The 230,686-nt window shown below is 71.0% G+C and carries 182 protein-coding genes, 3 tRNA genes and 1 pseudogene (2 of these 186 running past the window's edge); 51 read left to right on the forward strand and 135 right to left on the reverse strand.

The window, feature by feature from the left end; genetic code table 11:
- Positions 1-865 carry the 5' portion of a pyruvate kinase gene (gene pyk, locus AWX74_RS01200; protein WP_076825605.1) on the reverse strand. Its footprint begins 551 nt before the window's first position, so only the first 865 of its 1,416 coding nucleotides appear in the window; the start codon lies at positions 863-865; its stop codon lies beyond the left edge, outside the window.
- Positions 866-1,152: 287 nt separating this feature from the next.
- On the opposite strand from pyk, the gene AWX74_RS01205 reads away from it, so the two are divergent.
- Positions 1,153-1,341, forward strand: coding sequence for a hypothetical protein (locus AWX74_RS01205; RefSeq protein WP_091270636.1), 189 nt, complete (start codon positions 1,153-1,155; stop codon positions 1,339-1,341).
- Positions 1,342-1,377: 36 nt separating this feature from the next.
- Here the strand turns inward: AWX74_RS01205 and AWX74_RS01210 are convergent, their stop codons facing one another.
- The 3 genes from AWX74_RS01210 to AWX74_RS01220 all read right to left on the reverse strand — a co-directional run bounded on the left by AWX74_RS01210 (position 1,378) and on the right by AWX74_RS01220 (position 4,283).
- Positions 1,378-3,264, reverse strand: a complete 1,887-nt coding sequence (locus tag AWX74_RS01210; RefSeq protein ID WP_091270637.1) for an ABC transporter ATP-binding protein — start codon at positions 3,262-3,264, stop codon at positions 1,378-1,380.
- A gap of 33 nt (positions 3,265-3,297) precedes the next feature.
- Positions 3,298-3,948 carry an enoyl-CoA hydratase/isomerase family protein gene (locus AWX74_RS01215; protein ID WP_242666012.1) on the reverse strand — a complete coding sequence of 217 codons (651 nt, stop codon included), beginning with the start codon at positions 3,946-3,948 and terminating at the stop codon, positions 3,298-3,300.
- Positions 3,949-4,064: 116 nt separating this feature from the next.
- Positions 4,065-4,283 carry a helix-turn-helix domain-containing protein gene (locus tag AWX74_RS01220; RefSeq protein ID WP_006545344.1) on the reverse strand — a complete coding sequence of 73 codons (219 nt, stop codon included), beginning with the start codon at positions 4,281-4,283 and terminating at the stop codon, positions 4,065-4,067.
- Positions 4,284-4,648: 365 nt separating this feature from the next.
- On the opposite strand from AWX74_RS01220, the pseudogene AWX74_RS01225 reads away from it, so the two are divergent.
- A pseudogene (locus AWX74_RS01225) lies at positions 4,649-6,237 on the forward strand (hypothetical protein).
- Positions 6,238-6,353: 116 nt separating this feature from the next.
- On the opposite strand, the gene AWX74_RS01230 reads toward AWX74_RS01225, so the two are convergent.
- The gene (locus AWX74_RS01230) at positions 6,354-7,319 is read right to left on the reverse strand and encodes a cation diffusion facilitator family transporter (RefSeq protein ID WP_091270641.1); all 966 of its coding nucleotides are present in this window, start codon (positions 7,317-7,319) and stop codon (positions 6,354-6,356) included.
- 166 nt (positions 7,320-7,485) lie between these two features.
- Positions 7,486-9,099 carry an ABC-F family ATP-binding cassette domain-containing protein gene (locus AWX74_RS01235; RefSeq protein ID WP_006544811.1) on the reverse strand — a complete coding sequence of 538 codons (1,614 nt, stop codon included), beginning with the start codon at positions 9,097-9,099 and terminating at the stop codon, positions 7,486-7,488.
- A 314-nt stretch (positions 9,100-9,413) separates the two neighbouring features.
- Here AWX74_RS01235 and AWX74_RS01240 point away from each other — a divergent pair, with 314 nt between their 5' ends.
- Complete coding sequence (locus tag AWX74_RS01240; protein ID WP_091270643.1) at positions 9,414-9,968, forward strand: HdeD family acid-resistance protein; 555 nt, start codon at positions 9,414-9,416, stop codon at positions 9,966-9,968.
- A 31-nt stretch (positions 9,969-9,999) separates the two neighbouring features.
- Here AWX74_RS01240 and AWX74_RS01245 read toward each other — a convergent pair whose 3' ends face one another.
- The 3 genes from AWX74_RS01245 to AWX74_RS01255 all read right to left on the reverse strand — a co-directional run bounded on the left by AWX74_RS01245 (position 10,000) and on the right by AWX74_RS01255 (position 12,515).
- A complete protein-coding gene (locus AWX74_RS01245) occupies positions 10,000-10,737 on the reverse strand; it encodes a tyrosine-protein phosphatase (protein WP_091270644.1) in 738 nt (245 codons plus the stop codon).
- Between the two features lie 78 nt (positions 10,738-10,815).
- Positions 10,816-11,742: an SOS response-associated peptidase gene (locus tag AWX74_RS01250; RefSeq protein WP_091270646.1), complete on the reverse strand. Its 927-nt coding sequence runs from the start codon at positions 11,740-11,742 to the stop codon at positions 10,816-10,818.
- Between the two features lie 29 nt (positions 11,743-11,771).
- Entirely contained in the window at positions 11,772-12,515 is a 744-nt protein-coding gene (locus AWX74_RS01255; RefSeq protein ID WP_091270648.1) for a M50 family metallopeptidase, read from the reverse strand.
- 297 nt (positions 12,516-12,812) lie between these two features.
- Between AWX74_RS01255 and AWX74_RS01260 the strand changes: the two genes are divergently transcribed.
- Positions 12,813-13,535 carry a lysophospholipid acyltransferase family protein gene (locus tag AWX74_RS01260; RefSeq protein ID WP_091270650.1) on the forward strand — a complete coding sequence of 241 codons (723 nt, stop codon included), beginning with the start codon at positions 12,813-12,815 and terminating at the stop codon, positions 13,533-13,535.
- 103 nt (positions 13,536-13,638) lie between these two features.
- Positions 13,639-14,829, forward strand: a complete 1,191-nt coding sequence (gene add, locus AWX74_RS01265) for an adenosine deaminase (RefSeq protein WP_226931432.1) — start codon at positions 13,639-13,641, stop codon at positions 14,827-14,829.
- Between the two features lie 9 nt (positions 14,830-14,838).
- On the opposite strand, the gene AWX74_RS01270 is transcribed toward add, so the two are convergent.
- Both AWX74_RS01270 and AWX74_RS01275 read right to left on the reverse strand, forming a co-directional pair.
- Positions 14,839-16,356, reverse strand: coding sequence for a cation:proton antiporter (locus AWX74_RS01270; RefSeq protein ID WP_091270652.1), 1,518 nt, complete (start codon positions 16,354-16,356; stop codon positions 14,839-14,841).
- Between the two features lie 295 nt (positions 16,357-16,651).
- A complete protein-coding gene (locus AWX74_RS01275) occupies positions 16,652-17,965 on the reverse strand; it encodes an alkane 1-monooxygenase (protein WP_091271103.1) in 1,314 nt (437 codons plus the stop codon).
- A gap of 202 nt (positions 17,966-18,167) precedes the next feature.
- Here AWX74_RS01275 and AWX74_RS01280 point away from each other — a divergent pair, with 202 nt between their 5' ends.
- The 4 genes from AWX74_RS01280 (at position 18,168) to AWX74_RS01295 (ending at position 21,800) form a co-directional block, all read left to right on the forward strand.
- Complete coding sequence (locus AWX74_RS01280; protein ID WP_091270654.1) at positions 18,168-18,512, forward strand: hypothetical protein; 345 nt, start codon at positions 18,168-18,170, stop codon at positions 18,510-18,512.
- Positions 18,513-18,569: 57 nt separating this feature from the next.
- The gene (locus AWX74_RS01285) at positions 18,570-19,472 is read left to right on the forward strand and encodes an AEC family transporter (RefSeq protein ID WP_091270655.1); all 903 of its coding nucleotides are present in this window, start codon (positions 18,570-18,572) and stop codon (positions 19,470-19,472) included.
- A gap of 232 nt (positions 19,473-19,704) precedes the next feature.
- A complete protein-coding gene (locus AWX74_RS01290; RefSeq protein WP_091270657.1) occupies positions 19,705-20,610 on the forward strand; it encodes a 3-hydroxybutyryl-CoA dehydrogenase in 906 nt (301 codons plus the stop codon).
- Between the two features lie 26 nt (positions 20,611-20,636).
- Positions 20,637-21,800, forward strand: coding sequence for an acyl-CoA dehydrogenase family protein (locus AWX74_RS01295; RefSeq protein ID WP_091270659.1), 1,164 nt, complete (start codon positions 20,637-20,639; stop codon positions 21,798-21,800).
- Between the two features lie 107 nt (positions 21,801-21,907).
- Here the strand turns inward: AWX74_RS01295 and AWX74_RS40595 are convergent, their stop codons facing one another.
- The 3 genes from AWX74_RS40595 to AWX74_RS01315 all read right to left on the reverse strand — a co-directional run bounded on the left by AWX74_RS40595 (position 21,908) and on the right by AWX74_RS01315 (position 24,458).
- Positions 21,908-22,915, reverse strand: coding sequence for a hypothetical protein (locus tag AWX74_RS40595; protein ID WP_207550231.1), 1,008 nt, complete (start codon positions 22,913-22,915; stop codon positions 21,908-21,910).
- Positions 22,916-23,555: 640 nt separating this feature from the next.
- Positions 23,556-24,053: a GNAT family N-acetyltransferase gene (locus AWX74_RS01310; RefSeq protein ID WP_054567020.1), complete on the reverse strand. Its 498-nt coding sequence runs from the start codon at positions 24,051-24,053 to the stop codon at positions 23,556-23,558.
- Positions 24,054-24,155: 102 nt separating this feature from the next.
- A complete protein-coding gene (locus AWX74_RS01315) occupies positions 24,156-24,458 on the reverse strand; it encodes a type II toxin-antitoxin system TacA family antitoxin (protein ID WP_091270664.1) in 303 nt (100 codons plus the stop codon).
- A 176-nt stretch (positions 24,459-24,634) separates the two neighbouring features.
- On the opposite strand from AWX74_RS01315, the gene AWX74_RS01320 reads away from it, so the two are divergent.
- Positions 24,635-25,045, forward strand: coding sequence for a YkvA family protein (locus AWX74_RS01320; protein WP_091270666.1), 411 nt, complete (start codon positions 24,635-24,637; stop codon positions 25,043-25,045).
- Here the strand turns inward: AWX74_RS01320 and acnA are convergent.
- The 6 genes from acnA to AWX74_RS01350 form a co-directional block, all read right to left on the reverse strand.
- Positions 25,021-27,804 carry an aconitate hydratase gene (gene acnA / locus AWX74_RS01325; RefSeq protein WP_091271104.1) on the reverse strand — a complete coding sequence of 928 codons (2,784 nt, stop codon included), beginning with the start codon at positions 27,802-27,804 and terminating at the stop codon, positions 25,021-25,023. The two genes, AWX74_RS01320 and acnA, sit on opposite strands and share 25 nt — an antisense overlap.
- A gap of 525 nt (positions 27,805-28,329) precedes the next feature.
- A complete protein-coding gene (locus AWX74_RS01330) occupies positions 28,330-29,691 on the reverse strand; it encodes a glycosyltransferase (protein ID WP_091270668.1) in 1,362 nt (453 codons plus the stop codon).
- Positions 29,692-30,013: 322 nt separating this feature from the next.
- Positions 30,014-31,399, reverse strand: coding sequence for a nucleotide sugar dehydrogenase (locus AWX74_RS01335; protein ID WP_091270670.1), 1,386 nt, complete (start codon positions 31,397-31,399; stop codon positions 30,014-30,016).
- 27 nt (positions 31,400-31,426) lie between these two features.
- Complete coding sequence (gene wecB / locus AWX74_RS01340) at positions 31,427-32,605, reverse strand: non-hydrolyzing UDP-N-acetylglucosamine 2-epimerase (protein WP_091270672.1); 1,179 nt, start codon at positions 32,603-32,605, stop codon at positions 31,427-31,429.
- The gene (locus AWX74_RS01345; protein ID WP_091270674.1) at positions 32,602-32,802 is read right to left on the reverse strand and encodes a hypothetical protein; all 201 of its coding nucleotides are present in this window, start codon (positions 32,800-32,802) and stop codon (positions 32,602-32,604) included. The genes wecB and AWX74_RS01345 overlap by 4 nt, the downstream gene beginning before the upstream one ends.
- A 45-nt stretch (positions 32,803-32,847) precedes the next feature.
- On the reverse strand, positions 32,848-35,289 hold the full coding sequence (locus tag AWX74_RS01350) for a bi-domain-containing oxidoreductase (protein ID WP_242666013.1): 2,442 nt from the start codon (positions 35,287-35,289) through the stop codon (positions 32,848-32,850).
- A 228-nt stretch (positions 35,290-35,517) separates the two neighbouring features.
- Here AWX74_RS01350 and AWX74_RS01355 point away from each other — a divergent pair, with 228 nt between their 5' ends.
- From AWX74_RS01355 to AWX74_RS39800, 6 genes are all read left to right on the forward strand, one after another.
- Entirely contained in the window at positions 35,518-36,693 is a 1,176-nt protein-coding gene (locus AWX74_RS01355) for an MraY family glycosyltransferase (protein ID WP_091270676.1), read from the forward strand.
- Between the two features lie 102 nt (positions 36,694-36,795).
- The gene (locus tag AWX74_RS01360) at positions 36,796-38,307 is read left to right on the forward strand and encodes a glycosyltransferase family 4 protein (RefSeq protein ID WP_091270678.1); all 1,512 of its coding nucleotides are present in this window, start codon (positions 36,796-36,798) and stop codon (positions 38,305-38,307) included.
- On the forward strand, positions 38,304-38,600 hold the full coding sequence (locus AWX74_RS01365) for a hypothetical protein (RefSeq protein WP_091270680.1): 297 nt from the start codon (positions 38,304-38,306) through the stop codon (positions 38,598-38,600). Before AWX74_RS01360 ends, AWX74_RS01365 begins: the two co-directional genes overlap by 4 nt.
- Positions 38,597-40,528, forward strand: coding sequence for a heparinase II/III family protein (locus AWX74_RS01370; protein WP_091270683.1), 1,932 nt, complete (start codon positions 38,597-38,599; stop codon positions 40,526-40,528). The genes AWX74_RS01365 and AWX74_RS01370 overlap by 4 nt, the downstream gene beginning before the upstream one ends.
- Entirely contained in the window at positions 40,521-42,050 is a 1,530-nt protein-coding gene (locus AWX74_RS01375; protein ID WP_091270685.1) for a DUF362 domain-containing protein, read from the forward strand. Before AWX74_RS01370 ends, AWX74_RS01375 begins: the two co-directional genes overlap by 8 nt.
- On the forward strand, positions 42,047-43,402 hold the full coding sequence (locus AWX74_RS39800; RefSeq protein WP_091270687.1) for a phenylacetate--CoA ligase family protein: 1,356 nt from the start codon (positions 42,047-42,049) through the stop codon (positions 43,400-43,402). Before AWX74_RS01375 ends, AWX74_RS39800 begins: the two co-directional genes overlap by 4 nt.
- A 109-nt stretch (positions 43,403-43,511) precedes the next feature.
- Here the strand turns inward: AWX74_RS39800 and AWX74_RS01385 are convergent, their stop codons facing one another.
- The 6 genes from AWX74_RS01385 to AWX74_RS01405 all read right to left on the reverse strand — a co-directional run bounded on the left by AWX74_RS01385 (position 43,512) and on the right by AWX74_RS01405 (position 50,477).
- On the reverse strand, positions 43,512-44,153 hold the full coding sequence (locus AWX74_RS01385) for a glycosyltransferase (RefSeq protein ID WP_193209617.1): 642 nt from the start codon (positions 44,151-44,153) through the stop codon (positions 43,512-43,514).
- Between the two features lie 580 nt (positions 44,154-44,733).
- The gene (locus AWX74_RS01390; protein WP_091270692.1) at positions 44,734-45,624 is read right to left on the reverse strand and encodes a glycosyltransferase family 2 protein; all 891 of its coding nucleotides are present in this window, start codon (positions 45,622-45,624) and stop codon (positions 44,734-44,736) included.
- Between the two features lie 224 nt (positions 45,625-45,848).
- Positions 45,849-47,228 (reverse strand): hypothetical protein, encoded by a 1,380-nt coding sequence (locus AWX74_RS39395; RefSeq protein WP_131799380.1) that lies wholly within the window; start codon positions 47,226-47,228, stop codon positions 45,849-45,851.
- 137 nt (positions 47,229-47,365) lie between these two features.
- Positions 47,366-48,376 carry a CgeB family protein gene (locus AWX74_RS01395; protein ID WP_242666014.1) on the reverse strand — a complete coding sequence of 337 codons (1,011 nt, stop codon included), beginning with the start codon at positions 48,374-48,376 and terminating at the stop codon, positions 47,366-47,368.
- A gap of 29 nt (positions 48,377-48,405) precedes the next feature.
- Entirely contained in the window at positions 48,406-49,773 is a 1,368-nt protein-coding gene (locus AWX74_RS01400; protein ID WP_091270697.1) for a lipopolysaccharide biosynthesis protein, read from the reverse strand.
- Complete coding sequence (locus tag AWX74_RS01405) at positions 49,770-50,477, reverse strand: FkbM family methyltransferase (protein ID WP_226930722.1); 708 nt, start codon at positions 50,475-50,477, stop codon at positions 49,770-49,772. Before AWX74_RS01405 ends, AWX74_RS01400 begins: the two co-directional genes overlap by 4 nt.
- A 1,255-nt stretch (positions 50,478-51,732) precedes the next feature.
- Here AWX74_RS01405 and AWX74_RS01410 point away from each other — a divergent pair.
- The gene (locus AWX74_RS01410; RefSeq protein WP_226930721.1) at positions 51,733-52,650 is read left to right on the forward strand and encodes a glycosyltransferase family 4 protein; all 918 of its coding nucleotides are present in this window, start codon (positions 51,733-51,735) and stop codon (positions 52,648-52,650) included.
- Positions 52,651-52,981: 331 nt separating this feature from the next.
- On the opposite strand, the gene AWX74_RS01415 is transcribed toward AWX74_RS01410, so the two are convergent.
- The 6 genes from AWX74_RS01415 to AWX74_RS01440 form a co-directional block, all read right to left on the reverse strand.
- Entirely contained in the window at positions 52,982-53,341 is a 360-nt protein-coding gene (locus tag AWX74_RS01415) for a transposase (protein WP_091270706.1), read from the reverse strand.
- 352 nt (positions 53,342-53,693) lie between these two features.
- Entirely contained in the window at positions 53,694-54,476 is a 783-nt protein-coding gene (locus AWX74_RS01420) for an FkbM family methyltransferase (protein ID WP_226930720.1), read from the reverse strand.
- Positions 54,477-54,542: 66 nt separating this feature from the next.
- A complete protein-coding gene (locus AWX74_RS01425; RefSeq protein WP_226930719.1) occupies positions 54,543-55,460 on the reverse strand; it encodes a glycosyltransferase family 4 protein in 918 nt (305 codons plus the stop codon).
- Positions 55,461-56,169: 709 nt separating this feature from the next.
- Positions 56,170-57,177: a UDP-glucuronic acid decarboxylase family protein gene (locus tag AWX74_RS01430; protein WP_091270714.1), complete on the reverse strand. Its 1,008-nt coding sequence runs from the start codon at positions 57,175-57,177 to the stop codon at positions 56,170-56,172.
- A gap of 324 nt (positions 57,178-57,501) precedes the next feature.
- Positions 57,502-58,770, reverse strand: coding sequence for a DegT/DnrJ/EryC1/StrS family aminotransferase (locus AWX74_RS01435; protein ID WP_091270717.1), 1,269 nt, complete (start codon positions 58,768-58,770; stop codon positions 57,502-57,504).
- Complete coding sequence (locus AWX74_RS01440) at positions 58,767-59,510, reverse strand: sugar transferase (protein ID WP_091270719.1); 744 nt, start codon at positions 59,508-59,510, stop codon at positions 58,767-58,769. The genes AWX74_RS01435 and AWX74_RS01440 overlap by 4 nt, the downstream gene beginning before the upstream one ends.
- A gap of 258 nt (positions 59,511-59,768) precedes the next feature.
- On the opposite strand from AWX74_RS01440, the gene AWX74_RS01445 reads away from it, so the two are divergent.
- On the forward strand, positions 59,769-60,557 hold the full coding sequence (locus tag AWX74_RS01445; RefSeq protein ID WP_278184605.1) for an acyltransferase: 789 nt from the start codon (positions 59,769-59,771) through the stop codon (positions 60,555-60,557).
- A gap of 87 nt (positions 60,558-60,644) precedes the next feature.
- Here the strand turns inward: AWX74_RS01445 and AWX74_RS41945 are convergent, their stop codons facing one another.
- The 17 genes from AWX74_RS41945 to AWX74_RS01530 form a co-directional block, all read right to left on the reverse strand.
- Positions 60,645-61,223 (reverse strand): acyltransferase, encoded by a 579-nt coding sequence (locus AWX74_RS41945; protein WP_193209616.1) that lies wholly within the window; start codon positions 61,221-61,223, stop codon positions 60,645-60,647.
- A 16-nt stretch (positions 61,224-61,239) separates the two neighbouring features.
- Positions 61,240-62,424, reverse strand: a complete 1,185-nt coding sequence (locus tag AWX74_RS01455) for a glycosyltransferase (protein ID WP_165615422.1) — start codon at positions 62,422-62,424, stop codon at positions 61,240-61,242.
- A gap of 8 nt (positions 62,425-62,432) precedes the next feature.
- Positions 62,433-63,473, reverse strand: a complete 1,041-nt coding sequence (locus tag AWX74_RS01460; RefSeq protein ID WP_091270727.1) for a class I SAM-dependent methyltransferase — start codon at positions 63,471-63,473, stop codon at positions 62,433-62,435.
- Between the two features lie 79 nt (positions 63,474-63,552).
- Positions 63,553-65,061: a lipopolysaccharide biosynthesis protein gene (locus tag AWX74_RS01465; RefSeq protein ID WP_091270729.1), complete on the reverse strand. Its 1,509-nt coding sequence runs from the start codon at positions 65,059-65,061 to the stop codon at positions 63,553-63,555.
- On the reverse strand, positions 65,058-66,737 hold the full coding sequence (gene wzy, locus AWX74_RS01470) for an O-antigen polysaccharide polymerase Wzy (RefSeq protein ID WP_131799381.1): 1,680 nt from the start codon (positions 66,735-66,737) through the stop codon (positions 65,058-65,060). The genes AWX74_RS01465 and wzy overlap by 4 nt, the downstream gene beginning before the upstream one ends.
- 8 nt (positions 66,738-66,745) lie before the next feature.
- The gene (locus AWX74_RS01475) at positions 66,746-67,927 is read right to left on the reverse strand and encodes a glycosyltransferase (RefSeq protein WP_091270733.1); all 1,182 of its coding nucleotides are present in this window, start codon (positions 67,925-67,927) and stop codon (positions 66,746-66,748) included.
- On the reverse strand, positions 67,924-69,204 hold the full coding sequence (locus AWX74_RS01480) for a glycosyltransferase family 4 protein (protein ID WP_091270736.1): 1,281 nt from the start codon (positions 69,202-69,204) through the stop codon (positions 67,924-67,926). Before AWX74_RS01480 ends, AWX74_RS01475 begins: the two co-directional genes overlap by 4 nt.
- A 159-nt stretch (positions 69,205-69,363) precedes the next feature.
- Positions 69,364-70,737 (reverse strand): choice-of-anchor P family protein, encoded by a 1,374-nt coding sequence (locus tag AWX74_RS01485; protein WP_131799382.1) that lies wholly within the window; start codon positions 70,735-70,737, stop codon positions 69,364-69,366.
- Positions 70,738-70,979: 242 nt separating this feature from the next.
- Positions 70,980-71,624: a NeuD/PglB/VioB family sugar acetyltransferase gene (locus AWX74_RS01490; protein WP_242666015.1), complete on the reverse strand. Its 645-nt coding sequence runs from the start codon at positions 71,622-71,624 to the stop codon at positions 70,980-70,982.
- Between the two features lie 174 nt (positions 71,625-71,798).
- A complete protein-coding gene (locus tag AWX74_RS01495; RefSeq protein ID WP_242666016.1) occupies positions 71,799-72,581 on the reverse strand; it encodes an arsenate reductase/protein-tyrosine-phosphatase family protein in 783 nt (260 codons plus the stop codon).
- An 87-nt stretch (positions 72,582-72,668) separates the two neighbouring features.
- On the reverse strand, positions 72,669-74,708 hold the full coding sequence (locus AWX74_RS01500; RefSeq protein ID WP_091270747.1) for a putative bifunctional diguanylate cyclase/phosphodiesterase: 2,040 nt from the start codon (positions 74,706-74,708) through the stop codon (positions 72,669-72,671).
- Positions 74,709-75,249: 541 nt separating this feature from the next.
- Positions 75,250-75,408: a hypothetical protein gene (locus AWX74_RS40600; RefSeq protein WP_006538854.1), complete on the reverse strand. Its 159-nt coding sequence runs from the start codon at positions 75,406-75,408 to the stop codon at positions 75,250-75,252.
- Between the two features lie 99 nt (positions 75,409-75,507).
- The gene (locus tag AWX74_RS01510) at positions 75,508-76,506 is read right to left on the reverse strand and encodes a class E sortase (RefSeq protein WP_091270750.1); all 999 of its coding nucleotides are present in this window, start codon (positions 76,504-76,506) and stop codon (positions 75,508-75,510) included.
- Positions 76,507-76,527: 21 nt separating this feature from the next.
- Positions 76,528-77,301, reverse strand: a complete 774-nt coding sequence (locus AWX74_RS01515) for an energy-coupling factor ABC transporter ATP-binding protein (RefSeq protein WP_091270752.1) — start codon at positions 77,299-77,301, stop codon at positions 76,528-76,530.
- A gap of 41 nt (positions 77,302-77,342) precedes the next feature.
- On the reverse strand, positions 77,343-78,143 hold the full coding sequence (cbiQ, locus tag AWX74_RS01520; RefSeq protein ID WP_242666017.1) for a cobalt ECF transporter T component CbiQ: 801 nt from the start codon (positions 78,141-78,143) through the stop codon (positions 77,343-77,345).
- Between the two features lie 7 nt (positions 78,144-78,150).
- A complete protein-coding gene (locus tag AWX74_RS01525) occupies positions 78,151-78,645 on the reverse strand; it encodes a PDGLE domain-containing protein (RefSeq protein ID WP_091270754.1) in 495 nt (164 codons plus the stop codon).
- Entirely contained in the window at positions 78,642-79,427 is a 786-nt protein-coding gene (locus AWX74_RS01530) for an energy-coupling factor ABC transporter permease (protein ID WP_091270757.1), read from the reverse strand. The genes AWX74_RS01525 and AWX74_RS01530 overlap by 4 nt, the downstream gene beginning before the upstream one ends.
- A gap of 437 nt (positions 79,428-79,864) precedes the next feature.
- Here AWX74_RS01530 and AWX74_RS01535 point away from each other — a divergent pair, with 437 nt between their 5' ends.
- Entirely contained in the window at positions 79,865-80,842 is a 978-nt protein-coding gene (locus AWX74_RS01535; RefSeq protein ID WP_091270760.1) for a glycosyltransferase family protein, read from the forward strand.
- A gap of 186 nt (positions 80,843-81,028) precedes the next feature.
- Positions 81,029-82,291 (forward strand): glycosyltransferase family 4 protein, encoded by a 1,263-nt coding sequence (locus tag AWX74_RS01540; protein ID WP_242666018.1) that lies wholly within the window; start codon positions 81,029-81,031, stop codon positions 82,289-82,291.
- Here the strand turns inward: AWX74_RS01540 and AWX74_RS01545 are convergent, their stop codons facing one another.
- The 3 genes from AWX74_RS01545 to dnaG all read right to left on the reverse strand — a co-directional run bounded on the left by AWX74_RS01545 (position 82,292) and on the right by dnaG (position 86,587).
- Complete coding sequence (locus tag AWX74_RS01545; RefSeq protein ID WP_242666019.1) at positions 82,292-83,167, reverse strand: class I SAM-dependent methyltransferase; 876 nt, start codon at positions 83,165-83,167, stop codon at positions 82,292-82,294. It lies immediately after the preceding gene.
- Positions 83,168-83,382: 215 nt separating this feature from the next.
- On the reverse strand, positions 83,383-84,561 hold the full coding sequence (locus AWX74_RS01550; protein WP_006538863.1) for an RNA polymerase sigma factor: 1,179 nt from the start codon (positions 84,559-84,561) through the stop codon (positions 83,383-83,385).
- A gap of 40 nt (positions 84,562-84,601) precedes the next feature.
- A complete protein-coding gene (dnaG, locus tag AWX74_RS01555) occupies positions 84,602-86,587 on the reverse strand; it encodes a DNA primase (protein WP_091271117.1) in 1,986 nt (661 codons plus the stop codon).
- Between the two features lie 1,024 nt (positions 86,588-87,611).
- Here dnaG and AWX74_RS39805 point away from each other — a divergent pair.
- Both AWX74_RS39805 and AWX74_RS01560 read left to right on the forward strand, forming a co-directional pair.
- Complete coding sequence (locus AWX74_RS39805) at positions 87,612-87,767, forward strand: hypothetical protein (RefSeq protein ID WP_006538866.1); 156 nt, start codon at positions 87,612-87,614, stop codon at positions 87,765-87,767.
- 40 nt (positions 87,768-87,807) lie between these two features.
- Positions 87,808-88,347, forward strand: coding sequence for a PH domain-containing protein (locus AWX74_RS01560; protein WP_035950103.1), 540 nt, complete (start codon positions 87,808-87,810; stop codon positions 88,345-88,347).
- Positions 88,348-88,575: 228 nt separating this feature from the next.
- Here the strand turns inward: AWX74_RS01560 and AWX74_RS01565 are convergent, their stop codons facing one another.
- The 15 genes from AWX74_RS01565 to hemW form a co-directional block, all read right to left on the reverse strand.
- Complete coding sequence (locus AWX74_RS01565) at positions 88,576-90,459, reverse strand: transketolase (protein ID WP_091271120.1); 1,884 nt, start codon at positions 90,457-90,459, stop codon at positions 88,576-88,578.
- 460 nt (positions 90,460-90,919) lie between these two features.
- The gene (locus AWX74_RS01570) at positions 90,920-91,606 is read right to left on the reverse strand and encodes a YdcF family protein (RefSeq protein WP_091270762.1); all 687 of its coding nucleotides are present in this window, start codon (positions 91,604-91,606) and stop codon (positions 90,920-90,922) included.
- 57 nt (positions 91,607-91,663) lie between these two features.
- Entirely contained in the window at positions 91,664-94,747 is a 3,084-nt protein-coding gene (locus AWX74_RS01575; RefSeq protein WP_091270764.1) for a glycine--tRNA ligase, read from the reverse strand.
- A 65-nt stretch (positions 94,748-94,812) separates the two neighbouring features.
- The gene (locus AWX74_RS01580) at positions 94,813-95,286 is read right to left on the reverse strand and encodes an antibiotic biosynthesis monooxygenase family protein (RefSeq protein WP_091270766.1); all 474 of its coding nucleotides are present in this window, start codon (positions 95,284-95,286) and stop codon (positions 94,813-94,815) included.
- Positions 95,279-96,076, reverse strand: a complete 798-nt coding sequence (locus AWX74_RS01585) for an isoprenyl transferase (RefSeq protein WP_006538872.1) — start codon at positions 96,074-96,076, stop codon at positions 95,279-95,281. Before AWX74_RS01585 ends, AWX74_RS01580 begins: the two co-directional genes overlap by 8 nt.
- Positions 96,077-96,264: 188 nt before the next feature.
- Positions 96,265-96,990 carry a DNA repair protein RecO gene (gene recO, locus AWX74_RS01590; protein ID WP_091271123.1) on the reverse strand — a complete coding sequence of 242 codons (726 nt, stop codon included), beginning with the start codon at positions 96,988-96,990 and terminating at the stop codon, positions 96,265-96,267.
- Positions 96,991-97,130: 140 nt separating this feature from the next.
- Entirely contained in the window at positions 97,131-98,048 is a 918-nt protein-coding gene (gene era / locus AWX74_RS01595; protein WP_054567273.1) for a GTPase Era, read from the reverse strand.
- Complete coding sequence (locus AWX74_RS01600) at positions 98,048-98,443, reverse strand: cytidine deaminase (protein ID WP_091270768.1); 396 nt, start codon at positions 98,441-98,443, stop codon at positions 98,048-98,050. Before AWX74_RS01600 ends, era begins: the two co-directional genes overlap by 1 nt.
- Positions 98,440-99,798: a hemolysin family protein gene (locus AWX74_RS01605; protein ID WP_091270771.1), complete on the reverse strand. Its 1,359-nt coding sequence runs from the start codon at positions 99,796-99,798 to the stop codon at positions 98,440-98,442. The genes AWX74_RS01600 and AWX74_RS01605 overlap by 4 nt, the downstream gene beginning before the upstream one ends.
- Before the next feature lie 15 nt (positions 99,799-99,813).
- A complete protein-coding gene (ybeY, locus tag AWX74_RS01610; RefSeq protein WP_006538877.1) occupies positions 99,814-100,293 on the reverse strand; it encodes an rRNA maturation RNase YbeY in 480 nt (159 codons plus the stop codon).
- Positions 100,294-100,330: 37 nt separating this feature from the next.
- Positions 100,331-101,368: a PhoH family protein gene (locus AWX74_RS01615; protein WP_091270773.1), complete on the reverse strand. Its 1,038-nt coding sequence runs from the start codon at positions 101,366-101,368 to the stop codon at positions 100,331-100,333.
- A gap of 191 nt (positions 101,369-101,559) precedes the next feature.
- The gene (locus tag AWX74_RS01620; RefSeq protein ID WP_242666020.1) at positions 101,560-102,333 is read right to left on the reverse strand and encodes a 16S rRNA (uracil(1498)-N(3))-methyltransferase; all 774 of its coding nucleotides are present in this window, start codon (positions 102,331-102,333) and stop codon (positions 101,560-101,562) included.
- A gap of 47 nt (positions 102,334-102,380) precedes the next feature.
- Positions 102,381-103,526: a molecular chaperone DnaJ gene (gene dnaJ / locus AWX74_RS01625; RefSeq protein WP_006538880.1), complete on the reverse strand. Its 1,146-nt coding sequence runs from the start codon at positions 103,524-103,526 to the stop codon at positions 102,381-102,383.
- Positions 103,526-104,545, reverse strand: coding sequence for a heat-inducible transcriptional repressor HrcA (gene hrcA / locus AWX74_RS01630; protein WP_006538881.1), 1,020 nt, complete (start codon positions 104,543-104,545; stop codon positions 103,526-103,528). The genes dnaJ and hrcA overlap by 1 nt, the downstream gene beginning before the upstream one ends.
- 318 nt (positions 104,546-104,863) lie before the next feature.
- On the reverse strand, positions 104,864-106,093 hold the full coding sequence (hemW, locus tag AWX74_RS01635) for a radical SAM family heme chaperone HemW (RefSeq protein WP_091270777.1): 1,230 nt from the start codon (positions 106,091-106,093) through the stop codon (positions 104,864-104,866).
- A gap of 230 nt (positions 106,094-106,323) precedes the next feature.
- Between hemW and AWX74_RS01640 the strand changes: the two genes are divergently transcribed.
- A complete protein-coding gene (locus AWX74_RS01640; protein WP_091270779.1) occupies positions 106,324-106,527 on the forward strand; it encodes a hypothetical protein in 204 nt (67 codons plus the stop codon).
- A 215-nt stretch (positions 106,528-106,742) separates the two neighbouring features.
- Here the strand turns inward: AWX74_RS01640 and lepA are convergent, their stop codons facing one another.
- The gene (gene lepA / locus AWX74_RS01645) at positions 106,743-108,602 is read right to left on the reverse strand and encodes a translation elongation factor 4 (protein ID WP_091270782.1); all 1,860 of its coding nucleotides are present in this window, start codon (positions 108,600-108,602) and stop codon (positions 106,743-106,745) included.
- A 345-nt stretch (positions 108,603-108,947) separates the two neighbouring features.
- Between lepA and rpsT the strand changes: the two genes are divergently transcribed.
- A complete protein-coding gene (rpsT, locus tag AWX74_RS01650) occupies positions 108,948-109,214 on the forward strand; it encodes a 30S ribosomal protein S20 (protein WP_006538885.1) in 267 nt (88 codons plus the stop codon).
- 163 nt (positions 109,215-109,377) lie between these two features.
- On the opposite strand, the gene AWX74_RS01655 is transcribed toward rpsT, so the two are convergent.
- The 4 genes from AWX74_RS01655 to AWX74_RS01670 are packed head-to-tail and all read right to left on the reverse strand — an operon-like array spanning position 109,378 to position 114,483.
- Positions 109,378-109,668: a hypothetical protein gene (locus tag AWX74_RS01655; RefSeq protein WP_226930716.1), complete on the reverse strand. Its 291-nt coding sequence runs from the start codon at positions 109,666-109,668 to the stop codon at positions 109,378-109,380.
- Complete coding sequence (gene holA / locus AWX74_RS01660; RefSeq protein WP_091271126.1) at positions 109,665-110,702, reverse strand: DNA polymerase III subunit delta; 1,038 nt, start codon at positions 110,700-110,702, stop codon at positions 109,665-109,667. Before holA ends, AWX74_RS01655 begins: the two co-directional genes overlap by 4 nt.
- A 40-nt stretch (positions 110,703-110,742) precedes the next feature.
- Positions 110,743-113,235 (reverse strand): ComEC/Rec2 family competence protein, encoded by a 2,493-nt coding sequence (locus AWX74_RS01665; protein WP_091270784.1) that lies wholly within the window; start codon positions 113,233-113,235, stop codon positions 110,743-110,745.
- Positions 113,236-114,483 (reverse strand): ComEA family DNA-binding protein, encoded by a 1,248-nt coding sequence (locus AWX74_RS01670; protein WP_091270785.1) that lies wholly within the window; start codon positions 114,481-114,483, stop codon positions 113,236-113,238. It lies immediately after the preceding gene.
- A 219-nt stretch (positions 114,484-114,702) separates the two neighbouring features.
- On the opposite strand from AWX74_RS01670, the gene AWX74_RS01675 reads away from it, so the two are divergent.
- Together AWX74_RS01675 and AWX74_RS01680 are read left to right on the forward strand one after the other, a co-directional pair.
- Entirely contained in the window at positions 114,703-115,269 is a 567-nt protein-coding gene (locus AWX74_RS01675) for a YceI family protein (RefSeq protein ID WP_006538890.1), read from the forward strand.
- A 218-nt stretch (positions 115,270-115,487) separates the two neighbouring features.
- Positions 115,488-115,682: a ferredoxin gene (locus AWX74_RS01680; protein WP_091270787.1), complete on the forward strand. Its 195-nt coding sequence runs from the start codon at positions 115,488-115,490 to the stop codon at positions 115,680-115,682.
- Positions 115,683-115,710: 28 nt separating this feature from the next.
- Here AWX74_RS01680 and AWX74_RS01685 read toward each other — a convergent pair whose 3' ends face one another.
- From AWX74_RS01685 to AWX74_RS01695, 3 genes are all read right to left on the reverse strand, one after another.
- A complete protein-coding gene (locus AWX74_RS01685; RefSeq protein WP_091270789.1) occupies positions 115,711-116,556 on the reverse strand; it encodes a transglutaminase family protein in 846 nt (281 codons plus the stop codon).
- 148 nt (positions 116,557-116,704) lie between these two features.
- Positions 116,705-117,649, reverse strand: coding sequence for an alpha-E domain-containing protein (locus tag AWX74_RS01690; protein WP_054566967.1), 945 nt, complete (start codon positions 117,647-117,649; stop codon positions 116,705-116,707).
- Positions 117,643-119,256, reverse strand: a complete 1,614-nt coding sequence (locus AWX74_RS01695) for a circularly permuted type 2 ATP-grasp protein (protein WP_091270791.1) — start codon at positions 119,254-119,256, stop codon at positions 117,643-117,645. The genes AWX74_RS01690 and AWX74_RS01695 overlap by 7 nt, the downstream gene beginning before the upstream one ends.
- A gap of 281 nt (positions 119,257-119,537) precedes the next feature.
- Between AWX74_RS01695 and rfbB the strand changes: the two genes are divergently transcribed.
- The 4 genes from rfbB (at position 119,538) to AWX74_RS01715 (ending at position 130,715) form a co-directional block, all read left to right on the forward strand.
- Positions 119,538-120,542 (forward strand): dTDP-glucose 4,6-dehydratase, encoded by a 1,005-nt coding sequence (rfbB, locus tag AWX74_RS01700; protein WP_091270792.1) that lies wholly within the window; start codon positions 119,538-119,540, stop codon positions 120,540-120,542.
- A 272-nt stretch (positions 120,543-120,814) separates the two neighbouring features.
- A complete protein-coding gene (locus AWX74_RS01705; RefSeq protein WP_091270794.1) occupies positions 120,815-122,020 on the forward strand; it encodes an SDR family oxidoreductase in 1,206 nt (401 codons plus the stop codon).
- A gap of 152 nt (positions 122,021-122,172) precedes the next feature.
- Positions 122,173-123,819, forward strand: coding sequence for a PfaD family polyunsaturated fatty acid/polyketide biosynthesis protein (locus AWX74_RS01710; protein ID WP_242666021.1), 1,647 nt, complete (start codon positions 122,173-122,175; stop codon positions 123,817-123,819).
- Between the two features lie 71 nt (positions 123,820-123,890).
- Positions 123,891-130,715 carry a type I polyketide synthase gene (locus AWX74_RS01715; protein ID WP_091270798.1) on the forward strand — a complete coding sequence of 2,275 codons (6,825 nt, stop codon included), beginning with the start codon at positions 123,891-123,893 and terminating at the stop codon, positions 130,713-130,715.
- Here AWX74_RS01715 and AWX74_RS01720 read toward each other — a convergent pair.
- The 12 genes from AWX74_RS01720 to AWX74_RS01775 form a co-directional block, all read right to left on the reverse strand.
- Entirely contained in the window at positions 130,712-133,234 is a 2,523-nt protein-coding gene (locus tag AWX74_RS01720; RefSeq protein ID WP_091270800.1) for an ABC transporter permease, read from the reverse strand. The genes AWX74_RS01715 and AWX74_RS01720 overlap by 4 nt on opposite strands.
- A gap of 11 nt (positions 133,235-133,245) precedes the next feature.
- Entirely contained in the window at positions 133,246-134,001 is a 756-nt protein-coding gene (locus tag AWX74_RS01725) for an ABC transporter ATP-binding protein (RefSeq protein ID WP_242666022.1), read from the reverse strand.
- Between the two features lie 177 nt (positions 134,002-134,178).
- Positions 134,179-135,369, reverse strand: coding sequence for a glycogen synthase (gene glgA / locus AWX74_RS01730; RefSeq protein ID WP_091270804.1), 1,191 nt, complete (start codon positions 135,367-135,369; stop codon positions 134,179-134,181).
- Between the two features lie 128 nt (positions 135,370-135,497).
- A complete protein-coding gene (gene glgC, locus AWX74_RS01735; RefSeq protein WP_054566960.1) occupies positions 135,498-136,736 on the reverse strand; it encodes a glucose-1-phosphate adenylyltransferase in 1,239 nt (412 codons plus the stop codon).
- A gap of 224 nt (positions 136,737-136,960) precedes the next feature.
- Positions 136,961-137,455 carry a metal-sulfur cluster assembly factor gene (locus AWX74_RS01740; protein WP_091270806.1) on the reverse strand — a complete coding sequence of 165 codons (495 nt, stop codon included), beginning with the start codon at positions 137,453-137,455 and terminating at the stop codon, positions 136,961-136,963.
- A 2-nt stretch (positions 137,456-137,457) separates the two neighbouring features.
- Positions 137,458-137,925 carry a Fe-S cluster assembly sulfur transfer protein SufU gene (sufU, locus tag AWX74_RS01745; RefSeq protein WP_091270809.1) on the reverse strand — a complete coding sequence of 156 codons (468 nt, stop codon included), beginning with the start codon at positions 137,923-137,925 and terminating at the stop codon, positions 137,458-137,460.
- Positions 137,922-139,247, reverse strand: coding sequence for a cysteine desulfurase (locus AWX74_RS01750; protein WP_091270812.1), 1,326 nt, complete (start codon positions 139,245-139,247; stop codon positions 137,922-137,924). The genes sufU and AWX74_RS01750 overlap by 4 nt, the downstream gene beginning before the upstream one ends.
- On the reverse strand, positions 139,244-140,032 hold the full coding sequence (gene sufC / locus AWX74_RS01755; protein ID WP_193209614.1) for a Fe-S cluster assembly ATPase SufC: 789 nt from the start codon (positions 140,030-140,032) through the stop codon (positions 139,244-139,246). Before sufC ends, AWX74_RS01750 begins: the two co-directional genes overlap by 4 nt.
- An 8-nt stretch (positions 140,033-140,040) precedes the next feature.
- Positions 140,041-140,424: a non-heme iron oxygenase ferredoxin subunit gene (locus tag AWX74_RS01760; protein ID WP_091270817.1), complete on the reverse strand. Its 384-nt coding sequence runs from the start codon at positions 140,422-140,424 to the stop codon at positions 140,041-140,043.
- Entirely contained in the window at positions 140,421-141,566 is a 1,146-nt protein-coding gene (gene sufD / locus AWX74_RS01765; RefSeq protein ID WP_091270819.1) for a Fe-S cluster assembly protein SufD, read from the reverse strand. Before sufD ends, AWX74_RS01760 begins: the two co-directional genes overlap by 4 nt.
- Entirely contained in the window at positions 141,566-142,978 is a 1,413-nt protein-coding gene (gene sufB / locus AWX74_RS01770) for a Fe-S cluster assembly protein SufB (RefSeq protein ID WP_054566955.1), read from the reverse strand. Before sufB ends, sufD begins: the two co-directional genes overlap by 1 nt.
- Positions 142,975-143,808, reverse strand: coding sequence for a helix-turn-helix transcriptional regulator (locus AWX74_RS01775; RefSeq protein ID WP_091270822.1), 834 nt, complete (start codon positions 143,806-143,808; stop codon positions 142,975-142,977). Before AWX74_RS01775 ends, sufB begins: the two co-directional genes overlap by 4 nt.
- 399 nt (positions 143,809-144,207) lie before the next feature.
- Between AWX74_RS01775 and AWX74_RS01780 the strand changes: the two genes are divergently transcribed.
- The 6 genes from AWX74_RS01780 to AWX74_RS01805 all read left to right on the forward strand — a co-directional run bounded on the left by AWX74_RS01780 (position 144,208) and on the right by AWX74_RS01805 (position 150,837).
- Complete coding sequence (locus AWX74_RS01780) at positions 144,208-144,957, forward strand: hypothetical protein (RefSeq protein ID WP_242666023.1); 750 nt, start codon at positions 144,208-144,210, stop codon at positions 144,955-144,957.
- Between the two features lie 415 nt (positions 144,958-145,372).
- Positions 145,373-146,866, forward strand: coding sequence for a glycerol kinase GlpK (glpK, locus tag AWX74_RS01785; protein WP_091270825.1), 1,494 nt, complete (start codon positions 145,373-145,375; stop codon positions 146,864-146,866).
- 304 nt (positions 146,867-147,170) lie between these two features.
- Positions 147,171-147,716: a transcriptional regulator gene (locus AWX74_RS01790; RefSeq protein WP_006542416.1), complete on the forward strand. Its 546-nt coding sequence runs from the start codon at positions 147,171-147,173 to the stop codon at positions 147,714-147,716.
- Positions 147,717-147,766: 50 nt separating this feature from the next.
- Positions 147,767-148,900, forward strand: coding sequence for an ABC transporter ATP-binding protein (locus AWX74_RS01795; protein WP_091270827.1), 1,134 nt, complete (start codon positions 147,767-147,769; stop codon positions 148,898-148,900).
- 1 nt (position 148,901) lies between these two features.
- A complete protein-coding gene (locus tag AWX74_RS01800) occupies positions 148,902-149,708 on the forward strand; it encodes an ABC transporter permease (protein WP_091270830.1) in 807 nt (268 codons plus the stop codon).
- Positions 149,709-149,769: 61 nt separating this feature from the next.
- Positions 149,770-150,837, forward strand: a complete 1,068-nt coding sequence (locus tag AWX74_RS01805) for a COX15/CtaA family protein (RefSeq protein ID WP_091270832.1) — start codon at positions 149,770-149,772, stop codon at positions 150,835-150,837.
- 107 nt (positions 150,838-150,944) lie between these two features.
- Here the strand turns inward: AWX74_RS01805 and AWX74_RS01810 are convergent, their stop codons facing one another.
- Both AWX74_RS01810 and AWX74_RS01815 read right to left on the reverse strand, forming a co-directional pair.
- Positions 150,945-152,822: a UDP-N-acetyl glucosamine 2-epimerase gene (locus AWX74_RS01810; protein WP_091270834.1), complete on the reverse strand. Its 1,878-nt coding sequence runs from the start codon at positions 152,820-152,822 to the stop codon at positions 150,945-150,947.
- A gap of 67 nt (positions 152,823-152,889) precedes the next feature.
- Positions 152,890-153,954: a dTDP-4-dehydrorhamnose reductase family protein gene (locus AWX74_RS01815; protein WP_091270836.1), complete on the reverse strand. Its 1,065-nt coding sequence runs from the start codon at positions 153,952-153,954 to the stop codon at positions 152,890-152,892.
- A gap of 365 nt (positions 153,955-154,319) precedes the next feature.
- On the opposite strand from AWX74_RS01815, the gene AWX74_RS01820 reads away from it, so the two are divergent.
- The 4 genes from AWX74_RS01820 (at position 154,320) to AWX74_RS01835 (ending at position 159,239) form a co-directional block, all read left to right on the forward strand.
- Positions 154,320-155,192 carry a class I SAM-dependent methyltransferase gene (locus tag AWX74_RS01820; protein ID WP_242666024.1) on the forward strand — a complete coding sequence of 291 codons (873 nt, stop codon included), beginning with the start codon at positions 154,320-154,322 and terminating at the stop codon, positions 155,190-155,192.
- 312 nt (positions 155,193-155,504) lie between these two features.
- The gene (locus tag AWX74_RS01825; RefSeq protein ID WP_242666025.1) at positions 155,505-157,295 is read left to right on the forward strand and encodes an LCP family protein; all 1,791 of its coding nucleotides are present in this window, start codon (positions 155,505-155,507) and stop codon (positions 157,293-157,295) included.
- Positions 157,296-157,412: 117 nt separating this feature from the next.
- Positions 157,413-158,126, forward strand: coding sequence for a DUF1707 SHOCT-like domain-containing protein (locus AWX74_RS01830; RefSeq protein ID WP_091270838.1), 714 nt, complete (start codon positions 157,413-157,415; stop codon positions 158,124-158,126).
- 189 nt (positions 158,127-158,315) lie between these two features.
- Positions 158,316-159,239 (forward strand): PAC2 family protein, encoded by a 924-nt coding sequence (locus AWX74_RS01835; RefSeq protein WP_091270840.1) that lies wholly within the window; start codon positions 158,316-158,318, stop codon positions 159,237-159,239.
- Positions 159,240-159,327: 88 nt separating this feature from the next.
- On the opposite strand, the gene AWX74_RS38770 is transcribed toward AWX74_RS01835, so the two are convergent.
- Both AWX74_RS38770 and AWX74_RS01845 read right to left on the reverse strand, forming a co-directional pair.
- Positions 159,328-159,702, reverse strand: a complete 375-nt coding sequence (locus tag AWX74_RS38770; RefSeq protein ID WP_114476349.1) for an MrpF/PhaF family protein — start codon at positions 159,700-159,702, stop codon at positions 159,328-159,330.
- Positions 159,703-159,704: 2 nt separating this feature from the next.
- Positions 159,705-159,902, reverse strand: coding sequence for a hypothetical protein (locus AWX74_RS01845; protein WP_193209613.1), 198 nt, complete (start codon positions 159,900-159,902; stop codon positions 159,705-159,707).
- 632 nt (positions 159,903-160,534) lie between these two features.
- Between AWX74_RS01845 and AWX74_RS01850 the strand changes: the two genes are divergently transcribed.
- Together AWX74_RS01850 and AWX74_RS01855 are read left to right on the forward strand one after the other, a co-directional pair.
- A complete protein-coding gene (locus AWX74_RS01850) occupies positions 160,535-161,209 on the forward strand; it encodes a hypothetical protein (RefSeq protein WP_091270842.1) in 675 nt (224 codons plus the stop codon).
- A gap of 196 nt (positions 161,210-161,405) precedes the next feature.
- Positions 161,406-163,220: a serine/threonine-protein kinase gene (locus tag AWX74_RS01855; RefSeq protein WP_131799383.1), complete on the forward strand. Its 1,815-nt coding sequence runs from the start codon at positions 161,406-161,408 to the stop codon at positions 163,218-163,220.
- A gap of 23 nt (positions 163,221-163,243) precedes the next feature.
- Here the strand turns inward: AWX74_RS01855 and AWX74_RS01860 are convergent, their stop codons facing one another.
- The 3 genes from AWX74_RS01860 to AWX74_RS01870 form a co-directional block, all read right to left on the reverse strand.
- Positions 163,244-164,494, reverse strand: coding sequence for a nucleotide disphospho-sugar-binding domain-containing protein (locus tag AWX74_RS01860; RefSeq protein ID WP_091270847.1), 1,251 nt, complete (start codon positions 164,492-164,494; stop codon positions 163,244-163,246).
- 121 nt (positions 164,495-164,615) lie between these two features.
- A complete protein-coding gene (locus tag AWX74_RS01865) occupies positions 164,616-165,212 on the reverse strand; it encodes a TetR/AcrR family transcriptional regulator (protein WP_054566941.1) in 597 nt (198 codons plus the stop codon).
- Positions 165,213-165,341: 129 nt separating this feature from the next.
- Positions 165,342-167,948 carry a SulP family inorganic anion transporter gene (locus AWX74_RS01870; RefSeq protein ID WP_091270849.1) on the reverse strand — a complete coding sequence of 869 codons (2,607 nt, stop codon included), beginning with the start codon at positions 167,946-167,948 and terminating at the stop codon, positions 165,342-165,344.
- A gap of 661 nt (positions 167,949-168,609) precedes the next feature.
- On the opposite strand from AWX74_RS01870, the gene AWX74_RS01875 reads away from it, so the two are divergent.
- The gene (locus tag AWX74_RS01875; RefSeq protein WP_226930713.1) at positions 168,610-169,740 is read left to right on the forward strand and encodes a class I SAM-dependent methyltransferase; all 1,131 of its coding nucleotides are present in this window, start codon (positions 168,610-168,612) and stop codon (positions 169,738-169,740) included.
- A 288-nt stretch (positions 169,741-170,028) separates the two neighbouring features.
- Complete coding sequence (locus AWX74_RS01880) at positions 170,029-172,380, forward strand: MMPL family transporter (protein WP_091270852.1); 2,352 nt, start codon at positions 170,029-170,031, stop codon at positions 172,378-172,380.
- 108 nt (positions 172,381-172,488) lie between these two features.
- Here the strand turns inward: AWX74_RS01880 and AWX74_RS01885 are convergent, their stop codons facing one another.
- From AWX74_RS01885 to gabT, 11 genes are all read right to left on the reverse strand, one after another.
- Positions 172,489-172,968: a DUF3592 domain-containing protein gene (locus AWX74_RS01885; RefSeq protein ID WP_091270855.1), complete on the reverse strand. Its 480-nt coding sequence runs from the start codon at positions 172,966-172,968 to the stop codon at positions 172,489-172,491.
- A 64-nt stretch (positions 172,969-173,032) separates the two neighbouring features.
- Positions 173,033-175,621, reverse strand: coding sequence for a transglutaminase domain-containing protein (locus AWX74_RS01890; RefSeq protein ID WP_193209612.1), 2,589 nt, complete (start codon positions 175,619-175,621; stop codon positions 173,033-173,035).
- Positions 175,622-175,785: 164 nt separating this feature from the next.
- The gene (locus AWX74_RS01895) at positions 175,786-176,931 is read right to left on the reverse strand and encodes a DUF58 domain-containing protein (RefSeq protein ID WP_091270860.1); all 1,146 of its coding nucleotides are present in this window, start codon (positions 176,929-176,931) and stop codon (positions 175,786-175,788) included.
- A 14-nt stretch (positions 176,932-176,945) separates the two neighbouring features.
- Positions 176,946-177,929 carry an AAA family ATPase gene (locus AWX74_RS01900; protein WP_091270863.1) on the reverse strand — a complete coding sequence of 328 codons (984 nt, stop codon included), beginning with the start codon at positions 177,927-177,929 and terminating at the stop codon, positions 176,946-176,948.
- A gap of 91 nt (positions 177,930-178,020) precedes the next feature.
- Positions 178,021-179,565 (reverse strand): serine/threonine-protein kinase, encoded by a 1,545-nt coding sequence (locus AWX74_RS01905; protein WP_091270865.1) that lies wholly within the window; start codon positions 179,563-179,565, stop codon positions 178,021-178,023.
- A gap of 364 nt (positions 179,566-179,929) precedes the next feature.
- A complete protein-coding gene (locus AWX74_RS01910) occupies positions 179,930-181,093 on the reverse strand; it encodes a sensor histidine kinase (RefSeq protein ID WP_091270868.1) in 1,164 nt (387 codons plus the stop codon).
- A 79-nt stretch (positions 181,094-181,172) separates the two neighbouring features.
- Positions 181,173-181,340, reverse strand: coding sequence for a response regulator (locus AWX74_RS01915; protein WP_091270870.1), 168 nt, complete (start codon positions 181,338-181,340; stop codon positions 181,173-181,175).
- A 161-nt stretch (positions 181,341-181,501) separates the two neighbouring features.
- A complete protein-coding gene (locus tag AWX74_RS01920; protein ID WP_311982945.1) occupies positions 181,502-182,350 on the reverse strand; it encodes an FAD:protein FMN transferase in 849 nt (282 codons plus the stop codon).
- Positions 182,343-182,927: an FMN-binding protein gene (locus AWX74_RS01925; RefSeq protein ID WP_091270873.1), complete on the reverse strand. Its 585-nt coding sequence runs from the start codon at positions 182,925-182,927 to the stop codon at positions 182,343-182,345. Before AWX74_RS01925 ends, AWX74_RS01920 begins: the two co-directional genes overlap by 8 nt.
- Positions 182,924-184,372, reverse strand: coding sequence for a ferredoxin reductase family protein (locus tag AWX74_RS01930; RefSeq protein ID WP_226930712.1), 1,449 nt, complete (start codon positions 184,370-184,372; stop codon positions 182,924-182,926). The genes AWX74_RS01925 and AWX74_RS01930 overlap by 4 nt, the downstream gene beginning before the upstream one ends.
- Positions 184,373-184,466: 94 nt before the next feature.
- Positions 184,467-185,843 (reverse strand): 4-aminobutyrate--2-oxoglutarate transaminase, encoded by a 1,377-nt coding sequence (gene gabT / locus AWX74_RS01935; protein ID WP_091270877.1) that lies wholly within the window; start codon positions 185,841-185,843, stop codon positions 184,467-184,469.
- Between the two features lie 43 nt (positions 185,844-185,886).
- Here gabT and AWX74_RS01940 point away from each other — a divergent pair, with 43 nt between their 5' ends.
- On the forward strand, positions 185,887-186,903 hold the full coding sequence (locus tag AWX74_RS01940) for a LysR family transcriptional regulator (protein WP_207550232.1): 1,017 nt from the start codon (positions 185,887-185,889) through the stop codon (positions 186,901-186,903).
- Here the strand turns inward: AWX74_RS01940 and AWX74_RS01945 are convergent.
- The 5 genes from AWX74_RS01945 to nadD all read right to left on the reverse strand — a co-directional run bounded on the left by AWX74_RS01945 (position 186,884) and on the right by nadD (position 190,139).
- Positions 186,884-187,690 carry an EcsC family protein gene (locus tag AWX74_RS01945; protein WP_165615424.1) on the reverse strand — a complete coding sequence of 269 codons (807 nt, stop codon included), beginning with the start codon at positions 187,688-187,690 and terminating at the stop codon, positions 186,884-186,886. The two genes, AWX74_RS01940 and AWX74_RS01945, sit on opposite strands and share 20 nt — an antisense overlap.
- Before the next feature lie 394 nt (positions 187,691-188,084).
- Positions 188,085-188,158, reverse strand: a tRNA-Ala gene (locus AWX74_RS01950).
- A gap of 73 nt (positions 188,159-188,231) precedes the next feature.
- Positions 188,232-188,981 (reverse strand): histidine phosphatase family protein, encoded by a 750-nt coding sequence (locus tag AWX74_RS01955; protein ID WP_091270884.1) that lies wholly within the window; start codon positions 188,979-188,981, stop codon positions 188,232-188,234.
- Positions 188,978-189,367 carry a ribosome silencing factor gene (rsfS, locus tag AWX74_RS01960; protein ID WP_006543770.1) on the reverse strand — a complete coding sequence of 130 codons (390 nt, stop codon included), beginning with the start codon at positions 189,365-189,367 and terminating at the stop codon, positions 188,978-188,980. Before rsfS ends, AWX74_RS01955 begins: the two co-directional genes overlap by 4 nt.
- A 127-nt stretch (positions 189,368-189,494) precedes the next feature.
- The gene (gene nadD, locus AWX74_RS01965; RefSeq protein ID WP_278184606.1) at positions 189,495-190,139 is read right to left on the reverse strand and encodes a nicotinate-nucleotide adenylyltransferase; all 645 of its coding nucleotides are present in this window, start codon (positions 190,137-190,139) and stop codon (positions 189,495-189,497) included.
- Positions 190,140-190,338: 199 nt separating this feature from the next.
- Here nadD and AWX74_RS01970 point away from each other — a divergent pair, with 199 nt between their 5' ends.
- Both AWX74_RS01970 and pgm read left to right on the forward strand, forming a co-directional pair.
- Complete coding sequence (locus AWX74_RS01970) at positions 190,339-191,130, forward strand: SDR family oxidoreductase (RefSeq protein WP_091270886.1); 792 nt, start codon at positions 190,339-190,341, stop codon at positions 191,128-191,130.
- 114 nt (positions 191,131-191,244) lie between these two features.
- Positions 191,245-192,900 carry a phosphoglucomutase (alpha-D-glucose-1,6-bisphosphate-dependent) gene (pgm, locus tag AWX74_RS01975; protein WP_193209611.1) on the forward strand — a complete coding sequence of 552 codons (1,656 nt, stop codon included), beginning with the start codon at positions 191,245-191,247 and terminating at the stop codon, positions 192,898-192,900.
- Positions 192,901-192,965: 65 nt separating this feature from the next.
- Here the strand turns inward: pgm and AWX74_RS01980 are convergent, their stop codons facing one another.
- The 8 genes from AWX74_RS01980 to rplU all read right to left on the reverse strand — a co-directional run bounded on the left by AWX74_RS01980 (position 192,966) and on the right by rplU (position 202,507).
- A complete protein-coding gene (locus tag AWX74_RS01980) occupies positions 192,966-194,186 on the reverse strand; it encodes a DUF4349 domain-containing protein (RefSeq protein WP_226930711.1) in 1,221 nt (406 codons plus the stop codon).
- Between the two features lie 643 nt (positions 194,187-194,829).
- A complete protein-coding gene (locus AWX74_RS01985) occupies positions 194,830-196,257 on the reverse strand; it encodes a vWA domain-containing protein (RefSeq protein ID WP_091270893.1) in 1,428 nt (475 codons plus the stop codon).
- A 55-nt stretch (positions 196,258-196,312) separates the two neighbouring features.
- A complete protein-coding gene (locus AWX74_RS01990) occupies positions 196,313-197,254 on the reverse strand; it encodes an AAA family ATPase (protein ID WP_091270895.1) in 942 nt (313 codons plus the stop codon).
- Positions 197,255-197,454: 200 nt separating this feature from the next.
- Positions 197,455-198,711, reverse strand: coding sequence for a glutamate-5-semialdehyde dehydrogenase (locus tag AWX74_RS01995; RefSeq protein ID WP_091270897.1), 1,257 nt, complete (start codon positions 198,709-198,711; stop codon positions 197,455-197,457).
- Between the two features lie 258 nt (positions 198,712-198,969).
- The gene (gene proB / locus AWX74_RS02000; protein ID WP_091271140.1) at positions 198,970-200,094 is read right to left on the reverse strand and encodes a glutamate 5-kinase; all 1,125 of its coding nucleotides are present in this window, start codon (positions 200,092-200,094) and stop codon (positions 198,970-198,972) included.
- Between the two features lie 10 nt (positions 200,095-200,104).
- Entirely contained in the window at positions 200,105-201,754 is a 1,650-nt protein-coding gene (obgE, locus tag AWX74_RS02005) for a GTPase ObgE (protein ID WP_091270899.1), read from the reverse strand.
- Positions 201,755-201,894: 140 nt separating this feature from the next.
- Positions 201,895-202,185 (reverse strand): 50S ribosomal protein L27, encoded by a 291-nt coding sequence (gene rpmA / locus AWX74_RS02010; protein WP_054566916.1) that lies wholly within the window; start codon positions 202,183-202,185, stop codon positions 201,895-201,897.
- Between the two features lie 4 nt (positions 202,186-202,189).
- Positions 202,190-202,507 carry a 50S ribosomal protein L21 gene (rplU, locus tag AWX74_RS02015; RefSeq protein ID WP_006543759.1) on the reverse strand — a complete coding sequence of 106 codons (318 nt, stop codon included), beginning with the start codon at positions 202,505-202,507 and terminating at the stop codon, positions 202,190-202,192.
- A 618-nt stretch (positions 202,508-203,125) separates the two neighbouring features.
- On the opposite strand from rplU, the gene AWX74_RS02020 reads away from it, so the two are divergent.
- Positions 203,126-203,767, forward strand: coding sequence for an MFS transporter (locus AWX74_RS02020; RefSeq protein WP_091270901.1), 642 nt, complete (start codon positions 203,126-203,128; stop codon positions 203,765-203,767).
- A gap of 186 nt (positions 203,768-203,953) precedes the next feature.
- Here the strand turns inward: AWX74_RS02020 and AWX74_RS02025 are convergent, their stop codons facing one another.
- From AWX74_RS02025 to AWX74_RS02095, 15 genes are all read right to left on the reverse strand, one after another.
- A complete protein-coding gene (locus AWX74_RS02025) occupies positions 203,954-207,178 on the reverse strand; it encodes an Rne/Rng family ribonuclease (RefSeq protein WP_091271142.1) in 3,225 nt (1,074 codons plus the stop codon).
- Positions 207,179-208,137: 959 nt separating this feature from the next.
- On the reverse strand, positions 208,138-208,899 hold the full coding sequence (locus AWX74_RS02030; protein WP_091270903.1) for a TIGR03936 family radical SAM-associated protein: 762 nt from the start codon (positions 208,897-208,899) through the stop codon (positions 208,138-208,140).
- On the reverse strand, positions 208,883-210,934 hold the full coding sequence (locus tag AWX74_RS02035) for a TIGR03960 family B12-binding radical SAM protein (RefSeq protein WP_091270905.1): 2,052 nt from the start codon (positions 210,932-210,934) through the stop codon (positions 208,883-208,885). The genes AWX74_RS02030 and AWX74_RS02035 overlap by 17 nt, the downstream gene beginning before the upstream one ends.
- Before the next feature lie 99 nt (positions 210,935-211,033).
- A complete protein-coding gene (gene rodA, locus AWX74_RS02040) occupies positions 211,034-212,269 on the reverse strand; it encodes a rod shape-determining protein RodA (RefSeq protein ID WP_054566911.1) in 1,236 nt (411 codons plus the stop codon).
- A gap of 115 nt (positions 212,270-212,384) precedes the next feature.
- The gene (mrdA, locus tag AWX74_RS02045) at positions 212,385-214,691 is read right to left on the reverse strand and encodes a penicillin-binding protein 2 (RefSeq protein ID WP_091270907.1); all 2,307 of its coding nucleotides are present in this window, start codon (positions 214,689-214,691) and stop codon (positions 212,385-212,387) included.
- The gene (mreD, locus tag AWX74_RS02050; RefSeq protein WP_091271144.1) at positions 214,688-215,224 is read right to left on the reverse strand and encodes a rod shape-determining protein MreD; all 537 of its coding nucleotides are present in this window, start codon (positions 215,222-215,224) and stop codon (positions 214,688-214,690) included. Before mreD ends, mrdA begins: the two co-directional genes overlap by 4 nt.
- A gap of 7 nt (positions 215,225-215,231) precedes the next feature.
- Positions 215,232-216,224 (reverse strand): rod shape-determining protein MreC, encoded by a 993-nt coding sequence (gene mreC / locus AWX74_RS02055; RefSeq protein WP_091270908.1) that lies wholly within the window; start codon positions 216,222-216,224, stop codon positions 215,232-215,234.
- 112 nt (positions 216,225-216,336) lie between these two features.
- Positions 216,337-217,368 carry a rod shape-determining protein gene (locus AWX74_RS02060; protein ID WP_091270910.1) on the reverse strand — a complete coding sequence of 344 codons (1,032 nt, stop codon included), beginning with the start codon at positions 217,366-217,368 and terminating at the stop codon, positions 216,337-216,339.
- A 541-nt stretch (positions 217,369-217,909) separates the two neighbouring features.
- On the reverse strand, positions 217,910-218,323 hold the full coding sequence (gene ndk / locus AWX74_RS02065) for a nucleoside-diphosphate kinase (RefSeq protein ID WP_006542688.1): 414 nt from the start codon (positions 218,321-218,323) through the stop codon (positions 217,910-217,912).
- Positions 218,324-218,540: 217 nt separating this feature from the next.
- Entirely contained in the window at positions 218,541-219,890 is a 1,350-nt protein-coding gene (locus AWX74_RS02070; protein WP_091270913.1) for a bifunctional folylpolyglutamate synthase/dihydrofolate synthase, read from the reverse strand.
- A 199-nt stretch (positions 219,891-220,089) separates the two neighbouring features.
- Positions 220,090-221,385 (reverse strand): ATP-dependent Clp protease ATP-binding subunit ClpX, encoded by a 1,296-nt coding sequence (gene clpX / locus AWX74_RS02075; protein WP_006542686.1) that lies wholly within the window; start codon positions 221,383-221,385, stop codon positions 220,090-220,092.
- 390 nt (positions 221,386-221,775) lie between these two features.
- The gene (locus tag AWX74_RS02080; RefSeq protein ID WP_006542685.1) at positions 221,776-222,420 is read right to left on the reverse strand and encodes an ATP-dependent Clp protease proteolytic subunit; all 645 of its coding nucleotides are present in this window, start codon (positions 222,418-222,420) and stop codon (positions 221,776-221,778) included.
- 73 nt (positions 222,421-222,493) lie between these two features.
- Entirely contained in the window at positions 222,494-223,135 is a 642-nt protein-coding gene (locus AWX74_RS02085; protein WP_035953188.1) for an ATP-dependent Clp protease proteolytic subunit, read from the reverse strand.
- A gap of 297 nt (positions 223,136-223,432) precedes the next feature.
- Positions 223,433-224,911: a trigger factor gene (gene tig, locus AWX74_RS02090; RefSeq protein ID WP_165615426.1), complete on the reverse strand. Its 1,479-nt coding sequence runs from the start codon at positions 224,909-224,911 to the stop codon at positions 223,433-223,435.
- Positions 224,912-224,966: 55 nt separating this feature from the next.
- Positions 224,967-225,039: transfer RNA gene (locus tag AWX74_RS02095), tRNA-Pro, on the reverse strand.
- A gap of 48 nt (positions 225,040-225,087) precedes the next feature.
- Between AWX74_RS02095 and AWX74_RS02100 the strand changes: the two genes are divergently transcribed.
- The 3 genes from AWX74_RS02100 to AWX74_RS02110 all read left to right on the forward strand — a co-directional run bounded on the left by AWX74_RS02100 (position 225,088) and on the right by AWX74_RS02110 (position 229,217).
- Positions 225,088-225,158, forward strand: a tRNA-Gly gene (locus AWX74_RS02100).
- 1,100 nt (positions 225,159-226,258) lie between these two features.
- Positions 226,259-228,259, forward strand: a complete 2,001-nt coding sequence (locus tag AWX74_RS02105; RefSeq protein ID WP_242666027.1) for a class I SAM-dependent methyltransferase — start codon at positions 226,259-226,261, stop codon at positions 228,257-228,259.
- 130 nt (positions 228,260-228,389) lie between these two features.
- Positions 228,390-229,217: a L,D-transpeptidase gene (locus tag AWX74_RS02110; RefSeq protein WP_242666028.1), complete on the forward strand. Its 828-nt coding sequence runs from the start codon at positions 228,390-228,392 to the stop codon at positions 229,215-229,217.
- 28 nt (positions 229,218-229,245) lie between these two features.
- On the opposite strand, the gene AWX74_RS02115 is transcribed toward AWX74_RS02110, so the two are convergent.
- Together AWX74_RS02115 and AWX74_RS02120 are read right to left on the reverse strand one after the other, a co-directional pair.
- Positions 229,246-230,274, reverse strand: coding sequence for a M48 family metalloprotease (locus tag AWX74_RS02115; protein ID WP_091270917.1), 1,029 nt, complete (start codon positions 230,272-230,274; stop codon positions 229,246-229,248).
- Between the two features lie 8 nt (positions 230,275-230,282).
- A protein-coding gene (locus tag AWX74_RS02120; protein WP_091270919.1) for a BlaI/MecI/CopY family transcriptional regulator crosses the window boundary here: on the reverse strand, positions 230,283-230,686 show its 3' portion. 142 nt of this gene lie beyond the right edge of the window; only the last 404 of its 546 coding nucleotides appear in the window; its start codon lies off the right edge, out of view; it ends in the stop codon at positions 230,283-230,285.

Below are 230,686 nucleotides of genomic sequence, written 5' to 3' on the forward strand. Positions count from 1 at the left end.
TCGGGCGCGGGGCGCTGACCATGGATTCGAGCACCTGGGTGGCGACGATGACCGGCTTCGCCCGCTCGCGTGCCTGGCTGACGGCGCGCTTCTGGACCAGCGGGACGTCCTCGAGTGGCAGCTCGACGCCCAGGTCACCGCGGGCGATCATGAGGCCGTCGAAGGCCTCGATGATGCCTTCCAGCTCGTCGACCGCCTGCGGCTTCTCGATCTTCGCCAGGACGGGGACCCGCAGGCCGACCTCGTCCATGATCGTCCGGACCGCCTGGTAGTCCTCGGCGGACCGGACGAACGACAACGCGATCATGTCGACGCCGAGCTCGAGGGCGAACCGCAGGTCGGAGCCGTCCTTCTCGGACAGCGCCGGCACCGTCAGCGCCGCACTCGGGATGTTCATGCCCTTGTGGTCGCTGACCTTGCCGCCGATCACGACGGTGGTCCGGACGTCGGTGTCCTCGACACCGTCGATGCGCAGGTTGAGCCGGCCGTCGTCGACGAGGATCGTGTCACCGGCGGCGACGTCCCGGGGCAGGCCGGTGTAGGTGGTGCCGACCTGCTCCTGATCACCCAGGACGTCGCGGATCGTGACGGTGAAGTGCTGACCGGGCAGCAGGGTCACTCCACCGTCGGCGAACTTGCCGAGGCGGATCTTGGGCCCCTGCAGGTCCGCCAGGATGCCCACATTGCGGCCGGCGGCCTCGGCGGCGTCCCGAACCAGCTTGTAGCTGGCGGCGTGTTGCTCGTGCGTCCCATGCGAGAAGTTGAGCCGGGCAATGTCCATTCCGGCGTCTACGAGGGCCCGGACCATCTCAGGCGAGTTGGTGGCCGGGCCGAGGGTGCAAACTATCTTGGCTCTTCGTGGCACGGTCAAAGCCTAAGTAACGATGAGGCCTCATTGACCACTGGGGGCTGGTGACACACCTCGATCCGCCGCTTGGGCGCCCAATGGTCCCAAGAGGTTCTGTGACCGTTTCCCCGCCGTGCGTCCTGATACCTGGTGCACGCAACGGCACAACAGGCGTACCTTCGCATGGTCCGCCCGCAAGAGCACGCGACAGACAGTTACGGGAAAGCTGGCAACGGCGCCGAACGATCCCGGACGTCCAGCCCCAGCGGTGGGTAGCCGCTGACGAACCAACCTGGAGCCCGGTTATGACCAACAATCCCGCAATTCACCGACGCGCCTCCGGTGACATCGACATCGCCGTCCCGCACGACGGCCCGGAGCACACGGCCACCCCCCTCGGGTCCGGGCCGCTGAGCACCACGTCCGCGGCTGTGAGCGGCACGGCCACCATCGACGGCGGTGGTGACGTGCTCACCGTTCCCGCTGCCGCCTGAGACCGCTCAGCCTGAGACCGCTCAGCCTGAGACCGCTCAGCCTGAGACCGGTGCCGGGCCCGCGGCGAACTGCGTGTGGTGGAGCTCGGCGTAGAGACCGCCACCCGCGATCAGTTCGTCATGGGTGCCACTCTCGATGATCCGCCCGCGGTCGACCACCAGGATTCGGTCGGCCGCGCGGACGGTCGAGAGACGGTGGGCGATGACCAGGGATGTCCGTCCGACCAGCGCCGCGCTCAACGCACGCTGGACGGCCGCCTCCGACTCGCTGTCGAGGTGCGCGGTGGCCTCGTCGAGCACGACGACCGAAGGGCCGGCGAGCAGCAGGCGCGCGATGGCGAGCCGCTGTTTCTCACCGCCCGACAGCCGGTAACCACGATCACCGACGACCGTCTCCAGTCCAGCCGGCAGAGCCCGGACCGACTCGCCGATGTGGGCCGCGTCCAGGGCGTCCCACATCTGCTCCTCGCTGGCTTCCGGCCGCGCGAACAGCAGGTTCGCCCGGATGGAGTCGTGGAACAGATGCGCGTCCTGGGTGACGACGCCGATCCTGGCCCGCAGCGATCTCCCGGTGGCATCGCGGACGTCGACACCCCCCACCCGGACGGTGCCCTCGGTGGCGTCGTAGATCCGTCCGACAAGATGGCTGATGGTCGTCTTGCCCGCGCCTGACGGGCCGACGAGCGCGACCAGCTCACCGGGGGTGACCCGAAACGTGATGCCGTGCAGCACCGGTTCGGGAACCTCGTCGTCGAGCGCCGTGGTCGCGGCCAGCGAGGCAAGCGACACCTCTCCCGGAGCCGGATACCGGAAGCCGACCTGGTCGAACTCGACGGACAGCGGCCCTGCGGGCAGGTCGACGGCGTTCTCCGCGTCCGCGATGGCCGGGGGCAGGTCGAGGACCTCGAAGACCCGCTCGAAGGACACCAGCGCCGTCATCACGTCCACGTGCACGTTGGAGAGCTGGGTCAGCGGGCCGTACAGACGCGCCAGGTAGGCCGTCAGCGCGACGATCGTGCCGACCTCCAGGCCTCCCCGCGCCGCGAGGGTCCCGCCCACGCCATAGACGATCGCCGTCGCGAGCGAGGCCACCAGCGTGAGGCAGACGAAGAAGATCCGCCCGTACATGGCCTTGGTGACGCCGATGTCACGGACCCGGCTCGCGCGCCGCCGGAAGGTCGCGGCCTCCCGGGCGGGATCGCCGTGAAGCTTCGTCAGCAGGGCGCCACCGACGTTGAAGTGCTCCGTCATCATCGTGTTCATGTCCGCGTTCAGCCCGTAGCTCTCCCGGGTCAGCGCGGCCAGCCGGGGTGCGAGCATCCGCGCCGGGACGACGAACACCGGCAGCAGCACGAGCGCGACCACCGTGATCTGCCAGGACAGGCTGAGCATCGCCGCCAGTACGAAGACCAACGACGCGACGTTGGAGAGCACGGCGGAGAGTGTGTTCGTGAAGGCCGCCTGAGCCCCGAGAACGTCGTTGTTGAGCCTGGTGATCAGCGCCCCCGTCTGGGTACGGGTGAAGAACGCGAGCGGCTGGCGCTGCACGTGCTCGAAGACCGCGGAGCGCAGCTCGTAGATCAGGCCCTCGCCGATTCGCGCGCTGAACCAGCGCTGGGCCAGCGCGAGCAGCGCCTCGACGACCGCGAGGGCGGCGACGACGGCGGCGAGCGTCTGAACGACCCCCGCCCGGCCGGGCACGACACCGTCATCGATGATCGCCTTGAGCAGCAGTGGGGTGACGGCTCCGGTCGCCGCGCCGATCAGGATGAGGACGCCGAAGCCCGCGAGCTGCCGCCGATGTGGTCGGGCGAACCCGCCGATACGCCGTATGGTCCCGGGCCGCAGCCGGGCCCGGGCGACGGAGCGATCACGCTGGTAGGACCGCAGGACGGACCAGTTGTCGCCGGCAGCTGTTCTCATCAGACCTCCGACGAGACCCGAACGCGCAACCGGCTAGCCGACATTCCCCGCTTCCGCGGCGAGCAGGCGTGCAAGGGCCGCCGTGTCGGCGTCGGCATCGGCGTCGTGGCGGGCGCCGGCCAGCAGCGCCTTCAGTTCCGTCGCGGCGTCGCGCGGCACCGCGAGTACGCGGTCGACCAGCCGGCCGACCTCGGCATCGAGCCGATCGCCGGGCACGACGACGGCCGCGAGACCGAGACCCGCGGCCTCGTGCGCTGACACAGGCTGCCCGGTCAGGCAGAGGTGCAGGGCGCGGGAGTAGCCGATCGAGCCCAGCAGGGCCCGGGCCACGCCCAGGGCGGGGACGCGGCCGTGACCGGAATCCGTGAACCGCAGTGCCGAGTCCTGCGCCATCACCCGCAGGTCGCAGGCCAGCGCGAGGGCGAGGCCCACGCCTGAGACCTGGCCTGCGAGGACGGCCACGCTGACCCGGTCCGGGCGCTCCGAAAGCCGGCGTACCACCCGCGACCACCGGTCGAACGAACGGTCGAAGCTGGAGCCGGCGGCGGTACCGGAACCGGTCTGCGGTGCGGGCAGCTGTGGGAGTCGCGCAAGCCCGCGAACGACCACGACACGGATGTCGCCCCGCAGATCGCGCAGCGCGTCGTCCATTGCCGCGGCCACGCCCGGAACGGAGGCGTTCACACCCGCTCCACCCGGCGTCCCGCTACTGACCGTAAGCGAGGCGCAGGGACCGGACGTGACCGTGACCAGCCTGGTCGCCGCCGCAGCAGACACGGCGGCGACAGGCACGCTCATGGTCAGGAGCTTTTCTTCTTGGTACCCCGAGTCGCGCCACCACGTCCGCGCAGCGTCGTGCCGGATTCAGACAGGATGCGGTGGACAAACCCGTACGAACGACCCGACGACTCCGCGAGCAGACGAATGCTCTGTCCGGACTCGTACTTCTTCCGAAGTTCGGCAGCGAGCTTGTCTCGCTCCGCCCCGGTGATCCGGGTTCCTTTCCTAAGCTCGGCCAATGTGGCCCCCTCCGTGTTCGATGATCTGCGAACCGATCTTCACCCAGCTTCGGTGTCCGCGCCACTCGAAGCCCGTGTGATCCATCACACGCGGTTGGGCAGTCGCCAGGTCAGGCTCGCACCAGTCCGTGCCAGGACGCGGACCATGCCCTCACCCGACAGCGAGGCCCCCTGACCTGCAAACCGACGCTCGACAACCGGATCCGTTACCTAATCCGTTGCCTGGACCGGACCAGGCCCGGGATCCCGGAGCCGTACCCGACACAGGCTGCCGAGCGACGCGCCCAACATCGTTACCGACAGTACATCCGCATTGGCTCGCCCGCGCGGATCCACGGCCCGCAAAGACTGGTTACCGTGCATGCATGGTCAACGGCCGGCCGGCGCGGACGGCATCCCCACCGGAGCCCCCGATCTCCGGCTCACCCGCCGAAGATCGCGCGCAGCACCCAGGCGCAGGCGCGAAGGGTGACCGGGGTGCAGCCCCAAGCCCGAGCCCGAGCCCGAGAAGTGGGACCTCATGAGCATGACCGACCTCGACGTGCCGCAACGATCCGGTGGCGGTCACCTCGGGCGGCGCAGCTCCCTGGCTCGACCGGTGATCCGGGCCCAGGCCGTCGACCTCGGGTTCTGGTGCGCCACCGCGGCCGCCGGCCTGCTGCTGGCCGCCCTCCTGCGCCGGGCCGACCTGCTCGAGGCGACGTCGTTCCCGCTGGTCTGGCGAACCCCCCGGCTGGGGCCGTCCGTGCTCCTGCCGGTGCTGGTGGCCAGCATCACCCTGGCCCTCGCCCGTCGGAGCACCCGCGTTCGCTGGCCTGTCCTGCTCCTCCTCGGCTTCGTCGGCTCCCTGCTCTGGAGCGCCGCGCTCGCCACCGCGGCCGGCCCCGACCTGTCCAGCGGCCTTCGCCCGCCGACGGCCTACCTTGCTGTCGCGGACGCCGTCGACGACGATCCACTCGCCTATCTCGCGCACTGGACGACCCCGCTCCTCGACGGGTCGCCGTCCACGGCCGCGGACGGCTCCGCCAGGCCCGCGGCGCCGGCGGCCGGCATGCCCTCGGCGGAGCAGGTGGCCAGGCAGCCGCCTGGGCCGGTGCTGCTGGTCTGGGCGCTTGGCCGGCTCGGACTCGGCGCCGCACCGGGCGGCGGCGGCGTAGCACTCGGGCTGGTCCTCACGGCGCTGGCCGCGGCGAGCGTGCCACTGATCGCGGTCGCGGTGCGGTCGCTGTGCCACGAGACGGCGGCCCGCCGGGCGGTACCCGTGCTGGTTCTGACACCGTGGGCATTGTGGGCGGCGGCCTCACCGCGCGCGGTCACCGTCCTGCCCGCCGCGGCGGCCCTGGCCGTCGGCGTGGTGGGATGCGAGCAGGGCCGGCGCTGGAGGCTGCTGTGGGCCCTGCTGTCCGGCCTGCTACTGGGCGTCACCAGCCTGTTCGACTACGGGGCCGTCTGGCTCGGCGTGGGCGTCGCGGCGGCGTACTTCGTCCGGCGCCGGCCGCTCATGAACGTCTTCACGGGGCTTGGTGCACTGCTGCCCTTCTGGCTGTACTTCGCGTGGGGCTTCTCCTGGCCGGACGGCCTGGCCCAGGCCCGGGCGGACGTCGGCCTCGGCACCGCACTGGCCTGGCTGGCCCTGGACGTCGTCGTGGTGCTGCTCGCCGGCGGGCCGGTGGTGATCCGCGCCCTGCGCCGCATCCGGCTCACCCCGGGCTGGCCTTTTCTGGTCGGGGCCGGCGCGGCCGCGTTGTTCGGTCTCTGCGCGGGACTCGCCTGGGGCGGGGTGGAGCACACCTGGCTGCCGCTGGCGCCCTGGCTTGCGGTCGCCGCGCTGGCACCCCGGCCACGCCCGGACGGACCCGGTGACACCGTGCGTGCCGGTGATCTCCCACTGCTGCTGATCGGCGCCGGCGCCCTCGGTGCCGTGGCTCTGCGGGTGCTGCTCAGCAGCGGCTGAGGCTGCGGAGGTCAGAGCACCCGAGTGCCAGGCACCGCGGGCCACCTGAACGCCGGGACAGCTGAAGACCCGGGCACCGGGTGTCTGGGTCGGGTGTCCGGGTCGGGTGCCAGGCGTCAGGCGCTGGGCTCCGGCGACGCGACCACCTCGGAAGCGGGGGGCTCGACCGCCGGCTCGCGGGGGATGTCGGGCTCGAGGTAGACCCGACGGGCGATGGGCACCACCGCCCGCAGACGGGCTTCGGCATCGTCGATCGTCGCGGCGACCTGGGCCGTCGTCAGGTCGGGGTCAAGCCCGATCTTGGCCGCGACCAGCAGCTCGTCGGGGCCGAGGTGCAGCGTCCTCATGTGGATCACGGTGGTGACCGCGGGCGTGGCGGCGAGCGCGTGCCGGATCGCCTCCACCGTCTGCGGTGTGGCGGCCTCACCGACGAGCATGCCGTAGGTCTCCATCGCGACGATCACCGCGACGACCAGCAGCAGCACGCCGATGGCGACCGTGCCCACGGCATCCCAGATCGGCTCGTCGAGCAGGAGCGTCAGGCCGACCCCGGCGAGCGCGAACACCAGGCCGCACAACGCGGCGAGATCCTCGAGCAGCACGACGGGCAGCTCGGGTGAGCGCGCCTCCCGAACGAAGCCCCACCAGGACATGTCGCCCTTGACGTGGCGCGACTCCTTGATCGCGGTCCGGAAGGAGAAGCTCTCCAGCACGATCGCGATCCCGAGGACGACAACGGCGACGAGCCCGCTTTCCAGCTCATGGGGGTGGCGCAGCTTCTCGATGCCCTCGTAGACGGAGAACAGGCCACCGACGCTGAAAAGCACGATGCCGACCAGGAACCCGGCGATGTAGCGGGACCGCCCGTAGCCGAAGGGGTGCTCCTCGTCGGCCGGCTGAGCTGCCCGCCGCTGCCCGATCAGCAACAGTGCCTGGTTACTGGAGTCCGCGACGGAGTGAATCGACTCGGCGAGCATCGAGGACGACCTGGTGAAGAGAAACGCCACGAACTTCGCCACCGCGATGCCCAGATTCGCGAGCAGCGCCGCCACGACGGCCCTGGTGCCACCTTCCGCGCTCACACGCCCCCGCTTTCATAGTCACGTTGCCTGGTTCGTCCGTGCGCTCCGCAGACACCGGACTGATCGCCCAGTCTGTCAAGACGCCCCCACGAACGCGCCGCCGGGTACCCGGGGGCACCGATGGTTCGGTGACCGCCGGGTCTCGTCGGATGCGGATGCGCCGCGATCAGGCCAGGGTGACGAGGTCGGCCAGGTCGGGCGACCAGGTGTCCTCGACACCGTCCGGCAGCATGAGGACCTTGTCGGGGCTCAGCGCCTCGACCGCTCCCGGGTCGTGGGTGACCAGGACGACCGCGCCGCGGTAGGTGCGCAGCGCGCTGAGGACCTCGTCCCGCGAGGCCGGGTCGAGGTTGTTGGTCGGCTCGTCCAGCAGCAGCACGTTCGCCGAGCTGCACACCAGGCCGGCGAGCGCCAGCCGCGTCTTCTCCCCTCCGGAGAGCGTCTCGGCGAGTTGCTCGACCGTGTCGCCGCTGAACAGGAACGCGCCCAGGATTCGGCGCAGCTCGACATCGGAGGATGTGGGTGCGGCCGCCCGCATGTTGTCGAGCACGGAACGGGAGGTGTCCAGCGTCTCGTGCTCCTGGGCGTAGTAGCCCAGCCGCAGGCCGTGCCCCGGGTGCACCTCACCGGCGTCGGGCGGCTCCTGGCCGGCGAGCATCCGCAGCAGCGTGGTCTTGCCCGCGCCGTTCAGGCCGAGAACCACGACCCTCGTCCCGCGGTCGATCGCCAGGTCGACGCCGGTGAAGACCTCCAGCGAGCCGTACGACTTCGACAGGCCGGTCGCCGTGAGCGGCGTGCGCCCGCAGGCAGCCGGGTCGGGGAAGCGGAGCTTGGCGACCCGGTCGGACACCCGGACCTCCGCCAGTCCGGCGGCCAGCCGCTCGGCGCGGCGGTCCATCTGGTGTGCGGCGCGCGCCTTGGTCGCCTTCGCCCGCATCTTGTCCGCCTGCGCCCGCAGCGAGTCGATCTTCTTCTCGGCGTTGGCCCGCTCCCGCCGGCGCCGGCGCTCGTCCTGCTCACGCTGGGTGAGGTAGGTCTTCCAGGCGACGTTGTAGACGTCGAGGGCCGCACGGTTCGCGTCGAGGTGGAAGACCTTGTTCACGCTCTTGTCGAGCAGGTCCACATCGTGGCTGATCACGATGAGCCCGCCGCTGTGGGCGCGCAGGAAGTCCCGCAGCCAGGTGATCGAGTCCGCGTCGAGGTGGTTGGTGGGCTCGTCCAGCAGCAGTGTCGCGTCGGAGTTGCCCGACCCGGCGAAGAGGATGCGGGCCAGTTCGACCCGGCGCCGCTGCCCACCGGAGAGCGTCCCGATCTGCTGGCCGAGCACACGGTCCGGCAGGCCGAGCGACGAACAGATCCGGGCCGCCTCCGCCTCGGCCGCATAGCCACCGAGGGTGCCGAAGCGCTCCTCCAGCCGGCCGTAGCGGCGGACCGCGGCGTCACGGGCGGACTCGTCGACCAGCTCCGCCATCTCGACGTGGAGCTTCTCCATCTCGCGCAGGATCACGTCCAGCCCGCGGGCGGCGAGCACCCTGTCCCTCGCGGTGTCGGCGAGGTCGCCGGTGCGCGGGTCCTGCGGCAGATAGCCGAGCTCGCCGCGGATGTCGACCTTGCCGGCGAACGGGAGGTTCTCTCCCGCCAGCGTCTTCAGCAGCGTCGTCTTACCGGCTCCGTTGCGACCCACGAGCCCGATGCGATCACCGGCCTGTACCCGGAAGGAAACCGGCTCGATCAGTGTTCGGGCTCCGGCGCGGAGCTCGAGCTCGGACACGATGATCATGCGAGTCGGCCTCTTTCGTACATCGGATTCGTGCGTGCAGCAGATGTCACGTGCAGGCAGGTGTCAGCGGGATAGCCACCGCGGCACCGGGTATCTAGGGACGCCGTATCGGGGACGCCCGCGTCACGACGCGGCAGAGGTCATGTCCTCCAGGGTACGGGCCGCGGGCGCGGGTACCGCGGGCGTCCGGAACGGCCAACCTGTGAGCGCGGCCAAAAACGTGCAGCGCCGATCCGTCCCGGGTACGCCCTTCCCAGGTCGTGGGCCCGGCCGTCACCCGTGACAGCCGATGCCGGTGGATACAGGAGGACACAATGACGACGACGTACCGGCAGCAGCGGCAGACCCAGCGACCGAGCTCGCTGTGGTCGAGCCTGGTGGTTCTAGGAGTCGCCGTCACCGTCCTGGGGGTGCTGCTGATCGCCAACCCCTTCAGCACCGCCGGGGGGCTGGCGGTGCTCGCCGGGGTGGCCCTGCTCGTGTCCGGCATCGCCGAGATCGTGTCGGCCGTGCGCGCCGAGCACGGCGGAACAGCCATCCTCTACGGGGTGCTCACCGCCGCCGCCGGTGTGGTGCTCCTGCTCTGGCCGCATGTGACCCTGCATGTCATCGCGATCGTCGTCGGAGCCGTGCTGATCGTCGCGGGAGTGATCCGAGCGCTGCTGATCCTGGCGAGCAGGCACTCGGATGCCGGCCGCGGCGCCGGGCGCCGCCGGAGCCTGCTGGTCGCCTGCCTCGCCGTGGTCCTCGGGATCCTGGCGGTCGCCTGGCCGGCTGCGACGGTCTCGGTGCTGGCTGTCCTGTTCGGGATCCAGCTCGTCGTCACCGGGGTGACCGAGGTGCTGGTCGGGCTCGCGCTACGGCCCTGATCAGCTGCGACCTGACCGGCGGGGTCTGGGCTCAGTCCAGGATGCGCTTGCGCCACAGGGCGATGGAGTCCTGGCTGCCGCCCCGCTCGAGCAGCCACGCCTCGGGCCCGCCAGGCACCCCGTCGATGACCCCGAGCACGTGCTCGACGGCCTCCTGGGAGACCTCGGTCACCGCGCGGGCCGTCGGCCCCGACCGTGCCCCGGGCAGGAGCGAATGGCCCTTGAGCCGCCGCAGCACCCCCGGCATGTTGGCGCCGGTCGCCAGGTAGTCGGCGATCACCTGCTCGTGGCCGACTCCGGCAAGGCGCAGCAGCAGCGCGGTCACGATCCCGGTGCGGTCCTTGCCGGCCGCGCAGTGCACCAGCAGCGGGCCGGGTGCCTCGGCCGCCAGGTCCACGATCTCCACCAGCCGGGGCGCCGCGATGTCGAGGATCGTGTTGTAGAGCGCGCGCAGGCCGCCCGCGAGCACGTCCGGGCCGAGCGAGCTGCTGGCCCGGCCGGTCTCCTCGCCCAGCAGCGGCTTGATGTGCACCTCGGAACCGAGCAGGGACAACGGGTGCGGGGAGCTCCCCCGCTCGACCGCGGACCGCAGGTCGACGACGGTCGGCGGCGGCCAGGTGAAGGTGACCGCGGGCCGCTCATCGCCCACCCGCGGCATGTCGCTGCGGTAGAGCACCCCGGCCCGAAGGACCTGCCCGGCCGCGGTCGTCATGCCGCCGACATCGCGCAGGTTGGCCAGCGCTTCCCTGGGCGCCTCTTCCGTTCCCATGCACAGTCCTCCCGAAAACCCGGCGTCGCACGGTCAGAACACCTCGAACGAGCATCGATCTGACGAACCCGTCATCCGTCAGCGCGGCACGTGCGGCCTCGCACCATCCTCGTCGAAAAGGGTGCCCTCATGCGCGGGCATGCCGTCGATGCGGCTCATGGTGGCCCGGCCGTCGATGTCGTTGATGCCCCCGGTGTCGCCGATGCCGTCAAGGGCAGTCGCCGCGATGCCGGTGGACTCGCCCTCCTCCGCCAGCACGACCGGGTCGATCAGGTGAGGCGAGTCGTTGCGGACGCTGCCGACCGCGGACGAGACAGGGTGGGCGGCGAAGACCCCGGCCGGTACGGGGCGCAGGACACCGGCGAGGTCGGCGCGGTCTCGCACCTCCGGATCGATCCACCGCGACCAGGCGGAGCGTGGCACGACGACCGGAGACCGGTCATGGAGGAACTCCAGGCCCGTGGCCGCCTCTGTCGTGATGATCGCGAACGTCGCCAGCGGTTTGCCGTGATGCCATCCGCTCTCGTAGATACCAGCGAAGGCGAACAGGCCATCCGCACCCGGATGCCCGGCGGGATGGACGTAGTAGGGCTGACCGCGGCGCTTCCCGGCGACCCGCTGCCACTCGTAGAAACCGGTGGCGGGGACGAGACACCGCCTGGCGGCGAACGCCGAACGGAACGCGGGCCTGGACGCCACGGTCTCGGCCCGAGCATTGATCATGCGGTTGCCGGACTGCCGGGTGTTCCCCCACCGCGGCTCCAGCCCCCAGGTGGCCAGGCGAAGCACCCGACCCGGGTCGGCGGCGGCCTGGACCTGCGCACTGTCGGCTCCGGCAGCGGATCTGTCGGCTCCGGCGGGCCGCGCGGATGCCATCACGATCGGCATCGCTGTCGTCGGTGCGACGTTGTAGCTCTCGCGGAGCGCGCCGTGCGTCTCGTCCACCGCCGACATGGCCGCCGCGAGATCGTCCGCGCTGAGCGTCTGGGTGTACCTCCCGCACATGGGCCCAGTCTCGCAGCCACCTACGACGTTCAGACGACGAGCGCCGCCGCGGCACCCGCCAGGCAACCCAGCGACAGCACACCGAAGACACCGACCCAGAAGGTCCCCGGCAGGCCGGTCAGGCGGGCCAGCTGATCGGGATCGGAGTCCCGCGCCCGACGGCGCCGCCGCTGGCGCTGCACCTCGACGATCGGCCGCAGCGCCCCCAGCAGCAGGAACCAGGTGGCGTACGCGGCGAAGCCCGCCTGGACGTCGTCCGTGGCGAACCAGGAGACCCCGAGCACGACGCCGGTGCTGACAAGCACGGTCGCGACTCCGAACCCGTTGCGGACGACCACCAGCAGCACCAGCAGCAGGGCGACGATGACCTGGAGCAGCAGGCTGACCCGACCGGTGGCGAGCAGGCCCGCCGCGCCCAGCCCGAGCAAGGACGGGGCCGTGTACCCGGCGGCCACGGTGAGGACCACACCCGGACCGGTCGGCCGGCCGGAGGAGACCGTGACTCCCGAGGTGTCGGAATGCAGGCGCACTCCGGCGAGGCGGCGACCGGTGGCCACCGCGACGAGTGCGTGACCGCCCTCGTGCGCGATCGTGACCACGTGTCGGGCCCTCGGCCAGAGGCGGTCACTCGCCACCGTCAGCAGCGCGGCGATGCCGGTGACGACGAGGATCCAGTGCGCGGGTGCCGGCTGTGCCCCGAAACTCCGGCTGAGCAGGTCGGACGTGGCTGCTCCTCTCCTCGTTGCCGCACCGGCGCGACCTCGTCGCCGCACCGGCGCGACCGCACTGCCGCGACCACGCCATCACGCCGCGGCCGGGAACACACCCGGTCGGACCGGCGGCGGTTCGGCGTACGTCCTCCCGATAATCGCGCATGGCGGGTTCCGCCCCCAGAGTGCGGTGCTCCCCGCATCCGCGACGGGGCGTCGTGTTCCCGACAGCAGGTACCCTTCGGCGCGCGAGGGGGACTGTCAGAGCACGCATCAGGCCAGCGCTTCCCGCGCTGGGGCGACGGCACGGGGCGGGCCGGCGAGGCACCCAGATGGGCCAAATGGGGAGGAACCCGGGCAATGGCTGAATACGTGTATCGACCGGTCATCCACACGGCGCTCGGGCTCTTCCGCGCGTTGCGGCTGCGGCTGGACGTCCGTGGTGAGGAGCACGTGCCGGCGGACGGCGGAGCGGTCGTACTGATCAACCATGTGTCGTACCTGGACTTCGCCCTTGCCGGCGTGCCCTTCTGGCGGTCGCAGCGGCGGCTGGTCCGGTTCATGGCGAAGAAGCAGGTCTTCGATCACCGGGTGAGCGGGCCACTGATGCGAGGCATGCATCACATTCCGGTCGACCGGTCGGCCGGTGCGGGGTCGCTGCGGGAGGCGGTGCGTGCCCTTGGCGCCGGCGAGTTGGTCGGCGTGTTCCCGGAGGCCACGATCAGTCCGAGCTACTGCCTGGCGCCGTTCAAGTCCGGCGCGGCCCGGATGGCCGCCGAGGCCGACGTACCCGTCATCCCGCTGGTGCTGTGGGGCAGCCAGCGGATCCTGACCAAGGGGCGGCCCCGCAACCTGCGCGCCGCGGTCGGGACACCCGTCTCCATCACCGTGGGCAAGCCCGTTCCGGCCTCGGAGCTGCGGGACTCCCGGGCGGGAACCGAGCTGTTGCAGCTGACGATGGCGGAGATCCTCGACGACGCGCAACGCCGCTATCCCGCGCCGCCCCCCGGCGAATCACCCTGGTGGCTTCCCGCTCATCTCGGCGGATCCGCGCCGGAGCCGCCGACGCCGCCGACGCCATAGCGCCGTCGTCCGGACCGGTTGCCTCACCACCGGCCGGCGGCAGGTTGACTGAAGCCTCGGAACGGCTATCGACGGAGCGGAGAACACCGTGGCGGACCACGTGATGGACCGGCCTGGCCCAGCGGAACAGGACCGCGAGGTGCGAGGTCAAGGAGCCATCGGGCAGATCACGGACGAGCAGTTCGTCGACACGCTGCCCAAGGTCGAGCTGCACGTCCACCTCGAGGGGTCGATGCGGCCCGGCACGCTGCTCCGGCTTGCCCGCAGGCACGACGTCGACCATCTGCCGACCGATCTGGACGCCCTGCGGGCCTTCTACCGGTTCCGCGACTTCGACCATTTCATCGAGGTCTACCTGGCCGCCGTCCAGGTGCTGCGGGACGAGGAGGACTTCCGCCTGCTCGCGCGCGAGACCGCGCTCGGCCTGGCCGAGCAGCGGGTCCGCTATGCGGAGATCACCTTCACCCCCTGGCTGCACGTCCAGCGTGGTGTCGATCCGGCGGCGGTGTTCGCCGGGGTGGAGGCGGGGCGCCTCGACGCCGAGCGGGAGACCGGCATCCAGGTCCGCTGGATCACCGATATTCCCGGTCTGCCGGGAACCGACAACGTGCACTCCGGCGAACGCACGCTGGAGCTCGCCCTCGAGCACGGCGGGGAAGGTGTGATCGCGCTCGGCCTGGGCGGGCCCGAGGTCGGCGTCGGGCGCCCCCAGTTCGGCCCGGTGTTCACCGCGGCCCGGGACGCGGGCCTGCACTGCATCCCGCACGCGGGCGAGACGACCGGTGCGCGCACGATCTGGGACGCCCTGGAGTTCCTGCACGCGGAGCGGATCGGGCACGGCACCAGTGCCCTCGATGACCCCGCGCTCGTGGAGCACCTGCGCCGACACCACATCCCGCTGGAGGTCTCCCCCACCTCCAACCTGTGCACCGGTGCCGTCGCGAGCTACGCGGCCCATCCGCTGCCGCGGATGATCGCCGAGGGCCTCGACGTCAACCTGAACAGCGACGACCCGCCCATGTTCAACACCACGCTTCGCCAGGAGTACCTGCACGCCCTGCGTTCGCTTTCGCTCACCCGGCAGCAGGTCTTCGACCTGGCGGCGGCGGCCGTCGAGCACTCGTTCCTGCCCGAGCCCGGAAAGGCGCGGCTGCGGGCGGAGTTCGCGGTCGCCGCCGTCGAGCTCGGCGTGACCACACCAGCCGTGACCACACCAGCTCGGTCAGCGTCGGCGTCGGCGTCGGCTCAGCCGGCGGCGGAGGCGCCAACAACGCTGGCACCGACGGAGCGCTGAGCCGGCCCGTCACCTCAGCCCGGCCGGCTGGCCGACGAGGTCGAGCTCGCGCAGGCGCTCCTGCGCGGTCTGCTCGACCCGGCGCATCGTCGCCCGCAGAATGGGCGGCGTCATGATCGACGTGACGATCGCGACCAGCACGATGACCGTGTACATGGCCGTGGAGAGCACACCGAGGCGCAGGCCGGTGCCGGCCACGACGATCTCGATGACGCCACGGGCATTGAGGCCGGCCCCGAGCGACAGCGCCTCCCAGTGCCCGAGCCTGCTGATACGCGCGCCGAGGTAGGCACCGGCGAACTTGCCGATGACGGCAAGGCTGAGGATGACGACGGCAGCGAGTGCGACCTTGGCCTCGGCCAGCGCGGTGAGGTCGATCCGCAGCCCGGCCGACGCGAAGAAGATGGGCGCGAGCACGCCCATGACCACCAGCCGGAGCGGTTCGAGCCGACGCGAGTCCAGATTCGGTGCCGAGCCGAGCAGGATGCCGGCGACGAAGGCGCCGAGAATGGCTTCCAGCTTGAGGGCGTGGGTTCCCGCCGCCGCGGCGAAGATGAACAGGACGACGACGGCGATCCCGGACGCGGTACCACCGGACCCGGCCGGGATCGGGATCCGCGGCACCGCCGGGGGCCCGGCGGCGGACGCCGATGCGGTGCCATGCTCCGCTGATGTCGATGCGGCCGGCGGGGCAGCGGCGGACGGTCCCGCCGCGGGATCCACCCGGTCCGGGACATCGGCGGCCGCCGGACCTGGCCCGGCCCCGCTGCCGGTCTCCTCTCGGGCCAGGCCACCCGCAGCGATGGCGATCCGGGCCAGTGGGCGCCCCAGGAGGACGGCAACCAGCACGACGCTGAGCAGGCTTATCACCGGCCAGGCGATATCACCCCCGCGCACGCCGGTCGTGGCCATCGCGGAGACCACCGAAAGCAACGACCAGCCGACCGCGTCGTCAACCGTCGCGGAAGCGAGGATGAGCTGGCCGACGTTGCGGTGCAGCAAGCGCATGTCCAGGAGAATCTTCGCCGCGACCGGGATGGCACTCACGCCCATGGCCACCCCGAGGAACAGGGCGAAGACATGGCGATCGGCATCCTCGCCAAGCAGCGAACCAGGCAGGAGCAGGCCCGCGCCGATGCCGAGGCCGACCGGCAGCAGCAGACCCGCGGCGCTGATCCGGGCAGCGGTCGCCCCGCGGCGCCGCACCATCCGCATGTCCATCTCCAGGCCGGTCAGGCCGACCAGAAGAATCACACCCATCTGGCCCACGGCATCCAGCAGATGCATCTGGTCCGGCGCGGTGGGCAGGAGCCAGCCGGAGAAATCAGGGGCGATGTCGCCCAACAATGACGGGCCCAGGAGAACACCGGCGAGAAGCTCGCCGACCACCGAGGGCAGGCCGATTCTCACCGCCAGTTTTCCGAGCGCCAGCGCCAGCGCCAGGAGTACCGTCAGCTGAAGTAGAAAGATCAACAAAGAATGGTGCGACAGCGGGGCCGTCGCCACAAATGCTTCCGCCACGTTCACGTTCGTCCGCTCCCACCACCGTGCCTGCGTTCAGCCCGCCGACCGGACCGTTGTTTGCTGCACGCACCAGTACCATCCGGGCACGGCGCGTGCGAGCGCGGTGTACGCGGACCCGGCCCGGCGGTTCTTCTGACGACCGCCAGGCCCCCGAAACACCGACCGGCCTTCGAGCGGTGTTTGTGGGCACGCCTCGCCGCATCTCGCCCGCGGCGTGTGAAGGGCCACCGCGACAACAATAGCCAGCTCGCAGGCCATCGGGGCCCGGCCGCGGAGAATCACCGGCCACGCCTGGGCTTCAGCCGATACCGGGACCAGTGCCGGACCGGGAACGGTCGGCCGGCACTCCCACGCTCGGCACGGCGCTACCGGCACCCGCCGTACCACCGGCACCCGCCCTGCCACCGACATCCGTCATATGGCCGACATCCGTCGCGCGACCGGCGTCCGTATCGCGGAATCGCGCGACGAGCTCGGCCCGCCGGCGCGGGTCGAGATTCGCCCGGGTTACGTCCCCGTCGTAGTGGGCGACCACCCGGGGATCCATCACCTGGAACCAGAGACGCGGGACCAGCGAGGCCAGGATCATTGTTCCGTAACCGGTTGGCAGCTGCGGAGCAAAGGAAAACGATCGGAGCGACTGGTAGCGCACGGTCGGGTTGGCGTGATGGTCGCTGTGCCGAGGCAGATGATAGAGCGCGAGATTGCTGATGACGTCGTCACTGTTCCAGCTGTGCCGCGGATCGACCTTCTCGTATCTGCCGGTCGCGGTCCGTTGCCGGGCCAGCCCGTAGTGCTCGACGTAGTTCACCGCCTCCAGCAGGGAGAATCCCACCACGGCCTGCAGTACGAGGAAGGCGAGAACGGACGGTCCGAAGACACCGGCGAGGGCTCCGAAGAGAACCACCGTGTACGCCCACGAGGTCAGCACCTCGTTGCGCACCGACCACGGCGAACGCCCGCGTAGGCGCAGTCGGCGTGCTTCCAGGTCCCACGCCGAGCGCAGGCTGCCGCTGACGGTGCGCGGCCAGAACCGCCAGAAGCTCTCGCCGAGCCGGGCGCTGGCCGGGTCCGCGGGGGTCGCGACCCGCACGTGGTGACCGCGGTTGTGCTCGACGTAGAAGTGGCCGTAGGCGGTGGTGGCGAGCATGGCCTTCGACAGGATCCGCTCCAGCCGGTCGCGCTTGTGGCCCAGTTCATGGGCGGTGTTGATGCCGATCCCGGTGACGGTGCCGATCGCGCCGACCACCGCCACCCGCTCGACGGCCGACAGATCGCCGTGCGCCCACGCCCAGCACCCGAGCACCAGGCAGATGCCGGTGAGCGGCAGGTACAGGAAGGTGCACCACCGGTAGTAGCGGTCGGCGTCCAGGGCGGGACGGGCCCATTCCGGCGCGGCCACGGGATCCTTCGGCGTGGTCGCGTCGAGCAGCGGCAACAGACCGAAGACGAACACGACGGCAAGCCACCACGGAATACCCGAGCCCGTCCGATGCCACAGCCCGAAGGACACGATCGGGAGGACCGGGGGGACCAGCGCGGTCAGCCACATGTACCGCTTGCCGTCGCGCCACCGCGTTCCGTCCCGGCCGACCAGCACTGGTGCCGCCATGCGTGTCACCTTCCACCCGCCGGGCGCGCGCGGGAACGGGTCCCGAGAACCGAACACCACAGGCCGCCGCCACTCGTCACCACACCGTTACATCTCGAAGTCTCACATCCGCCGCGTACAGGAACAACCGCCCGCCTGGACGCCGGCGCCCCGTTCCGTCCTTTCCGTCCGGCCAGGCGCCGCGGCGGTGCACACTCAGCCCATGACCGCGCAGACCAGACCGCACGGCTCGATGACGAACGCGCCCCCGTGGATCGGCGGCGCCACGATCGGCGCCTTCTTTCTCTCCGCCGCCGTCCTGATCACCTACACGCTCCTCCCGCTTCCCGGCCAGCGTTCGCTCGGCGGCGTGAACTACCTCGTCGCCGCGCTGCTCTTCGGCGGCCACATCACCTTCAGCCGTCTCTACCGGAGCGGCCTGGCACGACGGGCCCCGTCCGGGGGTACGGCCGCGGCAGGGCCTCACCTGGACGGGCCGGTTGACCACGCTCCGGCGGACATCGTCCAACCAGGCGGACCGGCGCGCCCGGATCCCCGGCGCAAGTGACATAGCCGACGCCACACGGCACACTCCACAGCCGCTCCGGGCTGAAACGATGCCCCGGTGTCCGCCCTGGTCGTAGTGTTTGTCGGCCTTGTCGCAGGCGCCGCGGTCGCGCACACCGGCCATCTCGGCGGTGACGCGGCACGCACCCTCAACATCTGGCTGCTCGACATCGCGCTGCCCGCGCTCACCCTGCACGTTCTGCACGACGTCCAGATCCCGTCGAACATCGTGCTGGTCGTGGCTGCTCCGTACGCCCTGTGTGCGACAACCATGGTGATCTACCTGGTGGCCGCCCGGGTGCTGGGGCTGAGCCGGGAGGTGGTGGCCGCTCTGATCGCCGCCACCGCGGTGGCGAACACGTCGTTCGTGGGCATCCCCATGGTCACCGCCTTCTTCGGCGAGTCCTGGGTGCCCGTCGCGCTGTTGACCGACCAGCTCGGTTCGTACCTGCTGCTGAACACGGTGGTGCTGGCGGTGGTCACCGCCGCCGCCGGAGCCACCGCGGCGCCGCTGGCCGTCGCCCGCGCGACGCTGACCCGGCCGTCGATGCTGGCCCTCGTGCTCGCGCTGGCGCTGCGCCCGGTGGAGTACCCGGCCTGGCTGGACGAGGCACTCGCCTCGATCGGCGCCACCCTGACGCCGCTGGCGCTGTTCTCGGTGGGCCTGCAACTGCGGGTCAACGCCGTGCGCCGCTGGTGGCGGGAACTGGTGCTGGGGCTGACGGTGAAGCTGGCGGTGGCCCCCGCCGCGGTTCTCGGGCTGTATGTCGCCACGGGTGTGTTCACCGATCCGGACGTCAAGGTGGCGCTGTTCGAGATCGCGATGCCGCCGATGGTGGCCGGCGCGATCCTCGCGGACCGGCACGGCCTGGCTCGCCCCCTGCCGAGCCTGCTGGTCGGTGTCGGCGTGCCGCTGTCCGTCGCCACACTCGCGATCTGGTCGATTCCCCTGCGCCCCTGAGACACCCCACATCCGGCGGCACCGGGCACCGGGCACCGGACGATCCACGCACGCAACTATGTGGGCGTCCTAAAGTTGGAGCGAGAGACAATCGCTGGGTCGCAAGCGCCAGCCCGACCGGGGAGACTCGGAGGCGGCATGGCGTGCCACCGGCGTGGCCTGTCGCGGCATGCCGCGAGCACCGCGCCGTGCGGAGGACCGGCACGAGCAGCATACGAACGGAGGCGGCCAGGTGGCCGAGACAGAGCAGGTACAGGCAACCCCGGGCACGGCGGCCACCGCACCGATCCAGCGGGTCGGTGTGGTCGGGTGCGGTCTGATGGGCTCCGGCATCGCCGAGACCTGCGCGCGGGCAGGCCTTGACGTGCTGGTCCGGGAGGTGGACGTCGCGGCGGTCGAGGCCGGCCGGAAACGGATCACCGCCTCGCTCGACCGCGGAACCCGCAGCGGCAAGCTCAGCGAGGCCGACCGGGACGCGGCCCTGGCCCGGCTCGCCTTCACCACCGACCTCGGCGACTTCGGCGACCGCCAGTTCACCGTCGAGGCCATCGCGGAGAACGAACAGGCCAAGACCGAGATCTTCACGGCGCTCGACAAGGTCGTGGCCGACCCTGCGGCGATCTTCGCCTCCAACACCTCCTCCATCCCGATCATGAAGCTCGGGATGGCCACCGGCCGCCCGGACCAGGTCCTGGGTGTGCACTTCTTCAACCCGGTACCGGTGATGAAGCTGGTCGAGCTCGTCCCGTCGCTGCTGACCTCGGACGAGACCCTCACCCGCACCCAGGAGTTCGTCACCTCCGGGCTGCGCAAGGAGGTGATCCGCTCCAAGGACCGCGCCGGGTTCGTGGTCAACGCGCTGCTCGTTCCCTACCTGCTCTCCGCGATCCGGATGCAGGAGTCGGGTTTCGCCTCCGCCGACGACATCGACCTCGGCATGGTCCTCGGCTGCGCCCACCCGATGGGCCCGCTGCGGCTGATCGACCTCATCGGGCTCGACACCATCAAGGCGGTGGCCGAGTCGCTGTACGACGAGTTCAAGGAGCCGCTCTACTCCCCGCCGCCGCTGCTGCTGCGCATGGTGGACGCCGGTCTGCTCGGCAAGAAGAGCGGCCGCGGCTTCCACCAGTACTCCTGAACCCACCACACGAGAACGGCACCGACGTGGATCCGAACTTCGACACCTACAGCCTCAGCGACACCCATACCGCCGTACGTGAGGCCGTCCGCGATCTCGCGGAGAAGGAGATCGCGCCGTTCGCGGCCGACGTCGACGAACAGGAGCGCTACCCCACCGAGGCCCGGGACGCGCTGATCCGTTCCGGGTTCAGTGCCGTCCACATCCCGGAGAGCTACGACGGCCAGGGCGCCGACTCGGTCGCGACCTGCATCGTCATCGAGGAGGTCGCCCGAGCCTGCGCCTCCTCGTCCCTCATCCCCGCCGTCAACAAACTCGGCACGATGCCGATCCTGCTCTCCGGATCGGAGGAGCTGAAGAAGCAGGTCCTGCCCTCGATCGCCAGCGGTGAGGCGAGCGCGTCCTACGCGCTCTCCGAACGGGAGGCGGGATCGGACACCGCCTCGATGCGGACCCGCGCCCGCCTCGACGGCGACCACTGGGTCCTCAACGGCACCAAGACCTGGATCACCAACGCGGGCGAGTCCACCTGGTACACGGTCATGGCCGTCACCGACCCGGACGCACCCAAGCCCGCCGACGGCATCTCCGCGTTCGTCGTCCGGGCCGACGACCCCGGCTTCGAGGTGGGCTCCAAGGAACGCAAACTCGGCATCAAGGGCTCACCGACCCGCGAGATCCACTTCGTCAACTGCACGATCCCCGCCGACCGGATCATCGGCGAGCCCGGCACCGGTCTGCGCACCGCGCTGCGCACCCTCGACCACACCCGGCCGACGATCGGCGCGCAGGCCGTCGGCATCGCCCAGGGCGCGCTGGACGCGGCGATCGGCTACGTGAAGGAACGCCGCCAGTTCGGCCGCCCGATCGCGGACAACCAGGGCGTCCAGTTCATGCTCGCGGACATGGCGATGAAGATCGAGGCGGCCCGGCACATGGTGTACGTCGCGGCGGCCCGCGCCGAGCGCGGCGAGCCGAACCTCGGGTTCATCACCGCCGCCGCCAAGTGCTTCGCCTCGGACGTCGCCATGGAGGTCACCACCGACGCCGTCCAGCTCTTCGGCGGCGCCGGCTACACCCGTGACTTCCCGGTCGAACGGATGATGCGCGACGCGAAGATCACGCAGATCTACGAGGGCACCAACCAGATCCAGCGGATGGTCATGTCCCGGGCCCTGCTCCGGGGCTGAGACCGTCCCGTCCCACGGTGAGGCGCCGCCGATACGGGCGGCGGCGCCTCACCACCAGCGTGGCCCGGCCCAAACCTGCGCCGGACTCCCGCCGGATTACCCGCTGACTACAGACCGCCCACAAGTGCGGACGTCTCCGACGGACCGTCGACAGAGTCGCCGTAGTCGCCGTAGTCGCCCCACTGGTAGTCATCCTTGCCGGGCTTGTCGTACTTCTCGTGGTGCTTCTTCTTGTCGTGCTTCTTCTCGAACCAGAGAACCTTCTCGAAGGTGATCCGGATCTTCTTCTTCACCAGGTTCTTCTTCTCGTGGTGCTTGTAGTCCCCGCCCGGCCTCGGGCTGTAGGCCACCGGCTCCTCGACAGCACCCGGGGTCCCCCAGTCTCCGGGGTCGCCGTAGGAGTCGTCACCGTACGAGTCGCCGCCGTGGTAGGGGTCGTCGTCACCGTAGGAGTCATCGCCGTACGACTCCTCGCCGTACTCCTTCTTGTCGTGCTTCTTGTGGTGCTTCTTCTTCTCGTTCTCGAACCAGAGAACGCGCTCGTAGCTGATGGCGTCCTTGCGCTTCGAGACGTTGTCGTGCTTCTTCTTGTGGTGCTTCCTGTCGTACGGACCAGCCAGCGCCTCCTCACCGGCAACCGGCCCGTCCACGGCCGTCGGGTCCACCACCGGAGCCGCCGGGTCCACTACGGCGGCCGTCGGGTCCACGACCGGAGCCGCCGGGTCGTCAAAGCCGCCGGGGGGCGGGAGAAGCGCCGAGTCGTCGAAGCCGCCCCAGCCCTCATCGCCGCCCGGGCCCTCGAAACCGGTGCCCGGCTCGTCGCCCGTCGGGTCGACGGCCTCGTCGTCGTAGCCGGGCCACTTCTTCTTGTGGTCCTTCTCGTCCTTGCCGTGGTGGTCCTTCTTCTTGTGCTCCTTCTTGTCCTTGTGGTCGAACCAGAGAACGCGCTCGTAGCTGACGGCGACGCGCTCCTTCTTGACCTGCTGCTTGCCGTGGTGCTCGCCGCCGTACGGAGCGGCCTGCGCGACACCGGCGCCCGCGCCGAGCGTCACCGCGACGGAAACCAAACCGGAGGTCGCGAGAATCGCGGTACGACGCCCAATTCTGCTCGCCATTTCCAACCTTTCAAAAAAGGATCTGTTGCATCGGCTCGTCGGGCGACAACATAGCCGCTGGTCAGCGGGCGGACGGAGGCTCAAAACAGACGTGTCGCCGGGACCTTCGGACCTTCGGTTCCGACCCATTTAACCGAATGCGCAGGCGACGGGAGGCTGACCCGGAACAGCGATCCTTTTCCATCTCACGGTGTACGGTCAGGGATGCCAGGGGTCCGAGTCGAGACGGAAAAGGCCCCCGATTCCCACCCCGAGATCAGGCCACAGGGGCGCAGAAATCACGGCGAATCCACCCGGCACCGGACGCCAGAACAGGGAAACAGGCATATGCGGCACCCGACCAGGCATGACACCCGGAACAATAACCAGCCGGCCGTGACGGGTCGCCGTCGACCTGTTTACCTGCACTGTTGCGCGACCGAAACACGGCAGGAAAGGTGCGCCGCCTTCCGGAGCCGGCAGAAATTGTGTCGACCGCGAAATCAGGCGGCGGCGGAGAAGCCACACCGGCACCCGGCGCCGACACAGGGCCTGGCTCTCCCGCGGCGCCACCCGGCCTCGGCGCAGGCCCTGGTCGTGTTCATGGCCGCGTTCGCGGCCGGAGAGCGGAGTCCGGCGGCCGGCGGCCGGCGGCCGAGGGCTAGCTCGGGAGGCTGGCGGCGTCCTGCAGGGGCAGGAGCAGCAGGTGCGGGTCCATCCCGGTGGGCGCGAAGCCGAAGTGCCGGTAGAAGGCTCGGCCGGCGGAGGCGATGGCGTGGGCGCCCAGCAACGGGGTTCCCACCATCCGGCGCACCGTCAACGCCCGCATCGTCGCGTCCCGCAGCAGCCGGGCACCGACACCGCGCCCCTGATAACGGACGTCCACGGCCAGCCGACCGACGAGCATCAGCGGAACGGGGTCGGCGGGGCGGCGGGACCGCCACCGCGACGGTGGCGCCACCCGCTCGGCGGCGGCTGTCGCCAGGCAGTAGAACCCCGCGATGGTGGTGCCGTCGAGGATCACGAAGGTGTTGGTGATCCGTTCCTTCTGGTGGTCCTTGGCGTGATGGCGCAGCCAGCCGTCGACGGCCGGGTCACCACAGCCGAACGCGACCGTGTCGTGGTCCTCCAGCAGGGCCGACGGCTTCGTGAACGACACGGAACAAGCTCCCATCCAGCCAGGAACGATCTCGATGCGCTGACATCCGGTACCGACGCGGAACGCGGCGTGGCGGGCCCGCGGGCCGGCGCCGGCGTTCGACTAGGCGTCCGGCTGGCCGGACTGCTGGCCAGGTGGCTGCTCACCCGGTTCCTCGTCGAGCAGGCGTCGCATCCGCGGGTTGTCGGCCGGCGGCGCCTGCAGCATCGCCTCCAGCTCGGCCCAGGCGGACTCGGCGACCCGGAACAGGCGGCGGTCGGCGAGCACGTCCCGGGCGTGGCGCCGCATGCTCTCGACCGCGAACATCGCCAGGCTGAGACCCTCTGCGTCGGCAGCGGACCGGATGATCTCCGCGTCGTCCTCGGGCAGGTCACACGTGATCTTCTCGTCGCCAGCAGAGGTCATACCGGCAGTCTGCCGTTCCGACCCGGGCGAGGGGAAGCCGGGGTACCACGACGTCCAGCGATCCTGGCCGCGCGCGAGCGCGGAACGTTGGTGCCGCGGAGAACGTTCGCAATGGCGTCGGAGCGGGCATTCCTCCGCGGATCACTCCGACTGCCCGAGGAACGGTGAACATCACTATGAGTGACGATCTTGGCACCGCCCTGGTGGTGATCCTCGGTGTGATCGCCGTGGTCGGCGTGCTGCTGGCCGGTGGCGCCTGGTACCTGCTGCGCCGCTACCGGCTGCCGTTGCACGCCGTGGCCACGACGATCGCCAGCCTGCTCTACGTCATCTCGCCGGTGGACGCCGTGCCGGAGGTTCCGCTCGGGCCGGTCGGCCTGGTCGACGACCTCACGGTGATCATCGCAGCGGCGCTCTACCTGCGCAGGCTCGTCGGCGCGAGGAGCACTGCGGCGAGGAACACCGCGGCGAGAAGCACTGCGGTGGGGTCCGCCCAGAAGGCCTCGGGAGGCCATCCCGGACGAACCCCGACCTCGGCTCCTACTCCGATTCCGACCCAGGATCAGATCAGAGAGCGCAGGACGTAAAGCAGGATGCCGCCGTGGCGGTAGTACTCCGCCTCGCCGGGGGTGTCGATACGGACCACGGCCTCGAACGACTTGTCCCCCGCCTGGACGGTGATGGTGGGGGTCTTCTCGTCGATGGTGGCCAGGCCCGTGATGGTGAAGGTCTCCTCACCGGTGAGCCCGAGCGACTCGGCCGACTCGCCGACCGGGAACTGCAGCGGCAGCACGCCCATCCCGATCAGGTTCGACCGGTGGATCCGCTCGTAGGACTCGGCGATGACCGCCCGCACGCCGAGCAGGGCCGTGCCCTTCGCGGCCCAGTCACGCGAGGAGCCGGAACCGTACTCCTTGCCCGCGAGCACCACCAGCGGGACGTTCTCGGCCGCGTACTTCTGCGCCGCGTCGTAGATCGCCACCTGCTCGCCGTCGGGCAGGTGCCGGGTGACGCCACCCTCGACGCCGGGCACCAGCTTGTTGCGCAGCCGGATGTTGGCGAAGGTGCCCCGGATCATCACCTCGTGGTTGCCGCGCCGCGACCCGTAGGAGTTGAAGTCGGACGGGGCCACCCCGTGCTCGGTGAGGTACCGCCCCGCCGGGGAGTCCTTCTTGATGGAGCTGGCCGGGGAGATGTGGTCGGTGGTGACCGAGTCCCCCAGGTAGGCCAGCACCCGGGCGCCGACGATGTCGGTGCGCGGCGTCGGCTTGGCGGACATCCCCTCGAAGTACGGTGGGTGGCGCACGTAGGTGGAGTCCTCCACCCAGCCGAAGGTCTGCGAGACCTCGCCGCCGTCACCGATGGGCAGCGCCTGCCAGCGGGCGTCGCCGGAGAGGTCGGCGTAGCCACCCGAGAACATCTCCGACGCGATCGAGCTGGCCACGACCTCGGCGACCTCCGCCTCGCTCGGCCAGATGTCACGCAGGTAGACCGGCTCACCGGCGGTGTCGGTGCCCAGCGGGTCGGTGTCGAGGTTGATGTCCATCGTGCCGGCCAGCGCGTAGGCGACCACCAGCGGCGGGGACGCCAGGTAGTTCATCTTGATGTCCGGGCTGATCCGGCCCTCGAAGTTCCGGTTGCCCGACAGCACGCTGACGACCGCCAGGTCCGCCCTGTTGATCTCCGCGGAGATCTCGTCGGCGAGCGGGCCCGAGTTGCCGATGCAGGTGGTGCAGCCGTAGCCCACCAGGTTGAATCCGACCTTCTCGAGATAAGGGACGAGGCCCGCGCGCTCGTAGTAATCCATGACCACCTTGGAACCGGGAGCCAAGGTGGTCTTCACCCACGGCTTGCGGGTCAGGCCCTTCTCCACCGCGTTCCGCGCGAGCAGCGCCGCACCCAGCATGACCTGCGGGTTCGAGGTGTTGGTGCAGGAGGTGATCGCGGCGATGGCGACCGCGCCGTGGTCGATCTCGAAGGTGGTGCCGTCGGCCAGGGTCACCCGCGTCGGCTTCGACGGGCGACCGCTGATGTCACCGGCGACCGCGTTGACCGAGACCGGCGCGTCGGACGGCTTGTCCGCGAACGGCGCGGCCGGGTCGGAGGCGGGGAAGGACTCGGCGTCGGCCTCGTCCACACCGCCGTTGACCAGTTCCGTCGGGCGGGCGTAGGTGTCGAGGGCCTTGCGGAAGGCCGGCTTCGCCGTCGACAGCGGAACCCTGTCCTGCGGGCGCTTCGGGCCGGCGAGGGAGGGGACCACGGTCGAAAGGTCCAGCTCGAGAGTGGTGGTGTAGTCGGCCTCGTGGCTCGGGTCGTGCCAGAGGCCCTGCTCCTTGGCGTAGGCCTCGACCAGCGCGACGAGCTCGTCCGGGCGGCCGGTGAGCCGCAGGTAGGACAGCGTCTCGGCGTCGATCGGGAAGATCGCGCAGGTGGAGCCGTACTCGGGGCTCATGTTGCCGATGGTGGTGCGGTTCGCCAGCGGGACGTTCGCCACGCCCTCGCCGTAGAACTCGACGAACCGGCCGACCACGCCGTGCTTGCGCAGCTGCTCGGTGATGGTGAGCACCATGTCGGTGGCGGTGGTGCCCGGCGGGAGCTCACCGGTGAGCTTGAAGCCGACGACGGTCGGGATCAGCATGCTGACCGGCTGGCCGAGCATCGCCGCCTCGGCCTCGATGCCGCCGACACCCCAGCCGAGCACGCCGAGGCCGTTGACCATGGTGGTGTGGCTGTCCGTCCCGACGAGGGTGTCGGGGTAGGCCAGCGTGCCCTCGGCGGTCTCCTTCGTGAAGACGACCCGGGCGAGGTGCTCGACGTTGACCTGGTGCACGATGCCGGTGTTCGGCGGCACCACGGTGAAGTTGTCGAACGCGGCCTGGCCCCAGCGCAGGAACTGGTAGCGCTCACGGTTGCGCTCGAACTCCAGGGTCGCGTTCAGCTCGAAGGCGTCCGGCCGCCCGAAGTGGTCGGCGATGATCGAGTGGTCGATCACCATCTCGGCCGGAGCCAGCGGGTTGATCTTCGACGAGTCGCCACCGAGCGCGACCATCGCCTCCCGCATCGCGGCGAGGTCGACCACACAGGGGACACCGGTGAAGTCCTGCATGATGACCCGTGCCGGGGTGAACTGGATCTCCTGGCTCGGCTCCGCCGCCGGGTCCCAGTTGGCGAGCGCACGTACATGGTCGGCGGTGATGTTCGCGCCGTCCTCGGTACGCAGCAGGTTCTCGAGCAGAACACGGAGGCTGTACGGCAGGCGGTCCGCCCCGGGCACCGCGTCCAACCGCCTGATCGTGTAGGTGCGATCACCTACCGCGAGTCTGCCGGTGCTGCCGAAGCTGTCCATGGCCTTCGTCTCCTCCTCGTCACCTCCCCGCTTCTCGTCAGCGGGAAGGTTCGACACAACCACCGATCGCTGTGGCCGACCCTGAGTTCGCCACGGTCGTCCACCCGACCCCATCCTGGCACTGTCAGGGGTGACGGCGACGCCGAGAGCGGTTGGTCACATTCCCACAGGGATCGACGTGGCTGTGACCGCCGCCTCCCGGGCACGTGCCCCCGGTCCCGGCGGTCCACGCCGTTTTTCCCTCGCAGAGGCTACAAATATCAGGTGGTCCGTCCGGACGTGTACCGCATGCCCCCTGGTCAGGCCGGACGAGACAGCCGGGATCACGACGACGGGGGGTCCGTGGTCCGCTGGCCATGACGCCGGAAGGTGGGATGTCCCACCCAGGCCGGACCCACCTTGGACGGGCTCGGCCCGCACCGGATCATCCGGTGCGGGCCGAGGCTGCGCTGGTACAGACAGTGCCGGAACGGGCTGTGCGGGAACAGGCTGTGCTGGAACAGGCCGTGCCGGAGCAGGCCGCGGCTACGACCACACGGCCGTGATGTCGCGCTGCCAGTTCTCCATCGTGAACGGAGATCGCCGCAGCCGGCGCATCGCTTCCCGACGCTCGTCCAGCGTCGGCGGCACGACCGCCAGGTCGGCGGCGGTACTGGCCCAGATCTCGTTCGGCGTTCCCAGCGGGAGCATGGTGATCCCGGGCAGCACCCGGGCGATCTCCGCGACACCCGGCAGATCCGACGACAGCACCGGGGTGCCGACGGCGCACGCCTCGAGCACGACGCTCGGCAGGCCCTCGTGCAGCGAGGTCACCAGCAGCAGCGACGAGTTCACCAGGAGTTTGGGCACATCGCCGCGCTCGCCGAGGAACTCGACCCGGTCCGACACCCCCAGACCGCCGGCGAGGGTCATCAGCCGCTCGGTCTCCTCCGGGCTCTGCCGGCCCACGAACCGCAGCCGCACGTCGAGCCCACGGGTACACATCGCCGCGACGATCTCGATCGCGCGCGACCGGTTCTTCACCGGATCCGGGCGGGCGATGTGCAGGACCGTCAGCGGCGGCGGTGCGACGTCCCCCAGCTCGTCGAGTTCCGGCAGGGAGGGCATCGGCCGCTGGCCGGCGATGGCCACCCCGAAGGGCTCGAGCTCGACGCCGTTGTAGATGACCCGGCACCGGGGATCCAGCCGCCAGGACTCGCGCCACAGCCCACGCATGGCCGCCTCGCTGACCGCGATCAGATCGGTGGCGAACGCATCCAGCAGGACCCGGCCCAGCGCCCGCTGGAACCGACCGCGGACGCTGTCGCCGCGGCGATCCGTACTGGTGAAGAAGTGAGCCACCCGGCGGCGCACACCGGCGGCCCGGGCAACCGTCAGCACCACCCCCGAGAAGGTCGCCACCCCGGAGTGGACGATGTCGGGCCGGACCCGGCGCAGCAGCCGGTGGAACGCGAACGGGAAGCTCGGATCCGCGCGGCAGTAGTACACCTCGCCCCCGAGCGACCGGATCTCCTCGTCCAGCGATCCGGGCGCCCCCGAGGTGACGCAGAACAGCAGCCGGAACTCGGCCGGGTCCAGCCGTCGCAGCAGGTTGACGGCACGAATCGTCTCACCGGCCAGGTCCATCCTCGGCAGCACCTCGAGCACCGTCACCGGGTTGGCGCGGCTGGACGGGGCGGGAGCCGGGCTCACCTGCCCGGCCGGCGGGGGGAGCAACCGGTCGCCGGCCGCCGCGCCGCGCGCGTCCCCCGCCTCGCGTGTCGGCCCGTCGACCACACTCGGCCCGTCGACCACCGCGAGCCCGTCGACCTTCACCGGCCCGCCGGACCGGTCGGCGCCCGCAGGCCGTCGATCGGTCCGAGCACCACCCGTGCCCCTGCCACCCATGCGCATGCCACCTGCCGGTCCGCCGCCGCTTCGTATGCCCTTGGCCCGTTCGTCACCGATATCCGCCCGCCGCCGCGACGACGACCACCCTCCAAACTCGGATGTGGACGCTCAGCACTCGGCCAGGACATCTGGCAACCTTCGCCAACCTACAGAGAGAGTTCTACTACACAGAGTTATGACACTCGGCAACGTGAGACGAAAAGGCGGGGCGTCGCGGCGAGACGCCCCGCGCCGAACCTGCGCTTCGGGCCAGACCGACGGGTGACCGCTCGACCGCGGGCCCCCAGGTCGGGTGACGGCGTACGGTCCCGGCGCAGCGTCACATGGACTCGACCATGGCCCGCCCCGGCGCGGAGCGCTGCGCGGGAACGAAGGCTCTCGCCGAGCCGCTCAGAGCACCCACGCCAGCCGCTGCGGTCGCTGTTGTCGCTGCGGTCGGCACCGCCGCCGACCCCGCGGACGGCTGCAGCCAGTGGCGGGTGTCCAGCACGGCCCGGGCATGGCTCAACACGATGTCGCGCCGGAACGCGTCGTGATCGACCAGCACGACAACCAGGTCCGCCGCCGCCGTCTGCTCCTCGTCGGCATCGACCAGCTCGATCCGCCCCGGAACCCGCGCGGGATCGACGTGCGGGTCGGCCGCAAAGACCTCCGCTCCGCGATCAGCCAGCAGCGCGGCCACCCGGGCCGCTGGCGACTCCCGCGAGTCCCCGGTGTTCCTCTTGTAGGCGAGCCCCAGCAGCAGAATACGACTTCCGCGCACAGAACATCCTCGTCGGCCAAGTATCTCGGTCACCCTGCTCACCACATGGTCCGGCATGTGGTGATTGATATCGTTGGCCAGTTCGACAAACCTGAAGCTGCGACCGAGCCGCGACCGGACGCGCCATGACAGGTAGGACGGGTCGATCGGAAGACAATGACCTCCGACGCCGGGACCCGGCCGGAACGGCATGAAGCCGAAAGGTTTGGTGGAGGCGGCGTCGATCGCCGCCCAGACGTCCGCGCCGAGCTCGTGCGCAAACATGGCGAGCTCGTTGACCAGAGCGATGTTCACGTGGCGGAAGGTGTTTTCCAGGAGCTTGGTGAGTTCCGCGGTCCTCGTCGAGGCCACCGGAACGGTGCTGTCCACCAGCGAGTCATAGAAGGCGGTCACAGCCCTGAGCGAGGCCTCGTCGACACCGGAAACGACCTTCGGAGTGTTCTCCAGCCGCCAGACCTTGTTCCCCGGATCGATACGTTCCGGCGAGTAGCCAAGCCGGAAGTCGGTGCCGGCAGTGAGACCGGACAGTTCTTCCAGCAATGGCCCGAACAGTTCCTCGGTCGTGCCCGGGTAGGTCGTTGACTCCAGCACCACGGTCGCCCCGGGTCTCACGAAGGGAGCCAGGCTCCGTGCCGCGTCCGTCACGAAACTGAGGTCAGGTACGCCCTCCCGCAGCGGGGTGGGCACGGTGACGACCGCAACATCGAAGGCCGCCGCCGCGGCGTAGTCGGTCGTCGCCTCGTACCTGCCAGAGGCAAGCGCCGCCGCCAGCTGACCGTCAGCGATGTCCTCGACATAGGACTCACCAACCACAAGCCTTTTGACCCTACTGATGTCGACGTCGACGCCCACCACCCGCCAGCCGACCTCTACCGCGCGCATCGCGAGCGGGAGACCGACATACCCCTGGCCGACCACTACCAGCTTTCCCGATGAAGTCATGAGCCCAGTGTGGCGCCATAACCACTCTCAGCTACGCATCGGCAAGTTCGTGTCACGGTCAGTTACCACTCGCGGGGTGGGGAGCTCTCGAACTCCGTCGCGCAGATCCTGCCCGCCGCCGCTGCCGGCGAAAGTCCGGACGAGCACGGCGGAGATCCGTTGACCGGCACGCCCGTCCCACAGCGCCGGACATCGCGGCGGAGGCGGCCGTTCCAGCCATTCGAACGCCGCGGCGACCACCGCATCCGGGGAACGGCCCACCACCCGGTTGGTCCCCTCTGTGACGGTGATCGGGCGCTCGGTGTTGTCCCGCAAGGTCAGGCACGGCACTCCGAGAACCGTCGACTCCTCCTGCACGCCACCCGAGTCGGTGAGCACCAGACGCGCTCCCATCTGCAGCGCGAGGCAGTCGAGGTAACCCACCGGTCCGAGCAGCCGCAGACCGGCCGGGAGTCGACCGACCAGCCGGTTGGCGGTACGCGGGTGGACGGGGAACACCAGCGGGCATCGGCCGGCGATCTCGCCCAGTGCCGCGAGCAGGCCGTCGAGCACCTCGGGGTCGTCGACATTGCTCGGCCGGTGCAGGGTCACCAGTCCGTACCCGCCCGAACGCAGGCCCAGCTCGGCGAGCGTGGGCCGGGCACGGGCCCGCTCCCGGCACGCCAGCAGCGTGTCGACCATGACATTGCCGACCAGATGCACCGACTCCGGCGGCACGCCCTCCGCGACCAGGTGCGCCACGCCCTCGGGGCTGGGTGCGAACAGCAGGTCCGACAGCCGGTCGGTGACGATCCGATTGATCTCCTCCGGCATCGCCCGGTCGCCGCTACGCAGGCCGGCCTCGACGTGCGCCACCGCGACCCCGGCCTTCGCCGCGACCAGCGCGCAGGCGAGCGTCGAGTTCACGTCCCCGACCACGACCACGACATCGGGGGCCAGGCGCAGCAGCAACGGCTCGAAGGCGGTCATCACCGCGGCCGTCTGCACGGCATGGGATCCGGAGCCGGCCTCCAGGTGGTGATCCGGTGGGCGCAGCCCGAGATCGGCGAAGAAGACCCCGCTCATCGCCTCGTCGTAGTGCTGCCCCGTGTGCACGAGGGTGGTCCGGACGCCGTCAGCCGTGAGCGCGTCGATCACGGGCTTCACCTTGATGAAGTTCGGCCGGGCCCCGGCGACGACGACCGCGTGCGGCGCGACCGCGGTCACGGCGTGGCCGTCCCGTCGCGGACCAGCCGTTCCGGCGCCCGGCGCACGTCCGGACCGCCCGGACCGCCCGGACCGCCCGGCAAGCCGGGCACGCCCGGCGCCTCGGCCCGCTCGGCGGCGAGGTCGGCGTCGACCATCATCTCAACCAGGTACGAGCCGTCCTGGCGGGTGATTCCCGTAATCAGTGCGCAGGCCACGTTCGTCCTCCTCCCTGTCTCCAGTCGGCCTCGGCTGACTCTCGGTCAGCGGGTTGGCTCGCCTTCTTCTCGCAGCACGGGAGAGGCCTGGCCCTCCGGCGGCATGCTGTCCGCGCCCACTCCCCGCGCTGCCGGCACCGCTGGCTGGCCCACCTGCTCCGTTCCCGCCCGGCGAGCACCAGCGAGGTCGATGTCAGCCGGCTCCTTCGCCACCGCCACCGCCGCCACCGCCGTCGCCGCCACCGCCGCCGTCGCCGACCGCGGAGAGCCTGTTGGCTGCGGAAGGCCGGTGCCGAGGCTCGCGGCGGCGGCGAGCGTCGCCCGGGACGACGCGATCAGTTCGGCAGTCACGTCCGTCGCACCGCCGCGACACATCCGCAGGAACGCGGCGACTGCCGCACGGTGTCCCTTGTCCTGCGCGCCCTTCCATTCCGAGGTGCCATCGATCACCAGCTCCCGGAAGTCGTCGATCCGCAGGTGACGCCGGCCGGCGAGAGCCTCGACCAGCTCCTTCCGGCAGGCCCGGGGGCGGGCCGAGCTGTACGCGACGGTCGACAGGGTGCCGTCGACGTGCCGCAAGGTCACGGACAGGTCTTCGGCCAACAGCACCTCACCACCGCGGCCGGGCACGGCAATCGCCGTCTCGACCCGGCTACCCGCCAGCGCCGCGCAGGTGTCGATGAAATGGCAGACCTCGCCGAGGAGCCGGCCGCCCTCGACCCGGTCGCCATACCAGTGGTCGGCGGGTACGGGACCGGCGGCGACCCGGTAGATCAGGCTCAGCGGGCCGTCCCGCTCCGCCAGCCGCCGGCGGGCCGCGACGACCGCCGGGGAGAACCTGCGGTTGAGGCCCACCATGAGGACCCCACCGCCCGCGTCCGCCGCCCGCTCAACCATCTCGAGCTCGGCCAGGTCAAGAGCCAGGGGCTTCTCGCACCACACATGCCGGCCCCGTTCGAGGGCCGCCGCGGCCAGTTGGGCGTGCGTCGAGTGCGGTGTCGCGATCACAACGACGTCGATGTCGTCATCATCGAGCAGCTCCTCGACTCCGGCCGCGGCGCCCTCGAAGCCGTGCCGGTCGGCGAAGGCGCGCGCTGATCGCCCACTGGCCGAAGCGACACTGGTGAAACGGCCGAAACCCGCCGCTCTGAAGGCTGGCAGCAGCACCGAGCCGGAGAAGTTCCCCGCGCCGATCCAACCGATCCGATCACCGCGACGCCCGCCAGGAGTACCAGCCCCACGTGTCACCCGCTGCGTGCGCGGCCCAACCTCCCGGGGCTCCCCCGCCGCGGAACCGTCGGTGGATGGGGCGCTCTGCAGGCGCGGACCGCCATCCGGCGGCAGGGCGTGTTCCACCGGCCCGGTGCGGCGCGGGTAGTCGAACCGGATGGCCAGGTACGGCTCTCGGCGCGTCGCCACCAGGTCATAGGCTGCCGCGGCCCGCTCAATCGGGAAGGTGTGGGTGATCAGGTCGGCCACGGACAGCCTGCCGGAGGCAAGCAGGTCGAGCACCGCTTCCTGGTTGCGGCCCTCCGTCCAGCGGACCTGGCCCGCCGGGTAGTCCACACCCCATTCCTCGTAGCTACGCTCGTAGCGACCGGGCCCGTAGGAGCGCGCGAAGCGCAGGACGAGTTCCTTCTCGTAGAACGGCGCGCGCGTCAGCCCCAGTGGGACGTCCCCGACGACGACGAGCTGGGCCCGGTCGCGGGCGAACTCCGTCGCCCGCATCACCGGATCACCGGACCGGCCCGCCGCGCAGATCAGCACCGCGTCCGCCCCGCGCCCGCGGCTCCACTCCCGCACCGCGGCCGTGGTCGCCTCGCCGGACTCCCGCAACGCCCGCACACCGGTCGCGGCAGCGGTGTCCAGGGGCAGGTCCGCGAGGTCGACGCCGGCCACCTCGCATCCGCTGGCCAGCGCGATACGGGAGGCGAGTTGGCCGATGAGACCCAGCCCGACGACGACCACCTTGGCTCCCGGGCCGACCTCGGCGAGACGGAGCCCGTGCAGCGCGATGGCGGCGATGGTCGCGAAGGCGGCATCGGCGTCGGGGACCCCGGCCGGCACTCTCGCGCACAACAGCCCCGGAACCGCCTGGAACTCGGCATGGTTCGCCCGGCCAGCGCCACCGGTGGCCACCAGGTCGCCGGGGCGGATGCCCTCGACGGCGTCGCCGACGCGGACGACCCGGCCAGCCCCGCTGTAACCGAGTGGCAGCTCGGACGCGAGGCGGTCACGGACCGAGCGGACCGCCTCGCCTATGCCGTCCGCTCGGGCCTTCTCCGCCACCCGGCGGACAAGATCGGGACGTGCCCGCGCCTTGGCCAGCAGCCCGGACCGGGCAAGCGTGGTCACCGCCCGCTCGGTGCCGACCGAAACGATGGTGGCGGTCGTCTCCACGAGCACTTCGGTCGCCCCGATGGAGGGGACCGGGCTGTCGACGACCCGGACCTCTCCACCGCCTGCGTCCTGGACCACCTGCCTCACCGGAGATCCCGGCCTGTCGCTGGGACCCGTCGGGCCGAAGATCCGCGGCTCCGTGACCGGTCAGACACTCGCCTTCGCAACATGCGACGGAGCGTAGTTGATGAACTACATTCGGTCGCGAACAACGGCCTGGTCGGGCTGCTGGAGTGTCACCCACCTGGAACGAACCGCCGCCACGGAGCCAGCGCGCCCACGCTGGTAATCGCCTGCCGAGCCGCAAGGAGTGACATGATCGGAGCGGGAGCCGCGGCGCTTCTCGTAACTCTCGCCACCACGCCGGTCGCGCTCGGCGCGATGCGACGCCTGGCAGCCATCGACGACATCAACGAACGCTCCTCACACCAGGTTCCGACCCCTCGTGGCGGCGGCATCGCGGTAGCCCTCGGCATCTTCGCCGGCGTGCTCGTACTCCCACTCGCCAGCGGTCACGGTGACGCCCCCGACCTGCTTCCGATGATCGTCGGGGTGACGCTGTTCGGTCTCATCGGTCTCGCCGAGGACGTGGGCGGCATCGCCCCGCTGCGCCGCCTGACGCTTCAAGCGCTCGCCGGCCTGGTGGTGTCGGCCGTGCTCCTCGTCAGCGTGCCCCTCGACGCCATGTCGGTCCCACCCGCGGTGGCTGTATCCGCCGCCGCGCTGATCGGCCCGCTGTGGGTGACCGGTTTCGTCAATGCCTTCAACTTCATGGATGGGATCAACGGCATCTCGGCCGCGCAGGCCGCCGTCGCCGGCGGCGGCCTCACCGTCGTGGGCCATCTCCACAACTCGTCGGCGCTGGTCGCGGGAGGCGCTGTTCTGGCCGGGTCGGCGATCGGCTTCGCGCCGTTCAACTTCCCCCGCGCGCGGATCTTCCTGGGCGACGTCGGAAGCTACACCCTCGGCGCCAGCCTCGCCGTACTCACGTTCCAGGGCATCATGTCCGGCATCCCGGTCGAGGCCGTGCTGGCACCGCTGCTGCTCTACCTCGCCGACACCGGCGCGACGCTGGTGCGCCGGATACGACGGGGCGAGTGCTGGTACCTGCCCCACCGCACCCACACCTACCAGCAGCTCACCGACGTCGGCTGGACGCACACCCGGGTCACGGCCACGGTCGCGAGCCTCATCGCGGCAAGCTCGGGCCTGGGGCTACTGGCCGCTCGGGGCCATGCTGGCGTCCGGGTGACGGCCGACCTCGCGCTGCTCGTGCTGGTCGTGGGTTATCTGAACGCACCTCGACTGATCACATTCGCCCGCGCACCGCGAGGCGCCGAGCTGCCGACTCCCGCCGATCCCGCTCAGGCAGGGGACAGCCCCCGGGAGCTTGTCCTGCCGCACCAACGGCAGGGCGACAGCCCACGGATCACCGAGCGGCCTGAACCCGCCCGGACGGGCGGGGCACCCGACCAGGCCGACACCCGGTGACAGCAGCAATCCGAGCTATTCGACAACCATACGAATACAGTTGACTACCAAAGGCAACACCGCGCGGTCCGATCGCCGGGTTCCCCAGGAGAGGTCGATGTCGTGAGGCGTGGCGCTGGTCCCCCGCGGGTTCTGCTCGTTACCCACTACTTTCCGCCCGAGGTGGGCGCCCCGCAGGCACGCCTGTCGGAGACAGCGCGGGCCTGGGCCGCCGCCGGCCTCGACGTCACCGTGCTGACCGGCATGCCGAACCATCCGACCGGTGTGGTGCCCACCAGTTACCGCGGGGCACTCAGGCGGTTCGAACACACCGACGGGTACCGGGTGGTCCGCACCTGGCTTTATGCGACCCCGAACGAAGGCGTGCTGCGCAAGACCCTCAGCCACCTGTCGTTCATGGTGACGTCGGTACTGCTGGGCGGCCGGCCCGCCGGCCCCGTTGACGTCGTGGTCGTCTCCTCGCCCACCTTCTTCGCTCTCGGCTCGGCCTGGGTCCTGGCGCGGCTGCGGCGCGCCCGGCTGGTGGTCGAGATACGCGACCTGTGGCCTGCGATCTTCGTTCAGTTGGGTCTGATCACGAACCGCAGGGTCATCGCGGTTCTGGAAAAGCTGGAGCTGGCCGCCTACCGGGCCGCGGACGCCGTTGTCACCGTTACCGAGGGCTTCCGTGAGGACATCATCCGCCGGGGCATACCCGCGGAGAAGGTGCACGTGATCCCGAACGGCGTCGACCTCGATCGATTCAGGCCGGACGAACCCGCATCCGCGGAGGTACGGGCCCAGCTGGGAGCCGGGCCCGCGGACACGCTCGTGCTCTACGTCGGCGCACACGGCATCTCGCAGGGCCTGGCCTCCGTCGCCGACGCCGCCGCGCTGCTGGCCGAGGAAACGCCCTCGATCCGCTTCGCCTTTGTGGGCGAGGGAGCCGACAAGCGGCGGCTCACCGAGCACATCAGGCGGCTCGGCCTCACGAACACCACCCTTGCGCCCGCGGTCCCCCGCTCCGACGTGGCCGCGCTGGTCGCCTCCGCCGACATCTGCCTGGTTCCGCTGCGGGACGTACCACTGTTCGAGACCTTCATCCCGTCAAAAATGTTCGAGCTGCTGGCCGCGGGCCGTCCGCTGATCGGCTCGGTGCGCGGCGAGGCAGCCCGCATCCTGACCGACGCCGGCGCCGTGGTCGTACCGCCGGAGGACCCGGAGGCCCTCGCCTGCGCCGTACTGGAGCTGGCGACGGATCCGGACCGCAATGAGGCCATGGGCCTGGCCGCCCGCGACTATGTCGAGCGGTACTTTGACCGGTCAGCGCTGGCCGATCGCTACCGCCGTCTTCTACTGCAGGTCCTGGCCGGGCAACCTCAGGAGGAACAGCCTCACCACGGGCAGCCCCCGCACCACGGGCAGCCCACATCCAACCGCCAGGAGGGCGGGCAGCAGCTTCCGGATGGCCTGTGGCCAGAGCACGAGCTGCCTGCGCCGGCATCGGCATGCCAGCCGAGCGCCCAGGGACAGCTGCGCGACGGCACCCAGCCGGTGCCACGTCCCCGCCAGCCTGGGCCTGAGGACCCACGAACCGTCGCCCGGCATATGGGGCGACGAGGGAGTGACCGATGACGAGACGACTCGTCATCGAACGCAGCGGATTCCTCGGTTCCCTGGCCACACGGCACACCATGGCCGCGGGTCACGAGGTCACCGCCCTCGGCTCCGGGGTCAGCTGGCATGACCTGGATGACGCTGTGAGAAGCGAGCAGATCACCCAGCCGACCGAGGGTAAGGCCTTCTCGACCGACGATGCCGTACGGGGTCTCGGTTTCGCTTCCCGGCCGCACGCCACCGGCATCCGGCACGAGGCGGCGCTCTGCCGGCTACAGAAGGCTGTGATGAGGAGACGAACCGGCACATGATCACGTCCTCCTCGTCCGAAGTGACGGACGAATGGCTTACCTGGGCCAGCGGCACGGTGAACCCCGACCGACCCGACGGGCTCGACAACGCGGCCGATCCGAACGATCTGGACGGTGTCTCATCGGCCTCTCCGGCTACCGGGGCCGCGACGGCCCGCACGTCCTCGTTGGCCGGCCGCTACCTGCGAACCGTCGTGCTGCTCCGGCCGGAACAGGCCGTCGCGCGTATCCGTCTCCGCACGCAACGCGCCATGCACCTGTACTTCCCCACCACGTCGCACCGGATCGTGGAAACACTCGCGCGACCGATGCTGAGGCCTCAGGTTCACGCCCGATGGCCGGCTTCCTTCGTACCGTTCGACGCCCGCCTCGGCGAGGCGTGGCCGCTCGCCACCGACCTCGCCGATGGGCGCTTCACCCTGCTGGGAACAACCCGCCACCTCGGTGAACCGGCCGACTGGGCCCAGCACGACGCGCCCCTGCTATGGCAGTTCCATCTGCATTACTGGGACTGGGCCTGGTCGTTTGCCTTGCATCCAGAACGCGAGTGGGCCCGCTCCGAGTTCGACCGGCTATACCGCTCCTGGCGCCGCGCCACAACGTTTGGGCGCGGTGCCGCCTGGTCACCCTACGTGGTGTCGCTGCGTATATGGTCATGGTGCGGAATGCTCGGGTCGTTGGCGGACGGCGCACTCGCCTCCGCGCTGACCACCGATCTCGCCGAACATGCCGCCTATCTCCGCCTCCACGTCGAGAACGATCTCGGTGGGAACCATCTTCTCAAGAACATCAAGGCGCTCCTGGGGATTGCTGTCGCGTTCGATGACGCAACAGCGAGGAAGCGTTGGACCGCGCGCCTGCTTCGGGAGATCGAGCGCCAGGTACTACCCGACGGGGGCCATGTCGAGCGTGCACCCGCCTATCACTGTCAGGTGCTGGCGGACCTCGATGATCTCGCAGGCCTGCTCGGCTGCGCCGGCGAGACAGTTCCCGACGAGCTGAGCGCAGCACGTCTACGGATGCGGAGGTGGCTCGACGACATACTGGCACCCGATGGCACGGTGCCGATGGTGAACGACGGCTTCCCTGTCCCGCCCGCTGCGGTGACCGCTCTGCTGCCGCACAGATCCGGAACGCACCGTGTGCGGAATCCAGGACACCAGACTGGAACCGGTCTCGCACTCTTCAGTGATTCGGGCCTGGCGGTCCTGCGCGCCGGGCCCTGGCGGGTACTCGCCGATGTCGGCCTGCCCTGTCCGGACGATCTTCCGGGGCACGCACATGCCGACTCCCTGTCCTTCCTTCTCTGGTATGGCGGCACACCGGTGCTCGTCGACAAAGGAACCTCGACCTACGCACCGGGTGCGACCCGCGCCACCGAACGCGCGACCGCGGCGCACAACACCGTTGTCGTGGACGGAATGGACTCCACCGAGGTATGGGGCGCCTTTCGCGCGGGCAGACGGGCACGGGTCGCGCTTGGGCCGGTCCGGTACGACCAGAAAGCCGACCGATTGAGCCTTACCGCCATGCACAAAGGTTACCGATGGCTGACCGGCCAACCCGATCATATCCGTACCTGGACAGTGGACTCGGACTCGCTGCTGATCGTCGACCGGATCGCAGGCAGCCGTCACCATCGTATCGACGTGCTGTTTCACCTGGATGCCGGATGGCATGCGCAGCCTGACGAGGCCGGAGTGATAATCGAACGAAAGGGAGCACCAGGACGCCTCCGCCTGGCGACATGCATCGAGGCGCACCGGGACGAGCAGGTCAGCAGTGGCCGCTGGCGACTCTGGACGGACACGCTGGCGACCGGCTGGCAACAGCACATCCCAGCCATGGTCGTCGCCTACACGATCATCGCGGGCCTTCCACTCGAGTTGCACAGTCGCTTGACCGTAGTGGAGGGTACCGATGTCTGAGCCGCCGCTTTCCAGGCCGCTCTACCAGGTCGCGCTGACCCGCACGAACCAGGCAGCCTACCCTTCGATCTCTCCTTTCTCCCCGCATACCGCCTACCCGGAATACAGATTCGGTCACCTGAGCCGGGAGCCGAATCATGTCTATGCGGCGGTCCGGAGGGTTTTCGCCCTGGCGGGCCTCGACAAGGGCAGGGTCGACACCTCACAGTGGAATCCACTCGGCGACTTCGTCGGGCCCGGCGGAACGGTGGTACTCAAACCGAACCTCGTGCGCGAGTTCCACCCCCAGGATCCCGCCGGCTGGCAATGGGTCCTCACTCATGGTTCCGTCATTCGCGCCGCGGCCGACTACGCACTACGAGCTGTCGGGACCACGGGCCGGGTGGTCATCGCCGACGCACCGCAGACCGACTCCTCGTTCATCGGCATCGTTGCCGCTCTCGGCCTCGACCAGCTGCGTGACTTCTACCAGGAACGTGGGTTCAGCGTCGACCTGCTCGATCTACGCCAGGAAGAATGGACGACCCGCGGCGGCGTTGTGACAGCGCGACGACGCCTCCCCGGAGACCCGGCCGGTACCGTCGCCTTCGATCTGGGCGAACGAAGCGAATTCGTCGGCCATCCTGGCGCCGGCCGCTACTACGGAGCCGACTACGACTCCCGGGTGGTAAACCACCATCACACCGGCGGACGCCACGAGTACCTACTGTCCGCGACAGTGATGCAGGCGGATCTGATCCTAAATCTGCCGAAGCTAAAAAGCCATAAGAAAGCCGGCATCACGCTCGGGATGAAGAACCTGGTCGGTGTGAACGCCGACAAGAACTGGCTTCCCCACCATACCGAGGGCTGGCCGGGTAATCACGGGGACGAGCACCCCAGGCCAACCGCACGGCACCGCGCGGAGCGCGCTGTAGTCGGGGGCCTGCGGCGGGCCGCTCTCGCCTGGCCCGGAGTCGGCACACGTACCTTGCAGATCGCGCGCCGCGGCGGCACTCCAATATTCGGCGACGGGGACACCACAATCCGGAGCGGAAACTGGTGGGGAAACGACACCGTTTGGAGGATGTCCCTGGACCTGAACAAGATTATTCACTATGGCAGGCCGGATGGAACTCTGGCGGAAAGTCCAAGGCCTGCGCGGCACATCGTCCTCGTGGACGGCATCATTGCGGGACATCGCAACGGCCCCATGAGTCCCGATGCGCTCCCCGGCCGGCTGGTCGCCTTCGGCACGGCACCGGCCGCTGTAGACGCTGCCGTCACCGTGCTGTTCGGCTTCGATCCTGAACGAGTGCCAACCGTTCGCCAGGCGTTTCGTTGCCATCGACTGCCACTTGCTAACGGCGACTGGCGCGAGGTTGAGCTCATCGGAGATTACCCGGAATGGCGCGGGCCAATAGGACTCATTCATCCTGGAGCCACCCTCCAGGCTGAACCGCACTTCGCCTGGAGGGGGCGGATCGAACTACCGCGAATCGATATCCGAGCGACTGTCAGCACCGATTCAGGGGAACGATGAAGGGCCCCGCGATCGGCCACTCGCGGGTCGTGGCGGCGGCCTTCCGTGCCGCCTGTGAAAGCCCGCTGGTCACGACGCACCTGAACACCTTGGCTCGGCTCGAACTAGCTGAGCCGAGCGAGGTCGCCCGATGGCAGGAGAGACGCCTTCGGCGCTTCGTCAATCGGTGGGCGACAACGGTTCCCTATTACCTGGAGCACCCGGAGTATCTGCGCTCGACCACCGAGACGGCAGCAGTGCTGGACAAGGAAACCGTCCGGCGGGCATCGGCGGCGTTCGTCAATTCGAGGGTGCCCGCTCGGCACGTGACGACCGGAGGGACTGGGGGCCGCCCGCTAAGTCTCCGAATCTCGTATTCCTCCTTCTTTTCGGAATGGGCGCATATTGCCTACGTCTGGTCGCGGGCCGGGATCAGCCTGGGCGACCCGAAAATTACCTTTCGTGGCAGCAGCCTTGGAACTGGCTTCGATGGCCGCCCGATGATGTATCAGAGAACCTACAACCACGTTGCGGTGTCGCCGTTCCATCTGTCGGACAGGACTTTCACGGAGCTGCTCACCAAAATCCGCGATCTACGTCCGGTCGCGATCTGGGGATACCCGTCCTCCATAACCCCGTTCGCCCTCTGGGTCGCTCGGACCGGGCCGCATCCCGAGCTTGCCCGCCTTCGAGCGGTGCTGCTCGCCAGCGAAGCCGCCCTCGGCTGGCAACTGAGCCTCTTCCGCGAGGTCTTCGGAGCGCCGCCGATCCGCTGGTACGGCCAGAGCGAGAAGGTCGTCTTCGGTGCCGAGTGCCCGCGCCTCCCCGGCCACTACCACGTCACTCCCACATACGGAGTGGCCCAGGTTGTCAACAACCGGATCACCGGTAGTGGAATGACAAATACGGCCATGCCGCTCCTACGCTATGACACTGAGGACGGCGGGGTTCTAAAACAGCCGGGGCCCGTGGGAAGCCGCTGCGCCTGCGGATCTCCCTTCGCCGTCCTTCACGACGTGGCCGGCCGCTGGGATCAGTCTCTCGTTTATGGAATCGATGACGAACCCATATCCTCCGCGGCACTCAATTTTCATGACGAGGCCTTCGCCCGGTTCGACCGCTTCCAGTTCCGACAGGACCGGCGCGGAGAAGTCGAACTGCGGGTCTCGACAGTGGGTCGGGTTCCCGAGGCCGCGGAGCTTGAGAAGGCACGGAGTCTGCTCCAGCATCGCGTAGGTGACCGCCTCGTCATCTCGGTCGCGATTGCGAACGCGGACGAACTACTGAGTCGACGCGGGAAGATCCTCATGATCGACCAGCGTTATCGCCCGGATGAGGCCACGTTCTCGGCGATGCCAACACAGCCGGGGTAGCCGTTCAGCAGCCTGGGACCTCCGAGCCGGCCTCAGACGTCCGAGTAAGTCCGGGTAACGCGTCGACCGGCCCGCTCCGAGCTCTGGGGTCCCGTCCTTCCCGGAGCGGTCATCGGTGCGGCCTCTGCAGGAGGCGCGCGAAGTAGCGACCCGGGTCGAACGGGGCCGGATCGGCCGCCGGGGCCGCCGCCAGTGCCGCGAACATCGCCGCGGCGACCTCATGGGCAACCTGGCGCGCGTAGGGGACCAGGGCCGGACCAGCGACCTCACGGTTGTGTGGGGTATCGAGTCCCACCACAGGCACGCCCATGGCACGTCCCTCGGCCAGCGGATACCCGAAGGACTCGAGCTCGGTCGGGTAAAGGATCGCCGAGCAGCCGCGCACCAGGTCCTCGACCTGCGTGGGGGTCAGGGCACCGAGGAAGTTGATGCGAGGATGGCTCACCACAGCATGTCGCCGGAAAGCGGCTGGTGTGGCCGTCACATCGATCGCGATGTCGACGCGGTGCGGTGGAGCGGCCAGGATATCGGCCGCCTCCAGGGCCACGGTCAGCCGTTCTTCGAGCATTTTGTAGGGACCCGGGACGATCGGGCATACGAAGCGGGGAGAAGCGGGAGGACTACACCGCGCCCGCGGCACCGAAACCGGATTGTGCAGAACAGCCAGGCGCTCCCGGGCGCTAGGAACCACACGGGTCACACGCTCGGCCATGCTCTGCGCCGGAACGATGACGACGTCGGCCCGCAGCAACGCCCGCCGCACGACCTGTGCCTGGGCATGAACGGATGGAGGAAGCCGCCGACCGAATGCCATTGTCTCGGCTGAGGTCAGGAAGTGTAGCGCGTTGTGGACGACGACTGTCCGGTGCTCCCCGCCTGCCAGAAAACTGACATTGTTCATCGCGACCGACCGCCTGGGGCGCCGGACAACCGCCTCACGTCGTATCAGCCAGTACGGCGTCAGTGCACGATCGCGCCCGATCACATGGAGGTCGGCCTCAGTCGAACCGACCAGGTACCGGTCCAACTCGTTCAGCAACCGCTTCGCTCCGCCGATCCGGGCTCCCGCGCAATCGATCACTGTCGTCATAGGATCGCCTTCCCGTCAGACCACTGGGAACGCCGGATCACGGCCCGCCAGCCAGGAGCTGCTTCCGCTTCGCCGCGTCACCGTCGCCTGACCCAGAACTAGTTCGGACTATATTCGGAGACATTTCAGAGAATTCACCCCGAACAGGGGGACGGCGACACCGTGTCGCCGCCTCCCCGACGAGCGCCAAGAGGCACCAGTCGCGCCCCCGCCACCACCAGAGCTCACAACGTGATCTGCGTCATGTCCCAGCGCCGGCCCAGGAGCCCCAGAGGCTCGGGCGAGGCTCGTTCGACATCAGTTCGTCCAATTTAGGCTGTTCCGCGACCCCGTCTCTGATTCCATGAACAATCATCCGGAAAAGTCCGCGCGACTGTCCTGAAACTGTCTCCTTGAGAGCGGCGCGAGGCGCTACAGCCAAGGCACTCCAGGCTGTGACCAGGGCCACCGTCGAGGCACTTCGATGCGTCCGGGCAAACCAGATTCTGTTCCGGGTCAGATAGTAGGAGAATCCAGCTTTGGGAAGCGTTCCACCGCCACTGTGCCAGGCCTGAGCCGGACTGACTACAATCCGCCAGCCGGCAGCTCTGACCCGATAGCAGTAATCAGTGTCCTCATATCCCAGGAAATATTTCACCGGCATTGGGACGCGACGAAGTGAATCACCCTTGATAAACATCATCGCGCCGTTTATCCAATCCACTTCGTCATTTTGTGTCGACGGAACTCTCCGCTTTTTTGGAATCGTCACCAGCGGAGTCATCCGGCCACATCCGGTATGAATCCCGTCAACGTTCACCTGAGTCGGCCCAACAATTCCCACCTGCGGATCCGAGAAGACCTCGAGACATTCTCGCACCGTAGTTTCGGTAAGCTGGACGTCGTTGTTCAGCAGAAGATAGACGTCGGCATCGGGCGCCACCTCGTACCCGGCCATAAAGCCGCCGCCGAAGCCGCGATTCGAATCCGGAACAAGCCACGTAAATTTGGATCCAAAAGACGATGGCCGCGGTTTTCCATCGTTCGCCACCACGATGACGCCGGAAAACAGAGAAATCTCATCGAGCTGCTGCGTGAGCCTGATCGTCGGCTCAACCGCGCCCCAGTGAACGATAACTGCGACAACATTCATGACTGGCTCTCCGGATTGAAGGACGGCTCGCTCCGCGAAACAGTTCGACTGCCGACACCAGCGACATCGGATCAGCGGCGGGCGATCCGCCCAGTTGGTCACTGGATTACCGGATGCGCCGCCCGCCGAGATCTCGCTCCTCTCATCGTGCATCCGGGTGGCCGGACAGGAAGGCAACGCATCGATTCGGGAGCCAGACCGGGCCACCGAAACCACGCCGTCGACTATGGGTTAGATACTCTCTCCACCCCACGGAAGGCGAAACGACAGACGACAAGAGACACGCCGAACTGGAGCGGAAAGTTTGCGATGATATCGGAGTAAGTTCGCTCGTGCGTGACAAAAAGCAGTACAATCGGGACGAAGATCACCACATATCGAGGATCCGAAAATGGGTGCAGCACATCGTCGACTATCCTGCAGAAGCCTCCGAGAAGGAACATCCCAGCCGCAACCACCAGAAGTCCGCCGTAACGATAGAGATCAGCTATCGGCGAAACCGCGGCGGCCGTATACAGGCTCGGGTCGGCGCCATAGTAGTCCTGATTGAAGGTGTATCCATTAACTGCTATCGGTTTAGTAGGCCACAGTGCTCGCGGTATGACTGTCAGTATCGGTGCCAGCACGAGTTCCCTCGGGTCGCGCTCAGGAACGATAGCCGGTGTACGCTGAACAACAATCGCAATGCTGTCTATTCCACGCAGACGTCCAGACAGGTACTTGGTGGTACCATTCGACTCGGCGGAACCCGACCCTCGGTCACTGACTGTACTGGACAGTAGATCTGGTGCTGAACTCAGTGCGGCGCCTGTCCCGAGGTGCGAGTCATGACCGCGGACCAGATCCCGGTATGCCGCATTGAACGGGATCACCACAAAGACAAACACCAGTGCGGCCGAGCCAAGTACTCGAACCGGGAGGCGCCTGCGCACCGCAACATAGGCGACGCAGGCGCTCGCGATGGTTATTACGAACTGGCCTTTCATACCGCTGATCAACGCGAACGCTATTTCGATGAGGGCGAGCGTGGCCACACACGCGCGACGCCGGGCGCCACCGTGGCGGCCCAGATCGACCGTCGCAATCATCAGAGCGGCCACGCCGAGGTTGGCTGCTACTGACAGGGGATAGGCGAAGGCGCTCGAAGCACTGACACGCGTGGAGACGTCGCCCAGGTACCCGTACTGGCCGAGCGCCAGCAGAAGAAGCCTGGCTCCCGTGGCAGCGGACGCCAGGATCCATGGAACCGCGGGTGAGCGCAGACGGAAATGGGAACCTGGCGCCGCAAGCCTGCCGAACTTCCGTGCCACGGCCGTCGCCGCACGCCCCAGAGTCAGTAGATATCCGGCCGTCCAGATCGCGACGGCAAGGCTGACGACCTTGAGGGCCTCGAGCACGCTCGCTCGGTCGATCTGGGCGACCAGGCCCACCTGCGGAGCTGTCCATGTCGTCGTCAACAGACCAAGGACCAGGCCGGTCCATGCCAGATACCAGGGCCCAAGGCGAATCTGGCCGAGACCGCCGCTTCGGCCGCAGCGCGCGCCGACCAGCATGATCGCGCTGATGCATTCCAGCGTCAGCGCGACCGACCGCAGGGTGATCATGGAGTTCTCGGAGAGACTCCACAGCCCTTCTACTGACCACAGCACCAAACTCGCAGCCGCCAACGGAGCCCAGGCCACGGGGATGGCGGCCAATACCGGTGACGAGCGATGTCCCTGCGGCAGCGTCCCGACTGGGGTCACCACAAGATTTCCAGTAGCTGCGTGAGACGGGCCTGGTAGGTGTGATCCCGATGGCTTCGAACTGTCGCGGCATCACCGATAGAACGTGCTGCAGGTCGATCGCCTGTGCACCACTTGATGCGACCTATCAGTTCTTCGAAGGTCGTGAACCCAAGAACCTCCCGATCCTCTTCATACAGACTCTCCAGCGGAGGTCGACGCTCGCACAGGACAACGGCACCGCACGCCGCAGCCTCGAACAGGCGGCAGTTGACACTGGTCATCTCCGCCGGATGCAGGGCGTTCACGACCGCGAGTGCCTCGCGGAAGACCTTTGCCTTCTCGACCCCTGCCACGTAGCGACCCGTGTGCCTCCTGACAAGTCGCTCGTCCCGAAGCCATCTTGGAATCGGCGGGCCGTAGATCTGGACTTCGACCCCGTAACGGATCAGCTCTGTTATCAGCCGGGCGCGGCTGGGGTACATATTGCCGGCGAACACTACATAAGGTTTCTCCTCCACGGAGCCAGGTGGCCGGTGCCGGGCCGGATTGCAAGCCTCCGGTAGATAATGCGCCGGAAGGCCGAGGACGTCGACCAGTCTGGTCGTCAGCAGGGGGTCCTTGAAGAAGAGGGCGTCGTAGTCGCCCAGCAGAAACTGCTGGCGCCCCAGGTTGGCGACACAGTCAGGAAACCACAGGCACACGCGGATGCCGAGCCTCCTGAGGCTCCGCACTGTCTGCGGGAGAAGCGCCGAGATCGCTATCACTGCGCTCACGCCCTCGCGTTCTGCACGCTCCACGATCTGTCTCTGATAGGCTACGTCAATCCTGTCGAGCGCACTGCGCAGAGCAAGAACCGGCCTGCCGGCCCAGCCGTTCGGCGTTGGAACCGCAGGTCCGAGAGAAATCGGCTGGACGCCGATGTCGGGAAGACACTCCACGATGTTCTCAGCGAAGCTGTCGAATCCAAGCGGGCCGACCACTCCTACACGTTCCCGGCCGCCGGAGACTCGATCGTCGGTCACCACGGGGGCTTCCTCTACGTTTCCCACTCGAGTCATACGGCGCTTCCTCTTCCGGTACTTGTGGCGGCCTTCCGCATGAACGGCCCGCGCCGCATGGAAATCAGCTGCCTCGATCTCATCAGAACGGTGTTCAGTGGTATGTCGAGGACTCCCAGCACCGAACGGAGCAGCAGGATAAAGGTGATTCCGCTGGCGACGCTGGAGGCGATTGCCGCGCCATAGATCCCCATAGTCGGGGTCAATGCCACCACGAGTGCGAACTTGGCAACCAGGTCAATGAGCTCACACCGTGCCACCGCAATGTTCTCGCCCAGGCCGCGGAGGATCTCGTGCATCGTGCGGTTGCAGCCGATGAGCGCGACACCGCCGGCCATGATCCAGAGGAGGTCGACGCCGCCTCGGAACTGCTCACCCAGCAGTGCCACGAGAAAGAATGGAGCCGCGGCGCTGACAGCAATGACGATCAGGGTCCCACTCAGTAGGCTCGCGGACACCGCAGCGAAGGTTATCCGCAGAATACTGCTCCTGCGCGACACCTCGGTGGCCTCGCTCGACCTATATGCGGCCAGGCGGGGCATCGCGACGAGGCCGAACGCCGAGCAGAGCGGAATACCCACGATAATTATCGAGTTTGCGACTGTGTAGCGACCGAGCTGCGCCGGCTCCACCAGGACTGCCAGCAACAGGACGTCGAGCCTCGATGCCAAAGCGAGTGGAATGCTCGACAGTGTGGTGGCGGAGCCGTAGCGAGCAAGCTCCACGCCGACGTCACGGCGTACGCGGCCTCGCCCCGGCAGCGTCCGGCCACCGAGTATCGCCGCGAGCAGGGCCTGTAGGGCGATCGACGCGGTCAGGCACCATACGGCCCACGTGACCGTGAGCGTTGTCCCCAAAACGACCAGAAAGATCAATATGCAGTAAGCGGCCGGCTGCATCACGCGCACCAGGTTCCAGGCCGAGATGCTTGTCGCCTGTAGCGCGAATACCCAGCACGCACCGGCAAAGATCAGCGGCTGGGCTATGAAGGCCATGCGGAACGCGTCGACCGCCTCGGTCGTGATCCACGGAGCGGCGAGTATCCCGGCGACACCCACTGCCAGACCGCTCACGAAGAGAATCAGGGCTCCGGTTTTCACGACATCCCGACCCTGGGACGGGTTTTTCGCAACGAAGTAGCAGATCGCGGCGGTGATTCCTCCTTCGCAGATCGTGGCGGCCGTCATCGTATAGGCGACGATCGCCGCGTAGGTGCCTCGTCCAGACGCTCCCAGGACGCGTGCCAGAAAGAGTCCGCTGACGAGTCCGAAGAGGGTTATGAGGATGCTGCTGCCCGCCGTCGACCGAACCGCCCTGAAATATCCACCATCTGCACCTCGACGGCGGCGCCGTTTCCCTGTCACGTTGTCTGGTTTCTAGGAAAACGCACCCGCTTCAGCTGCGACACGACGTGGTCAAAACGTTCCCATTTCGGCGTCAACGCAAGAACATTGGACGAGAACCTGCCCTGGCCGGACAGCCCATGCGGACTCAGGTTCATAATCCGGTAGCCGAGGCTGGCGAGGTTGTCGACGATGGCGGCCGCTGTCATCCCACGTCGCTCGAGATGGGCTGGCAGAAGCTCCAGCAGCAAGGCCGGGCGCGCTGTCGAGAGGAGATCCGACGCGCCCTGCAGGACGTCCAGCTCGAAGCCCTCAACATCGATCTTCACCAACACGGGTGGCCGGCGGGTGGCGGCGTAGGCGTTCAGGGTGGTCAGTGGCACGCTGACATCAGGCTGACTGCCGTCGGTCACCGGGTGGGCGAGCCCGGAGGCGTTCCGGTGTATTCTCATGCCGATATTTCCCACGCTGGCGCCGACAGCGGAGGGCGAAATACGCACATTCTGCAGCTGGTTCTGTTCGACGAGTGCCGCGAGTATCGCTCGTGTCCCGTCCACCGGTTCGAAGGCGTGAACCTCTCCGTGACCGGCCACGAGCCCGGCCGCCCACAGGGTGTAGATGCCGATGTTCGCACCGACGTCGTAGCAGCAGTCGCCGGGCTCGAGAATGGCCGAAAAGACCGGTTCAAGGGCCGGTGGTCGGTAGGCCAGCGATGCAAGGGACATGACCGACCCATCTCGGCAGTTGTCCAGCGCGAATGTCATGCCATTTGCCAGCCGGCCAGACAATGGCCCTGTGTACTGCCCGCTTCGCCCCCGCACCAGAGACGTCAGCCGGTCCCGGCCCCTCATTTCTGGTAGCCACGCGCCAAGCCGGGTAGCCGCCCGCCAGCGCATCGGACCACTCGTACGAAGGTCTACATCAGATGAGATCTTCAAGCCCTCGTCAGACACGCGGCCTTTTTACCACGCCAACCGTTCGATGTAGCGGATCCGACCTGTGTCGCGCAATGTCGATCACCTGTTCGCCGGGTGCTTCAGAAAGACAGAAGAATTGCCACATGTCGCGACTGCGGCGAACAGGGAGGCATAAACGTACCCGGCAGGCCCGCGTCGGCGGACAGGGAGCCGGGAGCCGGATCCCCAGGCAAGGCAGGAGTCGCGCCCGCCTCGCGCGCGCTGTTGTCGGTGCGGTTCAGGGTAGGATCCCCGCCACCACAGGGCGACCACGCAACCGGCTCGACCCGGAATGCGATACGAGTCTGGCAGAGGATGGCACTGGGGAGGGGTGACCTCGCCCGCGCACGAGGCTCGCAGCTTCGTCGCAGCGGCAGTGCGAGGTACCTCGACGCCAAGGGACACGGGACCAGCATGGCGCCACACTGACCCGCTCGTTAGCGAGGCTCTGCCGGCGGATCACGGGTGGCCACCACCTGCTCGATCAGGAGAACGGGATTCCGTCGGTTTCCTCGCTGGAACGGAGCAAGGCAGGCACCAGGACCGCCACCGATAGAAACACAGCCGCCCTGAGCAATCGCCCCGAAACTGCCCATGACCTCGAATGTCCCGGTTTGGCGGGCGCGGAGCCCGACGCGCGAATCCCAACCCGCACCCGCCGGCCTCTATCGGTCGATAGACCCATTGAGATCGACGACTCGCCGACCCAGCCCGAGAATTCATCCCGGAATGCTCGATCAGTAGGATCACAGGCATGTTTCGATATTCCTTTCGCCGCACGGTCGCGACGAGAGAGCCGACCCAGAGTCCCAGCCGACTTCTACTCCTCGCGCCATCCCAAGGTCTCGGCGGCGGCATCGAGCGGTACCTGGCGACCGTGGAGGAATGCCTCCGAGCCGGCGGAGTCGAGGTGCACCGGATCGATATGCTTCGCCCGGGGCAGAGCCTCACCGCAGCCCACAGAGTCCGCTTCGTTCTCCGAGTGATACGCACCGGCCTGCGACTGGGACGGATGGACTGCGTGATGACCGGCCATCGCAACATGATCCCACTGGCAGCTGTGGTCGCGAAAATCGTGGGCGCCAGGACGGCCCCGATCGTATTTCACGGCAACGACATCTGGGAGCTGGGGCGGTCATATCGTGCCATGGTCTCTCGGAGCTCCACCCTTTCTCCTATCACCGTCAGTTCCTACAGCGCCGGGGCGTTGTCAACGCTCGGGCTCGCGCCGATTCTCCCGCCGGGTATCGCGCCCGCCTGGCGCACAACGCTCATCAAGGAGGGCCAGCAGCGAAGGGCACCGGCCGCCGTCCCAACAGTGCTGAGTGTGTTCCGACTGCCAGCCTGGGAAGACAAGGGCCTGCCCGTCCTGGCCGAGGCACTGGCGGCAATCAGACAGCGCACGGGGCCGGTTCGGCTTGTTGTCGCGGGCCACGGTCCGCAACCGAAGGCACTGCGGGACTTCGCCTCGGCTCATCCGGAGCTGGAACTGCATGAGAACCCCGATGACCATTTCCTTGCCAGCCTGTATGGCGAGGCCGATCTTTTCGCGCTGTGCACTCGCACCAGACCTCCGAGCACCGGCGAGGGCTACGGAATCGTGCTGCTCGAGGCCCAGCTCGCGGGATGTCCGGTAGTCGGTCCCGCATCCGGCGGATCATACGATGCGTATCACGACGGGCTGACGGGGCTGACGCCTGCAAACGAATCCAGTGAGGCCCTGGCTGCCGTACTGCTGGACCTGCTCACCAACAGGTCTCGCCTTGCTCGGATGAGCAGCCGCGCAGCCGAACTCGCGGCGGCCACAACTGATCCCGGCGAATACGCCCGAAGAGTCATCACCGCGCTTATCGGAGCTCCGCCGGCAGACAGTCAAGACCCCGATTTCCCCAAGCAGCGCACGGCCGCCGAACACCTGCTCGAGAGTAGCGTCCGAAGCTGATACCAGCTCAGTACGCCATCGTGATCGACCCGACGTGCCGTGCCCGCCGTACCGGGAACCGTGCCGTGCCCGCCGTACCGGGAACACTGCCTGCCCCCGTTCTCGATCAGCTGGCTGCCGCTGTCACCGACGGTCGTCACCGGCCGTCGGTGACAGCGGCCCGCGGCCCGCGCCGGGAACGGACCGCGGGGATCCCGGTGACCAGCGGGGTCAGGGCGTGGCCGTCGTGAAGGTTCGCCGGAGACACCGGCGACCAGCGGGAGACCGGCGGCGTCGGTGAGCACATGCAGCTTCCAGCCGGCCTTGCCCCGGTCAACCGGACTCGGACCAGTCAGCGAGCCCCCTTCTTCGCCCGCACGCTCGCGGAGTCCACGATCGCCGAGGCCCAGTCCACGTTCCCGGCGGCACCGTGCCGGTCAAGCACCGCCCGATGCAGCCGGGGCCACAACCCGGCCCGGGTCCAGGCCTGGAACCGACGATGCGCCGTCGGCACACTCACGCCGAACGACGGCGGCAGATCCCGCCACGCACAGCCCGACGTCAGCACGTACACCACCGCCGTGAGCACCGCCCGCTCCTCCGCCGGAGCCGTCCCCCCGCCCTGCGGACGCGGCGTGAAGGGGGGCAACAGAGGCTCCACGAGCTCCCAGAGCTCGTCCGGTACCAGCCGCAGGGCAAGGCGGTCACTCACCCCTCAGATCATGCAAGAAGATCCACTACACCCACGCGAGACACGCTCTAAACTGCGTTGGATGTTGACAAAATGGAGAAGACAAGCCGCTCCCAATCACGCGTTTCCACGGGAAAGAATATATCCAGTTAACGTCGGGTAGCCGGGGGATCTCACCCCCGGGGCTACCCCGGCTCCCGGCATGACGATCTCTCGTCACCGGGCTCCTGTCATCCCGTACGTGAGGATTCCGCGGCCCGTGACCACCGGGCGAAGAGCAGCGTGCACACGCCTGGTCACGAAGGAACTCACCAGCGCTTTCTCATACATGGACGCGTCAACGCCACCACTGGGAACCCCGGTGCGCGGCCGGCTATCCTCGGACGAGAGCCACCACCGGTCCATGCCGTTCCACCACCCTCAGCCCTGCCATCCGAGCCGCGTCGATAAGGTCCGTCGGGGCCACGACTTTCCCGCCGAAGCTGGTCTCATGCAACTCGATCACCGCTCGCCGGCATCCCTCCAGCGAGCCGGGGTCACCCAGCAGATAGGACGCCTCGCCACCCTCGATGTCCGAGACGAGGTCGAAATCGTCGATCCGATGTCTGGCCAGGATCTCCCGCAGCGTTGTGGACGGAACGGTGATCTCGCCGCCACTGAGCCCGTTATCGTTATCCGCCACACGCGAGCACTGGGCGCTCGCCGCGAGTTGGAACGGCACGGGCCCGGTCCGTTCGGTCACTGCCGCGTTTTCGACCTCAAGCGCGATATCGTGCCGGTAGCGAATCGCACGCCGACGTAGACCGTCGACGAGATGCGGGTTTGCCTCAAGGCACACCAACCGCCCACCTGTGCCCAGCACGGATGCGATGTGCGCGGTGGTGATCCCAAGGCTGGAACCGAGCTCAACCACAGTCCGCGCATCCTGGAGATGGCGGCGGATCATGCGTATCTCTGCGCTCTCGTATGTTCTCCAAAACATCTCCGCACGGACCTGTGGCGTGAATTCTGGATCACTCACATCGAACAACAGACCGTGATTGCGTATCCTGTTCCGAGTCGCGACCGAGACGATGTGCCCCATCGTCGGCCTGGTTAGCACACGCGCCACCTTGATCTTTACTCGAGGTGTCGCGGTCAGGTAGTTCGATGCCATTGACTCCAGTCTCCCCTGTCGACCGGCAACACCGGCGCATTGAGTGAAGGTGCACCTGTCGAGATATCAGATCTGCGCACTGCTCACCGATGAAAACGCCCGGACGAATCCTTCCACGGTCGCATCGATGCCGATCTCCGAGGCAATATTTGTGGATTCCTTGGACATTCTTTTCAGGTCTTCTGGTCTCCTGCTCAGATCGTCGAGGATTCGGGCGAGGTGCTGGACGTCCCCAACCGGATAGACGACGCCGTTTCGTCCAGACCGGACGTCGTCGGTCGCTCCGACCGAGCCCACCCTGTCCGTGGTGATAACCGGGAGGCCGCACAGCACCGCCTCCTTGATTGCCAGCGGATGCGCATCCTGTTCGGCTGGGTGCAGGCAGACATCCGCGGCCGCATAAAGCTTCGGCAAACGTTCCTGGTCGGCGAATCCGACGAGCCGCAGGGCGCCGTCCAGCTCCGTCGCGGCCGCCTCCAGGTGCGGCCGCAGTTCCCCGTCGCCCGCCAGCACCGCAACAATCGGAGTGCCGCCCGCTCCGGCCGACCTCACCGGAGCAGCCGTACCCACTGAATGCACTGGAACCTGTGAACGCGCCCAGTCCGGCGTGACGCGCGCGGTCGCGGGTGAGCCCGCCGCGATGACGCGCAGCGCGCCCGCGATGTCCAGTGGGCGCTTGCGCTGCACCAGCTTGCCGACGAAAAGAGCTACGAACGCGTCATCGTCGATAGCCAGTTCGGCGCGCACGGCGGCCCGGTGTTCCGCCCGTCTGAACAGCGCGGTCCGGAAGCTTTCCTCGTCGGTCGGGTATGGGGTCCGGAACATCCTGTTCCGCGGCACACCATAGTGTGCAAGGTAGGCCTCGTTGTTGTCACCGATAGTGGCGAATCCGCGGAACAGCCGGAGCAAGGGTGGCAACGCGAGCCGCTTCGCGGCCCGTACCGGAAGTCTCCGTGGGCCGAGCAGCTCGCTGTCGCTGTACATGAGGGCTGGTACTCCACGCAAACGACACCACGCGATCGCCGCGAGGGCATACGCATGCATGTACCCGTGGACGAGGACACATTCCGGACGGAATTCATCGAGCCGCCGCAGGAGTTGCCGGGCAGCCTTCCGGCAACGATTTGGAGAGCGCCAGTCAATCCCCGGATCAAGATCCGCAACGAACTCGTGTGGGTACCCGGATGTGATCGTCGAATCCCACTGAACAGTGATTCCGAACCCGTCGTCATGGTAGCTGTCGAGTCCTGCCCGGGACATGAACATGACCCGTAGGTCGACGCACCGTCCGGCCAGCGCCCGATAAAAGGGCGCGAAATGCTGGATCGGGTGCGAGACGACGACCGCAACTCTCGGCGGATCGTGGGGACGCAACATTGTTCGACGTATCCTCCTAGTCCCCCCGACCTTCCTGGAAAGCGGACCTCGGCCGGTATGGCCGCAGAATCACACTCACCACGGAGATCCTCGTATCGCTGGATCCAGCCGCATGCGGCGGCAGATGGCGAAATCGTGACGGCCAGCCCGACAGAAGTCAAACTCCGTGGTTGTCATGTCGCCAGCGCACCGGCAAAATTCCCGCCAGCAGTATATTGCAGCCGGCACGCCGCAAATCTTGGTCCATGGGGCACCGGACGCAGCATCACGACAAATCCTCAGCCAGTCCTGCCCCGGACAGTCAGCAGGTCCGCCGTTACGACTGCGGCGACGACGCAGGCTGATCGAGACTTCTCCGCGGGTGGGGCATGTGCGCGGCCTCGGCCCGCTGCTCGGAGAGTTCGGCTCGGAACCAGTCGATGGTCCGGCCAAGGCCATCCCGAATGTCCACAACGGGTGCCCAGCCCAGCTCCGCGCGAGCCCGCGTGATGTCTGGCCGACGGATCAACGGATCGTCACCTGGGCGGGGCGTGAAGGTGATCGGAAGATCCACACCGCATACCTCGATAACGAGACGGGCCAGGTCCAGAATGCTCATCTCGTGGGGATTTCCGATGTTCAGTGGTCCGGCCATGGTGCCGGCCAGGACCCGTATCACGCCTTCCACCAGATCGTCGACATAGCAGACTGACCGTGTCTGCGTTCCGTCGCCGGTGACCGTCAGCGCCTGCCCGGTCAGGGCCTGGGTGACGAAGGTCGGAATCGCCCGGCCGTCGTCCGGACGCATCCGCGGGCCGTAGGTGTTGAAGATCCGGACTATCGCGGTATCCAGGTCCTGGGCCACCCTATACGCCGAAACAAGCGCCTCGGCGTATCTTTTCGCCTCGTCATACATGCTGCGCGGACCGATCGGATTCACGTTGCCCCAGTACTCCTCCGGCTGTGGATGCACCTGCGGGTCGCCGTAGACCTCGGAGGTCGAGGCCAGGATGAACCGGGCACCTTTGCGACCGGCGGCCTCAAGGGCGTTGAGCGTGCCGAGAGCACCCACCTTAAGCGTTTCCAAGGGAAACCTTTGGTAGTCGACGGGAGATGCCGGCGAGGCGAAGTGGAGAACGGCGTCGACCGGGCCGGGCACGTCGATCGCCGCAGTAATGTCCTCACAGCGAAAGTCGAAGTGGGGATGATCCACAAGGTGCGCGATGTTTGCCATTTTCCCGGTCAGGAGGCTGTCCAGACACACCACCGCATCGCCCAGTTCGAGCAGGCGGTCACACAGATGACTGCCGACAAATCCGGCACCTCCGGTAACAACGACACGCATGGGAGTACCCCTTCCCTTTCTCACCGAGTGGTGATCGTGCACCAACTGGCTGCCGTGTGCCGATCCCTGGTCGGTGACGCCACCGTGGCCGCCTGATCCTGGGCGGAATGCCGGATCGGTCAGCAGAAACGGAGAGAAGCGCCCGAGTTACCGGAAGCCGCGTCCGACAATAGCTGCGACGCCACTGTGAATCCACGACATCGCACTGCACGTTTTCACCGGCCGAAATATGCCGCGCCGCCCTCTCCGCCCGCCTTGCCTAGCTGAACCGCGGGGTGGCCGCCAGCGCGCCGACGGTTTGACGTGCCCATGCCGTGTAACGCCTCATTCCGGCAGGTAGGGCGGCTCCAACCGCCCGATGCTCGCCTCGGACAACACGTGGGTGATGAGGTCCGCCCAGTGGTGCATGTCGGCGGACTCGAGAGTCGGATGGACGAGGAACGCCAATGATGTCCGGGCCAGTTCGGCGGCGGTCGGCAGCGCATGGGCAGGTCTCCACGCGGCGGGGAAGGCCGCTTCGCGGTAGACCTCACCGCAGCTCCCGACGCTGCACGGGACTCCGGCGGCGACGAGGGTAGCCAGGATTCGGCCCCGATCCCAGCCGTCGCGCAGCCGCTCCGGCCGGATGAACCCGTACCAGCGGTAATAGGCGTGTTCGACCCACGGCGGTGGTGTGGTCGTACGCAGGACGGGCAGCCCGGCAAGCCGCGCGGTGAGGACAGCAGCGTTCCGACGGCGCGCCGCGAGGTCGGCAGGCAACCGCGGCAGGGCGGCCCGCCCGACGGCGGCCGCTATCTCGTGCATCCGGGCGTTGGTGCCGAACGAGTCATGTACCCAGCGATATCCCGTGCCAGTGGCGGGCTGATGCGCCTTTTTCCAGCTCTTGCCGTGATCTTTGTAGGACCACGCCGCCTGATGCAGTGCGGGATCATTTGTCGTGATCATTCCCCCTTCGCCGGCCGTGGTGAGGATCTTGTCCTGGCAGAAGGACCAGGCGGCCACATCGCCCCAGGAGCCGACAGGGCGTCCGTGCAACCGCGCACCGTGCGCCTGCGCGCAGTCCTCGACTACTGCGATGCCGTACTCGCGCGCGAGCTCGAGCAGGCCCGCCATCTCGACCGGCCATCCGGCGAGATGCACCGCGACGACGGCCTTGGTCCGCGCTGTGATTCCGGCCAGTACGGTCTGCGCGGTGAGGTTCTGGGAGTCGGGGTCCACGTCGACCACGACAGGTCGGGCGCCGAGCGCGACGACACAGCTCGCGGACGCGATGAAGGTTCGACTCGGCACGATCACCTCGTCGCCCGGACCGACGCCGAGGACCCGTAGTGCGATCTCGAGCGCCATCGTTCCGTTCGCCACAGCCACGCCGTACTCGCAGCCGACCGCTGCCGCGAACTCCTCCTCGAATCGACGGCCCTGAGTGCCGGTCCAGTAGTTCACCGCGCCGCTGCCGAGCACCTCGACGGCGGCGGCGACCTCGGCATGGCCGAAGACAGGCCAGGTGCCGCGCACCGCGGATTCTTCCCGGGGCGCGACGGTCTGGGCTCGCAGTCGCACCGGGGTCAGGCCGGTGGGCATGGACTCGGTCATGCGACGCCTCCGGCCAGCACACGCGGCGGTGGGTGCTGGCCGTCTCCGGTCCGGTCAGCGCTCAGGGGCGCAACGGTGCGCGGGTGGCCGCGACGCCGGCGAGGATGCGATCCGGCCGCTTGCCCGCAGCGGCATCCGCCCTCGCCCTGGCAGCTCCCGAAGTCCTGGGTGACGCCGTCGGCGCCGTAGGTGCCGGCACCAGCCACCGCCGTCAACAGGGCACGCCAGAGGATGACGAGGTCGAGACGCAGGCTCCAGTTGTCGATGTACCACAGGTCCAGTTCGATCCGGCGATCCCAGCAGATCTGGTTCCGGCCGTTGACCTGGGCCCAGCCGGCGATTCCCGGGTGCGCCCGGAGCCGGCCCATCTGTCTGGCGGAGTATCGATCCACCTGGCTTCGTACCGTCGGCCGGGGCCCGACCAGGCTCATCTGCCCAGCCAGCACGTTGAACAGCTGGGGCAGCTCGTCGATGCTCGCCCGGCGGAGCACGCGCCCGACTCTGGTTGTCCTCGGGTCGTTTCGCCCGGCCAGCAGCCCGAGTCCGGCTTGCTCGGTTCCTACCGTCATCGTCCGCAGTTTGAGCATCGTGAACGGTTCACCGGCGACGCCGACTCGCTCCTGCCTGAACAGCACCGGGCCGCCGTCGTCCACCTTGATGGCAGCCGCGGCGAAGGTCAGCACAGGCATGGCCACAGCGAGGCCCGCCAGGGATCCAACGATGTCGACTGCCCGTTTCACGCCTGGAAGGGGCACCTGCTCGACGGATGGGGAGGACCATCCGGCGGAGGGCTGCGTGGCCAGGTCCGCCGGCGACGCCGGAGGAGGCGCTGAGCGCTGCCGAGGTATCGCGACCGTAGTCATGTCCACATGCGAAACTTACTATGAGTAAGATCATTGTTACGTCAAGGGGCCGCTGTACTCTAACGGTGAGTCACTTTGAATCACCACACGTAGTGGCAACCGTCCTGGGGACGCGGCACCGGCCGTGCGGAGGGGATGAGAACATTGCACCGAGCCCGACTTTTCCGCGCGAGGGCGGCATCGGATGCCGCACCCACCGCCGGCCTCGCGGCCGGCTACGCGCGCCTCATCCAGCGCGGCTCCCGCTGCGCCGCCCTGGTCGCCTCCTGGAGCAGGATCATCCTGGTGCGGATGACGCAGCCCGGAATCCAGGTGGGGTTCGACTCCTTCATCGGGCCCGGCTGCACGATCCGCTGCGCTCCCCGCGGCACGATGGTCCTCCGGCGTACCGTCCTCATCCGGAATGTCCAGCTCGAGGCCGCCGACGGAGCGCGCCTCACCCTCGACACGGCCGTTCTCGGCGCCCACTGTGTGGTCGTGGCCCGCCAGCGGGTGGTCGTCGGCGCCGGCAGCCTGCTGGCCGAGATGAGCGTGGTCCGCGACCAGGACCACGTGGTCGGCCCCGGTATCCAGGGCACCGCGATGCTGTTCGCCGCGGCGCCGGTGACGCTCGGGCGCAACGTTTGGCTTGGCGCGAAGGCCACTGTGCTGCGGGGCGTGACCATCGGCGACGATGCGGTGGTCGGCGCGGGCGCGGTGGTGACCAGAGACGTACCACTCGGGGCCAGGGTCGGAGGCGTGCCAGCGGTGCCGTTGGACACGTCTCGCCGCGATGCCGCGCCTGCCGGTGAGCGGACCGATGTCGCCGCCGCAGTCCCGGCCACGGCTGCCGCCCCGGTCGTTCTGCCTGCGCCGCGCTCCGCGGTGCAGCCGATCCCCCCGGGCGAGCCGGCTCCGCGAGAGCCCCACACCCGGACTCGGTGACACGGAAGAACCTCACACCGTGAGCACCCCGACCCGGGCGGCGGGTGGGTCAGCCGGGAGGGTCGCTGACCCGCGGCCCGCCCGGCGTCAGCGGTGCTCGAACAGCTCCTGCAGCCGCCGGTGCTTCTCCTGCTCGGGCAGCAGGCCGGTACCCACCGAGGCGGCGAGAGTACGGGCGCGGAAGTCCGCAGCGGATCCCACGACCCGCGCCGGCACCCCGGCCACCACCGACCCCGCAGGGACATCCCGGTTCACCAGCGCACGCGCGCCGATCACGACCTCGTCACCGATGGTCACCCCGGGCATGATGAGCGCACCGAGACCGATGAAGACGTTCGACCCAACGGTGATCGGGGCGACGACGTCTGCCTCGGGATGATCGTCACGCAGAACCCAGACGGCCCCGTCGTGGGTCACGAACCTGACCTCGGCCGCGACCACCACGTGGTCACCGAGGCGGATCAGGTACGGCTCACTACCGAATGTCGACCCGGTGACGCCGATCAGCCGGCAACGGTCACCCAGGCGTACCCCGATCCGCCGGGCGTAGCCGATCGGATCCGTCCGCTGCTGGTAGCGCAGGTGAAGGGCGGCCGGGGCCCGGCGGACGATGCCGACGAGGCCGTCAATCCCGTGCTTCGGGCGCTGGTACCCATGCTCGGTCACTGCCTGTGCTCCCATCTCACGATCCGGCCGCACCGAGAATCGCGTCAGCGATATATCTGCGGTTCTTCTCCTGATCGAGCAGTTGCTCGGCCCGCGCACGCGCGGCCCGCCCGCGCCGAGCCAGACCGTTCTCACCGGTCTCCCCCCGCAGCGCCGCCTGGTGCAGATCGAAGGCCGCGCGCAGGGCGACCGTGAGGGCCGCGGGATCGCCGGGCGGCACCAGCCAGCCGTTGTGGTCCCCCACCAGCTCCGGCAGCCCGCCCACAGCCGACGCGATGCTCGGCACCGCGCAGGCGGACGCCTCCGCGACGGCGCCGTAGTTCTCCGACAGCGACGGGCTCACGCTCACGTCGGCCGCCGCATAGAAGGGACGCACATCCTGGGCGGGGCCGGCCCAGACCACCGAGGCGGCGCCGGACAGCCCGGCGGCCCAGTCGCGCAGCCGGTCACGGTAGGCGTCGCCGCCCGGTCCGTGTCCACCGCCGACCAGCACCAGCGTCGCGGGCCCGGAGCGCTCCGTGAACCGGGACCAGGCCTCGAGCAGGACCTCATGCCCCTTGATCCCCTGCCCCCGGTGCACCAGCCGCTTCGGCGGGTAGAAGTAGGCGACGCAGACGGCGACGAAGGCCGACGGGTCCAGGCCGAGCTCCGCTCTCGCCTTCGCCCTGGCGTCATCACCGGGCGGGACGAACGACACGAGGTCGACGCCGTAGGAGGCGGTCGGCAGCCGATCCGGGCGCACACCGAGGGCGAGGTAACGCTCACGGAGGTGCCCCGACGAGCAGACGACCAGGTCGTCCGCCCGGGCAAACCAACGCTCCACCAGCTCGATCAGCCGGTTCTCCAGGTAGAGCGGCCCCGCGACCATGTGCACCCGCGCCGGCCGCCGGGTCGGGCCACGCCCGAGGGAGGCAAACCGCGCGAGCACCGCGGAGGCGTACAGGTGGTAGTGCAGCACATCCGGGTCGAGATCGCGCAGCAGCGTGCGGAGCTGCCACACACCGGCGGCCTGCCGCAACGGCGAGCGCGACGGGACCGGTGCCGGACTGCGCACGACCCGGATGCCGCGCTCGGCGCAGCGCCGCGCGAGCGGGCTGTCCTCCTCGGGAAGCAGCACGACCACCTCGTGACCGTCGTCAGCCAGCGCCGTCAGGATGGGGATCGTCCACAGGCAGCCGTTTCCGGTCTTCAGAACAGTCACGATCCTCATCACCGGCCCGCCTCTCGGCCGCCGCCCCGCTCCCCGCCGCCACGTTCCCCGCGCTGATCCCCGCCGTGCTGTTCGTCCTCCGGCCGGCGCGCGACCCAGATGCAGCTGGCCCCCCAGCGGCGGAGCACGGGCAGTTTGTCGACGGTGAGGCCGAGCGGCCGACTGATCGACCCCGGCAGCTGAGCAAGCCACGGCATCGACCAGGTGGCGAGCGTGAGAAGGGTTCCGTGCAGCCTGACGTCCACCACCTCGAAGCCGAGGCCACGCAGAATCGCGGACATCTCCTCCGGGGCGAAGGCGTACTGGTAGAAGTCCTCCCATTCGTCCGGTGCCGCGGTGGGAGCCACGTCCGGTCCGTTCTCATAGAGATGTCGCCGGCGCTGCAGATACTCGTTCAGGCACGGCGTGGACACGATCGCGACCCCACCCGGCTTCAGAACGCGGTAGGTCTCGGCGAGTATCCGCTCCGGGCCCTCCGCGAAGTGTTCGCACACCCCCGGTGAGTAGACGGCGTCGTAGCTGCCATCAGGGCAGTCGAGTTGTCGGACATCCCCCGACCGCAGGGGCACATCCGGAAGCAGCGTGCGGATCCGGGCCAGTGTCTCCGGGGCCCAGTCAACGCCTTCCGCCGCGAAACCACGGGCCCGGGCCGCGACGGTGAAGTGCGCCAGACCGCAGCCTGCTTCGAGGACCCGCCCGCCTGGAGCCGCCCAGGACAGGAAGGTGGACCGCAGCTGATGAGGCAGGTGTCCGCGCCGGCTCCGGCGATACGACAGACCGATGTCCTGCCAGACGCCGTCCCAGTAGGCCGCATCCGCCTGGGCCGAGAAATAGGCGAGCCGGCCGCCGTGGGCTCCTGGCAGCCACACCACTCGGAATCCCCTGACCGCCGAGGCCGCCCCCGGTCGGCGGACGCCGCGTCGCCGGATCCCGCCGTTGCCGTTGCCGTTGCCGGCGCCGGGAACGGCCCGGCCCGGCCCGCGGTTGATCTCACCCGGGTCGGCGGCACCGGATCGGACCGGGGTCCGTTGAGCTGGCATGGCGGGCTCCCGCTGTTCGTGAGCTGGAATCGACGGCCGGCGCGACGCGACGGACGGAAATGTGGCTGGGGAAATGTGGCTAGGTGGTGCCAGCAGGCTCCGGTTTGGTCGGCGCGAGACTCATCGGCTCGTCGCCGGTCCCCCGGGGCTTGCGGGGATCATGGGGCACGCGAGGATCACGGGGCACGTGGGGATCACGGGCCATCGCGGCTCTGGTCCACAGGCTGACGACCCCATAGGCGATCAGGCTCGCCCACGCCGCGCCCACCATGCCCGCCGCCGGAATCAGGATGACATCAGCGGCCGCGACCACGACCAGTCCGACCAGGCCCGCCGCACCGCACGCCTTGGTCCGGCCCTGACCGCTCAGGACCCGGGCGTCGATCTGGAAGGCCACCAACAGAAGCTCGGCGACCAGAAGCACCCGTAGCGGGGTGACCGCGCTCCGATAGGCATCGCCGAAGAAGAACAGAACAAGGTGGTCCGCGGCGAGCCACATGAGCGCGGCGACTCCGGCCATCACCGCAAACACGCGAACCAGTTCGGCGAACACAGCTCGGGTGCCCATCGTGCCGCTGGCCACCCGGTAGCAGAGCACCTGGCCCCAGGAGGACGGGACAAGCCGGAGAATCTCACTCGCGGTCGCCGCAACGCTGTAGATGCCCACGGCCGACGTCCCCGACATCACCCCGATCAGATACCGGTCGAGCCGGAAGGTCATCGACATCGCGGTGTTCATGCCGAGCGCGGGAACGCCCGTCCGGATCAGCAGCACGGATGCGGCACGGTCCAGCTGGGGCCGGCTCACCAGACCCGCCCGCCGCAGGAGAAGGAACCCGGCGACGCACTGGAAAGCGCCCGCGACGACGGACACCGCGAGAACCGGAGCCACTCGCAGCGTCCCGGCCGATACCTGCAGCACGGCCAGGGCCGCCAGCTGCGCCAGGCAACCCGCCGTGTTGACGAGGGCCGAGGCGATCACCTGGCCGACCGCGTTCAACGTGTCGATCAGCTGGATGCCCAGCAAGGTCGACACGGACAGCAGCCCGGTGAGCACCAGAATTCCGGGACCCCGCTCGGGCGCGTCCGCCAGCCAGAGGGTCGGCCCCACGATGCCGGCGGTAAGCAGGCACTGCGGCACCAGGAGCAGCAGGCTCAGCCCGAGTACGTGGTCGACCGAGACCCGCGGGTCCGTGCGCCCGAGATAGTACCGAGCGGAGGTACCCGTACCCAGCGCGACGAACATCCCGGTGAGACCGGTGACCGTCAGGATCAGGACGAGCTCGCCCCGGCCCCCGACGTCCAGGGCGCGTGCGGTCATCACCGCGACGACCAGGTTCGTCAACGCAGCGCCCAGCGCCGCGGCGGATACGGCGACAGCGGGACCGGCGACACCGGACGCCCGCGCCGCGGAGCGCCCGGCCCCACGCGAGACCGCGCGGTGGCGCCCGCCCGGGGAAGGTGGCTCGGGATGAACGTCGCCCCCGCCGGCAGCACTACCGACGGCGCCACCGGCAGCACCACCGACGGCGGAACCGTGCCCGGCAGGCGGGACAGTGCCGGCACCGGCCCGGCGCACGCCGCTCATCGGGAGGCCAGCGAGCGCAGACCGGCACTCGTCCCCTGCGCCCCCCGCATCCTCTGCGACCCGGGCGACCCCTGCGGCGCCAGTCTCGCCGGCCGCGCGGAGTCGTTCAGGCTGCCGGAGCCCACCTGCGGGGCACGGTTCCACCGGCCGGGCGAGGCGCTGCGCCACCAGTGCCCGGCCGCTCGGACCGCGACCAGCACAACGGTGCCGACCAGGACCTGCATCGGCAGCGGGGTGAAGTCGTTGCGCACCCCGATCAGGAGCGGCACAAGAAGGACGCTGCAGGCCGCGTCGGTCCACCTCGACCGCCAGCCGTCGAGCCAGCCGCACAACAGGCCGATGACGAAGAGGATGGCCACCACGCCGGGAAGGCCGAAGTTGTAGTAGGCCTCGGCGATCGGAGAGCCACCGATCGGACCGGATCGTTCTCGGATGACCGTGTTGAACAGCCGGTCGTCGATCTCGGCCGGTGGCTGCGGGATTCCGAGCAGGCGCCCTTCGATGATGCGGGCAAGCTGACCGGTGTAGGTCCGGCCGCCCGCCGCGGGTTCGCCGTACCCGTCTCGCCAGGTGACCGCCTCCGCTACGGGACGAAGCGACGCCCCCATCTCGGCCAGACCGTCGAGGGGTCCGAAGCCGATCTGGCTCAGCGTGACCTCGGCCAGGCCATGCTGACGGATGTCCCGAAGCGCCCCGACGGCGCTCAGGAGGGCGACTCCCGCCAGCAGCGCGGCCCCTATCCCGGTCCAGCGGCTCGATCCGCGTCGCCCGCCTCGTTTTCCCGCGACGACGGAGTCGCGGGAAAACGAGGCGGGCAGGCGGATCTCGAGGCCACGACCAGCGGCTTTGGCCGGCGGAAACGAGGGGACGTCGCCGGACCGGCGCATCATGTGAGCCACGGCGGCCGCAGCCACCGGGAACAGGATGGTTCCCCGCATACCCAGTGGCAACGCGATCAGCGCGAACAGCCCGAACATCAGGTAGCCCGTCCGGCGTATCCGCCGCCCGCCATCGACGGTCAGCAGCATGAGGCCGAAACCCAGACCGAAATCCAGATAGGGAACCAGCGGATCGCGATATGCCAGGGTGATCAGGTCCTCGTACGATCCGAACAGCAGGCCGCTCCCGCCAGCCCGCCTGATCAGCAGGAGCATCAGGCTGATCGAGGCGGCGAGGATCGCGAATCCGACCACGCCGGTCGCGGCCGACCTCGTCGGCGGTGCAGGTATGTCGGCAGGCATGTCCGTACCGGTCGACCGGTCGCGGTACACCCGGCCAGCCGACGAAGCAGGCAGGGACATTCCCACCGCGGCAGCTGCCACGCCGATCGCCGCGATCGTGAAAATCCGTCCCGTCGAGACGGACAGGATCCAGTCGAAACCGAGCTGCCCGTCGCTGGAGACCAGTGGGCGGTGCAGCGCGAGCGGCAGCGCGAGCCCGAAATGGAACAGGACCAGCAGTACGAGGTAGACCGCCGAACACGAGAGGACGCCCTGCGTCCGGGCCCGGACGCAGAGCGCGACGAGGCACCCGAGCAGGCTGAAGGTCACCGCCGCGACCCCGGCCGGAGGCAGTGCCGAGATCTCCTCCGAGAACGCCAGCAGAGCTGCGAGAATGCCGCCGGCGCCCAGCCGGAAGGCCAGCACCCGCGGGCCCACACCGAAAGCGACGGGCACGCCGGTTGTCACTGATCCCACAGGCTGGTCATGCCGCGCCGCCACTGGTCCATCACGAACGGGGAGGAGGAGAACGCATGAAGTGCCTGTACGCGCTGCGCCGATGTGGGCGGTGCGGCCAGCATGCCGGCCGCGGCCTCGGCCCAGGCCTCGGAGGCGCAACCTTGCGGCACCGTCGTCACGCCGTCGAGCAGGCGGCCGATCTCCACGACTCCGGGCAGGTCCGGAGCAAGCACCGGCGTGCCCACGGCGCAGGCCTCGAGGACGACGGTCGGCAGGCCCTCGTGCCGTGAGGTCAGCAGCAACAGGTCAGCACCAGCCATCAGGCCGGGGATGTCGAACGACTCGCCGGGCAGGTCGAAGGCGTCGGCGACCCCGCCGAGCTCGGCCCGGCGACGCAGCTGGGCCGACTCGTGTGCGTCCTGGCGGCCGACGACGCGCAGCCGGGCCGGAACACCGCGCCGCCGCAACGCGATCAGAACGTCAACCGCGGCGCTCCGGTTCTTCACCGGATCGGGCCGCCCGACGTGCACGATGGTGGGCCGCCATTCGGCCGCCGCCGTGGAGGCGACGGCGGCAGCGACGACTGGGGAGGCTGGGGAGGCTGGGGAGGTGGTGACGAGCGCGCGCTCGAACGGTGCCGGGTCCAACCCGTTGTAGAGCACCCGGCAACGACGCTCCCGCTGCCAGTCCGACCGCCACAGGCTGGTCATCGTGGCCTCGGCGACCGCGACGAGATCGGTGGCGAACCAGTCGATCAGCTGCCGCATCACCGCGCGCTGGACACGTCCCCGCAGGCTGGCACCGTGGCGGTCGCCGGTGCTGTGAAAGTGCGCCACCCGCAGGGGCACGCCGGCGGCCCTCGCGATCAGCAGGATCGCCCCGGAGAAGGTGGCCACACACGAATGCACGACGTCGGGTCGCAGTGCGCGCAGCAGGCGGAGGAAACGCACCGGAAAACCCAGGTCGAGGCGACAGGGGTGGACCGAGCCGCCCAGCGAACGGATCTCCTCCGCCAGGGCGCCGGGACGGCCGGTGAGGGTGACGAAGACGAACCGGTAGCGATCCGGGTCCAGATTGCGCATCAGGTCGACGGTGCGCAGTTCGGCACCGGCCCGGTCCATGACACCGAACACGTGCAGGACCGTACGGGGCCGCGGGCGCGCGGACGCCCGGTCCGCGACACTCATCGCCCGGGCCTGACGAACGGTCCGGCGGTTTCGCGGGGGCCGGCCCCGCGCTCCGCCGGCGCGGCGGCCGCCGCGGTGACCTCTCGCAGCGTCCGATGAAAGGAGAGGATGACCGGCCGGATCGTTTCGAAGGAGTGCTCCCTCGCGGTTGCGAGGTTGCGCTCGGAGGCGGCAAAGTACCGGTCCGGGCTCGCGATCAGCTCGCTCAGCGTCTCCGCGAGCCGCCTGGGATCATCCGGCGGCACGAGGTCGCTCGGCGGCAGGAACTCGACCACGCCCCCCACCGCGGACGCGACCGCGGGCAGCGCCCGGGCAGCGGCCTCGGCCAGGACCCGCGGAAGGCCCTCGGTCCTGGAGGGGAGCACGAACACATCCGCGTCGTCGAGCGCCGCTCGAACCTGTGCACGGCTGCCAAGCCAGCGGATGAAGCGCACGTCCCCGCCGAGGCCGCGGTCCACCGCCCGCCGCACGATCTCGTCGTGATGCCGGCCGTCACCGACGATGGTCGCCATCACCGGGATGCCGTTGGACCGCATCAGCGCCACCGCGTCGATGAGGACGTCATGCCCCTTGTACACACGTTCCTGCGAACCGATCGTCAGAAGGCGCACCGGTCGGCCGGGGCGCGAGTGCCCGGGCCCGGTCGCACCCCACTCGCCGGGGGCTCGGCGGGGTGCCGGAACGAAGTCCTCGTCCTCCAGCAGCGACCCAGGGCAGCTCATCATCGGCACCCCGGGGCGGGCCGGGTACCTGCTCTGCAGGACATTCCGCGTGACGTAGCTGACGGCGGCGGCGCTGCGGCACTGGCGGGCGAGCAGCTGGCCGGCGAGCAGCGCGGCAGGGCGGTGGTCAGCGAGCACCTCGGCCACGTCTCCGACGACCTCGAGCCCGAACGGCACCCGCCGGCGCCGGAGCTCACTCAACAGAACCGTGCCGACCAGGCCGGGAACCCGCGCGACGAAGGCAGTGTCCGCGGCCGGGCGGTGGAGCTCGGCGACCGCTCGACGCAGCGCGCCGCGCAGCACGGGCCAGCGGCGTGCGTAGGCCGCGACGCCCTGGAAGGTCGGCAGCGGCAGCACGCGGACTCCGGTGCCCTCCACCGGGATGCCGTCCTGGTCGCCGGCCGCGCCGCGGGCCACCCGGGCGGCGAGCAGCACTTCGTCGAAGACACCGAGATAGCTGGCCCAGGTCGAGTAACCGGCGGCGGGGTTCGGCGTCAGCACACGGCCGTCCTCGTTCTGCTGCAACCTTGCTTCGGTGGCGACAACGATCCGCATGGTCTCCCTCAGCCCAACCAACCTTGGAACGATTTCGGCAACCCAGCGTACTCATTCAGATACAGAGAGCAGCTCGATCCGGCGCCGTGTCGCGGGGACCCCGCGGCTGCCACCGCGGGGACCCCGGATCAGTTCGGGGCAGGTGTCAGGTGTCAGGTGTCAGGTGAGGCAGGCAACCGCGTCCGTCTGCTCGGCACAGGCCTTGTTGAGCAGGTCGATTCGGTCAAGCTGCGCAGACAGCCCGATCGGCTCGTCGGCGACGGCGTAGATGTTGGCCACGCCCACCTGGATGACCGAGTAGGTGGGCAGCGTCCCGCCGGGGAACAGCACGGGACCGGTCAGCACCAGCTCGATCGCCCGGACACTCAGCGACGTGGCATCCGAGATCTGCCGGTTGATGTACAGAACGCCCACCCCGGGGATGGGAATCTCGGTGCCCGGGTCAACCGGCCCGACGTACGGCACACCGTTGATGGCCAGATCGGCGACGCTCGTGCCGGTCGAGTCGAAGGTCGAGGTACCGCCGTCGTAGGACACGTTGGCCTTGGCCGTGATCGCACTCGCGGTCACCACACCACCGAGCAGACTTATCCCCGCGACCGTGCTTGTGGTGGAGCCCGATGAATCCGGGCTCCCGATCGTGGCCTCACCGATCTCCGTGATCGCGCCGGTCGTGATCACCCCCGGGACGGTGATCCCGAGCGCGGTGTCGGTCGAGGTCCCGCCCGTGCAGGGCACACCGGTCGCGGCCAGAGGCCCGACGGTGAGCGGTCCCGCGGACACCAGGTTGCTGTAGGCGACCCCGGAGATGATCACCGGCAGCGGCGGCCGGAAGAACGAGTGGGAGTAACCGATCGTGATCGAGGTTCCCGCGAGCGGCCCCAGGGTGATGTCGAGCGAGAGCCCGATCGTGACGAGGCCGATGTTGCCCGGGACGGGGATCTGCCGGTTGACCACCAGCGAACCGACTCCCGGAATGGCGATCCCGGTGTTCGGCGCGACCACCCCGTCCAGGATGGTGATGCCGCTGAGCTTGAGGTCCGTCACCGTCACGGAACCCGTCGAGGTGACCGTCCCGTCGGCCGCGCTCGTCGCCGTCGTGGTGATGTCAATGGCGTCGGCGGAGATCAGGGGAAGGAGGGGGGTACCGAGCAGGTCCAGACCGAGGAGCTGGCTGGTCGAGGTACCGGTCTGCACCGGCCCGACCGCGAGCGTCGACACTGTGTTGGTGCTCGCTCCCGCGTTCAACGAGAGTGCCGGGATGGACACCGCGCCGCCGTTCGAGCGGCTCACCCCGCTGGCTGTCGTACATCCGAGGCCTTCGGGGAAGGTGGCCCCGGAGTCGATCACGCCACCGACCGTCACCTGGGTCGAGTAGGCGAGCTGGTCGTACACGGCAGGGGGGGACGCCGCCGTGGCGCTCCCGCCGGTCAGAACGATCGTGCCACCCGCGACCGCGGCGGCGACGATCCCGCTGACGGACCGGGCGAGCCTGAACCTCCCGCCACGGCATCTCACTTGCACTTCGCGCATCTAGTCACTCCATTCGACTTCGTCAAGTCGATCAGCATTAACGGAGAGTGACGTTAACTGTGATTACGCTGAGTAGCGGCTCGCCCCGCCGACGCGAGGTCGGGATCGGATCGGTACGCCGCGCATCCTTCCTGTTGGTCAGGACCGGCAGGAAGGAGGCGCGGCGCCCGCGTGGGATTCGGCTCCAGCGTGGCTGCGGGTCGGGCCTCCAGCGCCACGGCTTCGATCGAACAGCGCGGCGATCAGTACCAGCCAAGCTGCGGCACGGGCGGCCGGTGGTGAGCGGGAACCCCGACGGCCACCACCTCGGCGGGAAGCTCCCGGATCACGACCGCGCCGGCGCCGACGACCGCGCCGGCCCCGACCGTGAGCCCCTGTCGGACAACCGCGCCGCTCCCGATCGTCGCCCCGTCACCTATCGTCGCGGCACCACTGATCCGAGCCCCGGGCGCAAGCGTCGTGTAGTCGCCCAGCCGGCAGTCGTGCCCGACCGTCGCCGCGACATTGACGTGAGCGTGACGACCGGTCAGCACATTGGACGTGATGCTGGCGAACCCGCACACCACGCTTCCAGGCCCCAGGGTGACCCGGCGGCCGACCATGGCGGCCGGGTGGACGAGGGTCACCGGTACACGGCCCCAGCCGGTGGCAGCACGATCGATCGCCCGCCGCGCGTACGGGGAGCCGATTCCCAGCACATACCTGGCGTCCAGGTCGGCGAGGAGGCTCACCGGCCCCAGATGGCGGACTCCGTAGGTCGCGAGGAGGTCGAGATCGGGCTCACCGTCGTCGAGTACGCCGAGAATGTCGTAAGTCGGCTCGACCTTGTTCACAGCCTCGACGACCTCGAGCAGCTCCCGGCCGTGGCCACCCGCACCTACGATCACCAGCGCATCCATACCGCAACCAGCTCTCTCTTCGCATACCCGAAAAACATCTCAATATTTTCCGGAGGCTACTTGCTGCGAGAGTAGCCGATACCTCTCCGCACCGGGCCACAATCAACCGGTACCGGTGCGCGTCGACACCCGTCCGGCCGCACCCACACCTATGCGCTTACTTCAATCTTTGCTGCAGTGGTTATTTATTTTTTCCGGTCCTCGGTGAACCGCTGCGGGGTGAGGCAGCAGCAGGCTCGTAAGCACGGTTTCCACCGACCTGACCGCCGCGTCGATGATGTCCGCGCAGTCGCGGAAGGCCTCCAGGTTTCCACCGAGGGGATCGGCGATGTCGTCGTGTTCCGGAGCAGACGGACGCGTCATGCCACGCGCCGCCGCCGCGGCGTCCGTCAGCGCCATCCCCGCCACCCGCAGGTGCTCCGGCTGGATCCCGACCTCCGGCTCGAGCGAGGCCAGGCGACCATCGGCCAGAGCCCAATCCGCCAGCCGCGCGAACTCGCGCAGGGTGAATGATCTGCGGACCGCCCGCGGTGCCAGCGTGACGACGTCCGCACGATGTTGACGCGTCGCACAGAGAACGAGATCCGCCCGCTCCGCCATCGCGGTGGTCAGCTGCCGTGCACGGAACCCGGCATCGTCCACGCCGTGTTCGTCCAGCACCGCCGACGCGAGCGGGTGCATGGGTTCACCCACGCGGGCTTGGACTCCGGCGCTGCTCACCGCTGCCGCGCGGGCGAGTGGCTCACGCAGCCCGACCCGCGCCATCAGCCGGGTCAGCCCGGCGACGGCCAGCCGCTCCGCGACCGGGGACCGGCAGATGTTGCCGGTACAGACAATGAGCACCGACCAGCTCGCCCGATCCTGCACGGCTTTCAGATGTCCAACCGCCATCTGCCCTCCACAACCTGCCCTCCACAACCTGCCCCCCGACGCCAGCCCATCCACGGCGCCAGCCCATCCACGGCGCCACGGCATGGCCTGGTGGCCAGGCCTACCTCCCGTGAGGCCTGGCCACCAGGTACGCCGTTCCCGCTAGCCCGTCAGCCGATCCTCGTGCACCAGCTGGCCGGACAGGCGTCGCCCTCCCGTGTCGACGCGCTGCGAGCCGCGATATGCCCGAGATCGTGATGCCGGGCCGCGCACGCCGATCTTCAACGGCGCGGTGTTCGGTGGAACCGGAGTGCCGGTCAGATCGGATCCGCCCGCCACAGGGGCTACCGCTGTGGTCGCCGTGAGCGAGGTTGCCTCGGGAACAGGCTGAGGGAACACACCACCGGCGCCAGGCGACCCGGATGTGACCTTGATCGGCCCTGTCATCGTCGACTCGCCCACCTGCGGCAGCCGCCGGAGACGGTCATCCCATTCCTTCAGCCAGCTAAGCACCCGCTCCCCCGTCATCGGGCGGGAGACGAAGTAACCCTGCGCCTCGTCGCACTGCCAGGCAGCGAGTGAGGCCCACGAGCGCGACGTCTCGACGCCCTCGGCCACGATGCGCAGGCTCAGGGCATGTGCGAGGGAGACGGTGGATCGGACGATCTCCGCCGCGGAGGGGTCTCGGTCGATGTCACGCAGAAAGCGCTGATCGAGCTTCACCTCATCGGCCGGGAGCTCGAGCAGATAGGCAAGGGAGCACAGCCCGGTGCCGTAGTCGTCGAGGCTGACCCGCACACCGTGGTCACGCAGGCCCGCGAGCGTTCGCTGCGCCTTCTCCAGAACCGTGATGAGCCCGTCCTCGGTGACCTCGACGACCAGTGCCGACGGGGGCAGGCCATGGAGCTCCAGCTCCCCGCGTACCAGGTCGACGAATCCCGGGTCGACGATGACCGAGGCCGGCACGTTCACCGACACCGCGAGCGTGGCCCCGGCCGCGCGCCACCGAACGCAGTCGGTGAGGGCCAGGTCGAGGACACGCCGGGTCAGCAGCTCCATCAGACCCGCCCGCTCCATCTCGGGAAGGAAGAGGTCCGGCGGCCGGAGGCCTCCGGTGGGATGCCGCCAGCGCACCAGGGCCTCGACTCCGCTGATCCGCCCGCTGCGCATGTCGACCTTGGGCTGGTAACGCAGCTCGATCTGGCCCTCGTCCAGCGCTTCACGCAGATCGGCACGCAGCCCCAGGCTCGCCCGACTCCCCAGCTGGCAGTCGGGAGCGTAGACGCGTTGGCCGCTGTGGGTGCCCTTCGCCGTGTACATGGCTTCTTCTGCCCGCCGCATAAGCTCGAGCACGTTCCGCCCGTGTTCCGGGAAATGGGCGATACCCACGCTCACCTCCGCCTGCACGCGCAGGTCGTCGAGGCTGACCGGTGTCCGCAGTGCCTCCCTGATTCGCCGCGCCACCCCCTCCGCGTCGGGGAGGTCGACGCCGCGCAGCAGTGCCGCGAACTCGTCACCGTCCACGCGCGCCAGCAGATCGTCGGCGCCCAGAACCTGCTGGAGCCGGTCACTGACGGACCGAAGCAGTCGGTCACCGTTCTCATGACCGAGTGTTCCGTTGATATCCCGCAGGCGATCAAGGTCGACGAGAATGAGTGCGGCGGGCGCGGCGCCGCCGGCCCGATGCCCGCCTCCCAGCCAGTGGCCGGCGGTCTTCAGGAAATGCCGGCGGCCCGGCAGGCCGGTGAGGCCGTCCACGCCGCGCCGGCGCCGGCCGAGCAGCGCGGCCGCTCGGCCGCTGACGCCCAGCACCGGCAGACCGACGGCAAGCGTCGTCGCCAGGGAGGAAGCCAGGATCGCAGGCAGAGTCGACCCTCCGCGGCAGAGCGACCAGACCACGATGGAAACCAGTAGGACCGGGGCGAGGACGAGTGCGGCGGCAGCCCGGTGCGCCGATCCGAGCGCGACGGAACGACGGACAGCCATCGGCCGGGCCGAACCGGCGCCGCCGGAGCACGGTGCCGGGTCCGACGGCGGCGTGGAGGCCCCCGCCCGCACCGGGCCGGGGGCCTCCACGCCGCCGAGCACCACATATCCACCCGGACCGGAACAGGCCGTCTCACCCTCGCCTGCGCCGGCGGTGTCGACTCCTGTCAGCGCAGCGCACGCCGACGGCCCGGACGAATCGTTGTGCTCACCCATCGGGTTTCGTTCCGCTGGCGCGTGCGTCACCGGCGCTTCCGCTGCTGCCCGTACCGGCACCGGCACACCGGGAGGACCCGCCGGCAGCCTGCGAGGCAGGGTACGCCGCCTGCTCGTGCGGTCCACTCGCGCCGAGGTCACCACCGACGCTCACCTGGTGAACCACTCAGAGAAAAGTCTTGCCTGACCATACGATTTGCCCCCGAAGTCGAACCTGCTCCGTTAGGAACGGGCTCCCCACGCCTGCCCTGTCGTAGCGGCTGCCTGCGCCTGGTTCGCTCGCCCCCGCGGTACGTGCGGGTCACCCGCACGAGTTGGCAGGTTATCGGACCCCGGGATTCTTGGCCCGGCCGCAAGGGCTACTAGCCCCTCCGTTCACTCATCGGAAGACATCACGGGACAAGATTCCCTGACGAACGGCAAACGTTCGACGCTTCAACGGCATGATCCTGCCACTTGTGATCTGCATGTGGTCCGACCGTGGAACCCGGCAGGGAAAGCTCGCGTGCCACAGCGAGCAACACACCGACGCGTTCCCCGCCTAGTCCCCGACGGTTACGCTCGTAGCGGGCAGATACGACTCGACCAGCGGGAAGACCAGGAAAAGGAGAATCGCGACAACGGCGAGCGCGAGAAGCACGGCGAGCGGGATCCGCACCTGCCTCGGCCCGGGGAGATGTCTGAATATCCAGCTGTACATGAGTCAATCCCCTAAGGCGATTCGCACCGATCGCGGTCGGCGCGGGCAGTGATCCAGGGGTCACCTCCAAGGCCGAGGAGGAGCCCAGGGCTGAGCTGGCTACCCGCCCGTCAGTACGGGAGGCGGCCCATCGCCCTTGTCTCTCGTCTCATCGAGCTCCGCGAAGACGATGAGTCGGCTCTTCGCGGAGAAGCGCGGATGGCAGGTCGTCAGCGTCATCCGCGCCTTGGTGGGGGCCTCCCCCAGATGCCCTGGTACGGGGTAGGTCACGTCCAGTCGGTGGGGGTCGACGATCTCCGATCCCGTGACCCGGTAGGTGAAATACCTGTCGGCGACCTCGACCACGATGGGGTCCCCCACCTTGAGCTCGTCGACCCGGCTGAAGGGCTTGCCATAGGTCGTGCGGTGTCCCGAGACGACAAAGTTCCCGATCTCGCCAGGCATCGCCGAGCCCGGGAAGTGCCCTGGTCCGCGGCGCAGGTCCGCCGTCGACACGCCCTCCACGACGACCGGCGCGTAGTCCGTTCCGAAACGCGGCACCCTCAGCACGGCGATCCCGTCGCCGAGCTCGACGGGCGGCACGGATGACCGCTTCCTCGGGTCCGCCCCGCCCGCCGCCGGCTTCGGGAGGGGCTGCTTGGCCCAGGCTGTGGTCAGGTCGTGGCGGATCTGGTCCTGCGTTCGAGCAGCGAAGATGTCAGTGATCCACAGCTGGTAGCACAGGAAGAGAACCACGATGACACCACAGGTGATCATCAGCTCCCCGGCGCCCCGGGCGAGATGGCCGCCAAACGATCGCACCGTCCGATCCCGCAGCGGGTCCGCTGCCGGCGGCTCCGGGGCGGCGTATCCACGTCCCCGCGCCCGCGCCGGACCATATGCCGGTGCAAGGCCCTGGGCCGGCACCGCGGCAACAGGTGGATTCCGCGGATCCGGGCCGCCCATCAGGTCGTCGAGGCTGTCGAGGCCGTCGAGGCTGTCAAGCTCGCCCGGGGCATCGACTCCTCCCCGGTCGGCCCCGGCCAGGTCCGCCGGTGAAGCCGACGTCGACAGTGAACTGCCCGGTTCCTTGCCCTCGCCCGGAGTCCCAGCAGCCATGCTGCAACCCTAAGCCATGTATCAACTACTCTCCGCGATGGCATGGCGCGGGTTGAACCCGAAGGGCAACTCCAGTCGGTGCGACATCATCAACGGTTCGTCACTCAGCAGGGTGGCCGTCGCGCCATCCGCAACGATCATTCCCTGATCGAGGATGACCGAGCGCGGGCATAGTTGCAGTGCGTAGGGCAGATCGTGGGTGACCATGATGAGCGTGAGGTCCAGCCCCTGGAGAACCTCCGCGAGCTCGCGGCGACCAGCCGGATCAAGATTCGCCGATGGCTCGTCGAGGACAAGAACCTCCGGCCGCATGGCGAGCACCGTCGCCACGGCGGCGCGGCGCCGCTCCCCCAGGCTGAGGTGATGCGGCGCCCGCTCGGCGTACTCCGCCAGACCGACAGCCCGCAGCGCCTCGGCCACCCGACCCGACAGCTCCGCGCCTCGAAGGCCCAGATTCGCGGGGCCGAACGCGACGTCCTGACCCACGGTCGGCATGAAGAGCTGGTCGTCGGGGTCCTGGAAGACCAGGCCGACCCGGCGCCGGATCTCCGGCATGTTCGCCTTCGCGACGGTCATCCCGCCGATGCGAAGCGTGCCCGCGCCAGCCGCCAGAATGCCGTTGAGATGCAGCATGAGCGTCGTCTTGCCGGCACCGTTCGGCCCGAGCACCGCGATCCGCTCACCGCGGGCGACCGTGAGGTCGACCCCGAAGAGCACCTGCCGCCCGTCGGGATAGGCGAAGGCGAGGCCCTCGATCTCCACCGCGGGGCGTCCAACGCCCGCGGCGGCGGTCACGGACGCAGCCTCGGCAGCCGAAGCCGACGTGGGCCTGGACGTCACGACGCCACACCGAGATCGAGGCTCCGGCCGGCGACGGCGACCACGACACCGAGGACGACCAGGGCACTGGCCGTCGCCCACTGGCCCGGTCGCGGCGACACGATCGGCGTCGCGGCGGGCATCGTGCCCGAGTAGCCGCGGGCGAGCATCGCCAGGTGAACCCGCTCGCCCCGCTCGTACGAACGGATGAACAGGTTGCCGAGCGACGCCGCGAGCACGCCGGTCGCTCGTAGTGAGCGCGGCTCGTGCCCGCGCGAACGGCGAGCCACGCCCATCCGACGCATCTGATCCACGACGAGGCCCGAATAGCGGATCATGAAAGACGCGACCGCGATGATCACGGGGGGCAGCCGGAGTCGCTCAAGCCCGGCCAGAAGATCATTTGCCGGCGTGGTCGCGGCGAGCACGATAACGGTCATCAATCCGAGCGTAGCCCGCGCGAGCAGGCCGAACGCCTGTTCCAACCCAGGCCGTGAGAGCCCGAGCCCGAGCAGCTCGACCCGCGGGCCGGGAACGACGAACGGAAGTGCCGCCGCGAAGGCGAGAAACGGGATCTCCACCGCGAGCCGGCGGATCACGAACAGCGGCCGCAGCCGCGCCAGCGCACAGAGCGAGGCCAGCACCAGCAGGTGCACCCCGAAAGCCCAGCCAGCGGTGATCGGGGTGACCACCACGCAGATCACGTAGCCGAAGGCCGCGACGATCTTGCACTGCGCCGGCATGCTCCGCAGAAAGCCCCGTCCGGGCTGATATGGATCGAGCAGATGCGCGCCACCACCCATCGCGGTCGCCGCCACCACTCACTCAGGCGAGCGGAGCGCCACCGGCTCCGGCCCCCGGCCCGGCTCCGGTACGCTCCGCCGCCTGATCGCGCTCCGAGACCGCGGAAGCGGCCCGCGGCCGGAGCCGAGTGACTCCCCAGAAGACGGCGCCACCCACGACGAAGGCGATCGACACCCCGATGACGCCGGCCAGGCCGCCGGCGAGACGCTCGTTGTCGATCCCGGACACCGCGTAGCCGGCGAGTGGCCAGTCCGCGAACGAATGGCTCTTCTCCTGGTGGATGAAGCCCTTGTCGGCCGCGACCTTCTCCAGGCCGTCCGGGCTCGAGCTGGCGAAGCCGGACACGAATCCAGCCAGGACGAACGCAACAAACAGGCCGAGGCCGACAAAGACCTTGTTGTGCCGCTCAGGGCGCGCGGCGACGCGCCGCCCCGTCGGCTCGGTCATCGTCGACCCGGTCACCGTCGACTCGGTCAGGGTGGAGGACGTCGCATCCGCGGCGGCCGACCTGGTCATGAGGGGTTGCTCCCATCCCCGAATCGATCCGACGAGCCGTCAGCACCGGCGGGCGCGAGGGCGGGCGGGCGACCCGACAGGCCGGTGGCGCCGACGACGGCGGGTTCGTGGCGGCGGACCGTCAGCTCCTGCTTTCCGAGCAGGTCGCGAGCGCCGTACACGAGGTCCGGCCGGGTGTTCAGGACCAGACTGAGAGTTGCCGCGGTGATCGCCGCCTCGCCGATCCCGATCAGGCAGTGCACGCCGAGCATCGCACCGGCGACGCCATCCAGGGGAAGGTCGACCGTGCCACCCACGGCGAACTCCACGACGAAGGCGCCTGCGGCCAGTGGCACCGTCACAAAGGCGGCGATGACCGATGCGGCGATCACCGACGAGGCACGACGCGGCAGCAGGCGTCGGGCCAGGGTGAACAGCCCGTACCCTCCCATCGCGCCGACGAGCGCCATGTTGGTGATGTTGAGCCCGAGCGCGGTCAGCCCTCCATCCGCGAACAGTGACTGCACACCGAGCACCACCGCCAGCCCGATCGCTCCCAGCCACGGGCCGACGAGAACCGCCGCGAGAGTGCCGCCGAGCAGATGCCCGCTGGTTCCCATCGCCACCGGAAAGTTGAGCATCTGGGCCGCGAACACGAATGCGGCGACCAGACCGGCGAGCGGTGTGAGCTGGTCCGTGTTCTCCTCGCCCGCCCGTTTCACGGCGTAACCGATACCCGCGACCGCCACCACACCGAACGCAGCGGAGGTCGGAGCATCGATGAACCCATCCGGGATATGCATGGTCTCCCCTCTCGCCGGGTCTCCGGCTCGTCTGCGGCGCAGATCGCCCCATCGGGTGCTAAGAATACGCACTTGCGAGTGATTTGCAGATAGAAACCACGGACCGATGCCCAGCGAGACTCCAGCCGACGCCCGGCCCACCCTCACTCGGGATCGAGCCTCGCGGGACTACGCTTCGACACCAGAAGTTACTCTGGGTTACTTGATAGATATCATTTGCATTCACTCCGCGGGGTTCGGCGACCACCACGGGGTTTGCGCCCAAGAGGAGCACAGGTGGAGATCTCTGCATGCTCGGCGGCGCCGGCGGAGCCGGCGGTCCTCCTCCCGGGATACCAGGCCGCCCACCCCGCGCGGCGCAGGGCCTGGCACCGACCCGGGCTCCGGCGCCCGACAGCCCCCACCGCGCCCGTCGCGGGCCCGCGTGAGGTGCGGCCATGAAGACCGTCGCGGTGATCGTGCACCGAGGCCCGACGGAGCCGACACTCGACCTCGCGACCCGCCTTGACGTCTCCGCTCATCTCGACCAGGTCACGGTGATCGCCAACGACCGCGCCGAACGGCCCGCCGGGTTGCCGGCCAGCGTCGGCTGGCTCGTTCCCCCCCGTGATCTCGGGCGGGGCGGAGCCTTCCGCTACGCCGTCGAGACGATGCCCGCGGCTGCCGCCTACCTGCTGGTCGAGAACAACGTGCGCATCGACGACCCGACCATCGGGGCCTGCCTGGAACTGCTGGCCGGCGCGAACATCGGGATCGTGGCCCCCACCCTCGTGGATGACGCCACGGCGCCGACCACGCCGGCACGCCCGACCCGGTTCCTCGTCCTGCCCCGGATCCTCGGCAGCGCCCCCGGCGACCGGCCCAGCGAGGCCAACTGGGTGACCGGCGCGGCGATGTTCGTCAAGGCCGAATGCCATCAGCGGATTCCGATGGATGGCCGCTACTTCCTGGGCCTCGAGGACGTCGACTTCTGCCATCGCGTCCGCGATGCCGGCTGGAGTGTCGTGATCAGCCCCTGGCTGGCCTGGCGCCAGGGCGCGGGCCCCGTACCCGCCGCCGCCTACGGCTACTACGAGGTGCGCAACCGCCTCTGGTACACCCGGATCCGCCGCTGGCACGGCCGCACCGCCGCGGCGCTGCTCTGGACCGTCCTCGCGACACTTCCGCGCGCCACGGTGCTCAGGCCACCGGGAGCCGACGGATCGCACCCTGGCCGGCTCGTCCTGCACGGTCTGCTGGACGGCCTCGGCCCTGTCCCCCCGAGCGGTGACCCACGGCTGGATGAGCCGCGAGTCACCCGGTGGACGACCTGGGCCCCGGCGCCGCCTCACACGGCGGACGCACCGGCGGCTCGGCCGTCGACGTCTCCGGCCCGGAGTCGGCACGAGTCGCCGCTCGGCCAGTCGGAACGGTGAGGATGCCCCTTTCTGCGGACCGGGAGCGAAACCGCCACCACAGCACGCAAGGACCGTATAGTCTACGGCGCCCGGCCACACGCGGCCACAGGGAGCCCTTCGAAGCGAAGGCGCGAACACCCACGCGGAGTCGGACACGGCCACGCATCAACGGAACTACGGAAAGACTCTCTACTATCACGTTCCGTGCTCCCCTCTCGCCGCTCACCGACCAGGCCGGCCGCCACCGCAGAACCCGGCGCCACATCCGCTTCCACGCCGACCTCCGCGCCCACGCCCGCGCCACGGGTACTCCTGCTGAGACCGGCGAAGGCACGCCCGGACGCCGCGCGGCAGCTTGCGGCCGTCGTCGCGGGCCTTCAGGCCGGCGGCGCAGAGGTCACGCAGCTCACGCCGGGCGGGCCGGGCGGGCCGGACGACCAGCAGGCACGGAACGAGCCGGCCGGGCGGCGCGGATCACCTGACCGGCCGGCCCGACAGGGCCTCGACCTGGCGGGCCGCTGCCGCTCGGCATGGGAGACCGCGACACACGCACGGGCGCTGGGCCCGCTGGACAGCGTCGTGGTGGGGCAGGTGGACCTGGCACTGACCGGCCTCGTCACCGCCCGACTCACCGGCGCCAGCCGGGTACCGGTGCTCTTCCACGGCGTCGACATGTGGACGATGCGGCGCCACCTGCGTCTTCTGCTGCGCCACGACCCGCTGCTCTGCCCGGTGACGACAAGCTCGTTCGGCGCGGGAGCGCTGTCTCCGACCAGGATGGGCGCGGTCATTCCACCTGGTCTGGACCATCGTTGGCGGGAGGCGCTCCTCACCGAGGCCGCCCGGCGGCGCCCGCTGCCCCCGGTGCCGACGGTGCTCACCGTCTTCCCCCTCGACGAGTGGGAGGCCAAGGGCCTTCCGACCCTGGTGGGCGCCCTGGACACGCTGCACGCACCGGTGCCGGCGGAAGCGCCGGACGATGCCGGCGGGACGGCGGGACCGGTGCGGCTCGTGATCGCGGGAGCCGGACCGGCCCCAGGCTCGCTGCATGCCCTGATCGCCGGGCGGGAGCACACGGATCTGTTCGAGGATCCCAGCGACGAGGAACTGGCCCGGCTGTATGCGACAGCCGACCTTTTCGCCCTGTGCACGAGAACCCGGACCAGGTCGCCGGTGAGCGGCGAGTCGCACCCGACCGCCCTGCTCGAGGCCCAGCTCGCGGGCTGCGCCGTCATCGGTCCGGCGCAGGGCGGCTCCCGGGACGCCTACCAACGGGGTGTCACCGGCTGGACTCCGACGGACGAGTCCAGCCCAGCCCTGGCGCGGGTGCTGGCCGACCTGCTCGCCGACCGCGCACGGCTGGCCCGCGCCGGACGGCTTGCCAGCGACTGGGCGCGTGCCGTCACCGACCCCGACGATCACAGCCAGGCCGTGTTCGCCGCGCTGCTGGGCCGTCAGCGCAGCTGATCAGCCTCGGGCCGCGGGCTGCGATGCTCGCTGCGGCGGCGGCGGAGATTGCGCCGCCGCCTCGGTGATCCGGTCTGATCCGCCGATCCGGTCGTAGCGGCGGATCGCGACCAGCAGACAGTTCTGCGCCGCGGCGTTCTCCGCCACTGCACGCTGCGGACCGCTCTCGACAGCCGGGGCGTGCAGGGCGTGGAGCAGGACGCTCCCGAAGCCGGCCTGCTCGACCAGCCCGACCAGATGATCCGCCTGCCGAGGATGGCAGTGCGGGGACCCGCGCCGCGATCCACGCGAGTGCGCGAGCCTGGACTGCCCTGCCGCGAGCGTGGACCGCCCCACGGGCTCGGCATCCTGACCAGGCCCGGGGCCAGGCCCGGAGACATCCGAGCGCACACAGGTGCGCAGGACGAGGCATCCGCCGGGGCGCAGGCTCGCCCACACCAGGTCCAGGAGGTCGGTCAGCTCGCCGTCGCCCATCCAGGTCGCGACATCGAGAGAGACGGCGATGTCCACCCGCCGCCCGGATCCGAAGAAGTCCTGGGGAGTCCGGTAGTCGATGTTGATCGCCGGGTTCAGAATCCGTGCGCAGGAGAGAACCCCACGGGAGACGTCAAGCGCCGTCACGGACCAGACCCGCCCGGCCACCGCGCGGGTGAGGTAGCCGGGGCCGCATCCGACATCGAGCAGGTCCTGCTCGGGTGCCAGGTACGGCTCAAGCACATCCCGGACGAACATCTCGAGCGAGACGCGGCTGCGGTGCGCCGCGCTGCCCAGGCCGTGACCGCGGAAGCTCAGGCCGTGGCCGTGGAAATAGTGCGGCGCCAGCCCCAGCAGCCGCAGCGCGAGGCCTGGCCGCCACGACGACGGGGTCAGAGCCAACAGCCCACGGACCCATCGCGCACCCAGAAAGGTGCGGCCTCCGGTCGCCGCAAGCACGAGCCAGCGGAGAAAGGACACGTGTGGGCACGCGAACACGCAACCGTCAGGGAGCCCGGGAGCCGCAGATCCTTCCGGACTGCCTGACCGCTGCGTCACAGGGTCCGACCCTTACAGGACGGAAACCCTAAGTCAACGAACGACTACAACGAGTTCGACTACTCCAGGTAGTCGCGCAGCTTCTGCGACCGCGAGGGGTGACGCAGCTTGGACAGCGTCTTGGACTCGATCTGCCGGATGCGCTCGCGGGTCACCCCGAACTCGCGACCCACCTCCTCCAGCGTCCGCGGGTGGCCGTCCGTCAGGCCGAACCGGAGCTGGATCACCTTCTTCTCCCGGTCGGAGAGAGTGTGCAGCACGGAGTCGAGCTGTTCCTGCAGGAGGATGAAGCTGGCCGCGTCCACCGGGACGACCGCGTCGCAGTCCTCGATGAAGTCGCCGAGGTGAGAGTCCTCCTCCTCACCGATCGGCGTCTCCAGCGAGACCGGCTCCTGGGAGACCTTCAGGATCTCCCGGACCTTGTCCGGCGTGAGGTCCATCTCCTTGGCGATCTCCTCCGGGCTCGGCTCCCGGCCGAGGTCCTGGAGGAGCTGCCGCTGGATGCGGATCAGCTTGTTGATCGTCTCGACCATGTGCACCGGGATACGGATCGTCCGGGCCTGGTCCGCGATGGCGCGGGTGATGGCCTGCCGGATCCACCAGGTGGCGTAGGTGGAGAACTTGTAGCCCTTGGTGTAGTCGAACTTCTCGACCGCCCGGATGAGACCGAGGTTGCCCTCCTGGATCAGGTCCAGGAAGAGCATGCCGCGCCCGACATAGCGCTTGGCGATCGAGACGACGAGCCGCAGGTTCGCCTCGACGAGCTTCCGCTTGGCGATCTGCCCGTCCCGCTCGATGGCCTCCAGGTCCCGGCGCATCTGCGGGGAGGTCTTCTTCGTCGCCACCGCGAGCTTCTCGGAGGCGAACAGACCCGCCTCGATCCGCTTGGCGAGGTCGACCTCCTCCTCCGCGGTGAGCAGCGGGACCTTGCCGATCTCCTTGAGGTACATCCGTACCGGGTCGGAGGTCGGGGCCTTGAGCGCGAGCTCCTCCTCCTCGCGACGCCGACGGGCCAGCAGATCCGCCTCGTCGGCGTTCTCGCCCCCGGCCTCGAGCACCTCGATGCCCTCGTCGTTGAGCACCTGCAGGACCGTCTCGGCCTGCTCAGGGGGCAACTCGGCCGCCTGGATCGCGACCGTGACGTCCTCAGTGGTGAGGAAACCGATCTCCTTGCCACGGGTGATGAGGTCCTTGACCTCGTCCACCTGGGCCTCGCGGGGTAGGACGGTAGGACTCATGGGCGGAATCTCGTCACTTCCTTCTCGGGATCGACCCAGGTTACGCGGCACCTACGCCCCGCTCCCGGAGTTGGAGCTTGTGCTGTTCCAAAGCAATCAGCTCGCCGAACGCACGGTTGAAGGCATCAGAGTCGGAGGTGGGGTTCAGCCGCTGCACCCGCGACTTGACTTCCCTGATCCGACGGGTCACATGCAGCTCCTGGACACGCGACATCTGATCGTCGACATAACGGTCGTCAACATCGTGGTCGCACAGCACCCCCTCCACCGCGAGCGCGAGAACGAACCGCCGCAGCTCCTCGTCGGGCGCCGCGGCGACCACCGCCGCGACCCAGCCCGACGGGTCCCCGGCCGCATACAGGCCCGCACAAACCCCACCGGCCGTGGCGATCAGTTCACGGACCGCACGGTGCACAGGAACAGTGAACAGCTCCGCGGCGAGGGTGTCGAACATCGGGCCGGCCAGCCCCGGGTGCTGCAGGGCGAGCTTGAGTGTCTCGCGCTCGACGATGGCGGTTGCCTCGTCGGGCGCGGGTTCGGACCCACGACGCGCCGAGGCGGCCGCCGCCGTGCCGTCCGCCCCGGAGCCCCCGCGTGCCCTGGTGCTCCCGTGCGCGCCTGAGCTGCCCGGCGCGCTCGAACTCCCCTGTACCCCCGAACTCCCCGGTGCCCCCGGACTCCCCTGTGCCCGGGAACGGTGCGCGGCTACCCGCTCGACCACGAACCTCTCGTCCAGGAAGCCGAGCCAACGGTCCAGGTTCACCGCGTACCGGTGCCGGATGCCGGCGTCCTTGAGCCGGTTGACCAGCGGGGCGGCCGCGTCGAGCGCCGCCAGCCGGCCTTCCGTGGTGTTGAGGTCGTAGCGGTCGATCGCACCGCGGATCGCGAACTCGAAGAGCGGCTGTCTGGCCGCCACGAGATCACGCACGGCCGCGTCCCCGCGCTGGGTCCACAGGTCGCACGGATCAAGACCGTCCGGCTGCACCGCGACGAAGGTCTGGGTGACGAACCGCTCCTCGAACTCGAAGGCCCGCAGCGCGGCGGCCTGACCGGCCTGGTCACCGTCGAAGGTGAAGATCACCTCGCCGGTACGGCTGTCCGAATCCATCAGGAGACGGCGGACGATGGCGACATGGTCGCTGCCGAACGACGTCCCACAGCTCGCGACCGCCGTCGTCACACCGGACAGGTGGCAGGCCATGACATCGGTGTACCCCTCGACGACGACCACCTGGTAGCGGCGCGCGATGTCGCGCCTGGCCAGGTCGGCGCCGTAGAGGAGCCTGGCCTTCTTGAACAGAGGCGTCTCGGCCGTGTTGAGGTACTTCGGCCCGGCGTCGGAACCCTCGGCGAGCCGCCGGCCACCGAAGCCGACGACCTCCCCACCGAGATCACGGATCGGCCACAGCAGCCGGTGATGGAAGCGGTCGATGAGGCCGCCACGACCACCGCGCTTGGCCAGCCCGCCCAGTTCCAGCTCCTCCGCGGTGAATCGGCGGGCGAGCAGGTGCCGGGTCAGCGCGTCCCATGACGCCGGGGCGTAACCAAGGCCGAACCGTTCGGCCGCCGACCGGTCGAAGCCCCGCGAAGCCAGGAACTCCCAGCCCGCGCGCGCATCCGGCGAGGAGTAGAGCTGCTCGACGTAGAACTCGGTGGCCAACCGGTGCGCGTCCAGCAGCCGCTGCCGCTGGCTCGTGACCGCCCGGCTGGTCGGCCCGCCACCCTCGTAGGTCAGGGTGATCCCGGCCCGGCGCGCGAGCCGCTCCACCGCCTCCGGGAAACTGAGACCGTCGATCTTGCGGACGAAGGCGTAGACGTCTCCACCCTCGTTACAGCCGAAACAGTGGAAGAAGCCGACCGATGGTCGCACGTTGAACGACGGCGACTTCTCGTCGTGGAAGGGGCACAGCCCGACGAGGCTGCCGCCACCGACCGGACGGAGCTGAACATGATCACCGACGATGTCCGCGATGGGTGACCGCTCCCGGACGAGAGCGATGTCGGCGTCGCGGATGCGTCCGGCCACCGAACCCTCCCTGATCACGTCCGGCGGGCCCGCCACCTACGGGCTCCGAGTTCACTGGATAGACGGCGCCCCCCGCCCTGGGGTTGCGCGAGTCGCGGGCCTCGATGTGTCCGGTCACCTCAGACGACGCTGCCGGCCGCCTGCCCGGCGGGACGGCGCTGCCGTCGAGCCGGCTAGGCCACCGATGGTGTCGGTGTCAACGGTCCTTTCGCGTGATGGTACTTGTCATCCGGCCGACAGTGTCGATCATGCCACGCGCTCGCCGGCGAGCGGCCGGGCAAGGGCCGGACGGCCCTAGCCACCCGGGTCACACGGCCCGGCTGGTGCCGCAGCGACGACGACCGGCACCGATCGGCACACCCCTGCAGAGTCCATGATGCGACACGGGCCACATCGGAAGCCACCGACGAACCACCCTCATCACTCCAGTGTCGCGCCACGACCCCATCCCATCCCAAACACAGTCGACAGCGATCACAGCGTACGTCGTTTTTCGCTGGTCACAGTGCCGTTGGTAGCTGTCGGCCCGTCAGTGCCCCGCAACGGCCGACATCGACCCCTCGCCGGCAACGCACCGGTGGCCCTCCGATCACACCCGGGGACACCAGCCGGGCCGTGGCGACACAGGAGCACAGGACAGCGCAGACGGGACAGGGCGGCGCAGACGGGACAGGACAGCACAGGCGGCACAATGCAGCACCTGGATGACGCAGGCAGGGCACCGCCGGGGCAACCCGGCGAGCCGGACGGCCACCGCACCCAACGACCGGACGACCACACTCCCCCGGAGGGGGCGCGACACGCCGAAGCGGACCTGTGGATCAGCACCGATTCGGGGGGCTACAGACGCTCACCGACGGTGACCTTCGGCCTGTTTTGCGAGTTCAGAGGCCCGTGCCAGCGGGTTCATACCACTCACTGACCACGAAGCTATGCGTATCAGGCCGATTCTCGTACCTACGTCGATCGCAACAACGATACTTTGGGCGCACCCCGTTCCCCCAACTCGGCCCGGAGGCCCGCCGTGGACAAGATCGTCAAGTACGGTGCGATCGCATTCCTTATCTTCTTCGTCGTCACCGCACCGGACAGTGCCGCGAGCATCATCGACCGGGTCATCGGTTGGCTTGAGGACATCGGGAACGGAGCGTCGGAGTTCGTTACAGACACAGCCCTGTGAACCCGCACCTGCCGGACCCGGCGTCTGCGAGACTTTGATCGTGCCGAGACTCCAGCTTCCCGACCCAGCGCTGCGGGACACCAAGTACCTGGCTTCCCAGGAGCGCCTGGTCATGATGGTGCGCCTGCACTGGGCGATCATGCTGCCGATCTTCGGGCAGACACTGGGCGCGGTACTGCTGGCCCTCGTCGCGAACATCCTCCTGGCCATGCAGGGCATCGACACCGGGCCCATCACCACGGTGCTGTGGTACTTCGCCCTCTTCATGATCCTCCGGATGCTCTGGAAGATCGCGGACTGGCACTTCGACCACCTGATGATCACAGACAAGCGTCTGCTGAAGGTGTCGGGGATCGTCTTCCGGAAGGTCCAGACGATGCCCCTGTCGAAGATCACCGACCTCACCTACAACCGGGACCCGCTCGGGCGGCTCCTGGGCTATGGCGAGTTCGTCGTCGAGTCCGCTGGTCAGGACCAGGCTCTCTCGAAGATCAGTTTCCTTCCGCGGCCGGACCGGCTCTATCTCACCCTGGTCGACATGACCTTCGGTGGTGGGCCGTCACCGGCCGGTGACGACTGAGCCGGCTGGGCCGACTGAGTCGACACCGGCGAAAGGTCAGCGCGGACGGCTGGAGCCGGCAGGGCTGACCTGGTACCGGTCCCTCCTGTCACACCCCCGCATCGCAACGCCCGCATCACAACCCCCGCTCGCGGCCCGTCGCATCACCATGTCCTGACGGAACCGGCCCCTCGTCTCAGCGCCGAGGGGCCGGTTCCGTGTGCAGCCAGGGTTCCGTGTGCAGCTGGCTCAGCGCAGCAGGCCGCGCGCGGCTTCCACGATGTGCGGCGTGGAGATGCCGGCGAAGTCCAGCAGCTCGTCAGGGGTGCCGGAGCCGGGCAGCTCGGTGACCGCCAGGTGCGCGAGCCGCAGGGACACGCTTCCGTCCCGCAGGACTCCCGCGAGCCCTTCCAGCACGGCGCCGCCGATACCGCCCTCGGTGTAGTGGTCCTCGACCACGACCAGCCGCCCGCCGGTCGCCCGCGCGGCCTCGGCGAGCGTGGCGGCGTCGACCGGCTTGATCGAGTACAGGTCGATCACCCGCGCCGCGACCCCCTCCGACGCGAGGACATCCGCCGCGGCCAGGCAGTGGTGCAGGGTGACGCCGGCACCGATCAGCGTCACGGTGTCGGCGTCCGAGCTGCGCAGGACCTTCGAACCACCGGGCACGAACTGCTCGTCCGGCCCATAGAGCACCGGGTAGGCACCACGGGTGGTCCGCAGGTAGCTGATGCCCGAGAGCCCGGCCATCACCTCCACCAGCTTCGCGGTGGACGTCGCGTCACTCGGGTAGAGGACGGTCGAGCCGCCGATCGCCCGCATCATCGCGAGGTCCTCCAGCGCCATCTGCGACGGCCCGTCGGGACCGATCTCCACGCCGGCGTGCGACCCGGAGAGACGGATGTCGGCCTGCGAAATGGCCGCCATCCGGATGAAGTCGTAGGCGCGGGAGAAGAACGCCGCGAACGTCGATGCGAACGGGACGTAGCCGCGCACCGAGAGGCCGACGGCCGCGGCGACCAGCTGCTGCTCCGCGATGAAGATCTCGAAGAAGCGGTCCGGGTGGACCTTGGTGAAGTCCTCGGAGTAGGTCGAGTTGCTGACCTCGGCGTCGAGGGCCACCACGTTCTTCCACGCGCCGACCGCGGCCAGTGCCTGCCCGTAGGCCCGCCTGGTGGCGATCTTGGCACCGAGCTCGTAGGTCGGCAGGGTGATCGCCGGGCGGGGCGCCGGCGTGGGCCGGGGCAGGTCCGCCGACGGCACCGGGCCGCGCACCCGCAGGTTGCGCTCACCGCCCAGCTCGACGATCGCGCGGGCGGCCATGTCCTCCGGCAGCGGCTTGCCGTGCCACCCCTCGGCGTCGGCCACCTCGGAGAAGCCGTCGCCCTTGCGGGTGCGGGCCAGGATCACCGTGGGCCGGGCCGCGTCCTCGGCGTCGGCCAGCGCCGCGTCGATCACGCCCAGATCATGACCGTCGATCACGACCGCCCGGGCGCCGAAGGCCTCGACCCGGCGGGCGTAGGCCTCCATGTCCCAGCCCAGCTCGGTGGGCCCGCGCTGGCCGAGCCGGTTGACGTCCACGATCGCGACGAGGTTGGACAGGCCGTAGTACGAGGCCTTGTCCAGCGCCTCCCACATGGAGCCCTCGGCCATCTCGCTGTCGCCGCAGACCACCCAGACCCGGTAGGGCGCCTTGTCCAGGAACTTGCCGGCGAGCGCGACGCCGACCGCGTCGGGCAGGCCCTGGCCCAGCGATCCGGTCGCGACGTCCACCCAGGGCAGGATCGGGGTCGGGTGGCCCTGCAGGCGCTGGCCCAGACGGCGGTACCCGGTCATGAGCTCCTCATCGGAGATCACGCCGACGGCCTTGAACATCGAGTAGATCAGCGGTGAGGCATGCCCCTTGGAGAAGATCAGGTGATCGTTCGCGGGGTCGTCCGGGTTGTCCCAGTCGTACCGGAGATGGCGTGTGAGCAGCACCGCCATGACATCCGCGGCAGACATGGAGGAGGTCGGATGACCGGAACCCGCCGAGGTGCTGCTACGTACCGAGTCGACTCGCAGCTGCTGCGCGAGTTCCCGAACCGTCTCCAGGTCGGCGACTCCAACCACTTCGGACACGGGAGTTGCCACACCAGTCTCCTTCGTCAGCATTGTGCTGTTTTCGGTCGTCCTGGTCAGGCCGGTGCACCTGCCGGCATGCCGGCGTGATGGGCAGTCGTGAACGTACGGCCCGCACAGGTCGAGTGTCGTATGTACCGCGGGCCGGCCGACCCGGCGTCTGACGCCTGTCGCACTACCCCGTCACTCCGCGATCCGAACCGTACCAGCACCCCCGCCCCGCCACACCAGCGGAAAGCCGGCCTTCGTCACATACGACGGCCGGCGAGGAGCCCCACGCCGGCGGCGGGCACGTGCCGGACGGCCCGCGAAGCAGGGCCGCTGGGACCGCCCGGGTGTCGCATCCGTTCCCCGCCGGCCGCCACGCCCGTGGCGTTGATCACCGCCGGCGGAACCGGCACGAGCCCGGACGGGGGTACCTACCAGGGGGCCCACCGACCCGCCGGCCATCTCGGTGGTTCGCCCGGCGGGCTCAGACCGCCGGGGTGTGCGCCGCGGCCGGCGAGGCACGGTGAAAGAGCTGGTAGAAGCGATAGCCGATGCCCTCACGCAGGATGTAGTGGACCTGCGTGCCGAAGCCCCGGTTCGCCGGCCCTCCGGTCGAGGGCGACGCCACCGCCGCGATGCCGAGATCGGCGGCGATGGTGCGGGACCGGAGGCTGTGCCAGCGGTCGGTCACCACCACCGCCGACCCCCAGTGCCGGCTGTCCATCAGACTGGCCACCGCGATCATCGACGACAGCGTGTCCCTGCCCTGCGGAACCGCCAGCACGGCACCGGCCGGAACCCCGTGGTCACGCAGGTAGGTCGCGGCGACCTCCGCCTCGGTGAAACGGTCGCCCGGCTGGTTCCCGCCCACCGTGATGACGCGCGGCGCCACACCCGCACGGTAGAGCTCGAGCGCATGGTCCAGGCGCGCGGTGAGGATCGCCGACGGCCGACCGTCGTACTGCGACGCGCCGAGGACGATCAACGTGTCGGAGGCCCGGCGGTCGTCGCCGCGCCCGACCCACCACACCTGCCCGAAGGTCACAGCAGAGCCCACGAGCAGAAGTGCGACGCCCATCAGGACGATGCGCACCGCCCAGCGCCACCACGGCACCCGAAACCAGGCCGCCGAGGGCGGACGGGGCAGAAGCCGCCGAAAGGACAGGTCCACGCGATATCACGTTAGCCGCAGCGGACCTGCCTAAACCTTCCGGCCACAGATCGACGCTCAGGAGGCGTCGACGGCACCCGCCGAGGCCGTCGGCAGCGCGCCGAGCGCGTCCCAGTCCAGCACCTCACCCGCGACATCACGGATCTCGGCGAGCAGGCCGAGCCGCGCGGCACGCAGCGCCGGCTCCTCGGCCATGACCATCACACCGTCGAAGAACGCCTCGACCGCCTCCGGCAGCGCGGCCGCGGCGGCGACGAAGTCGACGAGTTCCGGCGCCCGGCCGGAGGTGCGGACCACCAGCTGACGGGACAGCTCGGTCGCGGCCTGGGCCAGCCTGTGGTCGACCGGGTCGACGAGATCCGCGATCGCGATGCCCGGCGCCGTGTCGGCCGGAACGATCCGGCGGATCCGCCCGACCGCGGCGGCGAGCCGCGCGAACGACGGGTCCTCGACCAGGACGCGCAGCTCCGCCACGGTCGAGGCGGCGCGGGCCGGTCGAGCGGTCAGCGGCGCCACGGCGGCGACGAGCCGGTGATCCACCCCCGTGTCGAGAAGCTGCTGGGTGAAACGGCCGCGCACGAACGCGTCCGCCTGCTCCAGGGCCTCCTGTGACATCGGGACCGGGATCAGCTTCGCCGCCTCGGCCAGCATGTCCGCCACGGCGAGGCCGGCGAGCTCGGGGCGCTGCGCCAGGATGGCGGTCACCCCGAGCGCGGCCCGGCGCAGCCCGAACGGGTCCGAGCTGCCGGTGGGCGCGGCGTCGAGCGCGAACAGCCCGGCCAGCAGGTCGAGCCGGTCGGCGAGCGCCAGCAGGGCGCCGGGCACCGTCTGCGGGAGCACCCCGCCGGCACGGCGCGGCAGCTCCATCTCGTAGAGCGCCACGGCCACCGCCTCGGGCTCGCCGGCCCGGCGGGCGTACTCCCGGGCCATCGTCCCGGCCAGGCTCGACAGCTCGATCACCATCTGGGTGGCGAGGTCGAACTTGGCCAGCGCCCCTGCCCGGTCCAGCGTGGCCCGATCCTGTGGGGGCAGGCCCCCGCTGGTCGCGGTGCCCCCGCTGGTCGCGGCGCCCTCGCCGGTGCCGAGCCGGTCGGCGAGGACTCCGGCCAGCCTGGCTATGCGGTCCGCGCGGTCGGCCACCGAGCCGAGGCGCTGTTCGAAGGTGAGCTTCGCAAGCCCCGCGCGGAACGTCGCCAGCGGCACCTTGAGATCGGCGTCGAAGAAGAACGCGGCGTCCTCGAACCGGGCGCGCAGCACCGCCTCGTTGCCCGCACGCACGAGCGGCACGTCGACGGCCCCGTCGGCGATCGTCACGAAGCAGGGCAGCAGCGCGCCGGCGGCGTCACGCACCACCAGGTACCGCTGGTGCTTGTGCATGACCGTGGTGAGGATCTCCGCCGGCAGCTCGAGGTACCGCTGTTCGAACGAGCCCAGCACCGGACGCGGATACTCCACCAGGTTCGTCACCTCGGCCAGGACGTCGCCCTCCAGGTCGAGGTCGATCGTGCCCTGGTGCTCGGCGGCGAGCTTCGCCGCCTCGTCCACGATCAGCTCGCGGCGGGTGGCCGGGTCGAGCAGGACGGAGTGCCCGGCGAGCAGGTCCGCGTAGCCGTCGGCACCCGCCACCTCGATCGGCGGCGAACCGGCGCGGCGATGACCGCGCGACGTCGCGCCGGCGGCCAGCGTGGACACGGCGACCGGCACCACCGCGGCGCCGAGCAGCGCGACCACCCAGCGCACCGGCCGACTGAAGGACAACTCGGGGTCGTTCCAGCGCATGTTCCGCTCGGCGCGCAGGCCGGCGAGCACCGTGCCGAGCACCTCGGCGAGCACCTCCGTCGCGGGCCGGCCGACGTCGGTACGCACCAGCGCGACGTGCTCGACACCGCGGTACTCGACAACGGTCAGATCGGCCACGTCACCGCCCTGCCCGCGGACGAAGCCCGTCGCCGCCTTCGTCGGCTCACCCGCCGCGTCGTAGGCGGCCGCGCGGCGCGGGCCGCGGACGACCCGCTCCACGTCCGGCTCCCGGGGCGCGACGTCGGCGACGACGGCGACGATCCGCCGCGGGGTCCCCCGCACCAGCACCTCGCCGTGGGTGAGGCGGGTGGCCGCGAGCCGCTCGACGAGCGCCGCGCGGACGGCCTCGGTCTGCCGGGTCACCTCGGCGGCCGGCAGCTCCTCGACGCCGATCTCGAACAGCAGGGTGGCCGGCCCGGTCGGCACCACCGCCGGGTCGACGACGGCCGGGGTCGCCGCGGCCGGTCGGGGCGTCTCGCCCAGCGGGCTGCCGAGCTCGACGCGCCGGTCCCGCCACAGGGCGGCCACCTCGCGCGACATTCCACGCATCTGGGTGAACGAGGTGGCCCGCTCGGTGGTCGAGACGGCGCCACGGGAGTCGAGGATGTTGAAGGCGTGCGAACACTTGAGCACGTACGTGTGCGCGGGGACCGGCAGCCGGGCGTCGATGAGCCGGCGTGCCTCGGCCGCGAACTCGGCGTACATCCGGCGCACCGTGTCGATGTCCGCCTCGTCCAGGTAGTACCGGGACATCTCGTACTCGGACTGGCCGAACACCTCGCCGTAGGACACCCCGGGCGCGTACGCGATCTCGGTGAAGTGCCGGACCTCCTGCAGCGCCATCAGGATGCGCTCGATCCCGTAGGTGATCTCGACGCTCACCGGGTCGAGGGACTGGCCTCCGGCCTGCTGGAAGTAGGTGAACTGGGTGATCTCCTGGCCGTCGAGCCAGACCTCCCAGCCGAGGCCCCAGGCGCCCAGCGCCGGTGAGGCCCAGTTGTCCTCGACGAAGCGCACGTCGTGCGCCGCGGTGTCGATGCCCAGCGCGCGCAGGCTGCCCAGGTAGAGCTCCTGCGGGTCGCCCGGGTCGGGCTTGAGGATCACCTGGAACTGGGTGTGGGTCTGCAGCCGGTTCGGGTTGAACCCGTACCGGGAGTCGTCCGGACGCACCGAGGGCTCGACGTAGGCGACCCGCCACGGCTCGCCGCCCAGCACCCGGAGGATGGTCGCCGGGTTGTGCGTACCGGCGCCGACCTCGGTGTTGAACGGCTGCACGATCATGCAGCCGCGCTCGGTCCAGTAGCGGGTCAACGTCAGCAGGGCGTCCTGCATGGTCAGCATCGGGTCAGCCTCGGCAGCTCGGTGATCGGGTGTTACCCCGCCGAGGCTACCGGGTGGCAGGGCCGCTACCGCGCGTCCAGGCTCCACACGCCGTTGTCGCCTCCGGCGCGGGCCCCCGCGCGGACGCCCGCGCCGGGGGCGATGACCGCCGCGTCCGGCGCGAGGGCCGAGTCGTGGGAGTAGGCCGGCCCGTCGGCGTCGCGTTCGTACAGGACCTCGAAGGCGCCCGGGGCGTCCTGGGCCCAGACCAGCGTGGGCGTCAGCTCACACCGGACGTCGAAGGCGGACAGCGCCCGTCGCCAGGCGCCCGGACCAGCCCATTCCGTGACCAGCAGCCAGGCGCCCGGCTCGTCGACGCTGCGGCCGAGCCGGGCGGCGCGGAAGCCGCGCTGCGCGGCCAGGGCGGCCACCACCCGCTCGCCGGCCGCGGCGAAATCGGACCAGGCCGCTTCAGGCACCTCGAACCGGAGGACCGCGACCACCGGAGCCCCGGCGGCCACCACAGGCCCCGCGGCGGCCGCCGGCCGGTGGTCAGGCATGCTTCGCGACCACGCCGCCGTAGCGCCGGTCGCGGCGGGCGTACTCCTCGCAGGCCAGCCACAGATCGCGCCGGTCGAAGTCAGGCCACAGGGTGGGCACGAAGGAGAACTCCGCGTACGCCGCCTGCCAGAGCAGGAAGTTGCTCAGCCGCTGCTCGCCCGACGTACGGATCAGCAGGTCGACGTCCGGCATGTCGGGCTCGTCCAGATAGCGGGCGACCGTCTCCTCGTTGATGCGTTCCGGGCGCAGGCGGCCGTCGCGCACGTCCCGGGCGATCGCCGCGGCGGCGTCCGCCAGCTCCGCGCGCCCGCCGTAGTTCACGCACATCACCAGCGTCAGCCGGTCGTTGTCGCGGGTGAGCTCCTCCGCCGCCTCCAGCCGCCGGATCACGTTCCCCCACAGGCGGGGCCGCCGCCCGGCCCAGCGCACGCGGACACCGAGCTCGTGCATGTCGTCGATGCGCCGCCCGAAGACACCGTCGGTGAAGCGCATCAGGAACGCCACCTCGTCCGGCGAGCGCTTCCAGTTCTCGGTCGAGAACGCGTAGACCGACAGCCAGCGCACGCCCATCTCGATCGCGCCCTCGACGCAGTCGAACAGCGAGTCCTCACCGGCCTCGTGCCCCTTGGTACGGGGCAGGCCGCGCAGCTTCGCCCAGCGGCCGTTGCCGTCCATGACAATCCCGACATGACGCGGGACAAGGGCCGGTGGCAACGGCGGCGGCTGCGCTCCGGACGGATGCGGACGCGGATCGCGGAACCGTCTGCCCACCTCTTCACGCAGGCTCACAGCCGACATCCTTTCGTCCGGGCCGGCGCCTCACCGACCGACCCCCGCCGGCCCGAGCCCACCCGGACCACCGGTCTCGCAGCACACATCCCGTCCCCGCTCCTCACACGGTCCCCTCGCCCGACGTACACGCCCGTGCCCGGTCAGGCCACCGCCTCCGCGCCCATCGGCTCTTCATGCCCGTGGCCTCACGTCCGTTCAAGATGCGGCAGGGCCCGCAGCGCCCGTTCGAGATGCCACTGAAGGTAGGCGGCCACGACCCCCCCGGCCTCCCGTCGGGTGCGGACGCCGGCCGCCTCCGCGCCGTCCCAGTCACCGTGCAGAAGGTCGGCCAGCAGCCGCACAGCGGCCGGAGACGTCGACACCGCGCCTCGCGGTCGACATTCCGGGCACACTACGCCGCCACTGGCGACGGACAGCGAGTGGTGTGGTCCTGGCTCGCCGCAGAGCGCGCACTCGTCCAACGCCATCCCGTAGCCGGAGACGGTGAGCGATCGCAGCAGGAAGGCATCCAGGACCAGGGACGGCGTACGTTCGCCCGCTGCCAGCGTACGCAGACCGCCCACGAGCAGCAGAAACAGCCGGAAGGCAGGTTGGCGTTCCTCGCTGGTCAGCCGCTCCGCGGTCTCCAGCATCACCGCCGCGGCCGTGTACCGCGCGTACTCCTGGGCGATCGTCGCACCGTAGGCACCCAGGATGTCCGCCTGGGTGACCGTGTCCAGCGACCGGCCCTCGTGGAGCTGGAGGTCGACGTAGGTCCCCGGCTCCAGCCGGGCACCGAAACGGGAGGACGTCCTGCGGACGCCCTTGGCGACTGCCCTGACCCGACCGTTACGCCGCGTGAGTACCGTGACGACACGGTCGGCCTCGGCGAAGGGCATCGTCCTCAGGACGACGCCCTCATCGCGATACACCGGCACGTTCCCATGGTTACATGCCTGCTCCACACGACCAGGTGGGGCCGCATCCGTCCCGGCCTGCCGGCACGGCCTGCGACGCCACCGAGCGCTTTCAGACGCCGCCGGAAACCCGGACCCGGCCGGGCCCGGAGCCGTCAGAAACCCAACCGGCGAAGCTGCTTCGGGTCCCGCTGCCAGTCCTTGGCCACCTTGACGTGCAGGTCCAGGTAGACCGGCGTCCCCAGCAGCGCCTCGATCTGGGTGCGGGCCCGGGTGCCGACGTCACGCAGCCGGGAGCCCCCGGAGCCGATGACGATCGCCTTCTGGCTCGGGCGCTCGACGAAGACGTTGACCCGGACGTCGAGCAACGGCCGGTCCGCGGGACGGCCCTCCCGCGGCAGCATCTCCTCGACCACCACGGCCAACGAGTGGGGCAGCTCGTCGCGCACGCCCTCCAGGGCCGCCTCGCGCACCAGCTCCGCGACCATCACCTGCTCGGGCTCGTCGGTCAGCTCCCCCTCCGGATAGAGCCGCGGGCCCTCCGGCAGCCGGGCTACCAGCACGTCCGCGAGCCGGTCGACCTGGAACGCGGACACCGCGCTGACCGGCACGATCTCGGCGAAGTCACCGAGCCCGGACACCTCCAGCAGCCGGGCGCCGACCCGGTCCGGGTCGGCGACCTTGTCGACCTTGGTGAGGATGGCCACCACCGGCGTCCGCCGCGCCAGCCGACCGAGCTCGTCGGCGATGAAACGGTCGCCCCGCCCGAGCGGCTCGTCGGCCGGCATGCAGAAGCCGATCACGTCGACCTCCGACAGCGTCGCGCGCACGACGTCGTTGAGCCGCTGGCCCAGCAGCGTGCGCGGGCGGTGTAGACCCGGGGTGTCGACCAGGATCAGCTGCGCGTCGGGACGATGGATGATGCCCCTGATGGCGTGCCGGGTCGTCTGCGGGCGCCCGGACGTGATCGCCACCTTCGTCCCCACCAGCGCGTTCGTCAGCGTGGACTTGCCCGCGTTGGGGCGGCCCACGACACAGGCGAACCCCGAGCGGAATCCCGTCGCCAGGTCCACTAGCTCGACGTCCGGGTACGCGCAACGCCGTCCGGCCCGGCGAGGAAGAGGGGAATCCCCGCACCGAACTCGGCGAGCATGGCCAGATCGTCGGCGGCGGCCGCATCGGCCTCCGTCACCACGGCCGCGGCCTCGAAACGCCGCGCGCCGCTGGACGCCGCGGCCACGACCGCGGCCCGCAGCGCCGACGTCGCCAGCTCCGGCCGGGCGTGCGCGACCGTGGCGGCCACGTAGGTCCGGCCGTCGGTGTCACGCACCGCCGCGCCCTCCGCGAGCTGGCCGCCGGGCGTGTAGGCCCGCAGCCGGGCGGCGCGTGCCAGCACCACCAGCTTGGTGTCCTCCGCCTCCAGGACCGGTCCGGCCGGCGGGCTGGAAGGGGGGGTGGAAGACGTCACGATGTCACCTTTCTGCTCTGCTCCGGCCCGTCCGCCCCGTCCGTCCCGCCTGGCCCGGCCGGCCCTTCCGGCGCGTCCGGGTCGCGGGTCGACGGGGTCAGCCGCCGGACGACGACAGTGCCGATCTGGTTGCGCCGACCGGCCGCCCGCTCGGCGGACAGCCGCAGCCCGGCCACGTCCGCGGTCGCGCCGGGGATGGGCACCCGGCCGAGCGCGCTGGCGAGCAGCCCGCCCACCGTCTCGACATCGCGGGCGCCGGGCACGTCCTCGACGCCGAAGAGCTCGGCGAGGTCGTCGACGTCCAGCCGTGCCGTCACCCGCGCGGTGTCGTCGTCGAGCCATTCGACCGGGGGCGTGGCGCTGTCGTACTCGTCGGTGATCTCACCGACGATCTCCTCGAGGATGTCCTCGATGGTCACCAGCCCGGCGGTGCCACCGTACTCGTCGATGACCACCGCCATGTGGGTCCGCGACGCCTGCATCTCGCGCAGCAGGTCGTCGGCGGGCTTGCTTTCGGGGACGAGCACAGGCGCCCGCATGATCTCGGCGACCCGGCTGTCCTCGCGGCCTTCCCGCTCCCAGCCGACCATGTCCTTGAGGAAGGCGATCCCGACGACGTCGTCGACGCTCTCGCCGATCACCGGGATGCGGGAGAAACCGCTGCGCAGCGCCAGCGAGATCGCCTGCCGCACGGATTTGTCGGACTCGATGAAAAGCATGTCCGGGCGCGGCACCATGACCTCGCGGACGAGCGTGTCGCCCAGCTCGAACACCGAGGCGATCATGTCCCGTTCCTCGGGTTCGATGACCTCGTTCTCCTCCGCGAGGTCGACCAGGTCGCGCAGCTCCGCCTCCGAGGCGAACGGCCCGTCGCGGTAGCCGGGGCCGGGAGTCACCGCGTTGCCGAACGCGATCAGCAGCCGGGGCAGCGGCCCGAAGATCCGCGCCAGCCGGATGGTGAGCCCCGCGGTGGCCAGCGACACCGCGGGGGCGTGCTGGCGGCCCAGCGTCCGGAACATCACCCCGACCAGGATGTAGGCCACCAGGGTGGAGACCAGCGAGCCCAGGCCGACCGCGGCGAACCCGGCCCCGTAGGCGTGGACGGCGAGGACGGTGATGCACGCCGCGGCGACCATCTCGCCGACGATCCGCAGCAACAGCAGCAGCGCGAGGTAGCGCCCCGGATCGGCCACGACCCGGGCCAGGTTCGCGGCGCCCGCCTTGTGCTGGCGGCCGAACTGCTCGACGCTTACCCGGGAGACCCTGGTGAGGGCGGCGTCCACCGCGCCGAGGCCCGCGGCGGCGAGGGCGGCCACCGCGGCGATGAAGACCAACAGGAGATCACCGGACTCCATGACGGACCGGGCTCCTCAGGAGGTGCCGGCGCCGGCCGCGATGTCCCAGGAGGCCAGCAGGCTGTTCTGGAGCTTCCACATCTCCCGTTCCTCCTCCGGCTCCGCATGGTCGTAGCCGAGCAGGTGCAGGATGCCGTGGGTGCAGAGGATGTGCAGCTCCCGCTCCATCCCGTGACCGGCCTGACCAGCCTGCCTACGGGCCACCTCGGGGCACAGGACGACGTCGCCGAGCAGGGTGGTCGGGTCCTCCTCCACCGACTCCGACCAGGACGGCTCGAACGCCTCGTCCTGCGGGAACGCCAGCACGTCGGTCGGCCCGTCCTCGCCCATGTAGCGGACGTGCAGGTCGGTCATCGCGTCGACCTCGACCAGCATGACCGACAGCTCCGCGAGCGGGTTGACCTTCATGGTGTCCAGCACGAACCGGGCCAGCGCGGCCAGGGTGACCTCGTCGAAGTCCGTCACACCCGACTCGTTCGCGACGAAGACCGCCATTACCGTTCCCTTTCCGTGGCGCTCGCTTCCCGGGCGCTCACCGGCGGTCCCGGCGGGTGGCCCGGGCCGGGCGCGAGTCGGCGGCCGGCACCGGGCTCGCCGCGTCCCAGCGGGCGTAGGCGTCGACGATGTCGCTGACCAGGCGGTGGCGGACGACGTCCGTGCTCGTCAGCGTGGCGAAGTGGACGTCGCCGACCCCGTCGAGGATCTCGCGGACCACGCGAAGGCCACTGTGCGTGCCGGCCGGCAGGTCGACCTGGGTGATGTCACCGGTGACGACGATCTTCGAGCCGAACCCGAGCCGGGTGAGGAACATCTTCATCTGCTCCGGCGAGGTGTTCTGGGCCTCGTCCAGGATGATGAAGGCGTCGTTGAGGGTGCGGCCACGCATGTAGGCCAGCGGCGCGACCTCGATGGTCCCGCTCTGCATGAGCCGCGGGATCGAGTCGGGGTCGATCATGTCGTGCAGCGCGTCGTAGAGCGGGCGCAGGTACGGATCGATCTTCTCGTAGAGCGTGCCCGGCAGGAAGCCGAGGCGCTCACCGGCCTCGACCGCCGGCCGGGTGAGGATGATCCGGTTGACCTTCTTCGCCTGGAGCGCCTGGACCGCCTTGGCCATCGCCAGGTAGGTCTTGCCGGTTCCCGCGGGCCCGATGCCGAACACGATCGTGTGCTGGTCGATCGCGTCCACATAGCGCTTCTGGTTCAGGGTCTTCGGGCGGATCGTCCGGCCACGGTTGGACACGATGTTGAGGGTGAGCACCTCCGCGGGCCGCTCCCCCGCACCGCTGCGCAACATCGCCACCGAATGGTCCACATGTTGCGGGCTGAGCTCCGTCCCGGCGTCCAGCAGCGCTATGAGCTCGGAGAACAGCTTGGCCGCGAGTTCGTTCTCGGCCGGGTCACCGGTGATGGTGATCTCGTTGCCGCGGACGTGGATGTCGGAGGAGAAGGCCTTCTCGACCGCACGCAGCAACTGATCCTGGTGGCCGAGCAGACTCACCATGCTGTGCGGGCCGGGAACGACGATGCGCGTGATGGCCCGCGCGTCTGGGGGAGCGTCGGAATCGGGCATGTAGTACGGCCGCCTGGGCCGGAGCACCTCTCACATCGAGCGTGAATCACACGAGCGCGAATCACATGGGCTCGCGCGGACACCAGGCCGCGCAAACACCAAGCCAAGCAGGCCCCCAGGCCACAGGAGCACGGCCACGGAAGCACGATCGTGTCAGCCTGGGGCGAAGGTGGCCCGCAGACGAACCCAGTCTATCCGCCCAGGCGACCGATGTCGGCGAGTACCACCGCTGCCGCGACAACGCCCGCCGTCGACGTCCGCAGCACAGTCGGGCCGAGCCGCCCGGCGACGGCCCCGGCGGCGGTGAGCGCCGCGAGCTCCTCGTCGGACACACCACCTTCCGGGCCCACCACCAGCAGCACCTCCGGCGCATCCGGCGCATCCGGTGCCGTGCCGAGCATCCCGGGAGTCCCAGTCGTCCCAGGTGGAGCTGCCGGGGCCGGCACGGCCTGCGGAACGGACAGCCCGCGGGCGAGACCGGCCACCGGCGTCGACGCCGTCTCATGCAAAACCACGGCGAGCGCGGCCTGCCGAGCGCGCCGCGCGAGCGCGGCGGTGGTGACCAGCCCCCCGACCTCGGGCCAGACCAGGCGGCGCGACTGCTTCGCGGCCTCCCGCGCCGTGCGGTCCCACCGGGCCCGGGACCGCTCGCCGCGCTCCCCCTCCCAGCGGACCACGCACCGCGACGCCGCCCAGGGCACGATCTCGTCGACACCGGCCTCGGTCATCATCTCGACCGCCAGCTCGCCGCGGTCGCCCTTGGCCAGCGCCTGCGCCACCACCAGCCGCGGGACCGGTACGGGCACCTCCCGACGACGCAACACCACGCATTCGAGCTCGTCCCGGCCGACCGAGCCGACCTCGCATTCCAGCGCGGTACCGGCACCGTCGGTCACGTCCAGGCGCTCACCCGACCGCAGCCGGCGGACGGTGGCGGCATGCCGGCCCTCCGCGCCGGAAAGCACGAAGACGTCCGTCGACGGCAGTGGGTCCAGGTGGAAGACGGGCGCGGTCAGCGGTTACGCCGCCCGCTGCGGCGCCGGGAGAACAGGCCCGAGCCACCGGAGGAACCGCCGACCGCCACGGCCGGCGACTCCTCCTCCCGCAGCTTCGCCAGCTCCCGCAGCAGGCGTTCCTGCTCGGCGTCGAGCTTCGTCGGCGTCTCGACCACGATGTGGATGTGGAGGTGGCCCCGCCCGACCGCGCGCAGGTGCGGAACACCGCGCCCGGCGAGCCGGATCACCTCACCGGGCTGGGTGCCCGGCTTCACCGTGATGGTCTCGGAGCCGTCCAGCGTCTCGAGCGTCGCCACCGTGCCCAGCGCCGCGGCTGTCATCGGCAGCCGCAGGTCGCAGTGCAGGTCGTCACCCTCGCGGGTGAACACGGCGTGCTGGCGCTCGGAGACCTCCACGTACAGGTCGCCGGGCGGACCGCCGCCGGGGCCCACCTCGCCCTCGCCGGACAGGCGGATGCGCATCCCGTCCTCGACCCCGGAGGGGATCTTCACCGTCAGGGTGCGCCGCTTGCGGACCCGACCGTCGCCGGAGCATTCCCGGCACGGGTGCTCGATGACGGTTCCGGTGCCGGAGCAGCGCGGACACGGCCGGGACGTCACCATCTGGCCGAGGAACGAGCGGGTCACCTGCTGGACCTCGCCGCGGCCGTGGCAGGTCGAGCAGGTGGACGGCTGCGTGCCCTGCGCCGCGCCGGCCCCGGTGCAGGTCGGGCACACCACCGCCGTGTCGACGGTGATGTCCCGCGTCGCCCCGAAGGCCGTCTCGGCGAGGTCCAGCTCGAGACGCAGGAGCGCGTCGTTGCCGCGCCGGACCCGTGAGCGCGGGCCGCGACTGGCTCCGCCCCCGAAGAACGCGTCCATGATGTCGCCGAGGCCACCGAAACCCGCACCGAAGGGCGAGCCAGCGCCGCCCCCGCCACCACCAGGCGCGAGCGGGTCACCACCGAGGTCGACGATCTGACGCTTCTCGGGGTCGGAGAGGACCTCGTAGGCGTTCGTCACGTTCCTGAAGCGCTGCTGCGCCTCTGGATCCGGATTTACGTCCGGATGCAGCTCGCGGGCCAGCTTGCGGTAGGCCCGCTTGATCTCGTCACCGGTTGCGTCACGCCGCACACCGAGCGTCGCGTAATAATCCACTGCCATCAGTCGGCACCCAAGAGTTCACCCACGTACTTGGCGACGGCCCGGACAGCCGCCATCGTTCCCGGATAGTCCATCCGCATCGGGCCGACGACTCCCATTCCGCCCAGTGCAGCCGGGCCGAGACCGTACCCGGTGGCGACAACAGAGGTCGATCGCAGGGCGTCGACGTCCGTCTCGCGCCCGATGCGCACCGTAACAGTACCGGTCTCACGCGCCGAACCGATCAGCTTGAGGAGCACCACCTGCTCCTCCAACGCCTCCAGGATGAAGCGCAACGAGTCGGCGAAGTCCACGGACGCCCTGGTGAGGTTGGCCGTCCCGGCCAGCGCGACGCGCTCCTCCTGGCGTTCCAGCAGGGCCTCCAGCACCACCGTGGTCAGTGTCGTCAGGTAGGGGCGCAGGTCGGGGCGGACCGTGTCCGGCAGGTCGGCCGCGGCCTCGGTGGCGTCCGCGATCCGCCGGCCGCGCAGGGATCCGTTGAGCAGGCCCCGCAGCTCCCCCACGACCCCGTCGTCGACCGGCGCGGGAATGTCCACCACCCGCTGCTCGACCCGGCCGGTGTCGGTGATCAGGACCAGCAACAGCCGGTTCGGGTTCAGCGTGACGATCTCGATGTGCCGCACGCTGCTGATCGACAGCGAGGGATACTGCACCACCGCCACCTGCCTGGTGAGCTGCGCGAGCAGCCGCACGGACCGGCGGACCACGTCGTCGAGGTCGACAGCGCCCTCCAGAAAGCTCTGGATGGCCTTACGCTCGGCCCGCGACAACGGCTTCACACCGGACAGTCGGTCGACGAAGAGGCGGTAGCCCTTGTCCGTCGGGATCCGACCGGCGCTGGTGTGTGGCTGCGTGATGTAGCCCTCTTCCTCCAGCGCGGACATGTCGTTACGCACCGTGGCGGGCGATACCCCCAGGGCATGACGCTCGGCCAACGTCTTGGATCCCACCGGCTCATTGCTGAGCACGAAGTCCTCGACGATTGCCCGCAGAACCTCCAGGCGCCGTTCTTCCAACACGTGACCACACCCCCTCAGCCGGTTCCCTACGCCAGGCGGGGATGGCGGTGTGCCGGCGCAGTCACCTGCCCTGGCACTCTTCCGCCACGAGTGCCAAGTGTAGCTTCCCGCCCTGGTCGGAGCAGCCATCGTGACCAGACCCGCGTTCGGCGACCGTCACAGCCTGGTCAGGCGACCGTCACAGCTCCGTCAGGCGACCGTCACAGCTTCGTCAGGTGACCGCCACCGCCCAGCCGGGTAGCCGCGCCGCCACCCAGCCGGGCTGGCACCGTGGCCCGGCCGGGTGGCCGCCCCGCCCAGTCGGGTGAGGGCCACCACTCAGTCGGGCAGCAGCGCACGCACCACGGTGTCGGCCAGCAGGCGACCGCGGCGGGTCAGTGCCACCCTCCCCGCCGCGAGCTCCCGGTCGAGGATGAGGCCGTCAGCCGCCAGTTCGTCGGCCGCCGCCCGCCCCCGATCGCACAGCGCGACCGTCTCGAGACCCTCGACGAGCCGCACCCCCAGCATGACCCGTTCGACCCGCTGCGCGGCGGCGTCGAGCACCTCACGGGCGGCGGCCGGGCTGCGGCCCGCGCCGACCCTCGTCGCGTACTCGGTGGGGTGGCGGACGTTCCACCACCGGACCTCACCGACATGGCTGTGCGCGCCCGGACCCAGGCCCCACCAGTCGTCGCCCCGCCAGTAGCCCAGGTTGTGCCGGCACCAGGAGGCCCGATCGCGGGACCAGTTGCTGATCTCGTAGTTGCTCAGCCCGGCGGCCGCGAACGCCTCGTCCGCCTGCAGGTAGCGATCCGCCAGCAGGTCGTCATCCGGTTCCAGGAGCTCGCCGCGACGGACCCGCCGGGACAGCTTCGTGCCCTCCTCCACCGTCAGCGAGTAGGCGCTGACATGGTTCGGAGCGAGCTCGATGACCGTCTCCAGGCTGGCCGCCCAGTCTGCCTCCGACTCCCCCGGCGCGCCGTAGATCAGGTCGAGGCTGAGCTGCTCGAAGCCGGCCTGGCGGGCCCAGCCCACGACCTCGGCGACCCGGCCGGGAGTGTGCTGACGGTCCAGCGCGGCCAGCACGTGCGGGCGGGCGCTCTGCATGCCGAAGGAGATCCGGGTGAATCCGCTGGCCCGCAGATGCTCGAGTGCCTCCAGGTCGACGGACTCCGGGTTGGCCTCGGTCGTCACTTCCGCGTCGCCCGCCAGGCCGAAGGTGTCGTCCAGGATCCGCAGCACCTTCGCCAGATCGGAGGCGGGCAGCAGCGTCGGGGTGCCACCGCCGACGAAGACCGTCGCCACGGGCAGCTCCCGCTCACCCAGAACCGAACGCGCGAGGCGGGCCTCGGTGGCGATGGAGTCGACGAAGGACGTGGCCCCACCCTGGCCGCCCGCACCGAGCTCGGCCGGGGTGTAGGTGTTGAAGTCGCAGTAGCCGCAGCGTGCCGCGCAGTACGGGACGTGAACGTAGACGCCGAACGGCCGGGAACCGACCGTGGCGAGCGCGGCGTCGGGGAGTGCGCCGTCGACGGGCGCCGGCGCCCCTTCGAGAGGCTTGGATGGCATGACCCCAGTGTGCTCCCAACGCGCGCACAGACCGCAACGCTCTGTTTTGTCAACAGGCCCCACCACAGTGATTCGATCATCACCTGGCGACATCAGGACCAGTATCGGACAAGGAGGCTCACGGGCCGCCCGAATGCGCCATCCGAGGCACCGTCGGCGCCCGCTCGGGGCCGGAATCACATGTTTGCGATCTGTTGACAGTGGCAGGGCCAAACGGTGGGCAACCGGTCATGGCTCAGTCGAGTTGGCTGCGAAATGATCCGACCATGCAGGAGGAGCTCACCAGTGGAATCGTGACCGTCGAGGAACTGCTACCACCACGAACCACGGAGTACCGGTCAGGATCCGTCCTGGCGCTCGGCTTCGCGGAGGCGGAGCCGGCCACCGAGCCGATCCGCGTACCCCGGATCGGCCCATCCGCGGACACCGTCTGACCGCGGACACCGTCTGCCCCACCGGCCCGACCCGCCGGCCCGACCCGCTGACGCGCCGGGCGGCACCGCGACCGGAGCCGCCGATGTCCGGCACGTGATGCCGGACATCGGAGCCCCGGCGGCGGCACCTCACGATGCCAGCCGTGCCTGCCGTGCCAGCCACGCCCGGCGGCCGGCCGGGCCGCTACCAGGCCAGGCCACGCACCCGCGCCCCGTCAGCGCGCCGGCTTCGACCCCGACGAGCTCGGGCTCTCCGTCGTCGACAGCGCGGCGATGAAGGCCTCCTGCGGGACCTCCACCCGACCGATGGTCTTCATCCGCTTCTTGCCCTCCTTCTGCTTCTCCAGCAGCTTGCGCTTGCGGCTGATGTCACCGCCGTAGCACTTGGCGAGCACGTCCTTGCGGATGGCGCGAATGTTCTCGCGGGCGATGATCCGACTGCCGATCGCGGCCTGGATCGGCACTTCGAACTGCTGGCGCGGAATCAGCTCGCGGAGTTTCGAGGTCATCGCGACCCCGTACGTGTAGGCCTTCTCCCGGTGCACGATCGCCGAGAAGGCGTCGACGGCCTCCCCCTGGAGCAGAATGTCCACCTTGACCAGATCGGACGCCTGCTCGCCCGCGGGCTCGTAGTCGAGGCTCGCGTAGCCGCGGGTGCGCGACTTCAGCGCGTCGAAGAAGTCGAAGATGATCTCACCGAGGGGCAGCGTGTACTTCAGTTCCACCCGGTCCGTGGAGATGTAGTCCATGCCCTGGAGCACACCGCGGCGGCCCTGGCACAGCTCCATCACCGCGCCCACGAAGTCGGTCGGCAGCAGCAGCATCGCCTCGACCACCGGCTCGTACACTTCCGCGATCTTGCCCCCGGGCCAGTCGCTGGGGTTGGTCACGGTGACCTCGGAGGCGTCCTCCATGACCACCCGGTAGACCACGTTCGGCGCCGTCGAGATGAGCGTGAGGTCGAACTCGCGCTCGAGCCGCTCACGGACGATCTCCAGGTGCAGCAGGCCGAGGAACCCACAGCGGAAGCCGAACCCGAGCGCCGCCGAGGTCTCCGGCTCGAAGGTCAGTGCCGCGTCGTTGAGCTGCAGCTTGTCCAGCGCCTCGCGCAGGGCCGGGTACTCGCTGCCGTCGAGGGGATAGAGGCCCGAGTAGACCATCGGACGCGGATCGCGGTACCCGCCGAGCATCTCCGTCGCCGGCCGGCGCGCCGAGGTCATGGTGTCGCCGACGCGGGCCTGGCGGACGTCCTTCACCCCGGGGATGACGTAGCCCACCTCGCCCGCCGACAGCGAGCCCGTCGGTCGCGGCTCCGGGGAGATGACACCGACCTCGAGCGTCTCGTGGCTGGCGCCGGTGGACATCATCAGACACCGGTCACGGGTCGACAGCGTCCCGTCCACGACCCGGACATAGGTGATAACACCGCGGTAGATGTCGTACACACTGTCGAAGATCATCGCGCGGGTCGGGCCGTCCGGGTCGCCGCTCGGCGCCGGAATGCGGCGGACGATCTCGTTGAGCAGCTCCGGGACGCCCTGCCCGGTCTTGCCGGAGACCTTCAGCACGTCACCCGGATCGCACCCGATGATCGTCGCGATCTCCTCGGCGTATTTCTCGGGCTGCGCGGCCGGAAGGTCGATCTTGTTGAGCACCGGGATGATCGTGAGATCGTTCTCGATCGCCAGGTAGAGGTTCGCCAGCGTCTGGGCCTCGATGCCCTGCGCGGCGTCGACCAGGAGGACCGCACCCTCGCAGGCGGCCAGCGAGCGGCTCACCTCATAGGAGAAGTCCACGTGGCCGGGCGTGTCGATGAGGTTCAGGACGTAGTCCGCACCGTCATCCGCCCGCCACGGCAGCCGGACGTTCTGCGCCTTGATCGTGATGCCACGCTCGCGCTCGATGTCCATCCGGTCGAGGTACTGGGCCCGCATGTTGCGGGCCTCGACCACGCCGGTCACGCCCAGCATCCGGTCGGCAAGCGTGGACTTGCCGTGGTCGATGTGGGCGATGATGCAGAAGTTGCGGATCGACGCCGGGTCGACGCCGGCTGCCTCGTGCGGTGCTTCGGACACGCGGGCTGGTCTCGTTTCGCTGCTCGTCGGTCTGTCTCGCGTGCTTCATCGTGCCAGGCCTCCATCGTGCCAGGCACAGGCCGCCGCGCCGGGCACAGGCCGGCCGCCCCCTGGCCGCGCCCCGCACCCGGCACCGCTCGCTCGTTTGATAATGTCGGTAGCGCTTCGCTGTGGGCCCTGGTTGGGGCAGCCTGCGGGTCCTGGAGTTGACCAGTTCATCTGGCTCCGGGGTCCTGAGGCAGCCCGAGTCGCCGGGACGGTGTGAGATCTCGGGGTGGCTGAGATCTTCTGCACGGCGGGCCTCCACACGTACCATCCCGACTCGACACCCAGAGGTTCTCCCGCGTGGCCAACATCAAGTCGCAGATCAAGCGCAACCTCACCAACGAGAAGCGACGGCTGCGCAACAAGGCCGTGAAGTCCGAGCTGAAGACCCACGTGCGCCGCTTCCGCGACGCCGTCGAGGCCGGTGACTCGGAGCGCGCCGACGCCGCCTTCCGTCTCGCCGCCAAGAAGCTGGACAAGGCCGCCAGCAAGGGTGTCATCCACCCGAACCAGGCCGCCAACCGCAAGTCGGCGATGGCGAAGGCGAACGCGGGCATCAGCGCCTGACGTCCTGTCGGGTCGGGGCCGGGCTTCCCAGTGGGAAGATCCCGGCCCTTGTCATGCCCGGGGCGATGTCATGCCCGGGGCGACCGCGTGCGGCGACCGCCCGCGCTCGGGGGTCCGCTCGGCGTTCTCAGTGCGGGCCCGCTCGATCTCAGTGCGGGCCCACTCAGCCGTCGCGGTCCAGGGTGCGTTCGAGCACCTCGGCGTAGGCGACCAGTGCCGCAACCGCCAGCGGGAGCACCAACAGAACCCAGGCGCTGGCCAGGTCACCCATCGCGATGACCAGTGTCACCAGCACGGTGGCGGTGACGACCAGCATGCGCATCCAGCCCGCCGGCAGCACCCGCAGGCCGAACATGCCACCGGGTGGAACCTGCTCGTGCCCGTCACCGGACGCCCCGGGCCCACCGGAGTCACGGTGCTGCCCTCCTGGCGGCTGACCTGTCGACGTGTTCATCGTGCTCGTCCTCCCCGGCCGGCGAACTCCGCCCGGCCACGCTCCTCGGTGCCGACCGACCGGCCCCGGGCTCGTGCGACCTCCTGGAGCAGGTGTTCCAGCGCGTACCCCGCATCCACAGCCGCGCCCTTCACGCCCGCGTCGGCCACCGCGACCGCCCGGATCGCCCGGGCCAGCCCGGCGTCCGACCAGCCACGGGCGGATCGCTGGGCCCGTTCGACCTTCCAGTCCGGCATCCCGAGAGCCTTGGCGATATCCCACTTGGATCCGCCGCCGGCCGCCGCCACCCGGGCCAGATCTCGCAGGCCACCCGCGATGGCGCTCGTGATCAGCACCGGGGCGGTACCGCCTTCGAGAGCCTGACGCAGCAGGGTGAGCCCACCCGCGAGATCACCACCGATGATCGCGTCGGCCACCGCGAAGCCGCTGGTCTCGGCACGCCCACGGTGGTAGCGACCCACCGCGGCCTCGTCGATCACACCATCGGTGTCCGCCACGAGCTGGTCGCACACGGCCGCGATCTCCCGGAGGTCGCCGCCCACGGCGTCGAGCAGTGCCTGGATCGCGCCGTCGCTCGTCCGGCCGCCCAGCCGCCGGATCTCGGCGACCGCGAAGTCATGCCGATCACGCGGCCGGGTGATCTTCGCGGCCGGGATGACCTTGGCGCCGGCCTTCTTCATCACGTCGACGAGCTTGCGGTTCTTCACCGCGCCGCTGTGCACCACGACCAGCGTCACGTCGTCGAGCGGGCGCCCGACGTACGCGAGCAACGCATCCCGCAGATCCTCCGGCAGCTCGGCGGCACCACGGACGACCAGAACCCGCCCACCGCCGAACATCGAGGTGGCACCGAGATCGATCATGTCGGCATCGGTGAGCTCGCCCGGTGCGCGATCGACGATCTCGACCTCGGGGTCGCGGGCCCGAGCGGCGGCGAGGACCTCCCGCACGGCACGCGCGACGAGAAGCTCCTCGTCACCGCTCACGACGACCAGCGGCGGCGGGGCAGCGGGCTGTGGCACGCGGATCAGCATGTCACGCCGGACCGCCGCCCTCACGCCACCCCCGCCGCCCTCACATCCGACCGGGCCGACGCGCCACCAGCGCCACCCGGCCGGACGGCTGCCGGACGACCGCCACCGCGCCGTGCAGGTCGGTCCGGCCGACGGTGATCCCGGCCGCGCGCAGGCTCGCCAGCGTCGCGGCCGCCGGATGCCCGTATGTGTTCCCGGCCCCGACACTGATCAGGGCGGCCCGCGCGCCCGTCCCGGTCAGGAACTCCGGGATCTGATCAGCGGAGCCGTGGTGGGCGACCTTGAGCACGTCCACCGTCACCGCGCCGGCCCGTGCGACCTGGCGCTGCTCCGGCGGTTCCGCGTCCCCGCTCAGCAGCATCGTCACGCCACCGACCTCCGCGAGCAGCACGAGACTGGCGTTGTTCGGATCACTGGCCGTGCCACGCAGAACCCGCTGCGGGCCGATGACCTGCCAGCGGACATCCCCGACCGTGCCGGACGCACCGGCCGAGCCCGAGAGCACCGAGCGGACCGTGACCCCCGCCGCCCGGGCACCGCGCTCGACCTCGGCCCACTGCTCCGTCGGCTCGGGCAGCGGGCTCACGATCATCTCGCCCACCGGCATCCGGCCCAGCACCCCGCTCAGACCCGCCGCATGGTCGGCGTGCAGGTGGCTGAGCACCAGAAGCGGCACCCGCCGGACCCCGAGATCGGCCAGGCAGGTGGCCATCAGCTCGGGGTCGGGCCCGACATCGACCACGACCGCCGAGCCGGCTCCGGCCCGTAGCACCAGCCCGTCGCCCTGGCCCACGTCACAGGCCACGAGCCGCCAGCCCGCCGGTGGCCAGCCCGCCAGCCTCGGCACCAGGAAAAGGCGTGCCACCAGCAGGCTCGCGAGCGCCGCGGCGAGCAGCCGGCGGGTCGGCGGACGCCGTGCCAGGGCGATGGCCAGCACGACCCCGGCGAGCGCAGCCACCGCGCCGAGCGGCCCGGACGGCCAGCCGATCGCCGCCCCCGGAAGGTCGGCCGCCCGGCCGGCGACCAGCACAAGCCACCGGCACGGCAGGCCCGCCAGCCGGGCGAACAGCTCGGCCGCGGACGGGTGCAGTGTGGCCACGGCCATGGTGAGCAGGCCGAGCAGGGTGGCTGGCGCGACCGCGGGCGCCGCGATCACGTTCGCCGGGATGGCGACGAGGCTGATGCCACCGCCGAGCCACGCAAGCACCGGAGTGCACGCCAGCTGGGCCGCCGCCGCGACGGCCACCGCCTGCGCGATCCGGGTGGCACCGGCGAGCAGGCGGCGCGACCGCTGCGGCCGGCGCGCCGCGAGCCGCCGCTCGATCCCGTCACACCAGCCCGGCCCCCAGACGACCATCCCGGCGGTGGCGAGCACCGACAGCGCGAAGCCGGCGGAGAGAGCGAAGGTCGGGTCCAGCACGATGACAGCCAGCACCGCCGTCGCCAGTGCGGCCATAACGGCACGTGGCCGCCCGGCCGCCAGCGCCGCAAGGCCCACCAGCCCCATCGCCGCCGCTCGGACCACGCTCGCGGACGGCCGGGCCAGGATCACGAAGCCGACAAGCGCCGCCGCGGCGGCGAACGCCCTGCTCCGCGAGCCGAGCCGGGTACGGCCGAGGACGACGAGGACGGCACCGGTGGCGATGGCGGCATTCGCTCCCGAGACAGCGGTGAGGTGGCTCAGGCCGGCGACGCGGAAGTCGTCCTTCAGCTCCGGGTCGAGCTTCGAGGTGTCACCGACGACCATGGCCGGGAGCAGCCCGCCCGCTGGCTGGGCGACCACACTCGCCGCCGCACGCAGGCGCGCGCGCAACCACCCGGCCGCCCGCTGTGCCATGGGCGGCCGCCCCTGCGGGTGGGGCGGCGCCCGGGCGAACAGGACCGCGGCGATTGTCTCGCCCGGCCCTGGTGGGGCGAGCGTGGCCCGAACCGCCAGCCGCTGCCCCGGCAGGTAGGCCGCGAGGTAGCCCGCCCGCCCGACCAGCAGCACGGGAACCGCGGCACGTACCCGGTACTCAGGGCCGGTGACCGCCTCAAGACGGGCTCGCGCCGTGGCCGTTGACGCGGCACCGCCCGGACCTCCCGCACCGGTGCCGGTGGCCCCGGCCGGCGGCCGCGAGACCTTCGGATCGTCGGTGAGGACCACGACGGCCTCCACCGTCCGCTCGGCGCGGACCAGCGCGGCGAGCGGCCCGACCGCCCTCGCCCGCCCGGCCGTGCCTCCGATCAGCAGCCCCGCCGCGAGGAAGGCGACGGCGACGCAGCCGGCGAGCCGCCGCCCGGGCCCGGCAGCCGCGCGGGCCGGCCCGCCGCCCCGTTGCCAGGCCCCGGCGAGCACCGCGAGCGCGCAGCCGGCCAGAACGACGGCAACGCATCCCAGGAGCTCCCGGCTGGGCACCCAGTAACCGCCCAGCGCCGCGCCGGCCCAGACCGCGCCGGCCGGCACAGCCAGGCGCAGGTCGAGGCGATCTCGGGGCGCGTCCTTCGCGTCGGCCGGAAGACCGACGCCGACCTCCATGACGACGGAGACCATTCAGACCGTCACCAGCGGCAGCAGATCCGCGAGCCGCCGATCCCCGACCCCGGTGACCTCGCCCAGCTGGTCGGCTGACGTGAAGGGCCCGTTCGCGGCGCGCCAGTCGACGATCCGCTGGGCCAGGACCGGGCCCACGCCTGGCAGCTCGTCGAGCTGGCTCGCTGTCGCGGCGTTGAGATCGAGCGGCGCCTGACCGCCACCCGCAGCCGAACCTGCCCCACCCGCCGCGCCTGCGGCGGCCTGCCCGCTCCCGGAGAGTGGTGGCGCCGGCCCCGCGCGGCCGTCGACCAGGATCTGCTCGCCGTCGGTCAGGACGCGGGCCAGCGCGAGCCCGGTCGTGTCGGTACCCGGCAGCGCTCCGCCGGCCAGGGTCAGCGCGTCGACGACCCGGGAGCCGGCCGGCAGCCGCACCACTCCGGGCCGGGCGACCCGGCCGGCGACGTCGACGACGATCTCCTGCCCGGCCTCGGATTCCGTGCCAGCCGGATGCCCGGACGAAGAGGTGGGCACGGCCGGCGCCGACGCACCCGAAACCGAGAAGCCCGCGGCCGGCCGCGCGGTCGTCGTGGCCTCCTGCGCCACGAGAGCCGACTGGCCCGGCCCCTTCGAGGCGAGCTCCACCGGCCGGCCGCGCCAGGCCAGCCAGCCGGCGGTCGCCGCGGCCGCGACGGCTACCACGACCAGCACGAGGGCCGCCCGCGCGCTCGGCGCGAGGATCGCACCGCGCAGCGAGGGCGGCAGGCGGTCGGACAGCTGGCGGTGCCTCCCGCGCCGGTCGTGGCCCTCCAGGCCGCGGCGACCACCAGCACCACCAGCGTGGCCGGCGTCGTCAGGATCCCCCGAAGCTTCGGGACCGTCACGATCACCAAGATCCTCAGGATGCGCCTGGCGCCGGTTCTCGATCGACCGGCCGCCCGCCCACTCGTCGGACCAGCCGTCGACGTCGAGGTCCGACCAGTCGTCCGACCAGCCGTCGGACCCGTTGTCGGACCCCTTGTCGGAGCCGCTGCCGGTCCAGCCGGCGTCCAGCTCGCCGAGCGAGCCGGTGCCCCGGCCCGGATGCCGAGTTGACGGCGGGAACGCCGGCCAGGACCGCCCCAGCGGTTCGGTCACGGCGTCGTCGACGTGGACGGCGGCGGCCTGACTGGCGTGATCGGCGTGGTGGGTGCCACCGCCGACGTGGTGGGTACCACCGCCGGCTGTGTCACCCCTGCAGCTCCCCTGACGCGATGAGTGCCTGTTCATGCACGCAACGTAGGAACAATCCGGCCGCCCGTGGCGCCGGGGCGACTCACTGTGGACATCCGTTTCTCATCCACAGATGCGGAATGGACCCGCGAACACTTTGGTTGACGGCTCAAGTAACGTACCGAACGAAGCCGGGCCCGCCAGCAGGCTCGGCGGCACGGCGAGCGACACCGACACCAACACCAACACGCGACGACCACCACGAGGAGATCCGCGATGACCGCTCCAGCCAGCACCCCCCTGACCGACCTGACCGGCACCTGGACCCTCGACCCCGCGCACACCCGGATCGGCTTCGCCGCCCGCCACGCGATGGTGACCACCGTGCGCGGCCAGTTCACCGGCGTGCAGGGAACCCTCGAGCTCGACGGCGCCAACCCGACCGCGTCGACCGCGAACGTGACCATCGAGACGGCCACGTTCGACAGCGGCACCCCCGACCGCGACGGGCACGTCAAGTCGGCCGACCTGCTCGACGTCGAGCAGTTCCCGACGATCACCTTCGTCAGCACCGGCGCGAAGACCGGCTCCGACGAGGACAGCTACGTGCTGACCGGAGACCTCACCATCCGCGGCGTCACCCGGCCCGTCGAGCTCGCGATCACGTTCGAGGGCAGCTCCAAAGACCCGTTCGGCAACATCCGGGCCGGCTTCACCGGCGCGACGAGCATCAGCCGCAAGGACTTCGGCATCACGTTCAACGCCGTGCTGGAGACCGGTGGCGTGCTGATCAGCGACAAGATCAAGATCGAGCTGGACGTCTCCGCGATCAAGTCGGTCTGACGTCGGGCCCGCGGCCACAGCCCACGGACCGTGGGCCGCGAGGGCCACGTCGCAGATCACAGAGCGCGGACGGCGGCCTGGAGCACGGCGCGAGGCGCGCACCTCGCGCCGTGCTCCAGGCCGTGTCGTCGACATGTTGCCGAGAGCGCGGACGCGGGCCGCCGCGCTGTGGGACCATCGCTCCCGATCGAGGCCGCGACCAGCCCCGGAGCGAACGGATGAAGGTCCACGTCGACTTCGACCGCTGCGCGAGCAGCGGTACCTGCGTCCAGCTAGTACCCGATGTTTTCGAGCTCGGAGACGACGGCTACCTCTATCTCCGCGACGAGGAGCCCGACGAGGACCTCCGAGACGATCTTGATGAGGCGGCCGAGGCCTGCCCGACCGACGCGATCACCGTCCTCGAGGCCTGATCGGGCGGCTGGGCGTTCATCCCTGGGTTCAGCCCAGGCGGGTCACCGCGACCGTCACGCCGAGGGACGTCGACTCACCGCCCGAGTACACACCCTGCAGGGGCGGCACGTCGTGGTAGTCACGCCCGCGTGCGACGACGACATGCTGTTCACCGGCCGGTACCCCGTTGGTCGGGTCGAAGGCCCACCACTGGCCGAGCCAGCCCTCGACCCAGGCGTGGCTCTGCCCGCTGAGGGTCTCCCCCACCTCGGCGTCCGCCGACGGATGCTGGTAGCCCGACACGTACCGCGCCGGCAGGCCCGCGGCCCGCATCAGCACCAGGGCCAGGTGAGCGAAGTCCTGGCAGACCCCTACCCCCTGCTCCCAGGCCTCGACGGCGGACGTGCGCACCTCCGTCGTCCCGGGCTGGTAGGTCAGCTTCTCCCGCACCCAGTCACCGACGGCGGGCAGGAAGTCCGCGGGGCTGTGGGCGGCGGCGAGCTCGCGGGCCGCCGCGACCAGCTCGGGGTGCTCCGGGGTCGAGGCAGTGGGCCGGACGAACTCGACGAACCTGTCCGCGACGGTGTCGTCGGCGAGATCCCGCCAGCTCGGGACGTCCACCGGCGGCTGCGGCGCGGGCGCCGTCTGCACCACCGAACGCCCGGTGACGACGAGCTCGGTGTGCGGGGTGTGCAGGTCGAAGGCGGTGACCTGGGTCCCCCAGTAGTCCCAGTACCGGTAGGTGGACGAGGCCGGTTCGGTCCGTACCGTGGCTTCCAGCGTCAGCTGGCGGTCCCCGGTCTGGGGGATGATCCGCGCCTCGTTGTACGAGGAGATCACCGGGCTCGCATACCGGTAGCCCGTCGAGTGCTCGATCCGGATCTGCCAGCTCATCGTCGCGTGTCTCCTCGTCCCCTCAGCTCCGTAACCCCCAGCCCCGTACAGCCCAGCCCCGAGAGGCCCGGCACCGCGGCCCACCGGATCCGTGATCGCACAGCGCGGACCCCACAGCGCGGCACACCGGTCGGCCCGGTCGGCCCGGTCAGGCCGGCACCTCGCTGGCCCAGGTATGCGGACTCTCCCGGGCGAAGTAGCGGGCCGTCACGGCCGCGCTCACCGCCGAACAGGTCCGCTGCAGCGCCGCGAGCAGGTCGGGCATCTCCGCGACGAGCTCGTCGATACCGCGGAACTCCAGCTCCGTCCGGGCCCGCCCGACGCTACGGCGCGCGGCGTCGTCCACGGTCGCGCGCACCACCCCACGACCGGTGTCCAGCTCGCCCAGGATCTGTTCGGCGAGCGCCAGCGACCAGTAGATGGACCGTGGGAAGAGCCGGTCCAGCAGCAGGAACTCCGAGACCCGGGCCGCGTCCACGGCCCGCCGGTAGGTCCGCAGGTAGGCCTCGTGCGCACCGCAGGAACGCAGCAGGCTGATCCAGCTCTGCGAGTTGGGGTCCTCACTGATGCTGGACGACAGCAGCCGGGCGGTCATGTCGACCCGCTCGATGCTCCGGCCGAGCACGAGGAAGCGCCATCCGTCGTCACGGGCCAGGGTGGCGTCGACCAGGCCGGCGAGCATCGCCGTGCGATCCCGCACGTAGCGGAAGTAGACGTTCGGCCCCATCCGGCGGGCGAGCTCCTCGGTGTGCGGCAGCTCGTTCCAGGTGGCGTTCAGGCATTCCCAGACCTCGCTGGAGACCACGACACGGGCACCGCGCGCGTTCTCCCGCGCCGCCGACAGCGATCCTCGGATGCTCGACGAGTTCGTGGCGTCGTAGGCGAGCACCTCGGTGACGTACCGTGAGTCCGCGGGTTCGGTGCGGTCGACGACGCCCATGACCGCCAGCAGCTGGGCGCCGGCGGACGTCTCGTCGAGCCACGGGTCCTCCAGCACCCGGTGGACGTGCACGTCGAGGATGCGCGAGGTGCACTCGGCCCGTTCGGCGTAGCGGCCGATCCAGAACAGCGACTCGGCGATGCGGCTCAGCACGCCTGCGCCTCCTCCCCCATCACGCTCGACCGGGCCTGGTTCTGCTGCTCGGACTGCTGTTGCTGCTGCTCGTCGGACGAGTGCGGGCCGAGGTCGGGCCCGGGCGCCACCGACGGGGACGGCCCGGAACGCCGGATCGGCGGCGCGGTCTCCCGCCCGAGCCGTTCCGGGGCGAGCACCCAGGTGTCCTTGGAGCCCCCGCCCTGGCTGGAGTTCACGACCAGGCTGCCGCGGGGCAGCGCGACCCGGGTCAGGCCGCCGGGCAGCACCCAGATCCGGTTCCCGTCGTTGACGGCGAACGGGCGCAGGTCGACGTGCCGGGGGCCGAGCCGGTCGCCGGCGAGCGTCGGCGAGGTGGAGAGCTTCACGACCGGCTGGGCGATCCAGCCGCGCGGGTCGCCCAGCACCCGGGCCCGCAGCTCGGCGAGCTCCGCCTCGGTCGCCTGCGGCCCGATGACGATTCCCTTGCCGCCGGAGCCGTCCACCGGCTTGACCACCAGCGCGTCGAGGTTGTCCAGGACGTGCGCCCGCTGGTCGGGCTCCTCGAGCCGGAAGGTGTCGATGTTGCGCAGGACCGGCTCCTCACCCAGGTAGTAGCGGATGAGGTCCGGGACGTAGGTGTACATCAGCTTGTCGTCGGCGACGCCGTTGCCGACCGCGTTGGCGATCGTCACGTTGCCGGCCCTGGCCACGTTCAGCAGGCCGGCGCACCCGACCATCGACTCCGGGCGGAAGTGCAGCGGGTCGAGCCAGTCGTCGTCGACCCGCCGGTAGATCACGTGCACGGGCTGGTCACCCTCGGTGGTGCGCATCGTGACCCGGTTGTTGCGCACCGACAGGTCCCGGCCCTCGACCAGCTCGACACCCATCTGCCGGGCCAGCAGCGCGTGCTCGAAGTAGGCCGCGTTGTAGACCCCGGGGGTGAGCACGACCACGGTCGGGTCGGCGACCTCGGGCGGCGCCGCCGCACGCAGGGCGTGCAGCAGATGGGTCGCGTAGTCGGCCACCGGACGCACCCGGTGCGTCGCGAACAGCTCCGGGAAGACCCGGGTCATCGCCCGCCGGTTCTCGATGACGTAGCTCACTCCGGACGGGACGCGGACGTTGTCCTCGAGGACCCGGAAGTCCCCGTTCTCGTCGCGGACGAGGTCGATGCCGCTGACGTGGGCACGGACACCGTTCGGCGGGTCGACGCCGTGCGCCGCGCGGTGGAAGTGCGAGCTCGACAACACGAGCCGGCGGGGCACGATGCCGTCCGCGAGCACCTCGGCGGGCCCGTAGACGTCCGCGAGGAACGCCTCCAGGGCGCGCACCCGCTGCACGACACCGCGTTCGATGACGTCCCACTCGTCCCCGGAGAGCAGCCGGGGGACCAGGTCCAGGGGGAACGGGCGTTCCTCCCCGAAGAGGTTGAAGGTGATGCCGGCGTCCCGGAAGGCCCGGTCCAACGCCACCTTGCGGGCAGCAAGGTCGGCGCTGCTCAGCGGCTGGAGCGCGTCGTGCAGGGCGGAGTACACATCCCGGGGGCGGTGGGTCGGGTCGAAGACCTCGTCCCACGCAGCCGCCGCAACGACCTCCGCCGCATACCCCTCGAACAGGTCGGCCACGGGCTGCAGCGTAGGGGTTCCGTGTTACCTCCGCATGTCGGCATCGTCGCTGGTCAGACGATCTTCAGCACACGACGCTCCGGTGCCGGTCCGCCGCCTGCCCACTGGCTGCCCACCAGCTGACCGCGGGCTGCGTGCCGGCTGCGTGCCGGCTGCCGAGCGCCCGTCGGCCATCGGGCGACGCGGGGTGGGCCTCACCGCCGGCCGACGCCGGGCGTAGGCGAGTATGTACCTGCGACCGATGCGACGATGCACCGAATGACGCGGCGAAAGGCGAACGGATGACGACTCTGCTGGTGACCGGAGCTGCCGGATTCATCGGGTCCAACTTCGTCCGGTACTGGCTGGGCACGCACCCGGGCGACCGCGTGGTCGCGCTCGACGCGCTGACCTACGCCGGCTGCCGGGAGAACCTCGCGGACATCGAGGTGGGGATCACCTTTGTCCACGGCGACATCCGCGACCGTGACCGGATCGAGTCCCTGCTGCGTGAGCACCGGGTCGACATCGTCGTGAACTTCGCCGCCGAGTCGCACAACAGCCTCGCGATCATCCGTCCCGGGGACTTCTTCTCGACCAACGTGATGGGCACGCAGGCGCTGCTGGAGGCGGCGCGCACGGTCGGTGTCGCGCGCTTCCACCAGATCTCCACCTGCGAGGTCTACGGCGACATGGATCTCGACGACCCGGGCGCGTTCACCGAGGACTCGCCCTACCTGCCGCGGACGCCCTACAACGCCGCCAAGGCCGGCTCGGACCATGCCGTACGGGCCTACGGGTACACCTACGGGCTGCCGATCACGATCACGAACTGCTCGAACAACTACGGGCCCTTCCAGTTCCCGGAGAAGGTCATCCCGCTGTTCGTGACCCGGGCGCTGCAGGGCGAGTCGCTGCCGCTCTACGCCTCGACGAAGAACCGGCGCGAGTGGCTGCACGTGATCGACCACTGCCGGGCCATCGAGGCGGTACTCGAACGCGGCGCGGTCGGCGAGACCTACCACGTCGGCAGCGGCATCGAGGCCGACATCGAGACCATCGCGGACATGATCCTCGGCGAGCTGGGCCTGCCGGCGTCGCTGAAGACCATCGTGCCCGACCGCCCCTCCCACGATCGCCGCTACCTGCTCGACTCCAGCAAGCTGCGCACCGCGCTCGGGTGGGAGCCCCGGATCAGCTTCGCGGACGGGATGAAGGCGACGATCGGCTGGTACCGCGACAACGAGTCCTGGTGGCGCCCCCTCATCGGGCGCTCCCCGGTCACGGAGACCGCCTGGCAGAGCTGAGCATCGCGGCCAACCGCCCGGCCGGCCTGGTCCACAGGGCCTGATCCAGACCGGCCGGGCGAACGGACGCGAACACGTGGTCACCAAGAGAGACCACACTGTTACCGGCCTATCAAACGGGTATCCCCCCTCGGCAAGAGTGTTCCCGGCTTCTGATCCCGGGTCGGGGGGAACTGCCCCGTTTCCTCGGCCGCGCACGGATTCCGCTGCGCGCCCGCACGGATCACCGGGAGGCACGTCCGTATCCCGGCTGGTCAGGGGCGTGATGCGCAATGGCAACCGCGGTAACGGGCCCGACCGGGTTCCTCGGCCTCCGTCTCGTCCGGGCGCTGCTCGATCGCGATCATGACGATTCGCTGATCCTGCTCGCCCACACCGGATCCACGGCGGCGATCGACCGGCTCTCCTGTTTCCTGACGGCCGCCGGCGCCGGACCGCGCCGGACCGAGGAGCTGCTGCGCCGGGTCCGGATCGTCGACGTCGACGTCGCACGGCCGCGGCTGGGCCTGACCGAGGCCGCCTTCGAGGAGCTGGCCGACCAGATCGACGTCCTGTGGCACTCCGCCGCGTCCACCAGCCTCAGCGGCGAGCTCGCGGACCTGCGGCGGGTGAACGTCGACGGCACCCGGCACGTCCTGGAGCTGGCGGCCGCCGGCGCGCGCCGGCCGGTCGTCCACCATGTGAGCACCGCGTTCGTGGTGGGCCGCAGGTCCGATCCGGTCATCTACGAGGATGACCTCGCCCGGCCCGCGGACGGCTTCGAGACCGACTACGAGCACACGAAGTACGACGCCGAGGTGCTCGTCCACGAATGGTCGGCCGCAACCGGCCGCCCGGCCGTCGTGTACCGGCCGAGCATCCTCGTCACGGACCAGCCGCCGCGCCCCGACCTGCCCGAGCAGACGCTGACGGCCGTCACCCGGGCGATCGTGACCGTCGCCGCGCTGGCCGTCGACCGGGGACTCGGCACCGGCCCGCGGGACCCGGGCCGCGTCCAGACCATCCGCATCGTGGGTAACCCCCGTGCCAGCTGGAACATGATGCCGGTCGAGGACGCCGCCCGGGACATGGTCCGGATCGCGCAGCGGGTCCGCCCGCGCGGGGTCGCCACGTTTCACATCGTGCACGACGAGAACCTGCCGGTCTCGACCCTGTGCGAGCTGCTGGAGAGTCAGCTCGCGGTGCGGATGCAGCTGGTCGCCGACTACCCACGGGATCCGACCGCGATCGAGGAGCTGATCTACCGAATCCCGGGGTTCCCCAGGTACCTGGAACATCGACACGTCTTCGACGACACCCGGGCGCGGACCACGCTGGGTGAGCGGACGTCCGACACCCGGGTCGACCGGGACTACCTGCTGTCCGCGATCGGCGCCGCGACCGCCCCGAGGACTCGCGACGCCCTGGGGGACCAGGATCTCGACCAGGCGCTGTCCGAGCGCCTGCGCGCCGCCCTCGCCCCGGAGGGCGCCCGATGACCGGGCGACCGACGACGGGACGACCGACGACGGGACGGCCGACGACGGGACGGCCGACGACCGGGCGACCGACGACCGGCGCGGCGCGAGTCGGCGCACGTGGCACGGCCCCGGTCGGGACCCGCGGCGCGGCACGGCTCGGGACCCGCGGCGTGGCGCGGCCCGACATCCGCGGCGCCGCACCGGTCGGCCGGCCCTCGTACGGCCCGCCGACCTGGCAGCCGGGGACCCAGCCGGCCGCGTTCACCGGGCCGGAGCTGGCGGCGGCCGCACGCCTGGTACGCGAGCCAGCGCACCTGCTGTCGGTGCCCGGCCGCGGAACCGGACTCGGCCTCGGAGTCGGCGGCCGGATCGGTCCCGGACGTGGATCCGGGCCCACGGTCGTCGCGACGCTGCCGCCGCTGTACCCGGAATGGCTGGGTGACCGCTCGTTCACCGAGACACACCAGGTGCGCTTCCCTTACATCGCCGGCGAGATGGCCACCGGAATCGCCACCACCGGCCTGGTCACGGCGATGGCCCGGGCGCAGATGCTGGGGTTCTTCGGCTCGGGCGGGCTGGCTCCCGACCGGATCGAGGACGCCGTCCGCACCCTGGCCCGGGATCTGGCCGACCGGTCGAACTGGGGCGTGAACCTGCTGCACTCGCCCGGTATCCCGGCGCTGGAGGAGGCCACCGCGGCGATCCTGCTGCGGCACCCGGTTCCCCGCATCTGCGCGTCGGCGTTCATGACGATCACACCGGCCGTGGTCCGCTGTGCCGTGGACGGGCTGCGGCGGGCCCCGGACGGGACGGTGGTTCGCGCCCGCCGGATCTTCGCCAAGATCTCCCGGCCGGAGGTGGCCGAGCAGTTCATGTCGCCCGCACCCGCGGCGGTGCTGCGCACGCTGGCCGCCCGCGGTGAGATCACCGCCGAGGAGGCGGAGCTGGCCGCCGGGATCCCGATCGCGCAGGACATCACCGTCGAGGCCGACAGCGGCGGGCATACCGACGGGCGCCCGCTGGGCGTGCTGCTGCCCGCGGTGCAGGCCACCCGGGACCAGGTCGTGGCGCGTTTCGGCTACCGCGAGCCGATCCGGGTGGGCGCGGCCGGCGGGCTCGGCACGCCCCAGGCGGTCGCGGCGGCGTTCGCGCTCGGCGCGGCCTACGTGCTCACCGGGTCGGTGAACCAGGTGAGCGCCGAGTCCGGGCAGTCCGGGCCGGCGCAGGCGATGCTGGCGTCGGCCGGCATCGCCGACGTGGCGATGGCCCCGGCGGCGGACATGTTCGAGCTCGGCGCGAAGGTCCAGGTGCTGCGCCGCGGCACGATGTACGCGGCCAGGGCCGGTGCGCTCTACGACGCCTATCGCCAGCACCCGTCGCTGGAGGCGATCGACGGCCCGGCCCGGGCCAGGCTGGAGCGGGACGTCTTCGGCGCCACGTTCGACGACGTGTGGGCACGCACCCGCGACTACTGGCAGCAGCGTGATCCCGGCCAGCTCGACCGCGCCTCGCACGATCCGAAACACCGGATGGCCCTGGTGTTCCGGTGGTACCTGGGCAGCTCCGGGCGGTGGGCGCTCGCCGGCGCCACCGACCGGCGCGCCGACTACCAGATCTGGTGCGGGCCGGCGATGGGTGCCTTCAACGACTGGGTCCGCGGCAGCCATCTGGCCGATCCGGCCAACCGGTCCGTCGTCCAGATCGCGCTCAACCTGCTCGAGGGCGCCGCCGTGCACACCCGGTTCCAGCAGCTGCGTGCCTGTGGGCTCCCGATGCCGGTCGCGCGGTTCGCCCCCCGCCCCCTCGAACCGCGATAGGCCGACGTTCGCGACCAGACGGTGGGAACGGAACAGACGGCGACAGGCCGGCGGACAAGGAGGATGACCAGATGTCGGACGCCGAACGCGCCCCACAGCCCCCGATCGCGGTGGTCGGCGTCGGGGCCATCATGCCGGGATCGACCGACGCCGCGGGCTTCTGGACCTCGATCATCCGCGGTGAGGACCTGATCACGACGGTCCCGCCGTCCCACTGGCTGGTCGACGACTACTACGACCCGGACCCGACCACGCCGGACAAGACCTACGTCCGTCGCGGGTCCTTCCTGCCCACTGTGGCCTTCGACCCGACCCGGTTCGGCATACCGCCCAACATCATCCCCGCGACGGACACGGCCCAGCTCTTCGCGCTGCTGGTGGCCGACCAGACCCTTCGCGACGCCCTGGGCGACCGGTACGACTCCGCCGACCGCAGCGGCATCGGGATCATCCTCGGCAGCGGGAACCTGGAGCTGCTGACCGAGGTCTCCACCCGGCTGGGCCGGCCCACCTGGCTGCGGACCCTGCGCGAGCTGGGCTACCCGCCCGAGGAGGCGGAGCGGATCTGCCAGCGCATGCTCCGGGACTATCCGCAGTGGCAGGAGGCCACCCTGCCGGGCGGTCTGGGCAACATCGTCGCGGGCCGGGTCGCGAACAAGCTTGACCTGCACGCGGTGAACTACACCGTCGACGCGGCCTGCGCGAGTTCGCTGGCGGCCGTCTCCGCCGGCGTGAACGAGCTGGTCCTGGGCCGCGCCGACATGATCATCGCCGGTGGGGTGGACGCGCTGAACAACCCGACCACCTTCGTCAGCTTCTCCAAGACACCGGCGCTGTCCCCGTCCGAGGACTGCCGGCCCTTCTCCGCCGCGGCGGACGGGACGCTGCTCGGCGAAGGGGTCGGCATGGTCGCGCTCAAGCGGCTCGCCGACGCGCAAAGTGACGGTGACCGGATCTACGCGGTCATCCGGGGCATCGGGTCGTCGTCCGACGGCCAGGGCCAGGCGATCTACGCGCCGGCGATCGGCGGCCAGGTCCGCGCGGTGCGGGCCGCCTACGCCGACGCCGGGTACGGGCCGGACACGGTCGAGCTGGTCGAGGCACACGGTACGGGCACACCGGTCGGAGATCGGATCGAGGTGAACGCGCTGTCCGAGGTGTTCGGGGAGAGCGGGCGTCCCGATCGGCGCTGGTGCGCGCTGGGGTCGGTGAAGTCGCAGATCGGGCACACGAAGTCGGCGGCCGGAGCGGCCGGCCTGCTCAAGGTCGTGCTCGCCCTGCACCACCGGGTGCTCCCCCCGACCATCAAGGTCGGCGAGCCGAACGCCGACCTCGATCTCGAGTCCGGGCCGTTCTACCTGAACACGGTCAGCCGGCCGTGGCTGCGCACAGCCGCCTATCCGCGCCGTGGCTCGGTGTCGAGCTTCGGCTTCGGCGGCATCAACTTCCACATCGCGGTCGAGGAGGCCCCGGATCCGGTCGACCGGCCGGATGGCGACGCGCCCGCGTCGTTCCGTTCCACCGAGTCGTCCCGTTCCGCCGCGTCGTCCCGTTCCGCCGCGTCGCCCCGTTTCACGGTGTCGACGTCCACGCATCGGTCCTGGCCCGGTCCCGGCAGCGAGCTGATCCTGTTCTCCGCCGAATCCCCGGAGGATCTCCTGCGGGCCGTCCGCGCGGTTGAGGCGCGCCCGCCAGCCGAGGTCGCCCGCGAGCGTGCCGCCGACTTCGACCCTCGCCACCCCGCCCGGCTCGCGGTGGTCGCGAACACCACCGAGTGCCTCACCGACGCACTCGACCAGGCGGCGAACCTGATCGCCCAGCGGCCAGGGCAGTCCTTCACCAACCCGCGGGGCGTGCACTACGCGGCCGGCGCGCCACCATCCGCGCGGCCGGTCTTCCTCTTCCCCGGCCAGGGCAGCCAGTTCAGCGGGATGGGCGTGGACGTGGCCGTGCGCTACCCGGCCGCGAAGGCGGTCTGGGACCGGTTCGGCGACCTGAAGATCGGCGAACCGGCGAACGGCGGCCCCGCGAACGGCAGCGCGGCCGGCGGCAGCGCGGCGAACGGCTCGGACACGCTGCGGCGGGTCGTCTTCCCGCCGCCGGCGTTCACCACCGCCGAACGCGCGGCGCACCGGGACGCGCTGACCGCGGCCGCGCAGCCCGCCATCGCCGCCCACTCCCTGGCCCTGCTCGCGGTGCTGGCGTCCTACGGCGTCGAGCCGGCCGCGGTGGCCGGGCACAGCTTCGGTGAGCTCACCGCCCTGCACGCGGCCGGGGTCTTCGACGCGGACCAGCTCATCCGGCTCGCCCACTTCCGCGGTGAGCTGATGCGCCGGACCATCGCCACGACACCGGGCCGGATGCTCGCCGTGTCGGCCGCGCGCGACGACGTGATCTCCGTGATCGACGGGGCCAGGCTCTCCGAGGTGTGGCTGACGAACCACAACGCTCCCCGCCAGGTCGTCCTCTCCGGCTCCGGCGAGTGCCTGGAGGCCATGCGCGAACGGCTCGCCGCCGACGGCGTCACCACCCGTTGGCTGGACACGGCCACGGCCTTCCACTGCCCGCTGGTCCGCGCGGCCCGCGATCCGCTGCGACGGTTCCTCGACGACGTGCCGATGCGCCCGCCGCGGATTCCGGTGCACGCCGGGCTCGACGGAAGGCCGCACCCCGACGACCCGGAGCTGATCCGCGACCGGATCGCCGAGCAGCTCACCTCGCCCGTGCTGTTCCTCGACGAGATCGAGGCCCTGTACACGTCCGGGGCGCGGGTGTTCGTCGAGGTCGGCCCCGGTTCCACGCTGACCGGGCTGGTCGGGCAGATCCTCGATGGCCGTGAGCACGTCGCCGTCAGCCTGGACCGCCCCGGGCAGGACGGTGACGCGTCGCTCCAGTCCGCGCTGGGCCTGCTGGCCGTGCACGGCGTGCCCCTCGACCTGCGTCTGGTCACGGACGCACCGCGACCCGCGACGCCGACCCGGAGGCCGGTGATGACGATGGAGATCGACGGAGCGAACTACGGGCATCTGGGCATGTCGACCGGGTCACGCGAGGCGCAGGTCGCCGCCGGCTCTGTCACGGTGCCATCGAACGGGACCGGTAACGGGCACTATCCGACGCGCGGCCTGTCCTCGCCGGCACCGGTCACGCCGCCGCGGCCGTCCCCCACCCCGGCGGAACCGACGCCATCGCCGCAGGCCACGGCACCGCGACAGACCACGGCGTCTCCGGAGGCGATGGCACCGCCCGAGACAACGGCACCGCCCGTGAGCACGGCACCGCCCGCGACCATGGCGTCTCCGGAGCCGATGGCACCGCCGGAGGCCATGGCACCGCCGGACGCGATGCCGCTACCGGAGCCCGTTTCGACGTCTGAGCCCATGGCGGTGCCCAGGGCGACGCCGGCGCCGGGGGCGATCGACATGTCGGGATCGGCCTGGTCGGCCGCACTCGTCGACGTACACCGGCGGACCACGGAGGCGCACACCGCCTTCGCGCAGCTCATGACCGAGGCACACCTGGAGTTCCTGCGCATGTCGGGCACTGCCTTCACCTGGCTGCTCGCCGGGCAGGACGAAGCGGGCGCCGGGGACGTCCTGTACACCGAGGCTGCGTCCAGCCCGCCGGCACCGCTCGCCCCCGCCCCTGTCCCTGCCCCCATCGCGGCACCCGTCGCGGCCCCCGCCCAGGTAGCCCCGGGGCCGGCCGCCCCTGCCCAGGAAGCACCCAGCCCCGCGCCCGTCAGCGCGCCCTCCGGCACCCCGACGAGCGCGGCACCGGATGTGGCGGTGCAGCCGCCGGAGACCAGCGAGGCCACGCCGCCCATGGCCGCACCGGATCCCGAGGAGATCGCACGGCTGCTGATCGACACCGTGGCCGAGCGCACCGGTTATCCGGTCTCGGTGCTCTCGCTGGACATGGAGATGGAGAACGACCTCGGCATCGACTCGCTGAAGAAGATCGAGATCCTGTCCGCGCTGCGCCAGCACGCGGGCGACGCGGTGCTCGACATGAGCGAGGGCGACAACATCGCCGAGCTGGGCGCGGCCCGGACACTGCGCGACGTGGTGGAGCTGATCCGCCGGCACATCGACGAGGCTGCCGGGGGCGAAGCCGGAGCCGCGGCCGGTACCGGCCCGACGACGAACGAGGCGACCGGCGACCAGAACATCCAGGTGGGGCAGCCGAACGGGCAGCAGCCGGCCCCCGACGACCCGGCCGCACCGGCCGCCGGGGGTGAGGCCCCCTTTCGAGGCGGCGCGCCAACCGGTCAGGGCGGAGGCGGATCCGACGACGCGGCCGGGCTGACCGCCTCGGTCGAGGCCCTCGTCCGGGCACCGGCTCCCGGACTGGCGCTGCCTGGGCTGGGCCTGGGACCCCTGGTGATCGTCGACGGCGGGAGCGGGGTGGCCGCACCGCTGGCGGACCGGCTGCGGGCGGCCGGCCTCGACGTGACGGTCCGGGGCGGTGACCAGCCGAAGCCGGACGGCACGTCGCCCCCGGGCGGTGAGCTGTCCCCGGACGGCATACTGCCCGCCGAGACCGGTGGCCTGATCCTGCTCGGCGCGCTGGCCGAGCTCGGCGCCACCCAGCCGGCGCAGCCGGCAGCGGTGGCGGCCCTGGCGGTTCAGGAGGAGTCCTTCCGCTGGGTGCGCGCGGCCGCCGCCACCGCCGTGGCCCGCGCCGGCGTCCTCGTGACCGTCCAGGACACCGGTGGCGACTTCGGGCTGTCCGGCCGCCACGGCGACCGGGCCTGGCTCGGCGGTCTGGCCGCGTTGGCCCGCGCCGCGGGCACCGAGTGGCCGGAGACGTCGGTGAAGGCCATCGACTGTGAGCGGGGTGGGCGGGACGCCGGCCAGGTGGCCGCCGCCATCGCGCAGGAGGTGCTCTGGGGCGGCGCCGAACGGGATGTCGGGCTGTCGGCCGGCGGCACCCGTGTCGCCGCTCGCACCGTGCCGGCCCCGCTCGCGACGTCCGGGGCAGACCGGACCGGGGAGAGCCCGCAGGCGGGGCTGCGCCTCGGCCCCGACTCGGTGGTGGTCGCCACCGGCGGGGCTCGCGGGATCACCGCCGCCGCCATGCTGGAACTGGCGCGGCGCTACCGCCCGCGGCTGGCGCTGCTGGGTCGCACCAGGCTGGCGGACGAGCCGGCGGGCCTGGCGGCGGCGACGGACGAGGCCGGGCTGATCCAGTTGTTGGCGTCCCAGCGCGGTCCGGAGGTGGGACCGGCGCGGATCCGCGCCGAGGCGCGCGAGGTGCTCGCTGTCCGCGAGGTGCGTGCCACCCTCGCCGCGCTGGCGGAGCTCGGCGTCCCGGCCCGCTACCTGGTCGCCGACGTACGCGACGCCGACGCGGTGTCGGCGGCGCTCGGCGAGGTCCGGCGGGAGTGGGGGCCGGTGACCGCGTTCGTCCACGGCGCCGGAACACTCGCGGACAAGCTCATCCCCGACAAGTCGGACGAGGCGTTCCACCGGGTGCTCGCCACGAAGGCCGGTGGCCTGCTGACCATGCTCACCCAGCTGCGTGACGACCCACTCGACCTGATCTGCCTGTTCTCCTCGGTGACCGGCTGGTTCGGGAACGCCGGCCAGTGCGACTACGCGATGGCCAACGCCACTGTGGATCAGGTGGCCTCGGTGCTCGCGGCGGGCGGGGATGCCGCGCGCCCCGGCGACGGCCGGGCGGACGATCAGTCGGGTGATCGGGCGGACGATCGCGGCGATCGGGTGGTCCGGTCGATCGCCTGGGGGCCGTGGGCCGGGGGCATGGTCGACCCGCTGCTCGCCGGCGTGTTCGCCCAGGCCGGTGTCGCGGCCATCCCGGTCGCCCGGGGCGCCGCCGCCTTCGCCGACGAGATCGCCCGGCACCGGCCGGATCCCCGGATCATGATCGCCGCGTCGGGCCCGAACGCCACCAGCGTTGATCATCTGGACGGCCTCGACCGGTCCGACGACAAGGCCGACGGTGACAGCTGGGCGAGGGCCGGGCTGCTGGGGCAGGTCACCGTGCGCCGGCAGACCCATTCCTGGCTTTCGGACCACAGCCCGGCCGGCACGGCGGTGGCGCCGCTGGCGCTGGCCCTCGACTGGCTGGCGCGGGGGGCACGGGCCAGCACCCGCGACGTCGAGTCCGGCCTGCTCCTGCGGGACCTGCGGGTGCTGCGCAAGGCCTCGCTCCCCCACCTGGCCGACCAGGGCCACCACCTGCTTGTCCGCGCCGACACAGCCGACGCGGCCGGCGCACCCGAGCGGGCGGGCACGCCCGGCCCGCCGGAGCTGGTCCTACGGCTGTACGGCGATGACGGCGCGCCCCGGTACTCCGCGCGGCTGACCCGCCAGCCCGACCGCGGACGCGGGCCGTCCGGGCCGTCCGGGGCGGCCGGGGCGGCCGGCTCCACCGACGGTTCCTGGCCGACTCCGGACGGGCTGATCCCCGGCGGCCCGGATCAGGACCAGACCCGCATCTACGCCCAGGACGCCCTCTTCCACGGCCCCCGTTTCCAGGCCATCACCGAGATGACGGCCATGTCCGAACAGGGCGCCGAGGCCGTCGTCGTCGGGGTCGACGCGCTGGACTGGGGCGGCGGCGCCGACTGGTATCTCGACGTCGCGGCCTTGGACGGCGGGATGCAGCTCGCCGGTGTCTGGGCCTGGCGGGTGCTCGGCGGCGCCCTGCCGGTGGCCGTCCGGGAGTGCCGCATCCACCAGCCCGGCCTGCTGACCCGGCCGGCCCGCGCGGTCGTGCTGGCGGCGGGGATGAACGGCGACAGCGTCACCTTCTGCGATGTCGCGGTCGTCGACGACGACGGTGCCGCCCGGATCGAGCTGATCGGCGTGGAACTGGTCCTGCGGCCCGACCGGGTGAAAACCGCCCAGGGGGTCCGCCCGCGGGTCTAGTCGACGACGCGCAGCGCGGCCGGGACGTCCATCCGGCGCACACGCCGCGCGGCCAGCAGGGGGGCTGCCGCCACCGTCAGCACCCCGAGCAGCAGGCTGGTGGCCACCGTCCGCGCGGACAGGGTCGCCGGGATCCCGAGGTCGGGCAGGGTCTCGGCGACCAGCACCTCGACCGTGTACCGAAGCGCCCAGTAGCCGGCGAGCAGGCCGAGCAGCGTCCCGAGCAGGCCGATGAGGGCGCTCTCGGCCACGGTCAGGCCGAGCACGGTGCGCGCCGGCAGGCCGAACGCCAGCATGGTCGCGTGTTCGCGGCGGCGTTCCTCCATCGCGATGGTCATCGCGTTGTAGGCGATGAGCAGGGCGAGCAGGAGCACCACGAGCTCGGCGATCCGCAGGATGCCGACGAAGTTGCGCAGCAGGGAGCGGATCTCCTCGATGCTCGCCGTGGCCGGCACGACGGCGCCGGCGCCGGGGACGGTGAGGATCGCCCTCGTCGCCGCCGTCTCGTCGTAGCCGGGCGCGGGCCGGACCATCAGCGAGTTCGTCTCGCCGGCGAGGTTGAACGCGCCGGCAGACCCGCTGTCGAGGAACACCACCGAGCGCACCGGGAAGGCGTGGATGCCGGCCACCCGCACCGGTGTGTCGACGGACCGCAGCCCGCCGCCCACCCGGGTCGGATGGCGCAGTGTCAACGTGTCCCCGGGCTCGACGCCCAGGTCCTCCGCGGCCTTCTGCGCGATGAGCAGACCACCGGTCGCAGCGCCCTTGGTCACCCGCGGGGTCCACATCGCGTCGTGGTAGGCGAAGACGTAGGTGATCACATTCACGCCGTCACCAGCTCCGGGCGCGGCGCCGGCACCCGCGGGCAGCAGTTGTCCCGGCAGTGCCAGGCCGGTGTCGACCTCCGCGACCGCGGGCAGGCGGCGGACGGCGGCGACGGTCGGCCCGTCCACCGGCTCCACCGCGGGCAGCGTCACGCGTAGGCGGTCCCGGGCGCCGGTGGTCAGCTCCGCCTCGGCGCGATCGGTCGTCCCGGTGAACGTGTCGAGCTGACCGGTGAACACGACAAGGGCGGTGATGGCCGCCGCGATGCCCAGGGCGGTCAGCAGCGTCCGGCGCGGGGTTCGGGCCAGGTTGCGCACCGGCATCCGCCGAATGCTCCCGCCGGGTGACGGCAGCCGCCGCGCGGCCCGCACCAGTGAGCTGGAGCGCGCGGCGACCGCCGTGACCCGGATCGCCTCGACCGGCTCCGAGCGCACCACCCGCAGGACCGGCCCGACGGCGGCCAGCAGTGGGAGCACCAGCCCGATCACCGCGGCTCGGGCGAAGATCGAGGCCTGGAAGTCGGTATGCCAGTAGGGCAGCGGGCCGATGTCGCGCATCAGCGAACCCATGGCGGCGGCGACCAGGAGCCCGACGCCGATGCCGGCGACGACGCCGAGCACGGCCACCTGCACGCCCAGCAGCAACGGCCGCAGCGCGAGCAGGCCGGGACGCACGCCAAGTGCCATCGCGATGCCGATCTCCCGGCGCTGGGCGTCGACCGCCCGGCCGACCAGGTTGAACGCGGCGAAGACCGCACCGGCCAGCACGAGGACAGCCAGCACATCCCACAGGCGCTGGTCACTGTCGATCGCGTCGTAGAGCAGTCGGTAGGACGCCAGTTCGCCCCGGTCCGTGACGGTGGTGCTTACGTCCGGGAATGTCGCGGCCAGCGCGCCGGACAGTTCCACCCGCACGGTGTCGACATCGGTGCCCGGACGGACGGTGAGCACCACGTCGTTGACCCGGCCAGGCAGGCCAGCCAGGCGCTGCGCGGTCGGGAGCGAGGTGAACAGCGCGGCGAACCCGGTCTGGGTGATCAGACCCGGCTGATCCCCCGGCAGGACGAAGGACTCGGGCGACTGACCCTGCCCGACGTAGGTGACCTCGGCCCCGCCGCTGATCTGGACAGTTCCGCTCGCCGGCAGGTGGTTCGCGTGGCCGAACGTGCGATCCAGCACGCCGACGGGCCGCCCGGGCGCGGACACGCCGCTCGCGGACGCGCCGAGCCCGTGGCCGACCTCGACCGCCACGGAGTCGACCGGCGGTGACGCGGTCAGATCGCTCCCGACGACCTCGCCGCGCGCGAGGACGTCCCGGTCGCCGGCGGTCACCTCGACCTCGGCCGGGAAGATCAGCCGCTCGACGACGCCGGCCACATCCGGCGCGCTCGGCAGGGAGCGGACGAGACCGGCGAGCCGGCCCTGCTCGACCGTGCTCCCGGCGTTCAGGTGCGCGCGCAGGTCGTGGACGTGGAGCTGGGCGAAGCTGGCGTCGTAGGACTGCCGCCGCCACTGCGAGGAGCTGGACAGCCCGGCGTACAGGCCGGTGCCGAGACCGATCGTGACGGCCAGCGCGAGCACCAGCAGCCAGCGCTGGCGCAGGTCCCGCCACGACCAGCGCAGCCACAGCGCCACCGACCCGACCGCTGCCGACCGGTTCGCCGCCGACCGCTCCCCCGTCGATCCGACCCCCACGGCAGGCCCGCCTACCAGCGCAGATCGGACACGGGGATGGACCCGTCGGGCGGCGGGCCGTCCGCCACGACGTGGCCGCTGGACAGTTCGACCACCCGGTCGGCGACCCGGGCGATCTCCCGGTTGTGGGTGACCACCAGGACCGTGCGGCCCGCGTCGGCCTGTGCTCGCAGCAGGGCGAGGATCTGCACACCGGTACCGAAGTCCAGCTCACCGGTGGGCTCGTCGGCGAGCAGGATCGGGTTGCCGGTCGCCAGGGCGCGCGCGATGGCCACCCGCTGCTGCTCACCGCCGGAGAGCTGGTGGGGGAAATGGTCGGCCCGATGGCCCAGGCCCACCTCGGCCAGCAGCCGCTCGGTGGTCTCCCGGGCCTGGCCGCGACCGGCCGCGTCGGCGCCGAAGCGTACGTTCTCCCCCGCGGTCAGCGCCGGGAACAGGTTGAACGACTGGAACACGAAGCTCACGGTCCGGCGCCGGACCTCGCGGCGGCGGCGGCGGGAGGCACCGGCCAGGTCGGCCCCGTCCAGCGTCACCGTGCCGCAGGTGGGGGTGTCGAGGGCGCCGACAAGGTTGAGCAGTGTCGTCTTCCCACAGCCCGACGGACCGAGGATGACGATGAAGGCGGCGCCCTCCACCCGCAGGCTCACCCCGGACAGCGCGGTGACCGCCGACTCACCGGCCCCGTAGCGCCGGCCGACCCCGTCCAGCGCCAGCCGGGCGCCGGACGTGCCACTCCCGGGGATGTCCGCGTGATCCGCAGAATCCACGGAATCCGGGTGATCAGCGTCGCCACCGTTCCAGCGCACCGGCCCCCCATCGCCAGCCTGCGAACCACTCACAGCTAGCAGACTTTACGTCACGCAGGGTAGTCGATGTTCGGGTGTGACGGCCGGCTGTCGTCCCAGCCGGGTCAGGCCGCGGCTCAGCCGGGTCGGACCGTGGGCTCAGCCGGGTCGGGCCGCGACCTCGGCGTAGAGGCGGGCGGTCCGCTCGGCCACCGCGGCCCAGCCGAACTCGGCGACGGCCCGCTCCCGGCCCGCCCGGCCCATCGCGGCGGCGCGGGCGGGGTCCGCGAGCACCTCGTTGACGGCTCCCGCCAGCGCCGCGGGGTCATCCGGCGGGACGAGCAGGCCCGTCGAACCGTCCGCGACGACCTCCGGGATGCCGCCAACCCGGGAGGCGACCACCGCGGTGGCGCAGGCCATCGCCTCCAGGTTGACGATGCCCAGCGGCTCGTAGACCGACGGGCAGACGAACACGGTGGCGTGCGAGAGCAGCTGGATGACCTCGGGCTTGGCGAGCATCCCCGACAGCCAGATCACGCCGCCGCGGCTGGCGCGCAGGCCGTCGACCAGCTCGGTGACCTCGCGGTGCAGGTCCTCGGTGTCCGGGGCGCCGGCGCAGAGCACCAGCTGGGCGGCCGGGTCGATCGCCGCGGCGGCGCGCAGCAGGACCGGCAGGCCCTTCTGCCGGGTGATCCGGCCGACGAAGACGACATACGGGCGGTCGGGGTCCACGCCGTACCGTTCGAGGACGTCGGTGCCCGGGTCGGGGGCGTACTCGTCGGTGTCGATGCCGTTGCGGATGACGTGGACCCGCGCCGGCTCGACCGCGGGGTAGGCGTCGAGGATGTCGGTGCGCATGCCGTCGCTGACCGCCACGACGGCCGCCGCGGACTCGATCGCGACCCGCTCGCACCAGGACGACAGCGCGTACCCGCCGCCGAGCTGTTCGGCCTTCCACGGCCGGCGCGGTTCGAGCGAGTGCGCGGTCATCACGTGCCCGATGCCCTCGACCAGCGAGATCAGGTGCCCGGCGAGGTTGGTGTACCAGGTGTGGGAGTGCACGACATCGGCGCCACCGGCCCGGTTGACCGCCGCGGCCATCGACAGGTCCATCGACGCGATCCGCAGCGCGTCGTTCGCCCCGTCGAGGGCGGGCCAGGGCCGGTGCGCCCGCACCGCGGCCGCGCCGCCACCGCCACCGTCAGCGGCGGCGGACGGAAGCTGGTCGCCCTCGTAGTGGACGGTCAGCTCCACCAGCCGGGCCAGCTCGCGGGCGAGGTACTCGACGTGTACCCCGGCACCGCCGTAGACGTTCGGCGGGAACTCCCGGGTGAGCAGCGCGACGCGCATCCGCTTCTCGATCCTCCGCAGGCTCTGCGGGTATGGCAGGTTTCTTCGACAGGACGACAGGACGACAGGACCACAGGACGCCGGGGCGACAGGGCGGCGGGGCGACAGGGCGGCGGGGCGGACGCCGGTCAGTCGGCGATCGTGACGCCCTTACCGACGACGGTCACGCCACCCGCGCTGACCTGGTAGCCACGATCCAGATCGTGCTTCTTGTCGACCCCGACACTCGCACCCGGAGGTACCACGACGTTCTTGTCGAGGATCGCGTCCCGGACCACGGCGCGCCGGCCGATGACCGTGTTGTCCATCACGACCGCGTTCTCCACCGATGCCCAGGAGTTCACCCGGACACCGGGTGACAGCACCGAGCGCCGCACGGTCCCACCGGACACGATCACACCGTTGCTGACGACGCTGTCGATGGCGACACCCACCCGCCCGGGCGCGTCGTGGACGAACTTCGCCGGCGGGACGGGCGGGACGTTGGTGTAGATCGGCCAGTCGCGGTTGTACAGGTTGAACACCGGGTCGAGCGCGCACAGATCCATGTGCGCCTCGTAGTAGGAGTCGAGCGTGCCGACGTCGCGCCAGTAGCCGCGATCACGGGCGAGCGCTCCGGGCACCTCGTTGGAGGCGAAGTCGTACACCGCGGCCATGCCCCGCTCGACCAGCATCGGGACGATGTTCCCGCCCATGTCGTGCAGGCTGTCGGAGTTCGCGGCGTCGGCGCGCAGGACGTCGATCAGCACGTCGGTGGTGAACACGTAGTTGCCCATGGAGGCGAAGATCTCGTCCGGGCTGCCCGGCAGCCCCGGCGGATTCGCCGGCTTCTCGAGGAACTCGGTGACGGTGAGCCCGTCCGGCGCCGTGCTGATCACCCCGAACTCGCTGCCCTCCGAGCGGGGAACCCGCAGGCCCGCGACGGTGACACCGGCTCCGGTCTCCAGATGCTGGGCGACCATCTGGCGCGGGTCCATCCGGTAGACGTGATCGGCGCCGAAGACGACGACGATGTCGGGTGACTCGTCGTGGACCAGGTTGAGCGACTGGTGGATGGCGTCGGCGCTGCCGGCGTACCACTGCGGGCCGAGGCGCTGCTGCGCCGGCACCGGGGTCACGTAGTTGCCGAGCAGGGTGCTCATCCGCCAGGTGGTGGTGATGTGCCGGTCCAGGCTGTGGCTTTTGTACTGGGTCAGCACCGCGATGCGCAGATACCCGGCGTTGACCAGGTTCGACAGCACGAAGTCGACCAGACGGTAGATGCCACCGAAAGGCACAGCCGGCTTCGCCCGGTCAGCGGTCAACGGCGCCAGCCGCCGCCCCGCGCCACCTGCCAAAACAAGACCCAGCACCCGCGGGCTGCGCATTTTTCGGCCCGGCTTCCCCTCGTACGCCCGGATCCGGGATGGATCCGACCCGGCAGGGACCGGCCGTTCGGCAACCGGACAGGTGCTCTGGTTATGCCGAATTCCGGTCATCCCGGAGCCTACAAGGGCGCGAGGCCGCCAGTAGCTACACGTCAAAAGAGTTAACCGATCCAGCCGTCCCCTGTCATCGACGGGAGGACGGCTGGATCACACCGGCGGGGAGATCAGACGTTGAAGCCGAGCGCCCGCAACTGCTCGCGACCGTCGTCCGTGATCTTGTCCGGACCCCACGGCGGCATCCAGACCCAGTTGATCCGGACGTCGTTGACCAGGTTGTCGGGCCCGTCGACCAGGGCCGAACGGGTCTGGTCCTCGATGACGTCGGTCAGCGGGCAGGCCGCCGAGGTCAGCGTCATGTCGAGGGTGACGGTGTTGTCGTCGGCGATGTCGATGCCGTAGACGAGGCCGAGGTCGACGACGTTGATCCCCAGCTCGGGGTCGACGACGTCGCGCATGGCCTCCTCGACGTCGTCGAACGACGCCTTCTCCACGACCAGGGCCCGCTCGGCGGCCTGCGCTGCCGCAGGTGCCTGCACCGACTCGGCGGCCGCGGGCGCCTCGCTGGCAGGCGCCTCACTCACGGGCGCCTCGCTGGCGGACGCCTCGGCCGCGGACGCCGCTTCCACGGTCTCCTCGGCGGTGGCGACGGAATCACTCATGGTTACTTCTCCTGCTCGGGGACGGTGGCCTGAGCGGCGCCGGTGGCCTGAGCGGTCGCATCCTTCCAGGCCATCCAGGACAGCAGCGCGCACTTCACCCGGGCGGGGTACTTGGACACACCCGAGAACGCCACCGCGTCCTCCAGGACGTCCTCGTCACCTTCCTGGGTGCCGCGCGACTGCATCAGGGCCAGGAACTCACGCTCGAGCTCCAGCGCCGCCGCCACCGACTTCCCGATCACCAGGTCGGCCATCACGCTGGCCGAGGCCTGGCTGATCGAGCAGCCCTCGCTCTCGTAGGAGACGTCCGCCACGACACCGTCGGCGACGCGGACCCGCAGGGTCACCTCGTCGCCACAGGTCGGGTTGACGTGGTGCACCTCGGCGTCGAACGGGTCGCGCAGTCCACGGTGGTGCGGGTTGCGGTAGTGGTCCAGGATGATCTCCTGGTACATCGAGTCGAGCTTCACCTCAGGAAGAACCTCCTGACCTGGTCCAGGCCTTCCACCAGGGCGTCGACCTCGGCGGTCGTCGAGTAGAGGTGGAAGGACGCCCGGGTCGTCGCGGGCACGCCGTAGCGCAGGCAGACCGGGCGGGCGCAGTGGTGCCCGACCCGGACGGCGATGCCCTGCTCGTCGAGGATCTGACCGACGTCGTGCGGGTGCAGCGGGCGGTCGTCGGAGTCACGCAGGACGAACGAGATCGCCCCACCGCGGTCCTGCGCCGTCGGCGGGCCGATGATCCGCAGGCCCGGAACGGCCGACAGGGCGTCGATGGCGTAGGCGGTGACCTCGTGCTCGTGCGCGGCGATGGCGCCCATGCCGAGCCCGGTCAGGTAGTCGACCGCCGCGCCGAGCCCGACCGCCTGGGAGATCATCGGCGTGCCGGCCTCGAAGCGGTGCGGCGGGGCCGCGTAGGTCGAGGCCTCCATGGTGACGACCTCGATCATCTCGCCGCCGCCGAGGAACGGGGGCATGACCTCGAGCAGCTCGCGCCGGCCCCACAGCACACCGATGCCGGTGGGCCCGCACATCTTGTGCCCGGTGAAGGCGAGGAAGTCCACCCCGAGCTCGACGACGTCGATCGGCATGTGCGGCACCGACTGCGAGCCGTCGAGCACGGTGAGCGCACCGACCTCGCGGGCCCGGGCGACGATCTTCGCGACCGGGTTCACCGTGCCCAGGATGTTGGACTGGTGCACGAACGAGACGACCTTCGCCCGCTCGGTGATCACCTCGTCGAGGTGCGCGATGTCCAGCCGGCCGTCCTCGGTCAGCCCGATCCAGCGCAGCGTCGCGCCGGTGCGCGCGCACAGCATCTGCCACGGCACCAGGTTGGAGTGGTGCTCCATCTCGGTGATGACGACCTCGTCGCCGGGGCCGAGACGGAACCGCTCCGCCTCCGCCCCACCCGACACCGCGTTGCTCATCGCGTAGGCGACGAGGTTCAGCGCCTCGGACGAGTTCTTCGTGAACACGATCTCGCGCCGGTCGGGAGCCCCGACGAACGCGGCGATCTTGTCCCGGGCGTCCTCGTATAGGGCGGTGGCCTCTTCCGCGAGCACGTGGATGCCACGGTGGACGTTGGCGTTGTGCCGCTCGTAGTAGGCCCGCTCGGCGTCGAGGACGGCCAGCGGCTTCTGCGACGTCGCGGCGCTGTCGAGGTAGACCAGCGGCAGCCCGTCGTGCACGGTCCGGGCCAGGATCGGGAAGTCGCGACGGACCCGCTCGACGTCGAAGCCCAAAGTGCTCGCCGCGACGGTGCCCGGCTGGCGGGTCTCGATGATCGTCATGACACCGCCGCCGGCTGCGCGATGACCTCCGTGGCCTTGACGTACTTGTCGTAGCCGGACTCCTCCAGCTTGGCCGCGAGCTCCGGGCCACCCGCGTCGACGATCCGCCCGCCCGCCATGACGTGCACGAACTCGGGCTTCACGTAGCGCAGGATGCGGGTGTAGTGGGTGATGAGCAGGATGCCCGTCTCCCCCTTGGCCCGCACCGCCTCGATGCCACCGGAGACGATACGCAGCGCGTCGACGTCCAGGCCGGAGTCGGTCTCGTCGAGGATGGCGATCTTCGGCGCGAGCAGCGCCATCTGCAGGATCTCGTGGCGCTTCTTCTCACCGCCGGAGAAGCCCTCGTTGACGCTGCGCTCGGCGAACGCCGGGTCCATCTCCAGCCCGGCCATCGCCTCCTTGACCTCCTTGACCCACAGCCGCAGCTTCGGCGCCTCGCCGCGCACCGCTGTCGCCGACGAGCGCAGGAAGTTCGACACCGAGACGCCGGGCACCTCGACCGGGTACTGCATCGCCAGGAAGATCCCGGCCCGCGCCCGCGCGTCGACGGACATCGCCAGGACGTCCTCGCCGTCGAGGGTCACGGTGCCCTCGGTGACGGTGTACTTCGGGTGGCCGGCGATCGAGTAGGAGAGCGTGGACTTGCCGGAGCCGTTCGGCCCCATGATCGCGTGGGTCTCGCCCTTGCGGACGGTGAGGTCGACGCCGCGCAGGATCTCGCGCGGGCCGTCCGTGTCGGTCTCGACCGACACGTGCAGGTTGCGGATCTCGAGAACAGACACCGCTGTCGTCACCCTCGCTTCGGGTTCGTGTGAAGGTCGACGAGGACGTCGTCGCCGTCGATGGTCACTGGGTAGGTGGGCACCGGTTCGATCGCCGGCAGGCTGGTCGGCTCACCCGTGGTCAGGTCGAACTGGGAGCCGTGCAACCAGCATTCGATGAGGCCGTTCTCGACCTCGCCCTCGGAGAGCATCACGTCGGCGTGCGAGCACTCGTCCCGCACGGCGTAGAACCGGCCGCCCGACCGGACGACGCACACCGGCTGGCCGTCGATCTCCACGCCGAGCGCGGACTCGTCGGCCAGGTCGGAGGCGGCGCAGGCCCGCCGCCAGCCGGTGGTGCCAGTGTCGGTGCTGGTGCTGGCCGTGCCGGCCGGGCTGTTCGACGGGGTCATACGCCCACCGCCGCCAGCTCCGCCTCGACTCTCGCCATGATGCGCTCACGCAGCTCGGGGATGTCGATCCGGTCCACGATCTCGGCGAAGAAGCCGCGGACCACGAGCCGGCGCGCCTCGTCGGCGGGGATGCCGCGCGACATCAGGTAGAACAGCGACTCGTCGTCGAACCGGCCGGTGGCACTCGCGTGGCCCGCGCCGACGACCTCGCCGGTGAGGATCTCCAGGTTGGGCACCGAGTCGGCGCGCGCGCCGTCGGTGAGCACCAGGTTGCGGTTCAGCTCGTAGGTGTCGGTGCCGACGGCGTCGGCGCCGATCATCACGTCGCCGATCCACACCGCGTGCGCCCCGTCGCCCTGCAGCGCGCCCTTGTAGGCGACCCGGCTGCGGCAGTTCCGCGCCTGGTGGTCGACGTACAGGCGGTGCTCCTGGTGCTGGCCGGCCTCGGTGAAGAACAGGCCGTAGAGCTCGGCGTCACCGCCGGGCCCGCGGTACTCCACCGTCGGGTTGAGCCGAACCAGGTCGCCGCCGAGGGTCACGGTGAACGAGCGCAGGCGGGCGTCGCGCCCCACCGAGTAGGCGTGCGCCCCCAGGTGGACGGAGTCGTCGGCCCAGTCCTGGACGGTGACGAACGTCAGCGCGGCGCCGTGGCCGATGTACACCTCGACGTTGCCGGCGAAGGTGGCGCTGCCGACATGGTCGAGCACGACGGTCGCGGTGGCGAACGGGCCCAGCTCGACGAGCACGTGCTCATAGCTGACCCCGCCGTTGCCACCGAGGCGGATGACGACCGGCTCGGTCAGCGCCGCCTCGGCCGGGACGGTGACGGACAGGCCGCCGTCGGACCGGGCCATGGCGAACGCGGCCGGTCGGTCGGCCGGGGTGAGCACGCGGCCGATCCGGGAGTCGGTCGGCGCCAGCCGCTCGATCTCCACGCCTTCCGGCGCGGAGACCTTCACGTCGATCCTGCTGTCGGCGGCCGGGCCGTTCAGCAGGCCGCGCAGGCGGCGCAGCGGGGTGAACCGCCACGCCTCCTCACGGCCGCCGGGTACTGCGTGGTCCTCGGGGTCACGGGACCGGACGGGACGCGGAGCTGCGCCAGCCTGCGCGGGAGGGCGTCCCGTGGCATCGATGACGGCCATCAGCCGACTGCGCCTTCCATCTGGAGCTCGATGAGCCGGTTGAGTTCGAGGGCGTACTCCATGGGCAGCTCGCGCGCGATCGGCTCGATGAAGCCACGCACCACCATCGCCATGGCCTCCTCCTCGGACAGACCACGGCTCATCAGGTAGAAGAGCTGGTCCTCGCCGACCTTGGAGACACTGGCCTCGTGCCCGATGGAGGCGTCGTCCTCACGGACGTCGACATACGGGTAGGTGTCGGAGCGGCTGACCGTGTCGACCAGAAGCGCGTCGCACTTCACCGTCGACTTCGCGGAGTGCGAGCCCTCGTTGATCTGGACCAGGCCACGGTACGAGGTCCGGCCGCCGCCGCGGGCGACGGACTTCGACACGATGGTGGACGACGTGCGCGGCGCGGCGTGCACCATCTTGGCGCCGGCGTCCTGGTGCTGGCCCTCACCTGCGAAGGCGACCGAGAGCACCTCGCCGTGGGCCTGCTCGCCGAGCATCCACACGGCCGGGTACTTCATCGTCACCTTGGAGCCGATGTTGCCGTCGATCCACTCCATGGTGGCGCCCTCGTGGCACGCGGCCCGCTTGGTCACCAGGTTGTAGACGTTGTTCGACCAGTTCTGGATGGTCGTGTAACGGCAGCGCGCGTTCTTCTTCACGATGATCTCGACCACCGCGGAGTGCAGCGAGTCGGACGAGTAGACCGGCGCGGTGCAGCCCTCGACGTAGTGGACGTACGCGCCCTCGTCGACGATGATCAGCGTCCGCTCGAACTGGCCCATGTTCTCGGTGTTGATCCGGAAGTAGGCCTGCAGCGGGATCTCCACGTGCACGCCCGGCGGCACGTAGATGAAGGAGCCACCGGACCACACGGCGGTGTTCAGCGCGGCGAACTTGTTGTCGCCGACCGGGATCACCGAACCGAAGTACTCCTGGAAGATCTCCGGGTGCTCACGCAGGCCCGAGTCGGTGTCGAGGAAGATGACACCCTGCTCCTCGAGGTCCTCACGGATCTTGTGGTAGACGACCTCGGACTCGTACTGCGCCGCCACACCGGCGATCAGGCGCTGCTTCTCCGCCTCGGGGATGCCGAGCCGGTCATAGGTGGCGCGGATGTCCTCGGGCAGCTCGTCCCAGTCGGCGGCCTGCTTCTCCGTCGAGCGGACGAAGTACTTGATGTTGTCGAAGTCGATGCCGGACAGGTCGGCGCCCCAGGTCGGCATGGGCTTGCGCTCGAACAGCTTCAGCCCCTTGAGCCGCAGATCCGTCATCCAGGACTGCTCGCTCTTCTTTGCCGAGATGCTGCGCACGACTGCTTCGGAGAGGCCGCGTTCCACGTCGACGGCGTAGGCGTCCGTGTCTGCCCAGCCGAACCGGTAGGAGCCAAGGCCCTCAAGGGCGGTCTCGGCAGAGGTGGTCATAGAGAACCTTCCGAAATATTGGATGGTTGTGATGTCTGCCCGGACGGGGCCATGTCGGGCGATACACCCTGTGCTGACCTGGCCGGCGCCGACCCGGGCTCGGCGGCCACGGCGCCCCCCGCTGACGGTGGGGGAAGCACCGTGATCGCCTCCACGGGGATCACCGGGATGTGCGTGGTGCAGACGCCGTCGCCATGGGCGATCGTCGCCAGCCGCTGCACGTGGGTGTCGAGCAGGCGCGACAGCATCGCCGTCTCGGCCTCGCACAGGGCCGGGAACTGCTCGGCCACGTGCTGGACGGGGCAGTGATGCTGACAGATCTGGGTGCCTGACGGCAGCTCGGAGACGCTGGCGGTGTACCCGGCCTGGGTCATGGCCGCGGCGATCGCCTCCGGGCGGTCCGCCGGCGGGACCGCGACGACCTCGTCGCGGATCTGGCGTTCCAGGTCGACTCCGCGAGCCCGGGCGAACTCGGCCACCGCGTCCGGGCCGCAGGCCTTCGCGAGGAAGCTCAGCGCGTTGGCCGCGAGATCGGAGTAGGCCGTCGGCCCGGCCCGGTGCCCGGCCTCGGTCAGCGCGTAGCGCCTGGCCGGACGACCCCGCCCGCGTGGGCCACGTGCCACGGCCGAGGCGGTCGTGATGGTGCCGTCCGAGGTCATCGCGTCCAGATGCCGCCGGACGGCCGCGGGTGACAGGCCGAGCTCGTGGGAGAGATCGGCGGCCGTCGACGGGCCGCGCTCAAGCAGAAGGCGCACGACACGATCACGGGTGCGACCGTCGGTCACACCCGTGGACGCCGCACCCGTAGGGGCCTCCTGCTCGGATTTCACAACACCAGTGTGCCCTATTTCCGTGACGCGGTCGAACCGAGGAGCCCGAGATCACCCGTCGCCCTCGCGACGTCCTTCATGACGCCGGATCACCAACAGCTGACAGGGCGTCTCCGTCGCAAAGGGACCGATCGCCCGGTACCCACCCAGAACCGGCCCATCCGGGGGATGGGAGACTGCGCCTCGCACGCCACGGCACAGGAGGGCGACCTGCAGATGCGGACGATTCGCGCTATTGACCTCGACCGTGACCCCGATGACCGCGGCGGCGACCTTGACAGCGCGCCGCGGCCAACCGCCCCGCGGCCGGCGGCCTCACGACCCGCCACCCGGCGGCCGGCCGGGCCGGCCGGATCGGCCGCACTGCGACCTGTCCCACAGCGAACAGCCACACTTCGGGTGGGCACGGACTGGCCGGGCCCAGGCCAGGCGGGCATCGGCCGGGCGGGCATCGGCGGGACCGGCCTGGGCGCCCGGCGAGCCGCCGGCCGAGTCGTGGCCGTCGTCGCGGCGATGGTCCTGGCCCTGGCGGCCTGCGGTGGCGAGGAGACCAACGGCCTGCAGGACGCGTCCGCGGCCGAGGTGGGAACGCGCTCTGTCGATGCGTTGAACTCCGCCGGCAGCGTGCACGTCGTCGGCACCGCCCAGGACCCGTCCGCCGAGGGGTCGACCCGCTACGACCTGGTGTTGTCGGGCTCGTCGGCCCGGGGCACCATCACCTCCGGCTCCGTCGTCACCGAGATCGTGAAGGTGGCGGACGACACCTACACCAAGGGCAGCCGCGCCTACTACGAGTCGATCGGCGAAGGTGACGCGGCCGACCTGCTGGCCGACAAATGGGTACGGCTCCCGGCGGAGGACGCCGAGCAGTACCGCCTCTTCACGATCGAGGGCTTCGCCATGGCCATCGGCGAGTACGTGGCGGCGCTGGACGGCAAGGTCACCACCGAGGACCTCGCCGGCCGCCAGGCGGTCGCGGCGGGCAGCGCGGAGGGAACCCGGCTGTGGGCGGCCAACACCGGCGACCCCGTCCCGCTGCGCCTGGACATGCTGAACGGTGAGCAGGGCCGGATGGAGTTCTCCGACTACGGCACCAAGGTCTCGATCACGGCACCGGCCGGCGCCGTCGACCTCGCCTCGCTCTCCTGATCCGTATCCGGTAGCCCGGTAGCCGGTAGCCCGGTTTGGCGGGTCGCAAGAGTGAAGGATTTCGGTTGTTCCGACGACCAAAATCCTTCACTCTTGCGGATCACCAGGCGAATCTGCGTCCCTTTTTGGCCCTTTTGAGGTGAATTGCTGGTGCTGTCCGAGGGCTCGGGGTCCCGGGCGGGTCGCCGTGCGGCTGGTTGGCACCGACCGACAGCACATCCCGACATCACACACCGTCACCAGATGTGGATAGGGAGCCACTGAGGCGCATTGCTGGATCCGTCGTCTACCGTGGTCGTCCGGCGTGGTGGGGCCGTCCGGCTCAGTGACTGGCCGGCTCAGTGACTGGCCGGCTCAGCGACTGGCCGCGGTCTGCTGGACCCGGCTCGCGGATCGGCCTCGGAGGAGCGCGACGATGCTCGTGGCGGCAGTGGACCAGGGGACCAGCGGGACCACGGTCTGCCTGCTCGACGACGAGGCAGACGTCGTCGGCCGCGGCCACCGCCCGATCGGTGTCTCCTTCCCCCGCCCCGGCTGGGTCGAGCAGGACCCCCAGGAGCTGCTGGGCAGCGTCGTCGCGGCGGTCGCCGACGCGCTGGCCGACGCGGGGCGGCGCCCATCCGACCTGGCCGCGATCGGCATCACCAACCAGCGCGAGACCACCGTGCTGTGGGAGCGCAGCACCGGGCGGCCGCTGTACCCGGCCATCGTCTGGCAGGACCGGCGCACGGCGGGGGCCTGCGAGCGCCTGGCCGCGGCCGGTCACGGCGAGCTCGTCGGGGAACGCACCGGCCTGGTGCTCGACCCGTACTTCTCCGGGACGAAGGCCGCCTGGGTGCTCGACCATGTGCCCGGCGCCCGGCGGGAGGCCGCGGCGGGCCGGGTCGCGTTCGGGACGGTCGACTCCTGGCTCGTCTGGCGCCTGACGGGCGGCCGGGCCCACATCACCGACGTCACCAACGCCTCTCGCACGATGCTGTTCGACCTGGCCCGCGGCGACTGGTCACCCGAGCTGCTCGAGCTGCTGGACGTGCCGCCCGAGCCGCTGCCGCGGATCGTGCCCAGCTCGAAGGTCTACGCCCACACCGACCCCGAGGTCTTCCTCGGTGTCGAGGTGCCGATCGCCGCGGTCGTCGGTGACCAGCAGGCGGCGCTGTTCGCCCAGGGCTGCTTCGACCCCGGGCAGGCCAAGAACACCTACGGCACCGGGTCGTTCGTGCTGGTGAACACGGGCCCGGTGCTGCCGCCCCCGCAGTCCTCCCTGCTGCGCACCGTCGCCTTCGGCCTCGACGGTGAGCCGCCGGCGTATGCGCTGGAGGGTGCGATCCTGTCGACCGGGTCCGCGGTGCAGTGGCTGCGGGACTCCCTCGGCGTGATCTCCGACAGCGCCCAGACCGCGCCGCTGGCCGCGTCGCTGGAGAGCAACGACGGTGTCTACTTCGTCCCCGCGCTCGCCGGGCTCGGCGCGCCGCACTGGGATCCACGGGCCCGCGGGATGATCATCGGCCTCACCCGGGCCACCGGCCGGGCGCACCTGGCCCGGGCGGTGCTCGAGGCCATCGCCTACCGGACCAGGGACGTCGTCGAGGAGATGGCCGCCGGCGCCGGCGTGACCGTCACCGAGCTGCGGGCGGACGGCGGCGCGGCGAGCAACCCGTGGCTGATGCAGTTCCAGGCCGACATCCTCGGGATCGAGGTGGACGTCCCGGAGAACACCGAGACGACCGCGCTCGGCTCGGGCTACCTGGCGGGACTGGCGACCGGCCTGTACTCGGGGCGCGACGAACTCGACGCCCGGCGGCGCACCGCGGTCAGGTACCAGCCGTCCATGAGCGCCGACCGGCGCGAGGAGCTGTACGGCCAGTGGCTGCGCGCCGTCGAGCGCTCCCGGGGCTGGGACCGCGACTGACCGGCCCGGCTCGCGGCTGACCGGCTCGGCCCGGCCCGGCCCGGCCCGCGACCGACCTGGCCGGCCCGCGGGCGGTCGGGCCATGAGCTGGTGGGTGGACGGGCGATCCGCCCGCGTTTAACCGAGTTCCCTCACGACGGACCATCATGTCCCACACCCGGACAACGCCGCAGGACCACTTAAAGCCAACGGTAGATCGCGCCGAATTGAGAAAAGCGGCTGTCCGGCGACGGGATTTTTGCCAACCTGTAACAGGGGGCGGTTGGCGTCTCCTCGCCGCGCACCTAACCCCCGGACGGAGACCGTGACCGACGCGGACTACGCCCTGGAACTCGGCCGCCGCCTGCGGGCGGCCCGCAACCGACGTGGCCTGTCCCTCCTCGACGTCCAGGAACGTACCGAAGGCCGGTGGACCGCCGGGACCCTCGGCGCCTACGAACGCGGCAGCCGCACCCTGCGGGTGCACCGGCTCGTCGAGCTCGCGGAGCTCTATGACGTGCCGGCCACCCTGCTGGTCCCGCCGCCGGTCGAACGCCGCGAGACCGACGACCTGCCCCCGCTCGTCATCGACCTGCGCAGGCTGCGGAAGCTGCCCCCGACGCGGACCGGCCCGCTGCGCCGGTGGATCGCGATCGTGCAGGTGCTGCGGTCGGACAGTTCCCGCGATGTGCTGCGCCTGCGGCGATCGGACCTGCAGTCGCTGTCCCGCCTGTACAGCACCACCCCGGCCGTCCTCTACGAACGCCTCGGCGCCTGGGGCACGTTGATCGAGCCCGACGACGCGGCTCCCACCACCGTGCGCCGGCGGTCGCCCGTGGTCCGGCCGGCACGCTCCCAGCCCCGCCACTGAAGCGATCAGCTCACGCCGAGCACCCCCGCGCAGTCCGTAGGATCAGCGGCGTGACCGAGGTCCTGGCAGTCGAGCTGACCGAGCTGGTCAAGACCTACCGGCGGGCAGCGGGTGCGTCGGGTGCGGGGCAGGCACGTCCGCGGTACCTGAAGGCGGGTGCGACGCAGGCGCAGGCCGGGTCACCAGCCCCGTCGAGACGTGGCCGGTCCCGGTCCCGCGGCGGTGCCCGCGACGCCCGGCCCGCCCACGACGCCCACGACCGCGCGCCGGGCGACACGACCAAGCGTGATGAGGGCATCCCGCCGCCGGCCGAGGTACGCGCGGTCGACGGGCTGTCGCTGGGCGTCTCGGCCGGGTCCGTGACGGCGGTCCTCGGGCCGAACGGTGCCGGCAAGACGACCACCATCGAGATCTGCGAGGGCTTCCGCTCCGCCGACAGCGGCGGCGTCCGCGTGCTCGGGCTGCACCCGGTACGCGACGCGGCCGCGCTGCGCCCGCGGGTCGGCGTGATGCTGCAGGCCGGCGGGATGTACCCGGGTGCCCGCGCCGGCGAGATGCTGCGCCTGATCGCCGCGCACCACGCCCACCCGCTCGACACCGGCGCGCTGATGGAACGGCTCGGGCTGGCGGAGGTGGCCGGCACTCCGTTCCGCCGGCTCTCCGGCGGCCAGCAGCAGCGGCTCTCGCTCGCGATGGCCGTCGTCGGCCGCCCGGAGCTGGTCTTCCTCGACGAGCCCACCGCCGGTCTCGACGTCCAGGGCCGCCGTGACACCTGGGAGCTCATCGAGGAGCTGCGTCTGTCCGGCGTCACGGTGGTGCTCACCACCCACGCCATGGACGAGGCCGAGCGCCTCGCCGACCAGGTCGTGATCGTGAACCGGGGCCGGGTCGTCGCGGCCGGTTCGCCCGCCGAGCTCACCCGCGGCGGCGCCGAGGGCCAGCTCCGCTTCCGCGCCCCGGGCGGCCTCGACGTCGCGCGCCTGCTGCTCGCCCTGCCCGACGGCACGACCGGCTGGGAGAACCCGCCCGGTCACTACCTGGTGCAGGGCACCGTCGACCCGCAGCTGCTCGCCGCGGTCACCGCGTGGTGCGCCAGCAACGGTGTGCTCGCCGAGGACCTGCGCGTCGAGCAGCGCACCCTGGAGGACGTCTTCCTGGACCTGACCGGGACGGAGCTGGAGTGAGATGAGTGTCATCGAGGCCACACCGGCCCCCGTGCTGGATCTCCGCCCGGCGCCCGGAGCCGCGTCCCGCGGGCGGATGCTGGCCGCGCAGACCCGGCTCGAGCTGACCCTCACCCTGCGCCGCGGCGAGTCCGTGCTGCTCACCCTGATCATCCCGATCGGGCTGCTCGTCTTCTTCGCGGCCGTGGACGTCCTGCCCACCTCGCGGGCCGCACAGCGCTCGGTGGACTTCCTCGTTCCCGGCGTGCTGGCACTGGCCGTGATGTCGACGGCGTTCACCGGGCAGGCGATCGCCACCGGCTTCGAGCGTTCCTACGGCGTCCTCAAGCGGCTCGGTGCCTCGCCGCTGCCGCGGTCGATCCTGCTCGCAGGCAAGACGCTGGCCGTGCTCGCGGTGGAGATCGTCCAGCTGGTCCTGCTCGTCGCGGTCGGGTTCGCGGTCGGCTGGGAGCCGCACGGCTCGGCGGCGGGTGCGGGCTGGGTCGTCCTGCTGGTGCTGCTGGGGACGGCAGCCTTCTCCGGACTGGGACTGCTGATGGCCGGCACGTTGCGGGCCGAGGCGACACTCGCCGCGGCCAACGGGGTGTACCTGTTGCTGCTGCTGATCGGCGGGGTCGTGTTCCCGCTCGAGGAGCTGCCCGGCTGGATGCGGGTGGTGGCCGAGGGGCTGCCGACCGCGGCGCTGTCCGACGGGCTGCGCGCGGTGCTCGCCGAGGGCGCCGGGCCCGGCGCCGGCAACCTGATCGTGCTGGCGGCGTGGTCCGTCGGTGCCCTTGGGCTGGCTGCCAGGTTCTTCCGCTGGGAGTAGGGCGGGTGGCACCCCGGTAGTGGCGGCGCACACCCCGTCGGCCGGCACCGGGCGGATTACTATGGCCGCGATGCCATCTTCTACCACTCGTCGGAGCAAGCCCCGCGCCGGCGGCGACGCCAGCCCTGCCGGCACCCACCAGCCCCGGGCGAGCCGTGCGGCCCGGGCAGCGGGCACCGGCCGGCTCCCGGTGATCGGGCTGCGCATGTTCCGGCGCCTCACGCTGGCCAGCGTCGTCCTGCTCGCGGCGATCGTCGTCACCGGCGGTGCCGTGCGGTTGACCGGCTCCGGGCTCGGCTGCCCGACCTGGCCGCAGTGTGGTGACGGCTCGTTCACCCCCCATTCGGCCTACGCGATCAACGGCGCGATCGAGTTCGGCAACCGGCTGATCAGCATCGTGGTCGGCCTCGTGGTGCTGGCCCTGCCCATCGCGGCGCGCCTGCTCCAGGAGAAGCGGCGCGATCTGCTGCTGCTCTCGCTCGGGCTGTGGCTGGGCTTCGTCGGCCAGGCGGTGCTCGGTGGCATCACCGTCCTGGTCAAGCTGCACCCGGCGACGGTGGCCGCGCACTTCCTGCTGTCGATGGTGCTGCTGTTCAACGCCGTCGCCCTGCACCGCCGGGCCCGGCAGGCCGACGGGCCGACCCCGCTGGCGGTCCGGCCGGAGCTCGCCTGGCTCGCGCGGGTCGTGGTCGTGGTCGCCGCGGGCGTCCTCGCCCTGGGCACCGTCGTCACCGGCACCGGCCCGCACAGCGGCGACAGCGAGGACACCAAGCGGTTCGGTTTCGACATCGTCAACGTCGCGCAGCTCCACGCCGACGGCGCGATGGTCCTCACCGGCCTCACCCTCGCCATGATCTTCGCCGTGCGGCTCGCTCCCGTTCCCGCCGAGGCCCGGCGCAGCGCACACGCCCTGCTGCTCACCGTCGTCGCCCAGGCCGCGATCGGGTTCACCCAGTACTTCCTCGGCATCCCGGCGCTGCTCGTCGGCCTGCACATGGCCGGCGCGACGATCATGTGGATCGTCGCCATCCAGCTCTGGCTGGCGATGGGCGAACGGGCCCCGGCCACCGAGGCCGCCTGGGCCGGCTCCGCGGCGCGCGTCCCAGCTCCCGCACCCGCCACCGCGTGACAGGCACCGCCTGACACCACAGTGACAGGCACCGCCTGACACCACACCCCGGAGCCGCTGCTCCGGACCCGGCTCAGGGTCCGGACCGACCCAGCGTCCGGACCAGCTCAGGGCGAGACGAGCGGGGTCCCGCCGGAGGTGGGCTCGTCTGCGCCGGCCGCCGGGCGCTCGTACCAGACCGTCCGGCGGACGTAGTCGATGTGGCTGATGATGATCCGCACGACCCGCCGGGACACGTCGTCCACGTCATAGGCGGAGACGGGGCCGTTCGTCCGGCTGCCCCTCGCCTCGCCGGTGGCCAGGCCGACGGCGGCGAGGACGCGGTCGGGGCGGGGCAGGCAGGAGACCACCGCACCGGTGTCGACCCCCTCCGGATGTTCATGGGCCTCGCGGATCACCACCGCGGGGAAGCCGAGCAGGGACGCCTCCTCCGTCACCGTCCCGCTGTCGGAGACCACACACAGCGCGGCCCGCTGCAACGCGATGTAGTCCGCGAACCCGAAGGGCCGGCAGAACCGGACGAGGCCGTCAACCGACGGCGCCCGCCCCGTCGCCTCCAGCGCGTCGAGGCGCGCCCTGGTCCGTGGATGGGTGGACACGATGACCGGCACCCGGTAGCGGGCGGCCAGCCCGTTCAGCGTCTCCAGCAGGCCGGCGAGCAGCTCGGGACGGTCGACGTTCTCCTCCCGGTGCGCGCTGACGACCAGGTAGTGGCCAGGCGTCACGCCCAGCGTCGTGAGTGCCTCGGAGGCCTCGACCAGCGGCAGGTAGGCGTTCAGGACCTCCTTCATCGGCGAGCCGGTGACGAAGATCCGCTGCGTCGGCAGGCCTTCCGCCAGCAGGTTCCGGCGGGCATGCTCCGTCGAGGCGAGGTTGACATCGCTGAGATGGTCGACGAGCCGGCGGTTGATCTCCTCGGGCACGCGGTCGTCGAAACTGCGGTTGCCCGCCGCCATGTGGAACACCGGGATGTGCCGCCGCCGCGCCGCGATCACCGCCAGCGTGGTGTTGGAGTCCCCGTAGAGCAGCAGGGCGTCGGGGGACTCGTCCGCGAAGACCGCGTCGGCGCGGGCGATGACCCGGCCGATGGTCTCCGCCGGGCTCGCTCCGACGGCGTCCAGGAAGTGGTCCGGTTTGCGGATGCCCAGCTCGTCGAAGAAGACCTGGTTGAGCTCGTAGTCGTAGTTCTGCCCCGAATGGACCAGGCAGAGGTCGACCGCCCGTTCGAGGGCGACCATCACCCTGCTGAGCTTGACGAGCTCAGGCCTGGTGCCGACCAGGACCATGACCCGCGGCCGATGCTCGGCGGGGCCGCGGCGCACCGTCGGCGCGGCTGACGGCTCGCCCACGATCTCCGTACGCGGCCCGTGCTGGGGGACGGTCGCGCGGGCCGCCGAGGCCTGCCGCTGGGCGGCCTGCCGGTCCCGGTCCCGGTCCGGGGACAGCCGGCGGCTGGGAACGGTCGGCACGGTCGGCGCCGCCGGCCCGGCCGGACCGGCGGGGGTGAACGGGGTCGACGGCGCCGTCGGCACGGTCGGACCGGACCGGACGACGGTGCCGTCCCCGACGGCACCGTCCGCCGTGCCCACCAGACCACCTGGGCGCGGCCCGGACCTGGCCACCGGAATCCGGTGCGGCAGCTGGGGCCTCGGCTCGGCCGCACCACCGAGCCCAGCCGAGTCATCGCGCCCGGCCGAAGCATTCAGCACACCCACGTCATCCAGGGCGTTCAGTCCCTCCAGGACACCCCGGGCACCTGTGCCGCCTCGGGCCGGGGAATCCGGGGCGCCCGCGTCCACCTCCGCGTCCACAGGCGCGACCGCACCGTCCGGGGCGGAGCGCAGCGGGTCCGACCACACGGAACCCGAAGCCGCCGCACCGCGCTGGCGCTGCGACCTCCCACCGGGGAGCAGCCCCCGGAGGAAGCCCGTCCGGGCCGGCTCCTCGCCGTCCCCGTTGTCGGTGCCACCCGTCGTTCTCGACACGTCGTTCTCCTCTCTACCGGAGAAGATCCACTGTCACCGGAGAAGATCTACTGGCTCGGTCCACGGTTCAGGCGTCGGCGCGCACTCCGTTCGACGCCGACGCGCCCGCCGACGCCGAGGCCTCGGCCGACGCCGACGCCGACGCAGGGGTAGGGGCAGGGGTAGGGGCCGACGTCGCCGTCGGCAGCGACGTCGGTGTCAGGCGGCCGGCTGATGCCGCCCGGCGCACTCCGGGCACGTCCGCGACGTGCCCGGAACCGCGTCTGGAGCCCTCGATCTCGCGCCGCTCGATCGCGGTCGCCAGCTCGTCCACCATCGCCGCCCAGGCCGGCGGCCGGTAGCCTGTCACCGACCACAGCCGACGTGCGGAGAGAGCCCGGTTGCGCACCTCGTCGTCGCTCGGAACGATCTCCAGGTTGTGCCGGCCGAGCCGGTCAGCCAGCATCGTGAGCAGGTCGAACTTGGTGATGGGCTCGGAGGCGAGGTGCCAGACCCCGCTCAGGTCCGGATGCCCGACCAGGGCGAGATGCACGAAACGGGCGAACTCCGCGGTGGTGACGCCGCTGTAGACGACCCGGCGATACCCCGGGATCCGGCCGGTGGCGGACAGGAACCACTCGACCAGGCCGGCGGGAACGGCGGCCGTCTCCAGCCCCAGCACCGACGTCCGCAGCGTGAGTGTTCCCGGCTCGGTCAGCTCACCGAGCAGCTTGGTCATCCCGTGGGCGTCGACCGGATCCGGGACGTCGTCCTCGTGGTACTCGCCCAGCCGCCCGGAGAACACGCAGTCCGAGGAGACGTGAACGAGCCTCGCGCCCGCGGCGCCGCACAGCCGGGCGAGGCGGTGTGGGAACAGCGCATTGACCTCGATCGCCGCTTGCATGCCTTGTTCACCCACCCGCCGGGCGGTCAGGCCGACCGCGTTCACGACCGCGTCGGGGCGCGTCTCCGCGAACACGTCGACCAGACTCTCCGGGTGGCACACGTCCACTCCGCACAGGACCCGGTCGGCCGGCGACGGCGAGCTCGGAGCGTGCGCCCGGACAGTCGCGGTGACGTCGTGGTCACGGACGAGTCTGCGCACCAGCTCGCCGCCGAGCATTCCGTCGCCACCGAGAACCAGTACGCGCATCCGCTCCTCCTCCTCCGACCGTGGTCCCGCCAGGGGCGACACGCCGGATGGTCGGTCTCCGGCCGTTCTGGTCTCCGCCGGTTGGCTGCCAACCAGCCAACGCCAGGCAAGTATGACTCTAGGTAGTCAATTGATCGCCATCCGAGGTGGTGACGCGCCGAGACCAGCCGGCATCAGACACCAGAGACCGCGCATCACGACCCACATCGCCCATCACCACCCGCGCGGGTCAGCGACACCCGAGGCGCGCCGAGCGGAGATGCCGGACACAGACCAGGATGGCACTACTCTCTGCACCTGAACGCAAACTCTGCGGGTATGCAAGGTCTCGAACCGGCCGCCCGCGCGGAGCGGGACGGAGAACGGTGGGAACAGGTCGGTGGACCGCCACAACAGGTCAGGTCGCCACGCTGCCCGGCCGCGACCGACGCCTGCGCCACCTCCGCAACAGCCACGGCGAGATCTGGGTGAACATCACCTCGTCGCACCTGGTGCTCGCGGACTTCGTGAACCTCGACCCGTCCTACTCGCCCGGGCTGGTCGGCGCGTATCCCGCGCTGGGGTGGGCCCGTGCCCTGCACCGCGCGCTGTGTGCCTCGCGAACGCTGAGCCTGCTGCGCCGGACGGGCACGGCCGCCTGGCGGGCGGTCCGGTGGCCACGGCTGGCGGCCACACTCACCCGTCACCTCCCGCGCAGGCCCGCACGCCCAGGACGGTCTGGACGAGGCCGCGGCCGCGGCTGGGCCGTCCGCCGGCAGTGGGAGGCCAGCCGGACGGCGGTCGTCGTCCGGCACCGGCCGGGCCGGCGACTGCCGTTGGCCGACGGCTCGGTTGATCACATCCTCTGCGCGCATGTCGTGCAGGAGCTGCCACCGCGCGTCGCCGGCCGGGTGCTGGCGGAATGCGCCCGCATCCTGCGCCCCGGTGGCACGCTCCACCTCGTGCTGCCGGATCTGCGCCAGGCAGTGGACCGCTATGTGCGCGGTGAGATCGACGCCGACGAACTCGTCGCCTGGCAGCGGCTGAACGACGGGCACCGACCGGCCGACCCGCGCCGCGGTCGGCACCCGCGGCGCCGTGAACCGGCCGACCCGCAGAACCGCTGGCACTACGACGAGCACACCGCGCAGCGCCGGCTGGTCGCCGCCGGATTCCACCTCTCGCGCACGCCCACCCCCAGCACCGGGCTGGTCGAGACCGATCCGGTCTCGCTGCATCTGGTGGCCGTCCGGCCCTGAACGGCCGGCCGAGACCGGATCAAGCCGCGCCACGCGCCGGATCGGACGGGTCCGGATTCGAGTCGGCTTGCAGGACGTTCCGTGCACCTTGGTGGACGAACCGCACAGTCCAATACGTCCGTCACATAGACTTGTTGTCCTGGTTCAGCCCGCGGCGACCATCACATCACCGTTGCAGACGAGCAGCATTGCTATTCATTGACTTATTGTCTGCATTCGCCGGCATCAGCTGGCTCCCGGTGTGGTGAGAGGGGCGAGATGGAGGAGGCCGGCACGCGGCCTGTCGGAGATCCATCCAGCCCGACGGCACCGGTGGCCACGGAAAGCGAGCGGATCGTCCCCGACGACACGATCCTGGATGACGCGATCCTGGATGGCACGGTCCTGGATGGCACGGTCCTCGACGGACCGCTGGCCACCGCGCCAGTGGTCGAACCGGGCGCCGAGGCCGACGAGGCCGATCCTCTGTCGATACCGTTGGAGTCAACGGAACTACAGGAACCATCGGAACCACAGCCTGGTCGGGCCTCCCGCCGGTGGATCCGCCGGCCCCGGCGAGCGAACCAGCTCGGCGTCGACGGCATCGGCCGCCCCGCCCCGCGCGGCCCGCTGCGGCGCGCCCTGCTCGTCCTGACCTCGCTGCTGTCGCTGGTGGTCATCGCCATCACCGCCACCGGTTGGCTCGTCGTGACGTTCTACGACCGCCGGATCGACCGCGAGACGATCGCTCCACCCGCCGACATGACCGTCACCCGGCCGCCGTCGGCACCCGTCGGTTCCGAGACCTGGCTGCTGGTCGGTTCCGACATCCGCACCGGGTCGGACGCGGCGAAGGTCGGCGGCGCCCGGTCGGACACGATGATGATCGCCCACCTGGCGTCCGACGGGACGACCCAGATCGTGTCGATCCCCCGCGACCTGCGGGTACCCATCCCGGCCTGGACGGATGACGACGGCGACCGGCACCGCGCACGCGCCGACAAGGTGAACGCGGCCTTCAGCGCGGGCGGTCCCGCGCTGCTCGTGGCGACCCTCGAACAGGTCGCCGGGGTGCGCATCGACCACTACGCCGAACTGGACTTCGGCGGCTTCAGGCAGATGACCGCCGCGATCGGCGGAATCGACGTCTGTCTCAACGCGTCGACCTTTGTCGAAAGACATACGCTGGACAACGGCCGGACTGTCCGGTCGACGAACCTGAACGATCCCAGCTCCGGATTCGTCGGGCAGGTCGGAGTGAACCATCTCTCCGGTGAGAACGCGCTGGCGTTCGTCCGGCAACGGCATGGGTTCGCCGACGGGGACCTGTCCCGAATCCGCCGTCAGCAGGCCTTTCTCGCGGCCATGTTCCGCACGGTGCTGAGCGAGAACGTACTGCTGAGCCCGTCCCGGCTGACCTCCTTCCTCGGCGCGGTGACCGAGTCGGTGCTGCTGGACGACCAGACCGGATTCTCCGAGCTGCGCGAGCTCGCCGAGCGGATGCGCGGCATGACCACGGGCGCGGTGACCTTCTCCACCGTCCCGATCACCGGGCAGATCAACAGCCCCGTCTTCTACTTCCTCTACGACCCCGCCGCGATGAGACAGTTCTTCCGCGACGTCACCGGCAGCACAACGCTCTTCGAGCCGTCCGACGGTCCCGTCGACCCGCTTGACCTGAGCGCCGAGATCACACCGAGTGCGACTGCTGCCGCGGCCGGCTCGACGCCGGCGGCCTCCACGCGGCCCCGGGCGACGGTCACCTCGCCGGCCCCGCCGCAGACCACCGCCACGCCCACCCCGGACACCGCTGGCACGACAACCGAGCCCGGCCCGAGCGCGGAGACCTCATCCCAGCCCCAGGCCACGGTCACCGCCTCTGCCACCGGGTCGAACGGCCAGCCGGACTCCGGCGGCTGGCCCCAGCCCTGGCCCACGGCGCTGACCGGCACAACCGCAGCCGCCGGCACCGTGAGCTGGGCCAGGGCCGCCGCTTTCGGATCGAACGTGACCGCGACCGGCGGGGCGGCCCCGACCGGCGGGGCGACCCCGACGAGCCCGTCCCCGACGGCGTCCGGGGCGCAGGAAGCGCCGGTGACCGCGGCGGCAGCCTGCATCTACTGACTCCGGCGGATGGCACCTGCCGGCGCCAGCCGCCGTCTGCCGCTGGGTCCTGCTACCGACACCGCGGTGCCGTGGCTCCGGCACCCCTGTGGCCAGCCGCCCCGCTACCGTCAGGACATGCCAGCCGCCTCCCCTGCCCCTGGCCACGCGCCCGGCCCCGGCTCCGGTCCCGTACCGGTCACCAACGCGCAGCGCCGGGCAAGTGCCGACCGGCTCCGGGCGGCCTGCGCCGACGGACGGCTGACCTTCGGCGAGCTCAGCGAGCGGACCAACCGAGCCTGGGTGGCTCGCACCACCACCGAGCTCGAACGAGCCGAGGCCGATCTGCGCGCGGGACACCCCGAGGGTGCGCAAGCCCGACGTGCACCGCAGGCCCCCACCACGCGGATGGTCACCCTTCTCGGTGACGGCCGCCGCTTCGGGCGGTGGTGGCTGGCCCGCCGGACAGTGATCGTCAACGGCCTCGGCAACTGGGCCCTCGATCTGCGCGGGGCGCTGCTGGACGAGCGGATTCTCGCGGACGCCACCGTCGACCTGTGCTTCGTCTCACTGGTCGGGGATCTGACCATCAGCGTTCCCGACGGTGTCGGCGTCGACGTGAGTGGCCTCGTCGCGCTCGGCGACCGCCACGTGGACCTGGCCGTGGTCCCGACCCGTCCGGGCATGCCCCGGCTGCGGCTACGGCTGGCCGGCCTGATCGGCGACCTGCGGATCACGAGCGGCTCGCTGCTCGGGCGCCCCGGTCAGGAGCACGGACGGGGAGGAGCCGGGGCAGCGGGCCAGCCCACGGGGCTGGTCTCGTCCGCGCGCGGCTGGTCCCGCCGCGGCTAGAATGCGCACTGATATTCTCGATCATGTCTTCCGGAGCACCGCGGGCACGAGCACCGCACGCTCGACCTATGTCGGCTCGGGCGATGTCGGCTCCGAGTGGCCGGAATGCGGAGCGGCCACGGCGACCTTCTAATCGGAAGGAGCGGACGCGGATCCCGCGGACCAGATCGGTGAGGGAGGGCTCGACCGATGCTTGACCCCAGAGACCTCTATGAGATCAGAAGCGAGCTGGACGACCTGGGCCGCCCCATCCTGATCGAGGCGATGACAGGCGTCGTCGACGCCGGCGGCGCGGTGGGTCTGGCCAGCGAGCACCTCACGACGACTCTCGATCACGAGCGGATCGTCACCTTCGACGTCGACCAGCTCATGGACTACCGCTCCAGGCGGCCACCGATGGTCTTCTACGAGGACCACTGGGAGAGCTACGAGGATCCGGTGCTGGCCATCGAGCTGCTGCGCGACGAGGCGGGCACGCCCTTCCTGCTGCTCTCCGGCCCGGAGCCCGACCTGCACTGGAAGCGGTTCACCAGCGCCGTTCGGACGATCATGAAGGATCTCGGGGTCCAGATGTCGGTCGGGCTCAACGCGATCCCGATGGCGGTTCCGCACACCCGGCCGTGTGGCGTCACGGCGCACGCGACCCGCAAGGAGCTGCTGGTCGGCAACGACCCGTGGATCCGCCGGGTCTCGGTTCCCGGCAGCGCCGGGCACCTGCTGGAGTACGAGCTCGGCCGGGCCGGGGCCGACGCGATGGGCTTCGCGGCACACGTCCCGCACTATCTGGCCCAGGCGACCTACCCGGCGGCGACGGAGGCGTTGCTCAGCGCGGTGTCAAGAGCGACCGGGCTGCTGCTGCCGCTGGACGGGCTGCGGTCCGCCGCGCTGGAGGTCCGCGGCGAGATCGACAGCCAGATCAAGGGCGGCGGCGAGGCCGCGGACGTGGTCAAGGCCATCGAGGAGCAGTACGACGCGTTCCACCGTGGCCGCGAGGGCACGAATCTGCCGGTGGTCGACGGCGACGAGCCGCTGCCGACCGGCGACGAGCTCGGTGCGGAGCTGGAACGCTTCCTCGCCGAACAGAGCGAACCGGGCGGCCCCCAGCCCGGCTGACCGGTACCGCCCCGACGGCCGCCCGCGATGTCACCGGCGCTGGTGGCCGTCCCCGTCGGGCTCCGCAGGTCCGCCGCGCGGTGCGTCCTCACCCGCGGCGGAGCGGCGGTCGCCGGTCGCCGGTGCGGTCGCCGGCGACGTCAACCGCGGCGGCCTGCTGTTCGCGGTGGCGGGCGAGGTCATCCATGACGAGCAGGTCGTGGCGGAAACAGCCGGTCCGGCAGGCGGCGGCCGCGGTGGCCGAGCCCAGGAACCCCAGCAGGGAGACGACCGCCACCAGGGCGATGTTCCAGCCCTCCCGGCGCATCCCGATCTCCACGGTGACTCCCGCGACGATGAGGATCACCAGGACGTCCAACGCCACGATGCGGTCGAGATCGGTCGGCCCGACCAGCAGCCTGGCGAGCGTGAGCAGCCCGGCGACGCTCAGCAGGACGAAGGTGGCCGTGTAGACAGCGGTCAAGATCATCCCTTCCCGGGTGGGCGAGCCCGCGCCCCGGTAGGCCGGCGGACGTCCTCCGCGAGGCCGAACACCTTCAGCACGCGATGGTGCATGCTCCGGACGGAGTCACGGACCTGGTCCGCCATCCGGTCGTCCTCGACGGCGAGCATCTGGACGTACAGCGCTCCGCGCTTGGTGGTCGATCTCCAGGACGAAGGCACCGGGTGCCAGCGAGATCGCGTTCGCCGTCAGCGTCGAGATGATCTCCGAGGACGCGGTCGCGTCGCGACGACACGCCGAGCCGACACCGCGACACGCCGAGCCGGCAACACTTCCCCGACATTCACGACGGGTCGCGACCATCCCCGAGACCAGACACTCGGCAGCCCCCACCAGCCACCCACACGCCACGCACACCCGACCGAACCCCGACCCCGCCCCTCACACACCGCAACCAGACCGATGTCGGCGTTGCGGGCGCACATCAGCCACGGCCATCCGGACGTGCCCATAAAGAAAAAACACCGTCCGAATGAAACGAATAGCGGCTACCAAGCGTAGTCATCCCGCCTTCCGACCACACTCCGGCGGACACCTCCCGCCAGGCCCTCCGGACGCCCCGCACCCCATCCGTGCGCCACCCAGAACTTGTCGAATGGCAACCAATGGCACCGGGAATACATTTCAGGCATCATGTCGTGATCATGGCACTAAAGGACTACCATCCGATCAGGCAATGCGATGTATGTGGTTTCGGTCCAGCTGGGGTACCCGGGGGGCTCGGTATGGTGCGGCGCCGCACGATGACACTTTCTGATCAGGGTCACGCCCATGGCCCCTCGGGGGCAGCGGTATGAGCGCCACCGCGATCACCTCCGCCAAGGCCCCGGCAAAGCCACGGCAGAAGCGATTAAGCCGCCAGCTTCTCCTCACCGCGCATGTACTGGTCAGCGTGGGCTGGAACGGGGTCGCGCTCGGCCAGCTCGCGCTGGCGGTGACGGCCTCCGTCAACGGTGACATCAGGCATCCCGCCTACGAGCTCATGCACGTATTCGACCGGGCGCTCAACATTCCACTCGCGCTGCTCACACTCGCCACCGGAATCCTGATCTCGCTACGGACCCGCTGGGGTCTGCTGCACCACTGGTGGGTCGTGACGAAGCTGGCGATCACGGTGTTCGCCGTCATCTTCGCCGCCGGCTTCATGCGGACACTGATCGTCCGGGCCGGTGACGCCACCGCCGACGGCGAGATTCACTACAGCGCGCCGGCAGTGGCCATCATCACCGGCGCCTGCCTTATGAACGCCCTGTTCATCACGGCAACGTTCCTGTCGACGCTGAAGCCCTGGGGCCGGACCCGGCGCGGTCGGCAGACCGGCCCTCGTCGACGCGGGCCGGTGCCCGTCTCGCCGGCCGAGCCGCCGGCCAGGCCGGCGCGCGAGACGGCGGACGAGGCAGTGCCCGAGCCGGCAGGTGCCCCGGTACCGTCCCCCGCCACGACGTCCCCGGGCGGGGCTCACCTCTGACTCCCGGCGTCGGCTCCCGTCGTCCCGGCGTCGACTCTCGCCTTCCCGTAGCCAACTTCCGTCACTGTCAGATACTCGTCAACTCCGATGCGCGCCCACCTGGGCGGTCTCCGGCCCGCACGCTGGCAGGATCACGGCCACAGCCAACGGGCCTGCCGGTGAACCGCGCCGCGCACCGGAGGAGGACCGACGGGCAGTGCCAGGACAAGACCTCCCCACGAGTGCGAGTGAGTTCGTCTCCCCGCTCACCTCGGACGACCCCCGTGTGATCGGGCCCTTCCGGATCCGCGGACGCCTCGGCGCCGGCGGCATGGGGACCGTGTACCTCGGGCACTGCCCCGATCGGCGACCCGTCGCGGTCAAGATGATCCGGGCGGACATGGCCTCCGACCGCACGTTCCGGCGACGCTTCGAACGCGAGGTCGCGGCGATGGGGCGGGTCGAGAGCCCCTACACCGCACCCCTGATCGAGGCGGACGTCGATGCGCCCCGCCCCTGGCTCGCCACCGCCTACGTGCACGGCCCCACCCTGCGCGACAGCGTGGCCCGCAACGGCCCCCTCCCACCCGCCAGCGTCGCCACGCTCGCCGCCGGGATCGCCCGGGCGCTGGTCGCCATCCACGCGGCCGGTGTGATCCACCGTGACCTCAAGCCCGCGAACGTGCTGCTGGCAGTCGACGGACCACGGGTCATCGACTTCGGTATCGCGCGGGCCGAGTTCCACCCGGGCACCATCACCACCGGGCGCATCGTCGGATCGCCCGCCTACATGTCGCCGGAACAGGCCCGCAGCGGCCGGGTCGACGCGTCGTCCGACGTCTTCGCCCTCGGTTCGGTGCTCGCCTTCGCTGCCACCGGCCGCAACGCGTTCGGGGAGGGCAACACCGCGGACGTGCTCTACCGAGTCGTCCGGGAGGAACCGGACCTCACCGGCGTCGACGGCGAGCTGCACGCGCTCATCACCTCGTGCCTGCGCAAGACGCCCGAACAACGACCGACGCCACGGGAGATTCTGACCGGCTGCCACCGCGAGCCGTCCGACAGCACGCGGACGACGACCTGGCTACCGGTGCCCGTGCTCGCCGAGATAGACCAACGCCTGCGGCACCCCGCGGTGTCGGACGAGCCGGTCGAGTCCGGTGAGCAGGCGGTCCCGGACGAGCCGGATGCGCCGGACAGGCGGGGCGAGTTGGGAGCACCGGTCGGGAGCGGGCCCGGTGAGCGGGTCGAACAGATCGAACGGATCGAACGGATCGAGCCGGCCGGTCCGGCTCGACCTGGCCGGCGCCCGCTGGTCGGGCTCTGCGCGCTGGTGGGCACCGCTGCCGCGACGATCGCCGTGGTCGCCGTGGCGCCGACCGGCAACCGACTGCCCGACCCCTGGGACCTGCGCGGACGCGGTACCCACACCGAGACCCCCGAGCCGGCGGGGGTGAACGGCTCCGCCGGTTCCGCGGATCGCGACGATCTGAGGGGAGACGTTACCGAGGCGCAGCGCGACAGCTCGACGCGATCCGGGTTCCCAGGGCAGGAGGCCACCGACCACCGCCCGCCCGCCGGGGCCGTGCCGGCCACCGGCCCGGTCGCGCCGCCGACGACCCCCCGTGCCGAGACCCGCGCGGGCGACGGTCACCGTCCGGATGCGCGGCAGGGCGATCAGCCGGGCCGAGCGGGTTCGTCCTGGCTGTTCACCTGGCCATCGGTGGGCAAGGCGGGCTCGCACCCTCATCCGTCGCACCCCGAGGACGGCGCGGGCGCCACCACCGGCGGGGCACCGGCCGGCACGGCGAGCCCGCCACCGGAACCGAGCGGCGACGGCCCGACACCGCCGCCCACACCGCCGCCCACACCGCCGCCCACACCGCCGCACCAGGGGGCATCGGGCTCCCCGCCGATCGACGGCGCTGATCCAGGTGCCGGAGCCGACCCGGATCCACGCGAGCGGCCAGGCTCGTCGGCCCCGGCCCCGGTGGCGACCGGAGCACCGACGCCCGCGGACCCGCCGCCCTGATCGGGAGCAGGCCCGGCGCGGGTTCAGACCGCCTGCGACGACACCTCTGTTCCCGCCAGCAGCTCCTCGGCCGCGACCGCGAACACCTCGCCGCCGGCCTGGCGCAGCAGGCGGCGTGAGGCCTGAAGCGCCCCGGCACGCTGGCTCCTCGCCGTGCCGACGGCGGCCCGCAGGCGGTCGGCCGTGAGTTTCCGAGCCGGGAGCAGCACACCCGCGCCGGCCTCCACGACACGGCGGGCGACCTCGGGCTGGTCACGGCCGAACGGCACGGCGACCACAGGCACGCCCGCGGCGACCGCCTTCTGGACGATGCCCATCCCGCTGTGGCAGACGACGGCCGCCGCCCGCTCCAGAACGGGCCCGTGCGGCACGAACCGCTCGACGCGGATGTTGGGCGCCGCCGGCAGGTCGACGCGCCCGAAGGCATCGGCGAGCGTGATCAGGACACGGACCGGCTCGTCACGCAGCGCCTCCGCCGCTGCCAGGGCGAGACGCTCGTCGCCCTGGTACTCCGTCGATGTGGTCACCAGCACCCAGGGATCGCCGGGCTCATCGAGCCAGGCCGGCGTCTCCCCCGGCGGGTCGTAGATCTGGGCGCCCACGAAACGGATGTGGGCGGGGACGTCCGAGCGTGGGTACTCCAGCGGCTCGCCGGTCAGCACCAGGACCTGGTCGGCCTCGAGGAGGTAGTCGAGCGGGCTGGTCAGCGGGGCGAGACCCGCCCCGGCACGCAACTCGTTGAGCGGGGGCAGCATCGCGGCGCCGAACTGCCGGATGAGCAGCGGCCACAGCACCCTGTCGCGCAGTCGTCCCAGCGGGCCGGACGCCGGCGCGAGACCCATCCCGTACGGCGGGATGCCCTTGCCGGGCAGGGCGATCAGGGTCGGCAGGGCGATCCCCCACCGTCGCCCCGACGCCCGGGCGGCGACCGCGGCGCCATAGGCGTTGGTGTCGACGAGAACCACGTCCGGGTCGGTCTCGGCGATGGCCCGGTCGAGGTCGGCCCGTTCCAGCGGCCCCCGCGACATGAGCCCGGCGATCGCCTTCCGCAGCCGCGCCGCGCCGGACCCGGTGGTGGGCTCCCTGACGTCGATCTCGTCGATGCGCGGATCTGTCGGCGCGACCTGCAGGCCCTGGGACCACGGGCCGTCGACGAGCTTGGCCCCGATCCGCAGGTGGACCTCGTGGCCACGGTCGCGCAGCGCACGCAGGCCGGGAACCAGCGGAAACAGGTGGCCGGGCGCGGTGGTGCAGTAGACGAGATAACGGGCCATGGTCGCGCTCCTTCGGGCAGGACGGTTCGCCGCCCGGCGCCGGTCGCGTGGGCGGGAGAGGGAGACGTGGGCGGGTGGGCGGGAGAGGCAGAGAAGAAGTCGTTGGAGGACGGTTGCGGCGTCAGGGTGACCGGAGGCAGGCCGCGATGAGGTCCGCGACCGCGTGACGCGTCGCCTCCACGGACATCGCCTGATCACGGCGTAGGACGAGCCACAGCTCGACACCGCAGACGGCGGCGAGCCGGCCCAGCAGATCGTGCCTCCGATCCGGGGCCAGGCCTTCGAGCTCCGCGGCGAACGCCGTGGCCGTCCAGTCGCGGTGGGCACGCCGGCCGGCCTCCGCCACCTCCGCCAGGGCGGGCGAGGCATCCTGCTGGCGGATCGCCCGATCCGTCACGTCGCCCCACCGCTCGTAGTGCCGGGCGAGACGCTCGGCGACCACCGCCGGATCGGAGACGTCCGGGATGCCTCGGGTCGCCTCGATCTGCGGCGCCATCCAGGCACTGATCGCCCGCACCAGGCCGTCCTTCGTCCCGAACCGCCTGATCACGGTCTGGACGCCGACCTCGGCGTGCTCGGCGACCATGGCCAGCGTGACCTGGTCGAACGGGTGGCGGGTGAACAGCTCGGCGCCCGCGGCGAGGATGCGTTCGGTGTTCGCCGCCGCGGCCTCGGAGCGCTGGCGCTGCTGGTAGCCGCGGGTCACCCTCGATTTCACGGTATGGACATTACCGCCGAATGGGGGAACGCGGAACGCCGAAGACCTGTCACGCGCGCGACGGCGGGACGAACGCCGGACCGGGGCCCGAGCACGTTCGTCACCGCCGCCGCGGGGGAAGAGAGAGGATCAGTGCCCGACGGCGTCACCCAGACGCTGGCCGCTCTCCAGCGCCGGCACGAGGCTGACCGTCGGGACCTCGAAGCGGTCGGTCGTCTCGTCCAGCACGATGGCGCGGGCCGTGGCGATGTCGAACCACATGCCGACCAGCCGCAGACGTCCCTCCCGCTCGGCACGCCGCACCACGGACAGCCCGCGCAGAGCCACCAGCTGCTGGGCGACGCTGATCCGGCTCAGCTCGTCGGCGTCCGTGGGCAGGCCACCCGCCACACGTTCGGCGCGTTCGAGCGCCGGCTCGCCGTGGCGCAGCCAGCCCTCCAGATGACGCAGCGGCGCCGTACCCGGAGCCGGGGCGTGCCCGTCGCGCTCGAACAGCGCGTTGATCGCACCGCAGCCGGAATGCCCGCAGACCGCGATGGTCCGGACCCCGAGCACCTCGACGCCGTACTCGATCGCGGCCAACGTCGAATCCCCGACCGCCTGCGGCCCGGGGACGAAGGCACCGGGCGTGCGCACCGTGAACAGGTCACCGGGGCCGCTGCTGGTGATGATGTTCGGCACCAGCCTGGAGTCGCTGCAGGTGATGAACAGAGTGGACGGACGCTGGCCCGCGCTCAGCTCGGTGAGATACGGCTCGATCATCGGCGCGGTCCGTCGATGGAACTCGTCGACCCCGTTCAGCAGATGACTGTGATCATGATGATGGCCGTGCTGCCAGGACGACCACGGTGCCAGCCAGCGCGGTGGCCGGACCGCACCGCCATGGCCGCCGCCGGGACGGGCCCCCAGCAGGCTCGCCAGGATCCGCCGCTGGCGCGGATGGGTCGGCGCGGACGGCAACGCCAGCGGGACGGTGCCGACCGGGTCGACCGTCACCGCCGTCCCGGCGCGATGACGCTCGGCGATCCAGTCGTCCAGCATCTTGTGCGCGCCGTGGTCGAGGTAGTCGACGGCGAGGTCGAGCCGGACGGGTGCCCCCGGCGGCACCTCCGCCAGCCGCCGCGACAGCCGAGGCAGCGAGAGGAAGGTCAGGGCCCCCTCCACCACGACCCGCCAGGGCGATCCGGGGCCGGACGGCGGATGGACGTGGACCGGGGCGACCAGCGTCCGGCGCAACGCCAGCAGCAGTGCCGTGGCGACCCCGAGCAGGACGCCCTCCAGCAGGTTGAGCAGCACCACCCCGACGACGGTCGTCAGGTAGATGGCGAGCTCACCGTGCTTGGCGATCGCCCGGATGTGGGCCAGATCGACGAGCCTGATACCGATCACGACCAGCAGGCCGGCGAGCACGGCGAGCGGGATGCGGGCCACCACCGGCGCGAGCAACAGCGCGAAGCCGGCCATCCACAGGCCGTGCAGGATCGCCGAGCGCCGGCTGCGGGCACCCGCGCGGACGTTGGTGGAGCTGCGGACGATGACCCCGGTGACCGGAAGGCCGCCGAGCAGGCCGGAGACGGTGTTCGCGGCCCCCTGCCCCAGCAGCTCACGGTCGAGGTCGCCGCGCGGGCCGGAGTGCATCGCCTCCACCGCGACCGCGGACAGCAGCGACTCGATGCTGGCGACCAGGGCGACGGTCAGCACCGACAGCGCGACGGCACCCCACTGGCCGCTCGGGATCTCGGGCAGCTCGATCGCGCCGAGCAGATCGCCGGGCAGGGTGACCCGCGGGACGTCGAACGGCAGCGAGATGACGGTCGCTGCGGCCACCGCCGCCAGCGGCGCCGGAACGGCGGACAGCGGCCGCGGCAGTCGCGGCCACCCGACGGTCAGCACGATCGTGATCACGCCCAGCAGCGCCGCGGCCGGAACCGACGGCGAGACGATCTCACCGGGCAGCACGACCAGGTTGTCCCACGCCGCGGAGCCGGCGGTGCCGCCGAGCACGACGTGCAGCTGGCCGATGACGATCGTGAGGCCGATACCGGCCAGCATGCCGTGGACGACCGCCGGTGAGATCGCCAACGCGGCGCGGGCGACCCGGCTGAGCCCGAAAAGTATCTGCAGGACGCCGGCCGCGGCGGTGATGAAGCAGGCGACCCGCCACCCGTGGGTCACGACGATCTCGGCCACGACCGCGGTCAGGCCGGCCGCCGGCCCCGAGACCTGCAGGGGAACCCCGCCCAGGGCACCGGCGACGACGCCGCCGACCACCGCCGCGATGATGCCCGCGACCACCGGCGCTCCGGAGGCGACCGCGATACCCAGCGAAAGCGGAAGTGCCACGAGAAAGACCACGACGGATGCTTCGAGGTCATGGCGCCAGACCCCTCGCGGCGCTCCGTCGAGCGGGCCGCCGCGGTTCAGGCGGCCCGCGGCGGACGCGGTGCCCGTGCGCGCGGAAGACGCGGCGGCGGACGTGGAAGAAGCAGAAGAAGCAGAAGAAGCGGAGGAAAACTCCAGATCGTCGCCGATTCCCGGGAAGCTCGGGTGTTCCGAAACACCGGCGTCCGTCGGGCGACCGCCGCGGTGCGGCTGGTCGGCACGCCCGGAACTGGTACGAGGTCGGGGGGCGCTTTCGGCCCCCGCGTGGGAATCCGTCTCCGACGGATAGGGCAACGCGGTCGGGACGGATCCCGCCGGTGGCTTGTTTCTTGGCTCGTGGTGCTCGGCGTGCACGATCGTCTCCTCGGCGAGGGCGCAACGTCAGCGTCAGGCCATCAAGATCTCGATGTTGAGTAGTACAGGTTCGAACACGTTACGTGATTTGGAGCGGGACCCCTGCCTCCACCACCACTGCACGGCAGGAAGAATGTGCCCACCGGGTAGATGACCCGGGCAAGAATCCGGAATAGGACGCCTAGCGCGTCACCTCGAAATCATAGGGTAGCCGCCGCCGCTGACCTGGGATTAAAGGTCCGACGGCCCGGCTACCTGCGACCCGCGCCAGCTCGGGGCTTTCGGCCCGGGGTTGGGGCACGCCCAGCGCCAGCCCACCGGCCCACCGGTCGGCCGGCCGGCCGGTGGGGACCCACCCGCACAGCCACCCAAAGCGGATCCCGCGCCGCCCGGCAGCACCGGCAAATCTCCCCAAGAGGGGTAAAAGGGGCACAGAGTGGCCTGGTGACCCGCAAGAACGAAGGATTTTGGTCGCCGGAACGACCAAAATCGTTCACGCTTGCGGGTCGCCAAATCGGGCCGCCGGAACGCCGGGCGTTCGGGGGTCCGGGGGTCCGGCGGCGTTCGTGGAGTGCGAACCTCCCCGCCCACCGGCCAGCGATCTTGATCGGCGCCAATCCACGGCAGGCTCGCGGCGGACGACTCATCGATGATGTGGGCTATGCCGGACCAAGGTGCGTTGCCGACTGGTGCGCGTGAGCTGACCGCGGCGCAGGCCCGCCGCTGGGACGAGGTACTCGGCCTGCTGGTGGCGATGTTCCCGGCGCCAGCGGTGCGGATACGGGTCGAGGGCCGAGCGATCGAGGCCGTCGAGGCGATGGCCGAGCGCCTGGGAGCGGCGCTCGACACGGCCGGCCGACCCTGCGCCCGGGCCCACCACCCCGCCGCGGGCCGCCCGCCGGCTCTCCCCCCGACCACATTTCTCGCCCCGACCGCGCCTCCCCCGGCCACCTCGACGCTCATCGCCGCGACGCTCACCGCCGCGGCCAGTACGCCCGGCAGAGCCGGCACGACCACCGCGCCCGGCACCACGGACGGCCCGACGGACGGACCCGCTGACATCGTGATCGGCCTGCGGACCCGCTCCACCGGCGACGACGATCTCGATGGCCGCGCGGACGTCATCGTCGACCTGAATGATCTCACCTGGCCGGTGATCCGGCGGGTCGCGGACCGGCTCGGCGTCACCGACACCTGGCACGTCAGCGAGAGCCGGGCCTTCTTCGCGATTCGCGCCACCACGTGGGACTCGAGGTTCGGCGACGACGCGGCCGCCTACGCCGCCGCCGTCGCCGACCTGGCGCCGGGGGCCGGTGCGGTCGTCGTCGACGTCGGCTGTGGCACCGGACGGGCCCTTCCCCCGCTGAGGGCAGCGGTCGGGCCGGCCGGCGTGGTGCTCGGGCTCGACGTCACCCCGCAGATGCTCGAGGTCGCGCGGGACCAGGGCCGGGCGCGGCCCGGCGAGCTGCTGCTCGGTGACGCCCGCCGGCTGCCCCTGGCGTCCGGCCGGGTCGACGCGGTGTTCGCGGCCGGGCTCGTCCATCACCTTCCGGACATCCGGGCCGGGCTGGCCGAGCTGGCCCGGGTCTGCCGGCCCGGCGGCCGTCTGGCGATCTTCCACCCCTCGGGGCGTGCCGCGCTGGCCGCCCGGCACGGCCGCACCCTCCGCCCCGACGAGCCGCTCGCCCCCGGCCAGCTGGGCCCGCTGCTCGCCGCCGCGGGCTGGCGCCTGGACCGCCACGACGACGCCTCGCACCGCTTTCTCGCACTCGCCTCCCGCACGAGCGACTGACCGGCCGACCAGCTGGGCCCCCGCACCACTGCCGCTGCCACGCACCCGAACGGCGAACCCACTCGGAGACGGCCCGGCAGTCGGGAGAACGACGCCTCTACCAGCCACAACACGTCACCCGCCCGACACATCCTGACAAATATTGATGCCACAGTCGGACAGGCCGCGGCCACCGTGGGTCGGACTACCGCCCACGAACGTGAGACCGCGGCACTTCACCCCGCACGCGCCGTCGGCCGTCAGGCCAGGCACATCGTCGGCCGTCAGGCCAGGCAACAAGGAGGAGTGATGTCCGGGTTCCTTTACCGGGTGGGACGGCTGGCCGCGACCCGGCCCTGGCGCGTGATCGGCGTGTGGGTCGTCGCGCTCGTCGTGGCGACGGTGCTCGCCGCCCAGCTGGGAGGCGAGCCGCACGACGACTTCGACGCGCCGGGCACCGCCTCCCAACGCGGCACCGACCTGCTGCGCGCCGAGTTCCCGGCGCTCGCGGAGGCCCAGGCCCGGGTGGTTCTGCACACCCGGGACGGCAGCCCGGTCGCGACCGGGCTCACGGACACCGTCGCGCGGCGGCTGGCCGACGTCCCGGCGGTCGTGGTCGTCAGCCCACCACAGGTCTCCGCCGACGGTGACACCGCGATGTTCACCCTGAACTACGACCGCCCGGTCACCGACCTCGGCGGCAGCAAGGCCATCGACCAGCTCGTCGACGCCGTCACACCCGCGGCCGAGGCCGGGCTGACCACCGAGTTCGGCGGCCAGGTGGCCGAGAACGTGCAGGAGGTCAGCGGCACCGCCGAGGCGGTCGGCATCGCGTTCGCGCTGGTCATCCTGCTGATCGCGTTCGGATCGATCATCGCGGCCGGGGTGCCGCTGGCGGTGGCGCTGATCGGTCTCGGTATCGGCAGCGCCGGCATCACGCTCATCGCGGCCGGCACCGACGTCAGCACCATCGCACCGACCCTCGCCTCGATGGTCGGCATCGGCGTCGGCATCGACTACGCACTGCTGCTGGTCACCCGGCATGTCGAGGGGCTGCGCAACGGCCTGAGCGTGCCCGAGGCCGCGGCCCGGGCCAACGGCACCGCCGGTGTCTCCGTGCTGTTCGCCGGGGTGACGGTCGTGCTCTCCCTGATGGGCCTGCGCCTCGTCGGGCTCAACACGTACGTCACGACCGGCTTCACCACCGCGGCGGTGGTGGTGACGGTCGTCGTCACCGCTCTCACCCTCGTCCCGGCGCTGTGTGGCCTCGCGGGGACCAGGCTGCTCGGCCGACGCGCCCGCGCCGCCCTCAATGCATCGGCGGCGGCCGGCGCTCCTGTGGCCATGGTCCAGGACACGGCCGACCGCACAGCTCAACCGGAACCGGAGACGAAGCCGAACCCACACCCGCAGCCGCAGCCGCAGCCGCGACGCACGCTGACCGCGGCCTGGGCCGAGCGGGTGGGGCGACGTCCGCTGCCCTGGGCGACCGGCGCCCTGCTGCTCTTGCTGCTGCTCGCCGCGCCCATCCTCGGCATGCGCACCTGGCCGCAGGATGCCGGCAGCCAGCCGGACTCCACCTACCAGCGCCGCGCCTACGACCTGATCGCCGCCGAGTACGGCCCCGGCGCGAACGGCCCGTTGATCGTCGCGGTCGACCTGCGCAGGATCTCCGCCACCGATCTCGACGGGCTGGTCCGCCGCCTCGCCGCCACCCCGGATGTCGCCGCGGTCGCCGAACCGGTGGTCGCGCCCAGCGGCGACGCGGCGGTGATCATCGTGACGCCGACGGTCGGGCCGAGCGACGAACGCGCCGCGGAGCTCGTACGTACGTTGCGCGCCGAGGTGCTGCCGGCCGGCGTCGAGATCACCGGTCTGACCGCCGTCTACACCGACCTGTCGCGCTGGATGTCCGACCGGCTGTGGTGGGTGGTCGGGTTCGTCGTGGGTGTCTCCTTGTTGCTCCTGACGCTCGTGTTCCGCTCACCGGTCGTCGCGCTGAAGGCGGCGGTGATGAACCTGCTCTCGATCGCGGCCGCGTACGGCGTCGTGACCGTGGTCTTCCAGTGGGGCTGGGGGACGGATCTGCTCGGTCTGCCGCACAGCGTGCCGATGTCGAGCTGGCTGCCGGTGCTGATGTTCACCGTGCTGTTCGGGCTGAGCATGGACTACGAGGTGTTCCTGCTCTCCCGGATCCGCGAGGACTACCTGGCGACCGGCGACCCGCACGGCAGCGTCGTGCGGGGGCTCGCCTCCACCGGCCGGGTGATCAGCTCCGCCGCACTCATCATGATCTCGGTCTTCGCCGGCTTCGCGCTCGACCCGGACGTCACCGTGAAGATGGTCGGTTTCGGGATGGCGGTCGCCGTGCTCGTCGACGCGACCATCATCCGCATGATCATGGTGCCGGCCACCATGGCACTGCTCGGCCGGGCGAACTGGTGGCTGCCCGGCTGGCTCGATCGCGTGCTGCCGCACCTGGACGTCCACGGCAGCGGCCCCGCCGCGCCGTCAACGCCCCGCCCCGACAGTGAGCCCACGGCCGACAGCCTGGGCCTGCCCGCGGTCGGTCACACGCACCTCCCCCTACCCCGGCAGCAGGATCCCCTCGCTCCCCTCGACGAGACCGACCAGCAACAACCCGACCCGATCGGCCGGTGACCCGGCGGCGCACGCCCACGCTGTTCGGAGTTCGGTCAACACCGAACTCCGAACAGCGTGGAGCGCCGCCTGTGCCGGCCAGCGGAAAGCACCTGTCAGACCTCGCGATCAGGCAGGCGGACGGCGCCGCTCCCGAGCAAGGTCGTACAGCGCCGCGACCAGGCGTGCGATGCCGTAGCAGACCACCGCGACCGACAGCCAGCCCACCACCTCGACGGTCGGGTCGCCCCAGCCCTCGACCTTCGCTTCGGCCGGGCGACCGGGGTCGAAGACCACCGGAAGCCGGTCGCCCCGGTGCGGATACGTCGTCGCCGCGAGGCTCCAGATCGGGGTGCTCTGGCGGAAGTGGAACTCCTGACCACCATCGCCGAGACGAATCGTCACGTACTCGGCACCGCGCGGTCCGTGATCGACCGAGATCACCGTCCCCTGCGTGTGGCGCCAGCCGGCGGGGGTGGACGCCGTGGCCCACCACCTCGCCGTGAAGCCGGTGGCAAGCAGGAGCCCGGCCAGCAGGAGCCCGGCGCCGCGCACCAGATCCCGACGGAAGTCCCGGGCCCGGTACGGCCCCCGCCGCCTGCCGACCATGATCGACTCCCTTCGCGCACCGATCCCGCCGAGAAGGCGGGCGGCGACGTCCCGTCGGTGTCGCCTACCTCGGTTCGGCCCAGGAGGAGGGTGGTGGGCCCGCCGGCCCGTCCGGTTCCGACGGCTGGGGATCGGCGGGCGCCGCCGGAGCCGCCACCGGCCCGACACCGTCCACCGAGCCGAAACCAGCCACTGGTCCGGGAGCTGGCGGCGGCCCGAAACCGGTCGCCGGCCCGGCGCTGACCGCTGGTTCGGGGATGCGCGCCGCCTGCCCGCCCGGCGCAACCTCCGCTGCCGGGTCCGGCGGGAGATCGGAGGATCCGCGTGGTGGTGGCAGCAGTGGCCGCGGATCGATCCTCGCCCGCAGCGCGCTCGCCCGGCCGTTGCTGTTCCGAAGCCCCTGGCGGATCTGCGCGACGAGCTGCCAGGCGCGCGTGGCGTCGGGCTCGAACGCGCCCCCGCCGGCGAACCGGGCCATCTCGGCCAGCGCCGCGAGCTCGCGCAGCGGCTGTTCGGCCGCGGCGGTGGCCGGCCGCTGCCCCGCCAGGCCGAGCACCTCGCGGTAGGTCAGCGCCCGCGAGCGGGAAACGCCGTGCTCGGCGAGCCTGTCCCTGGCCTCATGCCAGGCACCTCGCACCCGGTCGCCGGCGGTGCCGCGGCTGCGCGCCGCACGGCGACGCGCCTTCTCGCCGATGATCAGCGACAGGGTGACCAGGACCAGCCCCAGCAGGGAGACCACGGCGATGAGCAGAGTCCACGCAAGGACACGACCAGCTCCGCCTCCCGCACCGCCGCCGGCGTCCGACGGCGGATCCACGCCCGGTGGTTCGAGCGGCTTCAACGACGCGGGGGCCTCGATGCTCCTCCCGCCGAGTGGCATCGGCTCCACGGTCGGCGCCCGGTGGCGGAGATCGCTGATGTCGGTCGGCTCGAACGAGACCCAGCCGATGCCCGCGAGCAGGACCTCCGGCCAGGCGTGTGCCTGCCAGTTCGTGACGGTGAACGCGCCGTCGGTGGTCACCCGGTTACGGTCCAGCAGGTAGCCGACGGCGACCCTGGTCGGGAAGCCCAGTGCGCGGGCCAGCGCGGCGAACGCCGTGGCGTGCTGCTCGGCGTACCCGTGCGAGTCCGTCTCCTGCTGAGGATTGAGGAAGTCGTTCAGAACACCGTAGGAGTGCCCCGGGGAAGCGGACAGGTCATACGGATAGCCGGGCCCGGCGAGCGCCTTCTGGAGGGCGTCGAGCTGCTGGTAGGGCGTGCGGGCGTCGCCGACCAGCCGTTTGGCGGTCGCCTCCAGCCAGCTCGGCCTGCCCGGCAGGGTCGTGTAGGGCTCGGCCGCGGTGCCGGTGGCGGGGACGGCCTCGGCCAGCGCCCGCTGGCTGGGTCGCGGCACCTGCATGACCAGTTCGACGCGGTCACCTCGCGCGGGCGTGGCCAGCGCGGCGAGTGATCCGGAGGAAGGCTGGAAGACGAGATCGGGCGCGTCACCGCTCCCGCCGACCGGTGCGGCTCCGGCGACCTCGGCGGCCGGGTGGTACGTGACTGACGTGGGCTGGCCGAACGTCGGAAGCAGATCGCTGCCGGCCGCGCCGAACGTGACCTCGGCACGCACGGTGACCGAGGTGGACGGTCGTACCGACGACCCGTCGGAGGTCGGAAGCGTCTGGTCGACCCGGACGAACCGGCCGTCGTCGCGCCAGCTGGCGCCGTCGAAGTCGCCGAGCGCGGCGATCCGCACCCGGGTGTCGGCGACCGCCGGCCTGCCGGTCCTCGGATCGTCAGCCAGTCGCACGGTGAAGACCTCATGCTCCGCGTCGACCAGCTGGGCACGCACCTGGACGAGCGGGTTGAGCGCGGTGACGTTCTCGACCGGCGGGCTGACGTGCTCTCGCGGGTCGAACCGGGCCGCGACCGGCAGCTGGCGGCCGATCACCGTCGCCAGCAGCGTGACGACCACGACGACGACCACTGTCACCACAAGTGATCCGTTCAGCGCACGCCGCGCTCGGCCCGGAGATCCGTCCGGACCGCCAGGCCCAGCAGGCCCACCAGGACCGTCGGGACCGCCGGCCGGGCCGGTCGCCGGGTCGGGAGCCGCCAGCGGCCGCGCCGCTCGCAGCGCCGCCACGGCCATCGCCAGCAGGATGAAGGCGCCGGTGAGCAGCACCGGGGACGGCCGCCAGCCGCCGAGGGCGAGGGTGGCCGCGGTGACGCCGTCGCCGGCGTCGCCGACCAGCAGCAGCACACCGATCAGCCCGACGAGCGGCGGCAGCAGCGGGAGCAGGGTGTTCTCGGTGCGCACGACCAGGACGACCGCGAGGTGGGCCGCCACCCACAGCATCGCGCCCAGCGGTATCAGCAGCACCGCGCGTGGCTCGGCCGGAACGGCGGCGGCCAGGACCCGTGGCCAGCCGACCCGCAGGCCGCTCACCAGCAGGTCCACGTTCCCGGCAGTCAGGACGACGCCGTAGAGCACGCCGCCGACGAGACCGAGCAGCCAGACCAGTTCGAGCCTCGCCACCAGCTGGGCCGAAAGCCACGCGACCAGCGCGGCGGCCACGACGGCACCGGCGAGCGGCGCCAGGTAACGCATCCCGGCGAACAGCCGGCCGGCGACCAGCGCGGCCGGCAGGCAGGCTAGCGCGACGAGCACGGCCTGGGCGATCCGGTCACGGCCCCGCTGGTGCGGCCGCGGTGACCGCAGCCACCGGAGCGGATGACGCCGCTGGGATTGCCGCGACGGCTGGGAGGCTCGGGACGGCTGGGACTGGGACCACGGGGAGGGATGGGCGGGACGGCTCTCGTCCGTCGGGCTGGTCACCGGGCCGCCCCCGCCCCGGATGTCCACTCCGCCGCGAAGGCCTCGCTGGTACGCGCGTGGACAACCAGCGCACCCGACACCGTCGGCCGCCCCCGCGGCTCCCCGACCAGCACCAGGCTGACCATCGCGAACCGGGGCCTGACCTTCGTCACGGCGGCCAGCTGGCCGGCCGCGGGCTGACCGGTGACCGCTCCGAGGGCCACCCCGGGCTCACCGGGAACCATGCCGGCGAGGCCGGCCAGTCCCGGGTCGCCCTCGCGGGGCGAGACGGCCGCGAGCAGGTCCAGTGCCGCGTCGAGGGACTCGCGGCCGTGACCGGCCGCCACCTGCTCGCCACCGGTGGTGCGCAGTACGACCGGGAAGCCATGGGTATGCCCGGAGACCACCAGCGACGCCACGATGCGCACCGCGTCCTCGAACGCGTCACCCGTGTAGGGCGCCGCGCTGGTGTCCAGCACCACCAGCATCGTGGGGTCGTTGGGGATCACGTTGTGCCGGACCATCTTCTTTCGCAGCTTCGCCGTCGACGGCCAGTGGATCAGGCGCGGATCGTCCCCGCGGACGTACTCCCGCAGCGAATGGAAGGCGACGCCGCCGCGCGGAGCGGCGTCCGAGGTCGGGCCTTCCAGGTCGGGCGAGCCACCGGTCGGCAACGGCGGGATGGCGTGCACCCGCGGGCGTACCCGCAGGACGGAGCGCTGCGGCAACGCCCGGCCCACATGGACCAGCCGCAGCGGGTCGCTGTGCGCGATGACCAGCGGGCCGATCTCGAACACGCCGCGCCGCGGGGTGGGGATCGGGTAGGTGCGCCGCGCCGACCCGCCGGCCGCGAGCGCGGGCAACGCGACGCCGACCGATCTGCCGGCCACCCGCTCCTGTGCCTGGGCGGGTGGGCAGCGCCGGTTGGCGATGTTGGTGACGGTCAGCTGGGCGAAGGCGGGCTCGCCCTCGACGACCCGCGCCGGATGGATCTCCCGGGAGATCGTCACGTTCGGGGTGACGAGCAGCCAGGCGCCGGCGACCAGCAGGGAAAGCGTCGCGGCGGCAGCCACGACGACCAGCTCGGGGTATCCCAACGCGACCCCGGCGATACCCAGGAACGCCGCCACGAAGGCGACCGCGATCCCCGTCCCGGTAATCATCTCCTCAGCCGCCGTCAGTCCGGCACCCGGGCCGACGCGACGATCGCGCGCAGGAGCCGTTCGGGGGTGGTGCCGGCCAGCTCCGCCTCCGGGCGAAGCAGCACCCGGTGGGCCAGCACGGGCAGAACGAGGTCCTTCACATGGTCGGGGGTGACGAACCAGGAGCCGCGGGCGGCGGCGTGCGCCTGCGCGGCGACAGCCAGCGTGAGCGCGCCACGCGGGCTCACGCCGAGGCGCACCTCCGGATGCGTCCGGGTGGCCACGACGATGTCGAGGATGTAGTGGACGACCGGCTGCGCCAGGTGGACCCGGTGCACCAGATCGGTCATCTGGTGGATCTCCGCGGCCGGGACCACGGGGGCCAGGTCCACGACGGAATGGCCGGCGGCCCGGTTCAGGATCATCTCGGCCTCGGGGCCGTAGTCCGGATACCCCATGGTCAGGCGCGCCATGAACCGGTCGATCTGGGCTTCGGGCAGGTCGTACGTACCGCCGTGCTCGACCGGGTTCTGCGTCGCGATCACCAGGAACGGCCGTGGCACCGGATGGGTCGCGCCGTCCACGGTGACCTGCCGCTCCTCCATCACCTCCAGCAGCGCCGACTGGGTCTTCGGGGACGCCCTGTTGATCTCGTCCGCGAGGACCACGTTCCCGAACACGGCGCCCCGGCGGAACTCGAACCCGCTGGTCTGCTCGTTCCAGATCGACACCCCGGTGATGTCGGTGGGCAGCAGGTCCGGGGTGCACTGGATGCGACGGCTGGTACCGCCGTCGAGGGAGCCGGCCAGGGCCTTCGCCAGCGAGGTCTTACCCACGCCGGGGACGTCCTCGATGAGCAGGTGCCCCTCGGCGGCCAGGCAGGTCACGGCCAGCCGGATCACCTCCGTCTTGCCGCGGATGACCCGCTCGACGTTCTCGACGATCCTGTTGCAGCGATCGGCGAACCAGGCCACCTCCGATGGCGTCACAGCCGCACGCTGCCTGATCGGATCCGGCATTTCTCCTGCCTCTGTTCGGGGTCGTCTAGCTGTTCGGTTCGGCTGTTCGTCGGGATGGACCGGCCGCCGAGCCGGTGGGCGAAGGCGCGCGTCAGCGGTACACGACCACCGCCAACAGGACCAGCGCCGCGATCAGGGCGACCAGGCCGAACACGACAAGTGCGCCCCGCATGCCAGCCCGCGGATCCGCCCCATCGCGCAGGCGGGCCACCAGCGGGCCCGTGGTGACCGGCGGACCGGCGATGACCGGCGGGCCGGTGGTGACCGGCGGGCCGGTGGTGACCGGCGGGCCGGTGGTGACGGTGGTGACGGTGGTGACGGTGGTGACGGTGGTGACGGGCGGATCATCGGTAGCGGGCGGGGTTGTGGGCACAGCACCAGCCGGCTCGGGTTCGACGCCCGGTCCACCCACGGGCGACCGCTCGGCCAGCGCCCAGGTGGACGGTTCGACAGGCGGACCGCCGGTGGCGGGCTCGGCCGGCGGCCTACCGGTGGGCGGCTCGACGAACGGTCCGTCGGTTGCGGCCTCGGCAGCCGGTCCCGTCGTCCGGGGCTGACCGGCTGGCTGGCTGTCGGACCACCTCTGGCCAGGGCGCACCATGCGTGAATCCGGCGCGATCGGCGGGTCGGCGCGGTGCGGCCGGGGAGTGTCCGAGACGGGGGCGGTGTAGCCAAGCGCCGCCGCCTGGATGTCGGTCTCAAGAAAGGCCTGAAAACCGGCCCGGGTCAGCCAGGCGTTGCCCCAGGATTGCGCCGCCGCGGTAGCGAGCTCGAACGCGAACTCCCGGGCGTTCTGGTGGCGCTCGGACGGGGCGTAGGCCAACGCCGTCCAGATCACCCGGTTGACTTTCTCCGGGACGCCGCTGACATGGTTCGACCTGGCTGCTTCCGGGCCCACCCCGGAAACCGTCATTCGGCCGTTGAACAGCTCGAAGGCGACGAGACCCAGCGCATAGACGTCCGCACTCGGATACAGCGGGTCGGTTCGGAACTGCTCAGGAGCCATGTATCGCGGTGTGCCGGCCGGATGCAGGGTGTGCACCCCGGAGTCCTCGAGGACACGCGCGATTCCGAAGTCCGTCAGTTTCGGTCGGCCGTCCTCGGTGAACAGAATGTTCGCCGGTTTGACGTCCCGGTGCAGGACCCTGCGGTCGTGGGCCGCGGCGAGTGCCGTGGCCACCGCCAGCACAACCGCGCACGACCACTCGGGCGACCGGATGCCCTGGATGAGGCGATCGCCCAGCGTGCCGCCGGGCAGCAGCTCCATCACGATGAGGATCACGGTCAGATCCGGTGCGGCCACCCCGGCCGGCCGTGGGGCACGGAGCGTTCCAGGCGCCTCGAATCCCGGCCGTGGTTCAAAGGAGAGGTTGACCGGGATCGCGCGATGGATGCCGACGATGTGCGGGTGGTTGACGCTGGCCAGCAGTCTCGCCTCGCGCAGCGCCTCGGCCTGAGCGTCCTGGCCGCCGCTGAACGCACTGGGATCCACCACCTTGACGGCGACCTGGCGGCCCAGTTCGTCGGCGCACTCGAAGACGACACCGAATGCTCCCCGGCCCAGCAGCCCGTCGACCCGGAATCCCGGTAACGCCAGACCCAGCCAGGCACGTAACCATGCCGGCTCGGAGATCATGCCCCGGTCTCACAGGTGGACGTCCTGCATGGGCACGGCATGTGAAACGGACGGAACGAAACCGCGGCCCTCGCCCGCACAGCGACGGGAAACCACCCCGCGACGGGCAGAGGCACACGGGCAACCGCTGCGCCGGCCCACCGCCCGGCTGCCCGCATGCGGCGCCCCCACGTTCCCAGTTGTCAGCCCGGATACCCGCGAAGCGCCGGCCCACGCACCGCATCCCGCACAGGACGGCATCCCGACAAATAGCTTGTATACGGAACACAACCTACGCGATCAGCATAGTGGTGAGCCGGTCCCCTGCGCCCCGGCCCCCGTGGCCCGGGATGTCAGCCATTGGACATGCCCGCAGGCCGGGCACCTACGGTGTGGGACGGGGTGCCTGCGGTATCCGGAGTCTGAAGGTCGAACCACCGCCCGGCGTGGCCGAATGGTCCGCACCACCCCCGTGGGAACGCATCACGGCGTCGACGATCGACAGGCCGAGTCCGGTGCCGCCGGCTTCGCGCGAACGCCCGGCATCGGCGCGATAGAAGCGCTCGAAGATGTGGGGAACGTCCTCGGGCGCGATACCCGGCCCGTGATCGGCGACGGTCACGACCGCCCAGCCGTCGCCGGAACGGACCGCCTCGACCTCGACCGGGGTACCGGCCGGCGTATGCACGAGCGCGTTGCGGACGAGGTTGCCGACCGCCTGGCGCAGCCGCGGCTCATCACCGGTGATCTCCAGCAGCGGCGCCACCTCGACGGTGATCGTGCGGGTGGGATCGACCGCACGAGCGTCGGCGACGACATCCCGGACGACGGCGGCGAGGTCGACCGGTTCCGGCCGCCGCCTTGTTCCCTGGTCGAGGCCCGCCAGCAGGAGCAGGTCGTCGACGAGCTCACTCATCCGCGCGGCCTCGCTCTCGATCCGGCGCATCGCCAGGGCGAGATCCTCCGGACGGTCGGCGACGCCCCGGTGGAACATCTCGGCGTACCCCTGGATCGACGTCAGTGGCGTGCGCAGCTCGTGGCTGGCATCGGCCACGAACCGCCGCAGCCGGTTCTCTGAGTTCTCCCGCTGCCGGAACGCCGCCTCGATCTGCGCCAGCATGGCGTTGAGGGCGCGTCCCAGCCGACCCGCCTCGGTACGGGGACCGGCATTCGCGACCCGCCGGGTCAGATCGCCGGCCGCGATCGCGTCGGCCGTGCGCTCCATCTGCTCCAGCGGCCGCAGTCCCAGCCGGACCACGACATATCCGAGCGCGGCCGTGGCGGCGGCGACGACGAGACTGGCCACCACCTCGATGCGCCAGATGTCATCGAGAGTCGCGTCCATCGCCGTGTAGGGGACAGCGACGACAAGTACCTGCCCAGGGTCACGGGAGACCGCCAGCACGCGGAATCGGTCACCGCCTCCGGACGCGGGCACGGCCGTGAGCCGACCGGACCCGCCGGGCTGGCGCCGCGCCTCGTCCAGCAGGCTCCCCGGGACGTCGGGGCGTGGTGTCTGGCCCGACGTCCCGCCGGGGTTCGGCCTCACCTCGGCGACTCGTCGGTCGTCCGCGTCGAAGAGCGCGCCGTAGGTGCCGACGAGGTAGGCCGTTCCGAAGCGCGGGTAGTCATGATCCTACGATCAGATCCGGAGCGCAGAGCGCGACCTTGGTGAGCGCCGCCTGGCCGGTGCTCGCGGTCGCCACCTGGTACCCCTCGTAGCGCAGCGCCATCGATACCAGATCCGTGATCGGCTCCTCGTCGTCGACGACGAGGATCGTCGCGCTCTGTTCCATCAGCCGCTCTGTTCCATCAGCACAGTCTCACCCCTGCCATCTCGTGGATTCGCAGCCGGGAAGCACACGGACGCGCGCTCGCGCACATCCCGGATGTGTGCCGGCCGGGTGTGTCCCAGCCGGGTGAGCCGAGCCGGGGCCGGTCGTGCGCCGGGCCGGCGTCATCCAGGCACTCCAGGCACCCCAGGCAGCGCCCGCGGGCCCTGGCCTGCGCCCATCGCGACAGCCCCCGGGAAGGCGCCGCTGCGGCGGATCGCGCCTGTGCTGCTGACCAGCAGCCACGCCCAGCCCGCCGGCTCCAGCTCGGCCAGGAAATCCACCGCCTGCGGCCCTGCCGCCACAGCCGCGGTCGCGTAGCCGTCGGCGAGCGCCAGGTCCGGCCCCACCACCGTGGCCGACGCCAGATCGCTGGCCGGCAAGCCGGTGGCGGGGCAGACGATGTGGGCACCCCGCTCGGCGGTTCCGGATGTCGCGACCGCGATCTCGGCGGCCTCGACCACCGCCACGAGACGGCCCGCGGCGAGGGGATCGGCGACCCCGACCCGCCAGGGCCGCTGGACCGTGGCGCGGACCCGGACATCCCCGGCGGCGTTGACGCAGTGGTCGACAGCGCCCGCCGCGGTCAGCACCTCCGAGGCCGCGTCCGCCGCCCATCCCTTCACCAGGCCCGTCGGGTCGAGGGTGCCGTCGCCCCGCCAGGCCGGGTCGAAGCTGCCCGCCGAACGTCGTCGACAGAGCTCGGCCAGGCGCAGGACGTCCCGCAGCTGGCCGGGGCAGTCCGCGAGCTCGATCTCATGGCGCCGCAGGCGGGAGAGCCACGAGTCGGGGCGGTAGGTGCTGAAGTCCGCGTCGGCCCGGTGCAGGCATGCGACGGCGCTGTCGATCGCCGCGTCCAGCACCGCCGGCGGCAGTTCGGTACGCACGGCGATGCTCACCACCGTGCCCATCACCGGCTCGACCCGCCTGCCGCCAGGGTGGCGCGCGCCCGCGGCCTCCCGTGGGCTAGTCACCGATACCGGCCTGGTCCAGCGCCGACTGGACCGAACGCAGGTAGCCCACGCTGGTGTAGGTCGCCCCGGACACCGTGTCGACCGCGGCGCTCTGGGCGTCGAGGACCGCCTGGCGCAGGATCGGGACCGCCTCGGCGTTGATCCGCCGGTCCCGCCCGTTCTGGTCGGGCAGGGCCAGCGCGACGACGTCCGTGATCTGCCCGTTCCGCAGGTCGACCCGCACCTGCACCGGGCCGAAGCGGGTGCCGACCGAATCACCGGTGACAGTCGTCACCGACGTGTCCCCGGTGCCGGTACCAGTGCCGGTGCCGGTGCCGGTCGAGCTGTCCGGCTCACCCGCTCCCGAGGAACCGCTCCCCCCGGCCCCGTCCACTCCCACGGATCCGGTCGAGCCCGCGGCGGCGGTCGAGCCCGGCATGGTCGCGATCGCCGCCGACGGGGCCGGCGGGGCGCCCGTCACCGCCTTGGCGCCGACCACCAGCACGACCGCCCCGAACAGCCCGGCGAGCCCGAGGCGCCCGCCGAGCCAGTGGCCTGGGCCCTGCGCCCGGCCGTGATCACTTCCAGACCGAGTCATCGGAGGCTGAACTCCTCGTGATGGATGCGGACGGCGGGAACGCCGAGCTGGCGCAGTGCGTGCGACAACGAGGTGACCAGGCCCGGCGGGCCGCACACGAAGACCACCCGCCGCGCGACGTCCGGCACCGCGGCCGCCAGGAATCGCGGCTCGAGCGGGTCGTAGCCCAGCTCGCGGCGGCTTCCGACGACCCGGTGGAAGGTCAGCCGCCCGGCCTCCGCGAGCGCGTTCAGCTCCCCGGCGAGCGCGAGGGCCTCCACCCGGTTGGCCCGGTAGATCACCGTGACGTCGACGCCGCGCCGGACCAGTTCCTCGGCGAGGGCGCGTACCGGCCCGATCCCGCTGCCGGCACCCACGAGCAGGGCTCCGGGGGTCGTGACCTGATCGGCGGTGAAGTGGCCGAACGGCCCCTCCGCCAGCACCGGGATGCCGGGCCGCAGCCGGGCGAGGGCGCCCGAGTGGTCCCCGGCGTCCTTCACCGTGATGCGCAGCCGGTGCGGCGACGGCGGCGCGGACACCGAGTAGGCGTGCGCGGTGAGCCAGTGGCCCGGGGTGAGGAACCGCCAGAGCAGGAACTGCCCGGCGGCCACGCCGAGGCGGTCGAGATCCCGGCCACCGATCTCGACCGAGACAACCCCAGGCGCTTCGGGCACCACTCGCTCGACCACCATCCGGTGCCGGGCGAAGCCCAGCAGCGGCCAGCCCAGCCGCCAGACGACCAGGCAGGCCGCGACCACCACGTAGAACGCGATCCACAACGCCCGGTTGAGTGGCCGGCCGACGAAGTCCGGGCCGGTCGCGATCTGGTGGAAGAACGCCAGCGCGACGGCCAGGTAGGCGGTCAGATGCAGCAGGTACCAGGCCTCGTAGGACATCCTGGCGCGGGCCGTCCGCCCGCTGGCCACCCCGACCGCGACGAGCCCGACGGTGCCGATCGTCGCCTTCCACATGTCCGGGTAGGTCATGACCACCGAGACGAGCTCCGACAGCGGCTGATGATGCTCGACGAGCCCGAGTCCCCACACGGTCAGCAGGACATGCCCGACCACGAGCAGGACGACGTTCGTCCCGAATGTGCGGTGCCAGGCCGCCAGCCGGTCGAAGCCGACGGCCCGTTCCAGCGCGGGCACCCGGGCCATCAGCAGGAGCTGCACGAGAACCAGGTAGGCGGCGAGGAGCCCCGACACGTCCCCCATGGCGGTGAGGACCTCGCCGGCGCCGGCGACGTCACCCGCCGCGGTGTCGAACCACCACATGCCGAGCACCGCGACCCCGCCGAGAACCAGCCCGAGCCGAACGGCACGGGAGGCGGCCGACCGGTGCCCACCCGCCAGCCACCCGGAGGCCGGCCGCGAACCGCGCGCGCTTCCTGCGGGCGGCGCTCCCCCGCCGTCGACCGCGGGAACAGCGTGGCCGGGCCTGGCGGGCGGATGGGTCGTGGGCATGCGTCCACCGTGGATGCCGATCCTGGGAGATCCCTGAGAGCTTCCCGAGAAAGCGCCGAGGTTCCGCGGCTGACGTGCTTCGGTCCCGGGAGGATCACACGGGCCGGGCGGGGCACAGTGGCGACGTCGCCGCCAGCGAGCCGGCCAGGACGTCCAGGCCCTCGGTGAGCAGGTCGTCGCTGATCGACAGGGGCGGCAGCAGGCGCAGCACGTTGCCGTCGGTGCCGCAGGTCAGCACGATCACACCCTGCTGATGCGCCGCCGCCGCGACGGCACGGGCCAGCGCCGGGTCCGGTGTCGTCGTGCCCGGTTCGACGAGCTCGACGGCGATCATCGCGCCTCGCCCGCGCACGTCCCCGACCCGCGGATCCGCCGCCCGCAACCCACGCAGCCGCGTTGTCATCAGATCGCCGATCGCCGCGGCGCGGGCGACGAGCTCCCCTGCCTCGACCGTCTCGATGGCGGCGAGTGCCGCCGCGCACGCCAGCGGGTTGCCGCCGTACGTCCCGCCCAGCCCGCCGACCTGCGGCGCGTCCATGAGGTCGGCACGACCGGTCACCGCGGAAAGCGGCAGCCCGCCGGCAATCCCCTTGGCTGTGACGACGAGATCGGGGACGACGCCCTCGTGCTCGCAGGCGAACATCGCGCCCGTCCTCGCGAAGCCGGTCTGCACCTCGTCGGCGACGAAGACGACGCCGTTCGCCCGGCACCAGGACGCCAGCGCCGGCAGGAATCCAGGTGCCGGTTCGATGAAACCGCCCTCGCCCTGGATCGGCTCGATCACCAGCGCCGCGAGGTCCTCGGCAGCGGCCTGCCGCCTGATCTCGTCGATCGCCCGGATCGCCGCGGCCGGGCCGTCGACCGCCGGACCGTCCCGGAACGGGTACGACAGGGGCGCCCGCACGACCTCGCCCGCGAACGGGCCGAACCCCTGCTTGTAGGGCGTCTCCTTCGCCGTCATCGCCATCGTCAGGTTCGTCCGGCCGTGGTAGGCGTGGTCGAAGACCGCGATCCCAGGCCGGCCGGTGGCCGAGCGAGCGATCTTGACGGCGTTCTCCACCGCCTCGGCGCCGGAGTTGAACAGCGCCGTCCGCTTCTCGTGCCGCCCCGGAGTCAGGCGGTTGAGCGCCTCGGCCACCGCGACATAGCCCTCATACGGCGTGACCATGAAGCAGGTGTGGGTGAACGCCGCCACCTGCTCCTGCACGGCGGCCACGACCCGCGGGGCGCTGGCCCCGACCGTCGTCACAGCGATCCCGGAACCCAGGTCGATGAACTGGTTGCCATCGACGTCGACCAGCACCCCACCGCCGGCGTGTGCGGCGAAGACCGGCATCGTCGAGCCGACACCGAACGCCACCGCGGCGGCCCTGCGGGCGGCCAGGCGAAGTGATCGCGGTCCCGGAACGCCCGTGACCAGGAGCCGGTGCTGCGGGATGTCCATGGAGCCACTCTCCGCCCACCCCGGCATGCTGTCTAATTCCAGCTGGGAACACTTTCCATGTTCTGCGGGCATGGATGATCGGCGCGAAGGAACGGGTGAGGGCCCGATGGAGCTGCGGACGGTCCGGTACTTCGTGGCGACCGTCGACGCGGGATCGGTCAGCGCGGCCGCCGCGGCAGTGCGGGTGACACAGCCGGCGCTGTCCCGCCAGCTGCGCCAGCTGGAACGGGAGCTCGGCGTCGACCTGTTCGAACGCTCCGGCGGGCGGCTCACCCTCTCCCCCATCGGGCGGGCGCTGCTGCCGCTCGCCCGCGAGCTGCTCGACCGCGCCGACGCACTCCGGCTCGCCGCCACGCTCCATGCCTCCGGCCGTCTCGAACGGATCACGATCGGCGCCCCGGCCACGACCCTCGCCGACGTCGTCGCACCGTTCATCACGACCCTGACCGCGGGCGACCCGACACCGGCGATCCTCACCGCGGACAGGCTGACCACCACCGAGACCCTGGCCATCGGCGCCGAGCTCGCGATCGGCACCGCGACCGTCCGGCCGCCGTACCGCGCGCTGCCGCTGGCGGTGCTGCCGGTGTGGGCGTACGTCCCGCCAGCGCATCCGTGGGCCGGTCGCACGGCGGTGTCGCTCGGCGAACTCCTCGAACAACCGCTGGTCGTCCCGCCGGAGACGTTCACCGCCAGGGAGGCGCTTGACACGGCGGTGGCCGCCGCGGGGCTCACCTACGCCGATCTGACCGAGGCCAGCGACGGAACCGTGGCCCAGGCCCTGGCCGCCGCGGGCCGCGGCGTAGCGGTCGTCTCCGACGATCCGCGTTTCAAGCTCACGCCCACAGCGATCCTGGCTGACAGCTCACCGCCGCGGGTCCGGCTGCTCGCGGCCTGGGACACCCGCCACCCAGCAGCAGGGACCCTGGCGGCAATCGCCGCCCGCCTGGCCCGCTACATCGTCGACCGCTACGGCCCCGACACCGCCCCCGCCACCACCCGGGCACCGCGCGAGCAGACGAAAGTCCGCCGTGGGGAACACGGGCCCGCTGTGCGGAGCCCTTTCGCTACACCCGAAACGGATTGAGGCGCTTGATCTGCGCGACACCACGTACACGCGGCTCATCCAGGTCAACGGCGACCGGCCTCGCGGAAAGCCCGCTTCCTTCGCCCTCAGCCTCTGATGCTGCTGGGGTGTCATCGGCATCAGGCTCAGAAACGGGCGGGAAGCTCGACCTGGCGAAGGCGGCCACCGCGCGCATGGAAATCAGGTCGGTGGTAGCACCGATCGGCGCGCCGACGAACGGCACCATCTTGCCAAGGTTGATGACTCCGGTGGTTCCGGCCTTGGTGAAGAGCCTGAAGCCAACCTTCTTGTTGATCTCGATCAGAGTCTTGCCGGACACTCGTCTGACCGCGGCAACGGCACTCCGCCGACCGAGCTCGATGCCCGTTTCCCGCAGAATCTGAGTCGCCGCACCGCCCCCCACCATGGTCAGCAGCAGTGCTGTGTGGACCTCTTCCGAGTCGAGGTCGTAGCCACGCAGGTGGGCGACGCCGCCCACGAGCCTTCCCGCGACCAGGTAGTAGCCGCTGAGGCCCGCAGGGATTGTGATCGGCATGGTGACCAGGCCACCGAGCCCGGTGAGGGCGCCGCTGGCAGCGGCCAGCCTGAGGTGAAGCGCGATCAGCCGATCGATCGCCGCCTCCGGGTCCGCCGCTTTGGCCCGGATCTCTTCTGCGACCGCGGCAGCGCCCTTGAATGGCCCCGCGCCCGCGATCGCGGTGTGCAGTAACTGACCAACAGCCCTGACCGCCAGGCCGCCCTCGTCCGCCAATCCGGCGGCCTCGGCCTTCCCGCCCTCAGTAGCCACAATCCCCCCAGGTCAGGGGGAAGGCATTCCAGCGATCGTCCCCCGGCGTCGCAATGCGCGCACACCGTAGCACGACCGACAAAAGGCCCCGCCACACAGGGCGGAAAGAATTCCAGATTTCCCCAGCACCCAAGACCCGTCTAAACCTGGGCCAAGCTTGGATGGGGGTGTCGAGGGCGAAGCCCCTGACTCGGGGGTTCCAGGGGGTCGCCCCCCTTGGGCCAACATAACGCGGGAGCACGGGAAGCTTCCCCCGCAGGGGAAGCGAACAGAAAAACCCCGATCGCGCCCCTGACTCGGGGGTTCCAGGGGGTCGCCCCCCTGGGCAGATATTACGCGGGAGCTCGGGAGCATCTTCCCAAAGGGAAATGCGAACACGCGAACCCCGATCGCGTGGAGCTGAGGGGATTCGAACCCCTGACCCTCACACTGCCAGTGTGATGCGCTACCAGACTGCGCCACAGCCCCATATTAAGTTCTTACTGCCAGTTCTTCGGTTCGTGCTGCTTACATCCTACACGACCATTTTCTGTACCCGCTCTCAGCCAATTGCCGGCTGCGTCTGCGAGTGTACAGGTTCCGTGTCGCTTTCCGTCGGCCCCTCCTGCGTTGGCAGAAGTGCCTCGGCCGGTGGGAGAGGAGCTGCGCTCCCCGGCCCGACGCTGACGACCATATCAGGCGCCGCGGCACCTGTGGCGAGGGGCCCGCTGTTGTGTTCCGCCAGCCGGAAACCACCGTGCTCCCGCCGGAGCATGGACCAGCGGCAGTTGCGCAGCGGGCCGAACACCCACCAGTTCTGCGGGGGGACGCCCAGCGCCCTCCCGATGAGGGCCCGCGCCGTCCCGCCGTGCAACACGAAGACGACAAGCCCGGAGGGGTCGACCGGCAGGCCCTCGGCGAGGACCTCGTCGAGGACCGCGAACGCCCGTTCCGCGACCTCCACATACGTCTCGCCACCACCGCGGCGGATGTCCTCACCGCGCCGCCACGCGGCGTCCTCCGCGGGGAATCGCGCGGCGGCCTCGGACCCGGTCAGACCGGACCAGGCACCCAGGTCGATCTCCCGCAGCCGGGCATCGGCCCGCACGGGCAGCCCGATGCTCGCGGCGGTCTCCTGGCAACGAATCAGATCCGAGGAGATCACGAGCTCGGGGCGCAGCGCCCTGATCACCGGGCCGACCGCCGCGGCCTGACGGCGCCCCGTCTCGTCCAGGGGCGGGTTCGCATGCCCCTGGAAACGCCCCGCGTCGTTCCAGGACGTCCTGCCGTGCCGCCAGAGAAGCAGCCTCACCGCGGTTCCGCCGCACCGACGCCGACCGCGGCGTCGGTGAACGGGATGACCGGGCAGTCCTTCCACAGCCGCTCCAGGCCGTAGTACTCCCGCTCCTCGGCCCGCTGCACATGCACGACGATGTCGGCGAAGTCGAGCAGGACCCACCGGCCGTCCCGCTCGCCCTCGCGGCGCAGCGGCTTCGCGCCGAGCGCCCGCAGCTTCTCCTCGATCTCGTCCACGATCGCCTTCACCTGACGCTCGTTGTCGGCCGATGCGATGACGAAGCAGTCGGTGATCGCGAGCCGCTCACTGACATCCAGAACGAGAATGTCCTGGCCGATCTTGTCGGCGGCGGTCTGGGCTGCGGCGAGAGCGAGCTCAACGGCTCGCGGCGAGGCGGTCACGCTTGTTGGTCTCCAAAAGGTCCGAACTGGTCACGCACGCCGATGGACGCACCGGCCACCCACCGGTCGAGTGGCCACGTCCAGCGTGACACAGCTTTGCGCGAATCGGCGACCATGTTTGTGGTCATCAGGCCGAATGTTCCGTCGCATCGGGCCGCCCGGCGCCCTCGGGCACCGACGGCGCGACCGGTCGGGGGCCGTACAGCCCCCGTTTCGCGATGTAGCGGACGACCCCGTCCGGCGTCAGATACCAGATCGGTGCCGCGCGAGCGACCCGCTGGCGGATGTCGGACGAGGAGATCGCCAGCGCCGGAACCTCCAGGAGGCTGACCGACTCGTCGGGCAGGCTGGCGTGGCGACGCAGGTCGTAGCCCGGCCGGGTCACACCGACGAAGTGGGCGAGCCCGAAGAGCTCGGTGTGGTCACGCCAGGTGAAGATCTGCGCGAGCGCGTCCGCGCCGGTGATGAAGAACAGCTCGGCGTCGGGGTGGGTGCGGCGCAGGTGGCGCAGGGTGTCGATGGTGTAGGTCGGGCCGCTGCGCTCGATGTCGATACGACTGACGGTGAACTGGGGGTTCTCCGCCGTCGCGAGGAAGGTCATCAGGTACCTGTCCTCGGCGGCCGAGACCTCCCGGTCGGCCTTCTGCCAGGGGCGGCCGCTCGGGACGAAGACGACCTCGTCCAGGTCGAACAGCGCCGCGACCTCACTCGCCGCGACCAGATGCCCGTTGTGCACTGGATCGAACGTCCCGCCCATCACACCCAGTCGCACGTGGGGACATTAACCCCAGGCAAAGTCCACGTGCCTCCTTCTCACCTCCGCCCGCAGGATGTCCTTCGTCACTCGACCTAGTAAGTTGGATTTTCCAACTTATGATTCGGCCGTGGACCGCCCGCTCGGATGCCCCCCGGCGCGGCCTCGAAGCAGCCCACGCAGAGCCCACACACCCCACGCACGGACGGAGAACGCCATGGCGCCCATCGAAGGGTCGGTCGCGCTGGTCACCGGTGCCAACAGAGGTCTCGGCCGCAGGTTCGTCGAGGAGCTGCTCGCGAGGGGCGCGGCGAAGGTCTACGCCGCGGCACGCAATCCCGACTCGATCACAACACCCGGTGTCGTCCCGATCAGGCTCGACGTCACCGACCCCGCCCAGATCGCCGCCGCCGCCGAGGCCACCGGCGACGTCGACCTCCTGATCAACAACGCCGGCAGCTCGACCGGCGCGTCGGTGCTGACCGGAGACCTCGATGACATCCGGCTGGAGATGGAGACCCACTACTTCGGGCCGCTGCGCCTGGTGCGCGCCTTCGCGCCGCAGCTGTCACGCGAACGGCCGGACCACGCCGGCGGGGGCGACACTCACGGCCCGCACGCCAGGCACGGAGCCGTTCTCAACGTTCTGTCGGTGCTGTCCTGGCTGGCGATGCCGACGAGTGGGGCGTACTGCGCGGCGAAGGCGGCGGCCTGGTCCCTGACCAACTCCCAGCGGGTCGAGCTGGCCGGCGCCGGGGTCACCGTCACCGCGCTGCACGTCGGCTTCATGGACACCGACATGACGCGGCGGATCGACGCGCCCAAGGTGGATCCCGCGGCCGTCGCCGCGCTCGCGCTCGACGCCGTCGCCGCCGGCGCACCCGAGGTCCTGGCGGACACACCGAGCGTCCAGGTACGGGCGGCCCTGGCGGGCGGGCTCGGCGCGCTGTACCCGGGCCTCGCCGAGCACTACGGCACCCTCGAGGCGATGCTTCCCCGCACGGACTGATCCTCGCCCGGGGCGCGGGCCGCATCCGGGCGGGACGAAGCCGGCCGGGTGCGGCACCGACGGGGCTGCATCTAGGCTGACCGGGGAGCCGATCACATCCCATGGAGCCCGCCCATGCCGAACAGCCCGCGCGCGGGGCAGCCCGCCGCTCCCGACGAGCTCATCGACCCGGGCGCGCTGCTCGCCGCCTACCACGACGTCCACCCTGACCCGGCCGACCCGGCCCAGCGGGTCTCCTTCGGGACGTCCGGCCACCGCGGCAGCGCCCTTCGCGCCTCGTTCAACGAAGACCACATCCTGGCCACCACCCAGGCGATCTGCGAGTACCGCGCGGCCGCCGGGACACATGGCCCGCTGTTCATCGGGGTGGACACACACGCCCTGTCCGCGCCGGCGCTCGCGAGCGCGCTGGAGGTGCTCGTCGCCAGCGGGGTGGACGTCCGGGTCGCCCCCGCGGGCGAGGCCACCCCGACACCGGTGATCTCGCACGCGATCCTCGCCCACAACGGGCGAGGCGCCGCGGGATCGGACCGGCCGGCCGGGTTGGCTGACGGCATCGTCGTCACCCCGTCGCACAACCCGCCGGCCGACGGCGGGTTCAAGTACAACCCGCCACATGGCGGCCCGGCTGACACCGCCGCCACGAGCGCGATCCAGAACCGGGCGAACGAGCTGCTCGAATCGGGCCTGGCCGGGGTGGCGCGGGTGCCCCACCAGCAGGCACTGGCCGCCGCGACCGTGCATGACTTCGTCGGCGCCTATGTGGCGGACCTGCCGGATGTGGTCGATCTCGACGCGATCCGCGCGGCGGGGGTCCGCATCGGGGTCGACCCGCTGGGAGGCGCGAGCGTCCGGTACTGGCAGGAGATCGCCGACCGGCACAAGCTGGACATCGAGGTGGTCAACACCTCGGTCGACCCGACGTTCGGCTTCATGACGCTGGACTGGGACGGCAAGATCCGGATGGACCCGTCGTCGCCCTACGCGATGGCGTCGCTGCTGCGGCTGGCCGGGTCGTTCGACGTGGCGCTGGCGAACGACGCCGACGCCGACCGGCACGGCATCGTCACCCCCGGCGCCGGCCTGCTCAACCCGAACCACTACCTCGCCGCGGCGATCGCCTACCTGTTCGCGCACCGCCCCGGCTGGCCCGCCGGCGCCGCCGTCGGCAAGACGCTGGTCAGCTCCGGGATGATCGACCGGGTCGCCGCCGGCCTCGGGCGCCGGCTGTACGAGGTTCCGGTGGGCTTCAAGTGGTTCGTCGACGGGCTCCTCGACAGCTCGCTCGGTTTCGGCGGCGAGGAGAGCGCCGGAGCGTCCTTCCTGCGCCGTTCCGGCGGGGTGTGGACGACGGACAAGGACGGAATCATCGCCTGCCTGCTCGCCGCCGAGATGACCGCGGTCTCCGGGCGGGACCCGGGCCGGCTCTACGCCGACCTGACGGAGCGCTTCGGCTCGCCCGCGTACCGCCGGGTCGACGCGCCGGCCAGCCCGGCCCAGAAGAAGATCCTCTCCGCGCTCACCCCGGAGGCTCTCGGCGCCACGACGCTCGCGGGCGGCGCCGTGACCGCGGCGATGTCGTCCGCGCCGGGCAACGGCGCCGCGATCGGCGGCGTGAAGGTGGCGACGGCGGACGCCTGGTTCGCCGCCCGTCCGTCCGGCACCGAGGACGTCTATAAGATCTACGCCGAGAGCTTCGCCGGCACCGAGCACCTCACTGCCGTGCTCGCGGAGGCCCAGACCATCGTGGACGCCGCGCTGGCCGGGTAGGTGCCCCGGCCAGCCTTCCCGGACTGACCTCACCGCCGTACCGGCCCGCGACCGTGGCGGTGAGGTCAGGACGTGCTGGTCCCCGGCTCGTCCGGAGAAACCGGCTCGTCCGGAGAAACCGGCGCGGCGGGCGGAACCGGCGCGGCGGCTGCGCCAGGGGCCGGGCCTGCGGCCGGGGCCGGGGCCGGGGCTGGCACTGGAGCGGGATCCGGCACAGGCACCGGGGCCGGGCCTGCGGCTGGCACCGGGGCCGTTGTGCCGCCGCGGCCTCGCCGACGCACGATCCGGACCAGCCGGACGCCCAGGTAGGCGAAGCCTGCGAGCAGGGCGACCAGCGCCAGCGGGCCGATCAGCGCGATGATCGCCTCGATGCCGTTGACGAAGCGGTCCCATGACCGCTGGACGGCGTCCCCCAGACCGGACGGGTCGTCCTCGGGCGCGGGACTGATCTCGCCGGCGCCGTCCTCAGCGATCCGGACGGTCAGGGTGGCGAGATCGCTCGCGTCGGCGAGGACCATCCGCTGGCCCTCGATCTGCTCGATCTCGACCTGCACCCGGTCGATCGCCTGCTGCACCGACAGGGTCTCCCCCACCGTCGTCGCCTTGGCGAGCAGGGCCAGGTAGGCGTCGCGGGACGCCTCGAGAGCCCGCTTGCGCGCCTGGAGGTCGACGTACTCTCCCGTGACATCCCGCGCGGAGGTCGTGGACGACGTCACGGTGCCGAGCCCGCCCACACCGGAGCGCAGCTTGTCGAACGACGCGGTGGGCACCCGCAGCGTCACGGTCGCGCTCTGGTGACTGTCGTCGGTCGTCGACGGCGTTCCGTTGGTCTCGCTGAACTCGACGTAGCCGTCGAGGTCGTTCGCCCGCGTCGACAGTGCCTGGACGGCTTCCTCCACCCGGCCGGCCGGCACCGACAGTTCCGTCCTGCCGTCACGGACGATGCGCGGCTCGGCTCCGGCCGGCCGTGCCGGCTCACCGGTGGCGCCCGTCGACCCGCCTGAGCTGGTCGAGGCCGGGCTTGGCGCGACGACGCCACCGCGCGCGGCCTCCGGCGACACCGCCGAGTCGGCGAGGCTCTCCCCCGAGGTGTCTGAGGCGGACCCGGAGGCGGAGCCCGCGGCGCCGCCTCCGGCAGCGAGTGTCGGCGCCGGTGCGACCGCGGGTTCGGCCGCCGCTCCGGTCGAGGGCACCGACAGGGCCAGGTCGGCGGACGAGCCGTCATCCAGCGCGTCGGCGAGGCTACCCAGCCCGGCGCCGGCGACGAGTGCCACGGCCAGGATCATGAAACCGACGAGAACCTTCCCGCGGCGGCGCGAGGGAGCGGGACCGCCCGGGCTGGCCGGACCTGGCGGGCGAGGCGGACTGACCGGTTCAGGCGGAGTGATCAGTTCGGCCGGACCGGCGGGTTCAGCTGAACCGACTGGTCCAGCCGAACCGGTCGGCCCGGTCGCGCCGGTTGGCTCGGTCACACCGGCTGGTCCGGTCGCGCCGACTGGTCCGGTCCTGCTCACCGTGGTTGCCATGGCGGCACCCCTCCGTCTGGCCTCCCAGGTCACCGCGCGGATCTCCCGCACGGACCGCCTGGTGCGGCGGACGCGGGCCGCGTCGCCGTCGAAGAGGTTTGACGCAGCCAGACGGCGATCGGTTCACCCACAGTCGGACGAATCTCGCCGCCTGGCGCTCCTCATCAAAGTCCCGAGAAGCGGCGGGTCCGGCCCTCGACTCCAACCTGGCGGTCCGTGTCCGCCCGCCGCACCGCGCCGGCAATACCCACCAATAGGGATGAACAGGGCACAAGAGTGCTCTGACAATCCGCAAGAAGTGAGGATTTCGGTTGCTTGAGCAGCCAAGATCCTCACTTCCTGCTCAGAAGCAGCGGCGGCAGCGGAAGCCCGAAGCTCGACAGCCGGCCAGGCCGGGCCCGGATCAGGTCGGCAGCAGGCGTTCGATGAAGTGCTGGAGCTGCTCGACGTTGCGGCACTCGACCATCTCGTCGACGAAGTCCGCGTAGGCCCCGGTGGCCGAGTCACCGGACCCCCAGTAGCTGCGCGGCTCCGGGTTCAGCCAGTAGGAGTGGCGGGCCTGCCCGCACAGCCGGCGGAAGACCGCGGCCGAGGTCGCGCGGTAGTTGTTGCGTGCGTCCCCGAGGATGAGCAGGGATGTCCGCGGGCCCACCGCGTCCGGGTACTTCTCGGCGAACACGTCGATGGCGTGGCCGTAGTCGCTGTGGCCGTCGAACCAGACCAGGTCGGCCTCGGCGGCGATCCGGGCCATCATGTCGCCCAGGTCGAGACCACGCAGGAACCGGGTGACCTCGTCGGTCGTGTCGATGAACGCGAAGGCGCGGACCTTGGAGAACTGCTCCCGCAGCGCGTGGGTGAGCATGAGCGTGAAGTGCGCGAAGGAGGCCACCGATCCGGACACGTCGCACAGCACGACCAGTTCCGGCTTGTGCGGCTTGTGCGGCCGGTGCTTGGTCTCCAGCGGCACGCCGCCGGTGGCCAGCGAGGCCCGCACCGTGCGGCGGAAGTCCAGCCGCCCGGTGCGGCCGAGCCGGCGCTTGGCGGTCAGCCTGGTCGCGAGGCGCCGGGCCAGCGGATACACCTGACGACGCAGCTCCACCAGGTCACGCTGCGAGGCGCGCAGGAAGTCGACCTGGTCCGCGAGCGGCTTGACGGCGGAACGCTCGACCGCCTCAAGCCCCCGCTCCTCCGCCATCCGCCGCCGCACCTCGGAGGAGATCATGTCCTCGAAGGCCTTGATCCGGTCGGAGATGGTCTGGCGGGCGATCCGCTCGCCGAGCCCGCCGCGTTCCTCCTCGCCGAGCATCGCGGCGAGCAGGTCGGCGATGAGCGTCTCCGGCGACATCGCGCGCAGCACCCGGTAGATGAAGTAGCTGCGCTGGCCGGGGCCGTTCTGCGCGGCGCCGAAGGCGGTGACCGAGCGGCGGGCCAGGTCGCGCAGCCTGTCGTCGTCTCCGTCGAGCAGTGCGTCCCGCAGCTGGTCGCGCATGGCGCGGCGAAGGGCCTCCAGCTCCTGCGGGGTCAGCTCGGGCGCCGGACCGTTCGCGCCGTCGGCCGACTGCCCGGAGCCGGACATGTCGCCGGAGTCGCCGAGCGCGACACCGTCACCGATCCGCGGCGGGAAGTACAGGTCGAACAGCGAGTCGAAGGCGTTGCGGTACAGCGGCCGCTTGCACATGGTGGCAGCGAACGCGGCCCGCACCGCCTCCCGGTCGGCCCACCCGACAGCGCCGACCGCCCGCGCGGCGTCGACCGTCTCGGCGCTGCTCACCGGGACGTTCGCGCGGCGCAGGGCGGCGGTGAACGCCACGGTGCGGTCGAGCAGGTTCATCGGGACCTCCCGGTCCGGGGCCGGCCGCCCGCTGCGTGTCGGCGCCGAGCCTGATTCAGTTGGCGCCGAGCTTGAGCTGGCTGATGGCGCGAGCCTGGTCGCTGGCGTGCTTGAGGACCACGCCGAGAGTCGAGGTGACGGCGGCGTCGTCCATGGTGTCGAAGCCCAGCGCGAGAACCGTCTGGCCCCAGTCGATGGTCTCCGCGATCGACGGGGCCTTCTTCAGCTCCATCGCCCGCAGCGAACGCACGATCCGCACCAGGGACTCGGCCATCCGCTCACCGAGCTCCGGCACCCGGGACAGGACGATCTCCTTCTCCCGGGCAGCCGACGGGTAGTCGAGGTTCAGGTAGAGGCAGCGGCGCTTGAGCGCCTCCGACAGCTCACGGGTCGCGTTCGAGGTGAGGATGACGAACGGCCGCCGGGTCGCCTTCAGGGTGCCCAGCTCCGGGATCGTCACCTGGAAGTCGGACAGCACCTCCAGCAGCAGGCCCTCGACCTCGACGTCAGCCTTGTCCGTCTCGTCGATGAGCAGGACCGTGGGTTCGCTGCGCCGGATCGCGGTGAGCAGCGGGCGGGAGAGCAGGAACTCCTCGCTGAAGATGTCGTCGTGGGTCTCGCGCCAGGTGGCGAGACCGGCCGACTCCCCCGCGGCCCCGGCAGCCCCGGCGACCCCCGCCGCGGCCTCGGGCGCCAGACTGGCGCCGGCCTGGATGCGCAGCAGCTGCTTCTTGTAGTTCCACTCGTAGAGCGCCCGAGCCTCGTCGAGGCCCTCGTAGCACTGCAGCCTGATCAGCTCGGCACCGACGGCGGTGGTCAGCGCCTTGGCCAGCTCGGTCTTGCCGACACCGGCCGGCCCTTCGACCAGGAGCGGCTTACCCAGCCGGTCGGCGAGGAAGACCGTGGTGGCGATCGCCTCGTCGGCGAGATAACCCGTCTCCCGGAGCCGCTCCTGCACATCCGCGACATCAGCGAACGCGTATCCCTGCGACGACATGGCCACCTTCCGGTCCCGGTGCCTGGTAGTACCCACTGTCCATAGTGCCAGTGGTTGGCACCACATGACGGATTGACGACGGATGACGGCCTTGCGGAATTCTCCGGACCGCACCGTCGGGCCACCATCCCATCGCCTTCCGCACCCCCCGTCACCTGCGGAAACCTTTCGGTCACCGAGGCGGAACGGGGCCGGACCGCCTACACGAGATGGCCGTCCCCGATGCCGACCCAGGTCGTCGAGGTGAGCTCGGGAAGCCCCATCGGCCCGCGCGCGTGCAGTTTCTGGGTGGAAATACCGATCTCCGCGCCCATCCCGAAACGCTCGCCGTCGGTGAAACGGGTCGAGGCGTTCACCATCACCGCGGCGCTGTCACAGCCCGCGATGAAACGGCGGCTCGCCGCCAGTGACCGGGTGATGATCGCCTCGGTGTGACCGCTGCTCCACCGCCGGATGTGGTCGACCGCCTCGTCGAGGGAGCTGACCACCCCGACCGCCAGGTCCAGCGAGAGGTACTCGGTCGCCCAGTCCTCGTCGGTGGCCGGCACCGCCGACGGGTCCACCGCACGCACGGTCTCGTCGCCGTGCACGGTCACCCCCGCGTCGCGCAGCGCCGTCAGCACCCGCGGCAGGAACTCCGCGGCGATGCCCGCGTGGACGAGCAGCGTCTCGGCCGAGTTGCACACCGAGACCTTCTGGGTCTTCGCGTTGAGCGTGACGGCCAGCGCCGTGTCAAGGTCGGCGTCGACATCCACGTAGACGTGGCAGTTGCCGACCCCGGTCTCGATCACGGGGATCGTCGACTCCTCGACGACCGTGCGGATCAGGCCGGCGCCGCCCCGCGGGATGAGCACGTCCACCAGCCCGCGCAGCCGCATCAGATGCTTCACGGACTCGTGGTCGGCACCCGGGACCAGCTGGACCGCGTCGGCCGGCAGCCCGGTGGCCACCGCGGCCTCGCGCAGGACGTCCACCAGGACCCGGTTGGAGTGCAGCGCGGAGGCGCTGCCGCGCAGCAGAGCCGCGTTGCCGCTCTTGAGGCACAGCCCCGCCGCGTCGACCGTGACGTTGGGCCGCGCCTCGTAGATGATCCCGACGACGCCGAGGGGGACCCTGACCTGCCGCAGCTCCAGCCCGTTGGCGAGCACCCGGCCGCGGATGACCTCACCGACGGGGTCGTCGAGCGACGCCACCTGTCGCAGCCCGTCGGCCATCGCCTCGATCCGCGACGGTGTCAGCGTGAGCCGGTCCACCAACGCGTCGGACGTCCCGGCCGCCCGTGCGGCGGCGACGTCCACGGCGTTCGCGGCGAGGATCTCGGTCTGGCGTTCGAGGAGCGCACCGGCCATGGCGAGCAGGGCGGCGTCCTTGGCCGCCCGCGGGAGCGGCGCGAGCGCGCCGGCGGCCTGCCGGGCTCGCACCGCACTGGCTCGGACGTCCTCCGCCGAGGTGTTCATGACCGCATTCCTTCCAGGAAGTCCGCGACATCCGACGCCGACGCCGACCCGGGCCCGGCGTCATCGGCGGCATCGGCGTCGCCGACGCGGCCGCACGCCGTCGACGACGAGGCTACCGGCGTCCGGCGCCCAAGGACCCCGGACCCGCGTAACCAGTTGGTCAGGGGGTGGGCCGGACCTCGGCCGGCGGCGATCCGCGTGATCAACGGCAGGTGACCGGCCGCAGGTGATCAGCGACAGACGGTCGGCGACAGACGGTCAGCGGCGGGCGAGCAGCAGCACGAGGTCGTCACGGTGGACGACCTCACGCTCATAGGACGGCCCACGCTCGGCGGCCAGCTCCATCGTCGAGCGGCCGAGCATGCCCGGCAGTTCGGTCGAGTCGAACTCGACGAGGCCCCGCGCGACCGGACGCCCGAGCGGATCCACCAGGTCGACCGGGTCACCCGCGGAGAAGTCGCCCTCGACCCGGGTCACCCCCGCGGGCAGCAGCGAGGCCTGCCGGTCCACGACCGCGGCCACGGCACCGTCATCCAGGTACAGCCGCCCTTCCGGGGCGGTCGCGTACGCGAGCCACTGCAGGCGCGAGGCCCGCCGTGGGCCGGTCGGGTGGAAGACCGTCCCGACCTCCTCGCCGGCCAGTGTCTCGGCCGCGAGCGCCGCCGAGGTCACGATGGTGGTGACACCACCCGACGCCGCCATCCGAGCCGCGTCGATCTTGGTTGCCATACCGCCGACCCCGACGCCGGCCGTGCCCGTGCCCTGCGCGGTCAGCCCGTCGAGATCGGCGTCCGACCGGACCTCGCGGACCATGGCCGCCGGGCCCAGCCGCGGGTTCGACTCGTACACGCCGTCGACGTCGGAGAGCAGGACCAGCACGTCCGCGGACACCAGGTGGGCGACGATCGCGGCCAGCCGGTCGTTGTCGCCGAACCGGATCTCCTGGGTGGCGACCGCGTCGTTCTCGTTCACGATCGGCACCACGCCCAGGGCCAGCAGCCGATCCAGGGTGGTGCGGGCGTTGCGGTAGTGCGTGCGCCGGATCACATCGGTCGCGGTGAGCAGGACCTGGCCGACCCGGTAGCCGGCCCGGCCGAACGCTCCCGCGTAGCAGTGCACGAGCGAGCTCTGGCCCACGCTCGCCGCGGCCTGCAGGGTGGCGAGGTCCCGGGGCCGCCGGGAGAGCCCCAGCGGGGCGAGCCCGGCGGCGATCGCCCCCGAGGACACCAGGACGAGCCCACCCTCCGGACCCGCCCGGCCGACGACCGCCGACACCAGGGATTCCACCCGGGCGACGTCCAGACCGCCGGCGGCGGTGGTCAGCGACGACGATCCGACCTTGACGACGATCCGGGACGCGTCGGTGACGAAGGCGCGCGGCATCATCCGGCCCCTAGCCACGCTCGGGGTCGTCATCGAAGCCGTCGAGGCTGTCGAAGCCGTCGGCGTCATCGAAGCCGTCGGTATCGAAGCTGTCGGTCTCGTCGAAACCCTCGGCCGCGTCCCGGCGGGCCGCCCGCTCCGCCCTGGTCAGCCGCTTCGACGTCCGAAGCCGCAGGTCGGTGCCGCGAGGACCGAGCTGGACGTCGGGCACCGCACCGGCACGCAGCCCGGTCCGGCCACCGCCCGGGATGCCGCCGGAACCACCGACGGTCGCGACGGTCGGCGCGGCGACCGGCTCGACGAGCCCGTAGCCGTCCGCGCTCCCACCGCTTCCGCCGCCCGCGCCCTCGAGCAGCAGGGCCTCGCGCCCGGACAGGGTCGGCTCCCAGTCGAAGGTCACATCGCCGATGGTGACCTCGACCCCCGGGACGGCGCCGCAGCGGGCCAGCTCCTTCTCCACCCCGAGCCGGGCGAGCCGGTCCGCGAGGTAGCCGATCGCCTCCTCGTTCGTGAAGTCGGTCTGCCGCACCCAGCGCAGCGGCTTCGGACCCCCGACGACGAAGCCGTCGCCGACCGCACGCACCGTGAAGTCGGGTTCGTCCACCGCCCGCGGATGCAGGACCACCCGGGCGGAGCTGCGGCTCGGCGCCGCGGCGCGCAGGCTCGCGACGAGCTCCGCGAGGGCGAGCGACAGGGCGCGCACACCGTGCCGGCTCGCCGTGCTCACCGCGAAGACGGTCAGCCCACGGGCCTGCAGGTCCGGCGTGACGAGCTCGGCGAGGTCGGCGGCGTCCGGCACGTCCACCTTGTTCAGGACGACGAGCCGGGGACGGTCGGACAGGTCGGTGGTGTAGGCGGCGAGCTCCGCCTCGATGATGTCGAGGTCGGTCAGCGGATCACGGCCCGGTTCGAGCGTGGCGCAGTCGAGAACATGAACGATCAACGAGCAGCGCTCGATGTGGCGGAGGAACTCCAGCCCCAGCCCGCGGCCCTGGCTCGCGCCCGGGATCAGCCCGGGGACGTCCGCCACGGTGTAGGGCGGGTGGTCACCGGCCTGGACGACACCCAGGTTCGGCACCAGGGTGGTGAACGGGTACTCGGCGATCTTGGGGCGGGCGGCGCTGAGGACCGAGACCAGCGAGGACTTCCCCGCGCTCGGGAAGCCGACCAGCGCGACGTCCGCGACGCTCTTGAGCTCCAGGACGGCGTCGAGCTGCTCACCGGGCTCACCCAGCTCGGCGAAGCCGGGCGCCTTGCGCCGGGCCGACGCCAGGGACGCGTTCCCGCGCCCACCGCGCCCACCGCGGGCGAGGACGTAGCTGCTGCCCGGGCCGACCAGGTCGATGAGCTCCTCGCCGTCCGGCGAGATCACCACCGTGCCGTCGGGGACCGCCAGCACGAGATCTTCGCCGTCCGCGCCGTGCCGGTTCGAGCCCTGGCCCGGACGGCCCCCACCCGCCTTCTGATGCGGATGGAAGTGGAAGTCGAGCAGGGTGGTCACCCCGTGATCCACCCGCAGCACCACGTCACCGCCGCGGCCCCCGTTGCCCCCGTCGGGGCCGCCGAGCGGCTTGAACTTCTCGCGGTGGATCGAGCAGCAGCCATGGCCGCCGTCACCCGCTGCGGCGTGCAGAACAACCCGGTCGACAAACGTCGCCATGGTCAGCCATCTCCCTGCTCCCCGCCCGGCCGCGGGACCACACGAGAACGCCGCGCGTACCACCTCCGGTTCGGCGGTGATACGCGCGGCGTCCTGTGAACAACTACATCTCAGACAACTACTGCGGCCGTGCCGTCAGGTCAGGCGCTGACCGCGACCTTCTGCTCGCTCTGCTCGCCCTGGACCGCGACGATGCTGATGACCCGCCGGCCACGCTTGCGGCCGAACTCGACATAGCCGGGAGCGAGGGCGAACAGCGTGTCGTCCTTGCCGCGACCGACCAGGTCACCGGGGTGGAAGTGGGTGCCCCGCTGGCGGATGATGATCTCACCGGCCTTGACGAGCTGCCCACCGAAACGCTTGACGCCCAGCCGCTGCGCGTTCGAGTCACGGCCGTTGCGCGAGGAGCTCGCGCCCTTCTTATGCGCCATCTCGTCAGGCCTTCCCCGTCTCGATCCCGGTCACCTTCAGGCGCGTGTACTTCTGGCGATGGCCCTGGCGCTTGTGGTAACCGGTCTTGTTCTTGAACTTGTGGATCCGAATCTTCGGACCCTTGACGACTTCGACGACCTCGGCCGTGACCGCGACGGACGCAAGCGCGTCAGCGTCGTGGGTGACCGACTCACCGTCGACCAGGAGCACCGCCGGAAGCTTCACGGCCGCGCCTGGCTCACCGGAGAGGAGCTCGACGTCGACGACATCGCCGACGGCGACCCTGTGCTGCTTGCCGCCGCTGGCAACGACCGCGTACACCAGATCTCCCTGCTGTTGGATCCCGCATGGACCGCTCTGGCGGTCCGCCACGTCTGCTCACGGTGCCCGGCGCTGGCGTCAGACCACCATGCCACCCAGCCTGCCAGGCCTCTGGAGCACTCGAAGCGCCCAGAACATCCCGGAGCCGGGGACCATGCTGACCGCGCGACATCGAACCCGACGGGGCTCCGAACCTGACAGGGTCTTGCAACCCGACAAGCCTGGGAGCCCGACAAGGGCGACATCGCGAGCACGCGCCTGTCCCGTGTCCGTCCACCTTACAGGTCATCCGCGCGGGGGTGAGAAAGGCCCGCGCCCGGAGGCCCGATTTCACCCGACCGACCCCTGGACAGGACCCCCGAACCCCCGAACAGGACCCCCACCCGACCATCGAAAGTCAACCAGTGGCCGACAGGAGGACACGGGAAGACACAGGCAGAGCTGGGCATGGGCGATAGACAGCCACCGAAGAGGCCATCCCGGCCATGACTCGGACGGGCCATGGCCGCGCGCCGTGGGCACGGCGAACATGTGGGGTCCCCCGCAGCGGGCGCTTCCGCCGCGGCGCGGTCCACAGCCGCCGTGCGAACCCCACGGCCAAGCAGAAGGAAGAAGACCTTGACCTGGCAGCACGTGACGTGGGCGGCGAGCGTGGCCACCGTCACGGCGCTGCTGGTCGTCTGCGGCTTCCTGCTCACAGCGGCTTCCGGCCGCCGTGCCGAGGCGGCCAGCGGCGCTGCCGCGGCCGGCACGCCTGCCGCGGCCATCGGCGTGCTGTCCATCGTGGTCACGCTGGTCACCGCGGAGCTGGTCTTCACCGACCTGATCGATCCCCCGGCCTGGGCCAAGGCGGTGTGGGCGCTGCTGACAGCCACGGCGGCCGGCTGTCTCGCGGTATATGGGCGCGGCCTGGCCAGGCCCGTCACCGCCAGCACCGTCACCGCCAGCACCGAGCCGGCCGCGACCGCACCAACGATCCCGGCCATCCCGGCTGACCCAGCTGCCTCGGCCTCGGGGACTCCGGCCGATGAAGGGCGCCCGCTCGATCCGCTCTCCGCTCAGGACGATCTGGTGCAGACCCTGGTGGTCGCCTCCTACGCGCTGCAGATGGGTGACGAGCCCCGCGCGCGTCAGGCGCTGGACGGCGCGCTACGACGGTCCCGCGCGACCCTGGACGAACTGGTGCGCCAGCGCGGCTGCCACGGCTTCGTCCGGGCCACACCCGCGGCCGTCGGTCGGGACCTGTCGCCGCTGTCCTGAGTCCGCGGCGGGCCGCAGGCCAGCCGGCCGCGATTCGCCGGCCAGCCGAGATCGTGGCCGCTCGCCGCGGTGACCGTGCCCCCGAAGGCCCACGATGCACCAGGGCACGGAAGCCCTGCGCGGAAAAGAAAGAAGCGGCTGGGCGTGTTCCGCGCGGACACGCGGGAACACGCCCAGCCGCTCTGGTCAGCTTCCGGCCGCCTCGGACGGCTGGAGGGATTCGGCCGGCTTCGACACCGGCCGGGAGGCCCGGCGCCGCCTGGTGCGTGCCGGCTTCTCCGCGCCCTGCGAGGCACTCGCCCCGTTGGCCGCCCCGTGCAGAACGCTGTCCGGATCGTCGGTGTTGGCGAAGACGGTGCTCTCGCGCTCGCCGGATCCGGTGAGCACCACCGGGCCGCTCGACGCGCCGACCGCCGCGAGCTCGCCGTGGCCTTCGGCCGTCGGCGCCGCTTCCGGCCGCACGGCCTCGTGACCCGGCACGGAGACCTGGTCGGCGGCACCGGCACCATGCGCGCCGTCGGGTGACGCCGGCTGCGCCGCCGGGACCGCGGACGGCGTCGCCGTCTCCACGTGCCCGTCAGGCGATGCCGGCACCGCGGCGGTGCCGGCCGCGACCAGGGCCGGGCCGCCGCTCTTCGCCGCCTGCCTGCCCCGACGCCCGGCCGGAGCGCTCGCCTGCGCGGGCGGTGCGGGCACCTGCTGGGGTCCCGCGTGCGCGTGGGCACCGTCCAGGTGAATCGTCACGCCGCGCCCACTGCAGTGCGCGCAGGGCTCGCTGTATGCCTCCAGCAGGCCCTGCCCCACCCGCTTGCGCGTCATCTGCACCAGACCAAGGCTGGTCACCTCGGCGACCTGGTGGCGGGTCCGGTCCCGGCCGAGGCACTCGGTGAGCCGCCGCAGCACCAGTTCGCGGTTGCTCTCCAGCACCATGTCGATGAAGTCGATGACGATGATGCCGCCGATGTCGCGCAGCCGCAGCTGCCGGACGATCTCCTCCGCGGCTTCCAGGTTGTTCTTGGTGACCGTCTCCTCGAGGTTCCCGCCCTTACCGGTGAACTTCCCGGTGTTGACGTCGATGACGGTCATCGCCTCGGTGCGGTCGATCACCAGTGAGCCACCTGAGGGCAGCCAGACCTTGCGGTCCAGCGCCTTCGCGAGCTGCTCGTCCACCCGGTACTCGGCGAAGACGTCGCCGGTGCCGACATAGCGGCGGACCCGGTCCCGCAGGTCGGGAGCGACCGTGTCGACGTACTCCTCGACCGTCGCCGCCTCGGTCGAGCCCTGGACGATCAGCTCGGTGAAGTCCTCGTTGAAGACGTCCCGGATGACCCGGACCACGAGGTCGGGCTCCCCGTAGAGCAGCGATGGCGCGCTCGCCTTCTGCGCCTTGCGCTGGATGTCCTCCCACTGCGCGACCAGCCGCTCGACATCGCGCTCCAGCTCGGCCTCGCTCGCACCCTCCGCCGCGGTGCGGACGATCACTCCACCGTTCTCCGGGGTGATCTTCTTGAGGATGCTCTTGAGCCTGGCCCGCTCGGTGTCCGGCAGCTTGCGGCTGATGCCCGCGTTCTGCCCGTCCGGCACGTACACCAGGTAACGGCCGGGCAGGCTGACCTGGCTCGTCAGCCGGGCGCCCTTGTGCCCGATCGGGTCCTTCGAAACCTGGACCAGGACCGACTGGCCGGACTTCAGCACCTGCTCGATCTTGCGCGGACGCCCGTCGAGGCCGGAGGCGTCATAGTTGACCTCACCGGCGTACAGGACGGCGTTGCGGCCCTTGCCGATGTCGACGAAGGCCGCCTCCATGCTGGCCAGCACGTTCTGGACCCGGCCCAGGTAGACGTTGCCCGCGTACGAGGTCGAGCTCGCCCGCGTCACGAAGTGCTCGACCAGGACGCCGTCCTCGAGCACCGCGATCTGGGTGCGGTCGCCGTGGTGCCGGACGACCATCCGCCGCTCGACCGACTCACGCCGGGCGAGGAACTCCGCCTCGGTGACGATGGGCGCACGGCGACGGCCGCTGTCCCGGCCTTCCCGCCTGCGCTGGCGCTTCGCCTCCAGCCGGGTCGAACCGCTCACCCCGCGGACGAGGTCGTCGTCCTTACGGGTCTCACGGACATGGACCACGGTGTTCGGCGGGTCGTCCGCCATCGGTGCGGCCTCACCGACCCCGGACCGCCGCCGCCGGCGCCGCCGCCGGCGGGAGCCACCGGCCTGCTCGTCGTCAGCGCCGTCGTCGGAGCCGTCGTCAGCGGAGTCGTCCGAGCCGTCCTCGACGGTGTACGCGGCGTCCTCGTCCGCGTCCTCGTCGGCGCCGTGCTCCGCCTCCGCGTCCGCGGCGCCCGAGCCGTCGTACGACCCGCGCGTCCCGGTGCGCCGGGAGCGGCGACGGCCAGGCGTGACCTCGTGCTCCTCCGCCTCCGCGTGCTCCCGGTCCTGTTCGTCCGGTTCGCCGCCATCGTCCTCGGAGGTCTCGCCGAGCTCATCCTCGCCTCGGGCCCGGCCGCGACCGCGGCGGCCACGGCGACGGCGACGGGTTCCACCGAGGCCGGTGTCGTCGGCGTCCGACTCCAGGTCCGTGTCGGCGGACACGAAGGCATCGTGCTCGAACGCGTCCGGCTCGTCCTCCGGAGCCGCGTCGGTGGCGGCGAGCTCATCGAGGTCGGTGAGCTCCTCGGTGGCCACATCGTCGGACGTGGAATCGCCCTGCGCCGCGATCGCGCCACCGTCGCCAGCCCGGCCCGGGCCGGTCGGGGGTGCCTCGTCGCTCGTGGGCTCACTGCGGCCTCGGCGGCGCGTCCACTCCTCGAGCGCGGCCACCTCGGGCTGCTGGAACATGATCATGGCAACCGGTCGGCGTGCCGGTGTCTTGGCTGCCGCGGCGGGGATCTCGGCCTCGGCGCCGCTGGTCCAGGTCGGGGTGACCGGCCGCGAACGCCGACGCGCCGGACGCTGGGCCGCCTCCCCTGCCGTGGCCGGCTGCGGACCAGCGGCCGCGAACGCGTCCGCGGCCGGAGCGGCCGGACTCGCGGTGGCCGCAGGAGCGGTCGTGTCGCCACTGGCGCCGGCCTCGCCGGGCCCGGCCTCGCCGGACTCCGCCTGCGCGGCTGGCCCCGGCTGGACCACCGAAGCGGTCACGGCGTCGGTCGCGGCCGGCGCCACGGACTCGTCGGCCGGGCCGCCCTCGCCCTCGCCCGCGGGCGCCTCGGCGCTGATCGGTGCGCCGGTGCTGACGGTCGGATCGGTACTGACGGGCGCTTCGGTACCGGCTGTGCCGACAGCGCCGACCGGTGCGGCCGGCTCGGCGACCGCGGATGCCTCGGCATCCGACGCCGCCACCGCGTCGGACCCGCCGCCCGATGTCGCCGACGGACCGCCGGCGGCCAGCTCGGACGGCTGGGCCGGTTCCACCGGCTCGACCTTCGTGGCGGTGCGACGAGCACGGGAACGTCGGGGCTTGGTCGCGGCGGGGGCGACCTCACCGCGCTCCGTAGTGTCAGCAGACGCAGTGTCAGCAGACGCCTCGGAAGCCGCGGATGACTCGGGAACCGCGGACGACTCGGGAACCGCGGACGACTCGGACGCAGCGACAGTCGCACCGTCGGTGGCCTTGCCGCCGTCGCCGCCCGCGGGCAGCTTGCTCGTGCCCGCTTCGGCAGTGCCCGATGACCGGGCTGCTCGACGGCGGGTCCGGGTCGGCTTCTCGGCCACGACGACCGGTGCGGCATCAGCGGTCGGACCCGCTCCGATATCAGCGGTCGGACCGGCTTCGATGGCGGCGGTGGAGGAGGCGGACGTGGCGGCCGGGTCGGAAGCCGGGGCGGGCCCGGCGGCCTGGTCGGCTGCGGCGGCCGGGTCGGCGGAACCCACCACGGCCTCGCTGACCGCGCGGGACGCCCGCCGCGGCCGGGTGGCCGCGCGTCGCGCCGGCTTGGCTGGCGCCGCCTCCGGCACCGGGCCTGCGGTGTCCTCGGCTGGCTGGGATGGTGCCGTCGGCGTCACCGCGGCATCGTCGGCCGGAACCGACACCACGGGCTCGGACGGCGAGATGGCCGCAGCGGCCTGGCCGGCAGGCGCCGCTGCGCTGGACTCCCCGGAGCCGGTCGGGACTGTCTCCGGCTCGGCTGCGGGTACGGGCACGGCCGCTTCCGGTGGCGGCCCGGCGGGCCGGCCGGCGGCACGCCGTCGACGTGTCGGCCGCACGGCTGCGGACTCGGACGCGGTCTGCTCTTCGGTGGTCTGGTCTTCGGCGGGCACGGGTTATAAAGCCTTTCGGGCTCCCGGGCGCGCTGCGTCAGCAGTCGCGACCGCGCAGAAGCCGCTGTCTCGGTCCGACGGTTCGCACCGCCGGCAATCCTGCGACACCCTCATCACGCTTCGAGTCGACCTGCCGGCCGGGCAGCCTCATCGCGGTCCGGCGCCAGCGGGTCCGCCAGCGTTCCATCCTCGCGCAATCGGCCCTGTTCGAGCCGTGTCGGCTCGGGTGGCACCGGAACGCTGAGAACAGCGACCGCGGAAAGGGCGGTCAGCACATCGTCGGGTCGAACGGCGGGCGTCGTGTGCCGTACGACCACGTCCAGTATCGCACAGGTGTCGTTCTCTGCACGGCAAACGGCCCAGACCACGGCCCCGCGCACATCAACTTCACGCTTGCCGTCCTTGGTCGCCCGCTCGACGACCAGCGATTCCCGCGCCAGGAGCGCAGGAACGGCCACGCCCAGTTCCGCCGGAGCCACCCCAGGTAGCCGAAGCTGCCAGCGTGAGGCGTCGACGCGGTCGGGAAGCGCCCGCCCCTGCGCCTCGACACAACAGACCACATCGAGACCGGGCGGAAGTGCCGCGTCCAGCGCTTCGTGCACCCACCTCGGAGTGACCGGCGCGGAGAAGGCGATCTCGACGTACTCCGCCTCGCTGGCCGCACCGGTGGGCGCGGCACCAACCCAGGAGAGCCGGGGATGGGGGCTGAAGCCGGCGGAGAGCGCGACCGGCAGCCGCGCCCTGCGCAGGCCACGCTCGAAGGCCCGGGCGATGTCGCGATGCGAGAGGAAGCGCAGCCTTCCCCGCTTGGCGAAGCGCACCCGGATGCGTGCCACCACCGGGGGCGGCGGTGGGCCCTCAGGTTGACGAGGCACGGGCCGGCACCATGCTCGAAGGGGAGGCAACCGAAGGGGAAGCGTCCGAGGAGGAAGCGTCCGAAGGTGAGACAGCCGAGGCTGTTGCGGAGGCGGCCGGGGCAGGGGTGCTCGCCACCGAGACCACCGGGAGCAACGTGCGCCCGGTGGGGCCGATCTCGTTCGCGGTGCCCATCGTCGGGCAGACACCGCAGTCGTAGCAGGGAGTCCACCGGCAGTCGTCGAGCTCCGCCTCGCGCTGCGCGTCCTGCCAGTCGGCCCACAACCAGTCCCGGTCGAGACCGGAGTCGAGATGGTCCCACGGCAGGACCTCGCGCTCGTCGCGCTCCCGGGTGGTGAACCAGTCCAGCGAGACGCCCAGCGGGCCCAGCTCCGCCTCGCAGGCGGCCTCCCAGCGCGCGAACGAGAAGTACTCGCTCCAGCCGTCGAAGCGGCCCCCCTCGCGCCACACCCGCTCGATCACCCGGCCGACCCGGCGGTCGCCGCGGGCCAGCAGGCCCTCGATGATGCCCGGGCGCCCGTCGTGGTAGCGGAACCCGATCGCCCGCCCGACCTCACGATCGGCACGCACGGTGTCCCGCAGCAGCTTGAGGCGGTGGTCGGTCACCTCGTACGAGGCCTGACCGGCCCACTGGAACGGAGTATGTGATTTGGGGACGAATCCCCCGATCGACACGGTGCAGCGGATGTCACGGTGACCGCTGGCCTTCCGGCCCGCCCGGATGACCTCGCGGGCGAGGTCCGCGATCTCCAGCACGTCCTCGTCGGTCTCGGTGGGCAGACCACACATGAAGTACAGCTTCACCTGGCGCCAGCCGTGCGCGTAGGCCGTGCTCACGGTGCGGATGAGGTCCTCGGCGCTGACCATCTTGTTGATGACCTTGCGCAGGCGCTCCGAGCCGCCCTCCGGGGCGAAGGTGAGGCCGCTGCGCCGACCGTTGCGGGAGAACTCGTTGGCCAGGGTCACGTTGAAGGCGTCCACCCGGGTCGAGGGCAGGCTCAGCGACGTGTTCGTGCCCTCGTAGCGGTCGGCCAGCGCCTTGGCGATCTCGCCTATCTCACTGTGGTCCGCGCTGGACAGTGACAGCAGACCGACCTCGGAGAAGCCCGAGGCAGCGAGCCCCGCGTCAACCATCGCCCCGACCGTCGCGATGTTGCGCTCCCGAACCGGCCGGGTGATCATGCCCGCCTGACAGAAGCGACATCCACGGGTGCAACCGCGGAAGATCTCCACGCTCATCCGCTCGTGCACGGACTCCGCGAGCGGCACCAGCGGGGACTTCGGATACGGCCAGGAGTCGAGATCCGTCAGCGTGTGCTTGGACGGGCGGGCCGGGATGTCGTCACGGGTGGGTGTCACCGCGGCGATCCTGCCGTCCGGCCGATAGCTCACGTCGAAGAAGGCCGGCACGTAGACCAGGCCGAGGCGGGCCAGCCGGAGCAGCAGCTCACCACGCCCGCCGGGCGAGCCCTCGGCCTTCCACGCCCGGGTGACGTCGGTGATCCGCAGGACGGCCTGCTCACCGTCGCCGAGCACCACGGCGTCGACGAAGTCCGCGATCGTCTCGGGGTTGAACGCCGCGTGGCCACCGGCCACGACCACCGGCGAGGTGTCGCCCCGGTCGGCGGCGTGCAGCGGGATCCCGGCCAGGTCCAGCGCCGTGAGCAGGTTCGTGTAGCCGAGCTCGGTGGAGAAGCTGACCCCGAACAGGTCGAAGTCACCGACGGGGCGGTGCGCGTCCACCGTGAACTGTGCGATGCCGTGCTCACGCATGAGCGCCTCAAGGTCCGGCCAGACCGAGTACGTACGCTCGGCCAGGACGTCCGGCTGCTCGTTCAGGATCTCGTAGAGGATCTGCACACCCTGGTTCGGAATGCCGACCTCGTAGGCGTCCGGGTACATCAGGCACCAGCGGACGGTGGTGTCGTCCCAAGGTTTGACGACCGAGTTCCCCTCACCACCCACGTACTGGACCGGTTTCCGGACCCGTGGGAGCAGTGGCTCCAAGAGAGGGAACAGCGACTGTCCGGGCATGTCCGCGAGCCTACGGCACCACGCCGAGGCTCGGCCGGGCCCCGGCGACGCACCTTGTCGCGGCCCGCAGGCCTGCCCGGGAGATGACCCGGGACACCCTCAGAGCGCGTACGGGTCCGACCTGGAACGTAGACGGACATTCTGGAGCAAACCAACCGCGACCATGTTCGCGAACATCGACGAGCCACCGTAGGACAGGAACGTCAGCGGTAGCCCGGTCACCGGCATCACGCCCAGACACATACCGATATTGACGAAGATCTGGAAGGTGAACCAACAGACCACACCGGTGGCGATCAGCGCTCCGAACGAGTCCTGGGACTGGAACCCGATCGTGAGCGCTCGCCAGAGCACCACGCCCAGCAGCACGATCACGCCGCCGGCGCCGAGGTACCCGAGCTCCTCCCCCGCCACGCTGAAGACGAAGTCGGTCTGCTGCTCGGGCACGAACTGGCCCTGGGTCTGCTGGCCCTCGAACAGCCCCCGGCCCGTGACGCCCCCGTTGGCGATCGCGGTCATCGCCTGGTCGACGTTGTAGCCGCTGGACGACGTCGCCTTGTTCTCCGAGACGAACGAGGTGAGCCGAGCCTCCTGGTAGGGCTTGAGCAGGTGGAACTGCAGGATCGCGCCACCGAACAGCACCCCGCACAGGACCAGCCCGAGAACCCAGCGCCGCGGCGCGCCGCTCACCGCCAGCATCCCGAGAGTCACGAACACCAGCACCATGACCGTCCCGAAGTCCGGCTGAAGCATGATCAGCCCCATCGGGATGACGGCGAGGCCCAGCACGAGCAGGACATCACCATGCCCCGGCTCGCCGCGGCGGATGCCGGTGTGCCGGTCCTCGTGCTTCTCGCCGAGGATCATGGCCACGCCGACGACGAGCGCGACCTTCGCGAACTCCGACGGCTGCAGCTGGAACCCGGCTGGCAGCACGATCCACGAGTGCGCGCCGTTCACCGTGGTGCCGACGAGCAGCACGGCCACCAGCCCGACGAGCGAGCCCAGGTAGACGAACGGCGCGTACGCCCGCAGGATCCGGTAGTCGACCACTGTCGCGGCGGCGCCGAGCACCAGGCCGATCGCGAGGTTCAGCAGGTGGCGTTTGAGGAAGGTCTGCGGGTCGCTGCCCGCTTCCTCCATCCGCTGCCGGGTTGCCGACCAGACCAGCAGCGCACCGATCAGGGCGAGCGCGACCACGCTGATCTGGAGCGGCCAGTCGAGGCGCCGCAATGGCGAGTGCCGCCCGGAGGCCCGATCCCGCAGCTGCCCGATCCGCCCCCGGACGAGGACCGGGGACGACCGCAGCGCGGTGGGGCCGGGGTCCTGCGTCATCGCCCCTCCCCTGGGTGGCAGTCGACGTCGGCGGGTTGTTCGTGCTGGTGGCGATGATCGGCGTGGGTGCGTGCACGCACGCGTGCACAGGCGGCTGGCGCGCGAGCGCCCACGGTCACGGCGGGGAACGGCCCGCGCCGCCCGCGGCGGACGTCGCTGCGGCCGGCCCGGTTCCGCTGTGGGCGGCCGGCCCCGAGGCAGGCCACAGCGCGGGCAGCACCGCGCCGGGCGCGGCCGCCTCGGGGCCTGCCACACCCGGTGCCACCGCACCCTGGACCACCGCACCCTGAACCACCGTGCCCTGCCCAGCCGCGCCCTGCGCCGACGGGGCCGGGCCGGCGGTCGTGCCCGCACCACCGCCGAAGCTTCCGTCCCGGCCCAGCTCAGGCAGGTCGGCGGGCGGCACGCCGCCGGGCAGTGCCGCTGGCTGGCCGACGCCGTAGAGCGCCTTGTAGATCTCCTTGGCGACCGGCGCCGCGTACTCCGCACCGGTCCCGGATTCCGGAATGCTCACCACGACCACGAACTGGGGATCGTTCGCCGGGGCGAACGAGGCGAACCAGGAGGTGTCGCCCTTGCCCTCGACCTCGGCGGTACCGGTCTTGCCCCCGACCGGTACGAGATCGCTGGGCCAGTCCGCGAACACACCCGACGCCGTGCCACCGGCCTCGGTGGTCACACCCTGCAGACCGCCCCGGATATAGGCGAGGATCTCCGGCGAGACGGGCAGATGGCCGGTGACGGTGGGCTCGATGAGCTTCGTCCGCTTGCCGTCCGGGGAGATGGTCGCCTTCGCGAGCGTGGGCTGGTAGATCGTCCCACCGTTTGCGATGGCCGCGTAGGCGGTGGCTAGCTGCAGGGGGCTGACGGAGAGGTACTGGCCCTGGCCGATGGAGAACTGCACGGCCGCACCGGCGTTGTAGAGGTAGCCGTCGACGCAGGCCTCGGCCGCGTACTTGCGGTACCGCTCCGCCTTGACCGGGTCCGGTTCCTCCGGATAGCCGTTCTGCGCCCGCCGGCAGTACGACTCCTTCAGCTCCTCCCAGATCTTCTTCGCGTCCGCCCGGTCGACGACGGCGCCCGAGGTCTCCCCGGGCAGGTCGATCCCGGTGCGGCTGCCGAACCCCATGGCCTCGGCCATGTGGACGAAGTACTCCTTCGGTTCCGGGTAGGGGCCGCGGCCGTTGCGCAGACCGCCGTCGGCGACCCAGGCGTCGTAGGCGAACTTGTCGAAGATGACGTCGCAGGAGATGACCAGCGACTGGTGCAGCGTGATCGGGCCGGCCGACGACCCGTCGAAGTTGTGGAAGATCTGGTCACCGACCTGCAGCGTCGGCGCGCAGTCGAACTTCTCGTCGCCCTTGGCGCCCATCTGCTGCATCGCGACCGCGGTGGAGACGACCTTGAACGTCGAGCCCGCCGCGGCCGAGCCCTGGTAGGCACGCGACAGCAGCGGTGTGCCGTTCGCCGGGTCGGACAGCGCGGAGTAGTCCTTCTGGGAGATGCCGCCGACGAACACCGACGGGTTGTAGGTCGGCAGGCTGGCGAGCGCGACCACGCCGCCGGTACGCACGTTCAGGACGACGGCCGACGCCGCCCTGGCGCCACCGCCGAGCGACTCCAGCGTCTTCCCGAGCGCCTGCTCGGCGGCCCGCTGCACGTCGAGGTCCAGGTTGAGCACCAGGTGGTCGCCACTGACCGGGTCCGTCGTGGAGGCGGTGCCGGCGACCCGCCCGAACCGGTCCACCTCCAGGCGCTCCACGCCGTCCGCCCCGCGCAGCGCGTCGTCGTAGGTGTACTCCAGCCCGGAGACACCGATCAGGCTGTTGAGGTGGTAGCCCTTCTCACCGCCCTGGTCGTCGAGCTGGTCCTGGGAGACGGGCGCGAGGTAGCCCAGCTCGTGGGCCGCGAGCGAACCGTTCGGGTACTCGCGGACGGCCTGCAGATCCGCCGACACCCCGGGGAAGCGGTCCGGATGCTCGATCACCGCGAGCGCCTGCGCCGAGGAGACGTCCTTCGCCACCGGAACCGGCTGGTAGGGGGAGCCGTTCCAGCACGGCGCCTTCACCGTGGCCGAGCAGAATCGGATGCGCTGCTCGATGTCGGCCCGCGGCGTGCCGATCACGGTGGCGAGTCGGTCCAGGACGGCCCGGCCCTTGTCGGACTGCCGGTCGATGGTCGACCGGTTCACCGAGATGACCAGGGACGTGCGGTTCCGGACCAGCGGCTGCCCCTGGTCATCGACGATCATTCCCCTGGTCGCCGGGGTGACGACCTCCCGGACCCGGTTCGTCTCGGCGACCCTGCGGTACCGCTCACCGTCGAGGATCTGCAGCACCCACAGCCGGGCACCCAGCGTCACCAGCAGAGAGAGAACGAGCACTCGCAGGATGAGCAGCCGGATCCGCATCCGGTCGTTCACAGCCGCCCCCGATCCCGGTGCAGGCGGCGGGAGGCTGCCGTGGCGATCGGGAACAGGAACGGGGTCACCAGCAGCGCGTAGAGACCGGCGGCGGCGGCCCGCTCGAGGGCCTGGGCTCCGGTGAGCGCCGCGTCGCCCAGGATCGCGGTCGCCGCCGCGTTCCCGAGGGTGCCGAACACCGCCGCGGCTCCCACGGTGGCGAGCGGAACGGTGATCGAACGCTCCGCCGCGTTCATCACCAGGCCGGCGAGATACCCGACCAGGCACAGCACGAGGGCCGTCTGCCCGAGCACATGGGTGGACATCAGATCGGCCAGCAGCCCGATGACGAAGCCGAGCACCGCGCCGAGCAGCGGGCCCTCGATCAGCGCGATGATCGCCAGCAGCACGATCACCAGATCGGGGCGGCCAAGCGGGGCGCCGAGCCGGGCCACCACCGACACCTGCAGGACGACGGCGACGGCCAGCAGCGCAACCGCGGCCGCGAAGGCACGCGGATGCAGCCGTTCCTCGGAGAACCCGCCATCCCACACCGCCGCGTCACCCCGCGCCCTGGGCCGCCGGGGCTCCCCCACCGGCCGGGGCCTGCCCGGCCGGCGTCTCACCGCTCTGCGCCTGGCCGGCGGGCGCCTGCCCACTCGGCGCCTGGCTGTCGGTGGAGCCGGCCGCGCCGGAGTCCGGCACCGCGCGGGGCGGGAGCACCCGGTCACCCGGGTCGGTGGCGGGGCCACCGACGATCACGCCGACCAGGTCGAGCGTGCCGATTGAGACGAAGGGGCGGACCTCGGCGGTACGAGAGAGGCCACCGACATCCACCACCTCGGTCACTTCGCCGATCGGCACTCCCGCCACGTAATCGAGACTACCAAACGTAACCAATCGGTCACCCTTTTGCACCTGGTAGGAGGCGTCATAGAGGGTGAAGGTCAGAGTGGACGGACCCTGGCCACCGGCGACCGCGCCGAGCAGCTTGGTCTGCTCCAGACGCGCGCCGATGCGGCTGCTCGGATCGCAGATCAGCTTGACGACCGCGGTGCTGTCGGTGACCGACGTGACCGTCCCGACCAGGCCGGCCGCGTTCACGACCACCTTGTCCACGGCGAGGCCGTCGCGGCGGCCGGCATTGATCGTCACCGTCCAGTCCATCCCGGTGACGTCACCGACCGCGATGACCCGGGCCGGCACGATCGTGTACTGCCCCTTGTCGGCGAGCAGGCGCAGGTCCGAGAGCTCACCGGCCAACCGGTCGATCTCGGCGTCGTCGGAGATCTGCCGACGCAGCTGCGCGTTCTCCTCGGTGAGCCGGTCGGCGCGATCGTGGTAGCGGTTCGGGTGGGTCAGCGACGACACGGTTCGGCCGACCGGCCGGGTCACCGTGGTCACCGCGTTCTCGACCCCGCCCACGATCGAATGCAGCACCCCCCGGGCACCGGGCGCCGAGTCGCTGGTCCGGTAGTCGAGCGTGATCAGCGTGAACGCGAGGACGAGCAGGACGGCGATGACGAGACGGGAGCGCCTGGTGTCACGTCCCACGTCGGTCCTCCATCGCCGCCTGCCACCGCCACACTCCTGCCACCGAACTCCCATGCCGCCGCACGCCGCCGAGGGCGCGGCCCGGTCCCCACCGGCCGCGCCGCGCGGGCCGTCAGCGCTTCGGCTCGGAGATGAGAACCTGCTGCAGCGCCTCGAACTCCTCGACGAACTTGCCCGACCCCATCGCCACCGAATGCAGCGGGTTCTCCGCGATGTGGATCGGCATTCCGGTCTCGTGCCGCAGCCGCTCGTCCAGCCCGCGCAGCAGCGCACCGCCGCCGGTCAGGACGATGCCGCGGTCCATGATGTCGCCGGACAGCTCCGGCGGGCACCGGTCGAGGGTCACCTTGACCGCGTCGATGACCGCGTTCACGGGCTCCTCGGTGGCCTTGCGGATCTCCTCGGCGGTCACCACGATGGTCTTGGGCAGGCCCGTCACCAGGTCACGACCGCGGATCTCGGCGCTCGGCTCCTCCGGAACCTTGTATGCCGAGCCGATCGCCATCTTGATCTCCTCGGCGGTCCGCTCGCCGAGCATCAGCGAGTACTCCTTCTTCACGTAGGAGATGATCGCCGTGTCGAGCTCGTCGCCGGCGGTGCGGATCGACTGGCTGGTGACGATGCCGCCCAGCGAGATGACCGCGACCTCGGTCGTGCCGCCACCGATGTCCACGACCATGTTGCCGGTCGGCTCGTGCACCGGGAGGCCGGCGCCGATCGCCGCCGCCATCGGCTCCTCGATGATGTAGACCTTCCGGGCTCCGGCCTGGTAGCCGGCGTCCTTCACCGCGCGCTGCTCCACACCGGTGATGCCGGACGGGACGCACACCACCAGCCGGGGCTTGGCGAAATGACGCCGCCGGTGCACCTTCTGGATGAAGTACCGCAGCATCCGCTCGGTGGTCTCGAAGTCGGCGATGACGCCGTCCTTCAGTGGGCGGACCGCCACCACGTTGCCCGGAGTACGGCCGATCATTCTTTTCGCGTCGGTTCCGACGGCGAGGATTCCCGAGGTCGTGGTGTTGATCGCGACGACACTGGGCTCGTTGAGCACGATGCCCCGGCCACGGACGTAGACGAGCGTGTTGGCGGTACCGAGGTCGACGGCCATGTCACGACCGAGGAACGACAGCGAACTGGACATCGTCGGGTGCCGGCCTTCCCGAGGGGCGCGAGGTGGGACGGATCCGGACGGCGCACGCGGACGACACCGACCGGCCTTCTCCGACCAACGCGCGAAACGCGTACAGAGTTCGTCGAACGGGCGGGACGGCCCGGATGCGCCTCGTGTGGACCCGTTCACCGTGACCGCCGGTACGGCGATTACGGCGAGCCACCGGGCACGCTCCGGGTAGGTGAAAGCGTAGACCGCCCCCGACGACGTCGCCGAGCCGACCGGGAAGCGTGTCACCCCACACGCACCGGGGCACGCGCGGCACGCCGCCCGGCTCCACATCATCCATGGACGGGTGGCAGGTCAGCGGCGGACCGCCGCCGATCGGGCACCCGGCAGGGACGAGACTTCCCCCGATCGGGGACGGAACACCCGAGGACACCGGGCCGACCACGGCGGCCGGCGGCCGGGTGAGCACCTCGACGAGGCCACGCCCGTCCGGCGGCTCACCCGCGCCGGTGGAACCCCGCCACCCACCAGGGGTGAGGACGAGGCACCCGGTGCCGGCAGGTCAGCTCAGGCCGGGGAAGAACAGGTCGATCTCGCGCTTGGCCGACTCCGGCGAATCCGAGCCGTGCACGAGGTTCTGGCCGATCTCCAGCGCGAAGTCACCGCGCAGCGAACCGGGGACCGCCTTCACCGGGTCGGTGGCGCCGATGAGGCCACGCGCCGCCTCCGTCGCCCGCGGGCCCTCCGCCACCAGGGCGACCAGCGGGCCAGAGGTGATGAAGTCGACCAGCTCGCCGAAGAAGGGCTTGCTGGCGTGCTCGCCGTAGTGGGTCTCGGCGACCGAGCGCTCCAGCGTGCGCAGCTCCAGGGCGACGATCTTCAGCCCCTTGCGCTCGAGACGACCGATGACCTCACCGATGAGGCCACGGCTGACGCCGTCGGGCTTGACCAGGATGAGGGTGCGCTCGGAGGACACGGGACTCCTTCAGACTCGTTTCGTCATCTTTGACGCGGGATGGCCGGACGGTCCGCGGCTACTGGCGCGACCGGTTGGCCCCTGGCAAACCTACAGGGTCCACGATCCGGACCGGCGCGCGCACTCCCCCGAGACCACCCGTCGGAGTGGCGCGACGGCGCGACGGCGCGGCGGTGCCACGGGCAGCGGCCGGTCAGCGGCCGATGGTCAGCGGCAGTCAGCGGCCGAGGAGACGGCGGGCCTCCCCCACCGTCACCAGTGAGCCGGTGACCAGCACTCCGGTGCCACCCAGCTCGCCTTCCTCCTCGGCCAGGCGCACCGCGGCGTCCAGCGCGTCGTCCAGACGCAGCGCCACCTCGACCCGGTCGGCGCCGAAGACATCCACCGCGACCGCCGCCAGATCGTCCGCCGGCATCGCCCGCGGCGAGGTGCTCTGCGTGATCACGACGTTGCTGAAGACCGGCTCCAACGCGGCGAGGATGCCATCCGCGTCCTTGTCGCCCAGGACGGCGACCACACCGACGAGGGACTCGAAGCCGAAGGCCTCGTCCACCGCGGCCGCGAGGGCCACGGCGCCGGCGACGTTGTGCGCGCCGTCCAGAACGATCGTCGGCGAACGCCGGACCACCTCAAGCCGGCCCGGCGAACTCGCCTGGGCGAACCCGGCGAGCACGGCGTCCGCGTCCAGCTGGTTCTGCCCACCGCCGAGGAAGGCCTCGACTGCCGCCAGCGCCACCGCCGCGTTGTGCGCCTGATGCACGCCGTGCAGCGGCAGGAAGACCTCCTCGTAGGTCCCACCGAGGCCCCGCAGGGTCAGCATCTGCCCGCCGACGGCGGCCCGCCGGCCGACGACACCGAACTCCAGGCCCTCCCGGGCGACCGTCGCGCCCAGCTCGGCGGCCCGGCGCAGCAGCACCTCCGCGGCGGGCAGCTGCTGCTGGGCCAGCACGAGCAGCGAGTCCGGCCGGATGATGCCGGCCTTCTCCGCCGCGACGGACTCGACCGTCGATCCGAGCTCCGGATGGTCCAGCGAGACCGGCGTGATCACCGCGACCGGGGCGTCGATGACGTTCGTCGCGTCCCAGGTGCCGCCCATCCCGACCTCGATCACGCCGACGTCCACCGGCGCGTCCGCGAAGGCGGAGAACGCCATCGCGGTGAGCAGCTCGAAGAAGGTGACCCGCTCGGCGTGTCGGGTGTCGACGAGCTCGGCGTACGGGATCACGTCGTCGTAGGCGCGGGCGAACACCTCCGCGCTCGCGGGGGTGCCGTTGATGCTGATCCGCTCGGTGACCGTCTCCAGGTGCGGCGAGGTGTAGCGGCCGGGGCGCAGGCCGAACGCCTGCAGCAGGGCGTCGATCATCCGGGCCGTGGAGGTCTTGCCGTTCGTCCCGGTGATGTGGATCGACGGGAAGGACCGCTCGGGATGCCCCAGCAGGTCCACGAGATCCCGCATCCGCTCCAGATCGGGAAGCATCCGGTGCGGGAACCGCCCGGCGAGCGCCTTCTCCACCCTGGCGAGGCCGGCAGCGTCGTCCGGCGTGTTCCCCGTGCTCACGTCTGTCACGGTGCCGAGGTTATGGCATCACCGAAGCGGCCTCTTCCCCGCGGGAGACAGCCGCGCAGGTCGCCGGCCTCCGAACGCCGGCCGCCCCGGCGCGCCGCGGTCAGTTGCTCCGCGACTCGCCGGGGCGGATGTCCGCCGATCAGGCCGCCGGGTCAGACCACCGCCGCGTGGCGAGGCCCCGCCCGCACGGCCCCGCGGGTCAGGCCGACTTCTCCTGGCGGCCCGGGTTGCGCTTGGAGGCGGCGACGTCCCGTGGCACCAGGGTGGGGTTGACGTGCTCCAGCACGACCTCGCGGGTGATGACCGCGCGGGCGACGTCCTTGCGGCTCGGGATGTCGTACATCACCGAGAGCAGGACCTCCTCCATGATCGCGCGCAGGCCACGGGCACCGGTGCCCCGCAGGATCGCCTGGTCGGCGATGGCCTCCAGTGCGTCGGTCGTGAAGTCGAGGTCCACGCCGTCCAGTTCGAACAGCCGCTTGTACTGGCGGACCAGGGCGTTCTTCGGCTCGGTGAGGATGCGGATCAGCGCCTCGCGGTCGAGGTTGGAGACGCTGGTGATGATCGGCAGCCGGCCGATGAACTCCGGGATCATTCCGTACTTGAGCAGGTCCTCCGGCATGATGTCGCCGAAGACGTCCGAGGAGTCCGGGTCGTCCTTGCCGTGGAGCACCGCGCGGAAGCCCAGGGACTTCTTGCCGATCCGGGATTCGATGATGCGGTCGAGCCCGGCGAAGGCACCCCCCACGATGAACAGCACGTTCGTCGTGTCGATCTGGATGAACTCCTGGTGCGGATGCTTCCGACCACCCTGCGGCGGGACGCTCGCGGTCGTTCCCTCAAGAATCTTCAGCAGCGCCTGCTGCACACCTTCGCCGGAGACGTCCCGGGTGATACTGGGATTCTCCGACTTGCGGGCGATCTTATCGACCTCGTCGATGTAGATGATGCCCGTCTCGGCCTTCTTGACGTCATAGTCGGCGGCCTGGATGAGTTTGAGAAGAATGTTCTCGACATCCTCGCCCACATAGCCCGCCTCGGTCAGCGCGGTCGCGTCGGCGATGGCGAACGGGACGTTCAGCATGCGGGCCAGGGTCTGGGCTAGCAGGGTCTTGCCACAGCCCGTGGGGCCCAGCAGCAGGATGTTGCTCTTCGCGAGCTCGACCTCGCTCTTCGCCGCGTCACCGCTGGAGGAGCTGCCCGCCTGCACCCGCTTGTAGTGATTGTAGACGGCTACCGACAGCGTCTTCTTCGCGGCCTCCTGGCCGACGACGTAGCCGTCGAGGAACTCGTAGATCTCCCGGGGCTTGGGCAGTTCCTCCCACTTCAGCTCCGAGGACTCGGAGAGCTCCTCCTCGATGATCTCGTTGCAGAGGTCGATGCACTCATCGCAGATGTAGACGCCTGGGCCAGCGATGAGCTTCTTCACCTGCTTCTGCGACTTACCGCAGAAGGAGCACTTGAGCAGGTCACCGCCATCACCGATGCGTGCCACCGAGGACTCAGTCCCTTCGTCCAGACGATGGTGTCGCCTGCGTGTCGGGGGCGGTGCGCACCGCCCGGTCGTCGCGTGTCTGCCTGTATCCGTCCTCGTGGGGACGGTACCCCGCGGGGGCGTCCGGTGAGAGCCCAATCGCTGGGCTCATACCGGTCAGCCTACGGTCATCGGAGGCGTCCCCGCTCGTCCACACAGCCCGTTCGGCGTCACAGCACGATCGGGTGTCCGAATTGAGAGGTGGTGATGCCAATGCGTCGCACCTGGCCCGCCACCGAGGAGCCTGCCGGGTGAAACCGGCAGACCCACCGGAGACCACAGCCATGGCCTGCCCGACCCCCGCCGGGCCCGCGGGAAGGCAGGCCCGGCGACGCCGCACGCGACCCGGGTTCAGCGCGCTGCGGCGAGCCGCGAGGACTTCCGGGTCTTGATCACTTCGTCGATGAGGCCGTACTCCTTGGCCTCCTCGGAGCTGAGGATCTTGTCGCGCTCGATGTCCTTGCGGATGTCCTCTTCGTTACGACCGGTGTGCTCGGCGAGCATCCGCTCCAGCAGCGTGCGCATCCGCAGGATCTCGCGCGCCTGGATCTCGATGTCGCTCGACTGGCCCTCACCCTGCGCGGACGGCTGGTGGATGAGGATCCGGCTGTTCTGCAGCGCGAACCGCTTACCGGGCGTACCCGCCGCGAGCAGCACCGCCGCCGCCGACGCCGCCTGGCCCATGCAGATCGTCTGGATGTCAGGCCGGACGAACTGCATCGTGTCGTAGATGGCGGTCAGCGAGGTGAACGAGCCACCCGGCGAGTTGATGTAGATCGAGATGTCGCGGTCCGGGTCCTCGGACTCCAGGAACAGCAGCTGCGCCATCACGTCGTTCGCCGACGTGTCGTCGATGGGGGCGCCGAGGAAGACGATCCGCTCCTTCAGGAGCTTCGAGTACGGATCCATGCCGTACTCGCCGCGGGACGTCTTCTCGATGATGTTGGGGAGGACGTACCGGCTCTGCGGCCCGTAGTAGCCCTGTGATCCGTACATGGTGACTGCCTCCGAGGAGAGCGGGTGACGAGGGTCGGGACTTCTCCGGCGGCTTGCGGCCGTTGGGGGTACGTCAGCTCACCGGGCCTTCGCTGGGAACCTGGCGGGCCCGCTGGACGACGTGGTCCACGAAGCCGTAGTCCTTCGCTTCATCGGCGGTGAACCACCGGTCGCGGTCGGAGTCACGCTCGATCTGCTCGACCGGCTGACCCGTGTGGAACGCGATGCGCTCCTGCATCATCCGCTTCGTGTACAGCATCTGCTCAGCCTGGATCGCGATGTCGGAGGCCGTACCGCCGATGCCGCCGGAAGGCTGGTGCATCATGATCCGCGCGTGCGGCAGCGAGTAACGCTTGCCCGGCGCACCCGCGCAGAGCAGGAACTGGCCCATCGACGCGGCAAGGCCCAGCGAGACCGTGGCGACGTCGTTCTCCACGTACTGCATGGTGTCGTAGATCGCCATGCCGGCGCTCACCGATCCACCGGGCGAGTTGATGTAAAGGAAGATGTCCCGCTGCGGGTCCTCGGCGTTGAGCAGCAGCAGCTGCGCACAGATCGCGTTGGCGATCGAGTCCTCCACCACCGAACCAAGGAAGATGATCCGCTCGCGGAGCAGCCGGTTGAACACCTGCTCGTCGAAGCCGGGACCGCTCTGGCCGGGAGAGCGCAGACTCGGGCCCGGGACAGCCAGGCGAGGGGCGGCGATGTCACTCACAGTCGGATCCTCGGCTTCCTTTGGCGGCATCTGATTGACCGGCTCGACACTATCTGTGACCCGAGCCGGTTCCGGTGCTTCTCCCTCGATGTTCGCGCTGGGCGTGAGGCTGGGCCAGTCCGGCATCCCTGTGCTCCGAGCACCTACGGACCCGAGCCGGAGCCCACAGCGTGCCCTGCGGTGTCCACCTGTGGTTCCCGGACACGCGGACGGCCCCCGGCGCCCGGTCCATCAGGACCGAATTCCGGAGGCCGCCCCACAACGCCGCGTCAGGCCCGGAAACGCCCGGGCCCGCCACTACTTCGAATCGCCCGCGTCCGCCTCGGCGTCGCCCGCATCGCTCTGAGCGTCGGAGTCGGCGTCAGCGGCCGCGGCCACCGGGCCCGCCGCGCCCGTCGGAAGCTCCTCGGCGTCAAGCTCGTCGGAGATGTCCACGACGTCGTCACCCTCGTCAGCCGACGGCCGACGCGGCAGGTGCAACTCCACCGGGTTTCCCTCGGAGTCGACGACCTTCACGTTCTCCAACAGCAGGAACAGCGCCTTCGTCCGGAGCACGTCCGCCATCAGGGCGGTCAGGCCCTCACCCTGCGCCAGGTGCTGGGCGTACTGATCCGGCTGCACACCGGCCCGCTGCGCCCGCATCAGGATCTGCTCCATCAGCTCGCCCTGGTCCAGCCCGATCGACTCCGCGTCGATCACCGCGTCCAGGATGAACTGCGACCGGATCGCCTTACCGGCCGAGTCACGCACCTCGGAGTCGAACTCCTCCGCGGACTGCCCCAGGGTCTCCAGGTAGGCCGCCCGGTCCGTCCCCATGTGCTCCAGCTCGTGCGACAGGCGGTGCTCACGCGCCTCCAGCTCGCCCGCCAGCACCGACTCCGGAACCGGCACCTCGACCAGCTCGACCAGCTTGTCGAGCAGCTTCTCGCGGGCCTCGCCCAGCTGCTCCTGCTTCCGGACGGTCTCCAGCCGGGTCCGAACATCCGCACGCAGCTCGTCCAGAGTGTCGAACTCGCTGGCCGTCGTGGCGAAATCGTCGTCGAACTCCGGGAGCTCCTTCTCCTTCACCCCACGGACAACCGCCGTGACCTGGGCCGTCCGCCCGGCGTACTCGCCGGCGAGCAGCTCGGTGTCGAAGGTGCGCTCGTCGCCGTCCGAAGCACCGGTGATCGCCTCATCGATGCCGTCGATCAGGTTCCCGCTGCCCACCTCGTACGACATCCCGGTGGCCGTGGCGTCCTCGATGGCCTCGCCGTCCACCGACGCGGACAGGTCCAGCGACACGAAGTCGCCCTCCTGCACCGCACGCTCCACCGGCTTCAGGACCGCGAACCGGTCGCGCAGAGTACCGAGGTACTCCTCGACCTTCTCGTCCGACACGACCGCCGGCTCGACAACCAGCTCCAGGTCGCCGAACTCCGGCAGCGTCACATCCGGACGGACATCCACCTCGGCGGTGAACACCAGCTGAGCGCCGTCGGCGAACTCGGTGATGTCCACCTCCGGCCGCGACAGGACGTCGACCTCCTCGGCCTGGACAGCCTCCGAGTACAGGCGCGGCAGCGCCTCCTGGATCGCCTCGTCAAGGATCACACCCCGCCCGAGGCGCTGGTCGAGGATGCGCGGCGGAACCTTGCCCGGGCGGAACCCGCTGACACGCACCTGACGCGCCAGCTTGCGGTAGGTGGCATCGACGGACGGCTTGAGCTCGTCGAAGGGCACCTCGACGGTCAGCTTGACCCGGGTAGGACTGAGGGTCTCCTTGGTGGCCTTCACGGCGCGGCGGTCTCCTGGTACGACGTCGGACGGGGTGATGCGCCGAGAGTATCGGTCGGGGCGGGGAGACTCGAACTCCCGATCTCCTGCACCCAAAGCAGGCGCGCTAGCCACTACGCTACGCCCCGAGGCGTTGCATCCCCATCCTACGGGGTAAGCTCGTCCTCATCACCAACGCGGGTGTAGCTCAATGGCAGAGCCCCAGCCTTCCAAGCTGGCCATGCCGGTTCGATCCCGGTCACCCGCTCGAGCTGGGATTCCTATGCCCAAAGCCTTTGGCTTTGGGCCTTTGGCCGTTATTTCGTCGGGGGGCGTTGCCCCCCGGAGCCCCCCTGCCGCTGGCGGGGTGGGGGGCCCGGGCGGTTGGAGTGTGGTGGGTGTGCTGGGGTTTCGGGGGCGAGGCCCCCGGACCCCCCAAACTGCCTGAGCCGCTGGGGTTTCGGGGCGGTGCCCCGGACCCCCAAACCCCCTGGCCCGCCGGGGTTTCGGGGCGGTGCCCCGGACCCCCCAAACCCTCTGGCCCGCTGGGGTTTCGGGGCGGTGCCCCGGACCCCCCGAACCGCCTGAGCCGCTGGGGTTTCGGGGCGGTGTCCCGGGGCCCCGAACCCTTGGGGCGCTGGGGTTTTTCGGGGTGGTGACCTTGGATCTCCGTTGGCCGTTGAGGTGGCGGGGTCTTGGGGTGAAGGTCCTGAGCTGGTGGGTTTCGGCGTGTGGGTCGTGCCGGTGAAGCCGGTTCGGGGGTGGGGCGGCTTGCGTTGGACCGCCTTACCCGAAGCCTCTTTCCTGAGCTGGTCTTGTGCCCTGAGCTGAATGTTCGGGCCGGTCGTCGTATCGGGGGCGGCGGAGCCGGGCTTCTCGGCGTTGGAGAGCGTCCAGACGGATCGGTTCGGCACTCTCCGAGATCTGTCGGGTGCGGAACGTTGCCAGGATCCAGGCGGCCGGAATCGCCCCGGAACGGCCGGGTGGTGGCGAACCTCCCGACTCGGGGGCTCCCCGCCAGATGGCCGGGTGCGCAGGGCCGCCGACTCGGTGGCGGACCACTGGAGTGACCGACCATCCCATGGCGGATGGTTGTGCGTTGATTGTCGCCAGTTTTGCACATGTTGGGGGTTCCCGGCGGCACCCCTGGGGCGAAGTCGACACTTTCCGTGGTCGATCGCATCACCTTTGTGATCCCGGGGGCCCCGGGGCGACTCCGGCCGTCCGGGCGCTTCGGGGTGCTTCGGGTCGCTTCGCCTGTACGGGGCGATCTGGGAGTTTTCGGCGGCCGGGCAGGTCAGGGGGCCGCACGGGACCCTGGTGGGTGGCGTGTGTGCAGGTCCTGGTGGGGGCCATGGCGGCCGTAGGGTGCGCGGTGTTGCTCTCGTTGCCCTCGCCCCGGGAGGCGTCATCAGCGAAGGAACACGCACCCTCCGCGCGTGGCTGCCGATCGCCGCCTGTGCCGGAATCGGCCTCAACAGCGTGCGGCTGCGTGCGCGGGTGCGCGCGCTGGCGGTGATTCCGCCGGCCGGTCAGGCCGTGCATCCCTCGCACCGGTTCCTGGTCGCCGACGGCGTCCGGCTCGACGAGGCGCAGCGGCGGGCGGCGAGTGCGTACGCGCTCCGGGAGGGCCTGTCCGTCCTGGATCTGGTGCCTGCCGAGATGGCCGCCCATGAGGTGCTCGACCTGGCGCGGATGGTCGATCCGGGGGCCGGCCGGCCAGGCCTGCTCACGTCGGGGCGCGGTGCCTTCCAGGCCCTGCTCGTCGAACAGGACGTATGGGAACGCGCCGGACTGGATCTGCCGACGCCGACCCGTGTCGATCTCGTCGCGGCCACCGCGACGCTGCGGCTTCATGCGTCGACCGCGACGGGGCTGGCGCTTCTGCCGGGGCTCTCGGCGGGTGCGGGGTCCGCGACGCAGCGACTGGAGATCGAGTTCGCCGCCTACCCGTGGGCTCCCGGTATGCCGTTCATGCCACTCGCCCGTGACCTGGCGGTGGTCGCCGGCATGGCCGCAGCGCCAGCCTGGGCGCTCGGTGCCGCACTGCTCGGATGGGTGCAGCCCCTGGTGGTGAGTGCGGGGCGGATTCGGCTCACGGCGGGTGAGCTGGCCCGCAGCCCGCTCACCCGCCGGCTGCCGATGCTGCGGTTTCTCGCCTCACCGGTCGTCGCGAGGCGGACCGCACCGGCAACCACCGCTGGTACGGCCGTGACCGCCACTGCCACCACTGCCACCACTGCGACCGCCACCACCGCCACCATTCCCACTCCCACTACCGCTGCTGCCACCGCCACCGCACGGACGCCTCGGCCGGGGCCACCGGTGCCGGAGCCCGCGGTGCTGGCGGCGAAGAGGCGCCAGTACGCGGCCGACCTCGCCGCCGGCGTCGACAGGTTCCTGGAACCCCCGTTCACGGCCTGCCCCTGGTGCGGCGGAGCCGAGCTGGCACTCGAACTGCTCGGCGTCGACTGCTTCCAGGCGAAGCCCGGCGTGTTCCGGTACGACCGGTGCCGCGACTGCGGCCACGTCTTCCAGAACCCACGGCTGACCCTGGACGGGCTCGAGTTCTACTACCGGGACTTCTACTCCGGTCTCGGCGCCCGTCTGGTCGAGGAGCTCTTCAGCCGCAACTCCGCCACCTACCTGGACCGGGCCCGCATCGACATCCCCGCGCCGCGGCGCTGGCTCGACGTCGGCGGAGGCTTCGGCCACTTCTGCGCGACCGCTCGGGAGGTCTGGCCGACGACGTCCTTCGACGGCCTGGACATCGGCGAGAGCATCGGCCAGGCCGAACGCCGGGGCTGGATCGAGCATGCCTACCGGGGCCGGCTGCCCGACCTGGCGGGCACCCTGCGCGACCGTTACGACGTGGTCAGCATGTTCCACTACCTGGAGCACACCCGAGACCCCCGGGAGGAGCTGCGGGCCGCCGCGCAGGTCCTCGCCCCGGGCGGGCACCTGATCGTCGAGCTGCCGAATCCGCACTGCCCCGCCGGCCGTTGGTTCGGCACGTACTGGCCCGGCTGGCTGGTCCCCCAGCATCAGCACCTCCTCCCGGCCGACAACCTGACCGCCGCTCTGGACGACCTCGGGCTGAAGGTTCTCGACGTGCGGTTCGGTCCAGCCCACCAGGGCGGGGACGCCCCGATCGCGCTGTGGGGGGCCTGGCAGCGGGCCGCGCCGCCACCGAGCAGCCCGTGGCTGGACGTCGCGAGCCCCGCGGCGGCGCGGGTGCGGCGGGTCCTGCTCGGCGCGGTGACGGCGGCGGCGATGCCGGCGGCGATCGCCTGGGATGTGGCGAGCCGCCGCTATCTCACCGCCGGCCGGCGTTCGAACGCATACCGGGTGCTGGCCGCGCGGAGGTGACGGATCGGAGTCGCCACGCGACAACGCGGCTTCCCATGATCCCGTGACCGGCGAACTACCCTCTGCTGGCGAAGCGGCCGTGTCGGTGAGGACCGGCGCGTCGCGCGTCTCGGGGGGGTGGCACGGAGCCGTGGCTGGACGGGGTGTCGCTCGGGTGCTGGGGGTACTGGCCGCGGCAGTGAGCATGTTCGCGCTCGCCGGCTGCGGCGGGCAGGTCACCGGCGAGGCCCGCGGGCCATGGCCCGTTGCCCGGCCGGGGCCGAGCATCGTCCCGCCTGATGCGGGGCGCGGCGGCGACGAACCGGGCCACGCCGACGATCCGCGGCCGGCCGACGCCACGATCCTGGCCCTGCCCGCAGGCTGGGCCTGGGTCGCCTATGCCACGGTGCCCCGTCTGGAGATCTTCGCGGATCGCGGCGGCGGCGAGCCACGCTGGACCCTGGACAATCCCAATCCACGTGGCGTCGCCCTGGTGCTCGGCGTGGAGGAGAGGCAGCGCGACTGGCTTCGGGTCCGGGTGCCCGTCCGGCCGAACAACAGCATCGGCTGGGTGCGGGCAGCCGACGTCCGTCTCACGACGACGCCCTACGAGCTGCTGGTCGACCGCCGGGCGCACCGGCTGACCGTCTTCCGTGACGGGGCGGTCGCCGCGAAGCTCCCGGTCGGCATCGGCACTGGTTCGACACCGACGCCACGCGGCGTGTTCTACCTGACCGAACTGCTGCGCCCGGCGGACCCGAACGGCCCCTGGGGACCGTTCGCCTTCGGGCTCTCCGGCTTCTCGGACGTCATCACCCAGTTCAACGGGGCCGACGGCATCATCGGACTGCACGGCACCAACCGCCCGGACCTTGTCGGCTCGGACGTCAGCATGGGATGTATCAGGCTGCGCAACGATGACCTGCTGCGCCTGGTGGGTCTCGTCCCACTCGGGACGCCGGTCACGATCGTGGGCTGAGCGCGCTGCGCCAACCACCCGCGGGCGTTCAGGGCTCGACGTAGTCGAACACCCGCCGGTAGGGCAGATCCAGCAGCGCCTCGATCGAGACTCCGCAGGAGGCGAGCGCGAGCGCTGCGGGCAGGGCGGCGAGCAGGAGCCGGTTGCGCCGCTGCGGGGCTGCGAGCAGCGCGGCGACCCGACGCGGAACAGGGCCGGGTCGTGGGCCTCCACCGGCCGCGACCGCCCGCAGCTTGGCGGTGCGCGGCTCGCGGAGGCGACCGGGGAACAGCCGCCGGCCGGTCCGCCTTTCGGCCGCGCCGACGACAGCGGACTGTTCAACCGCGGCCTGTTCGACGACAGCCTGCTCGGTGGCGGCCAGCGCGGCCGTGCCGACGACGTGCGCTACCGAGCGGCGATCACCCACCACGCTCGCCGCCTGCTCGTCGGCCCACCGTTCGATCGCGTAGTCGATCACGGTGACCATCGGCCACAGGGGCGGTAACGCGGCCGCCGCGAGGCGTGCGCCGAAGGAGAACCGGTGGTGCCGACCGGCCAGATGCGCCCGCTCGTGCGCGAACAGCGCCTGGTGCCGGCCCGCGCCGACCGCGGTGAGCATGCCCTCGGTGACGACGATGCGCCCCGGGACGCCGGGAAGGGCGAAGGCGTCCGCGCGACCATCGGGGATCACCACGATCTCGCCGGTTCCCGGCAGCGCGGCAGCCTCAGCTCGGGCGGCGCGCACGGACCTGAACTGACTCCGCCCGGTCACCAGCACCGAGATCATCGCGACCGTGACCAGCAGCAGGCATGCCCAGGACGCCCACAGCGGCATCTCGCCGGACTGCCAGGACATCACCACCGGTTGGTGCGCCGGCGACAGCCCGGCGACCCGCGCCACCGCCGGCATGCCGAACGCGACCAGGCTCAGTGTGCTCGCGGCGGCGAACAGGCCCGCGGCGGCCGTGTAGCCGAAGGCAACGGCGCGCGGCGGCAGCAGGTCGACCAGGATGCGCCCGGCGACCACACCCGCGGCCGGAGCGAGAACGACCGAGACAAGCAGTTGATCGACGGCCACGGCTCGCCCTATCGGCTGGGCTCGGAGCCAGGCGCCGTGCCGGCCCCGCCACCGTGGGCCTGCAGGTCGCCGCCGGCCAGGGGCACACCACCCGGCTGGGCGGGGGCGGAGGCCAGCAGGTCGCGAACCAGCGCCTCGTCCGTGGGAGAGAGCGCCGCGATGAAGTGGGTGAGCGCGCGTCTGTGGTCGGCCTGGCCGGCGAGCAGCCGGTTCATCCGCCAGGCGACGAGCGTGGCCGGATCGCCGGGCGCCGAGTACAGGTAGGCCCGCCCATGGCGCCGACGAGTGACCACGCCCTTGGCATGAAGCCGGGTGAGCGTGGTGACCACCGCGCTGTAGGAGAGCCTCCCGGAGTCCGGAAGGAGGTCGCGTACCTCACCGGGAGAGAGTTCCCCGGAGCTGTGCAGCACGC

It is taken from the genome of Parafrankia irregularis, from assembly GCF_001536285.1.
Lineage (GTDB): Bacteria > Actinomycetota > Actinomycetes > Frankiales > Frankiaceae > Parafrankia > Parafrankia irregularis.

What these genes read in the sequence shown, in the direction of transcription:
- AWX74_RS01985 (WP_091270893.1), bottom strand. Translation starts at nt 196,257, where the DNA reads ATGAACCTGCTCGACCGCACCGTGGCGTTCACCGCCGCCCTGCGCCGC.
- AWX74_RS01680 (WP_091270787.1), top strand. Translation starts at nt 115,488, where the DNA reads ATGAAGGTCCACGTCGACTTCGACCGCTGCGCGAGCAGCGGTACCTGC.
- AWX74_RS01575 (WP_091270764.1), bottom strand. Translation starts at nt 94,747, where the DNA reads ATGCTGACCATGCAGGACGCCCTGCTGACGTTGACCCGCTACTGGACC.
- AWX74_RS01370 (WP_091270683.1), top strand. Translation starts at nt 38,597, where the DNA reads ATGATCACGTCCTCCTCGTCCGAAGTGACGGACGAATGGCTTACCTGG.
- AWX74_RS01405 (WP_226930722.1), bottom strand. Translation starts at nt 50,477, where the DNA reads ATGTCCCTTGCATCGCTGGCCTACCGACCACCGGCCCTTGAACCGGTC.
- AWX74_RS01235 (WP_006544811.1), bottom strand. Translation starts at nt 9,099, where the DNA reads ATGATCATCGTGTCCGAGCTCGAGCTCCGCGCCGGAGCCCGAACACTG.
- AWX74_RS01715 (WP_091270798.1), top strand. Translation starts at nt 123,891, where the DNA reads ATGTCGGACGCCGAACGCGCCCCACAGCCCCCGATCGCGGTGGTCGGC.
- AWX74_RS01365 (WP_091270680.1), top strand. Translation starts at nt 38,304, where the DNA reads ATGACGAGACGACTCGTCATCGAACGCAGCGGATTCCTCGGTTCCCTG.
- AWX74_RS01475 (WP_091270733.1), bottom strand. Translation starts at nt 67,927, where the DNA reads ATGAGTGTCGCGGACCGGGCGTCCGCGCGCCCGCGGCCCCGTACGGTC.
- AWX74_RS01990 (WP_091270895.1), bottom strand. Translation starts at nt 197,254, where the DNA reads ATGTCGTCGCAGGGATACGCGTTCGCTGATGTCGCGGATGTGCAGGAG.
- AWX74_RS01250 (WP_091270646.1), bottom strand. Translation starts at nt 11,742, where the DNA reads ATGTGCGGGAGGTACACCCAGACGCTCAGCGCGGACGATCTCGCGGCG.
- AWX74_RS01535 (WP_091270760.1), top strand. Translation starts at nt 79,865, where the DNA reads ATGAAGACCGTCGCGGTGATCGTGCACCGAGGCCCGACGGAGCCGACA.
- AWX74_RS01740 (WP_091270806.1), bottom strand. Translation starts at nt 137,455, where the DNA reads ATGAGTGATTCCGTCGCCACCGCCGAGGAGACCGTGGAAGCGGCGTCC.
- AWX74_RS01900 (WP_091270863.1), bottom strand. Translation starts at nt 177,929, where the DNA reads ATGCCGGATCCGATCAGGCAGCGTGCGGCTGTGACGCCATCGGAGGTG.
- AWX74_RS01390 (WP_091270692.1), bottom strand. Translation starts at nt 45,624, where the DNA reads ATGAATGTTGTCGCAGTTATCGTTCACTGGGGCGCGGTTGAGCCGACG.
- AWX74_RS01580 (WP_091270766.1), bottom strand. Translation starts at nt 95,286, where the DNA reads ATGCCTGACCACCGGCCGGCGGCCGCCGCGGGGCCTGTGGTGGCCGCC.
- AWX74_RS01275 (WP_091271103.1), bottom strand. Translation starts at nt 17,965, where the DNA reads ATGGCGGCACCAGTGCTGGTCGGCCGGGACGGAACGCGGTGGCGCGAC.
- AWX74_RS01980 (WP_226930711.1), bottom strand. Translation starts at nt 194,186, where the DNA reads ATGATCCTGGCCGTGGCACTCGTCGCCGGCGCCGGGCTGGGTAGCCTC.
- AWX74_RS01905 (WP_091270865.1), bottom strand. Translation starts at nt 179,565, where the DNA reads ATGATCTCCGAGCCGGCATGGTTACGTGCCTGGCTGGGTCTGGCGTTA.
- AWX74_RS39800 (WP_091270687.1), top strand. Translation starts at nt 42,047, where the DNA reads ATGAAGGGCCCCGCGATCGGCCACTCGCGGGTCGTGGCGGCGGCCTTC.
- AWX74_RS01445 (WP_278184605.1), top strand. Translation starts at nt 59,769, where the DNA reads ATGAGAACATTGCACCGAGCCCGACTTTTCCGCGCGAGGGCGGCATCG.
- AWX74_RS01480 (WP_091270736.1), bottom strand. Translation starts at nt 69,204, where the DNA reads ATGCGGATCGTTGTCGCCACCGAAGCAAGGTTGCAGCAGAACGAGGAC.
- gabT (WP_091270877.1), bottom strand. Translation starts at nt 185,843, where the DNA reads ATGCCGGGGTGGGCGGAGAGTGGCTCCATGGACATCCCGCAGCACCGG.
- glgC (WP_054566960.1), bottom strand. Translation starts at nt 136,736, where the DNA reads ATGCGCAGCCCGCGGGTGCTGGGTCTTGTTTTGGCAGGTGGCGCGGGG.
- AWX74_RS01995 (WP_091270897.1), bottom strand. Translation starts at nt 198,711, where the DNA reads ATGAACACCTCGGCGGAGGACGTCCGAGCCAGTGCGGTGCGAGCCCGG.
- obgE (WP_091270899.1), bottom strand. Translation starts at nt 201,754, where the DNA reads ATGGCGACGTTTGTCGACCGGGTTGTTCTGCACGCCGCAGCGGGTGAC.
- rodA (WP_054566911.1), bottom strand. Translation starts at nt 212,269, where the DNA reads ATGACGCAGGACCCCGGCCCCACCGCGCTGCGGTCGTCCCCGGTCCTC.
- AWX74_RS01860 (WP_091270847.1), bottom strand. Translation starts at nt 164,494, where the DNA reads ATGGCCCGTTATCTCGTCTACTGCACCACCGCGCCCGGCCACCTGTTT.
- AWX74_RS01885 (WP_091270855.1), bottom strand. Translation starts at nt 172,968, where the DNA reads ATGGTCGGCAGGCGGCGGGGGCCGTACCGGGCCCGGGACTTCCGTCGG.
- add (WP_226931432.1), top strand. Translation starts at nt 13,639, where the DNA reads ATGGACCGGCCTGGCCCAGCGGAACAGGACCGCGAGGTGCGAGGTCAA.
- AWX74_RS01485 (WP_131799382.1), bottom strand. Translation starts at nt 70,737, where the DNA reads ATGCGCGAAGTGCAAGTGAGATGCCGTGGCGGGAGGTTCAGGCTCGCC.
- AWX74_RS01550 (WP_006538863.1), bottom strand. Translation starts at nt 84,561, where the DNA reads ATGAGTCCTACCGTCCTACCCCGCGAGGCCCAGGTGGACGAGGTCAAG.
- AWX74_RS01410 (WP_226930721.1), top strand. Translation starts at nt 51,733, where the DNA reads ATGACCGGCCATCGCAACATGATCCCACTGGCAGCTGTGGTCGCGAAA.
- AWX74_RS01355 (WP_091270676.1), top strand. Translation starts at nt 35,518, where the DNA reads ATGATCGGAGCGGGAGCCGCGGCGCTTCTCGTAACTCTCGCCACCACG.
- AWX74_RS01245 (WP_091270644.1), bottom strand. Translation starts at nt 10,737, where the DNA reads ATGGGAACGGAAGAGGCGCCCAGGGAAGCGCTGGCCAACCTGCGCGAT.
- AWX74_RS01205 (WP_091270636.1), top strand. Translation starts at nt 1,153, where the DNA reads ATGACCAACAATCCCGCAATTCACCGACGCGCCTCCGGTGACATCGAC.
- AWX74_RS01280 (WP_091270654.1), top strand. Translation starts at nt 18,168, where the DNA reads ATGACCGCGCAGACCAGACCGCACGGCTCGATGACGAACGCGCCCCCG.
- AWX74_RS01615 (WP_091270773.1), bottom strand. Translation starts at nt 101,368, where the DNA reads ATGCCCGATTCCGACGCTCCCCCAGACGCGCGGGCCATCACGCGCATC.
- sufB (WP_054566955.1), bottom strand. Translation starts at nt 142,978, where the DNA reads ATGACCACCTCTGCCGAGACCGCCCTTGAGGGCCTTGGCTCCTACCGG.
- acnA (WP_091271104.1), bottom strand. Translation starts at nt 27,804, where the DNA reads ATGGACAGCTTCGGCAGCACCGGCAGACTCGCGGTAGGTGATCGCACC.
- rfbB (WP_091270792.1), top strand. Translation starts at nt 119,538, where the DNA reads ATGACGACTCTGCTGGTGACCGGAGCTGCCGGATTCATCGGGTCCAAC.
- AWX74_RS01880 (WP_091270852.1), top strand. Translation starts at nt 170,029, where the DNA reads ATGTCCGGGTTCCTTTACCGGGTGGGACGGCTGGCCGCGACCCGGCCC.
- AWX74_RS01330 (WP_091270668.1), bottom strand. Translation starts at nt 29,691, where the DNA reads ATGGGTGGCAGGGGCACGGGTGGTGCTCGGACCGATCGACGGCCTGCG.
- pgm (WP_193209611.1), top strand. Translation starts at nt 191,245, where the DNA reads ATGCCGAACAGCCCGCGCGCGGGGCAGCCCGCCGCTCCCGACGAGCTC.
- AWX74_RS01320 (WP_091270666.1), top strand. Translation starts at nt 24,635, where the DNA reads ATGAGTGACGATCTTGGCACCGCCCTGGTGGTGATCCTCGGTGTGATC.
- AWX74_RS01335 (WP_091270670.1), bottom strand. Translation starts at nt 31,399, where the DNA reads ATGACTTCATCGGGAAAGCTGGTAGTGGTCGGCCAGGGGTATGTCGGT.
- AWX74_RS01970 (WP_091270886.1), top strand. Translation starts at nt 190,339, where the DNA reads ATGGCGCCCATCGAAGGGTCGGTCGCGCTGGTCACCGGTGCCAACAGA.
- AWX74_RS01430 (WP_091270714.1), bottom strand. Translation starts at nt 57,177, where the DNA reads ATGCGTGTCGTTGTTACCGGAGGTGCCGGATTTGTCGGCAGTCATCTG.
- AWX74_RS01800 (WP_091270830.1), top strand. Translation starts at nt 148,902, where the DNA reads ATGAGTGTCATCGAGGCCACACCGGCCCCCGTGCTGGATCTCCGCCCG.
- AWX74_RS01315 (WP_091270664.1), bottom strand. Translation starts at nt 24,458, where the DNA reads ATGACCTCTGCTGGCGACGAGAAGATCACGTGTGACCTGCCCGAGGAC.
- AWX74_RS02035 (WP_091270905.1), bottom strand. Translation starts at nt 210,934, where the DNA reads ATGCCCGGACAGTCGCTGTTCCCTCTCTTGGAGCCACTGCTCCCACGG.
- AWX74_RS01465 (WP_091270729.1), bottom strand. Translation starts at nt 65,061, where the DNA reads ATGAGCGGCGTGCGCCGGGCCGGTGCCGGCACTGTCCCGCCTGCCGGG.
- AWX74_RS01530 (WP_091270757.1), bottom strand. Translation starts at nt 79,427, where the DNA reads ATGCATATCCCGGATGGGTTCATCGATGCTCCGACCTCCGCTGCGTTC.
- AWX74_RS01940 (WP_207550232.1), top strand. Translation starts at nt 185,887, where the DNA reads ATGGATGATCGGCGCGAAGGAACGGGTGAGGGCCCGATGGAGCTGCGG.
- AWX74_RS01875 (WP_226930713.1), top strand. Translation starts at nt 168,610, where the DNA reads ATGCCGGACCAAGGTGCGTTGCCGACTGGTGCGCGTGAGCTGACCGCG.
- AWX74_RS01685 (WP_091270789.1), bottom strand. Translation starts at nt 116,556, where the DNA reads ATGAGCTGGCAGATCCGGATCGAGCACTCGACGGGCTACCGGTATGCG.
- AWX74_RS01805 (WP_091270832.1), top strand. Translation starts at nt 149,770, where the DNA reads ATGGCCGCGATGCCATCTTCTACCACTCGTCGGAGCAAGCCCCGCGCC.
- AWX74_RS01915 (WP_091270870.1), bottom strand. Translation starts at nt 181,340, where the DNA reads ATGGAACAGAGCGCGACGATCCTCGTCGTCGACGACGAGGAGCCGATC.
- AWX74_RS01525 (WP_091270754.1), bottom strand. Translation starts at nt 78,645, where the DNA reads ATGACCAGGTCGGCCGCCGCGGATGCGACGTCCTCCACCCTGACCGAG.
- rpmA (WP_054566916.1), bottom strand. Translation starts at nt 202,185, where the DNA reads ATGGCGCATAAGAAGGGCGCGAGCTCCTCGCGCAACGGCCGTGACTCG.
- holA (WP_091271126.1), bottom strand. Translation starts at nt 110,702, where the DNA reads ATGCTGATCCGCGTGCCACAGCCCGCTGCCCCGCCGCCGCTGGTCGTC.
- AWX74_RS01420 (WP_226930720.1), bottom strand. Translation starts at nt 54,476, where the DNA reads ATGGCATCGAACTACCTGACCGCGACACCTCGAGTAAAGATCAAGGTG.
- AWX74_RS02080 (WP_006542685.1), bottom strand. Translation starts at nt 222,420, where the DNA reads ATGTACGGATCACAGGGCTACTACGGGCCGCAGAGCCGGTACGTCCTC.
- AWX74_RS01425 (WP_226930719.1), bottom strand. Translation starts at nt 55,460, where the DNA reads ATGTACAGCGACAGCGAGCTGCTCGGCCCACGGAGACTTCCGGTACGG.
- AWX74_RS01460 (WP_091270727.1), bottom strand. Translation starts at nt 63,473, where the DNA reads ATGCCAGCTCAACGGACCCCGGTCCGATCCGGTGCCGCCGACCCGGGT.
- AWX74_RS01815 (WP_091270836.1), bottom strand. Translation starts at nt 153,954, where the DNA reads ATGCGCGTACTGGTTCTCGGTGGCGACGGAATGCTCGGCGGCGAGCTG.
- AWX74_RS01655 (WP_226930716.1), bottom strand. Translation starts at nt 109,668, where the DNA reads ATGAACACGTCGACAGGTCAGCCGCCAGGAGGGCAGCACCGTGACTCC.
- AWX74_RS40600 (WP_006538854.1), bottom strand. Translation starts at nt 75,408, where the DNA reads ATGTACAGCTGGATATTCAGACATCTCCCCGGGCCGAGGCAGGTGCGG.
- glgA (WP_091270804.1), bottom strand. Translation starts at nt 135,369, where the DNA reads ATGCGCGTCGCGCTGCTCACCCGGGAGTTCCCGCCGAACGTCTACGGC.
- AWX74_RS01665 (WP_091270784.1), bottom strand. Translation starts at nt 113,235, where the DNA reads ATGGTCTCCGTCGTCATGGAGGTCGGCGTCGGTCTTCCGGCCGACGCG.
- glpK (WP_091270825.1), top strand. Translation starts at nt 145,373, where the DNA reads ATGCTCGTGGCGGCAGTGGACCAGGGGACCAGCGGGACCACGGTCTGC.
- AWX74_RS01605 (WP_091270771.1), bottom strand. Translation starts at nt 99,798, where the DNA reads ATGGAGTCCGGTGATCTCCTGTTGGTCTTCATCGCCGCGGTGGCCGCC.
- AWX74_RS01675 (WP_006538890.1), top strand. Translation starts at nt 114,703, where the DNA reads ATGACCGCTCCAGCCAGCACCCCCCTGACCGACCTGACCGGCACCTGG.
- ybeY (WP_006538877.1), bottom strand. Translation starts at nt 100,293, where the DNA reads ATGGCGGTCTTCGTCGCGAACGAGTCGGGTGTGACGGACTTCGACGAG.
- AWX74_RS39395 (WP_131799380.1), bottom strand. Translation starts at nt 47,228, where the DNA reads ATGATCACCCTGCGGTCGGTCGCGCTGACGCTGGAATGCATCAGCGCG.
- AWX74_RS01240 (WP_091270643.1), top strand. Translation starts at nt 9,414, where the DNA reads ATGACGACGACGTACCGGCAGCAGCGGCAGACCCAGCGACCGAGCTCG.
- AWX74_RS01210 (WP_091270637.1), bottom strand. Translation starts at nt 3,264, where the DNA reads ATGAGAACAGCTGCCGGCGACAACTGGTCCGTCCTGCGGTCCTACCAG.
- AWX74_RS01835 (WP_091270840.1), top strand. Translation starts at nt 158,316, where the DNA reads ATGCTTGACCCCAGAGACCTCTATGAGATCAGAAGCGAGCTGGACGAC.
- AWX74_RS01760 (WP_091270817.1), bottom strand. Translation starts at nt 140,424, where the DNA reads ATGACCCCGTCGAACAGCCCGGCCGGCACGGCCAGCACCAGCACCGAC.
- AWX74_RS01375 (WP_091270685.1), top strand. Translation starts at nt 40,521, where the DNA reads ATGTCTGAGCCGCCGCTTTCCAGGCCGCTCTACCAGGTCGCGCTGACC.
- AWX74_RS01510 (WP_091270750.1), bottom strand. Translation starts at nt 76,506, where the DNA reads ATGGCTGCTGGGACTCCGGGCGAGGGCAAGGAACCGGGCAGTTCACTG.
- hemW (WP_091270777.1), bottom strand. Translation starts at nt 106,093, where the DNA reads ATGCCATCCAAGCCTCTCGAAGGGGCGCCGGCGCCCGTCGACGGCGCA.
- AWX74_RS01830 (WP_091270838.1), top strand. Translation starts at nt 157,413, where the DNA reads ATGCCAGCCGCCTCCCCTGCCCCTGGCCACGCGCCCGGCCCCGGCTCC.
- proB (WP_091271140.1), bottom strand. Translation starts at nt 200,094, where the DNA reads ATGCCGCGCGCCTTCGTCACCGACGCGTCCCGGATCGTCGTCAAGGTC.
- sufD (WP_091270819.1), bottom strand. Translation starts at nt 141,566, where the DNA reads ATGGCCGTCATCGATGCCACGGGACGCCCTCCCGCGCAGGCTGGCGCA.
- AWX74_RS01930 (WP_226930712.1), bottom strand. Translation starts at nt 184,372, where the DNA reads ATGCCCACGACCCATCCGCCCGCCAGGCCCGGCCACGCTGTTCCCGCG.
- AWX74_RS40595 (WP_207550231.1), bottom strand. Translation starts at nt 22,915, where the DNA reads ATGGCGAGCAGAATTGGGCGTCGTACCGCGATTCTCGCGACCTCCGGT.
- AWX74_RS01895 (WP_091270860.1), bottom strand. Translation starts at nt 176,931, where the DNA reads ATGATTACCGGGACGGGGATCGCGGTCGCCTTCGTGGCGGCGTTCCTG.
- AWX74_RS02060 (WP_091270910.1), bottom strand. Translation starts at nt 217,368, where the DNA reads ATGTCCAGTTCGCTGTCGTTCCTCGGTCGTGACATGGCCGTCGACCTC.
- AWX74_RS01850 (WP_091270842.1), top strand. Translation starts at nt 160,535, where the DNA reads ATGAGCGCCACCGCGATCACCTCCGCCAAGGCCCCGGCAAAGCCACGG.
- AWX74_RS01705 (WP_091270794.1), top strand. Translation starts at nt 120,815, where the DNA reads ATGGCAACCGCGGTAACGGGCCCGACCGGGTTCCTCGGCCTCCGTCTC.
- AWX74_RS01640 (WP_091270779.1), top strand. Translation starts at nt 106,324, where the DNA reads ATGGCTCAGTCGAGTTGGCTGCGAAATGATCCGACCATGCAGGAGGAG.
- AWX74_RS01500 (WP_091270747.1), bottom strand. Translation starts at nt 74,708, where the DNA reads ATGGGTGAGCACAACGATTCGTCCGGGCCGTCGGCGTGCGCTGCGCTG.
- AWX74_RS01925 (WP_091270873.1), bottom strand. Translation starts at nt 182,927, where the DNA reads ATGACTCGGTCTGGAAGTGATCACGGCCGGGCGCAGGGCCCAGGCCAC.
- AWX74_RS01260 (WP_091270650.1), top strand. Translation starts at nt 12,813, where the DNA reads ATGGCTGAATACGTGTATCGACCGGTCATCCACACGGCGCTCGGGCTC.
- dnaJ (WP_006538880.1), bottom strand. Translation starts at nt 103,526, where the DNA reads ATGGCAGTGGATTATTACGCGACGCTCGGTGTGCGGCGTGACGCAACC.
- AWX74_RS01750 (WP_091270812.1), bottom strand. Translation starts at nt 139,247, where the DNA reads ATGACGATCATCGAGACCCGCCAGCCGGGCACCGTCGCGGCGAGCACT.
- AWX74_RS01435 (WP_091270717.1), bottom strand. Translation starts at nt 58,770, where the DNA reads ATGACCGAGTCCATGCCCACCGGCCTGACCCCGGTGCGACTGCGAGCC.
- AWX74_RS01670 (WP_091270785.1), bottom strand. Translation starts at nt 114,483, where the DNA reads ATGAACAGGCACTCATCGCGTCAGGGGAGCTGCAGGGGTGACACAGCC.